Genomic DNA, 230,686 nt, shown 5'->3' on the forward strand with positions numbered 1-230,686 from the left:
CATATAAGTATCCCGTTCCGGATCAAGCGATGATCCAGACACATACGTGTACCCTAGTGATTTCAGATGTTCAATGACCCGATCTTCAACTAGACCTTTTTCGTTCCAGTCTTGGGTAATGTTCATGTCGGCATCACCTCGTCTTCGTCATCAATTGGTACGCGTGTTTTCCCTGTTAGGAGTTGTTGCATAAGACCTTTCTTCAACCTTTCTAGCTGTTCTAGTTCTTTTCTCCCGTTCAGTGCTTTTACATCGAATACTGAGAGAATATCAGATATTTTCTTTTGCTCTTCCTCACTTGGTAGGGGAACTTCAATACTTTCAATTTGCTTTGCACTAATATTTGGTGGGTCAGTTCCAGCTATTTTCAATAAAATTTCAGTTGCAAAATAATTACTCTTTGCAAGTTGGTAGAGGAATTCCTTATTTAAGCCATCCTTTACATGAAAACGACCTACACGTTGATTCAATAACGAAGGGACATCTTGATTACTAAGCCTAGCGACCTTTGCTTCTTCCCTAATAACTGGTCGCGTCATTGCCATAACTATATCGTTTTCTTCTAATAAATAATCTGGGTGATTCTCTTCAAACTTACCTGGCAAATACGACTGATCGTTCCATAAGATTTCCCCTAATCCGACGTTGGCAATTTTCAACCATTTTATCCCTGAATTAGATGCGTCCTTACTTTTGAAAGCGTATCCTCCTTGGACCCGAAGAACCTTTGATAGAGTTACATGGCTCCACCCTTCAGGTATCTCACCAATAGGTGTTTTCTTGAATTTCGTATGACCAATGCCTTTGGTCAACAGTTGTTGCATCAACCCTTTTTTCACTTTGGTGGTTTGTTCAATGATTTGCTTTGTCTTCTCAATCGCTTCATCGACAGATGAAAGAATCGACGAGATTTCCTTTTGTTCCACTATCGAAGGCCTTTGTATTGCAAAAGATCTTAATTCTCCCTTACTAATCTCTTTAAAAGTACTTCCTGAACCCAATTGTTCAAACCTCGGACCATAGTAAGTTAATAAGTAGTATAGGAAACCAGGTATGCAATTTTCACTACAAATAAAGTTCGCAAATCCTTGATTTGTAGTAACCGGTAGTGTATTTATAACACATTTTCCTATAGTCGCCCTACTGGTCATTAATACACTATTCGCTGGTATTATTTTGGCAGCACTCTTCTCTAGACCCTTAGTAGTAATATACTGAGATGCATCATTTAAATATTTCTTATTGTTCTTAGTTACATCTGTGGGTGTAACCCATGGAATATTTCCTTTCCAATATTCCATATTATTTCTAGATGGTGTACCTCCTCCAGTTATAGTTGCTAAATCCTCCAGTTTAATTCTATCCCAGCTGTACCTATCAGTCACCGTAACCCAACTCCTTCAAATACCCATACATCACCTTCTCAACCTCGTCACGTTCATTTTCCATTTTTCGAAGATTAGCTAGAGCTTGAGCAACGTCAATTTGTTCTTCCTCCTCGGTCGTATCTATATAACGAGCAATATTAAGGTTGAAGTCATTATCCTCAATTTCTTCAAGATCCACTACACGGCAATATCTCTCTTGGTCTTCCCATTGGTCGTAGGCTTCAACAGCTTTCATGATATCTTCTTCTCGTAGACCATTTTGATTTTTACCTTCTTGATAGTCTTTGGATCCATCTAAAATAAAGACTTTGCCTTTTTGCTCCTTAGTTTTATTACGATTTAATATCAAAATACAAGCTGGAATTCCCGTTCCGTAAAATAAATTAGACGGAAGCCCGATAATCGATTCAACTAAATCTTCTTGCAACAAACGGGTACGGATTTTCCCTTCTGCTCCACCTCGGAATAGCACACCATGAGGCATGACAACGCCAGCTTTCCCTTCATGGTTTAAGGTAGAAATCATATGTTGAACAAATCCATAATCCCCCGCGTTTTTCGGTGGCAGACCAAAACGGAAACGACCATATTCATCAGCCTCAGCTTCTTCACTTCCCCAATTTTTTAATGAGAATGGTGGATTAGCAATCACCCGATCATATAATAATAGTTCTTTACCTTCCCCTGTCAGTTTTGGTTCACGAATTGTGTCTCCACGTTCAATTCGGTGATCACTCAATCCATGCAGCAACAAGTTCATTTTACAAATCGACCACGTGTTCAAGTTTCTTTCTTGTCCATGTAACGATAAATTGCGTGGGTCTCCCCCATGGGACTTGATATAATCCACAGACTGAACAAGCATACCGCCTGATCCGACGGTCGGATCACAGACACGCATTCCTTCTTCTGGTTTAATCAGTTTAACGATCAGTTCAACAACCTTGCTCGGTGTATAGAACTCTCCGCCCTTTTTACCTGCATCATCCGCAAACTGCTTGATTAAATACTCGTAAGCACGACCGAGCATATCGGGTTCAAATAGGCTTTCGTTTCCTAAGTTCAGTGAAGAGAAATGTTGAATCAATTGCAAGAGCAGCTTATCCGGCAACTTTTCCTTATCGTTGAAATCGATGCTTGCGAGTACACCTTCAAGAGACTGGTTCTCTTCTTCTAATGCTTCAAAGGCTTTATTAATGGCGGTGCCGATATCTTGTGTTTGAGACTGAATGAACTTCCATCGTGCACGTTCAGGAACAAAAAATTGGTGTTCATCCCGATCATACCAGCCGTAATCGTCCCCTTCTTCTTGTTGAATGGTTTTTGCGGTTTCAACAAATACATCGTTTAATCGTTTTAAAAATAATAAACCAAATATGTAGTTTTTATAGTCAGAGGAATCAATACTTCCTCTCAATATATTTGCTGATTCCCATAGGTGGGCTTCTAATTGTGGTAACGTCAATTTACTCATTCGATGTAACCCCCGTGTATAGTCTTTACCTCTAATATACCAGACTATGATATATGAGACTATTGTCATGTTCGGTAATGGAGGTTTTAGAGATTTTAACTAATATCCAAAAAATCGAAGGCTTTCCCTAACTTTTAAAAAATCAAGTACCAAAACAATAATTTTGTGGTAAAATAGTACTATAATAGTACTTTATGGAGGAGGAGAAAATTTGGGGATTGAAATTGAATTTATTCCTGTTGGGGATAACACTAAAAACGGAGATGCAATAGTTGTTAGGTATGGTGAAGAAGGTAACTATAAGGTAATGGTTGTAGATGGGGGTACTAAAGATTCCGGTAATAAAATAGTTCAACACATACAGGAGTACTATGATACAGACTATGTAGACTATGTAGTTAATACACACCCCGATAGCGATCACGTCTCTGGATTAACAACTGTTATTGAGGAGTTAGAAGTGGGAGAGCTATGGATGCACATTCCATGGGAACATTCTTCTAAAATAAAGGACTTGTTTCATGACGGTAGAATCACAGACAATAGTTTATCAGAAAAGATTAAAGCTTCCCTGAATAAAGCACACCAGTTGTATGAGATTGCTTGTGAAAAGGAAATTCCAATATACGAACCTTTTGAAGGAGCTCTAATTGGAGAATTTCAGGTGCTTTCCCCGTTGGAAGACTGGTACGTTAATTATTTATTACCTGATTTCCCCAGCATGCCCGAAAGAAAAGAAGAGAGTACTCTTAGAAAAGCATTTTCTGAAGCTTACTCAAAAATTCTAGAATGGATTGAAGAGACATGGGATAAAGAAACCCTAAGTGAAAACTATGGATCTACAGGATCTAGAAATGAAAGTAGTGTTGTATTATACGGTAATATTAATGGTTATAGGGTCTTACTTACCGGTGATGCTGGAAAGCAAGCTCTCCATAATAGTGCAGATTATGCCACCAACTTAGGTATAGATTTAAGGGATTGCAGATTTGTACAAATTCCTCATCATGGAAGCCGTCGAAATGTTTCACCCAGTGTACTTGATAGAATTATAGGTGAAAAGGTAGAAAAAGATACTTCAACAACTACCAACACTTTCGTATCAGTCTCCAAAGAAACAGAGGAGCACCCCAAAAAAGTTGTAACAAATGCATTTATTAGAAGAGGAGCGAAGGTTTGTGAAACCCGAGGTTCTACTATTAGACATCACAAAGATATGCCTGCAAGAACTGGGTGGACTGCTATTACACCTCTCTCATTCAGTTCAGAGGTCGAAAAATAACTAGAGGAGAATAGTATGAATTTAGATGTTGTTCTTAACACTTACGAAAGAAAAGCACGATACTATCCAGCAGTTTTAACAGCTTCTCCTATAATAATTTGGTTGTATCTATGGTTCCCAGAATTTCGCTCAATAGAAGGAGCTCTTATAAGCATTCTAGGTTTAGGTGTGGCTATACCATTGTCCATACTAGCAAGAACATTAGGAAAGAAAAAACAAAAAGAATTAATCCAACAGTGGGGAGGGCTACCCGCAACATTAATTTTAGGTCACAAGGATGATAATATAAATATTAATACTAAAAAGCGTTATCATAAAAAATTAGGGTTCCTGACAAATGAAGACCTCCCAACAAAAGAAATTGAATTAAAAGATCCTGTTGGTTCAAACCAAAAATACGACTCTTGTATCGATTACTTAAGACAAGAAACTAGAGATAAAGTTAAATATTCTTTGGTTTTTAATGAGAATATATATTATGGCCAGCTTAGAAACTTACTTGGTTTGAAACCTTTAGGATTAATAATATGCTCTTTGTTATTAATTGTTCAGCTAATTTTAATATATACAAATTATGGTATTGGCTTAAATATCTCTGCTGTTCCGATATTGAAAATTATTTCAGTCATACTTACATTACCTTTTTTAGTCTTCTGGATAGCTTTTGTTAATCAGAGGCAAGTTTATAATGCTGGTATTAATTACGGAAAAGCGCTGTTGGAATGTTGTGAACATATTGAGTAAGATACCTTACGATATATCTATAAAAGAGCTAGATTGTTTCAGATTGCTGTTTATTTGAAAAAGATTTAAAATAAGAGAGGTTATCAATGATATCCTCTCCTTAAACTCATCTTTAATAGGGTAAAATGTATTACGAGAAAAGCCGGTCTTTCGATGAATATCACGGGTTCTTTTTATTAAGCAACGAACGACTTCATCATAAAGTACTTTATCCTTCCTTTAGCCATCGCATAATAGATCTTTTGGCTATGACCCCACTCTCTTTTCCGATAACGATATCATCACACCATAAGCCTTGAATTCTTTAAACCGATTATCTAAATTTTGCTCGTTTAGAACCCAACCGTGTCTCTAAATATCATTATTTTTACCTCTATTCGACTGAACAACCCTAAATGAACATTTTATACCTTGGTATTAAAGGGTTTTAGTTTGTTTTTTCAGGGTGTACTCTAATTGAACATGACGAGAAAAAAAGACTATTCTTTTTATTATTAATTTATTATTTAAATTGTGCAAAAGGGAGACTATTAGAAAGTAAATGGACACAAATCAAGGCATTATGCCCAGATTTGTGTCCAAGATAATAATAAGTTTGTTCTTCAAATAATTAGTTATTTCGATCGCTGTAATTTCCTCTTGATCTTCTCAAAGTAATCAACAATTTCTCTATTTACGCATTAACAGCCTTATTTGTAGATTCTGTTTGTATATCTTTTTCCGCATCATCAGATTCCCCTGGTTCTACTTTAAGGAATTGTGCAAGTATAAAACCGAACAAATATATACCGGCCAAGGTCCAAACAAACCCCTTTGTCCCAAATGCTGTGAAGAGCAAACCAGCTAAAGCAGGACCAATAAACTGGCTTAACCCCGCAGAAAGATTATGAATGGACATAGCTGCTCCTCTATTTTTCGGATCAATTGCCGCAAAGATTGAAGACATCTGAGCGAATGCTCCGAGAACTGCCCCAAAGAAACCTGATACACACAACATAATAGCAAAATTGGGTCCAAAAGTGATTGGGACGTAGTAGAATAATAAACAGGCAATTGCTAGACCAATGCACCCAAAATACTGGACAACTTTATGCCACGCCATTTTATTTGCAACAAAGCCCCAAATTAAATTAAAAATAATATTGACGAAGTACATAAAGGCCCAAATTTGCAACCATTGTGATGTAGAAAAACCTATCTCTGCACTTGTTAAAAATAGTGGCATAGCAACGACAAAACCATATACAGCTAATTGGTTAATAATTCGTACTACAGATGCAATTGCAATCTTATGGTTTGTAAACAATATTGTAATTCCCTTTTTAATTGTATCCCCGGCTCCCTTTTTCTCACCTTTCTCTTTTGCATAATCTCCTTTAGTGAAGATAACTCCAATCAACCCACCGATAGTGACAATAATCAACCCTAACCAAAGCGATCCATTATACCCGATAAAGGGGATTGTAAAGCTAGGTAGGTAAGAACCGAATACCCCAAGACCTAATGAATGGGCAAACCAAAACCATCCCATCGCACTTGGTAGTTTTTTATACGGGGTGATGTAGGCAATCCAAACAACAAATGAATAGGCAAATAAAGGAAATCCAAATCCGCGAAGTCCGTACATAAGCAACATCATATTTAAATTTTCAGGTATTGTTCCAAGGGTGATAAACCCAACGTGAAACACTACCCAAATGGTTAATCCAGCCATCATTGTACGTCTTGGTCCCCAAATGTCAGCAAATAATGCTGCTAACCATGATGCAAGAGCCACTGTAATCCCATATACAGTGAACACTGACGCAGATTCACCTGGTGTAAACCCCATCTCTACTATTTGTTTGGATAAAAAGGCTTGTTCAATTCCATCTCCAGTCATAAAGATAACAATGGAAACAAAGCCCCAAATAAGCGATTTAGGCATACCAAGAACCGTTTTCTCCCCTAGGTTTGGAGCAGCGCTTTCATTTTTCATAATAATTCTCCCCCTTTAATATTAATGAAAATTGTTTCGTTCAATCATAGATTGGACGATAGGTTGGCTGACAAAAAAATCCGGATGGACCTTAAGTACCACAGCATTATTTACCAACACATCTATTGGTCCACAAACTGTTGTAAATTCTTCAATAACTCTTTCTGTTTCCTCTTTATTCGTAATATCCACACTTCCAATACTAATTGGGACACTCTTGACGCTACTGTGCTGGACTCCTGGGGAAGGTCCATTATAATTAACTGATCCCCCTTCTGTTGGAATAGCTGTGCCATTCCAAGGCCAATGCCTCCATTTCCTCCTGTAATAAGAACCACTCTTCACCTCTCATTTTTAAACCCTCCTAATAAATTTAGTTCACTAAGGTAACCGGTTACATTTAAGCCAAAAAAATATAGGTATTCATAAACACCTTATTTGAATGCATATTAAAAGATGAATTCTTAGTCAGTATATTATCATACACTTTTTTTATCTGCAACCGGTTACATTACCGATAACCTATTTCAATTTGAAATTGCTTTGTCATTTATTTAGATATAAAGCCTTTATAGGAGAAAAAATTAGTCTCTATTTGACAGGTTAAATTAGGAAGTGGTAAAGTTTTAGTAACCGGTTACATTTAGACCATTTTTAATTATAATAAGATTTTACATGTAACTTATGTAACAAAAACGGAGGTACAGAAATGGTAACAATTAGAGATGTTGCTGCTAAGGCGGAGGTTTCCGTAGCAACTGTTTCAAGGGTAATTAATAATAAAGGACATGTAACTGCCCAAACTGTTTCTAAGGTGTTTAGCGTTATTGAGGAATTAGGTTATAAACCTAACGCTGTTGCAAGAAGTTTAACAAGTCGCAAATCTAATACAGTTGCTTTACTAGTACCAACAATTAGTAACCCTTTCTTCCCTGAGCTTGCTAGGGGAGTCGAAGATCTAGCACATTCATATGGGTTTAACATTTTCTTATGCAACACAGATGATGATAGAAACAAAGTTACTAATTATCTTGATTCTCTTCGTGATAGATATGTTGATGGAGTTATCATAAACTCCTTAAATTTAGCAAATGAAGATTTGGAACAACTCCATTCTCGAGGCATTCCTGCTGTCACGCTTGACAGAACCTTCTCAACTCACAAATTTTCTTCTTTAACGGTTAAACATAGGGAAGGGGCCCAGTTAGCAACTCAGCACTTGATTGATATTGGATGCAAGAGAATTGGCCTTATTCGGGGGCCAGAAGATGATTCTACAGCCGTTCAAAGGATGTGGGGCTATAGAAATTGCGTTAAAGAATTTGATTGGTTTGATCAAAGCTGGATAGCCCCCGGGGATTTTAGCGTGAGAAGTGGCTATCTTTGCATGAAAGAGTTATTCCAACGTCACCCAGATATAGATGGTGTTTTTGCATCAAACGACTCAATGGCTATTGGATTGTTAAAAGCTGCCTATGAATGGGGACGGAAAGTTCCCGATGACCTTGCGATCGTAGGATTTGATGGAATTGAGATGTCGCAATATACAATCCCCCCTACTTCTACAGTTAAACAACCGATCTATGAAATGGGAATGAAGGCCATGGAAGAACTTATTAGGTTAATGAAAGAACCTAATGCTGAATTCAGCAAAAAGGAATTAGATGTCGAGTTGATTCTGCGTGAATCATCGATGCGTTAATAAAAAGAGAATTTATATAATACAGGAGGCTACTATTATGACTTTAATTGGTCCATCCCTAATGTGTGCAGACATGAGTAATTTAGGAGAAACTGTGAAAAGATTAGATCAAGCAGGAGTGGATTTCTTTCATCTTGATGTAATGGATGGAAGTTTTGTTCCGAACTTTACAATGGGACCCGATATGGTTAAAAGTATAAGGTCCCTCACCAAGAAACCTTTCGATGTCCATCTAATGGTTGAAAACCCTGAAAATCACCTAGATACGTTCATTGAGTCGGGAGCTGATATGATTTCAATTCATACCGAAGCAACCGTGCATCTACAAAGAACATTACAAACAATTCGGGACAGAGGATTAAAAGCAGGGGTCGCTTTAAATCCCTCAACTCCTATTGATGAACTTAAATATGTTATAGATGTAGTAGATTACATCACTATTATGACCGTTAACCCTGGATTTTCAGGTCAAAAGTTTATTCCATCAATGTATAAAAAGCTAAAAGAATTGAACAATTGGATTAAGAGAGAAGGGTACAACATTAAGATTCAAGTAGACGGAAACATCGGGGATCAAACTGTCCCAGGAGTTTTAGAAAACGGAGCAGATATGTTGGTCTGCGGAACATCTTCTTTATTTAAACCTAATGTTCCTTTTGAAGAATCAATTGCAAAACTAAAAAACTTTAATTGCGAGTTAAGTAGAAATTAAGTAAAAAGTCTAAAGCGAATGCGAGGTTATAACCATGGGAGAGATAACCGTAGTTGGAAGTATAAATATTGACATTGTCGCTTTTACCGACTATTATCCAGATCGTGGAGAAACGATTTTCGGAAAGGAAATGGCCACACTATCAGGTGGTAAAGGAGCAAACCAAGCAGTTGCCAGTGCTCGTTTAGGAAAAAAAGTCCATATGATTGGTGCTGTTGGTTGTGATGTACATGGGGACACTGTAATAGACTCCATGAACAATAATGGAGTGAACACCTCCCATATCAAGCAGGTGGAAGAATCTTCAACTGGATGTGCAATTATTACAGTTGATCATACAGCCGAGAACACTATGCTTGTGGTAAAAGGGGCCAATGATGATTTAACAAGAAATGATATCCAACAAGCCTTTGCTACAATAAATGATAGTAAGGTACTCCTAGTACAGATGGAGGTTCCCGAAGAAGCAGTAATCGAGTCTATGATTGAAGCTCGGAAGAAAGGCATGTTTGTCGTGTTGGATCCTGCACCTGCTGATGGCATTACGGAACGGGCGTTACAATATGCAGATATAATTGTCCCTAACAAACAAGAAACAAAACAGCTAACAGGTATTGATGTAACAGACCTAGATTCTGCTCACCAAGCAGCAGAGTATTTTAACCGAATAGGAATAAAATGCTCTATCATTAAAATGGGGAGTAAAGGATCTTTAGTTTATGAACAAGGAAAAACGGAGTATATAGAGGCCATTCAAGTAAAAGCGATCGATACTGTCGGAGCAGGAGACTCCTTTGCGGGAGCATTAGGCACTGCTCTTGCGGATGGATCAGACCTTGTTACAGCAGCGAAATTTGCAAACATTGTCGCTGCTTTAAAAGTAACAAAATTAGGAGCACAGGCTGGACTCCCAACCAATGTGCAGGTAAATGAGTTTTGTGAAGAGAAAGGATTTTCTCATTATTTATTTAATCCTTTAAAAACATAATTTTTCTTTGGTTAAATTGAAGTGAGGATAATCATCATGTTGTTCCACCGTATATAATTTCAATACTTTATCAAAGATTGAATATTAAACAAAACAAAAGCAAAGCTAGACTATAGTATCTAGCTTTGCTTTTGTTTTAGAGTTGAGCTACTATTGTCTTTACTCAATTCGGTTTAGCAGCCTCGAACGGGATTTTGCACCTAGATATTACAGTTTTATTTATAACTTTTATATTTATTGCACTAACTTTTTGTGCGAATAAAAATAAAGGATTACACATGGTTTTCCAGCTCAGAAGGCTTCTAAGATTTCTTCGTCTATGGATAATAGATGGACTTTGCTAATTGTAATTCTCCATGAAATGTATGTTTTTCCAAGGCAATAAACACGAGAGCGTATTTATTGCCTTAATCTATGATAGTCCATTCCGGCTACCTTCTATTACAGAAAAGGCCGTTTAATATTAAGGAAGCTGATGGATGTTATTATCTTTAAACAAGAGTGTTGAGAATTTTATGTTAATTTAGATGTATCGACCGTTTTGCTAGCTCTATACCACCTAATGCTCCTGAAAGTCCTTCAATACCAGGAGTAACAATATAATTATCAATATCTTCACTTAGTTCTTTGAACTGTAAATAATCATTTAGGATTTTTTGAACATTTTTTTGAATTTGAGGAAGAAGTTGCTTTTGTTTTATTACTCCTCCACCTAAGATAACTTTTTTAGGAGATAAGATTAAAATATAGGTAGCTATACCTTGGGCTAAATAAAAAGCTTCCAACACCCATACCTTTTTATTATTTGATAAATTAGTCCCTTTATCATCCCACCTTTGTTCGATAGCTACTCCTGATGCCATGCCTTCTAAACAATTATGATGATAAGGGCATGCTCCATCAAAAGGGTCATCTTTATGTTTTCCAACTGTTATATGTCCCATTTCAGGGTGAGTTAAGCCTTCTAATAATTGGCCATTTATTACTGCTCCAGCACCAACCCCTGTCCCTACAGTCATATATAAGCAACTATTTAGTCCTTTAGCTGCTCCATAAATAGATTCACCAAGGGCAGAGACATTAACATCTGTATTAAAACCAATAGGAATATCAAAAGTTTTTTTCATTTCATCTAGTATAGGGTAATTTATCCACTCCCTTTTAGGAGTCGATGTAATATATCCATATGTTTTGCTATTTTTATTTATATCAGCTGGTCCGAATGTTCCGATGCCTATGGCTTCCATATTATAATTCGAAAAAAAACTTTTTACATTCCCCATTGTTATTTCTGGTCTTTCTGTTTTAAACTGTTTTGTGTTTATTATTTCTCCTTTTTCATTCGCAACTGTACAAACAAATTTTGTTCCCCCTGCTTCAATAGATCCCAACAACATATAAATTACCTCTCTTTTAAGTAAAGAATAATAACTTTGATCAATACTGATTTTTAAACTCAGTTTGATCATTGTTCTTAAAGAGTATCCTAACATATGAAAAAATTCTTACAGCGTACGATAAAACCTTCTAGCACTTTCTCTTTCTGAAATCGGTAAACGTTTTATAACCGGGAGCATCTCAGGGAACTTCTTGTGCGGCTCTCTTTGATACCAATATGCTACTGAAGAGTAATCATTTGATTGAGAATTACCATGACCATGCTCTATGCTAAACAAAAGAGATTTATTAAAAATAATAGGATCTACAATATGAAATCGATATTGTGTTATCTTACCGGAATAGTCGTTAAAAGAAATTGTATTGCTGTCCTTCCACGCATCACCGTTACTACGTATTGGGGCATAAAGAGATACACCATGATAGGGACTGTCATACTTTCCTGATGGATAACCCCAAGCTGCGCAGAAATAATCTTCTGTGCCTGTGCCATGAAGTCGTGGTGGCCAAGGCTCCCCATCGATGAAGAACATGTCATCACCTTCGCCCGGCCAACTGAATCCTGGCATCGGGTTAAGGTGGTCAATACTTAAATTACAACCAACATAATGTCCTTCTCCTTCGGCGTCTAGCAAAACATAGTTTTCATCTCCAGTCAGGTTGGCTTTTTCATATACTTTTTGATCCGCGAAGTTAGGGCTGTTCTGCTTGTCGTGCTCTACCTTAAGCGCCTCTAAGTCAACCAATCCCTTCGTCGGGTTCTCTCTACGCCATGAAGCATGAAAATAGAAGCTTTCGTCAGAAACAGCGCGTTCAACATAATCCACATAAAAATAGAGGACTATATCATTCTCACATTCATTGACAATCTCAATTCGTGCTGCTTTTCGGAAAGGCATTTCAAAAAAGCTGTTCATGGCGGCCTTGTCCTCGATAACACCTTGGGTAGTAATCATATTAAGTGGAGCCGAGACATAATGGCTCGCAACCCCGTGTCCGACACCAAAAAAATCGCCAATTGGGGATTGAACGCTCGGATTACTTTCATCATCCCAATACATCTTAATCAGTACTTTTCGGAACGAATATTTATCCTGTGAAGCTACCGTCATCCAGATATGATTGATAATCCCAGATCCTTCGATATCAGCAATAATATGGGTTGAACCAGCAGGAATGGTAATACGATCTTTATTTCTTCCAGTTCTGTCCCAGCTTGAAAATCTTTTTGACTTTCCTTCTCTACGCAAATATAAATTATGCATATAACATCCCTCTTTCCTTCGCTTTTATATTATTTTATTACTTAAATTTTCCTGCTAATAATCATTCCATAATGATCTTTACTATCAATGCAAGCAGAAAACTTAACAGGGTATCATCCTATTGGTGGTGTTATCCTTTTATAGCACCACCAGTAATACCAGATATAATAGCTTTTCTAAATATTATGGTTAACAAAATAATCGGTAGCATAGCTACAATCGAGCCTGCAAAAATCGTTCCATACGGAACAGTGTATGGTCCACTAAATAGCGCGATACCAACAGAAACTGATCGCATTGAAGGATCCGAATTAATAATTAACGCTAAGAAAAATTCTATCCAAGTGGCAATATACGTAAAAATACCTGCGGTAAAAAGTCCTGGTTTGATCAAAGGAAGATAAATCTTTATAAATATATAAAATGTAGACGCGCCATCGATACGGGCACTTTCCAATAAATCTGTAGGTATTTTTATAAAGTAATTCCTTAACAACCATATAGAAAACGGTATATTAAACGCGATATACGGAATAACTAACCCCGTGTAAGTATTTAGCAGCCCCAAATTATTGAGCATAATGTAAAGGGCAGGAGCTACAGTAACAGGCGGAAACATAGACAAAATTAATAACCCAGCCATCATTGGGTATTTTCCGGGTAAAGGCAACTTGGCAATAGCAAAAGCTGCCATACTAGAAAAAATAAGCACTAATACCGTAGATGAAATAGATACAATTATACTATTTTTTAAGTTTGTTAAAAATCCATACTCTAATAAAGCCTCCCGATAATTCTCCAACGTCCAATTTTCAGGAAAAAGATTTGGAGGATAAGCTCCAATTTCCGATAAGGGTTTGAATGATGTAATGACTAACCAATAAAAAGGTAAAATGATAATGATTAAAAACCCTACCAATACAACGTAACGGCCTATAAATCTCCATCTTTGACTCATTTATTCTTCTCCTTTCACAATGGTGCGAATGAGGGGAGAAAAAATGAATGCTAACACGATAATGAAACAAACTGTGCTAACAGAGATCGCAGCACCTATACCAAAATTGAGATTTTGGAATAATGCTTCTACCCCAAGCATAGCTATTGGTTGAGTAGCATTCCCAGGTCCCCCCCCTGTTAAGACATATGGAAGATCAAACACCCCGAAAGCTTGCAATAACCGAAATACGACGGCTACTCCAATACTTCCTTTAATTGCTGGTAAGGTAATGTTCCAAAAACTTTGCCATCGGTTAGCCCCATCTATCGCTGCAGCTTCATATTGATCTTTCGGAACCATTTGCAATCCGGCTAATAAAATAATAACTACAAATGGAGTAGTCTTCCATACCTCTGCTACCATGATGCTTATAATCGCTGAAGTAGGAGTTGACAACCATGGTAGAGGAGCATCGATGATTCCTATCACCTCAAAAACATAATTTAAAACTCCATATACTCCGTTATAAATGTAGGCCCACATTTGAGCTGACACAACGGTTATCAGTGCCCAAGGGATAAGCATAATAACCAATGAAACATTCATCATTCGTTTCACCTTATTAACAGCAAGAGCAATTAATAATCCAAAAAAAAGTTCCAAGGACACTGTGATAAATGAAAAATAAAAGGTAAACCAAATACTGTCCCAGTACACGCTCCTACTGAATATATTCAGGTAATTTTGAAATCCAATAAACGTGAAATCGTACCCTGTAGTGTTGATATCCACTTTACTCAAACTCATACCTAGGGTATAAAATATAGGATAAAACATCACTATTGCTAGGACCAATAGGGCTGGAAGAACCATCATATACCCCGTACGGTTTGACCTCCATGATAAACGTTTTGATTTAGTAATGGTTGTCTTTTGCAAGGATATCCCCCTTTTCATAAATGCGTTTAATAACGCTAAGATTCTGAACGAACCACTGATTTCATGCGACTTTCCATCTCCTTGAGCACATCTTTGACTCTCTTATTCTGCGATAGCAATTCATTTGTATTTACATATATCGCTTCTGATAAAGCATTATATTTAGGTGTTTTGGGACGCGGGGTTTTTACCACATCGTGATAAATATCCAATAACTCATATTCTTTAATTAGTTGTGGATTCGATTGCACTTCGACATTCGTTGGTAGAATTCCATATTTCACCAACATCAAACGCTGGGCTTTTTTACTCGTAAGAGAATCCATAAAAGCTAACGAAGCTTCTAGATTTTTAGTATGAGGATTAATGAATACATTCCATCCAGATCGGGTTGCATTGTGTTTGCCATTTTCAAAAGAAGGTATTTTAGTGACCCCTACTTTATTAGATATCTGAGAAGTACTTGGGTTCTGCGCTTGTCTATAGGCGTATGACCAATTTCGTAAAAAGGCTGCTGATCCCGCAGAAAAAGTACTCATTGACTCGTCCTCATGAAAGGTGGTGACCGCTTGAGGAGATGCATTGCTACTAATCAAACTTTTCATAAAAGAGAGTGCCTTTTCTGTTTCTTCCGTATTGATATGTACCTCTCCCTGATCATTAAATACTTCTCCTCCAGCTGCATGTAAATATTCCAAAAAGTTGGTCGTTAGCCCCTCGTAAGACGCCCCCTGCCAAACAAAACCGTAATCGACTAATCCTGCTTCTTGTAGATGAGAAGCAGCCCGTTTTAATTCTTCCCACGTCTCAGGTACTGGAATATTCGCTTTCTTCAGAAGGTCTTTACGATAATATAAATACCCTATATTATCATATAGTGGAGCACCGTAAATCCCTCCTTTATAAGAGGCTGCATCAACGAGTTTTTTCGGGAACCTTTCCCAAAAACTTTCGGGCATGATAGTCGATAAATCCAATGCAAGACCTGCCTCTCCAAACTGGGCCGGCCAATTGGAGTCACCACAATAAACATCGGGCTCTGGATTTTGCCCGCCAATGGTCATCGTGTAATAAGATTGCGCCCCATTAGTCGTAGCTGGTGTTTCTTGTAAGACAACATTGACATCAGAGTATTTTTCTTCAAATCGATCGATTAATTCCTTCCTCAATCCCCCGCCGCCTATATTTCCACACGACCATACAATCGTGCCTTCCGGATTAGAATAATCCACTTCCCTATTTATATTGGTTGCTGACTCCCCGTTATTAATGTTTGAACTACAGCCAGTACTTACGAAAAGAAAAATCAATATACCTACAATTTTGTATCTCATAAAATCACCTCTCACCTTTTGAAAAATTTAAACGTTTAACTTTCATTTATAAAAATTAGCAGCCACAGGATTCACCGATGACCACTTTATTTTTAAGCTCTTCATGTTGAATATACTTGTTATCTTTATTATTTATTAATAGATTCATTGCCTCCCTCCCCATCTGTTTCACAGGTTGTTGAATTGTTGTTATGGTTGGCTGTACAAACTCCATCCACGGTTCCGTATCCACCCCTGCAATTGCTATATCTTGAGGAATTTTCAATTTTCTTTTTTTACAAGCTTTAAAAGCACCTAACAGCATATTATTATTAGCTATATAAATAGCTTCCAAATCTTTATTTTTTTCAATAAGTTTTATAGTTGCCTCTTCTGCACCTTCAATACTTCCATCGCAACTTTCCATAAAGGAGTTCTCGATTGGAATCCTTGCTTCTCTTAAGGCAATTTCATACCCTAATTTTCTTTCCGTCATGGATGAAATATCCGAGTACGCATAAACTAAACCAATATGCTTGTATTGATGATGAGTGGCTAAGTGACTGACTAATTGTTTGGAGCTCTCTTTGTTGTTTGTTATGACGGAAATATATTTATACGCCGGAATCCAACGATCAATAAGGGCTATGGGAATGTCCTGATATTTTTTCAGCTTTTCTTTTGTCCACCCATTTGCCGGTGCCATGATTATTCCTTCAACCCTTTTTGCAATAAAAGAATCAAGGAACTCTTTTTGAGATTGAACATCTTCCTCTGTACTTCCAACAATGATCTTAAATCCCTTTCGTGTTGCTTGCTCTTCCACTCCCTTTAAGATTTCTGTGAAGAAAGAATTGTAACCAACTGTCAAGACTCCAATTAATCCACTTTTCCCGGCTTTTAGCTGACGTGCTGCTTCATGAGGAATGTATTCTAAATCTTGTACAGCTTTCAAAACCTTTCTTTTGTTGTTTTCAGTAACAGGTTTTGTACCATTTAAAACATTAGAAACCGTAGCAATTGATAAACCGCAATATTTACTGACTTCTTTTAAAGTAACCTTCATATTGTCACAACCTTAAGCATCAAACATTAACGTTTTCATTTAAACGTTTAAATTTATAATAGTCTTTCAATTCAGACTTGTCAATTGTCTAGATGAATAACTCTATTTTATTTGCTGTCCCTATACAGAGTGGAAAGAAGGAAAAGTTCAGCGACACAATGAAGCTATCGTATTATCGGCAGCTTCCTTTTTAAGCAAAACAAATGTTAAAACTGATTCATTTAAATAATAAAATTGATATTCTTTACGTTTGTACAAGGTGTACTCAAATTTAACAAAGGAGTTTGGATTTTTCAGGGAACGATGGCGAAATACTTTTCTTGAACAAATGCCGAAGCTGTTCGATACGACAAAATGAAAGAACTTCGAAGACCAAATTGAAAATCTCTACCCCGAAGTCGGCCGGTTAACCACGAAACTGTCGTGGCTCAAAAGAGATCCAGCCTTTAAAGCGAGAAATGAACGGATCGTCATGGTTGATTGGTAAGCGTCAAATAATCCCCAACTGTTTTCAGGATGGGGATTTCGTGTATGATTTATTTAGATTTTATTTGGACACTGTAGTTTATCACGCTTAATCAAACAAAGCACTGATCGACAAATTGTGATAGACTCTTTCTATAGCCTCAGCCAACAGAGGCGCCACCGTAAGACACTTGATCTTTTCAATCTGCTTTGTCTCACTCAAAGAAATCGTGTTGGTCACAATTAGCTCTTCCACTTCCGAGTTTTCAATACGTTCAATAGCAGCACCTGACAAGACTGGGTGTGTACAGCAGGCGTACACCTTCTCAGCACCTTTTTCCTTCAATGCACGGCTAGCAAGTTGAATCGTTCCGGCGGTATCAATAATATCGTCAATAATGACAGCTTTTTTTCCTTCGATATTTCCGATAATATTCATGACCTCAGCCACATTTGGCTCCGGGCGGCGTTTATCGATAAACGCTATAGGGATATTTAAGCTTTCAGCCATTTTCCTCGCCCGAACGACCCCCCCATTATCGGGAGCCACCACAACAAGATCATCTTCACCCTTTTGTTTAAAGTAATCCGATAGAATGGGAACACCCACCAATTGATCAACAGGGATATCGAAAAAACCTTGAATTTGCGGCGCATGTAAATCAATCGTGAGCACCCGGTCTGCGCCTGCTGTTTCAAGCAAATTAGCAATTAACTTTGCAGTAATTGGCTCTCTTGAACGGGCTTTTCGATCCTGACGCGCATATCCGTAATATGGAATGACAACATTAATCGTTTGCGCAGACGCCCGTTTAAGTGCGTCTACCATTATTAACAATTCCATAAGGTTTTCATTGACAGGGTTAGATGTCGATTGAATAACAAATATTTCACATCCACGAATGCTTTCCTCAATATTAATTTGAATTTCACCATCACTGAATCGTTTGACGGAACAGGAAGCGAGAGGAATTCCAATATTCTCAGCGATTTCCCCAGCCAAATCCCAGCTGGAATTTAAAGCAAAAATTTTAACCTTTTGATTCGTGTTTAACATAATAATCTCCTATCCAATATTTTATGCCTTGTTAAAAAGTTCTTCATTTACAATGTGCCTGGGCTTTTCATTTGCTAATCCCCGCAAAAGGTTGTCTATCGCCAATCTTGCCATCTTCATCCTTGTTTGATAACTCGCACTTCCAATATGAGGAAGAGTCACAATATTGTCAAGATCTAACAGCGGGTGATCAAGAGGGATTGGTTCTTGATTAAACACATCCAGACCGGCTGCCCAAATATCACCATTTATTAAAGCATGATACAGTGCTTGTTCATCAACTACCCCGCCTCTAGAAGTATTAATAAGAACCGCACTATCCTTCATTAAAGACAGTTGCTGCTGACTGATCAAGTTTTTGGTGTGCTGAGTAAAAGGCACAAGGATACATAAGAAATCCGATTGTTTAAGAACGGTATTAAAATCTGCATAATTGATACCTAATTCTTCTTCAGCCTCAAATTTTCTTGACCTGTTGTAATATAATACATTCATATTAAAGCCTTTGGCTCTCCTCGCCACAGCTTTTCCAATCTGACCTAAGCCAATGATCCCCAGAGTTGATTCAAATATATCTTGTCCCGTTAATAAAAAAGGCGACCAGGTTTTCCAATGTCCTGCTCTTAGAAATTGGTCGGCTTCCGTTAATCGTCTTGCAGTAGCCATTAACAAGGAAAAGGTTAAGTCAGCCGTCGTTTCTGTTAATACACCGGGAGTATTTGTAACCATAATTCCTTTTTTTGTTGCATAATTGACATCAATATTGTTGTAACCGACAGCCATATTACTAATCACTTTCAGATTTTCCGCATGATCTAAAAGTTCACGATCAACCGTTTCCGTCAAAAGACAGAACAGTCCATCTACTTCTCTTATTTTCTCCTTTAAAACGGAAGCCGGCACTGCAGTTTCTTTTTCCGGCCACATTTCAACTGAACAATGCTCGGCCATCATGGAAATGATTTCATTAGGCATTTTCCTTGTTAAGTATATCTTCTTCTGCAAAACACCACATCCTTTAATAAAATTGAGAAGCTGAGAAGATTTAAGTGTTCACTTTCCGAAAATGTCCTTTTAATGACGGATAAAGATTAACAAATATTTCATACAATTGTGCATATTGCTCGACTTCTTTTTCAGAAGGGTAAGTCATAAAAAGTACTTTATTTTTCAAAAATGTAGGCATCTCACTTAAAGGAGGGAAATGTCCCAAAGATGATCCCGCAATTAGGCAAGTTCCGTATACAGCAGCTTCATTCACTTCCATTGTTTCAATGTTCTTGTTTAACACGTTTGATTTAATTTGGACCCATACTTTATTTTGTGCTCCACCGCCTATGGATTGATAGGATTCACATTTTAATTGATATTTTTCTTCAATAATTTCTTGAATCTGCCTGAGTCCGAAGGCGCAACCTTCAAATATTGCTTGTAGGAAATCTGCCTTACTTGTGTTTAAATGCATTCCCACATATGCTCCGCGGGCATTCGGATCCCAAATCGGAGATCTTTCCCCCTGCATGTAAGGTAAGAAGAACAAGCCGTTTGCTCCGATATCTGATTGTCCTGGTAAATCTTCTAACACACTTGAATCCTCTTCATCACTCTTCAAAAACGTGTCATAAAACCAGCGGATGCTGGCACCAGGGGTGGACATTGCTCCGTGGGACAACCAACTTCCTTTGACAACATGACATCGATTCAGAAACCGGGTATCTAAAATTTCCGGACTATCAGTGCAAACCGTCAATACATTTGACGTTCCGACTGATTCAAACACCTCATTATTTTCCAAACCCAGGGCAAGTGCAGAACAGGCTGTATCTGCTCCGCCAACGATGACAGGGATGTCGTCCAGTAAAGCATTCGCAACCCCCAAATTTTCGCCGGGCGCTGCAATCTCCGGTAAAATGGACAACGGTATTCCTAATGCCGAACATATACTCTCTGACCATTCATATTCTGTGATATCAAAAATCCCTGTGAATGAAGCTTGTGTCCAATCCATAACAAATTCCCCTGTGAGTTTGTGATAAATAAACGTTGAAAGATTCCCCCACATATATATGGCTTCATATAAGTCCGGTTTATTTTCCTTCAGCCATAAAAGTGTTGTAATTGAAAACATGCCCGGCTCAATTCTGTTTTTAGTTACTTTATAGAGATGGTCAACCCCGACAGTTTCCTTAATCCAATGTGCCTGGGATTCACTTCTTTGATCCATATATACGATACCAGGATACAACGGAATCCCTTCTTCATTCATCATCACAGTCGAATTACAAAAAGTTGAAAGGGAGATGCCTGCTACCATGCCGCCTTCCTTTCGAACCCTGTCTATGGCCTTAGCAAGCAGGCTTTTAACCTTTTCCCATACTTCATTTAAACTGATTTCAATATAATTCTTCTCAGGGTATGTGAAAAAGTAACCCTCACTTAATACGAAAGAGAGGGTTGCTTTTTCATCCATTGCAGCTACCTTAATACTGCTGCTTCCAATATCAATTCCAATTACGTGTGACATAACAATCACCTGATTCGTTTAAATATTTTCGTACGCCAACTGATTATATAGCTCAAGAGCTTCTTTAGCCGTGCCATTTCCGTGAATAATATGTGCACATGCCTTTACTATAGCGGTTGGATTACTATTATTCCAAACAAAACGACCAAATGTAATACCAGTTCCACCCGCATCAATCACATCATAAATCATTTGGAAATAATCTTCCGGATTTGGTCCGATATCGCCACCCGCTACTACAACTTTACCAGGGGTTGATTCTACTACTTTTCTAAACGTCTCCGGAGAGCCGGTATATTTCGTTTTCACAATATCTACACCTAATTCAGCCCCTGCCCGGACAGCATAAGCCGTGTGTTTCCAATGATTTTTTTCACTTTCCGGGATCTGATTACCGCGCGGGTAAATATGAGCCACAACAGGCATCCCGTACGAGGCAGCTTTTCCGGTAATTAATCCAAGATTGCGGAGTTGTTCAGGTTGATCATCGCCGCCGACAATACAGCCCATTGACACCGCATCAGCGCCAAGTTGTATTGCCTCTTCAACTTCAGTAACGCCTACATCATAATTAGGCTGCCATGGTGAAAAAGTAGAACATTTCACAATTAAACCCGCTTTACCTGCATGCGGGGCAAAGCAGGTATCAGCAAGCCCTTTATGCATTGTGATCGCATCCGGCCCTCCCGCAATAATTTCATTAATCTTACGATCAATTGGCATGAGTTCTTCAAATATTCCCCTTGCCATAGCTTGATCCACTGCGACCGCCAACAATCGGCCACTTTCCTGATTCAATAAACGGTTTAAACGAACTTCTTTGCCTAACAATCCCATCATGATCACTCCTAAAATTATATTTTAAAATGAAAAACAAGATTAAATGTGAATTAACGATTTCATTCCAACACCATTTTTCACATCAAGAATCGCTTTCTCAATGTCATTTAAAGAATAGCCGTCAGATGTCAGCACATCCGTATTGATTTGTCCGGATTCGATTAACGATAACGCAGTTAAATAATCAGTTCGTTTCAATGCAGATGTCCCAACAATATTCACTTCGTTATAATGAATCAAGTTCGGATCAATTTCAGTTTTTATACCTTTAGTAAATCCGGCAAAGAGATTGATTGTACCGCCTTTTTTTAACAGCTGAACGGAATCATTCACTATGGAAGGCACTCCAATGGCCATGATAACCACATCAGCGCCAAGTTGATCCGTTTCTCTTTGCACGACCCCTTGTAAAGACTCCTCTTCAGGATTGACTGTACAATCTGCCCCTGCAATCAAAGCTTTTTCTCTCCGGTGTTCAACCAGTTCACTGACGATCACCGTTTTAGCACCAGCAATTTTTGCGAGTTGTACGTGCATCAATCCAATGGGGCCGCCGCCAACAATGACCACGGTGTCGTTCACTTTAATATTGGCCTTTTTGTGTCCATTAAAACAACAAGCCAACGGTTCTGTCACAACCGCTTGTTCAAAGGTTACACTGTCCGGTAACTTAACTAAGTTTCCCGCATCAATCGCTTCTTTCGGTATTTTGAGATATTCGGCAAAACCGCCGTCAAATTCATAGCCGATAGCCACTCTCTTCGCACAAACATTTTCCATACCATTCAAACAGTAGTGGCACCTGCGGCAAGGAATGACCGGAATCACACCAACCCGTTCTCCAATGTTAAATTCCTCGATTCCTTCACCAACCTTTTCAATTACGCCTGTTGTTTCGTGGCCAATAATCGAGGGAACCCTGACACCTTTTGTCTTTTGCCCTGAAAAAATTCTTACATCCGTTCCGCATACCGCACTGACCGCGACACGAACCAAGATCTCACCTTCATTAATTTGCGGAGTATCCATATTTTCCACGGTAATTTTATTTTCCCCTTGAAATTTTGCTGCTCTCATTAGCATATCTCCCTTACATCATTCTATGGTGGTAATTTCCTTCATCATAACACAAATTTAGTTTGAAAATAATATTCATACTTTGTTTTTTTACAGGTCAAACCAGGTTAATGGTATGGTGATTAACTCTGGAAATAATACAAACAAATATAGTACGAGCAAAGTTATCGCGATCCATGGCAATGTGCTTTTCGTAATTTTTTCTATTGATAGTCCGGTAACACTTTGCGCTGCATATAGACAAACACCAATCGGCGGAGTTATTAAACCGAACGCAAGTAGAATGACCATATAAATCACAAAGAATACTGGATCAATACCAACAGCATTAACCGTTGGCATTAAAATCGGAACGAGAATAAAAATGGCCGCCGTAGCATCCATGAACATGCCAACAATGATTAAAAAGAAAAACAGCATCGACAAAATAAGTAGAGGGCTGTCACTTACACTACTTATATAGGAAGCTATTTTCGTCGGCAGTCCATCATACGTAAAGACCCAACTGGCCGCGCTTGCTGTTACTGCGACAAATAGAATCGTTCCGGTCATTTTTGCAGTTCTGAAAAACACACTTGGTAATTGTTTAAAGCTCATAATTCTATAAATGAACAAGGAAACAATCAGTGAATATAAAACAGCTATTGCTGCTGCCTCTGTCGGTGTAAAGAAACCGCCTACAATCCCCCCTAAAAGTACAACTGGTACTAATAGCGCAGGCAATGCTTTAACAAACGAACCAACCAATTGCCTGAAATTAAATGGAATATGCTCGCCATACTTGTACTTTTTCGAAAGGGTGTAATTGAAAATCATAAGAGCGATAGCTATGATTACCCCCGGAATTAAACCGCCAAGCAATGCCTGACCAACGGAAACACCAGCGACCGATGCCGCCACAACCATTAGGATACTGGGCGGAACAATCGATCCGAGCATGGAAGAGGCCAGTGTAACTGCGGTTGAATACCTTAAAGGATAGTTATTCCTCGTCATCTCATTAATACTCATTTTTCCGACACTGACGACATCAGCCACTGATGAACCGGACAATCCACCAAATATCAGACTTGCCAGTATGTTGACATGTCCGAGCCCACCGGTAATCCATCCTACAACATTCTTAGCGAAATTGAAGATTTTTTCCGTTATGCCGCCTTCGTCCATTAAAACACCGGCAAGTATAAATAACGGAACGGCAACCATAACAAAATTGTTCATTGAACTGTACATTGATTGGATGACTAGACTCATAGGCACATCTGTGAACAAAACAACAGAAAATACAGAAGCCACACCCAAAGAAACAGCTATTGGTATCCCGGAAAACAATAAAACAAAAAATAATATGATTAGAAATATAGACAAAGCTGTTACCCCCCTTTCTCAATGAGCTCCTTGTCGTATAACAATGATTGGATAACATTTAACACGCCGGTGAATGCGGTTAAAGGAATACTGAGTCCTATAATCCACATCGGCAACTGCAAAGCGGGGCTAGTCTCATTTGTCATCCACTGCTGTGACACTAATTCAATTCCGGAATATATCATAAATATAAAGAATCCGATGGATCCTATTGAATAAACCCATACAAACACGTTTTTGAAAAAGGAGGGCAGGTAATTTTGCAAAAGTGTCACTCTAGGAGATTCCGCCTTTCTAAATCCAATACTGACACCTAAAAAGATCAGCCAAATGAATAAAAATCTTGTTAGCTCTTCAGTCCAGGGAAGTGGAGCTCCAATTAGCCGGCTTGCGATTTGGAGAATGACTACAAAACATATACCTAATGTAGAAAGCCCTGCCAAAACATCAGTTAGCATATTTATAGATTTAAAAACCGATCGCAACATTGATTAAAAACCTCTTTTCCATAAGGAAAATAGCCCCCGAGATTAACATTACCCGATCTCTGTGTTGTATAAGGGGCTGTTTCTTATTTGGCTTTATTCATTCTTTCCGGCAAACTCCAGAACTGACTGGAAGAACTTATCATTTTCTACCAGCTCTTTAAAAGCAGGATAAGCATCTTTTGCAACCTGCACAAACGCTTTTTTCTGGTCCGCAGTTAATTCGTTTACTTTCATGCCTTTTTCTTTCAAATGATCAATAATAGAATTGAAGTTTTCTTCATCCTGCTCCAGTTTCCAGGTTTGTGTTTCCTGTGCTGCTTCTTTAAGAACCTTTTTCTGATCATCACTTAATTGGTCAAATTTCGCTTGATTCATTCCCAAAACCCATCCATCGGCCATATGATCTGAGATGGTCAAATACTCCTGAACTTCCGCGAATTTAGACGCCTTCACGACACTGACGGGATTTTCTTGGCCGTCAATCGTTCCCAACTGAAGAGCGTTATAAACTTCCGAGAAATCCATAGGTGTAGTCACAGCACCTGTTCGTTTAAAAAACTCTACCCATAAAGGGTTGTTTGGAACCCTGATCTTCAGCCCTTCAAGATCTTCAGGCTTTTCGATCGGTCGTACTGAGTTTGTAATTTGCCTGAAAGGACGATTCCATAACCCTATACCTTCAATTTTAAGTTTATCCAACTTTGATAACAATTCCTCGCCATGTTCTCCATTTAAAAATGAAACAAATTGCTCTTTATCATCAAACAAATACGGAATACTAATCGCATTGAATTCGGGAACAAAGTTTGCATAAAGGGACGTCGAAAGTGCTAGTAAGTCAATACTACCTGCCCCGAGCTGTTTAACGGCAGCGGAAGGATCTCCTCCATACAATGTTCCATTGGCATGCACTTGGATTTCAATAGAGCCGCCACTCTTTTCCCTTACCAATTCCGCAAAATGCTTTGCTGCTTGTGTAATCGATGAACTGTCAGGATCCGGAGTTGACAAATTTAATTTCACTTCTTCTGCACTTTCACCATTTGGAGCATTAGAAGACCCGGAGGTAGATTGACCTCCGCAAGCAGCCAATGAGAAAACCAGTAACAACGTCAAAATGAGCGATACGAACCTTTTTTGTTTCAACTTTAATTCCCCCTTCTAAATGTTAGCGCTTACTTTAAACAATAAATAAAATTGTGAAAATTAGCACCGTTTAAATAAACTTATCATACGATGGTTATTTCCTTCAACAATTTATTTAAAAAAAAGAAGAAAAATTTCATGTGATCTTTACATCTTTTTGTGGGAAGTTGATTTCCTCGTTATTTGAATATTTTCATAAAAGTATTCATAGTTAGCATTAGCAACTGCAGCAACGAGAATATCGATAATCGTCAACTGGGCAATCCTTGATGAAATGGCATCTGTCCGAAACATGGTTTCGTTTGACATGGTTTGCAAGTGGATATCTGATATTTTTGTCATTGGTGATTTTGATAAATTTGTGATACAGATGACAGTGGCGCCATTGTCTTTGGCCAGTTTTAATGCATGTAGAATATCGGTATTCGTTCCAGTATGAGAAATACCAACCACAACATCATTTTTATCAACTACACTGGCCGACATTGTTTGCAATGTAGCATCAGTATGAACAAGGCTTTTAACCCCGAGCTTCAACAGTTTGTGTTGAGCATCCATTGCAACAGATCCGGACCCGCCTGTACCATAAAACTCGATCTGATTAGCCCTAGAAATGGCATCTACGGATTTGGTCAGCATGTCGTCATTCAACACTTCGATGGAGTCATAGAGTGCTTGTATATTTGATTGAAATACTTTTTTCTTAATCATCATCACATCATCGTTAGGCTCAATGACTTCATGAATCTGTTTTTCGGGTGTGATAACATCTCTGGCGAGGTTGATTTTTAAATCCTGAAATCCTTTGTAACCCAGTCTTTTACACAACCTTACAACTGATGATTCACTTGTGTTGCTTCTTTCTGCAACTTCCGTAATAGAAAGGTGAATAATTTCTTCAGGATTTTCGTTAATAAATTCTACAACCTTTTTCTCCGCTCCTCTTAATTTTGAGAAGGCTCCTTCAGTTCTCGTTTTAAAGCTGGTTGGTTTGTGAACCTGTAAATCGCTCATTTATAATAGCCCCTTTCTTATATACACTTTATTCTATCAAGTCTTGAACTTGTGTTTCCACAGACGATGTACAATTAAAGCTGCGAAAGAACTTAAATTCATCGATACTACCTTATAATGTTCACCTATTACTTTTGAGTATGGTTCATCGCCTAGAAGAATTCCTGATATAAGTGTGCAATGCAAATCGGCTCTGTTCCCTTCGCCCCAATAAATGTTTCAAATTCTCCTCTGTCGGTTTTAACCATTTCCCTCTCCAAAGGATAATATTTACTCGGACAGTATCTCAAAATCAGATCACCAAGTTTACATTCTTTATACCTTTAGTTCACATTTTTGACTCAATTTTAACGTAATTTTATACTGTTTTAGTCGTTCCAAAGCTTAGTCCACAGTATATACTTTCTTGAAAATTCCTCCGTTTTAATACAATAGACAAAGTTTTAAATCAAATAATAAAACAATTGTTGTATTAAATCAACAAGAAGCCGGGGAACCCATTGAAACGGGGGATTTTTGGTAAACCCTAACCTATCTTGTAGTTTCATAGCTTCGCTTGTCATACGGGATCGTTGTCCCAACCAGCCTCAAACATGTTTCTGCAAGTAGGGGGACAGTATTCTGGACGGGATCAAGTCCCTCCGGCGCGAACGTCCTACCCAGGTTACCTCAAGAATAAAAACTATTTAAAATAAATCAACCAGAAATGTAAGATGACTGGCTGACTTATAAAACGAAGGGCACGTTTGTTATATAAAAGGGACATCCATTTTAGCCAGGACTAATAGGGTTTCCTCTTTTTCACGCAAAATAAGTATTAAAACGACGCAATTTAATTAATGAATTGATATTCTTAAGACATGTGGGTAAAAAAACTAGTAGATTATGATTGAAAAATATTCACATTTTCTTTAAAGAAAACTCTCAAACAAACGGGGCTTGATTTTTAGTCAATGATCAAAGTGAATTTACATTATGTTAAAATAGTCTAAAGGTTACTAAAACATTACATCTTTTGGAGAAATGTTATGTCTTTAACTAAAATGCTTAAAGGAAAAAGTGAAATTGAGATTGAGTTACAAACTATTTTAAGGAATATCATACCTACCAAAAAAGAGTTTTCTACATTTTCAGGAAATGAGGCATTTTCTTCTAAGAAGGGTATCGATGTCCCGTACATTCTGAATTATTCGTATCAGTCCTCAGTAGTTGGCACAGCTTTTGATTATATGGCTAGATTTATTGTCTCTCAAAATAATGACAGCAATAAAGAAGATGTATCTGTGGGGCTCACCGCAAGGCACGGATTAGAAATTCTCCAAAGGTACTGTGCTACAAAGACAAGTAAATCTTTAGAAGCTAAATTTAATAAAGGGTTAGTTTTGATTAATAAGTTTGTGAAACGGAGAAAAGCGAGTTTTGAAAAACTACTACCTTATGCTACATATATGGCAAGGCTAGAGCATATTTTTAGATCTGGAATGCCTCCAAAAGATATAGAAGGCAGTTTGTTAAGTGAGGAAGAAAATGAAATTATTGTTGATTTAAAACGATTATGTGAAGTGTTTATTGAAAGATTTATGATACCTCAAATAATTACACCAGAAAGTAGTGTTGTGTTTAATCCTCATTTTGGTATTGCGTCTCAAAGTTGCGGCGGAGCAGATGCTGATATTTATATAGATGGAACCTTATATGACTTTAAAACTTCAAAGTTAACAGGGTATAAATGGCAAGAAATATCTCAAATTTTCGGTTACTACTTTCTTAACTGCATAGCAGCTGATCTAAAAGATACTAGTGCAAAGCTGGATGGTTATGAAATTAAAAGATTAGCATTTTATAAAGCTAGATACGGGGAAATTGAATATATAGATATTTCATCAATGCAAACCAAAAAAATGGAAAGCGCAATAAAAGAGACCAATGAATTATTAAATATAAGAAAATTACCATCAAGATCCGAAAGGAATTATAAGATGAACAGGAAAGTAGTAAATAATATTTCTATGAGATTTGCTTACTTATTTGTGCTATTACTTCTTATTTTTTCTTTTTTCCTTACTTATCCTTTTTAAGCGATTGAAGTTAAATAAAGCCCCATTTCCTCTTGATACATAGTGTGAAGTGGGCTTTATTAGCCATACCTTATAATATCGCACATTAGCTTAAGAGAAGGAATCCTGAGTAATGCCTGTACTTAACTCGACACTTAATCTTGAATTCTATGAAAGTGAATTTTTCGCTTTCCTCCGTTATTAAATCCCTATACCTATTATAAAATTGCTTCTTGGCATCTGGATTCATAAACTCCATGACCCCTACTGGTTTCATTCTGTCCCCTTCTTCAATCCCCAGCAACAGACCAAACTCACTTTTAAAAACATAAGTTTATTGATTGAATTTGATTAACCGGTTTATGCTTGCAAGAACTTGACATTTGCGAGATAATATAAATACTAAAGAATTATACAAGCATATTTTATCGTTTTTTAAATAAATTATATTATAAGGCTTGTACAGTACAGTTTATTTTGATATGATTTTAATGGTCGTCAATTTATTCGTAATACTATTGATATTGCTAGCAATATCAATAGCAATTTCAATATCGCTAGCAATATTAATATTAATATCAACATAGTTTATCGAGGTGAAATTTCGGTAATACTAGATAAAAAAACACCCTGACGGACTAGGTCAGAGTGTATAAATAATTAAGCGGCGTTATCGTCTTCCTGCCCGGCTTTAAACTCTTTCACGACGAACTTCCAGGCTCGTCCCATAAGCCGGCAACACTTAGATGATAGACTCTTGACTGCTGAAGGTAAAACAAACAATAAAAGAAATAAAACTACCCAAATGAGATAACCAAACTCTGGAGGTAGACCCAGCAGGGATAAACAATAACAGAGAATCCCTGTTATAGCATTTCCAACTAATAAATTGACTAAAAAACCACCGTTGCTTAGCGACACATTACCACCACCTTAGCGACCCCCATATGGGTCAGTGAACTTTTATTTAGATACTCCATCTTACATCACCCTTTCAAATAATTTGGTGGAACATTTAACTAAAAAGATACACACACAACCCTTGATCATAGGAATCGAAGGGGCTTTTTTGATGTTAAATATACCCACCCTTCATTCTATCATTTTCCAATTAAACTGACAACTTAATGTACTACACCCAGCAATACTATTAATTAGTCTTTCTTTAAGAAGCCCCCTTTCTAAGGCTGTATATGTAAAAAGACAATAGTTTATACATGTAACCAATTATAATAGATTGTTGATTCCTAATTATTTCCCTTTTTAGATCGTCCTAATTACAAAAACCCTTCCAACGCAATATGGAAGGGTTTTTGACTTTATAGAGTTTCTGTTCCTTTGATCTATCCATAATTAGTACTTACTCATGATAAACCAACTGGTTTCACTTTTCTTTAATCTTTATAGAACCCAGTTTAGACGGGTAGATAATACTTATTTTCATCGGAAGAGTTGACACTCCAACAGCTACTGATGTTTTTCTTTTTACACCTCAAATAGGCTTTATATGAAAGCAATTTACGTGTTTTTTCAAGATTTTCAGGACTAACTTGATGACCCGCCTTAGTATTATCACGCCATTTAACAAAGTAAATCTTTTCTGATTCTTCTACATCATTTCGATACACAGCAATTTGGTGAGGTTTCGGTACATTTTTGTGTTTCGCATTACTAGGAATTTGACCATTGAATTCCTCAAAAAATTTTGATGGTCTAAATGGGTTGTCTGGTTGATATTTAAACCCCATAATTTTGCAAAATTTACTATACTCCTCCAAGAAAGGCTTAATGTAAAAACCTTCTTTAACAGGGATTTCGAAGTAATAATTATGTTTTACTATCCCAAAAGCTAAGATGTTGGGTTTCTCATCAATAAAATACATTACATCAAACTTAACGTTGTTAAATGTAAAGTTAAATTTATACCGATCTATACTTTGATCTCTCATACTACTATGAAGATTACCTAGACCAGAAAGTTTCACTAAAACTACCCTCCAACTATACACTTAATCTTTATTCCCTTGTTTATGTAAGCACCTGTGTTGCAATTAGATTTGTTTTCGTGGGTAATCCTCTAACTAATTGCAAATATGAGCGCTTGAATGGAATCACGAACAATAACCTTTTGTCCAATAGATGGTCCACCCAAAAACACGAATAATTTTTAATAAGGTCAGCTGGTGACTTCCTTAAAATTCGAACAAACCTCCTCTTTTTTGCAACATTTAATTTTCCCAAATACGATCCTGAATAGGAAACTCGCCTGCTTTTGCTCCATATAAATATTCCCTCATAATATCACTTGTCATCATCTTTAACTCTTCAGCATTAAAAGTGATCACTTCATTGTTTGCTCTGTATTTCACAATATCGTTTTCTTTTCCTAAATACCTGATATCCATGTGATGAACAGTGTACATGTCCTTCTTTAATGTATTGAAATCCTCCTGCAACTTTACAAGAACAGCATCTAGCTTATCCAAATATACATGAGCAGTCTTAAAATCTTTAACTTGTTCTCGATCCATTCTAAAAACCTTTATAGCCAGGGGGATTGCTATGAATTTATTAATCACTTCACGATTCATTTCAGCACACCCTTATTTATTTCTATTTTAAGAATAGGCAGGTTCTAAAGCTTTCAGTTCTTCTTTAAGAATCTCTATCCTCTTCGGACCTAACACTAATCCGCCTTCCAATACCACATTGTTATCACGATCATACACTCTTTATAAGCTCTATATTACCTTAAAATGATTCTATCATCTTTCACAAAAATTTCCACTAGTCTCTAGTTTTTTATCTCGAGTGTTCGCCGAAGTTAACTCTCTAACATAGGTGATAACTTGAATGGAACTTAAAATCACACCACTAACGTTTGATAAAACCCTTATTTATCAAACTTCGTATAGGTTTTTCATTCGGTACGGTTCGATGCCCTACCGAATGAACACAAAAAAAGGGAAACCTCATATTAGAGGTACCCTATCTCTTCTTGGCTGGTATAACCTTTATAATCTTCATATTGAACTGGTCTGCCTATGTTAATACTCTCCTTAATTTCCTCAACATAATCTTCTCTGGATAAAAAGTACAAACTTTCTACTACTCCTTCAAATCCTAAATAATCGATTCTTCCTACAAAAGTTTCCTTGATTTCTTCCTCACTAAAATTTTGCACATCGTAATCTTGTAAACATCTCATTATTATCATTCCTTTCTTTGTTTGACCACCCACCAATTTTTACGAATATGGAAGTCAAGGGTGACCGGAGGGAATACGTAGTATCAAAAAAGAGCTAGGGAATGTTAGGAAGCCCAATGACTTAGTAGGAGTTGAAAAGCGTTCTTTGCTTTTTTTTACTCCTACTTAGCCGACTTGGTTTGCTTACATGATCTTGCTCTTTTGCAGACCCTTTACTGGAATCGTGAGAAAACAATTACAATGAGGGGAACAAAGAAGGATGAACAGAACACGTGGAGAAAAAAAGCGAAAAGAAGGACCGACTTAGAATAAGCTAGTCCTTCTTGAAGCGTAAGGCATGATTGCGAAAGCATTCATGCCTTCGGTTTGGGAGGGTTCGATCCCGGCCAAACCGATAGATATTGAATGAACCATAGGAGCACAGCAATAGCAAGTGAACACCCTTCCCGACTTATGAGAGAAGGTTCCCTTTTTTCTCTAGATTGAATGTTTCTACAAGCGCCTGTGTTGTAATTAGATTTATTTTCGTGGACGATTCCCACTAAATGCAGATTTGAGTTCCTAAGTGAACTACTGAACAAAAATTTTTTGACCAGTAGATGGTCCACCCAAAAACACGAATGATTTTTGTTCCTGCAGCTGTTGACCCAACTTTCTAAGAATGGACGGGTTCTAATGCTTCAAGCTGCCCTTTAAGAATTTCTAACCCTTTCTGGCTTACCACTAGACCGCCTTCTAATTCATAATTGTTATCGCTAACTTCCCCTGTAATGATACATTGTTTGTCTGCTTTATATTTCTTCAGAATGATTTGGTCATCTTCAACAAAGATTTCCATGGGGTCTTTCTCCTTAATCTCAAGGGTGCGGCGAAGTTCCATAGGGATAACCACACGACCTAATTCATCTAGGGGTAGCGTCAGGAATATGCGGATTTACAACGTTAAGCGCATTTTCCCGAGAGCTATCCTGTTTTCAACAACGTTAAGGAAGTTTTAATGGTCTTAAGGAATCACTTGAGACAACTATTTTCGAATCAAAATGGTACTCCCCTAACAGATTAATATGTTCCCATCCTAATGGTGAAATATGGTGTAACAAGTCTTTATTAAAATCGCCCGTCTTGCTTGAGTATTCGGTTGCTTTTGTTAAATGTAGCGTATTCCATACACTTATAGCATTGATCAAAATGTTTAAGGCACTTGCTCTTTGTAGTTGGTGTTGTAAAGTTCGTTCACGAAACTCCCCCTGTTTGCCAAAGAATATAGCTCTGGCAAGTCCGTTCATGGCTTCCCCTTTATTGAGCCCCTTTTGTATTTTCCTTCTTAACGTTTCACTTTGAAGATAATTCAGAATAAATATCGTCTTTTCTATTCTCCCCATTTCACGCAGAGCTGTAGCTAAGCTGTTCTGTCTAGCGTAGGAACCAAGTTTCCCCATAATAAGTGATGCGGTAACAGATCCTTCGCGTATGGAATGTGCTAAGCGCAAGACATCGTCGTAGTTATCTTTTATTACTTTCTCGTTTATTTGGCCACGCATAATGGGTTCTAATTTTGGATAGTCATTTACTTTACCTAGTGTGAACAGCTTCGAATCCGATAAATCCCTGATTCGAGGAGCAAACTTAAAACCTAATATGTGAGTCAAACCAAAGATCTGATCGGTGTAACCTGCTGTATCGGTAAAATGTTCTTCAATATTTAAATCCGTTTCATGATGCAATAGACCATCTAGAACATGAGTGGCATCCCTAGAATTCGTATGGATAATTTTTGTGTAGTAGGAAGAAAACTGATCACTCGTGAACCGATAGATTGTGGTGCCTTTACCCGTTCCATAATGAGGATTAGAGTCAGCATGTAGAGATGAAACACCTAGTTGCATTCTCATCCCATCGGATGAGGAAGTCGTACCATCTCCCCAATAGGAGGACAGGTCTAACTTATGTTGAAAGTTGACTAAAACGGCCTGCGCTTTATTCATAGCATCTTCATGCATTCTCCATTGGGACACATTTGCTAACTGTTTATATGTAATACCGGGTGTTGCTTCTGCCATTTTGCTTAAACCAATATTCAATCCCATCCCTAAAAGGGCAGCCATTATAATAATGGTTTCCTGTTTATCTGGCTTCCGGTTACTTGATGCATGAATAAATTGTTCATGAAATCCGGTGATATGAGCAATATCCATAAGTAAATCTGTTAGTTTTATTCTTGGAAGCATCCGATAAAGGCTAGCACTAAGTTTTTTTGCTTCCTCTGGAACATCCTTTTCTAGCCTTTGAATAGAAAATTTCCCTTTCTCGATCGATACGCCATCTAATTTGTTACTGTTAGCTGACATCCACTTAAGGCTTTCACTTAAACTTTGTTTTCTTTCTTGAATGTAGTCTTCAAATGATAAACTAACCGATAACCTATTATTTTCTTTGGTTTGTGTCCACGAATCTTTTGAAAATAGGTACTCCTCAAAATCCCTATATTGTTTACTTCCCACAATTGATACGTCACCTGCTCGAATGTGTTCTCTTAGTTCCGTTAAAACAGCCATCTCATAATAATGACGATTAATCGTTTCATCTTCATCGTATAAGTGCCTTTTCCAGCGATTTGAAACAAAACTCACAGGTGCATTGTCAGGTACCTTTCGCTTTCCTGTATCATTCATTGTACGTATAACTTCAACGGCTTCCATAAGAGGTTCATTGGATTTGGTAGATTGAAACTCCAGGGCCTTGAGCAGGGTTGGAGTGTATTTTCTAAGAGAATAAAAACGTTTTTGCAACAAATCTAAGTAATCATAATCAGCCGGTCGGGCTAATTCCTGTGCTTCCTCTACGGAAGACACAAAAGTATTCCATTCAATAACAGATTCTAAGACTTCAAATACATCTAATTCTTCGGATTTAGCCTTAATTAATGCTTGTCCTATGTTAGAAAAATGAATAACTTTTTCATTGAGCTTTTTGCCATTTTGTTTTTGGAGCTCTTCTTGAGCCTTTCGCCCTTTGGACAACAGCTTAAGAATTTGCCGATCATGAATCTCAAAAGCTTTATCTGTAAGCTGTTGAATAAGTTGCAATAAATAAACGGTTAAAATGGAATATCGTTTATTCTCCTGAAAATCCCTAAAGGCGTAAGGTTCATACCTAGATCCTAAACGGGATAGCTGTAGTAAACGATTTGAATGTACAGCATGCAGGCTAATGGTTTCCAACTTCATTTCGCGAATATACTCTAGCCTTTCTATAACTTTTAGGAATGTGTCAGGGGAAGGATAACCAGGTGCTTCTTTCAACCAACCTAGAATGGTTTTAGTTTTTCCATGGTCAGAACTAATGATTTCCTCAATTTTCTCCCTTTGCTTATCAGTCAGAGAATTGCTAATTGTATTAAATATCTTCTTTTCAGCCATTGCTCTAGCTTCCCACACCATCCTTTCAAGTGTTGTGATGGCAGGTAAGATAACTTTATTTTTCTTCAAGAACTTCAAGCCTTCGTCTAGTAAATACATGGATTCTCCATTTTCTAAAGCTAACTGATAAAGGTGTTTAAACGTTCTGCGATATTCTTTCAAGGTAAAAGTTACAAATTCATATTTGGTGCGGATTTCCTTCAAATGATCCCATAGGGTGTTTTCCCTTTGCGGATAACGACTAATCGAAGATGGATCAGCGTTAATCTGATCAGCTATATATGTGAGAACTGATGTGGGAATGTTTTTGATATGTGTATATGACCATCCCGGATGCCGGAGAACGGCCAATTGTATTGCAAATCCCAGTCTATTTTCATCCCTTCTACGCTTGTTAATCAGTTCAAGATCCGATTTAGAGAATGTGTAGTAAGTTCCAACTACGAGTTCGTCCTCAGGAACCTGTATAAAGGATTGTCTTTGTTCATTAGTGAGCAATTCTCTCCCTCTAGCAATAGACATTTACTTCACCCATTTCTTAGAATATTCACTTTTCTCTTTCAATTATATCAATAGAGTGTACTCTATTGGAACAAACAAGAATCCGTGATAAAATGCGAGTTAGGGATGTCCCATGAGACTTGTTTCAAAATAGAGGTGGCAAAATGAGAAAAATCGGTTATGTAAGGGTTAGTTCGGTTGATCAGAATCCGGCAAGACAATACAAACAACTCGAAGAAATAGGTATGGATATCATTTTTGAAGAAAAGTTATCCGGAGCTACACAACATCGACCAGAGCTACAAAAAATGTTAGATGACCTTCAGGCAGATGATACGATTTTTGTTACAGACCTTACCCGAATTACACGAAGTACAAGAGATTTATTTGAGTTGGTCGATGACATCAAGCAAAAGAAAGCAAATTTAAAGTCTTTGAAAGATACATGGTTAGATTTATCCGAAGACAATCCATACAGTGAGTTTTTAATGACAGTTATGGGTGGAGTCAATCAATTAGAACGTGATCTCATAAGAATGCGTCAACGCGAAGGAATTACACTTGCCCAAAAAGAAGGCAAATATAGAGGTCGAGTAAAAAAATATCATTCGCAGCATGAAGGCATTAACTATGCTGTGGAGCTTTACAAAGAGGGAAACATGACTGTGAAAAAAATTTGTAAGATTACAAATGTATCAAGGTCAGCTTTGTACAGAAAACTGGCAGAAGATAAGTAAAAGATGCCAACCACACTACAAAGTAAATATTTCCCATAGTGGCCCCTCAATCTACGAATCGTTTCCGTACCCCTAGTACGCTTGACCGTCTAGCCCGACGTATTCGTCGGCTCATCAATGAACAGTATTACCACAACGTCATGGAACACTTAGCCAACACATCGCAATTGTTACATAAAGACAGTAACCATTTTTACAGTCCGTATAATCGCTTGAAGCAGTTACCCAAGAAACCTAATCTATCCCAAATTAAAGAACAAATTGATCTCTACCATTGGTTGCTGTCATTTGGAGATGCAAACAAATATTTAAAAGGGATCCCTCCCGTGAAAATCAAACATTTTGCCGGTCAAGCGAAAGTCTTGGATGTCCAAGAAATCAAAGATTTTGGCGATGCCAAACGTTATACGCTTGTGTTGTCTTTAATCAACGATGTTCAGATGAAAACCAGGGATAACCTAGCCACGATGCTTATGAAACGCATGGGAAATCTCCACAATTCTGGCAAAGAAGAATTAGAACGGATTCGTAATCAGCAACGGGAAAAGACCGAGCATCTCGTTTCAACATTCACGGAAGTCCTCTATGCTTTGGAGGAGGATAACCATGCCGGAGGTGCCGAGCAAAAAATCAAAGATGTTTTGAAAGCTCGAGGAGATGTACGGACTCTGCTAGATGACTGTGAAGCCGTAGCGTCGTATCATGGTAATAACTATTTGCCACTGATTCTCAAATTCTTTCGGTCTTATCGCTCCACCTTGTTCCGTTTGGCGGAAACCCTGACCCTAACATCGACGAGTCAAGATACCTCTGTTCTCCAAGCCCTGGATTTTATCATGGAGAACTATCATCGAAAAACCAATTGGTTGTCGGATCACGTTGACTTATCTTTTGCGACAGAGCAATGGAAACGAACGATTCGGGTGAAACAAAAGGGTGAGTGGAAAATTCACCGCAGGCATTTGGAGGTTTGTGTCTTTTCATACATCGCCCAGGAACTAAAGACCGGAGACATTTGTGTGCACGGTTCAGAAGCTTATGCTGATTATCGAGACCAATTGTTAAGTTGGGACGAATGCCAACCGATGCTGGAAGATTACTGCAATGAAATGGGCTTTCCCATGAATGGTAAAGGATTTGTGAAACAGTTAGAAGCATGGATGACCCAAAAATCAAAAGAGGTCGACCATTCTTATCCTCAAAAAGAGAACGTTGTAACCATCAGTGACGACGGTCAACCCATCTTGAAAAAACCGCCACGGAAAAAACCCGGTGCGACATTCAAACGCCTGGAAACTTCCATAGAGAAACATATGCCTGAGCATCATGTAATCGATATGCTTGGGAATGTGGATCATTGGGTGAATTGGAGTCGTCACTTTGGTCCTCTTTCGGGTTCTGGACCCAAATTAGAGCGTCCGAAAGAACGATATATCTTGAATACATTTACGCATGGGTGTAATTTGGGACCTAGTCAAGCTGCACGGCATATGCGAGAAAATATCACTCCCAAAACCCTTTCCTTTGTTCATCAACGCCATGTTACGGCTCAGAAATTGGACAAAGCCAATCAAGACATTATCAATGCTTATGCAGCCTTGGATCTTCCTAAGCGATGGGGAACTGGTCAGACAGCTGCAGCCGATGGCACCCAACGTGATACGTATGAGAACAATTTGCTTGCCGAAAATCATATTCGTTATGGAGGATACGGAGGCATTGCTTACCACCATATTTCGGACAACTATATCGCCTTATTTAGCCACTTCATTCCTTGTGGGGTATGGGAAGCCGTCTATATTATTGAAGGCCTTTTAAAGAACGAGTCCGATGTTCAACCGGATACGTTGTTTGCTGATACGCAGGGGCAATCCACCCCGGTATTTGCGCTCAGCTATTTATTAGGCATCAAACTCATGCCCCGCATTCGGAATATCAAGGCTTTAAAATTTTATCGCCCTACGAAAGATACAGCGTTCCAGCATATCAATGCGTTATTTAGCGATGCCATTGATTGGTCCTTAATCGAAACGCATTGGCAAGATCTGATGCGGGTCGTGCTTTCCATTCAATCCGGGAAAATGTCGTCGCCTCTTCTTCTCCGGAAGCTTAGTAATTATAGTCGTAAAAATCGCCTGTATCAAGCCTTCCGTGAACTAGGACGTGTGGTTCGTACAGTTTTCTTATTATTCTATATATCTGATATGGATGTAAGAAAGCAAATTACAGCCGAAACGAACAAAGTCGAAGCTTTTCATGGCTTTTCGCAGTGGCTTTCCTTCGGCGGTCAAGGGATTATCGCTACAAACGATCCGGAACAGCAAGAAAAGATCATGAAGTACAATGAACTGGTATCCAATGCCTTAATCTTTCACAATGTTGTAGATCTTACGAAAGTTTTACGTTTCTTATCGAAGGAGGGTTATGAGGTACACACTGAGGACATCAGACATCTAAGCCCTTACTTAATGAGTCACATTAAAAGGTTCGGAGAATACACGATTAACTTAGAGATAGCGCCTCATCCAGTAGATGGACGTTTGGTATTAGATTAATGGATGGGATTATATCCCATCCTATGTCCTAATTTTACACGTATCTCGGAGTACCCCCTTCAGTAGCAGTCTCATTCTTGATGAAGTGTGAGAGATACTGAAGCCCTTTTTGTAATTGCAAGTTATAGAACAGTTGATGACGTGCCAACCTTTGGCACTAAAGCAATACCCTCACTCGGGCGTGGGGTGGTACAACTATCTCAGGTTGGCCGAAACACCTACTGTTTTCAGAAGGATGATGGAATGGTTGAGAAGAAGGCTTCGAATGTATCCGATGGAAAGAGTGGAAGATGCCAAAGACAAAGGTAAAGAATCTCATAGCACTAGCGTATCCAAAGCCAAAGCTTTTGAATTGGGAAACACAAGAAAAGGCTACTGGCGAATCGCCAGTAGCCCTATCCTCCATCGTACGCTTAATGACCAATATTGGCATCGAATGGGTCTGAAATCATTGATCTAACGTTTGAATTCTATTCAACCGCCGTATACGGGTCCGTACGTACGGTGGTGTGAGAGGTCGGGAGTTAATCACTCCCTCCTACTCGATTAATCTATATAAAGTAAAGTTTTATCCTTTTGACACCATCCTAGTGGTCACAGTGACCGAGGGATCTATAAAACTGAATAATGGACATCGTCTTTCTCTTTTCCAACTGTATCCATATATGTGCGGCCCCACTTGTACATGGATTCTAAAATCGGGATTAACGTTTCACCGTGGTCGGTGAGGGAGTATTCGACTTTCGGTGGTACGACCGGGTAGACTTCCCGGTGAATGAGTTGGTCCTCTTCCAACTCCCGAAGCTGTTTGGTTAGCATTTTTTGTGTAATGGTAGGCAACATCCTTTTTAATTCACCAAATCGTTTGGTCCCTTTTTTCCCTAAATGCCAAAGGATAATCATCTTCCATTTGCCCCCGATTAAAGATAATGTTAGTTCCTTTTCACAGTTGAATTTCTGCTCTAATACTCTAGTCATTTCGTCTCTCTCCAATCGTCATTCGTTCACATAGTATCTTTATAGATACTATGTGCATTGAAAGTGCGTACTATAATCATACTACTCAAGGTTATATAATTGAAACTGAAACAGATTACCATACAATAAGGAGGCTCTTATTACTATGAGTCGATTTACGATCCCACGTGATATTTATTTCGAAGACAATGCCCTGGAAGTGTTACGGTCATTTGAAGGAAAAAAGGCCGCACTTGTTATTGGGGGAGGTTCTGTTAAAAGAAACGGAAACCTTACACAAATTCAAGAACATTTGGGTGCTGCCAATATAGAAACTGAAGTACTGGAAGGGTACAATACGGAGCCCACCGCTAAAATGGTAAAACAAGGGGCAAAAGATCTGGAATCGTTCCAGCCTGATTGGATTATTGGCATCGGAGGCGGCTCCGCCATGGACGCCGCTAAAGCCATCTGGCTCTTTTACGAGTACCCGGACCTTTCATTTGAGGATGCCACCAAGCCTTTTGAACTTCCGCGCCTTCGCACGAAAGCGAAATTTGCCGGGATTCCTACCACAAGCGGAAGCGGTTCTGAGGTTTCCAACCTTTCCGTAGTAGCCGATGAAAATACTAATATTAAATACCCATTGGCTGATTTTGAGTTAACGCCAGATATCGCGATCATCGATCCTGTAATGATCGAAAACCTACCAAAACACATCGCTGCTTACACTGGCATGGACGCATTCACGCACACGATCGAATCTTATGTTGCCAAGCCGCGAACCGTGTACACGGATATCCTTGCTCTTGGCAGTGCAGAAGTGATCAAAGATAACTTGCTTACTTCCTATCAAGGCGACCAAGAAGCAGCCAAGCAGATTCACAGCATTCAAGCTATGGCTGGAATGGCCTTTGCGAACGCAGTGCTAGGAAACGTCCACAGTCTGGCCCATAAAAGTGGCCCGACCTTCGACATTCCGCACGGCTATGCTAATGCGATTTACTTGCCGTATGTGATTCAATTCAACCGAGCCGTAGTTGAAGATCGCTTTGCCGAAATCGCCCGTCGTCTCAGACTAAAAGGGGAAACAGATGCTGAATTGACGGATGCACTTGTGGAGTATATCTACCAATTAAACAAAGATCTCGGCCTTGCCACCACACTTCAGGAATTTGGCGTACCTGAAGAAGATTTCAACGAGCACCTTGACACCATGGCGAAAAATGCAATGGAAGATCCATGCACCGGTACGAACCCGCGTGAAACGTCTGTAGAGCAAATGAAAGACCTCTATAAAGCTGCTTTCTATGGACAGGAAGCATTAGTGAAAGCGTAAATAACAATAGAACAATTAAGAAAAACTGAGCTTAGGGAAGTCACTTAAGCTCAGTTTTTTTCTTAAACAGAAGATTTACTTAGACCGGACCATTCGTTTCCTGTTTTTCTCTCATTTAATTCCCTGAAGCTCAATTATTATTTGCTCTGTTAATTCTAATTCTGGCTTATTATATTCTTCTTCAAGTTTAATACCATTAAAGGGGTACTGCCAACATTTTGACGTTTGACTCACGCAAAGAGAATTCTGACCTAAAAAATTCGATTTCCTGTCTGTTAGAAACCGACATTTAGGTAGCTTCTTTAGTAAAGCTCCGGTGTGCAAAAATATGGAACGATCCAATTAATAGGTGTTTGGGGGCAACTTTAATGTGTTTCCATTAGGTTGGATCTTTTTTGGAAAAATAACGAATAACGAGTTTGACCCACACGCAAAGTGGCCCTTGGATAAGCAAGTCATGGTTATCAAATGTTTAACAATCATAAGGAAGTCATTTTAAAACCGTTATCCTATTAGTTTATATGGATGAATTAACAAGTTAGCATAATTGCGAACCCTAAGCGAAATGGATTTCCACACTGTGTATAGAAGTCTTTTTGTCTGTTATTATTTAGATTATTGGATAATTCAGCTCGTAGCTTGGGTAGCAATAGTATGGTGGTCTCAGTCCAATTTTTGGCATGGGCCAGGAATCTTCCATATAGTCCATCTTTACTTTTTCATTTGAATGGTTTACTAGCAATAGCTTTACTTCTAGATTAAATTCATATCTCAAAATGGTAAACCCCCTCCATTAGGAATGTGTGGATTCTCCCCCATCAACATGAAGAACTTGACCAGTAACAAAACGAGAATCATCAGAAGCAAGATAGACAAAGGTTGGTGCGAGTTCAAAAGGATGGGCAACTCGTTCCATTGGATTAAATGCTCCATATACAGCGACTTGGTCTGACGAGAAACTTGCTGGAATAAGTGGGGTCCAAATTCGGCCGGGGGCGACGGCATTGACTCGGATCCCTTGTTTCACGACATTTTTAGCCAAGGCACGCGTCCAACCAACTATTGCGCCTTTTGTGGCCGTATAATCAATCATTTGCTGCTCACCTACATACGTCACCACTGAAGAAGTGCCAATGATTGAGCTGCCTGGTTTTAAATGAGGAAGCGCTGCTCTTGTTGTGTAAAAATGAGAGTATATATTAACTTTGAAGGTGTCATCGAATTGCTCATCTGTAATGTCAAGCAGACTTAGTTGTTGGAATTGGATACCAACGTGGTTACAAAGAATATCGAGACGTCCAAACGTATTTACTGTTTGTTCTACAATGGAGATACACTGTTGTTTGTCTCGCAAGTCACCAGGCATTAGAAAACAACGTTGTCCGAGTTGTTCAATCCTCGTTTTTGTTCTATTTGCATCCTCATGTTCATCTAAGTATGAAATAGCAACATCTGCGCCTTCTTTAGCAAACGCAATTGCTGCTGCTGCACCAATACCACTGTCACCCCCTGTAATAAGTGCTACTTTTCCTGTTAACTTTTCACTCCCTTCATAGTTCGGGTTTTCGATAATTGGGAGGGGTACCATAAGTTTTTCCACTCCGGGATGGCACAGCTGGCGCTGTTCAGGTAAACTTATCGGAATTTCTTCGTAACGTGTGATTTTCCCATAGTTAGGGTACATGGGATAAGGTTGAGTTTTCATGTTCGCCTTAAACATTTGTTGCATTTGCTTTATTTGGTCTAATTGACGACTTTGATCCTTTTGATCCATGGAAACCTCCTGTAGAAATAATTTTCTTCTATAGAATGTTTATGTTGTTCACTACAAATATAGTACCTGGGGTACCGCCACATGCCCATCAAGCTAACAACGGAAAAACTAGATACGAATCGTGCCTTGTTTCAAAACTAGTGAGAGATGGAAAATTAGGCATGCCAAATAAGCCTATTGAAAATGCGATTTTTTTGTTAGGCAGCTTGTCTATCGTTATACACAACCCCAAGAATATCAAAAACGGTCGTTTTTGTTACAGCGATTACATAACAAATTCTACTTTATAAAAAAGTAGTAAAATTAAAGGCCGCGGTTACTCTATTTCGCAATCGGGCCATATTGCGGAACAAATAAAGAACCGTAATCAGTTTCTATCAACGAAACAGAAGGTAGTATTAGGTAGCATTTTTCTGCCCTTTGTTTTTTATGGAACTTTACACTACACAAAATTAACAGCTGTAGTCCCTCTATTTATTTGGTATGTCCAGTGTTTATTTTCCTAAAGAACCATTTATAAAATAAATGTGACAAAAAGAATGTTGTAAATAATGTTATCCAAGTCCAGTACCAAGACCAATGGATATACACAATTAAATTAGTATATCTTTCAAGTATTACCTCAGTAACTGTAATGACTGAAGTATAAAGAGCATAGTAACCAAATTGAGCTATTTTACTTTTTCCCTCTGGATAGTGAACATTAAAAATGGCACAAATTGCAGGGTATGCAAGAAATTCAAAGGTGAAACTTGCCCTGCTTGCATAATCAAACAACCTGACAGGATATTCAATCATCCTCATCTGAACAACAGCAAGACCAAACAACCATGTTAATACCTGCTTAAATTGGAATGCTACTATGGCATTGCGAATTTTATCTTTTGGAATAAATATTAAAAGAATAGAGATAGAGATTACCCACGCCAGTACTAAAATAATTTGCTCCATAGTCATAAAAAATTGCACCCCCAACATATTAACGATCCTTCATTGGAACTTTCCAAGGAACTTCAAATTTATAAAGTATAAAAGCAATAAATAAAATGGATAAAAAATAGGCAAGTAGAGGCTTTTTATAATGTAGACGCAACATAGGAAACATGGTTAGGACAAACAAAAGTGACCATCCTAAATGCCAGCTATGATCATAAATAATACGACCAAATAAACTACCCAGACATTCTATTACTATGTAAATCATAATCCATTTTATGTTGTGAAGGATCTGGCCTTTAACAGACTTCGGATAACGGGACAAATATAAAATCACTGTGCAAGGGAAAATAATAAACGTATACAGCATACTGACGATGGGGAAAGGAAGTCCAAGGTCAGGCTGAATCTTCCACAATATATAACCACTAGTCAAAAAAATATATAATAAATTCAATAATGACATGTACAGTATTGTTGTATGGCACTTGTGGAAGTGTTCCCGATCCCACCATCGCCATGAGGCGATAATAGCCCAAATTGTAATAGCCACGTGCATGGTTGTTAATTCCTTTTTATTTGTATTATCATAATTGTTTTACTGAATAATTAAAAAGGCTAACTTTGTTAAGGTCAGCCTTTTTGTTTGTTCTTCGCTAATTTTTTACGATCTTTTATTCCAGGCGGTTGTTCTAACCATTCGTTTTTAATCATAATATCGGCTCCGCTTTTGGCAAGTCGGGAAACTTCTAACGATAACCGTTCATAATTGATCATTAAATCGCTTCGTTGACTGGCGGCGGCAGCAGTAGCATAGTTTCCGATTCCTGATGCACTTATAAGTGACATATGATACATCAATAATTTATCTGAAAATGCTTGAGTTGTTGAATCACTTACAGCTGTATCAGGTACCTGCGGAGCATCAATATCATCTTTCATAAGTGTATCAACAAAAATCTTAATATGTTTTTGCGAGATCTCTTTTCCTCGCAACATAAAATCTTGTACATCTTTGGATGGCGAAGTTTGCGCAAAGGCAAGGCATAATTTCACCCCGACTACGTTTGTTAGTATATTCATATATATATGGGAAATTTCAACGGCGTTTAGTGGACGCTTGTCACTAAAGGGATTTAAGCCACTAAAATATTTTTTACTGTCCACATAATCCGTTTCTTTCGGAACCTCAATATAAGGATGCCTGGCATTAATTCCTTTTGAAAGAGCAATTTCGCTTGTTTGATTATAAAGCGTAGCTGTTTCGTTTAATGCTAGTATAAAATAATTTCGCATATCTTCTCTGGTACTCATAGAGACAAATCCGCTGTATGCTATCATTCCGACTTTTGCCATGTGATTGACATACGTTAAACAAAATGTATCCGTAAAAAGCCACGGAGCATTTATGTTTACATCTTGTTCGGTAAACCCGTTTGGAACGGCGTAATTTTCCTTTTCAAAAATGGTGAGTAACTGTTCTAGATGATTGGATGAAAGATCATAAGCATACTGAATAGCGGGTTTTATATCTTGATCCTCAATATGTTTTAACATAAAACTTAAGACACATTTTGACATACTATCCTGCATATACCCAGTCCAAAGTGAACCAATTTCTGCAGATGTTAGGTGAATGTTCCCTTCATTCATTATGTAACCTCCTTGAGTATGATAAGGTAGGGTTATTATTTACTTAAATGTGGTTTTTATACAGACTAGAATAGATCAATAAGTCATATCATAACCAAGTCTATAGCTTCGAGTATGTTGAACAATCTTCAATTAAAGGGCGCTAATCAGGAATAAGTGTTAGAGCTCAAACTGAGTATAAGGGCAATACTGTTGAGTAAAAGAAAGACATTTATTGACTAATCAAAGATAATCCTATAGACTAATTAAAAGTTTTATAAATTGCATTGATAAGGACATGAGTTTCTCTTAACGGTTTACAGAGAGGGAAGGCAAGGCTGGAAACTTCCTAATGCTGCAGAAAAACTTACCACCTTAGAGCAGTATTGGTGAACAATAGTAATCAATACCGTAGCTGCTACGATACAGCAAAATAAAGCCATCACTTTTTATTAAAGTGGTGGGAAGTTGGGTGGAACCACGAGATAACACACATTCGTCCCTTTTGTATAAGGGATGAGTGTGTGTTTTATTTTTTTAAATTAAATATCAAATGCAATGATAAGGACATGGGTTTCTCTTAACGGTTTACAGAGAAGGAAGGTAAGGCTGGGAACTTCCTAACGCTGTAGAGGAAACTTACCACCTTAGAGCAGTATTGGTGAATGACAGTAACCAATACCGTATAAGCCACGATACAGCATAAACGAAGACATCATTAATAATGTTTTAAAGGTATGTGATGGAAAGTTGGGTGGAACCACGGGTATATGACACACGCTCGTCCCTTTTTTGAGGGATGAGTGTGTTTTTTTATTTTAAAATCCAAAAAAGGAGTGGTTAATCATGAGTCAAAAAGAAGTTGTTATTAAGTTTCCAGATGGAAATGAAAAGAATTTTTTTCAAGGTGTTTCTTTAGAAGAAATTGCACAGTCAATTAGTCCGAGTTTAAGAAAGAAATCTGTGGCGGGTATGGTAAACGGTTCATTGTATGACCTTAAACGTAGCATTAATGATGATGCAGCAATAGAATTATACCAGTCTAATTCCTCAGCAGGAATTGAGATTATGAGACATACAACTGCACATTTGTTGGCACATGCAGTCAAGCGCCTTTACGGAGATGTTCATTTAGGCGTTGGTCCTGTAATTGAAAATGGGTTTTATTATGATCTTGATTTGGAAAATAGCATTACTGTCGAGGATCTTGCTAAAATCGAAAAAGAAATGAATAAAATTATTTCTGAAAATCTGGAAATCAAACGTGAAGAAATATCACGCAAAGAGGCGAAGAAACTCTTTGCTGAAGACCCGTTAAAGTTGGAACTGTTAGATGATATTTCATCAGGGGATGTTTTGACAGTGTATCGCCAAGGGGAGTTCGTTGATTTATGTCGTGGGCCACACTTGCCAGCCACTCGATATGTAAAAGCATTTAAATTGACGCACATATCTGGAGCTTATTGGCGTGGTGATAGTAATAATAAAATGCTTCAACGTATTTACGGTGTAGCTTTCTCTTCAAAGGAAGAGTTAAATGAGTATTTTCATTTTGTTGATGAAGCAAAGAAAAGAAATCATCGTAAATTGGGAAATGAATTAGAATTATTTATGTTCTCTGAAGAGGCACCTGGAATGCCATTTTATTTGGCGAATGGTCAAATTATACGTAATGAACTAGAGGTGTTTTTAAGGAAGCTTCAGAATGCTTATGATTATAAAGAAGTCCGTACGCCAATCATGATGAATCAGCGGTTATGGGAGAAATCTGGGCACTGGGATCATTATAAAGAAAACATGTATTTCTCAGAGGTGGGCGATCAGAAATTTGCGCTAAAACCGATGAATTGCCCAGGACACATGCTTATTTTCAAAGATAAGCTTCATTCCTATCGTGACCTTCCAATTCGAATGGCGGAGTTTGGGCAAGTTCACCGCCATGAATTCAGTGGTGCATTAAATGGAATGTTACGGGTTCGTACATTTTGTCAGGATGATGCTCACATCTTTGCAACACCAGATCAAATTGAGGATGAAATAAAATCGGCGTTAAAATTGATTGATTATGTATACCGTACATTTGGCTTTGACTATGACATTGAGCTATCTACAAGGCCAGAAAATCACATGGGTAATGATGCATTATGGGATAAAGCAGAAGGGTCTCTGAAAAATGTCTTGAATGAACTTAATTATGAATTTACTATTAATGAAGGCGATGGAGCATTTTATGGACCAAAAATTGATATTCATATCAAAGATGCACTAAAAAGAAGTCATCAATGTGCGACAGTTCAACTGGATTTTCAAATGCCAGAAAAATTCGATTTAAATTATATAGATGAACACAATCAAAAAGTCCGTCCAGTTGTTATTCACCGTGCTGTCTTTGGATCAATTGATCGCTTTCTAGGTATTTTAATTGAGCACTTTGGTGGTTCATTCCCAACTTGGTTAGCGCCAGTGCAAGTGAAGGTGATACCTGTATCAAATGAAATCCATAGGGATTATGTGGAAGAGATTACACAAAAATTAAAGCATGATGAATTGAGAGTTGAACCTGACCTACGCGAAGAAAAACTTGGCTATAAAATAAGGGAAGCTCAAATTAAGAAGGTTCCCTATATTCTAGTTGTAGGGGATAATGAACTTGAAAATAAATCCATTAATGTAAGACAATACAGTCAAAATGATTCAGATGAAGTTAAGCTAGAAGTGTTTATCTCTAAACTAAAACAGACAGTTGAAAGTAGAACCCTTTAAAATAAAGTATGTTAAACATTGCTTTGTCTTAAAGCTGTTAAAAGCCCTTTCAAGCAGCGTGACTTGTTTTATATTGAAGATCATATATAAACCACCAATACCGGCTAATTTAAAACATACTTTTATACCACGATACCAGCTAATAGTGGAAAATGACTGTTCCTGAATCGGGCGCTTTCGCGGAATAACATGTTCATCACTTGGAACCAGATTGTGGGATAAGCATGGTGTCAATCTTCTTGGGAAAACTATACAAAAAAAGCTTGGACTACATTTCAGAAGAACAGTCCAAGCCTTTTTGCATTTCAAGCAATAAATTAGTCAATTAGAACCTGCTTCCGAAGGCTGCTCCCTTCGGTGATATACGTTCAATTTCCGCCAGGTCTTCATTTGTAAGGGGAATTTGAGTGGCTTCAAGATTTTCTTTGACTCTTTCTAACCGCTTGGTTCCTGGAATGGGGACGATTTGATCTCCCTGTGCCAACAGCCATGCCAATGCAAGCTGTGCAGTCGTACATCCTTTTTGCATAGCCATTTTTTCTATGCGAGAGGCTAACTCTACATTTTTAGTGAAGTTTTCACCTTGAAAACGAGAATACATTTCCTGTGGGTAATCCTTTGAGAGATCATCCAATTTTTTAACCTGACCTGTCAAGAATCCCCTGCCTAGCGGACTGTATGGGACGAGGCCAATTCCTAGTTCTTTGAGTAGCGGCAGAACTTCGTCTTCTACATCTCTACTCCACAAGGAATATTCCGTTTCCACTGCGGTAATCGGATGTACCGCATGTGCGCGACGAATGATATCAGCTGGCGCTTCTGACAGGCCGATATAACGAACTTTACCCTGTTTAACTAGATCATCTAAGGCTCCAATAGTTTCTTCGATAGGAACATTCGGGTCATACCGATGCTGATAGTAGAGATCAATGTAATCAATTCCGAGACTATACAGACTAGCGTCAACGGACTTTTTAACATAAGCCGGATCCCCCTTAAAACCTTGATTATGAGTGATTCCAAATTTTGTTGCGATTACAGCTTCATCACGCCTTCCCTTTAATGCCTTGCCCAACAGCTTTTCATTATCTCCAAACCTTGCCTCAAGATAACCATCATTTCCGTAAAGGTCTGCGGTGTCAAACAAAGTGACACCATTATCCAAAGCTCCTCGAATTGTATCAACAGAAGATTGGTTGTCGGGCATGGTCATCGTACCGTGTCCGATAGCGGAAACCTCCAACCCTTCATTCCCGAGCTTTCGTTTTGGAATGTCATGATTATAAGTCATTAGAATGTCCTCCTTTAATTTGTGATATGCTTTTATCTTAACGAATAAACGTGGTTACAACCACTGCATGTTTATACTAGTAATGGTAGTAACAGGATGTAAAAGTTGACCATATTAAAACACCTGTATCAACCAGTTAAGTTGGACAAATCATTTAATCTTAAGCAAAATGAAAGCTATACTGGTAATGCGATGAAGAAAGGAATGAATCAAGTCTTATGCAGAAAAGTGTACATTCCAAGGTGTTTGGTCAATTTTTAAAGTCCAGACGAGAGCGAGTTCAACCTGAAGAAGTTGGCATTCACATGACTTCGGGGCGACGAAGAACGCCGGGGTTGCGCCGGGAAGAGGTTGCTTATCTTAGTCATGTTAGTGTGACGTATTATACATGGCTAGAACAGGGAAAAGACATTCAACCTTCACAGGAAGTTTTATTGAATATCAGCCAGGCGTTACAGCTTAGTCCTGACGAGAAAGAACACCTTTTCAATTTAGCGTATAATGAAACATTATCACTGCCGGTTGAAGAACAATATAATGATTCATTGCAAACAACAGTTGACAATTTACCATTCCCATCCTTCATTACGGATCAACGTTCCAAGGTTATATTTTGGAATCGTGAGGCTGAATCAATGCTTTTTCCGTTTTCCTCGTGTGCTTTCGAAGAACGGTATTTACTACAACTCCTATTTTTGGAGGGAAGTATTCGGGATCGTATTCAAAATTGGGATGAGTTTTCAACCTATTCGGTTGCAGTCTTTCGGGGCATTTATGACCGCTTTCCCGAAGACCCAATTCTAAATCAGCTACTAGTAGATCTGAAACAGCAAAGCAAATTGTTCCGAGAATTATGGGAACAGCATCACATCGAGCAGAAGAAAATAAGTTTCATTTCGATAAATGACGAGCAAGGCCAAACTAAACATTTTCGCATTCATTCCGCTACCCATGTGGATGGAAATGAAGATCTTTATTGGTGTATGTATGTTCCTGTCTCTTAAAGTACTGTCCACAGCAAATTTTAGCGTGTGGTGAAATACACCCTTAATCTTCCTCAAACGGGCGCAGTTGGGGAATAAAGACCAGCTCCCAAATGCCATTGTAGTGCACGTTTATGTAACACGATAAGGTAGAAGGGAACAAGTGCCTGTCAGTTAGAGCATCGTTATTTGGTTCGTGTATAATACAGTTCATGAGCATACTGCTTAATAAAGTTATGGGCAGTCTGCTAGAATATATTCGAGAATGATAAAGGGAGGAAGTGCTATATGAGTCGACACATTGCAGTCCTTGTAACAGACATGGTAGAAGAAATTGAATTAACTGATCCTGTGAAAGCTTACAAAGAAGCTGGGCATACGGTAGATATTATCAGTAATGAAGCAAAAAAAACCATCAATGGCAAAAATGGGGACGAAATACAAGCAGATAGAGGCATAGATGAAGTAAATGCAAACGATTATGATGCATTACTCGTACCTGGCGGGTTTTCTCCTGACTTACTACGTATTAATCCGAAGAATAGTGAGTTTGCGAAAACATTTTTCCAAGATAATAAACCCATATTTTCAATTTGCCATGGTCCACAGTTTCTCGTTAATACAGACCAACTAAAAGGTAGAGAGCTAACAAGCTTTGTTTCCGTAAGAAAAGACTTGGAAAATGCAGGAGCAACTGTAAAAGATGAAGAAGTAATCGTAGATGGAAACCTTGTAACAAGCAGAACACCTGATGATCTTCCTGCATTCAATCGCGAATCTCTAAAGCTTTTAGAAAAATAATTCGTCGATCGTATAGGGGGGCTGTTAATCATGCAGCCTCTCTTTATTTTTTATTTGATAATAGATAAAGCGCTCATGCCCATCTGCCATGATCTTCCTCAAAACCAGCTAATAGTTGTCAACATTTTTCATTAAAAATCTTAAGTTTTCCATGCTATACTAAAAATGAACATGCCAAATAACCTTCCGTTATGCTCTGGTTGGAAGATTTTGTATTTAAATTGATTAATATAGTTTTTAAGCTATATCTAGGAAAGTTGTATTACTTTTAAGCATTGCAAAAATCCAATGTAAAAGCTTATTAACACAAGCGATGATCGCTACTCTAAAAGGTTTACCTTCATCGCGTTTCTTATCGTAAAATTCTCTTAATCTTTTATTACGTGGAATGATTTCCACGCTTGTTTTCTTTTTACGAGCGTCTCGTATTCCGCATTGAACAGCCATAAATAGAGCTTGTCTTAATCTGCTAGATCCTCTTTTGGTAATACGGTTTACGGAAGCTGTAAACTTACCAGAGGAGTACACACTAGGATCGACTCCAGTGAATGCAACGAGCTTTTTGGGATGATTAAACCTTTCTATCTCACCAATTTCAGAAATTATCGTTGCCGCAATTTTTTCTCCGATACCTGGGATAGATTGGATTAATTCATATTCTTCAACTTCTTTGGCAAGGGCATCTATTTCAGCAGCTAACTTTGATAGATGCTCTTGGTATTGAAGAACAATATTTATCATTATTTCTAGGTTAATAATATGACTTTGATACAAGTTATTTTGAAATGGGTTACGAATTGCTGCATCTCGTAGCTTTTTTGCCTTTTCCTTAGCCCATTTATCTGAACGACTCTTACATAGTGAAGCTATTTTATCTGCTAAGACAGGTCCAGTGACACTTAAAACTGATTTCGATGTTGGAAATATTAAAAGTACCTGTAAAGAAACTTTTGAATACAGGTTCACAAATACTCCTCTATATTCAGGAAATACTTGGTCCAATATCGATTGAAGTTGTAGTTTGGTTTGTGCTGCTACACTTGAAATAGTTTCGTGCTGTCTTGTTAGATTACGAAGGTTTAAGAGGCGGATCCCTCTTTTCTTACTAGGTTCCAGTTCCTCTTTATAATAAAGCTCACACAGGTTGTAGGCATCTATGGCATCTGTTTTCACCTTTCGCAAACTTGAACTTTTCGCTCGATGTGCAATCAATGGATTAACAATAATATACATATATTGTTGTTCCTCTAAAAATTGAATAATAGGAGTATGGTAGTGTCCAGTCGATTCCAAAATAACCGAAGGTTTTCCCCCAGCTAGAGACTCAATCTCCTTTAAGAAGTCAAGAAATTTATTAAGCTCTTTAACATTATGCAGGATACTAAAACTTTTACGATAAGGCTCTCCCTTATCTAAAAACGCTTGAATCTGACTTTCCCCTTTGGCAACATCCAGACCAATGACTGGATTCATACGATTTCTCCTCCTTTAAATGTACGTAATGTCGGTATCCCCTAAGGCTTCTTGTAACGTCGTAGGTTCGCTTGTTAAACGGGATCATTGTCCCAACCAGCCTGAAACACGTTTATACAAGTAGGGGGTGAACAGTTTTGCGGACGGGATCTTAGCCCCACGGGCGCTACGTTCTACCCCGACTACCGTTAATAATAAGACCATATTAAAAAAGGTCAACCAGTAAAAAATCTGGCTAACCTTATATTACGAACGGGCGCGTTTGTTGAAAATCAAAAGCTTAATTTCTCACTAAAATACTGAGGAATTAAGCTTTTTTTATCTTTTAAAATCCTTAACGTTGTAAATCCGCATTTTCCTGACGTTACCCCTTATAGGAGAGGAGAGCCGTTTGTGCTTCCCTCTCTTTTTTTATAAAGAAAGCTGTTCCGGCTTAACATTCACCGAATGGGTAATTACACATAAATTAAAAGGGAGAAACACCATTGTTGGATTCCTTTGGAGAAGAAGTGGCTGGATTTATCATATAAATAAATCCAAACAGGATCCGTTTTTTTCCAATGTTTCTAATTGGGAGGACTTTTGAATATGATAAGTTTTTATTCTTTTCACGGTGTCATCACTGCGATTAGTGATTTTATAGTTGGAGCAGATGGAGAAGGAGAAGGTTGTTATAAATTACTAACTGTTGAAAACGGATTGGGACGAATTGTTAATTTCGTTGTTGCGTCTACAACTTACTTTGTCGATCAAGCTATGGTGGCGGTTGGTGACAGAGTAACGGGATATTATGATGGGAGTGCCCCGGTTCCATTAATCTATCCACCACAATACCGTGCACTTGTCATGGTAAAACACAGTTCGCCACAAAATGTAAAAGTAGAATTTTTTAACAGCCAGTTGGTGAGCAGTGATGGCCAACTAAAGTTACATGTATCCCCATTTACTCTAATAAGGTTACCGAATGGGCAAGCATTTTCAAAAGAAATTGCCAATCGAAATCTAATTGTTATCTATGGCTCCTCTACAAAAAGTATCCCAGCTCAAACTACTCCGTATAAAATAATAGTTTGGTGCTAGGTGTTATTAAATTGACCCGGTTCTATCATTAAAAAGACATCATTTACTTATGGTACGGTTCTCCTCGATTAATCTTAAAAGCCCGATAAATTTGCTCCACCAGCACCAGCCGCATCAACTGATGAGGAAACGTCATTTTAGAAAACGAAAGTCCGAAGTCCCTTCGCTGCATAACTTCATCACTCAACCCCAGTGATCCGCCAATGACAAAGGCGATCTTGCTCTTACCATAGGTAGCAAGGTCGTCCATTTTTTTGGCAAGTTTCTCCGATGTCAGCTGCTGGCCATCGATTTCCAGCGTTATAACATAGCTATCCGGATTGATTTTGCTCAGAATCCGCTCCCCTTCTTTTTGCTTCACTTCAAGCATTTGCGCTTCGCTTAAGTTTTCGGGAGCTTTTTCATCTGCAACTTCTATAACATCAACTTTAGCGTAAGGGCCAAGTCGTTTTACGTATTCTTGGATGCCTTGTTTCAAGTACTTCTCTTTTAGTTTCCCAACGGTTATGATAGTAATTTTCATGTCGTATCCTCCGTAAAAAAATGGTTACCCTTAGTGTACCATGTGGCCGGAGAACCTTTCATAATTTGAGTTAAAGAACAATCTATTTGGGTTAGCGAACAATCATGTTGAGTACGGGAACAATCTTCCCCCGTTAAGAAACAATCATGCCGAGTACGGGAACAATCCTCCTGAGAAGCGGAACAATCCCATGAAGTTACAGGACAATCCCCAGGGCAAACTCCCAGACATCTCACTCCTTATACTCCTCAAGCATGGAAATCCGCTCCATCATCGTTGGATGGCCATATCTGAAAAACTTGACGAGAGCGGGCGGATTCACGTCACTTAAGCCATTAACGGTTAATTTTTGAAAAGAGCCTACTGCTGCTTTTGGATCCTCGGTCATCTCGATAGCGTACTGGTCTGCTGCTTTTTCAGCTCCACGCGAAATGGCTAATTCAGCTGGACTTGACGCAAAGGACAACAAGGATAAGATGATAAACAATGCAGGCAGTGAGGATATATCAGCCACATGTTTCACACCCCAGCCTGCTCCCCATTTACGAACAACTACATGAAGAACTCGATAGGCAATGTACAAACCAATCAGACTGGAAAAAATGACAGCCGCTAGATTTAAATAAAGATGGTCCATCACATAATGGCCGATTTCGTGTGCCATAATGAACAAAACTTCTTTATCCTTCAGGTTATTTAAGGTCGTATCCCAAAGTACAATGCGCAGGTTCGAACCGATCCCATTTACATAAGCATTCATAGCGTTTGTTTCTTCAGACATATTGACCTGGTACACACGTTCAGCAGGAATGTCAGCTTCATCCGCAAGATTAAGGATCTTTTCCTCTAACATCGGATCATTTAATCTGGAGAAGTCATTGTAAAGCGGATCAATCACGACAGGCTGAATATACATCATAAAGATAAAGAAAGGGATAAGAAGGAACCAGGCATAGAGCCACCAGCGTTTCGTAAAGCGATTCATCAGCCAGTATAAAACAGTGATGAGAATAGTCATGATCAATGTCCCGATCCAGAAACTTAACAGCAGATCCTGCATCCAGCTTGAAAAACTTTGCGTTGAAATGCCGTATGTTACTGAAAGCTTGCGTTCAGCGTAATCGATCGGAAATGTAAGAATCCATGTAAATGCGGACAATAGTAATACATAAATAGGGATTTTAATGATGGAAAACCGGGAAACTCCTTCACCAAATCGCTTAAAAATGGAGGAAAGGCCAAAAACAAGTACACCTAAATAAATCAGTGCTTCTAAAGGAATTCCAATAAAAAATAAGAAATCCTTATATCTTGAGAATTCTTGACTCAATTCTAGTTCCTTCGTTGTCATAAAGGTAGATGGGTCGGCTGCTGTGCCTTGATAGGCAGCCGGCACTCCTGTACCAGCTATGTGGAACAAATAAAGATAGACGAGAAAGGCATAAATCGGGAAAAGAACAGCCGTCCACAGCACAAATCTTTTTTTCATCTTTTATTTAAGCCTCCGTTCTTTAATACACTCTATACTACTTGTACGAGTTCTATTCCTTTTTAGAACCTTCATTCTTTTTTAAGTAGTCTACGCCATTTAGTTATAAAGGAGGCTGTCAGCTTAACTGATGACAAAATAAGGTCAGCTCCATATGGAAGTGGAGCTGACCTTATAAGGAAGTTATTTTCAAAAATCAAACCATTACCATCTGTTCAAGTACTTTACTTTCCGTCTCATCTTCTTTCTGCAGCTCTTCAAAAGAATATACGCCTTCTACATAGATCTGATGCCACAGCATAAACACGAGTACCGTCCATATTTTTCTGGAGTAATCCCCTTTTTGCTGAACGTGTGCCTCCAGCAAATCAAGGACGACTGATTTATGAATGAGATGGTCTGTTTCACTTGTAACAATCAGTTTTTTCGCCCAGTCATACAATTCATTCCGCAGCCAATGGCGAATCGGTACAGGGAAGCCGAGCTTTTTACGATCCAGCACGTGATCCGGAACAATTCCGCGGGATGCTTTGCGTAAAATGGACTTCGTTGTACCGTCAGCAATCTTACTTGCAACCGGTAGCTCGCGAGCTACGTTAAACACTTCCTTATCGAGGAAAGGAACACGCAGTTCCAGTGAGTTCGCCATCGTCATTTTATCTGCTTTTAGTAAAATGTCTCCACGCAGCCATGTATGAATATCAACATATTGCATTTGGTGAACAGGATGATCATTCTCAACGTTTTCATACAGACTCTTCGTTAATGATTGATACGTACTGTCCTTGGAAAATTGCTTCAATAAATTTTCCTTCTCACGTTCTTCAAACATTTTCGCGTTGCCAATATAACGATCCTTCAATGGCGTGGTACCACGCTCAAGGAAGCTCTTGCCCCGGACGCCTTCAGGCAGCATATGCGCTACTTTTTGCAGGGCTTTTTTTACAACAGGCGGCATTGAATCAAATGCCTTCAATGACTCCGATTCACGATAAATATTATAGCCGCCGAAAAGCTCGTCTGCCCCTTCACCGGATAAAACGACCGTGACGTGCTTTCTTGCTTCTCGAGCAACAAAATAAAGCGGTACACAGGCCGGATCTGCTAATGGATCGTCCATGTGCCACATAATTTTAGGCAGCTTCTGAACGTATTCCTCAGGTGTGATGATGTATGAATGATTGGTTACGTTAAGTTTATCTGCTGTTTCTTTTGCTACGTCAACTTCTGAATAACCTTCACGCTCAAATCCTACAGAGAACGTTTTAATGTCTGGATTATATTCTCTGGCGATCGCCACGATGATCGATGAATCGATACCGCCAGATAGGAATGAACCTACAGGAACATCACTTCGCATGTGAACATCGACAGAATTATATAACGCATCCTGAATTTGTGAAATCATCCGATTCTCATCCGTAAGAACGGGTTGGAATGTAGCATGGAAATAACGCTCAATGACAAGCGGCTCATCTGGAGTTTTTACAAAATAATGACCCGGTTCCAGTTTTTGAACGCCTTCCGTTAATGTCATCGGTTCAGGGACATATTGATAGCTTAAATAGTGCTGCAAAGCCTCAGTATCTACCTTGCCGCCTGCTTCAGCCAGACTCTTCTTCTCAGATGCAAAACTTAAAGCATCGTCTGTCTTTGTATAAAACAATGGTTTAATGCCAAACGGGTCACGTGCCCCGTGCAAAGTATTCGTTTCCTTGTCCCAAATTAAAATAGCGAACATGCCCCGCAGCTTACTAAAGGCTTGTTCCTTCTGATCCTGGAATAGGACTGCAATCACTTCTGTGTCCGATTCTGTTTCGAAGGTATAACCTTTGTTCCTCAGCTGCTCGCGAAGTTCTACATAGTTATAAATTTCACCGTTGAAGACCATCCAGTAGCGATCATTCTCAAAGTGAAAGGGTTGATGACCACTCTCAATATCAATGATACTTAAGCGCCGAAATCCAAGTGAGATATATTCATCATGGTAATACCCTTCATCATCAGGGCCACGATGCTTAATAAAATTATTCTTTTTACTAAATTGTTGTTCATATTCCTGATTAACTTGATTTCCTTTGTTGTGTAATACCCCAATAAATCCGCACATAGGGAATCCTTCTTTCTTTTAGAGAAATTAGCGGGAAGCCTCGACACATTAGACTCACGTTCTCTCATGGTTATACTCCTAATGTACACGTTTTTAAAAACTGTATACTGCTTTTGAAGGAGAAAGTGTACAGCTCTCATATTTTGTCTAATGGTTTCCCAAAACGTTTGAAACAAGTCATTTAAAGCTGCTTGTCTATACAGATATTGTACCATGTTTTCTAATGCCTGTTATACCTAAATCTGACCATCCGGTGGCCTTGATGAACTTGAGAGCCTATTTCACTAATTAGACCTAAGTTGAAGACAAAAAGTTTCTTGTATACTACATTTTTCGTGGAAAAATTTGAATTGTGACTATTAATGGCGGAATTTATCATAAAATTTAACGATCTGAAAATAATTGTTTCACACGCTTTAGAACAGATTCTATATCTTTTGCACTCACATCATAGTTTGTTACGAATCTTACTGTTTCAGGTCCAAATGGAACTGCTAATACATCGATACTCTTTAAATCGGTCAGGAATTCATCAGCTGACTTTCCTAGGCCAGCTACATTAACCAGAACAATGTTGGTCTCTACTTGCCCTTCCAAACTTAGACCACCAATTTGGTCAAGTCCTTCAGCGAGTTGTCGGGCGTGTTCGTGATCTTCCGCTAATCGATCAACCATTTCGGATAAAGCTACTAATCCAGGTGCTGCAACCATACCCACCTGCCTCAGGCCGCCTCCCAGACGCTTGCGCCATTTTCGAGCTTTATTAATGAATTCATAAGAGCCGGATATGATTGAACCCATTGGAGCGCCGAGCCCTTTTGATAAACAAAACTGAACCGTATCCGCCTGAGCTGCATAATGTTCAAGTGATATACCTGACGCCACTGACGCATTGAACAACCTCGCTCCATCCAGGTGTACAGGGATCTGGCGCTCGCGAGCCACTTCATAAATGGCCTGCATATTTTCAAGTGGTACAACAGCTCCTCCGGCTTTATTATGGGTATTCTCTATACAAATAAGGCCGGTTTCTGGAAAATGAATATCCTCTGGACGGATAGCAGCCCGCACCTCTTCTGGGTCCATCGCTCCGCGGTTACCATGAATGGTTCGAGGCTGAACACCAGCCAATGCAGACATGGAGGCCCCTTCATATAAAAATAGATGGGAATTTGCCTCAAGCAGTACTTCATCACCTGGGTGACAATGTGTTAACACCGCCACCTGATTTCCCTGTGTTCCGCTTGTCACAAATAAAGCGGCTTCTTTACCAAGAAGTTTCGCAGCCATTTCCTCTAACAGGTGAACCGTAGGATCCTCGCCATATACATCATCTCCTACTTCGGCTTCAAAGGCAGCTTTTCTCATTGCTTGCGTTGGTTTTGTTACTGTATCACTTCGTAAATCGATCATATGTAATTCCTCCCTCATTTCCACCATTGTACGAAATAAACTTATTTCCGAACATCTTTTTGATCGCAGCATTTAATTTCAGAGTGATTTCTATATCAAGTGCACAACATGAAGGCCCTAATAGACATTTCTCGTATGTCGTTAGTAAAACCAGCTCATGTGTATGGATGGATGAACATATGTTTTCAATGATATGTGATTAACTAGCAGGTATTGTGGATAAACGCTAATACTGCGCCACCACTGTTATTCACATGTGGAAAGAAGGACTAACGAAAATAGTTACCCACAATTGTCCACAGACTTATACACACCCTATGTTAATTGGCTTTTACTAACAGGTTTTCCTAGGCTATGAACAAGTTATCCCCTGATTTTATCCACGCCTGTGCATAACTTAAAGTCTATATGGTAGTAGTATATATGTTCGCTACCATATATGCTATTTATCCATAGATTTATCAACATGCTGTGGATAAGTGTGTATGACTTCCGCTTAAAAAGGCGCATGCATTGATATGATCAATGCATGCGCCCTCATTTTTATTGCTGGGAACCTAACGTTACAGTAACCGTATTCTTTTCTCCGTCCCGATAATATGTGATTTCCATTTCATCACCAGGGTCTTTCTGTTTATAAAGATACTTGCGTAAGTCGATAATATCTTCTACCGGCTCACCATCGACCGCTGTAATGACATCAAGTGGTTCTAATCCAACTTTATCGGCAGGTGACATTCTCGTAATACTTCGAATGTATAAGCCGCCATCCACATCTTCAGGTAAATTCAAAGTGCTTCGCCATTCAGAAGTTGGAACTTGCGATAATGAGTAGGCTTCGATTCCTATGAATGCCCGATTAACTTGTCCATACTGCTCAAGCTCTGCGATGATCGGTTTAACTGTTTCAATTGGTATCGCAAAACCAATGCCTTCTACAGCTGACTGAGCGATTTTCATGGAGTTAATCCCAATGACTTGTCCTTCTATGTTTATAAGTGCTCCTCCGCTGTTTCCAGGGTTAATGGCTGCATCAGTTTGAATAACTTCTGATTGCCAGTCTTTTTGGCCGTCTCCATTAAAATCCTGAGGAATCGCCCGTTGTTTCCCGCTGATAATTCCTTTAGTGACGGATCCTGCAAATCGCAGGCCTAGAGGGTTTCCGATTGCAATAGCTGGTTCTCCTACTTGTAAGTTGTCAGATGAACCAAACTCAGCAACTTTCTTCACATTTTCACTCGACATCTTAAGTACTGCTAGATCAGTAAATACATCCCCGCCGACCAGCTGTGCTTTCTTCCTTGTACCATCGGAAAGAACGACTTCAATTTCGCTAGCCCCTTCAATGACGTGATAATTCGTCACTACATAGGCAGTGCCATCTTCTTTCTTATAAATAACTCCTGATCCGGCCCCTGCCTGCTCAGGATCCCCTCTCTGCTCCCAGAAATTTTGCTGAGATTGGAGGTTAATAACCCCTACAACTGCAGGAGATACTTCTTCCACCACTTTAGTAATTTGGCTTGTTACATCTAACTCGACTGTTTGTGCGGGGTCCTCATTGGGAGTACCCCCATCCTCAGCCGATTGTTGTTCATTTGGAGTAATATTATATGGCAGTATGTTTGTCTGGACCAGCGCTGGTAAAGCGAGCAGCACGAGAACTGCTCCAAGAACGACCCCAACGATCGTTGGCATAACAAAGCGACGTCGACCTTTTTGCCGCTGATTGGCTGGTGAATGATCGTCATAATAACCCACGTTTTCCACCTTTCCTTTCATTTCGGCTTTCCTTCTACCTATCTTATTGTTACCTTATCCCAACCCATTTAAAACCTGCTATACTTCATAAATTGGTGTGGCCTGTGCCGGATCGGTATCATGAAGCTCAATACGTGATCCAACCTCAAAGCCACGCTCTTCCAATACATTCTTAACGGACATACGGGCTAAATCCTTCATGTTATTATCGAGACTTAAATGTGCTAGATATATCCGTTTGGTCCGATCAGTTAATATATCAGACAGAGCGAGAGCAGAATCCTCGTTAGACACATGCCCTGAGTCGCCTAGAATCCTCCGCTTTACATTCCATGGATAGCGCCCCATGCGCAGCATACTCACATCATGATTGGATTCAAATATATAAGCATCAGCATCCTCAACAGTTTTTTTAATCCGTTCAGAAACATACCCTAAATCAGTAACGAGTGCCACCTTTTTCCGGCTGTTACGAAATGTATAAAACATCGGTTCTGCTGCGTCATGTGAAACAGCAAAGGACTCAACATCAATTCCGCCAAATGATTTCGTTTCTTCCATATTAAAGTGGAATTTCTGGTCAACAGATAGCTTGCCAAGTTGTCCTTCCATTGCATTCCATGTCTTTTCATTTGCATAAATAGGCAGCTTATAACGGCGGGCCATGATTCCAAGGCCTTTGATATGATCACTATGTTCATGGGTAACCAGAATTCTGGTCAGTTCTGCCGGATCCACATCCACTTGTTCCAGCAACCCTTCAATCCTTTTCCCGCTAAGACCAGCATCAACCAGGATCTTCTCTTCTCCAGATTCTATATAAAAAGCATTCCCCGTACTTCCTGATGCTAGTACGCTAAGTCTTAATGTCATATAGACACTCCATCTCCCTTTATTCTTCAGTGTTTTCTCCTTTATTTGTTATAACGGTTTGACTATTCCCCGACTTGATCTCTTCAAAGCCATTCATAGTTTTTTGAATAAACTCATTTTCATCAAGTTGTAAATAAATGGGCTTGGCTGCCAGAGCAGAATAAAAAGCATCGTCATTACCATTAATGGTCACTTTCCATACAGGAGCGAATAATTGCTTACTCGCTTTTCCCCCAGGGTCTAAGCTATATGCTGAATAGTAGCCAATCGACATGTCCGTAACTGTGTCTCCCCCATTTATAACTCCATCCGTATATAACCGTTCTACCACTTCCAACGGGTTTATCAATTCTTGTTTCTCTTCCCCTGACTGATTCAGTACCTTGAGGCGAACAAGCTGATAGCCCGTCATTTTGCCGTTTTCAATATGAACAATCAGCACACCGCCAGAGTTATAATACACTGTTCGAGAATTTGCCTTTTGGAAAAAAACTGCCCTGCCCAGCTCTTCATTCAAGTTCCAAAATGAATATTGGCTGCTAAATGGAACATATTTGCTGACAACTCCTGCAAGTGTTTCTTCTGTTACTTCAACAGGCTCATCTAAAGTCGAGGCTAAAAGGTTCTTATTATATACTTTAGCCGTCTGGCCCTCAAGTTTACTTATCACCTCAAGCTGCTCTTCAGTGAAGTCACCAGCAGAAGCAGTGAGTAAACTTACTGTAGGTGCTTCTTCTGGTACATTATTGGAAATGGTTATATCTGCGTTGCTTAAGCTCGTTTCATATTGAGAATCTCCAATCGTTTGAATACTGGTTTGCTTATCCAGAAATTGTTGAAGAAGGAATAAATCGAGCACAAGGAAACTAAAGATGAACAACGTTTTAATTTGCCCCCATTGCACCAGCTACCCCTCCTTCTCGTGCGAATGATTCTTCGACTTCTTTCCAGCTGCCATTCTCTAAGATAAACCATTTAGGAATTAGGGAATAGCCCCCATATCCCCCACTTTGCTGTACAAGCTTGTAGCCGATTTCGATATCTTCAATGAGCTTACTATTATACTTGCGCGATTCATTAATAAGGGCAATAATTTTATCCCCTGATGAAAGTGTGTCTGTTCCATCTGATTTATTAATCGAGGGTTCCAGACGAACCAATGGGCGTGTATAACGTTTCTCTTGACCATTTTGATAATCTACCTTAATGGTATGAATGTTATCTTCACTTGCCAAAACCGGTAAATGTTTTTGATACATATAATAGGTGATCGACGTGTTCGCTGTCGACAAATCACCTAGCCTGAAGGTGTCTGTCCACCCCTCATGCGCATTGATGAAGCTAATACTCTTATCTAATACCTCATAAGAACTCATGGCAGTCTGAGGAGAAGGCTCACTAGGCAACTTAGAAAAAACCATTCGTTTCCCGCCTATCATCACCTCGAGATTACTGAGGGAATCAGTAAGTCTTTGTTCTACTCTTGGAGCAGGGAAACTCTCGACAATGGAGGGATCTTCAAATAATGAGTTCTTTAAAGGAGCAACCGGAATTGTAGTAGTATCCAGAATGTGCCAAGGAACTACAACCTTGTCTTTTGGAAGAAATATTCGCTTCTCTCCATCGCCAGTAAACATAACTTGTTCCCTTAGTCCTTCGGTAGTGGCAATTAAATTTTCCAGCTGATATATATTTTCGCTTCGAAGTGAGGCCTCATATGCGAGAGCATCCTTCGATTCAGGTTTAAAGAAGACATCTACACTGCCATTGTCATTAATTGAAAAAAAGATTCTCCTAAATTCACCTGAAGAAGGACCGAAATCCTGTTCTCCAAGAGTAAAGATGTTTTTAATGGCCTGAGCAGGTATATTCGTCGGAAAAATAACCTCCATCATTTTGGCCGCTTCAGGAACAACACGGTTTTCCACTGTGTGAATATTAAACAGCGTCCAATTTTTCATGATCTTGTAAGCATTCTCACGATCTTTGCCATCTTCAAAAGAATAATGAGCTCCGTTCCTATGAAATACAAACTGAGAAGGGGCAATTAAGGAAGACATTTTAACTTCCTTACCGCCAATTGTAGTCTCATCTACTACATTTTCATTGTCCTCACCTACCTCATCAGTGAGAGGCTGATAATTCCATAAGCCGACAGTTAATAATAAACTAAAACAAATAAGAATTAATAAAATGATGGACTTAAGTGTTTCAAACTTCATTTTTTCCGCCTCCGCTTCTGACTGATTAGCGGAAGTGTAAAGAAGACAGTGGTCCCCTTACCTTCTTGGCTTTTAGCCCATATTTCACCATGATGGGCTTCAATTATTTCCCGGGCAATAGCTAGTCCAAGTCCTGTACCGCCCATTTCTCTCGACCGTGCTTTATCGACACGATAAAAGCGGTCAAATATTTTATCGACTGTGTCGGAAGGCATACCTAGTCCCTGATCCGAGATGCTCACTTGAAGATGTTTATTAACAGGCTGTGCTTGGAAGGTAATGGTTCCTCCTTCAGGCGAATACTTAATCGCATTTGAAATCACATTGTCTAGAACTTGTGTGATTTTATCTTTATCGATCCATACAAAAAGGTGTTGCTTGGAAAGCTCACGTTGATGAGCCGTATTTTCGTCCCGATTCATCTCGAAGCGATCTATAATATGTCCGAAGAAAGGGACAAAATCGACTTTTTCCTTAAATAATCCAGTGTCTTCCTTACGCTCCATTTTCGACAATTGGAGCAAATCATTGACGAGTCGAATCATTCGATCTGTTTCATTTTGCGTCACATCTAAGAATCTTGGTGCAATTTCTTCGTCCTTCCACGCACCGTCCGTCAGTGCCTCAATATAGCTCCTCATCGTTGTCAACGGAGTACGGAGTTCATGTGACACATTCGACACAAATTCTCGTCGCTCCTGTTCTACTTTTTCTTGTTCAGTTACATCACTAAGTACAGTAATAAAGCCATTCATCTCTTCATTTTCGTCTTGTACAACAGAGAAATTAGCTTTTAATAGAAGGTGCTGGTCCTCCTCACTCAAATCAATAATCACTGAACCAATGGAATCAATCTCTGACACTTCACCGATCTGATCCGTTAAGTCCAAGATATCAATTAATGATTGCCCTTGGACTTCTTCAAAGCTTTGTCCAATCAGTTTAGACGCTGGAGCATTCATTAATGTTACAGCTCCTAAACGATCTGTTGCGATAACCCCGTCTGACATGTTGGAAAGGACGGAACTAAGTTTCCTTCGTTCTCCTTCGGTGGTGGCTTGAGATAACTTTAACTTATCCGTTAAATCATTAAAGGCTATCCCTAATTGTCCGATCTCATCGTTTCCGTGAACCGTTACTTTTTGTGAAAAGTCGCCCGTAGACATGACTAAAGCCTGTCTTCGCATCGCAGACAGAGGTTTCGTGATCGTCCGTGCGACCAAAATTCCAAGTAATGCAGTAATTGTAATAGCCAGCACTGCCCCCGTAGCAAAAATATTATTGATCGTCTGAAGCTGTTCATAAACTTCACTCATATCAGCTTGATAAAACACGGCACCGAGTGCTTGTTCTTCGTTACTGCTAAGGATAGAAGTTGCCCCTACTAATAAGCGGTTACCCGTTTCTCCATCCTGCCTCATAACTGGTGAAGTATCGGAAGAGGGCAGTTGTAAAGCAGAGGTGATTCGAGGATTAATAACCTTCTTCCCAACGTTTGAATTTCTTAACTCTTCATTTTGTTCTGCAATGATACGTCCATTACTATCTACCACCAGAAGTTTTTGGATGTCAGATTCGTCAAAATCCTGAATTAAATTTTGGACATCGGACTTGAGACTAGGATCTGTTTCGTCTCGTTCTAATTGAAATGAATTTTGCAAGCTATAAGTAAGAGAGCGAATCGTCCCTTCGACGGAACTCGTAAAGTTATCCTTAAGCTGCTCCTCAAGCTTATCAACAAAATATGCCCCAATCACCTGAATACCTAACAGGAGTAATAAAATATAAACAACAATAAGCTTCAGTCTGACTGACTGAAAAAAGCTCACTTTCTTCATATAACCCTACTCCTGCTCTGGGTTTCTCAAATAGTAACCGACCCCGCGTCGAGTCACAATCCATGCTGGATTACTCGGATTCTCCTCAATTTTTTCACGAAGACGACGAACCGTAACATCGACTGTACGTACATCTCCGTAGTAATCATACCCCCACACTGTCTCGAGCAAATGCTCACGAGTCATCACTTGTCCAATATGACGGGCAAGGTAATGCAGCAATTCAAATTCACGGTGCGTAAGTTCAATATAGGATCCATCCCGAGTGACTGTATAGGCATCAGGGTGAATGGCTAAACGTCCGATCGTAATGTCTTTCGATTGTTGAGACTGATCCTCTGGTTCTTGCTGATGTCTGCGCAAATTAGCCTTTACCCTGGCAATCAGCTCACGATTACTGAACGGTTTGGTCACATAGTCATCGGCACCCATCTCCAAGCCTAATACCTTATCGATTTCTGCATCTTTTGCTGTCAGCATTATAATCGGCATCGTGTGATTTTTACGGACCTCACGACACACTTCATTCCCATCTTTATGAGGCAGCATAATATCAAGCAAAATTAAATCAGGGTCTTCTTGATCTGCTTTTTGAATGGCTTCATCCCCATCATAAGCGCAGACCACATCATAGCCCTCTTTTTCTAAATTAAACTTCAATATATCTGCAATTGGCTTTTCATCGTCTACTACTAAGATCTTTAGCGCCATACTAGTCACTTCCTTTTCATCTACTTCAATACTTTCCCTTATTTTAACTTATTTACAGCCAAATGTCTTACTTCAACTGAAATAACCTCCCTGCATAAGGGAGAAGCGCTGTTCTTGCGTGTCTTGAGCGCTTTGCGCTCAAGACGGCTAACTTCATTCAAACTTGTCCATAGCTTAAGTAAACACATTTATATTATCCTAAACAAACAAAAAACCGCTATGATGCACATAGCGGTTCGTCTATTAAAAATATGAAAGGGGATTTTGTAAGGAACCATCTTTATATACTTCAAAGTGCAAGTGTACCCCTGTTGAATCTCCAGTCGTTCCCATAACTCCGATCGCGCTTCCCTTTTCAACAGTTTCCCCTGGACTTACACTAATGGACGCTAAATGAGCGTAAATGGTTTTATAGCCATTGTTATGATTGATCACGACCTTATTCCCATAGTCGCCATCACTTCCTGCTGAAACAACGACTCCATTGTCAGCTGATTTAATCGTATGGTCACTCACACCAGAGATATCAATCCCTTTATGAAAGTCGCCCCATCTTGAACCTTGCTCACTTGTAATCGTCCCGCCTACAGCCGGCCATTCAAATTCTCCAGTCCCTTGTGATGGTGTCACTTTCGTTCCTTTTAGAATGATTTCTTTAACAGGTTCTGTAATGACTTCTTCATCCAATGTTTTCTCTTTGATTACATTACCGTTTTTCTCTTTTAAGGAATAATGAACTTCCTTTTTTCCTTCCTGCCCCTCTTGTTTTACTTCTGTTTCACCTTTACGAAGATCATCTGTTTCAACAACCTTCGTCTCGTAAGAAATCGTCTCCTCTTTGATCCCTTCTTCTGTAACGAGAACCTTTGTTAACGGTTCAAGCTCTGTCACATTCAGTTCTTGTCCAATCTGTAAAGGTTCCCCTTTACTTAGTTCAGGATTCAACTCGTACAATTTCTCCTTGGAGAGATCATACTTAGAAGATATTTCGCTAAGTACTTCACCTTCTTCGACAGTGTGAAGCGTTTCTTCCGGTGTCCCTTTTTGTAAAATATTCACGGCTTCCTCTACCGTTACAACTTCCCCAGGTTTCACTTTTTCTTCTTTTTTTGAAACCTCATTAGTAAGTTTAACGTCTATTATAGTAGAATCATCAATATTCGGTTCTTCACCATTCTCTTTTCTCTCTTTTAAGTTACGAAGCACCTCTTCATCAACATATTGCGCTTTGTACTGCTGGATAGCTTTCTGGGCCTTATCTTCACTTGGAAGATAAGCTACAGTTCGATCACCGACTGTTAATGCCACAGCATCGGCCACAATAGTGATATCGTTTTTGATGACATTCATAACTTCTTCATTATCATGAGAAGGTGTAAACATTTTTTCAGGTACGTACACTATATCTCTTTCTGTTGTAACCTGAAGATGATTACGATCTTCCTGGGCTTGGTCCAAGCGTTGATCTATATAGGTTTGAACGACTTCCTTTTCGTCCACTACTCCTACATGTTTATCTCCCATATATACGTGGTATATAGTTTCCAGATTGCCTTCAGCATATGATGTAGCCCCAAGGCTCAAACCAAATCCAAGCAAAGTCATTATGGCGACTTTTTTCCAAATACCAGTCGTCTGTTTCACGGTCCTTTCCCCCAAATCAAATCTCTATCTCTCTCTTTTTTTATATAGTTGACACCTTTTTCAAGGTATCATAACTAAACATGATTCGACAGGATATTTAAAAGATGTAAACAATTTATAATATTGCTTCCAAAATTCTCTTATAAGGTGTAATCAAATTCCCAAAAGGTGTACTTTTACACAAATTAATGGGTTATTTATCCATCATTATTGCGCAAATGTTACACAGATCGATAAAAAGGTGCAAATAGTCCTCTCTAAAGGGGTTTTTGTCGAATTAACGCAGCCAAAATTGAATCCACCTGGCTCCATTGTAGGTTCCTAACTATAGTTTCATAATAAGAAATACTAAAAACGCCCGTGAGCAGCTCACGGGCGTTTGTTTAATAGTGGCTCGGGACGGAATCGAACCGCCGACACACGGATTTTCAGTCCGTTGCTCTACCGACTGAGCTACCGAGCCATAATAATATAAAATTTAAAGTAAACAGGAAGTTTTATGTAAAATGGCGGTCCGGACGGGACTCGAACCCGCGACCTCCTGCGTGACAGGCAGGCATTCTAACCAACTGAACTACCGGACCGTTTCTTACGGCAACGATATTTATCATATCATAGAGCTATACAAACAGCAATAGATTTTTTGATTAGTCCTTTCAAAAGAGAAATTGGAAGGGTAGTCCCTCTATTTCTCTCTCAGCCAACTTTGCATCTTCTCTATAAGTCCTCTTGGTTCAGCAGCTTGTAAAATCAAGCTCCGGTTAGACTCGGCAACAAATCCTGCTTGAATTGCATGATCAATCAGGTTTAGGAGCGGAGTATAATAATCCTCAGTATTTAGCAGCGCAATGGGCTTCGTGTGCAACCCAATTTGAGCCCACGTTATCGTTTCGAACAGTTCCTCGAATGTCCCGAACCCTCCAGGAAGGGCAATAAAGCCATCAGCCAATTCGCTCATTTTAGCTTTTCTTTCATGCATGGTTTTGACCTCAATAAATGAAGTCAGCTTTTGGTGAGCAATTTCTTTTTCAAAAAGCGGTGTCGGCATAATACCTGTCACGCTTCCTCCTGATGCTAAAATGGAGTCAGCCAGTTCCCCCATTAGTCCACTCTTAGCTCCACCGTATACAAGTTCGATTTGTTTCTCGGCAAAAACTTCACCCAATACCTTTGATTGTTCTGTAAATGCCGGGTTACTCCCAGGCTTTGATCCAGCATAAACACTTATTCTTTTCATAGTAAGCTCCTTTCCTCACACAAAACACGTCCCCCCTAAAGAGGGAGACGTGCTTATTCTTTCTATTATACTATTCGCTATATACACTTCGTACAACATTTGTTTGGGAACGGTCAGGGCCAACTGAAAAGATGGACAACGGAATACCTGTCAGCTGCGATACACGCTCCAAGTAATGACGAGCATTCACAGGCAAATCAGAAAGCGTTTTAGCTCCGGTGATATCTTCTTTCCATCCCGGCATCTCTTCATAGACAGGTTCACATTCAGCTAACACTTTCAAACTAGCTGGAAACTCCTTAATAATCTCACCTTTATATTTATAGGCTACACAAATTTTTAATGTATCAATTCCTGTCAGGACATCAATAGAGTTTAAAGAAAGGTCTGTAATCCCGCTTACTCGGCGCGCATGGCGAACTACTACACTATCAAACCAGCCGACTCGGCGCGGACGTCCTGTTGTTGTTCCGTATTCACGGCCCACTTCACGAATTTGTTTCCCCACTTCATTATCCAGTTCTGTAGGAAAAGGCCCATCTCCCACACGTGTCGTGTAAGCTTTTGAAACACCGACCACGTGTTTGATTTTTGAAGGCCCTACCCCTGAACCAATTGTGACACCGCCCGCAATAGGGTTAGAGGAAGTTACAAATGGATAGGTCCCCTGGTCAATATCCAGCATAACTCCTTGAGCCCCTTCAAACAGAACGCGCCGCCCTTCATCTAAGCTATCATTCAAGACGACTGATGTATCACAAACGTATTCTTTAATTTTTTGTCCATACTCGTAATATTCATCTAGTATTTCATCTACAGTAAATGGTGTTGTTTCATATACTTTTTCAAATAAACGATTTTTTTCTGCTATATTCTGTTCAAGCTTTTCACGAAAACTCTCTTTGTCCAGAAGATCAGCCACCCTAATCCCTGTTCTGGCTGCTTTATCCATATAGGCTGGGCCAATTCCTTTTCGTGTTGTTCCAATTTTATTGGCACCTTTTTCTTCTTCCTGCAGTGCATCAAGTTTCAGGTGGTATGGAAGGATAATATGTGCACGATTGCTGATTCGCAAATTATCCGTTGAAATTCCTCGATCATGTAAGTACTTCAATTCTTCTAAGAGAGCCTTCGGATCGACAACCATCCCATTTCCTAAAACACAAATCTTCTCACCAAAAAAGATCCCTGAAGGAATCAGATGCAATTTATACGTGACTTCATCAAATTTAATGGTATGCCCCGCGTTGTTTCCGCCTTGATAACGAGCTACAACTTCGGCATTTTGTGATAGAAAATCAGTAATTTTACCTTTACCTTCATCGCCCCATTGGGTTCCGACAACTACTACTGAAGACATAATGGCACCTCCGCCAATAAAATTTACTTTTTAAATTAAATACATGGTCAGTTTATCAATATTTTATTCATTCGTCAACGCAAACCCGAACAATATATATTATTTTAATAATAATGTTCGATTATACTACTTCTTGTTATTACTTATATATACTTATAATAACTTATATCACTTGAACTAAATGTCATAATTACTTATAATAACTTACAAAGGAGTGATGATTGCAATGTACCAAGAGGAACGGCTTATTGAGATTCTTACTTACTTAAGGAATGAAAAACGAATTTCAGTAGAAAAAATCTGCGAACTCTTTGACGTTTCTCGTGATACAGCCCGGAGAGACCTCGTAAAGCTCGAAGAACAGCAAGCGATTTTACGAACAAGAGGGGGAGCCATCCCGCCTTCTATTCATAACAAAATTAAGGACTATTCCAATCGCCTTCGGACTGATTCCGGAGAAAAATTCCATATTGGGCGAAAAGCAGCCTCACTGATCAGGAATGGCGATAAAGTGATATTAGATGCTTCAACTACTGTTCAGTCATGCGCAGATCAAATGAAAGAAATCGACTGTACTGTTATTACAAATTCTATTAACCAGGCAGAAATTTTATCAAATAAAGCAAACGTTACGATTCATTTACTCGGTGGCCAGCTGCATAAGGAACATCGTTTTTTATATGGCACCTCCGTCATTGACCGGCTCTCAAAATATTACGTCGATCATGCTTTCATTGGCGTAGTAGGGATCTCCGAGCATGGCTTAACTATTGCTCATGAAGAAGACGGTATGGTGAAAAGAAAAATGCTTGAACAGGCCAAACAGGTTACGGTTCTTGCTGACCATACTAAGATAGGAATAACCGATTTTTACCAGTATGCAAGTTTAGAAGATATCGACCTGCTGATTACAGATCGTACACCTAGTACTGAATTTCAGAAGCTTCTCAGCACCCACCAGGTCGAGTTGGTCGTAACGGAGGAGGAGGCATAACTATGAAAATGATTGCCATTGATTTGGATGGAACTCTTTTAAATAGTCAAAGTTCCATCAGTGAAGAAAATATTGCAGCGATTAAAAAGGCTCAAGCTAGAGGAATAGAAGTTGTCATTGCTACGGGACGAGCTGAATTCGATGTGCGGGAAGTTTTCAAAAATACTGGACTGCTCACATGGGTAATAGGAGCAAATGGAGCCACCATGCATCAGCCTGATGGGGGATACTTTGACGCTACTTCCATTGATCCTAAAGATGGGAAAGAGATATTACAGTGGCTTGAACAGGAGGAATTCTATTATGAGGTCTTCAGTGATTCAGCAATCCTTACTCCACAGAATGGCCGGGAACTGCTCAATATCGAACTTGATAGGATTAGGAGTGCCAATCCAAAAGCAGATATTTCCGATTTAAAGCTGGCCATGAACAAACAATTTGGACAGCAAGGGTTTCTGCATGTTGAATCATATCAAGAAATTCTGGCGGCCGATGTTCCGCTCTACAATGTGCTCGCTTTTTCGTTTGATCAGGATAAACTCACCACAGGCTGGCGTCAGTTCGAGGAACACGACCATTTAACGTTAGTCAGCTCTTCTCTTCATAACTTCGAACTTGAGCATAAGGATGCTTCAAAGGGCAACGCATTGAGAAGATTAGCGGATTATAAAGGCATCTCCCTGCAAGATACTGGTGTAATTGGAGACAGTCCTAATGATCTGTCCATGTTCGAAGCCGCTGGCCACAGTGCAGCAATGTCAAATGCCCATGATTTAGTGAAAAAAGCCGGCGACTGTATAACAAAGTCCAATGATGAACACGGAGTTGCCCATATCATTGATAAATGGCTTACGTCTTATTGATTCATACACACTCGGCGTAACTTCTTACAGAAGGCGTGACGAGCTGTGATGAATATATTTCAGGCTTCTGAGTATGAATAACTCAGAAGCCTTACTATTGTTTAGACACATATAAAACACAAAAAACCACCTCAGGTCATCCATAAATTGGATGACCTGAGGTGGTAAAAAAAGGATAGCGTTTAGGCCGGTGGTACGTCGGCGTCACTGTATCTTCTGTCAAGGTCAACGAATTTGTTATATTCCTTTACGAAGGCGAGTTCCACATTGCCAACGGGACCGTTACGTTGTTTAGATATTATTATTTCAATAATATTTTGGTTTTCTGACTCCTGATCATAATAATCATCACGGTACAGAAATCCAACAATATCGGCATCCTGCTCAATTGAGCCTGATTCACGCAGGTCGGACATCATCGGACGCTTATCCTGCCTTGATTCCACACCACGTGATAACTGGGATAATGCAATCAAAGGAACATTCAACTCACGAGCCAACCCTTTTAAGGAACGGGAAATCTCCGATACTTCCTGTTGACGGTTTTCTTTAGAATTGGCGCTTCCTTGAATAAGCTGCAGGTAGTCAATCAAAATCATGCCTAGACCATGTTCTTGCTTGAGCCGACGGCACTTGGAGCGGATTTCACTCACCCGTATCCCTGGTGTATCATCGATATAAATCCCCGCATTAGACAAACTTCCCATTGCCATGGTCAGCTTGTTCCAATCGTCAGATTCCATACGCCCTGTCCGCAAACGCTGAGCGTCAATATTCCCCTCAGCACATAGCATACGTGAGACGAGTTGGTCAGCACCCATTTCAAGACTGAAAATAGCCACGTTTTCTTCCGTGTGTACAGCTACGTTCTGAGCTATATTAAGAGCAAACGCTGTTTTACCCATGGAAGGGCGGGCAGCGATTATAATCAAATCATTTCGCTGGAATCCCGAGGTGATTTGATCAAGGTCCCGATAGCCGGTTGGAATTCCTGTTACGTTTCCATCATTGTTATGAAGCATTTCAATATTGTCATATACATCGATTAGCACATCTTTAATACTTTTAAATGCTCCAGAGTTCTTTCTGCTGGACACTTCAAGAATATCTTTTTCTGCTGAATTTAAAACATCCTCTATATTCTCTTCTTCAGCAAATCCGCTCGTAACGATATCCGTCGCGGTACGAATCAATCCCCTTAATGTCGACTTCTCACTAACAATTTTCGTATAGTAGCCGACATTTGCTGCCGTTGGCACAGAGTTTGCGATATCACTTAAATAGGAGACACCGCCAACTTCTTCTAACACTTTATTATTTGATAACGCCGTGGTCACTGTCACAAGATCAATAGGTTCGCCACGATCAGATAAAGTAAGCATCACTTCAAAAATGCGCTGGTGACTTGCTCTGTAAAAATCTTCAGGCAGCAAGTATTCAGCGGCCGTGGACATAGCCTCCGGTTCCAAAAAAACCGCCCCGAGCACCGCTTGTTCTGCTTCGATATTATGGGGTGGGGTACGGTCATTCCATAGTTCACTCACATGCTGTTCCTCCCCTAGTCAAGCAAAGGGCCTCTTATTTCCCTTCAATATGAACACGAATGTTACCTGTAACCTCTGGGTGCAGCTTTACAGGTACATTGGTGTACCCAAGTGTACGAATAGGCTCGTCTAACTCAATTTTACGTTTATCGATTTTTATTTGATAGGATTTCTTCAGCTCTTCAGCAATTTGCTTACTTGTAATGGAGCCAAATAAACGTCCGCTATCACCGGACTTAGCTGTTAATTTCACTTCCATATTAGCTAACTTTTCTTTAAGCAGTTCCGCTTCCTTCACTTCTTCCTCAGCAAGCTGCTCTTGTTTTGCGTCTTTCGCTTCCTGTGCCTTAAGGTTTCCGCTCGTAGCCTCGACAGCTAAATTATGTTTCAAAAGATAGTTCCGCGCATAACCATCAGAAACGTTCTTAGTTTCTCCTTTTTTCCCTTTTCCTTTTACATCTGCTTTGAATATAACCTTCATTCTTCTTCTCCTCCCTCAAAGTACTCATCAATAATATCTTGTAACAATGCTCTCGCATCTTCAATCGTTGTATCTTCAAGCTGGGTGGCAGCATTAGTTAAATGGCCTCCCCCATTCATGCGTTCCATAATGATCTGAACATTCACATCACCTAGAGAGCGGGCACTGATACCAATACGACCATCTTTTCGTTCAGAAATGACAAATGAAGCTACAATTCCCGTCATAGTAAGTAACGTATCTGCAGCTTGGGCAATGATCACCGGACCATAGGATTCGCCGTGCTCTCCGGCTGAGACCGCAATTCCATCACGGTACACATCCGCTTTTTCAATTAAGCGGCTGCGTTTTACGTAAACGTCTAAATCTTCTTTCATGAATTTCTGCACTAGAACAGTGTCTGCTCCTTTGGATCTTAAATAAGAAGCAGCATCAAAAGTCCGGGAACCCGTTCGTAAGGTGAAACTTTTGGTATCGACAATAATGCCTGATAACAATGCTGTAGATTCAAGCATGGATAGTTTCAGCTTCTTCGGCTGATACTCAAGCAGCTCTGTTACCAACTCTGCTGTAGAAGAGGCATATGGCTCCATGTAAACAAGGGTCGGGTCAGCTATAAATTCCTCTGCACGACGGTGGTGATCAATTACCACCACATGTTCTGTTTTATTTAAAAGCTTTTCTTCGGCAACAAGTGATGGCTTGTGTGTGTCGACTACGACCAGCAGTGTTTCATTCGTTACAAGTTCAAGTGAATCTTCTGGAGTAATGAAATTAGACCATAACCCCTCGTCACCCTGAATTTCTTCAATCATCCGCTGGACACCTGTATCAATATCGTGAGGATCAAGGACAATAGCTGCAGGTATATCATTGGCTTGTGCAATTTTCAAAATTCCTATAGCTGCACCAACCGAATCCATGTCTGGAGATTTATGACCCATAATCAGCACTCTTTCACTTTCCTGAACAAGTTCTTTCATAGCATGTGAGATCACCCGGGCGCGAACTCGTGTACGTTTTTCCATCGGGTTCGTTTTTCCACCGTAAAAGCGGACTTTCCCAGTGTCATCCTTAATGGCTACCTGATCTCCGCCTCGTCCGAGTGCGAGATCCAGACTTGATTGAGCTAATTCCCCTAGTTCTGGCAGACTCACTGGCCCGACTCCGACTCCGAAACTTAGCGTTAAGGGAACATTCTGATTCGTAATGAGTTCTCTAACCTCGTCTAAAATCTCAAACTTCGAGCGTTCAAGGGTTTGTAAGATCTCCTGGCTCATAACAGCGATAAAGCGCTCCTGAGACGTACGTTTAAGATAGATCCCGTAATCCCCTGCCCACTTGTTTAAGGTGGATGTCACTTGTGAGTTGATTTGACTCTTATTTGTATCATCCATCCCCTGAGTAATTTCTTCATAATTATCAAGAAAAATAATGGACAAAACGGTCTGCTCATTCTGATATAGATTATGAATTTTGGTCTGATTTGTACGATCAAAGATATATAATAGCCGCTCATCACGTTTAATTAACGTGTGAAGTTTATAATCTTCAATCTCCAACCAGGTTTCGTCCTGGTCTTCTTTAATTTGAGCAATTAAATCATCAGAAAGAGTGGCAAGTGAATCGCCGACAATTGTGTCCTGTTTGGTAAATTTGTTCATATATGGATTAGCCCATTCCACTTTATAATTCTCACTGTATAGAACAATCCCAATAGGCATCTCAAGTAAAGCTTCTTCCCCAACCTTTTTCACTCGATAGGAAAGTGTAGATATATATTCCTCTGTTTCACTAATCATGGTCTGCTCTGTGCGGACACTGTAGAATATAGATGCAGCGAGAAACAGTGTCATCAATAATCCCAACATCCACTGGTAATACCAGATAAAGCAAAGAAGCAGTATGGAGATGACATAGATAACCCATAAATGTCCACTCATAGTCGGTTTTTTAAAAAAGTTCGGCATTTCATTCAGCTCCTGCCATTTTGTACGAGCTATCGTTACTTTTTAGCTTGTAAACGTTCGCGTAACGAAAATCCTATATCAATTATACCTAAGATTCGTACAAGATAAAGTAGGATTGTTGGTAAAAGCACACACCCTATGACTGCGATAATCGGCAGCGCCTTTGTTTTCTGTTTAACATGGGAGTAAAAGGCAATAAAAGCAATCCCTTGAACAACTAAAAGTGCTCCTGTCAGAGTGAAAACATTAATCGCAGCCAAATAACCTATCCCATCACCGGCTGCAAATATAAAGTTGAAAATTAACGCGAAAAAGTAATACCATAATACAGAAGTTGGCAATGTAAAGTTACGAAAAGCGGGAAAATGAAACTTTTTACCTTCGACTCGATTAATTAATTTATAGCTTGCCCATTGACTAATAAAGGCATAAAATATTCCTAAAATAGCCAGGATGCTAGGAATTAAGTCAGGAAGTGTTTCCATTTGCTGTCGTAAGCCTTCAAGTTGCTCTTCCGTTTGTTCTCCCCCACCAACCGTACCTAACATTCCTTCTGTTATCGTAAATGCTTCATCTAAAGCCGCCTGAATTTGTTCCGTCCAGCTGACTCCAAACAATACTTGTGACATCAAGTATATGGCAACAAGGCCAATGATAAAACCAATTGAACCCATTGCCCACGTTTCATATGCTGACCTCTTATTGTTCATAGAGGCGCCGACAAATATTCCGCCAATTCCTGTAAGTAAAGTAACGGGTAGTGAAAAGACCGTTGCAAACAAGGAAGCAAATATAGTGACAGCGACCAGCATGAGTCCACCTGGTTTCCACCCATGCCTGTAAGTATAAAACACAAATGGTATTGGTAATGTAAGGATCAGAATAGAGCCAATAATCCCAGGAAGAAACAGAATTAACAATAACACTAGCAGATAAATTCCTGTCATTAAAGCCCCTTCTGTAATTCTTCTCGTATCATTCATTCACGTGCACCTCATCTTTACTCAAAACTATACTAACTACCCTATTTTAACATACCAGGCAACAGCTCATCTTTTCATAGCGTTTTGTCTTCAGCGTGATATGCTGATATGATAAGACAAACAATTTTAAACAGGGCAGGGGGATCCAATATGCGAACTGATTATCATGTACATATGGCCGAAACAGGGGATTTATCTGTTGATTATCTACGGAATTATATTGAAAGAGCTAAACAAGAAGGGATTGAAGAATTAGGGATCTCTGAACATGCATACTTTTTCCAAGAAACATCAAACATTCTTTCTAATCCTTGGGTGGAAAACCGCCGCACATTAGAGTTCAAACAGTACCAGCAACTGTTTGATGCAGCGCATGAGGCGGGGATTCCCATTAAAATGGGAATCGAAATGGACTATATGCCTGGCAAAGAAACTGAAATGCAGCAATTTATCGAGGCGCACCCTTTTGATTATGTCATAGGTTCCGTTCATTGGATTGATGAATGGGGCATTGACTTAGCCATATTCCGGGAAGAATATGAGAAACGCAGCTTGCATAACGTGTACCGAGAATATTTTGATCGAGTTGTTACCTTAGCAGAATCTGGTCTATTTGATTTCGTCGGTCATATTGATGTGATTAAGGTATTCGGCTATCGCCCGGATGATAAGGAATTCCTGCAAGAACAGTATGAACGGGCCGCTCAAGCCCTTGCCAAAACAAACACTTGTATCGAAATCAGTACAGCTGGCTTAAGGAAGCCAGTTGGAGAATTATATCCCGATCCTGATTTTTTGAAGGCTTGTAAGGAAAAAGGTGTTGGAATTGTTCTCTGTTCAGATGCCCATAAGCCAGACCATATTGGTTATTCTTACGATGAAGCTATAAAACTAGCTCGATCAGTCGGTTATGATGAAGTGAATGTATTTGAGAAACGTAGAGCACGCACGGCACCTATAACATAAGGATACACAACCCCAGGTGCAGTTGACTTACGCCTGGGGTTGTTTTGTAAATTAATGAAAAAGCAGACAAGTCTTTTTAACCTATCTGCTTCCATCTTATATAGTGAGACATTGTACTTGTTGAATTTCCGTTACTTCTGCCAGTTGCTCCTGACAGGCTGTTTCTACCTCTTTATCAACAGTGAGCACCATAACAGCCTCTCCACCTTGTTTCGTCCGTCCCACTTGCATCGTCGCAATATTTACCTGTTGCTCCGCAAGTAAACTTCCGACGCGTCCAATTGCTCCTGGCTGATCTTTGTGATGAATTACAATTAAATGACCTCGCGGAACAACATCGATTGAATACTGATCCAGCATTACGACCCTTGCCCCTAAACCATTACATCAAGGGCTGCTCCAGCTATTTTCCCCCTCTTGATCGCTTCGTGAAGGGCTCCTTCCTCGACAATCCCTCCGCGTGCACAGTTTAAGATACGGGCTCCTGTCTTCATTAATTGTATAGATTCACGGTTAATCAGATACTTCGTTTCATCCATCAGGGGTGTATGAACGGTTAAGAAATCTGCCTGCTTTAATACCTTCTCTAAACTTCCATGACTAATTCCTGCCTTCTCAGCCTTCTCTTTCGTTAGAAAAGGATCATAAGCAATGACCTTCATACGGTGACCCTTTGCTCTCTGCGCTACCTCTTTCCCAATTCTGCCAAACCCTACAATACCTAACGTTTTGTTATTCAACTCAACGCCGATGAACTTTTTTCGTTCCCATCGATTTTGTTTCAGATTATGATAAGCCTGCGGAATATTCCGGGCAAGCGCCGTCAGCATCGCCATGGTATGTTCAGCAGTTGAAATGGTATTCCCATCTGGCGCATTTACAACCACAATGCCATGCTCTGTAGCAGCTTCTAAATCAATATTATCTACACCAACACCCGCTCGGCCGATCACCTTCAGCTCAGTTGCTTGCTCAATCAGCTCTCGCGTCACCTGGGTTTGACTACGAACAATCATGGCATGACTAGTACTTAATTCCTTAAGTAACTCCTCGTGGCTTAAAGACGGGTTTACTGTCGTTTGAATATCTTCAGCTTCAAGGAGTGGACGTATCCCCTCATCACTTAAAGGGTCACTAATTAAAATACGATGCACTTATTTCAACTCCTTCATAGCATACAAAAAAGTTTCCTAGGCTGCTATTTTACGCAACTCCCCCACTTCAAATGACTCGGTTTCACAGTCCGCAGCATGGCTCTTTCCAAATGTGGCGGTATCGGTATTGGTTCTGGAATATAGAGATTTCCCACTCATCTCTGTATTTTCAACACGCACAAGTTCTCCTGAAGCAGAAAATTAATAATCATTTATCCTATCAAAAGAATATTCAATGTCAATTAACTGCTTGTGATGAATAGCAAATAGTTTTTTTCTTTTTTTTCTTTTGTAAAGATGCTGTTAATTAATAGAATTGTCTGTATAATTTAAAAGGTAGAAAAAATTTAGAATATTACCACATTAGGGGGAGGATTACTTTGAAAAAAGGCAATTTATGTTTATTATTAACTTTAATGATGACATTCGTATTAGCCGCATGCAGCGGTGGGGAAAGTACATCAAGTAATTCTAGTGGAGAAGAAGAAAACAGCAGTGAAAGTGATGTTAAACAGGAGGTAACCATAACAGCAAAAAGTGAAATTGCGAGTATGGATCCTTCATTAATTACAGATACGGTTTCATTCCAATGGGCCGGTGAAACATTAGAAGGACTTTTCCGATTGGACAAGGATGGCAACCTCTCACCGGGTATTGCTAAGGATAGTTCTGTCAGTGAGGATGGACTCACATGGACTTTTAACCTGCGTGAAGATGCTAAGTGGGCTAATGGAGATCCTGTAACAGCCCATGATTTCGTGTATTCGTGGCAGCGTGCAGTAGACCCTGCAACTGGATCTGAATATGGACCCTATTTCCTTGGCGGTGTAGTCAAAAACGCTACAGCCATTAGTGAAGGTGAAATGGATCCATCAGAACTTGGTGCGGTGGCCGTGGATGATCATACATTAGAAGTTCACCTTGAAAAGCCAGTTCCATATTTCAAAAATATGACGGTTTTCATCACATTTATGCCTCTTAATCAAGACTATGTAGAAAAGCATGGTGATAAGTTTGGAACCGAAGCGAAGTTCACCCTGGCGAATGGACCTTTTAAAATGACAGAGTGGAACCATGGCGAAGGATGGACTCTTGTTAAAAATGAATCTTACTGGGATGCAGACGCCGTTAAGCTGCAAAAGCTTGAAGGAAAAGTCATTAAAGAAATCTCAACCGGAGTTAACCTCTATCAATCTGGTCAAATTGACCAAGCAGAACTTAACGCTGAATTCGTCGACCAATATTCAACTTCCGAAGATTTCAGAGTAGCCGAACAGCCGTATTTATATTTCTTCAAATTCAATCAGGCAAATGAAGTGTTAGCAAATGTGGATGCACGTAAAGCTATTTCCCTTGCGATTGATCGCCAGGCTCTAGTTGACGTAATCCTAAATGATGGCTCAATCGTAGCTGAAGGGTATGTTCCATCCAACTTTGTGAATAAACCCGATACCGATAAAGGTTTCCGTGAAGTACAGGGATCACTTGTGGAATCTAATGAAGCTAAAGCTAAGGAACATTGGGCAAAAGCACTCGAAGCACTTGGAAAAGAAGAAGTGACCTTAGAAATCTTAGGTGATGATACAGGAACATCACAAAATGCTATGGCTTACTACAAAGATCAATTAGAAACAAAACTTGAGGGACTTACAATCGAACTTGTTCAAGTGCCTTTCAAAGAACGTGTACGCCGCGGACAAGAATCAGAATTTGAAATCCTTGCCGCTACCTGGGGACCTGACTATGTGGACCCGAACACCTATCTAAATATGTATTTGACTGACGGACAAAATAATAACATGAATTTCTCTAGCGAAGAGTATGATGCACTAATTGCGAAAGCAAATGGTGAATATGCTCAACAGCCGCAAAAGCGTTTTGAAACTTTCCTAGAAGCTGAAAGACTACTTCTAGAAGAATACGCTGCCGTAGCTCCGATTTACCAGGATGCGAAAGCTATGCTATTCAGACCATCTATTAAAAACGTATTCGCTACTGCTACTGGCCCAGAATTTGAATTTAAGTGGGCATATGTAGAGGAATAATCACAAACATAAAAATACCTCTGTTGAATTTTTCAACAGAGGTATTTTATTGCTTTAGTCGAGGCTTCCTTCCGGGCCAAAAAACTCATAATTTCTCCGCTCTTCCGGTATTCCCCAGGCTTTCAATGAATGATGTACAGCCTTCATAAATCCTTCAGGTCCACAATAATAAAAATCTGCCTGTTGCGGTACATTTTCCTGAAGCCATTCTAAATCAATATATCCTGTTTTATCATACTCACTATCCTGTTCCGATGGAGCCTCATAAATGGTATAAGCTTTTACGGAAGGGTAATCTAGCCCCACCTGTCTCATATCCTCCTTAAATGCGTGGACACTGCCATTGCGTGCTGCATGAATAAAGTAAATCTCGCGATCTGTATGTTTCATAGTTGAGGTTTTAAGCATACTCATTAATGGTGTTAGTCCTACACCGCCACTAACTAGCACGACAGGATTCTCTGATTCCGTATTCAAGTGGAAGTCTCCAGCTGGGGCAGTGATTGATACGACATCACTAGTTTCTATCTGATTGTGTAAAAAACTAGACACAATACCTGCTGGATTCCCTCCATTTTCATCTTCCCTTTTTACACTAATACGATAATAGCCTTTGCCAGGGGAATCGGACAGACTGTATTGTCTCAGATGGGTATGTTCTTCGCCGGGAATTTCAGCCTTAATCGTAATATATTGACCCGGTTTATAATCGGCTAATTCCCCGCCATCCACTGGCTCCATGTAGAAGGATGTGATCACATCACTTTCCTTTACCTTTCTCACAATCCGAAATTCACGATAACCTTTCCAACCACCTCTTTGCACGGCAGCATCATAGTACTTCTGTTTTTCTACCCCGATAAATGCTTCTGCAATCACACCATAAGCTTCTCCCCATGCTTCGATGATTTCATCAGTAGCAGCATCGCCTAGGACCTCCTTAATAGCTAGAAGCAAATACTCACCTACAATAGGGTAATGCTCAGGTTTGACATTTAAACTCCGGTGTTTCTCAGAAATCTGCATAACTGTCGGCATGATCACACTTAAATCGTCAATATGTTGTGCAGCAGCATAAACCGCATTGGCCAGAGCCTTAGGCTGTCTCCCTGCTTTTTGGTTCGTTTGATTAAAAATGTTCTTTAATTCAGGATAATCAGCAAACATCCGCTGATAGAAACATTTTGTAATAGCTTCCCCATGCTCAGCCAGTACAGGTACAGTTGACTTAACAATTTTTACGGTCTCTTCATTTAATTGAGTTTTTACAGTCATAGAAATACTCCTTTTAAAAGATGTATTTTAAATACATCTTTATTATAAAAATAACCCCTATGTAAAAGCAATATTATAAATACATCTTTTGTGACAATATTGTAACAAGCTAAACAATTGAAAGCAGAAAGACAACTTGCAGATTATATGATAAGATAATGGAAAACTAAAATGAGGATTTTTATATATGCGCTTAAAGAAATATACGGATTACGCTCTTAGAGTACTAATTTATACAGCCTCTATTCCAAAAGAAGAGTTAGCGAGTAAAAAGGAAATCTCTGAAGTCTTTCATATTTCTGAGAACCACCTGGGGAAAATTATTCATCAGTTAAACAAGCTTGAGTTGATTGAAACCATTCGCGGGAGAAGCGGAGGATTAAAGCTGGCAAAGGAACCCAGAGATATTAACATTGGCTATGTAGTCAGGGCTATGGAAGATGATTTCCTTCTTTTGGAGTGTTTTGACAATGACACCAATTATTGTGTGATTACACCAGCCTGCAAGCTAAGGCGTGTATTAAATGATGCCTTACGCGCTTTTTTAGAGGTGGTCGATAACTATACACTGCATGATTTATTGTCCAACAGGGATGATTTAAGAGAGCTAATGGATATAACCTAAAGAAAAGTAGGACCAGACCATTTTAAAAACGAAAAAAGGCCGTTCAGTTGGTTAACTAACTGAACGGGCTTTTTATATTGCTATTTATTCAGCACTGTAAGGTAGTAGTGCCATTTGACGAGAGCGTTTGATTGCTTTCGTCAATTTACGTTGATATTTTGCAGAAGTTCCAGTTACTCGACGAGGAAGAATTTTTCCACGGTCGGAAATGAAACGTCTAAGCAAGTCAGTATCTTTAAAGTCGATATGTGTGATTCCGTTTGCTGTAAAGAAACACACCTTTTTACGTTTACCGCGTCCACGACGTGCCATGAGGCGTCCCTCCTTTACTTATTTAGAATGGTAAGTCATCATCAGAGATGTCGATCGGCTCTCCATTATCTGCGAAAGGATCATCATCTTTATTATTATTTGAACCGAAGTTATTACCTGATTGCTGTTGATTCTGATTTGGTTGGAATCCTGAACCTTGTTGGCCGCCTCCGTTTTTGGAAGCACCTTTTGATTCTAGGAACTGTACGCTGTCTGCAACAACTTCTGTTACAAACACACGCTTACCTTCCTGATTATCGAAACTTCTGGACTGTAAACGCCCGTCCACACCGATAAGACTGCCTTTGCTCATAAAATTGGCAAGGTTTTCAGCAGCTCGTCTCCAAACAACGCAGTTAATGAAATCTGCATCGCGATCACCCTGGTTATTTGAGAATGGTCGATTCACTGCAACAGTGAAGTTGGCCACGGCTACCCCATTTGGCGTATAGCGTAAATCCGGATCCTTCGTTAATCTGCCGACTAAAACGACACGATTTAACATCAGAACCACCCCTTATTTGTCATCTTCGCGTACAGCGATGTGGCGGATAACATCATCCGAGAACTTCGCTTGACGGTCGAATTCATTGATCGCTTCACGATCACCTTTGAAGTTGATCGTTACATAGATCCCATCGCGATAATCATTAATTTCGTAAGCAAGACGACGCTTGCCAACTTCTTTAAGATTTTCGATTTCCGCACCATTATTTGTAAGGATACCGCTGAAACGCTCAACTACAGCTGTTTTAGCTTCCTCCTCGATGTCTGGGCGGATGATGTACATGATTTCATAATTTCTCATCCGTTTTCACCTCCTTATGGACTTAACGGCCCCTTTAACAGGAAAGGAGCAAGGAGTAATTTAACTATAATTACTCACAACGATGTATTATATCAAAAGTACGTTGGAAATACAATACGTTAACGGAGAGATCCGGGTTTTAGCTTATACGTTGAATCGGAAATGGATAACATCGCCATCTTTAACTAAATACTCTTTTCCTTCTAAACGAACTCGACCACGATCTCGAGCTACTCCCATAGTTCCAGCATCCACAAGGTCTCCGTAAGATACTGTCTCTGCACGAATAAATCCGCGTTCAAAGTCAGTATGAATAATCCCCGCAGCTTGAGGAGCTGTCATTCCTTCTTTAAACGTCCAAGCACGAACCTCTTGCTCGCCAGCTGTAAAATAAGTAGCCAGCCCTAACAAGTTATAGGTTGCTTTAATCAATTGATCCAAGCCAGATTCTTCAATACCAAGGTCTTCAAGGAACTCTTGCTTTTCTTCCCCATCCAACTCTGCAATTTCAGCTTCTATTTTTGCACATACAACAATAACCTCAGCATTCTCCTGGGCTGCAAACTCCCGAATCTGCTTCACTTTATCATTGTCGCCTTCCCCAATCTCCTCTTCACTTACATTGGCCACATATAAGATCGGCTTAGAAGTTAATAAGTGCAAGCCTTTTACAACCTTCTGCTGATCGGTTGAGAATTCAATTGCTCGAGCAGGGGTTTCACTCTCAAGACCTTCTTTAAGCTTTTCTAAGACTGCATATTCAGCTACTGCATCCTTGTCTTTTTGGCGAGCCATTTTGGCCACCCGGTCCAAACGCTTCGAAACAGTTTCCAAATCGGCTAAAATCAATTCTAAATTAATCGTTTCGATATCAGCTATTGGATCTACTTGTCCAGAAACATGTGTTATATTCTCATCTTCAAATGCACGTACAACGTGACAAATTGCATCCACTTGGCGAATATGGGATAAGAACTGGTTTCCTAGCCCTTCTCCCTGGCTAGCCCCCTTAACAATACCGGCAATATCGGTGAATTCGAATGCTGTCGGTACTGTCTTCTTCGGATTGACCAGCTCAGTTAACTTTTCTAGTCGAGGATCCGGAACCTCCACAATCCCAACGTTTGGATCAATGGTGGCAAACGGATAGTTTGCAGACAATGCTCCAGCCTGCGTTATTGCGTTAAATAAAGTAGACTTGCCCACGTTAGGCAACCCTACAATTCCAGCTGTTAATGCCATATAAAAATTCCACTCCTTAAGGATTTACATACATGTATGTTCGGTCATATCAATTATAGATACTGTACAAAAAAATAACAACCTATGCAAAATAGAAAACAGGCTCCTTAAGGAAGCCTGTTTTTCATATTTACTCTATTTAAAATTCAAATGTCAGGTCCTTTAACCTCAGTTTATTTAAAACCAACCTTCATATAGGGAGTTAAACTAATGCTGAGAAACCTTGTTATTGTTCACTCGTTTCGAGTACTTTCTTCATCTTCGTTTCAAACTTTTTACGCGGGATTAGGACACTATGCCCGCATCCTTCGCACTTAATTCTAATATCAGCACCCATGCGAATAATTTTCCAGCGGTTTTCTCCGCAAGGATGTGCTTTCTTCATTTGAACTATATCGTTTAAATGATACGTTTTCTCTGCCATAGCTTTTGCCTCCCGGATATAATTAAGATGGTTCCTGTCTCGTTTCTTCTTCGTGACGTGAGTACATCACAATACGCGGATAAGGAATTTCAATCCCTTTTTCTTCTAAACGCTGTTTCACTTCTCTTCGAATCGCACGAGCTACACCCCAGTGTTCCATAGGGACTGTTTCACTAATGATCCTCATCATGATTTCTGAAGCATTTAAATTATCTACACCTAGCAGTTCAGGTATAGCTGTCATCTGCTCATATCGTTCTGGTAATTCCTCAAGAAGTTCGGATATGATCTGTTCTGTATATTCAATATTATTTTCATAGGCAATCCTCACATCAACTACAGCAATGCTATTGTGAATCGAGTAGTTGGTGACTTGGGTAACATTCCCATTCGGAAGAATATTGATCTCCCCTGTCCAACTTTTGATTTTAGTCGTCCGTAAACCAATTTCCTCAACAAATCCCTCTACACCAGATGTCAGCACATAGTCTCCTACAGAAAATTGATCTTCAAAGATAATGAAGAAGCCGGAAATGATATCACGTACGAGGTTTTGCGCACCAAACCCAATCGCTAAGCCAGCCACCCCAGCACCGGCAAGCAACGGCCCGATTTTGATACCAAATACTTCTAATATCATGATAAATGCTGTGAAATAAACGATGTATGTCATCGTATTAATCACAAGCTTTTTGAGAGTAGATTCACGGCGTGCAGTAATCTGGAAGGGACCTCGTCTACGGTTTTCAAAAAATCGTGATATGATTTTACTGCCGATCCGAATGATTAATAACGAAACAAATAGAATCAGCAATATTTGCAATAGTCCCTGTCCAATTCCAACCCACAATTCAGGTCCTGTTATATAGTCAACGAATTTTTCCCAGTCTACTAAAGCCTCCTTCATAAATTACCCTCCTAAGTTTCAGTACTAGAATATGAAACTTATTTTAACAGGTTTCTACCGAATTTTGAATCGATGTATGAAAGGGGAAAGCAGAAGGGAACCCAAAACATATAAGTTAAGCAATCCATAGAGAGGATACAAGTATTCGATTAATGTAGAGAAACCAAAGGATGTAAACGGAACCATGATGACAATAGTAATCATGGAAAGGATCCATAACGGTTGTTGTAAATATTCTCTGAACCGAGTTACAATTCCAAGCATCCCTGAAGCAGCGGTCGTGAACATAGCAGTCCACATTACGATCGACATAAATATCATCATTTCAAACGGATACTCTTTTAATATAGCGAATAAAGGAATTTCATATAAAATAATTTCCTCCGAAATTTGTATTAAGCTATTATTATATAAATAAGAAACTACCCCCAAAAGGAGACCACTTCCTATGCTGGCTACCCATATTTCACGCTGGCTTTCCACCTTGTTTCCTATCGCACCAAGAACGGCTATTAACGGAACAACATTAAGGGCTGTAAATGGAAAGGCTGCTTTCCAATTGCTTGTCTCCTTTATGTGCCCGAACATAGATAAGTTCTGGTCATGAGTAAATAAAAGCAAGACAAAGAGCAATCCACCAATTAATAATGGAAGAACTAAGCTATTAACCGTCACGATCCCTTTTACATCCCAAACAAACAGTAAAATTAAAGGGATAATAATAGCCAGTACCCCTAATCGGTAAGAAAAGTGAAAGGCTTGCCATGTTGCACCACTTCCCGCCAGCATCACCACTGTTGTCGTAAATAAATATATGATAATCATCCCATCATAAATGCCCGTCAGGTGCCTTCCAACCACTTTTCTCAGAACAGGTAAATAATGACCCGCATTCTGTTCATAGCTGATTCTCATAATACTCATACAACAGAAACTAAACATAAACGAAAATAAAAGGATCGCCAGACTGCTATCTTGTCCAAAAAACTGCCATAGTTCTCTACCAGATGCATAGCCAGCGCCAATTGTTGTTCCTATGATTAAGCACATCCATTTGAAACCTGCTCTCACTACAACCGCTCCCTACTCGATATATTTTGCCACGTATAGAAACATGAAAAGCCTTATATACTGTTACTAATATGTGTCTGGAGGGGTACCTATGAATGTTAAGGACAAGTTTTCAAAAGGTGAGCAGCGTGTACATGTAGACGATCCAAATATGAGTGAACAACTTAGTCATTACCTATTGGAGTCCCTTCCTAAGGACGAGCAAGTTATTATTGCATGTATCGGTACTGACCGATCAACTGGAGATTCTTTAGGACCACTGGTTGGTTCAATGCTTCGTGACCACCCCTTAAAAACTTTCCACGTTTATGGAACATTAGAGCAACCCTTACATGCCCTAAACCTGAAAGATACAATAAAAGCTATCTATCGTACTCATCCATCGCCATTCATTCTTGCTATTGATGCCTGCCTTGGGAAGAATTCTTCTATTGGAAGTGTATCTATCGGAAAAGGAACTCTTAACCCTGGAGCTGCTTTAAAAAAGGACCTGCCGCCTATAGGTGATATGCATATAAGCGGAATGGTTAATGTGGGGGGATTCATGGAATATGTAGTCCTGCAAAACACCCGTCTGCATCATGTTATGAATATGGCTGCAAAAATTGCAGCAGCTATCCGTTTGGCAGAAGAACAACGCGAGAAGGGCCTTTATACTTACCAGCCTTTAATAGCTGCAACAAAAAAACAGCAACGGTAATCTTCCGTTGCTGTTCTAAAACCACTGCATCACATAAAGAACAATTCCGACTATAAATAATGAGGGTAATAAATTCGCTACTCGTATTTTTGTCAACTTTAGTAAATTTAACCCAATTGCAACAATCAGTAATCCGCCAGTGGCTGTCATTTCCACAATAAATAAATCGAGCATCTCCTTGGGGATCCACCTATTGATTTGCGTGGCTAGTAAAGCGATACCCCCTTCGTAAAGTACAACAGGAATAACCGAAAAGATAACACCGATTCCGAGCGTAGAAGTTAATACTAAAGCAACAAATCCATCGATGATAGCCTTCGTAATCAACACTTCATGATCATTACGAAGACCACTATCTAAAGCTCCAATAACAGAAAGTGCTCCTATGACAAAGATTAGTGAGGCTGTAATAAACCCTTGAGAAATAGTTGACTGCTTTTCTGGTCTTGAGAACTTTCTCTCCACCCAGCGGCCAACATATTCTAGTCGTTCCTCCAAATGAAGAGCCTCTCCAACGATTGCCCCTATGAGAAGACTCAGTAAAACCACGACAATATTATTCGTCTCAAACCCCATCTGCAATCCAATCAGGATAACTGCTAAACCAATCCCACTCATAACCGTTTCTTTAAATCGTTCTGGAATTTTCGTGAAGAATAAGCCAAGTAATGTACCAACGAATATACATAATCCATTTACAATAGTCCCTAATAATACCATAATGCACTCTCCAATAGTTGTTTCACGTGAAACCTTATAAAATTGTAATAAAAAGGCCTGGATATCAAACGACCAGGCTGTTGGCTCTTATTGACTTTCAAACCAGTTTAAAATCCGTTCAAGATCCTCATCATTAAGAAACTCAATCTCAATTTTCCCTTTTCGTTTGCCTTTATGAATGTTGACACTAGTCCCCAAACGCTGTTTAAGACTTTCTTCCCGTTCACGAATAAAAATATCTTTTACAGGTTCGTTCGTGTTTTTTTTAGGCTTATCTTCATTTATTTCTAAAATAAGCTTTTCGACCTGACGTACGTTTAAACCTTCTGATTCAATGCGTTTCATAACAGGTATAACCTTTTTCTTATCTTTTAACCCTAAGAGAGCCCGGCCATGCCCCATAGACAAGGAGCCATCGTTAATCCGTTCACTAACTTCTTGAGGCAGTGTCAGCAGCCTCACAAGATTAGCAATATGCGAACGACTTTTACCAAGACGCTTAGAGAGATTGTCCTGAGTAACGCCTAATTCCTTGATTAGATTTTGATAAGCATGCGCCTCTTCGATAGGCGTTAAATCTTCACGCTGAAGGTTTTCAAGAAGGGCCAGCTCCATCATTTCGTCATCCGTCAATTCCCGGATTAAAACAGGGACATAATCAAGCCCAGCCTGCTTGGCTGCACGAAACCGCCGCTCCCCTACTACAATTTCGTACCCCTTAATACTCTTTCTCACAATCAATGGCTGAAGAATTCCATGTTCTTCAATGGATTGTTGAAGTTCATTAATTGCCTCTTCAGTGAAATGTTTTCGTGGTTGATAAGGATTGGGTCTACAATTCTTCACCTTAATTTCATGAATCTGTTCATTGTCTTTAACATTCATGTCATTAAATATTGCATTTATGCCTTTACCTAACCCTCTCGCCATTTGCCATCACTTCCTTCGCTAAGTCTAAATATACTTCAGCCCCGCGTGACTTGGCATCATATAAAATAATAGGCTTGCCATGACTGGGCGCTTCACTTAAACGAACATTGCGGGGAATAACTGCACGGTAGACACGATCTTGAAAATATTTCTTCACTTCTTCAATCACCTGAATACCTAAGTTTGTACGAGCATCCAGCATTGTTAATAACACACCCTCAATCATAAGGTCTTTATTCAAGTGTTTTTGAACAAGACGAATAGTGTTAAGCAGCTGGCTCAACCCTTCAAGAGCATAATACTCACATTGAACAGGAATCAAAACTGTGTTCGATGCTGTCAAAGCATTAATCGTCAACAGACCTAATGAAGGCGGACAATCAATAATGACATAATCATACTCATCTTTCACTTCATCAATGGCATGTTTAAGCCTTACCTCTCTGGAAATCGTAGGGACAAGTTCAATCTCTGCTCCAGCTAACTGAATGGTGGCTGGGATAGCATCGAGGTTTTCCACCATTGTTGCAGTACGAACTTGAGGAGCATCAACTCCATCTACTAGTACATCATATATACATTGACTTACTTCTCCCTTTTCTACACCAACACCACTCGTAGCATTACCTTGCGGGTCAATATCTACTAAGAGCACCTTATTGTTTAAGTAAGCCAGGCATGCGCTTAAATTAACGGCTGTTGTTGTTTTTCCAACGCCACCTTTTTGATTGGCAATGGAAATCACTTTACCCATGCTGTCACCTGCCTTTTTCCTTATCATCACTTCGTTTTACAGCTGCTAACTTTATTTCTTTCAAAAAACACCCATCTTCACAGCTGCAGGATAGATGGGCGGTAAAATGTAAGCTATGTTTTTTTCTTAGGAATTTTTATTGTGAATTGATAATATTCGTCATGATCTTCTTCATTTGTTTCAACATCAATTCCAGTATCTGAAACCATATCAAGAGATTGGCGGATGGTATTCATCGCAATTCTCATATCTTTATTGACACCTTTAAGCTTCGGCTTTTTCTTCTTTGGCTTTGGATCCTGCAGCTTAGCAATTCGCTCTTCTGTCTGCTTGACGTTTAACTGCTTTTCAATAATTTCATCTAGAAGCTTTTCCTGATTCTCCGGTTCTTTTAAAGCAATCAGAGCCCGCGCATGACGTTCTGTTATCTCTTTATTCATAACAGCTCGTTGTACGGATTCCGGGAGTTTTAACAATCGCATTTTATTGGCAACTGTAGATTGACTCTTCCCTAGTCTTTGAGCAAGTGCCTCCTGAGTTAATTCATGAATCTCAATTAAACGTGCGTAAGCTGTAGCCTCCTCAATTACTGTTAACTCTTCACGTTGCAAGTTTTCGATTAAAGCAACAGAAGCGGTTTGAGCATCATCCATCTCCCGAAGAATGGCAGGAATGGTTTCCCAGCCAAGTGATTGGACAGCACGCCACCTGCGTTCGCCCGCAATTAACTCATAATGATCTTCGTTCAAACGACGCACAACAATTGGCTGAATCATCCCGTGCGTATGTATCGTCTGGGCGAGTTCACTAATCTTTTCATTGTTAAAAATAGCCCTGGGCTGATAACGGTTCGGTTGAACACTTTCGACAGGAACTTGCATGACTTCATCAGGGTTGTATTCTACTTCTTCGTTGTTATTGCTATTGCTGTTGTTATCTGGCTCCGACTCTGACTTGTCACCCAGTCCGAACAGACGACCAAAAGGATGTAACACGATCAGACACCACCTTTTTTCGATCAAGCACACGATCAAATATGTTTCACGTGGAACATTCATTTTATCAAATAGAAAAAAGCGCCGCAGGCTGAAGAGCTGCTGCGCGTACGTATGCCTTTTTGAATCTATGATTTATTTTATCATATTTTGGCTAGTAAAAGTATCTAGTAAATCGAATATTTCTAATATCGACTTCTATTACAAAATAACGACTCATTATACAAAATTCCACTACCATTGTATGATGAATAATGTTAAATTTCGACTCTAAGCTACATGACTCTGAATCTATATACTTTCCTAGGTTACAAAAATATAACTATAATAAATCACCATTTTCCTAATAACTATCTTACCATTACTACCCTTGAAGTTCCTAGAAATTTTATTGCTTTCGAAGATGTTGAATATGGAATTATCTTATTGACATAAAAAAACTGCACCTCATTTTGTTAGTTATAACTTAAAAAATTTGGGTGCAGTTTCTTTAAATCCTAAATTTTTTTATTGGAATAGATGTATGAACTCCTCATATCCTTTTTCCTTAAGTTTTTCCTTAGGAATGAAGTCCATAGCTGCAGAGTTCATACAGTAACGTAATCCTGTTGGCTCTGGACCATCGTTAAAAACATGACCAATATGGGAATTAGCTTCTTTACTTCTAACCTCTGTACTAGTACCAAAGATACCACGATCTTTTTTCGTTACAATATTCTCTTCAACTAACGGTTTAGTAAAGCTAGGCCATCCGGTCCCCGAATAAAATTTATCGGTAGAGCTGAAAAGCGGCTCACCTGATATAACATCTACGTAGATTCCTTGTTGTTTATTATCCCAATACTTATTTTCAAAAGCCTTTTCTGTTCCATTCTTTTGAGTAACTTTATATTGGAGAGGTGTCAGTATTTCTTTTAACTCAGCTTGGGAATATGTCACCTTTTCACCATCCTTATTTCTCACATCTACGATCCGTTCAGCGTTGTTCACTTCCCCGGAGATCTTATTATAAACGCCTGGACCCATAAAGACAGTCAAACCAATCAAGGAAACAATCGAAACTAGCCATATTTTTTTCACTTATGCTGCCTCCTTTTTAGAATGAGGTTTACTATACCCTCTAGGGTTATTTATAATCCAATTGTAACATTTAAGTACACAACAGCTAATTTATGTGCTTGCTCCATTTTTTTATTATGAGAACCGTCTTCCATTCGTTATAATATTAAGTAAATGAGGAAAAGGAGCTAACAGGATGAACCGAAAAGAAATGGAAGATCAAGTCATACAAAGTTATCAACAAGACGAACAAATGATGATCCTCGTGTTTGCTCAATGGTGTATTAACCATGATTTGAAGCCTGTTGATCTCTATAAAGAAGCCTACCCTGACCAAGCAGGCAATGAGTCGTTGAACCAAGCATTAGAATTAACTGTTCCTAAAAAAGAAGCTGGAGAAATTCCGGATGATACATTGCTTGGTGTATTGTCCCTATTTGGAAACGAAGATTTAGCTTTTGTCGTAACTAAATATATGGAGAAATTTAAAAAGTAAAGCGGCTCCCTTCTTCGTGCCGCTTTTCATCCTCACCATAAAAAACATCTAAACAAAATCATTAGATAAAAAAAACCTGTTAAGTACATTATTAACAGGTTCTTGCCTATTTACTTCTTTTAAATGCCTCAAACAACACATTACTGTTTCAGATAGAAGTTATATGTTTCACGTGAAACATTTATTCTAGTAATTAGATCTCCTAATGTAGTTATTTCCAAGTCTCCTTCAAAACCCGAAGCCAATTTTCGCTGGTTAACTTACGTAGATCATTATTACTATACCCACGATCCTTTAACAGTTTTATCACTTTGGGCACTCCCGTCACGTCACCTAATGCGTCCGGAATCGTCGTACCATCAAAGTCAGATCCTAAGGCAACATGTTCGATACCAATACGACCTGCAATATAATCGATGTGTTTCACGATCGTTTCTAGAGGTGTATTCGTATCTAACTTTCCATCTGGCCGTAGCATGTTTACAGCATACGTCACCCCTACTACTCCATTGGATTCCGCGATGGCATCCAGTTGCTTATCAGTTAAATTACGCGATATCGGACATATAGTGTGTGCATTTGAGTGAGTTGCCACCAGGGGCGCATTAGAGAGTCCTTTTACATCCCAAAACCCCTTCTCATTAAGATGTGATAAATCTATCATGATGCCAAGTTTATTACATTCCTGTACAAGTTTTTTCCCAGGCTCTGTAAGGCCTGAGCCAATATCAGGAGTGGAAGGATAGCGGTATGGCACACCTTCAGCAAATATATTTGGACGACTCCATACAAGACCAAGTGAACGGAGGCCAGCTTGATAATATACGTGTAATGCATTAAGGTCTTCATCGATGGATTCGGCTCCCTCAAAATGGAGAATAGCACCTAGCGTTTCATTATGTACTAGATTTTCCAATTCTTCAAAGCTTTTGACAACTGTTAAAGCTCCATTAGATTCGGTTTGCAAGTGATAAAGTTGAGCAACCATTGCATTTGTCATGTGATGACAATATTCATAGTCGACAGGTGAGGGTAAAGGAAGGTCGTAACCATTTTCAGTCATATACTCCTCAAAATCTGGAAGCATTGCCCCAGACGGATTCGGACAAAAAACAGCAAAAAAACCAGCACTAAACATACCTTTGCTTGCTCTGGTCAAATCAATGTGCCCCACTGATGTTTTATGAAAAAATAGATGATCACTGCTACGCTCTTCTAGATAAAGCTTTAACAACGTATCATTATGACCATCAATAGTTGGAAACAGATTCATGATATTCCTACCTTTCTATTAACACTAACTTTTGCGACTGAGATCACTTTCATATCTCTAACTTCCAAAGGGTATCCATACACTACTCTTTATGCTTTGTAAATTTGTTGAAAACAGGTGCTGCTGGAGATTGAAAATAATTTTTTTTGCCATATCCCACATCCACTCTACCTTAAGATTTCGTCGCAATATGGTTTTTTCCTACTTTTTTCTAAAAAAAGATCAGCTGTTATTTAAGCTGATCTCTATTGTCCTAGATTCTATTTATTAATTGGGTTTGATCGTTTTTTTAATATCATGCTCGTCACCGTTAACTACAGTAAGGTTTTCATTATCATCAGAGTCAGTTAATTCATCTTTTGCTTCATTAACTTTACTGTTTACATCTTTCAATTCCTCACTTGCTTCTTTTGCAGTAGAGACAATTTCTTCAGAATCTACTTTAACTTCTTGAACCTTTTCTTTTAACTCCCTGCCTTCGTTATCAAGGATATCTTGAATCTTGTTAATAGCTTCTTTTGTAACAGAGGTAGTTCTTTGAATACGATTGACAAGCTCTTCTTTAGTGCCAGATGGATCTGCTTTTACTTTAGAAACATATTGACTTAAAGTGTCCTTCGTTGCTCCTGACCTCTCCTTTAACCTTGTACGCTCAGACGGATTTTTAATTAAAACAAAAGCTCCTCCTATTATTGCCCCGGCAGTCATGGCTAATGTTAATTTACCTGTGAGCGATTTTGTTTGCACCTGTGTTTGTTGTGTCATACCTAACCCTTCTCCCTTCGAATTGATATTATATTTTTCTTACCATTATTTCCGATGCGGTTTCGCTGCCGCTCTTAACTAGTATTCCTAATTCCAATTTTCTTTACGGAAAATCCGTATTGATCTCTGCTTGGGATATGGATTTAAATTTGGTTTTTTCTACAAGGAGGCAACTCGACACCTTTTCCATAGAAATTACCCTAAAATCTATGTTTGAAAACATGAAACAATGTGATACTTCATAAGCTCTTTACACTGCTCTTTAAATGACTTAAATAATACCCATCTATCTTATCATTTGTTACCAGTTCATTCACCTCAAAATATTTAAGGAGTCGTTCCTCATCAGGTCAGCGATAAACTAAATAAAGATGTTCTTATTGTTTGAAATTATTAGAATGTGGTATGCACTTCAATATAACACATGATACTTGTGAGCGAGGAGGAATGATTCATGAAACGAATGGATAGGCAAACAGAAGGGCAACCCGGACAGGAACAATCCAAACAGCCTGGTCAAGAAGAAAAGCTACATCCTCAGCCACTTCAAGCCGACGATGATTATAAAAGTGGAGATAAACTTATTGGCAAAGTAGCCTTAATTACAGGGGGCGACAGTGGAATTGGGCGTTCTGTCGCCATTGGATATGCCAAAGAAGGGGCTGATATTGCCATTTCTTATTTAGAAGAACATGAGGATGCAGAGATCACAAAGGAAACGGTTGAAGCGGAAGGTCAACGTGCCATTTTAATCCCTGGAGATGTAGGTGAGGAATCGGTATGTAAAAATGCGGTAACACGAACAGTTAAAGAGTTAGGATCTCTTGATATACTAGTCAATAATGCTGCCGAACAACATCCTACAGATAACCTTTTAGACATCTCGACTGAACAACTCGAAAGTACATTTAAAACAAATATATACTCTATGTTTCATATGACAAAAGCTGCCCTGCCTCATCTAAAAAGCGGCAGTTCCATTATTAACACAGCATCAGTAAACCCTTATACAGGCAATCCACAATTAGTCGATTATACAGCAACGAAGGGAGCTGTAGTAGCTTTCACACGCTCCATGGCTAAACAACTCGTAGAGAAAGGCATTCGAGTAAACGGAGTAGCCCCTGGTCCAATCTGGACTCCCTTGATCCCATCTACTTTTTCTGAAGAAAAAGTAGAGCAATTCGGAACAAACACGCCTATGGGTCGGCCAGGGCAACCTGTTGAACATGTCGGAAGTTATGTGTTGCTTGCTTCTGATGATTCAACTTATATCACTGGACAATTTATCCATATTAATGGCGGAATGATTATGCAAAGTTAATAAAGAAACATGGGCCCCGAACTCATGTTTCTTTATTGCTGTAAAAGATATGGTCGGCACGAAGACCTTGATGATCCACAGTAATAACCCCAAATGAGTAATAAGGAAGACGGCGCTTGTCCGTTACAGAGCCAGGATTAAACAACATCGTTTTCTTCACGAATCTAAGCAGTGGTAAATGCGAATGACCAAATATAATGAGATCTAGTTCTTCTCCTTCAAATTCTTCTATCACTCTTTTTTCTGTTGTCTTTTTGTCACCATGACCATGAACAATTCCTACTTTGCAGCCCTCCCATTCTGTAACAACTCTTCGTGGCACCACTTCTTTCAGCTCATTATCATCCACATTCCCATAAACTCCAATTACTTCCCCATAAGTAGATAACTGATTATATACATTGATTGAATGCCAGTCACCGGCATGGACAATAAGGTCTGCCGTATAAAGTTCCTGTATTAAACGGGTGGGGAATTGTTTCGCTTTCTTAGGCATGTGGGTATCGGAAACAACAATAATTCTCATATTTTCCCTCCTTGATATTGACTATGTAAGTTTATTAATTAGGGTGGTGGTGCTAAATCTGTTGAATTAAGTGGAAAGAGGTCTATTTGCAATGCAAATAGACCTCTTTCATGATGAGTAGAGCTCCCTTACGTTAGCTCATAAGTAAGATTACAATCTCTGAATAGGATTTATGAGCAAGTTATTTCCGAGGAAATAACTACACGTACAAACGCCCCCATCCTTATATCTAACTATTGAATAGGTGCTTTATTCGGCGTCCCCGCTTTTCGGGGATATTTCTTAGGTGTTTTTCTACGTTTTTCAACTATAGCAATATTACGCTCGCTACCCTCTTCGGGCAGTTCGAGCGTATGAATCTTTTGCACTTCCCCGCCAACCGTCTGAATAGCAGCTTGTGCTTCTTTCATCTCGTCTACTAAATTCGGGCCTTTCATGGCCATAAAATGGCCCCCCTTAATCGCAAGCGGCAAGCATAGCTCACTTAAGACAGACATTCGAGCTACAGCACGGGCCATCACTAAATCATAACCTTCCCGAAATTTAGCATTCTTGCCGAAATTCTCTGCGCGATCATGATAAAAAGCGACATCGTTCAGCTCAAGTTCATGGGCTAAGTGATTCAAAAAGGTGATCCGCTTCTTTAAAGAATCGACAATCGTCACCTGTAAATGAGGGAAGGCGATTTTTAATGGAAGACTTGGAAACCCAGCCCCTGCCCCAACATCACATATTCGAAGCGGCTTACTGAAATCGTGATAAAAGGCTGCGGTTAAGGAATCATAGAAATGCTTTAAATAAACACCTTCCTGATCTGTAATCGCTGTTAAGTTCATTTTGTCATTCCATTCGACTAAAATATGAAAATACGTTTGGAATTGCTGCTGCTGTTTTTCACTTAGTTCGATACCTTGTTGATGTAATGCTGTAAGAAAGGTTTGTTTATCCATGAGTCCATCCTTTCACTAATCATTCACCAGAAACACGGGCAATCTTGCCTTGTTCAATATAGACTAGCAAGATTGATACGTCTGAAGGGTTTACACCTGATACACGTGAAGCCTGCCCGACAGACAGTGGACATACGGATTTTAGCCGATCACGTGCTTCCGTAGCCAGTCCGTGAATATCATCATAGTCGATGTCTTCTGGAATCTTTTTTGTTTCCATTTTACGCATGCGTTCAATTTGCTCTAAAGCTTTTTTAATGTAACCGTAATACTTCACCTGTATTTCTACTTGCTCTGTGACGTCAGCTGGAAGCGTTGCATCACTAGGAGCAACTTTTGCAATCAGGTCATAGTTCATTTCAGGTCGACGCAACAAATCAGTTGCACGTACAGCTTCCTTTAATGGTGATCCGCCAGACTCCTTAACAACCGCCTGTACATCCTCTTCAGCTTTTAAAATGGTTTTCTCGAGGCGAGCTTTTTCTTCTTCAATTAGACGTTTCTTCTCGAGGAACCGTTCATAACGCTCATCAGAAATTGTACCGATTTGATGGCCAATCTCAGTTAAACGTAAGTCCGCATTATCGTGCCGCAGCATTAGACGGAATTCTGCACGAGAAGTAAGTAGCCGATAAGGTTCGCCTGTTCCTTTAGTAACAAGATCGTCGATCATGACGCCGATATAGCCCTGAGAACGATCTAAAATCAAAGGTTCTAAATTCAGTGCTTTAGCAGCTGCATTTATTCCAGCCATCAATCCTTGGCCTGCGGCTTCTTCATAGCCAGACGTACCGTTAATTTGTCCTGCTGTGAACAAGCCGCTAATTTGCTTCGTTTCAAGCGTTGGCCATAGCTGTGTAGGGACAACTGAATCATATTCAATGGCATAGCCTGCCCGCATAATTTCAGCATTCTCAAGGCCCGGAACGGTCTTCATCATTTCATTTTGCACATACTCCGGCAATGAAGTGGAAAGACCTTGAACGTATACTTCCTCCGTGTCACGGCCTTCAGGTTCAAGAAAAATCTGGTGTCGCGGTTTATCATTGAAGCGCACCACTTTATCTTCAATAGAAGGGCAATAACGTGGACCGGTCCCTTTGATCATTCCAGAATACATGGCGGAAAGGCCAAGATTTTCATTAATAATTCTATGGGTTTCTTCGTTCGTATACGTTAACCAGCACGGTATTTGATCAGTAATGAATTCTGTCGTTTCATAAGAGAAAGAACGTGGCTCTTCTTCCCCTGGCTGAATTTCTGTCTTTGAATAGTCAACGGTATGACTATTCACCCGCATAGGGGTACCTGTCTTGAAGCGAACCATTTCAATACCTAGCTCTTCCAAGTGTTCAGAAAGCGTTACGGAAGTACGCTGGTTGTTCGGTCCACTTTCGTAAGCAAGATCGCCAATGATGACTTTCCCGCGCATAAACGTACCTGTAGTTACGATTACACTCGGCGCATAGTAAGCTGCCTTCGTTTCTGTAATAACACCTTTGATTTGGTTATCTTCCACCATCAGCTTCTCTACCATACCCTGGCGCATAGTTAAGTTTTCTTGATTTTCTAGTATTTGTTTCATCTCTTTTATATAAAGAGGCTTATCTGCTTGAGCTCTTAAAGCACGAACAGCTGGACCTTTCCTTGTGTTAAGCAAACGCATTTGAATATGCGTTTTATCGATCACTTTACCCATAGCACCGCCCAATGCGTCAATTTCACGTACGACAATCCCTTTAGCCGGTCCTCCGATCGAAGGGTTACATGGCATAAACGCTACCATATCAAGATTAAGTGTAAGCATAAGCGTTTTTGCTCCACGTTTTGCGGAGGCAATTGCCGCTTCAACTCCAGCATGACCGGCACCAATAACAATTACATCATAATGCCCTGCATCGTAAGTCATTTTGGTTGTCTCTCCTTTTAAATAATTGTCCTAAACTATATCAAGTAGTTCCTGAACAGGTTATTTCTTTATTTCCCTAAACAAAATTGCGAGAACAATTGATCAATTAAACTTTCGTGGACAGCGTCCCCAATGATTTCACCAAGGATTTCCCACGTTCGGGTTACATCGATTTGTACAACATCTATCGGTACTCCCATTTCCATACCATCTTGTGCATCTTCTAAAGCTTCCTTTGCTTGTTTGAGAAGCTGGACGTGTCTTACATTGGAAACATAAGTCATATCACCGGTATCCAAATCACCTTCAAAAAAGGTGTTGGCAATCGCATTTTCGAGTTGATCGATGCCTTCTTCCCGAATCAACGCTGTGGTAATTACAGGATGGTCTCCAGCTAACCTTTCAACCTCGGAAAGATCTAGTTTTGGTTCAAGATCCATCTTATTGACAATGACAATGATGTTCATATCATAGACGGCCTCAAATAGTTTCCTGTCTTCTTCTGTAAGTTCATCTCCATAGTTTAACACAAGAAGAATGAGATCTGCTTCTTTTAATACCTTCCTGGAGCGTTCAACGCCAATCCGTTCAACTATATCTTCCGTTTCGCGGATTCCAGCCGTATCAACAAGCCGTAGTGGAACACCGCGTACGTTAACATACTCTTCGATCACATCACGTGTTGTCCCGGGTACTTCTGTAACAATTGCTTTATTTTCATGCACGAGAGCATTCATAAGGGATGATTTACCTACGTTGGGGCGGCCGATAATGGCCGTCCCTAACCCCTCTCGTAAAATTTTCCCCTGCCGTGCGGTTTCAAGCAGCTGTGTAACTTCTGCGTGAACTTCTTTCGTCTTGTCACGCATCATCTCATTCGACATTTCCTCTACATCATCATACTCAGGATAATCAATATTCACTTCGACATGTGCTAAAGTTTCAAGCAGCTTTTGCCTTAATTCTTGGATAAGGTTTGATAAACGTCCATCCATCTGCTTCAAAGCTACATTCATAGCCCTGTCTGTTTTAGCACGAATTAAATCCATCACTGCTTCAGCCTGTGACAAATCAATTCGGCCATTTAAAAAGGCTCGCTTCGTAAACTCCCCTGGCTCTGCTAAACGTGCTCCCTTTGCTAAAGCAATCTCAAGCACTCGGTTTACAGAGACAAGTCCGCCATGACAGTTGATTTCCACGATATCTTCCCGCGTAAATGTCTTCGGTGCCCGCATAGTTGAAACCATAACTTCTTCCGCCACTTCTCCAGTATCAGGGTCGATAATTTTACCATAATGCATCGTATGGGAATCTACATGATTTAAATCTTTTCCTTCAAATAAGCTTGCCGCAATTGATACAGCTTCAGGACCACTTAAACGGACAATGGCGATAGCTCCCTCACCCATTGGGGTTGAAATTGCTGTAATTGTATCACCTTCCATGCGCGGTCACCTCCTTTTTCTCATATTCATTTTATAGTTATCCACATGTGTTGGAATTATTGAAGTCACTAACTTATTAGATTACCACATCATCCCCTGTTTTGAAAAGATATCAACAGCTATTCTCTTACAAAATACTATAAACTTATCCACATGTGCATATCTGTGCTTGCGACTTAAAAGCAGATAAAAAAACTTCTGCCAAAGAGATTGGCAGAAGTTTTTATGAAACCTTATATGGGACGAATAATAATATGTCGTTTAGGATCTTTTCCAGCTGAATCAGTTTCTACTTTTTGATGATTCTGCAGCTTTGCATGAATAATCTTTCTTTCGTACGACGGCATCGGTTCGAGCTTTACAACATCATTCGTTCTTATCGCTTTATCAGCTAATCGATTCGCCAGGGTTTCCAATGTTTCTTGACGTCTGGCCCGATAGCCTTCTGCATCAAGCATAATGGTGTAAAATTGATCGGACTCACGATTGATCGCGAGTTGAGCTAGATACTGTAATGAATTCAATGTTTGTCCACGTTTTCCAATAAGCATAGCAATCTTATCACCGGAAAGTTCAATGGAAATATCTCGACCTTTTGCTTCAGTTTTTACTTGAACAGGTGAACCCATTTGTTCTGCTACTTGTATGATAAATGATTCAGCGTCCTGCACAGGATCTTTCATAATTGAAACTTTAACAATCGCTGGTTTCGTTCCAAAAACTCCAAAAAACCCTTTTTTACCTTCATCAATGACTTCAATATTTACTTGGTCTCTTGATGTCTGTAATTGCTCTAATGCTGATTGGACCGCTTCTTCAGCTGTATTTCCAGTAGCAGTCATCTCTCTCACTTAGCCGCGCCCCCTGTCGTATCCTTCATCATTGGTTTACGAATAAATAGTGTTTGTAAAATCATGACAATGTTTCCGACAATCCAGTATAGAGCCAGTGCGGATGGGAAGAAGAAAGCAAATGTACCGATCATTATCGGCATAATATATAACATCATTTGCATTTGCGGGTTCTGTCCTGCTGCCCCGCCAGCCATCATAAGCTTTTGCTGTAAAAATGTCGTAGCAGCTGTCAGAATGGCTAAAAATGGATCAGATTGACCTAATTCCATCCATAAAAAGCTATGTGTCTGAATCGTTTCCGTTCGCATAATCGCATGGTAAAAACCTATTAAAATAGGCATTTGTACGACGATCGGTAAACAACCTGCTAACGGATTGACCCCATTTTTCTGAAAAAGCTGCATCGTTTCTTGCTGTAATTTCTGTTGAGATTGAGCATCCTTAGAACTGTACTTTGAACGTAGTTCTTGAAGCTGAGGCTGAATATCCTGCATAGCTTTGGAACTTTTTAATTGTTTTACGTTTAACGGTAATAAAACAACGCGAATAATAATTGTCACAATAATAATAGATAACCCGTAGTTTCCTCCCGTAGAGTCAGCAAAAAACTGCAGGGTCTGGGATAATGGATAAACAATATATTCATTCCAGAATCCTTCACTTTCAGGAGTTATTTCCTGGTTTACTTGAGTACACCCAGATAAGAGCGTAAGCACACCTGTCATGGCAAGTAATGCTATCATTTTGTTACGCAACATCGTTCCTCCTAACTCTATCACTTTCACTTTTCTCTACCCCATAGTGTAGCACTATTTCATATGATAATTCTATATATTAATGGTCAAAAATTGCTGGATGAACGATTCAAACTGCTTCTCAATACTAATCGGTTAACGTCGTCTTTTCTTCTTCATTACTTTAGACCGAGTCAACACATGGGTTAAGCTGCTTTTCATTTCATGATAGCTCATTTTATATGTGGGTTTTCTAGCAATAATGACGAAATCAAACTGTGAAAATAATTCCGGCTCAAGCTCATGAAAAGCTTGTCTTAAGTATCGTTTGATTTGGTTTCTAACTACAGCAGATCCAATCTTTTTACTAACGGATAACCCAATGCGGAAATGTGGCTGGTGTTGTTTTTTTAAATAATAAAGAACAAGTTGTCGATTAGCGAATGACTGACCATGTTGAAATACTTGTTGAAATTCTTCATTTTTTTTAATTCGGTACGTTTTCTTCATGGAACAATGACCCCCGTGATTAGGTAAAGCCCGAATCATCTGGCAATTAGAGAAATTCCATTATGGGCCAACATGATTGAACCCTGAGGACCGGACTCTTATCCAGACTCATTCGGCTTATCACTAAACTAGAAAAAAAGACCACTGATTTGTTCAGTGGCCTATGCTGATAATACTTTTCTTCCTTTACGGCGGCGGCGAGCAAGAACGTTACGACCATTCTTAGTGCTCATGCGATTACGGAAGCCGTGTACTTTCTTACGCTTACGATTATTTGGTTGAAATGTGCGTTTCATTATATATACACCTCCTGAGGGGAATTTCCACTACATACATTTTAAAGGCAGTCCCGATAATTATAATCAATCACTAGATATGTGTCAACAACCATTTGAATTCTCCAATATTATGTTTTCCAGATCCTCCGTTATATAACAGAAGCTGTTACATAACAATAATTAAATTTTGTACGTTTGAAGCGAACATTCACAGGACCTGTGTATAATTTTTCGACTTTATTTTTCTATCCACAGCAAATATCGACAAGTTTATCACAAAATATAGTGCTGTGGACAGAATTCATCTACAAGTTGTTGAGATTGTGGATAAGCTTACAGAAACCATTGCAACAATACAGTTTATCTGATATTATATTTGTGTTTAACCGTGAAATATTGATCTCGGCAAAATCACTTATGCACAATTTGTGGATAAGCTGTGGACAGTTATTAACACCATTGTTTACAGACTTTTGCACAAGGGTGTGGATAATGAAAATAACAATCTAAAAAACTATGATTTCAACAAATTATTATCCACATTCTCCGTAGATGATTAGACAAAACAACTCTATACAGCTATGATACTATTGCCTTTCTATCCTTTTATCTACGTTCGAAAAAGAGAACGAAAGGCTTTTTTTGTTCCCTAACTTATTACAAAGAAAGGGGTGAAATTTTGGAAAACATCCACGAACTTTGGGACAATACCCTGGAAAAAATGAAAGAGAAAATTAGTAAACCAAGCTTTGAAACGTGGCTAAAAGCCACAAAGGCTGATTCTTTAAAAGAAAATACATTAATCATCGTAGCTCCTAATGAGTTCGCTCGTGATTGGCTTGAAAATCAGTATGAGGGATTGATTACCGAAACACTTCATGAGGTGACTGGTGCTGAATTAATTACTAAATTTATCATTCCAGAAACGAAAGACAACTCATTAGAAGATGTAAAAGTTTCATCTAAAAAGGTTTCAAACGAAAAAAATAATGAGACAGAAGAGTTTACACAAAGCATGCTTAATTCAAAAAACACCTTTGATACCTTTGTCATCGGATCCGGTAACCGGTTTGCCCATGCCGCTTCTCTTGCCGTAGCAGAGGCACCAGCAAAAGCCTATAATCCGTTGTTTATATATGGAGGAGTGGGGTTAGGGAAAACCCACCTCATGCATGCAATTGGCCATTATGTACTCGACCACAATCCAAATGCTAAAGTGGTTTATTTATCCTCTGAAAAATTTACGAATGAGTTCATAAACTCAATCCGAGATAATAAGGCAGTTAATTTTCGTAATAAATATCGTAGTGTAGATGTGCTTCTAATAGATGATATTCAATTTCTAGCAGGAAAAGAATCAACACAAGAAGAATTTTTCCATACTTTTAATACACTTCACGAAGAAAGTAAACAAATCGTTATTTCCAGTGACCGTCCGCCAAAAGAAATTCCAACTCTTGAGGATCGGCTCCGTTCTCGCTTTGAGTGGGGATTAATTACAGACATTACACCACCTGATTTAGAAACTAGAATTGCTATTTTACGTAAAAAGGCTAAAGCTGAAGGACTCGATATACCAAATGAAGTCATGCTATATATTGCTAATCAAATTGATACAAACATTCGCGAACTCGAAGGTGCACTTATCCGTATTGTTGCTTATTCTTCTTTAATCAATCGCGATATCAATGCATCATTAGCAGCTGAAGCTTTAAAAGATATTATTCCTAGCTCAAAACCTCGGGTTATTACTATAGAAGCCATACAGGAAATGGTTGGGGAAAAATATAATGTGAGATTAGAGGACTTTCCAGCCAAGAAACGAACTAAATCAATTGCATTTCCTAGACAAATTGCCATGTATCTATCAAGAGAATTAACCGACTTCTCTTTGCCTAAAATAGGAGAAGAATTTGGAGGACGGGACCATACCACCGTCATTCATGCCCATGAGAAAATCTCAAAAATGATCGCAACAGATCAACAATTGCAAAAGGAACTGGATGAAATTAAGGAGCAGCTAAAAGCTCACTAACTGAATAATGTGTATAACATAGTCACATTCATCAACAGTCTATCCACATGTGGATAGACTTTGTGCGCTTGATACTTTTGAAGTTATCCACAAATTCACAGCACCTAGTACTTCTATTACTATCTTTTTAAATAATAATTAATATATAAAAGGAGTGACTTCCATGAAATTTTCAATTCAAAGGGAACAATTAATGGAAAGCGTTCAACATGTTATGAAAGCTATTTCATCCAGAACAACGATCCCAATTTTAACGGGAATGAAATTAGAAGTAAGCCAGCAAGGGGTAAAGTTAACAGGAAGTGATTCAGACATTTCTATTGAATCATTTATTCCTGCTGAAGAAGATGGAATTGTTTATGTTGAAAACATTGAACCAGGAAGTGTGGTCCTACAAGCGAAGTATTTTCCTGAAATTGTACGGAAACTTCCTCAAAAAACCGTAGATATCGAAAGCGATAATCGAAGAAATATTACCATTCGCTCTGGCAAAGCGGAATTCCATTTAAATGGTCAAGACGCAGAGGAATACCCTCAGCTTCCTCAATTACATACTGAGGATAGTTTTGAACTTCCAATTGATCTTCTGAAAAATTTAATTCGTCAAACTGTATTTGCTGTCTCCACATCAGAAACTCGTCCTATTCTTACAGGGGTCCATGTAAAACTTGAAGAGGAAGAACTTCATTTTACTGCAACAGACAGCCATCGCCTTGCTTCAAGGAAAATTCCTTTAGAAACCAAAACTGATCTGCCGCCAGTGGTCATTCCGGGGAAAAGTTTAACGGAGCTTAATAAAATTCTCGGTGATTCGGAAGATACGATTGAACTAAGTGTGACGGAGAACCAGGTTTTATTCAGAACGAAGCATTTATATTTCCTATCACGTCTTTTAGATGGAAATTATCCAGAAACTTCACGATTAATTCCTGAAGAAAGTAAAACGACTGTTAAAATAGACACAAAGGAATTATTACAATCGGTTGACCGTGCTTCTTTACTTGCAAAAGAAAATCGTAACAATGTAGTTCGTCTGATTACGAAAGAAGACAATCAGATTGAAATCTACGGAAACTCACCTGAAGTAGGGAATGTAGTAGAAGAAGTAGTAGCAGATTCTATTGAAGGAGAAGATCTTAAGATTTCCTTTAGTGCAAAATACATGATGGATGCTTTAAAAGCTGTCGATTATGATCAAGTAAAAGTCGAATTCACGGGAGCTATGCGGCCATTCCTCATCCGCCCCGTAGATGATGAGCAAATACTACAACTGATTCTACCTGTACGTACTTATTAATGGCGGTATGAAAAAACTGTTATGGATAAAATCCGTAACGGTTTTTTCATTTTTATGACGAATTTGCATACAAAATAGCTAAATTATGTTATATTCTACTGTTTGCTTTTCTTAATGGCTTATTTTTAGTAAAATAGAAAGATAAGACAAACCAACATAAATAGGGTGAATATATGAGAGAACGTATCGGAATATCTACAGAATATATTCAGCTTGGTCAATTTCTAAAGCTGAGTAACGTCGTTGAATCAGGCGGGATGGTTAAGGTTTTTCTATCTGAATTCGAAGTGTTTGTAAATGAAGAACCTGAACAGCGGCGTGGAAGAAAATTATACCTGGGAGACGTCGTTGATATCCCTGAATTCGGTGTCTATGAAGTCGTTCGTGAAGAATAGCAGGAGATAAAACCATGTATATTCATGAATTGTCTCTAAGGTCATTTCGAAATTATCAACAACTTTCATTGACATTCGATCATACAATAAATGTCATAATTGGTGAAAACGCCCAGGGTAAAACCAATTTAATGGAAGCAATCTATACATTAGCTTTTACTCGTTCTCATCGCACCCCCCGGGATAAAGAATTAATACATTGGGATGCAGAGTATGCTAAAATAAAAGGTAGTATTTATAAACGAAACCGCCGTTTCCCGCTGGAAATCATCTTTTCAAAGAAAGGGAAGAAGGCGAAGTTAAACCATATCGAGCAAAAGAGGCTTAGCGACTATATTGGTTCTTTAAATGTTGTTATGTTTGCACCTGAGGATTTACACCTGGTAAAGGGAAGTCCTCAGGTGCGTCGTAGGTTTATCGACATGGAAATTGGTCAGATTCAGCCTAGATATATTTATCACTTAGGACAGTATCAAAAGGTTTTGCGTCAACGAAATCATTTATTAAAAGAACTGCAGCGAAAACCATCAGCTGATCGCACAATGTTAGGAGTATTGACAGATCAGCTGATTGAGCATGCCGTGACGTTAGTAGACCGACGTTTTAAATTCCTTCAATTGCTGCGCTCGTGGGCAGCCCCTATTCATGAGGGAATCAGCCGGAAACTGGAAAACCTTGAAATTACTTATGATTCTAGTGTAAAAGTATCAGAAGATATGGATTTGGCAACAATAAAGATAAACTACGAAGAAAAATTTAGAGATATAGAATCTAAAGAAATAGAGCGAGGTACTACTTTAGTAGGACCCCACCGTGATGATCTAATTTTTTATGTGAACGGGAAAGATGTTCAAACATACGGTTCACAGGGGCAGCAGCGGACAACAGCGTTGTCTTTAAAACTTGCAGAAATTGAGCTGATTCATAGTGAGGTTGGCGAATACCCAATCCTGCTCTTAGACGACGTCCTAAGTGAACTTGATGATTTCAGACAATCACATTTACTTCATACAATCCAGGGCAAAGTTCAAACATTTGTCTCAACGACAAGTATTGAAGGAATTGAACACGATGCCCTTAAAGAAGCGGAAATTTTTCGTGTTGTAAACGGAACGGTAGAGAATCAGAAATGAGGTGACGAGTTGTTTATTCACATTGGTGATGATCATGTTATTCAATCTAAAGATGTTGTGACCATCATTGATTACAGTCTCATGTCTTCTTCCTCTATCATTGAGGAAATGATTTTTAATCAGCGAAAGAATAAACAAGTGGTTGAAACAGAAGAGGATCATGCTAAATCGATTGTAATTACGAAGGATTATATTTATTTTAGTCCTTTATCGGTTTACACGTTAAAAAAACGTGCGAATATGATGACCACTCTAAATAAATTGGAAGATTACTCAGAAGAACAGGGAATCTAGTTTTGTTTCAATAAATAGCATATGCTAAACCACTTGAGAAATGTAGGTGAGTACCATGAAGGAAGAAATACTAGAAGAACAACAGTCCTATGATGAAAATCAAATACAGGTGCTAGAGGGATTAGAGGCGGTTCGAAAGCGTCCAGGTATGTATATCGGTTCTACAAATGAAAAGGGACTTCATCATTTAGTGTGGGAAATCGTCGATAACAGTATCGATGAGGCAATGGCAGGCTACTGCGATCATATCCAGGTAGTGATTGAAGAGGATAATAGCATTACTGTTATTGATAATGGACGAGGAGTCCCAGTAGGAATGCATGAAAAAGCAGGGCGTCCAGCTGTAGAAGTCATTATGACCGTCCTACATGCCGGCGGGAAATTTGGCGGCGGTGGCTACAAAGTCTCTGGTGGTTTGCATGGTGTTGGTGCTTCTGTTGTAAACGCATTGTCTTCAAAATTGGAAATTTACGTGCATCGTGATGGAAAAATACATTATCAAGAGTACCATCGTGGTGTCCCGCAGGAAGACTTGAAAGTAATTGGAGATACCGATATTACAGGAACACGAGTCCGATTCAAGCCAGACCCTGAAATTTTCTCTGAAACTCAAGAGTATCAATATGAAGTACTGGCAAGTCGTATTCGTGAACTTGCTTTCTTGAATAAAGGATTAACGATTACGATTGAAGATAAACGTACAGACGAGGAACCACAGCACTATTACTACGAAGGAGGCATTGTCTCCTATGTAGAGCACTTAAACCGTACTCGTGAGGCACTGCATGAGCCGTTTTTTATTGAGGATGAACAGGATGAAATTTCAATAGAAATTGCTATGCAGTATAATGACGGGTTTGCCAGTAATATTTATTCTTACGCCAACAATATTCATACCTATGAAGGCGGTACCCACGAATCAGGTTTTAAAACAGGCCTGACACGTGTGATTAATGATTACGCCAGAAAAAATAGCATGTTTAAAGAAACAGATCCTAATCTCACTGGTGATGACGTGCGTGAAGGATTAACGGCGATTATTTCAATTAAGCATCCGGATCCTCAATTTGAAGGACAAACAAAAACAAAGCTTGGAAATAGTGAAGCACGAACCATTACTGATTCTCTTTTCTCTGAAGGTTTATCCAAGTTCTTATTTGAGAATCCTGACATGGCGAAACTTGTAGTGGAAAAGGGATTAATGGCTTCCAGAGCACGTATGGCTGCCAAGAAAGCCAGAGAGTTAACACGCCGAAAGAATGCACTTGAGGTTTCGAATCTTCCAGGAAAGCTTGCGGATTGTTCATCAAAAGATGCCAACATTTCTGAACTCTATATCGTAGAGGGTGACTCTGCCGGCGGATCAGCTAAGCAAGGACGGGATCGCCATTTCCAGGCCATTCTGCCACTGCGAGGAAAGATTATTAATGTAGAGAAAGCCCGCTTAGATAAAATCCTTTCCAATAACGAAATTCGTACCATTATTACAGCACTCGGCACAGGTATTGGTGAAGAATTTGACATCTCAAAAGCCCGATATCACAAGGTTGTAATCATGACTGATGCGGACGTAGATGGTGCCCATATTAGAACCTTACTATTAACATTCTTCTACCGTTACATGCGCCCGCTCATTGAAAAGGGTTATATCTATATTGCTCAACCGCCATTGTATAAAATTCAACAGAGTAAAGCGATTTATTACACGTATAGTGATAGACAACTTGATGAGATCATGGCTAAACTTCCAAGTTCTCCAAAACCAGGCGTACAGCGTTATAAGGGTCTCGGTGAGATGAATCCGGAACAATTGTGGGAAACAACAATGGATCCGGAAACAAGAACCATGCTCCAAGTCGGCCTTGAGGATGCCATCGGTGCTGATGAAACATTTGATATCCTTATGGGAGATAAAGTTGAGCCGCGACGCAATTTTATACAAGAGAATGCTCAATATGTTAAGAATTTAGATATTTAAGAGTGAAAAGATCTCCTGTTTATGGGAATACGTTAGAACGGCTTTACGTCGTTTCTTTTCCTCACAGGTTACTAGGAGGTAAATAGAATGGTTGATCAACCCGAACGCCCGAGTGTTCAGGAAGTAAATATTAATCAAGAAATGAGAACATCGTTTCTTGATTATGCAATGAGTGTCATTGTTGCACGTGCCCTTCCTGACGCACGTGATGGCTTAAAGCCGGTCCACCGACGTATTTTATATGCGATGCATGATTTAGGTATGCATTCTGATAAAGCTTATAAGAAGTCAGCACGTATTGTTGGTGAGGTAATCGGTAAGTATCACCCGCATGGTGATTCCGCCGTTTACGATACAATGGTACGTATGGCACAAGATTTTGCTTACCGTAACATGCTTGTTGATGGACACGGTAACTTTGGTTCAGTAGATGGAGATTCAGCGGCAGCCATGCGTTATACGGAAGCAAGAATGTCTAAGATTTCCATGGAGCTCCTTCGTGATATCAACAAAGATACAATAGATTATACCGACAACTATGATGGTTCAGAAAAAGAGCCTGTTGTACTGCCGGCACGTTTTCCGAATTTACTTGTAAATGGTGGCTCGGGAATTGCCGTTGGTATGGCAACGAACATTCCACCTCATCAATTGGGTGAGGTTATCGATGGTGTGCTTGCTCTTAGTAAAAATCCAGAGATTACGATACAAGAATTGATGGAAAATTATATTTATGGACCTGATTTCCCGACCCATGGCCAAATCCTTGGATTAAGCGGGATCAGAAAAGCCTATGAAACTGGGAAAGGTTCTATTACCATTCGAGCTAAAGTAGATATAGAGGAACAAGCTAATGGTAAGGCTCGTTTGCTTGTCACTGAGCTCCCTTACCAGGTGAACAAAGCTCGGCTTGTAGAAAAAATTGCTGAACTGGCTCGCGATAAAAAAATCGACGGCATCACCGATCTTCGTGATGAATCTGACCGTAATGGCATGCGTGTCGTGGTAGAGTTACGCCGTGATGCAAACCCTAATGTATTGCTTAATAATTTATATAAAATGACGGCCTTACAAACGACTTTTGGTATCAATATGCTAGCCTTAGTTGATGGACAGCCTAAGGTTTTAACATTAAAGCAATGTTTAGAACATTATTTAGAACACCAAAAGGTAGTTATAAAGCGAAGAACTGCTTACGAGCTCCGAAAAGCAGAAGCTCGTGCTCATATTTTAGAAGGCCTTCGAGTGGCTTTGGATCATCTAGATGAAGTCATCAAACTTATCAGAGAGTCCCAAACGACGGAAATTGCCCGAAATGGTCTCATGGAGCGGTTCGGACTATCTGAAAAACAAGCTCAAGCCATTTTAGATATGCGTTTACAACGATTAACTGGTCTAGAGCGAGAGAAAATTGAAGAAGAATATCAAGAGCTTATTAAACTTATCACTGAACTTCGCGCTATTTTGGCTGATGAGGAGAAAGTGCTTGAGATCATCCGTGAAGAACTAGTCGAGTTGAAAGAACGTTTCAATGACGGAAGACGCACAGAAATTGTCTTAGGCGGAACAGACTTTATTGAAGATGAAGACTTAATCCCTGAAGAAACAGTTATTGTAACGTTAACCCATCAAGGATATGTGAAGCGTCTGCCTGCCAGCACCTATCGCTCCCAGCGCCGTGGAGGACGAGGAGTCCAAGGGATGGGCACCCATGAAGAAGACTTCGTAGAGCATTTATTGTCTACATCTACACATAATACGTTGTTATTCTTTTCTAACAAAGGCAAGGTTTATAAGGCAAAAGGATATGAGGTACCTGAATTCAGCCGAACCGCTAAAGGAATTCCCATCATTAATATGCTTGAAATAGAACGGGATGAATGGATCAATGCAGTAATTGCGGTCGAGGATTTTGTCGATGACTGGTATTTCATTTTCACAACAAGAAATGGCATTACCAAACGGACAAGCATTTCCCAATTTGCAAATATCCGTAAAGGCGGTCTGATTGCGCTAGGTCTCCGTGAAGATGATGAGCTTATTTCTGTTAGACTTACTGATGGAAACCAGCACATTATGATCGGGACGCAAAATGGCTATGTCATTCGCTTCAATGAGGACCAAATCCGTTCCATGGGTCGTACAGCAGCTGGTGTGAAAGGAATATCTCTTCGTGAAGATGATAAAGTTGTATCAATGGAAATTATTGATGATAACTTGCAAGTATTAACAGTAACGAGCAGAGGATTCGGTAAGCGAACTCCAGCTGAAGATTACCGAATTACAAACCGTGGTGGTAAAGGTATCATAACGTGTAACTTAACAGAGAAAAATGGTCATGTGGTAGCGACAAAGGCCGTTTCTGGTGATGATGAAGAAGATGTTATGATTATTACAGCAAGCGGTGTATTAATTCGTATGCCTGTTGAAAGTATTAGTGAAACAGGTCGAAACACTCAAGGTGTAAGATTAATCCGCCTTCAGGATCATGAGGAAGTGGCGACTGTTGCTCGTGTTGAGTCTGAAAAAGCCGAAGAAGAATTAATAGAAGAAGCTTTGGAAGAAGAAGAAATTAAACAAGAGCAGGAATCAGAAGATACAGAGGAAGAATCATCAGAAGAGTAGTTTGTGAAGAAAACCTAAAAGTCGCCTGTCGTATATGCGGCAGAGCGACTTTTTTAGTTCAGATAAAGAGGTGGAGTACATGAAAGTTCATCCTTCTCAATTAGTCCAGGGATGTATGATTACCCTGGATGTTATGGGAAAAACTAAACGCCCCATTATTCCTAAGCATACCGTAATCACTCCCATTCATATTAAAGTTTTACATAATTTCAAAATTCAATCTGTGGAAGTAAGCTCTAAGCTTTCTAACGGTTCTCCTTTTCTTCCTAAAGAAAAGGCTGAAGGGCATAAATTCAGTGATTCTCCTTCTATTGAGTTCAGTGCTTTCCATGAGCACTACTTGGAAACAGTCAAGCAGTATAAACAATGGTTTTCGCTCTGGCAGGGAGGCTCTCCTCTTGATTTGAAGGAGGTACGCAGCATTTTTGTCCCGCTTTTACAAGAAGCCATCCAAGCGAAGCGTGAAGTTTTTCTTTTACATCATTACTCTACAGAAGCCGATTATAATGAACACCATAGTGTGGCCATGGGGTTGATTTCAGGCGTGCTTGCCTCAAAGTTAAATGACAATCAAGGTGAATGGATACAAGTCGGTCTGGCAGGTTTATTAAGTGACTGTGGAATGGCACAAATCAGCGAAACGATTTTAAATAAGGAAGGTCCATTAAACGAAAAGGAGTATGAGGAAGTGAAGAAGCATCCTACTTACTCATATCGTTTAGTGGAAAGTACTACTTCCTTAAATAACCGAGCAAAGTTAGCGATTCTTCAGCACCATGAACGACTGGACGGGAGCGGTTATCCTCTTGGATTGGAAAAGGGGAAAATCCATCTCTTCAGTCAGATCACCGCGGTTAGTGACATGTATCATGCGATGACATCCGAAAGAGTGTATCGCAAGAAACAGTCTCCGTTCAAGGTGCTCGAAGCCATTCTTAAAGAACAATTTGGACGTTTTGATCATCATGTCATCCAAGCTTTCGTAAAAGAAATGACAAACTACTCTGCAGGCACAAAAGTGAAATTAAGCAATAACCAACTAGCAGATATTATTTTTGTTGAACCGTCGACCCCTACGCGTCCAATGGTTCGATTACATGAAGATGGAGAGATTATCCCTCTAAGAGATAATCCTGACATTCACATTGAAGAAGTCTTCGATTAGACAAAATTGGGACGCTTAATCCATGGAAGCGGTGCTCTGATCTCTTAGCCATGTGGAGATTAATGTTGGAATTTGTTTGGGAGCATACTGGAGAAAATGAATAATAAATACATAGTCCTCCCGGTCCCGCAGCTGTTCCATTTCCCCCCACCATTCACCTTCATAACGAACAAGCATACTGAGGTTGTATAAAATAGCAAATTGGGCAAGCAACTCTGGAATTTCGGCTTCAGCGGTTGCTTTTCCTTTTAACGAATAGATGGGCTTCATAAAGGATAGAGGCCGAAGCAGCTTATCCATAGAAAGCTTTTTAACTTCTACGGATTGATTAAACAAATGTTTAGCCGCATAGGGAAACAGGCCGTTGGGTTGAATACGTACGTCATCCTCTAAGAAGCGATAATGCATTTTCTTTCTTTTTCTTGTCGAAAGGCCATGAGCTAAAACCTTAGCTGTAGCTGGATATCCAGGGTCGACAGTGAGAAGACAGCTTTTTAAAAAGTGAGTTAAGCTATAATAATAAAGCAATGGCTGGACACTGAGCGGGGTGTGAGCAGCGGCAGTTAAGTATTCTTCCCCAAGCTTGATTCCATAAATAAATCGTTCCGCATTGTAGTAGGCGTGTTCTTTAGCCTTTTTACTATCTAGACGGTCGTAACATTTTAATAAAAAAGGTCTCGTATGGGCTGTGACTTGTAAATAGGTCAACCACGTCGCTTGTTGATCTGTCATAACTCGATTCCTTCCTTTAATAACAGGGATAAGTGCCATATTTTTATGCTTGAAAAAGCGGGATCATTGTCGTATTGTAAATAACAATAAGAAAATAGCAAGAATGCTGGAATTGTCAGCTTGCGTTGAACAATTGTGCATTTATTTTACCCACATTTACCCAAAACTATTAAAGGAGAGGATCAAGCATGCGTGAGGACAAGTTTACGAAAGAAGGACTTACGTTTGATGATGTCCTTCTGTTGCCGGCAAAGTCTGATGTGCTGCCGCGTGATGTTTCATTGGCAACAGAATTGTCACCAACATTAAGGTTAAATATGCCAATTATAAGTGCAGGGATGGACACCGTAACAGAAGCACCAATGGCGATAGGGATGGCTCGTCAGGGAGGCCTTGGGGTCGTTCATAAAAATATGTCGATCGAAGCACAGGCCGAACATGTTGATCGAGTAAAGCGTTCGGAAAGCGGGGTTATTTCTAATCCATTCTTTTTAACACCTGAACATCAAGTATTTGATGCTGAGCATTTAATGGGGAAATATCGCATTTCGGGAGTTCCAATTGTAAATAATGAACAGGATCTTAAACTGGTAGGTATTATTACAAATCGGGATCTCAAATTTATTGAAAATTATTCAATCGAAATTTCTGAAGTTATGACTCATGAGAATTTAGTGACAGCACCGGTAGGAACGACTCTTGACGAGGCAGAGAAAATTTTGCAGAAATATAAAATTGAGAAACTGCCAATGGTTGACAGTCAAGGAACGTTAAAGGGGTTAATCACGATTAAAGATATCGAAAAAGTGATTGAATTTCCTAACTCTGCAAAAGATGAGCAAGGTCGTTTACTTGTGGCAGCAGCAGTCGGGGTCACGGCTGATGCGATGACACGGATTGATAAGCTGGTTGAAGCAGGTGTGGATGCTCTCGTCGTTGATACAGCCCATGGACATTCTCAAGGTGTTATTGAACAAGTAAAGCGTATTCGCACTAAATACCCGACCATCAATATTATTGCAGGAAATGTTGCGACACCTGAAGCTACAAGAGAATTAATAGAGGCTGGAGCTAATGTGATAAAAGTCGGGATTGGACCTGGATCAATTTGTACAACTCGTGTTGTAGCAGGAGTCGGGGTTCCTCAAATTACGGCCGTGAACGATTGTGCCACGGAAGCATCCAAACATGATATTCCAGTGATTGCTGATGGCGGTATTAAGTTTTCTGGTGATATCGTAAAAGCACTCGCTGCTGGAGGCCATGCCGTCATGCTAGGCAGTCTATTGGCGGGAGTTAGTGAAAGCCCTGGTGAAACAGAAATTTTCCAAGGGCGCCGATTTAAGGTTTACCGTGGAATGGGCTCAGTCGGAGCGATGGAATCTGGCTCCAAGGACCGCTACTTCCAAAGTGAACAAGAGTCGAAGAAACTTGTCCCTGAAGGCATAGAAGGCCGCATGCCATATAAAGGGCCGCTTGCAGACTCCATTCATCAACTACTCGGAGGTTTACGCTCTGGAATGGGCTATTGTGGGACAGCAACGGTAGATTCACTGCGCAATGATGCTAAATTCACTAGGATTACCGGGGCGGGCTTACGAGAAAGTCACCCACATGACGTACAAATTACAAAAGAAGCACCGAACTACTCCATTTGACCCGTTAAAAAATCTTTAGACAGGGACTTTTCCCTGTCTATTTTTTTGCATGTCCATGTGATAGAATAACAAAGATGCATAATTTATTCGTGGAGGTTGAGAAAAGTTGAAACAAAGACTACAAGCATCATTGGCCGTGGGGATGGCCCTTGTTTTAAGTATGATCGTGATTTTTGGAAACCCGGAGCTTACATACGCATCCTCAGTTGATCTGGAAGCAGAATCAGCTATTTTAGTAGATGCAGATACAGGAAAGATCTTATACGAAAAAGAGGCTGATTTAACACTACCTCCTGCTAGTATGACCAAAATGATGACTGAATACCTAGTTCTGGAGGCTATCGAAGAAGGAAAAATCAGCTGGGATACAACTACTCAAATTAGTGATTATCCATATAGTATTTCCGCAGATCCTTCCTTTTCAGGGACAGGTTTAACACAAAGTAAAGATTACACAGTGAAGGAATTGTACACCGCAATGGCGGTAAACTCAGATAATGGCACAGCCATAGCATTAGCTGAATTGGTCGCCGGTTCTGAAGGTGAATTTGTAAAGATGATGAATGAAAAGGCTGCCGAGTTAGGCTTGCCGGATTATCAATTTGTCAATTCAACAGGATTACCGAATAGTACTCTGGGCGAAAATTATCCAGAAGGTACTAAACCTGATGCACATAACTTACTATCTGCTCGTTCAGCTGCCTTACTAGCTTATCATCTTATTAATGATTTTCCTCAAGTACTTGACTATTCTAGTATAACTACAACTAAATTTGAGGGTAAGCAAATTAAAAACTGGAACTGGATGCTTCCTGATATGCCAGGGTACTTATCCGCATATGGCTATGAAGGAATGAAAGGCCTTAAAACAGGGTTTACAGATCTAGCAGGCTACTGCTTTACTGGTGTTGCTGAGCGCAACGGGCAGCGTCTTATCTCTGTAGTTATGAAAACTGATAGTAAGGAAGCAAGATTCCAGGAAACAAGAAAACTTATGGATTATGGCTTTAATCAATTTGAACAGAAGAAATTGTTTCCAAAAGGCTATCAAATTGAAGGTGAATCCGAAATTCCAGTAGCAAAAGGGAAAGAAGATTCAGTTGGCGTAGAAGCTGGTGAGGCTATTACGGCTACTTTCAAAAAAGGTGAAAAAGATAAGTATGAAGTGAAGTATAATATCTCTGAAAAACACCTTGATAAGGATGGGAATCTTGTTGCTCCTATTGAAAAAGGAGAGAAGATTGGGACAGTTGAACTTGTGTACAATGGTGAAGGAAATTATAAGAACTTAGTTACAGGAGAGTCCCAAAAGACGACCGTTGATCTTGTAACAACATCCTCTGTTGAAAAATCAAACTGGTTTATGTTGATGATTGGAAGTGTTGGGGACTTTTTCGGTGATATTTTCACTAGTGCTGTTGATATGGTGAAAGGCTGGTTCTAGTGCTAAATTCCAATCTATATAGTAGGATTTATGACAACAATACGTTACAATAGAAGACAGGATTCGAGCACATAAATGATTTAATGGGTGACCATTATAGAATTAAATAGGGAGGAATAATCATGTCACAAACAGGTACTGATCGTGTAAAACGAGGAATGGCAGAAATGCAAAAAGGCGGCGTCATTATGGACGTTGTAAATGCAGAGCAAGCTAAGATTGCAGAAGAAGCAGGAGCTGTAGCCGTTATGGCTCTAGAACGTGTTCCGGCGGACATACGTGCAGCAGGCGGGGTTGCACGTATGGCAGATCCAACGATCACGGAAGAGGTAATGAACGCTGTATCGATTCCAGTTATGGCTAAGGCACGAATTGGCCACATTTCAGAAGCACGCGTTCTTGAAGCAATGGGCGTGGACTACATTGACGAGAGTGAAGTCCTAACACCTGCTGATGATATTTATCACATTAAAAAAGATGAATATACGGTACCGTTTGTTTGTGGCTGCCGTAACCTGGGTGAAGCGACACGCCGTATTCGTGAAGGAGCATCCATGCTTCGCACAAAGGGCGAACCAGGAACAGGAAATATTGTAGAAGCTGTCAGCCACATGCGCCAAGTTCAGTCACAAATCCGCCACCTCCGCGGAATGTCTGATGACGAAGTAATGGTCTATGCAAAAGAAAATGGGGCGCCGTTTGATCTTCTACTGGAAATCCGTGAAGCTGGACGTCTGCCAGTAGTTAACTTTGCAGCTGGTGGAATTGCTACTCCAGCTGATGCATCGCTTATGATGCAATTAGGTGCAGACGGAGTGTTTGTTGGATCTGGTATTTTCAAATCCAATAACCCTGATAAATTTGCTCGTGCTATTGTCGAAGCTACTACTCATTATGATGATTACAAATTAATTGGTGAATTGTCTAAAGGTCTTGGTACAGCCATGAAAGGAATGGAAATGTCCACTCTTACTCCTGAACAGCGTATGCAAGACCGCAGCCAATAAACAAAGGAGAACGACATCATGACTACAATTGGTGTATTAGGCCTTCAAGGCGCTTTTCGTGAACATGTTCGCTCAGTTGAAGCTTCTGGTGCCACAGCTGTTGTCGTAAAGAAAAAGGAACAGCTTAAAGAGGTCGATGGGTTAATTATTCCAGGCGGCGAAAGTACAACGATGAGGCGTCTGGTCGACAAGTATGATTTTCTTGAGCCAATCAGACAGTTTGGAAAGCAAGGGAAGCCGGTCTTTGGTACGTGTGCTGGACTTATTCTGCTAGCATCAGAAATTGATGGTTCATATGATGTTCATTTAGGACTAATGGATATTCGCGTGCGCCGTAATGCTTTTGGCCGTCAGCGAGAAAGCTTTGAAGCTGATCTTAGTATTGATGGCGTTGCGGAAAGGTATAATGCTGTCTTTATTCGGGCACCTTATATTGAAGGAGTCGGAGAAGATACCAAGGTTTTATCAACCTATGACGGACATGTGGTTGCTGCCCAGCAGGGTCACTATCTAGCATGCTCTTTCCATCCTGAATTGACGGATGATCATAGAATTACGGAGTATTTTGTAAAAATGGTGGAAGAATCTAAAAAATCTCTTGCATCTTAACGGAGATTCCGCTATTATAATTTGAAAGATGTACCTTTCAAACATGTTAATATGAAAAACGCGATGATAGGAAGCAGTAACAGTTTCTCTTTCATTAGAGAGTCAGTGGTTGGTGAGAACTGGCGTTAGAGCACTGTGAATCCATCCTTTGAGTTGCTCATCTGAACTATAGTAGGAGGAGCCGGCCCTCACCGTTATGAGCTAAGCTGGAGGACAAGCAATACATGTCGTCAACCTGGGTGGTATCGCGGGAACTTATATAACCAAAGCTCTCGTCCCTTTTCTAAAAAGGGGCGGGAGTTTTTTTATATTTAACAAAAAAGGAGTGAATGTTTATGTTAGACATGAAATACTTACGTCAAAATTTTGATGAAATTAAAGGTAAACTTAAGCACAGAGGAGAAGACCTATCTGACCTCGACACATTCGGGGACTTAGACAGCCGTAGACGCGAATTAATTCAAGAAGCTGAAGAATTAAAAGCGCGCCGTAACGAGGTTTCCAAAGAAATTTCCGTGTTAAAAAAGGAAAAGCAGGACGCGGATGATAAAATTAAGGAAATGCGGCAAGTAGGGGATCGGATTAAGGACCTTGATCAGGAATTAAAACAAGTAGAAGAACAGCTTGAGACCCTGCTGTTATCTATTCCAAATATCCCCCATGAAAGTGTTCCGATTGGAGAAGATGAGGATGATAACGTAGAAGCAAAAACATGGGGAGAAATTCCGTCATTTGAATTTGAAGCGAAGGCTCATTGGGACGTGGCTACAGACCTTGATATTTTAGACTTTGAGCGTGCTTCTAAAGTAACAGGCAGCCGATTTGTATTTTATAAAGGACTAGGGGCTCGATTGGAGCGGGCACTGTTGAACTTTATGATGGATTTACATGCTGATGAACATGGTTATCAGGAAATGCTGCCTCCTCAACTCGTCAATCGAACATCTATGACGGGAACCGGGCAACTGCCGAAGTTTGAAGAGGATGCCTTTAAAATTGAGGATTGGGACTACTTCCTTATACCGACGGCAGAGGTGCCTGTGACGAATTATCATCGCGAAGAAATCCTATCTGTTGAAGCTCTGCCGAAGAAGTTTGTCGCCTTTAGTACGAATTTCCGCTCTGAAGCAGGTTCAGCCGGCCGCGATACAAGAGGGCTCATTCGTCAGCACCAATTCAATAAAGTGGAACTCGTTCAATTAGCTTCTCCTGATGATTCTTATCATCGATTAGAAGAGATTACAGGAAACGCTGAGAAGGTGCTGCAGCTTCTCAAGCTACCATACCGCGTTATGAGCATGTGTACGGGTGATTTAGGCTTTACCGCCGCGAAAAAATACGATATTGAGGTTTGGATACCAAGCTATAACACGTATCGTGAAATTAGCTCTTGTTCAAACTTTGAAGATTTCCAGGCGCGTAGAGCAGGGATTCGTTTCCGTCGTGAAGAAAAAGGAAAGCCAGAATTTGTGCACACATTGAATGGCTCTGGCTTAGCTTTAGGGCGTACGGTAGCGGCTATTTTAGAGAATTACCAGCAAGAGGATGGCTCTGTAGTTATTCCAGAGGTACTTCGCCCTTATATGGGTGGTAAAGAAGCCATTAAGTAGGTAATAAATGGGCTGTGATGACCTCACAGCCTTTTTTCTTAAAAAAACTTGATCCATTTGTTGACGTATAAGGACAAGCGTGGTATAGTATTTATTGTCGGTCACACGGAGGAGTACCCAAGTCCGGCTGAAGGGATCGGTCTTGAAAACCGACAGGGGCTTCACGGCCCGCGGGGGTTCGAATCCCTCCTCCTCCGCCATTTATATCAACAATAGCGCATAAATATTGGAGATTAATAAACCAGAAATCGTTACCTAGTGTAACGATTTTTTATTTGTGTATATACACCTCAGGTTGTGTCTCCGAAATTCTAATATAAACCCTTCAGGATTCTTCTCGAACTCTTACGTTATCAGTTGCCAAAGAAAATTTTGTCATGAAAAATGCGAAACCCCAGATCGCTCTTTGGCGTTCTGGGGTTTCGCATTCATTCGTTATGTGAGTAAGTGGCTTGACCGCCATTTACGCGACTGCTGAATGAAATGGCCGATTTTTTCTAAAACAGGTTCAATACTTGATGAATTGTTAAGAATGTCATAGTCAGCAATATTCAAACGTAAGACAGGGCATGAATTAAAATCATCTATCCAATTCTCATACCGCTTAAACATTTCTTCCCAGTATTCAATCGGAGTCTGCTGCTCCATCGGACGTCCTCGGTCTTTAATACGAGTAATAATATCATCAAAGGAACCCTCTAAATAAATGAGCAGGTCAGGATGTGGGAAGTATGGGGTCATCACCATCGCATCGAAAAGGCTCGTATACGTCTCATAATCGATCTCTGACATAGTACCCTTTTCATAATGCATTCTAGCGAAGATGCCCGTGTCTTCATAAATTGAACGGTCCTGGATAAAACCGCCGCCGTATTCAAAAATTTTCTTTTGTTCCTTGAAGCGTTCAGCAAGGAAGTAGATTTGCAGATGAAAACTCCATCGTTCGAAGTCGTTATAAAATTTATCGAGGTAAGGGTTTTTGTCTACTTTTTCAAAAGAGGTGCGGAAGTTAAGGGCCTGGGCTAAAGCATTGGTCATGGTCGATTTTCCAACCCCCACTGTTCCTGCAATTGTGATCACACTATCGTGTGGTATCCCGTAGCGTTCGCGTGCATTCATTTAATTCCTTCTCCTTTTTTCATATGATGCTGAACTTGCTGAACAATCTGCTGCAGATCAGCCTGATGCTTCACAAAGTCCAGATGGTCACCGTTTAAACGGATAACCGGAATCTCTGGATGTGTCGCTTCAAAATGATTCATAAAATCTTCGTAATCCTGTGATAACTGTTCTAAGTAGGATGCTTGAATATTTGCTTCAACATCGCGATTACGCATGCGGATTCTCTCAAGCAATGTTTCAAGACTTGCATGTAAATAAACAACCATATTAGGTTTAGGCATGTCATTTGTTAACAGCTCAAAGATTTGTGAATATTTATAAAAGTGATCTTCCTTTAACGTTCGGCGTGCAAAGATCATATTTTTAGCGATATGATAATCGGCAATGACAGGTTTTTCAAGCTGTAAATAATCTTTATTAATGTCTTCAAGCTGCTTAAAACGATTGCATAAGAAGAACATCTCAGTTTGGAAGCTCCATTCTTCAATATCATCGTAAAACTTGCCTAAAAACGGATTCTCCTCAACGATTTCCTTCAGCAAATGAAAATCAAACTGGGAAGCGAGTTTTTTAGACAGAGACGTTTTACCGACCCCAATGGGCCCTTCAACAGCAATGAAAGGTAATTGTCCCATCTCATTTCCTCCTAGGTCAAAACAAAATTCGATACAATTAGACAGACAAATAATATTTTACCATAACCAATAGACTGAAGTCATAAATCTGAAGTAATTTTAAAGGAAAATACTTTTCATTTGTAGAGAAATTTTGTATAATATGAGGCACGTGATTTAATTGCCCCCGTAGCTCAGGGGATAGAGCATCGGTTTCCTAAACCGTGTGCCGCAGGTTCGAATCCTGCCGGGGGCGCTAATAATAACGATTGGGGCACAAGGCTTCCAGCTTATACATCTCAATGATAAAATGGCGCGTTTTTAAATGTTTGGCTAAATTTTGGCTAAACAATTTAAAAACGCGCCATTTTTCGTCTTCATTGGTGAGCGACATTAAAGATGTTTCAATTAACGGTCTTCCGCAATCCATCACTTTGGGAATACGAACGCAGCAAAATGAGTTGCAGTGAGGCCACGTGTATGATTATATCTCCAATCTCCTTCGTTGAATCCCTTTTAATAAGGTTATTAGATATTTATGTTAAAATATAATGAGAATTATGAAATAATTTATGTTATTAATAAATTAATTAAAAAAATAACGAATAGGGAAAAGGAGGATTTTGAAAATGGATGTAAAATATCCGATTGGGGAATTACAAGTCCCTAAAAAAGTAACATTAGAGAATATTCAAGAATGGTTAAAGGAAATCGAAACTTACACGATTCGATTAAGAGAAACTGTTGACTCATTAAGTGATGAGGAATTAAGCAAAACATATCGTGAAGGAAGCTGGACAGTTCGTCAACTTGTTCATCACATTGCAGATTCTCAGTTGAACATGTATCAACGTTTGAAGCTGGCTTTAACAGATGAAAACCCAACAGTACCAACTTTTGATCAAGAAATGTGGGCTATTCAACCGGAAACAAAACTTCCTATAGAAAGTTCTGTTAAACTGCTGGAAGGTATAAATGAGCGCATAGTATCTTTAGGATATAGTTTAACTGAAGAGCAATTAAATCGAGCTTTTACTCTCGAGAAAAACGGTAAGATAGCAGTTACAACAAAAGTTGCAAAATTAGCTTGGCATGAAGAGCACCACTTAGCTCATATAAAAATCGCATTATCAAAATAATATAATATCAAACGTTAAGGGCAACTAACTTTGTTATGAGGTGAAAGAAGGTCACGTACACATTGCACAGTTTTTCCACTTTTACGTTTATATCGGTTTCAACACCATTAGTGCCACATAAATCCCCCGTTTATGTGGCACTTCGTATCTGCTATCGCGTTCATCCAGTGTTGCAGCAATTTATTACATTCGACCACAACTCCTGAAAAAATATTTTCACTTATTCGTCGTTATTATAATCTTCTTTTCTCTCAGCTATTTCCCTTTTTTCCTCTTCCCACCATAAAGCTTCTTCAGGATCCTCTAAGACATCTTTGACTTCTTGTTTTTCTTCTACAGCAGGCGGCTGACCTCTGAGTGATTTACCTGACGTTTCGACAACAAAGAATGCAACAATGATTATTCCAATAATAGAAGCGAAGATGATGTAATACGCCGGAACAAGCCTGCTCATTGTTACACTGATTAACCATGAAACAACTAATGGTGCAGTACCACCAAATACTGATGTGGCTACATTATACGTAATAGCCAATGATCCATACCGTACTTCCGTGAAAAAGAGTGACGGCAATAGTGATGGCATGACACCTTGGAAGCTTGCAAGTAAAGCACCCAAGATCATTAATCCTAAGAAAACCAGCCAACTATTACCACTTCCAATTAACAGAAACGCCGGGATTGACAAAATAATCATTCCGGATAGGCCAAACATGATAATACGTTTGTTTCCAATACGATCACTAAAATAGCCAGCCATTAAGACAAATGGAATCATGATGACCATCACGACTAATATTAATAACAATCCCTTAGTGTCTCCATAACCGAGCACAGCATTCAGATGTGATGGCATGTAAGTCAAAATCACATAATAAACAGTATTATAAAATGAAACTAATCCCAAACAAATAAGTAAAGACCTGCGATGATAAACAAAAATATTTTTCAGGGATGCTTTTCGTTCATTATTCTCTTCCATTTCTTTGGATTCAAAGGCTGGTGTCTCTTCCAAATTACTACGCAGGTAGAATCCGATGAAACCAATAGGGGCAGCAATGAAGAACGGGATTCTCCACCCCCACTCATGCATGGTTTCTGACCCTAATACAAAAGTGAGTAGTGTAACAATTCCAGCACCGGTAATATACCCCACTAAAGTACCAACTTCAAGACCGCTGGATAAAAACCCTCGCTTCTTATCAGCAGTTGATTCCGCAATAAAAGTCATGGCACCCGAATATTCTCCGCCTGCAGAAAAGCCTTGAACCAACCTGGCAGCAAGCAATAATATAGGTGCGGCTATGCCAATGGACTCATATGTTGGAATCAACCCAATACTGAGTGTGGCCAATGCCATAATAATTAACGTAATTGCAAGTATCTTTTTCCGTCCCAACCGGTCGCCAAGCATTCCAAAGAACATTCCACCAAACGGACGAACCAAGAAGGCGACAGAAAATGTAGCAAAACTGAACACTAACTGTAATGGTCCGCTGAACTCAGGGAAAAACAGTGCACCAAGAATAACAGCGAGATATGAATAAATTCCAAAATCAAACCATTCCATTGCATTACCGATCGCCGTTGCAAAAACTGATTTCTTCACCACTTTTGTATCAACTACAGTAATATCATCCTTTTGTAGGTGTTGTGTTTTTTTTCTGTGTTTTTTTGTGTTTTTATCCAAGTATTCGTTCCTCCTCGTTTTTCGCCCTTTTTATATCCTAACCTGAATCGTGGGTTATATTTTATTTCCTTTAAAGGAAAATGTAAAACGTATCCTCTTTATAAAATAGGCTGCAAAAGTGGTAATGGGGCAATTAGAAAATTATATATAGTTGCGATTAACATTGTACCCATAGCAACAGGGAAAAAACATTTTTATTTTATCGTATATGTCTACTCGTACTTCTCCAATTTCTCCCCCACTTGATTACTCCTGTATGCTTTCTGAGTGAAGCTTTGGTCCGCTATGAGCCCAAGCCATTGTTTTTCTAAATGTTGCAATCTCTGGGATGCAAATTCTGAAGTAACTCCAAAGGTGGAAGTTACTTCAGTAATGGCTTGTGATTTTTTAAATGGAAGATTCATTTGCAGCAGCATAAAAGTAGGAACACAGAAATGCAAAGCAAAATTATCTGCTTTCCATTCCTGATATTTAACAAAGCGCGTAGGAAGATTCAGCTGTGAACCGCAGTGCAGTAAAATATGTCCAAGTTCGTGGCCGAAGGTCTGCCAACGTTCTTCCTTACCTAACTGTTTTTGCAGAAAGATTCGATTTATACCCTTATAAATAACAGCTTCACTACTATGCTCCCAATCATAAACTCGTATATTCAGTTGATCTGCAATACCTTCAATCGTTAGTTGGTTTGGTGTTTGAATGGAGATTGAGTTAAGAAGATCATGTATATGACTTTCAAGGGTTGTAAATTGATAAAACATAAATTTCACTCCTATAGAACATATGTTCTTGTTATGGGTGAAAGAAAAAGCCCTACTGTGGCGGGCTGTTTAAATTCATCTTAATACAATCCAAAGAGTTTTTCTAGTCTAATTTAACAGATTACTCACTTTTAATAATTTCCCACATTTTCCTTAGCTTCTTTAAGTCTTCAAGGTTTGATTTTGGAAGTTCTGCATACCAACGTTGGAGCTCAGGATCTTGGATAAATGCCTCCATGTCTGCTTCTGTCTCCCCTATTTTAGAATCGTCTTTCATTCCAATCAGCCAATCAATGGAAACTTCATAGAGGCTGGCTAGAGTAGAGAGCATTTTAGTGTCAGGCTCTCTGTAATTTCTTTCATAACCGGACAACCTTGAATTGGAGATCCCTAACTTTTCACAAACAAGCGTTTGCGACCAACCCTTGTCTTCCCGTGCTTTTCTTAATCTTTTACCTAATGATTCCATACCATTCATCCTCGAGTGAAATTATTTCATTCCATAGTAATAGGATACTATCAAATAAACATTTCGCGCAATATATTGTGCGAAATGTTTATTTTGTGGTTGACTTATGCGAATCGCGCATATATAATTGCAGTTAACGTTACGCGTAACGCGCAAAAATATAGTTCGTATGGACAAGCTGTTCATACGATAGTTATTCACTATTAGGTATTAATCATAAAATAGTAAAGGAGAGATTGATTGTATGACTTATCTAATTGCACTTGATGACGGGCATGGGATGGAGACCCCTGGTAAACGTACTCCTTATATTAATAGTCTCGGCAGATCTATTAAAGAAAATGAATTTAATCGGGCAGTAGTTTCCTTCCTTGATGGAGAATTGCAGCGAAGCGGTTTTGATACTCTGTTAGTAGCTCCGACTGATGAAGATACATCGCTGTCAACTAGGACAAACCAGGCAAATCGAGCAGGAGCGGATGCTTATATCTCTGTTCATTATAATGCTTTTGATGGAAGTTTTGACGGATCGAATCCAAGTGGAATTGAACTTTACGTGTACCCTGGTCACTTAAATCGTGAGGCGGGTATTCTAGCTAAGAGTATAGCAAATTATTTAAGAGAGGGAACTCCACAAGAATTTAGAGGAGTTAAAGAAGCAAACTTTCACGTATTGCGTGAAACAGCCATGATTGCTGTATTAACTGAAAATGGTTTCATGGATCACCCTGATGAAGCTTTATTGATGATAGATCCAGAGTTTCAAAGAGAAGTTGCCATTGAACATGCTAAAGGAATTTGCGATTACTTTGGGGTTCCTTATGTTCCAGGAAGTAACGGAGATGAGTGGTATATCGGCCGAAGAGTAGAGTCAATTTATCAAGGGGATTTACAATTCTACAACCAACCTTCATGGTCAGATTCAGCGGTGGCAGGTTATTTACAATATGGTTATGGGTTTCCTAATATTCTTGATCAAATCATCGTTGAGGGTTATCCGCAATATAAAGTGGAAAATTCTCAAGGTGCAGTTTATTATCTAACCGCAAATGAAACGTATGTACGTGTGGTTTAATTCTTAGTGGAACCCGGAGCTGCTCCGGGTTCCTATTATTTCTCAGAACCACGTCTCTTTTTAATAAATCCTTAAATTTTATCGTAATGGGGGAAATAATTTACATCTTTGGTATAAAAAGGTATCTTGCCACTTTCGATTAGGAGGATACGATCAGCTAGTTTCTTTGCCTCTTCCCAATCATGAGTGACTAATATAATTGGGATTTCCCACAGCTTGCGAAGACGTAAAAGTTCCTCATGACACTGATTTTTTGTTTCTTGGTCTAATGAGGAGAATGGCTCATCTAAAAGTAGTAGATCGGGTTCTGTGGCCAAAGCTCGTGCCAATGCCACACGTTGTTTTTCGCCACCAGATATTTGCCTTGGATACTTGGAAGCTAAATGTTTAATGCCTACAACTTCTAATAGTTTGTTAACAAGTTGGTCATCTGTAGCGCCATACGATATGTTTTTATAGACCGTCATATGGGGGAATAAAGCATAATCCTGAAACAAATAACCAATATTACGTTTTTGAACAGGGATGGGTTTATGATTTGTGTAAAAAAGAATCCCTTTGTTCAATTCGATTTCTCCTTCATCAGGATGAGTAAGTCCTGCGATACAGTTAAGAACTGTTGTTTTACCAGACCCAGATGGTCCATACAAAACGACGATCTCATTTCCAGCTTGAAAGGAAGCATTTAAGATGAAATGCGGGAGTTTCTTCTTAATGGTTAAAGATAGCATTTGGCACCTCCATTTTACTGATTAAACTTAAGGATATTACGCTTACTCCACCAATTGAGCCAAAGGACAGAACTAAATCCAAGTGAAACAATAATCAGTACCCAGAATCGGGCTTGTTCCATATGGCCTGCCTCTACGGCGAAATAGATAGCTAAAGGTATGGTATTGGTCTCCCCTGGAATATAACCAGCTATCATGAGCGTCGCCCCGAATTCTCCGAGAGCACGTGCAAAACTTAGAACTAAGCCTGCCAAAAGACCGGGCCAGGCTAAAGGGAATGAAATAGTGAAAAAAATTTTCCATTTGGATGCCCCCATTGTTAAAGCCGCATTTTCAACGTTCTGATCATAATTTTGAAAAGCGGCTGATGCACTTTGATACATTAAGGGAAAAGATACAACAACTGCAGCAACTACTGCTCCAATCCATGAAAAAACAACTTGAATACCAAAGGATTGAAGAAGGAAACTGCCTAAGGGTCCATTTTTACCGAACAAATAAAGGAGTCCAAACCCTACCACTGTTGGGGGAAGGACTAGAGGAAGCAAAATCACGGACTCAACGAAACTTTTCCCGGGAAATTTTTTTCTAGCAATTACTCTTGCGAAAAAAGCGCCCAGAATAAAAACAATTAATGTAGCGATAGTGGCTATTTTTATCGATAGAAAAAGAGGGGAGTTCATGATTAACCAACTTTCATTCAATGTTCAATAGTAAATTATTCAAGGTCAGGAATTATATCAATTATACAAAAATAATTAACTTTTATTGTAACATTAAAGGAGTCTGATCTACTTAGATCAGACTCCTTTGCTATAAATATTAATAATTTGTTGTCACAATTAACTTTGGTGCACTGTTGGTATGTTCTCCTCCGTAAAATTCAATCCAGTCTGGGTTAAATTGAGTTTCAGTTATCGCTCCTAAGCGAAGTTGAGTGATTCCGTTTTTATTGATGAAGTTTAAATCTTCTGGATGAATTTGGAATTCTATATAATTCTTTAACGTTTGAGTGGAAAATGTAACACTATTATTTTTTGACGGGGTGGTATGATAGTCTGATTGCTCAATAGCAGCTGAACTGCCTAGTACTCCACTATTTATATCTACTCGGATGGACGGCACTACGCCTTCCTTGTCTTTAACATAAAGTCTGATCTTTGCTGATTGAATCGTGTTATCAGGTAAACGATTTGTGTGAAATGAAAGAATTCCCCGATAGGTATCGGTATTATACATTCCCTTATCTCCGACCTTAATATGTTCTTCACCTAATCCATCTGCTGCATACTTCCCAACATATCCATCTTCAGTAGCTGAAGATAGAATAATTTCTGACGTCTCTGGCTCTGACTCATTGATGGTATAGGTTTCTTGTTTAACCGATTCCTTATTTCCTTCTGCGTCCTGGCTAAAGTACCTCAAAATAGTATCATCAGCAATTTGAAGAGGTTGACTGTATATTTCTGATTGGGTGTTTGGTGTGGAGCCATCTAGGGTGTAGTAGGTGGTACCTGGTTCATTTGTTTTCAATTCTACTGTAATGGGGGAATTGTAAGTTCCTCCTTTCACACTAGCTGTCGTTACAGGGGCGCTTGGATCAGGATTTTCGGTTTCAGAAAAGGACTGGAAGAATTCAACCATTAGGCGGTTCGCATTGGGTCCTTGAGGGTCTGTGTAGCTTCCTTGGGAACTTCCGCCTGACCAAGCGTGGGCCATCCCTTGTACTAACACCTTTTTCATCCATACCTTCCCATCTTCAGCTTTGTAATTACTAATGGAATAGCTTCTTCCTGAAGGGACTTGTAATGACTCCGTACTCTCAGGAGTATCATCGATCCATCCATCCTTTGCTGCATTTTCGGCCAAGTCATTGGTAACTGCCCATTGCTTGATAACTTGTTCAGCGTTAATGCTGTTTACTGTATAATCAGATGTTCCATGGATAACCATAACAGGAATCTTTTTGGCGTGATCGCCCATCGCTTGGTAGGCTAGTCTGCCTTGTTGAGCTGGATCAGGTCCGCCGCTGGACATAGCAGAATATGCCTCGACAGTACTTTCCGCTGCTTTATATTCCAATCCTGCTCCGATACCCACTCCAGAAAAAACATCCGGGTATGTTGCACCCATAATGACACTCATCGCAGCTCCAGCCGATAAACCGGCTGCATAAACTTGATCTTCGTTAATGGTATAATTGTTTTCAACTGATTGAACCATGCCTGCAATAATTGCTGGTTCACCACTTCCACGAGTTTGGTGGTTAGGGTCAAACCAATTCCAGCATTTGTTTAAGTTCGCGCTTGAGCTTTGTTCCGGATAGAGAACTAAAAATCCCTCTTCCTCCGCTAGTGAATTCATTTGTGTTCCAGTAGCAAATTGCTCTGCATCCTGTGTACATCCATGGAGCATAACGTATAGTGGCGAAGGGGTATTCGAATCATAATTTGAAGGAATATATAGTTTATAGGATTTCCCCCCATATGAACCATCAATGAACTCACCATTTGCGAAGGACAACGACGGATTAAATACCATGGTAATCATCAACATCATTCCTAAACCAGCCAGCAATTTCAACGATTTCATTTAAATGGCATCCTCCTCTTAAACTCTTTTCTATCAGCTTAGTAGAAGAGAGTTACAGAATAGTTACATATAAGATGAAGAGAACCTAGTGAGGAAGAAATCAGTATAGGGAGTCCTAAGGCTGCTTTTTTTCAAAACCATAGGACTGTAAAATTTCCTGAGCTTCCTTTGTCTTAAGGTAGTCTAAAAATGCCTGTGCTTCTTTTATGTTGGAACTGGCTGTTAGGACAGCAGCCGGATAAATGATTGATTGATGAAGATTTTGGTCCACTTCGGTGATGACCTTCACCTCTTCTGAGATAAGTGCATCACTTGCATACACAAATCCTAAAGCTACATTTCCTGACTCTACATATGTAAGCACCTGACGTACATCTCTTGCATATACCATTTGGGCTTTTAAATCTGCCCATTTGTTAATGGATTGTAATGCTTGTTTGGCGTACATCCCTCCAGGTACACTGGCAGGGTCGCCTAAAGCAAGCTGTTTCTCATCAGAAAGCTTGATGGATTGAAGAGAGGGAAAATCAAAATTACGGTCTTGCTTCGTAATTAATACAAGAGAGTTTCCGGTGAAATTAAATCTGGTTTCTTTTATGATAAATTGTTGTTTTTCTAGTTTGTCCATCCATTTTTGGTTCGCAGATAAGAAAACATCAACAGGGGCTCCTTGTTGAATCTGCTGGGCCAATTTACCTGAACCTGCAAAATTAAATGTAAGGGTTACATCTTTATTTTGACTTTCATATGTCTCTTTTATTTCTTTCATCGCATCAGTTAAGCTAGCTGCTGCAGAAATGGTAAGGTCTGTCGTATGTTGTTCTTGAGCTGTATTGTTACTGCATCCAGCAAGCCCGAATAAGACTAATCCTAAGAAGATTATGATTAATTTTCTCTGCATGTGGCGATACTCCTATGTTTAATTATTACTTTAGATTATACGTATGGATGAATTTTAAGTAAAATAAATCATAACTATGAGTGCGTACTATGGATCATAGAAAGGGGCAGCTATGAAACTTCAAATTCTTATAAGCTTAATTTTAGCTCTGTTACTGACTCAATCACCGATAATTGGAAAGTACTTTGCAATGATTAATACCATGATACACGAAAGCGGTCATTCTCTAATGGCTTTACTGACTGGCGGAGAAGTAAGGAATGTGTCGTTGTTTCCCAATACATCCGGGGTAACTATGACAGGACACACTTCATGGCTTAGCCACGTCTTAACTAGTTTATCAGGGTATTTATTTTCCTCACTGGCAGGTTTATTATTCTTCCATTTAATTGTTAAAGGTCATTATCGGGTAATGATGTTTATCTTAATTGGCTTTTTAGCTATTAATCTTATTTTCTGGGTCAGAAATTTCTATGGTGTTTTTTGGCTTATTACATTTGGTGCAGGATTTATTTATTTGCTCAGAACTGGTCATCAATCCATTGTTCAATACGTTCTTATCTTTGTAGCATGCCTCGTTGTGGTGGAGGCTGTTATGAGTGCTTTTTGGGTGATGAGGGTTAGTTTCGTTTCCCCGAGTCAAGCAGGGGATGCGTGGAACCTTGCGCAAGCTGTGAAATTTATTCCTGCTCCTGTCTGGGGCGTGTTCTTTTTCGCCCAATCTTTATATTTGGCCTGGTTGTCCTTGAAAAAGGTTTTCCTTATTTAATGCAGTGTGCTCATAGATAACAAAAAAGTAAGAACTCCGCATGAGCCCTTACCACTCAAATATTATGGCATAAGGTAATAAAGTAAGTGATGAGAGGGGGGAATGACATGAGCGGAGGATACGGTGGCGGATTTGCGCTATTAGTTGTGTTGTTTATTCTTTTGATTATTATCGGTGCCTCTTATGGCGGTTACGGATACGGTGGTTATTAATTTAACCTAAGGCGGGGGCTTCCCCGCTTTTTTGCTGTATAAATAAATTATTTGCTAGTAAATTTAAGTATAGCAGCACCCCAAAGGATGTACAATTTTTAGTCGAAACTCCTTTCTTTTGGTTTTAAAAGTATGAAAAAGGGTATAGGAGAAATAGCTCAATTACAGCAGACTTTTGGAGGAATTTATAATGGATTTAAAGGAACGTTTAATAAGCCAGGGCTATGACCAGGTTGATATCCTGCTTATTGATGGTGAGCAGAATCAGTCTACAATAGCTAATCTTTCTCTTCACAAAATCACGGACTTAGAGTACAAGTTATACTTAGAACCTGATTCACTTAAATATGAATTTAATGGTGACCATCCACATTTTATTGCGGAGCAAAAAGAAGAGGATGGAGAAGCGAAGCAGATAAAAGGATATATTCTTGAATGGTGAAGGAAAGAGAAAAAGGAATTAAGAGCTCCTTTTTCTTTTTTTTATGCGGTCTTTGCGATCAGCGATGCCCCCAATAATGAGAAGAATACCTGAGGCTAATATCACAACCGGAACCATGGGATCTGCTATGGCGGAGAATAATACGAAAGCAATGACTATACAGGCTGCCCCGATGCTTCCAAGTATAATTAACATTTTGTTTTCTCTTTTCATGACAATAAATCGATCCTTTCTTTATCCTATCTATTCCTCAGTATAACGAATTTTCATGGAAAATGAATGGATGAGCTTTTACGTTTAATAATTGAGCGAAGAAGGAATGACACATATAGAACCTTTCTAAGGAGGTCTTACTTATGAATACACACAGTTTGTATATAAATGGCGAATATACTGAATCGACGGAAGACGAATGGTTAGATATTGTTAATCCTGCCACAGAAGAGGTTATCTCTAGAACACCAAAAGGTACAGTTGAAGACGTCGATCGGGCGGTTCATGCTGCATCTCAGGCTCAAAAGGGGTGGGAGATGACTCCTAATATAGAACGTGGAAACATCGTTCGTCAGCTTGGAAATAAAATAGAAGAAAATAAGGATACATTTATTGATCTATTACAAGAAGAACAAGGGAAGGATAATGAACTGGCGACAGGGGAAGTAGAGCTTGCTATCGATTACTTTAGGTATATGTCTGAATGGGCGCGCCGAATTGAGGGGGAAATTGTACCGAGTGATCGGGCTAATGAAAATATATATATTTACAAAAAGCCCATTGGCGTTGTAGCTGGAATTGTCCCTTGGAATTTCCCGGTATTTATTTTGGCCAGAAAGGTGGCTACGGCTCTTGTTACTGGTTGTACGATCGTATTGAAGCCAAGCCAGCAAACACCCAACACTGCTATGGAGTTTACTAAAATTATTGATTCCATGGAAGACATTCCAAAGGGTGTGTACAATCTGATTACAGGAACAGGTTCTGAGATCGGGAATGCACTGGCTAAACATGAGGGCGTGCAAATGATTACGATGACTGGAAGTGTACCAGCTGGAACGAAGGTAATGGAAGCTGCTGCCCAAAACATTACGAAGGTTAATCTTGAATTAGGTGGAAAAGCTCCGGCCATTGTGACCAAAAACGCGGATTTAGATATCGCGGCTGACAGCATCACCACATCAAGGTTGGCTAATAATGGACAAGCCTGTACGAATGCTGAGCGTGTTTATGTCCATGAAAGTGTAGCCGATGAACTGGTTAACAAACTGAAGAATTCATTTGAGCAAATGTCATTAGGAGACCCGCGGATGAATAAGCAAGCCGATGTTGGGCCTCTTGTAAGTGAAGAGCGTTTAGAAGCAGTTTCCACGATGGTGAATGATGCAGAAGTCGACGGTGCGAAAGTCGTGATTGGCGGTGAGCGTGCTGATATGGAACAGGGGTTTTTCTATAAACCTACGATTCTAACCGGCGTCGACCACGATTCTACCGTTATGCAGGAAGAAATCTTTGGTCCTGTTATTCCCATCACTACGTTCCGTACTTTAGATGAAGCGATCGAAAAAGGAAACGATACAGAATTTGGCTTATCTTCTTCTGTATATACGGAAGATATGAATGAAGCGATGAAAGTTGTCAATGAACTGAAATTCGGTGAAACGTATGTAAACCGTGAAAACTTTGAGGCCGTACAAGGTTATCATGCTGGAATGCGGAAATCCGGTCTTGGCGGGGCAGATGGTAAGCACGGTATGGAAGATTTCCTTGTCACACAAGTGGTTTATATGCAATATAAAAACGATAAACAGTAAATACGGGCTCCCCGTTGGAAGGGGAGCTTTTTACTTGTTTTTTAACCAGTCGGTTGCAAAATCAACCGACTCAGCCATTGGAAACAGACGGCACTCCGCTTGTCCTACATGACCTTTGATGACACGATGGCCTGATTCATAGGCTCGCCCTATAACATTAAACTGCTCTTCGTCCATTTCAATATCCTGATAAGTGACCCACTGTCGCTCTTCGTCAACGAGTAGGGGAGCGCCTCTTGTCATTTCTTTGTACGTTCCGCTTCTATATTCAGATAAATGGAAACTTGTATTTGTATCATAGTCTACCCCGAGCAGAAGAACCTGTGCATTCGTTTGATAGATTTTCCCAAGAGGAGAATCATCATTTAAGGAAAAAGAAAGCGAATGCTGCGATGTCAGTTCCTTTGCTTGCTTTCCCCATGCTGATAGGGAGAATGCAGGATGATTACTCCTATAAACGGCTGGGTGCGTCCGAAATAACTCCGGGAGCACGCCTAGAAATGTTACGGGTGTTTTGGCGGGGTCGAATGCGGGCATTGTCCTTCTGATTGTTTCATGCCATTCTTCAGGGACAGGAGGGTTCTCCCATTCTGCTGGATCAGAAAGCGTAGGCGAGTGAGTTTGGAAAATGAGCGTTCCATCCTCTGTGACTGTTCTCATTAATGCTTCCAGTACAGCTTGTGGCCCGCCGCTTACCCATCCTAGAGATTTCATCGATGCATGGATGAGCAGAGTGTCTCCCTTTTTTTATGCCAAGGTGACCCAGGCCATCGATTAGGCTATGTACCGTATTCAACTTTTTCGTTTGATTGATGGTATCTTGTTCGCTCATTGTACCCCTCCTTTTCTTCATTATACAGAAAAAAGAGCCTAGCAAGCAGGCTCCTTCCACTTATCTGTTATCAACTTTTTCAGGATAGAGGTCATGATTCATTAACCGGTGTTCAGCCATTTGTTCAAATTTTGTCCCAGGTTTCCCATAATTACAGAATGGATCGATGGAAATACCGCCGCGTGGTGTGAATTTGCCCCACACCTCGATATATCGGGGATCCATAAGTTGAATTAAGTCGTTCATGATCGTGTTCACGCTGTCTTCATGAAAATCACCGTGATTCCTAAAACTGAATAAATACAACTTCAGAGACTTACTTTCTACCATTTTAACGTCAGGAATATAACTGATATAGACTGTGGCAAAATCAGGCTGCCCTGTTTTTGGACAGAGTGTCGTAAACTCTGGACAATTAAATTTCACAAAATAATCGCGATCAGGGTGCTGATTATCGAACGTTTCTAATACGTTTTTATTGTATTCAAAGGAGTAGGATGTTCCTTGGTTGCCGAGTAGGGATAGGTCTGTTAAATCTTCGTCTTTGCGTCCCGTCACTTTAAAATCCTCCTAGTATTCAAATATTAGTTAAAAATAAAAAAAGCCCACCTCTAAGGGTGCGGCGTTTAGTAGCGCATCAACCTTAGTTTTTTATAGAGGGTTTCGCTAAGAACCTCTTCTAACCGAAATGCTTTTTCATTATATATAGGGTAGAGGTGATTGTCAACGCAAGGAGGCCTGCTTGTGATTGTATAACTATTTAGGCGTTTTACTTTAAAAATCAATTCATTTCATCTAAAATGGTAAGTAATTCACGAAATATTTAGATAACGTGTGTAAGTTCTGTGCTATTTTTAAAGCAGGGCTTTATTAAAAAAGATTGAGAAACCGGTTACAAAATTCATTCTAATGAGGTGATTTTATGGACATGAAAACCATTCCAGCAAGATCGGGAAACCATAACTTACAAGATTACCAGCAAACGTACAAAAATTTTAATTGGGATGAAGTGAAGGAAAACTTTACATGGAGTAAAACGGGAAAAGTAAACATTGCCTATGAAACAATTGATAAGCACGCTGAAGATCCAGATAAGAAGAATCAGGCAGCGCTCATTTATACTTCGCCTGACCGGGAAGAGAAACTAACCTTTGATGAATTAAAGAAAAAAAGTAATCAATTTGCGAATGTGTTAAAAAATCATGATATTGAAAAAGGTGATCGAGTATTTCTGTTTATGCACAGGAGTCCGGAATTCTACGCGTCCTTTCTTGGGATTTTAAAGCTCGGGGCGATTGCCGGTCCATTGTTTGAAGCATTTATGGAGCAGGCAGTTCGCGATCGTCTAGAGGACAGTGAAGCCAAAATGTTAATTACAACCCCTGAGTTGTTGGATCGTGTCCCTGTTGATGATCTCCCGCACCTTGAGAAGATCGTTCTTGTAGGAGGGGATGAGTCAAGTTCTCATATTAGTTTTGACAAAGAGATGAAGTTAGCCTCAGAAGAGTTTGATATTGAATGGGTAGATCTAGAAGATGGAATGCTGCTACATTATACGTCAGGCTCAACAGGAAAGCCTAAAGGTGTATACCATGTTCATAATGCAATGATCCAGCATTATCAAACTGGGAAATGGGTACTTGATCTGAAGGAAGACGATGTTTATTGGTGTACAGCTGACCCTGGCTGGGTAACAGGTACGAGTTACGGAATCTTTGCCCCATGGCTGAACGGAGTTACAAACGTTGTCCGCGGAGGCAGGTTTAGCCCGGATGATTGGTATGGAACGATTGCTGAGCAGAAGGTGTCTGTTTGGTATTCAGCTCCAACGGCTTTCCGTAAGCTAATGAGTGCTGGAGCAGATGCAGCGAAAAAGCACGACCTTTCTTCTTTACGCCATGTATTAAGTGTAGGAGAACCTTTAAATCCTGAAGTGATTACCTGGGGTCTGGAAGCCTTTGATTTACGTATTCACGATACGTGGTGGATGACTGAAACGGGTGCGATGCTGATCTGTAACTATCCAACCATGGAGGTGAGGCCTGGATCTATGGGGAAACCACTGCCAGGCATTGAGGCATCGATCGTTGATAACGATGGAAATGAGCTGCCGGCCAATCAAATGGGGAACTTGGCGATTAAACAAGGATGGCCATCTATGATGCGTGCCATTTGGAATAATCCAGGCAAATATGAAAGTTATTTCATTAAAGGCTGGTATGTTTCTGGAGATAGCGCCTACAAAGATGAAGATGGCTACTTCTGGTTCCAGGGTCGCCTAGATGACGTGATTAATACTTCAGGTGAAAGAGTCGGACCATTTGAAGTAGAAAGTAAGCTGATAGAACATGATGCAGTGACAGAGGCAGGAGTAATTGGTAAGCCGGATCCTGAGCGTGGCGAAATTATTAAAGCCTTTATCACGTTGCAGGAAGGATATGAAAAATCGGATGAATTGCTTGAAGACATCCGCCAATTTGTTAAAAAAGGCCTCAGCGCCCATGCAGCACCGAGAGAAATTGAAATAACAGATACGATTCCGAAAACGCGAAGTGGTAAAATCATGCGTCGGTTATTAAAATCCTGGGAATTAGGGTTACCTACTGGTGATACCTCCACTTTAGAAGAATAAAAGGCACAGCGCACAGCTTGAGACTGTGCGCTCTCTTTGTCTATAATGAAAATGTTACACGTGAAACAATTTTAGTTGTTTTTGAATAAATGTAGGTGGTAAGCAGATGACGATAACGAACAGAAATTGGTCGACGGTAACGTTAGAAACAATGCAGTGGTTTGTTTTTCTATTAGCCAGTGCTGTAACATTACCAATCGTAATTGGAGCTATTTTTGATTTGAGTTTTACTGAAGTAGCAGGTTTGATGCAGCGAACTTTTTTTGCTGTGGGACTTACTTCTCTCTTACAAGGTTTATTTGGCCACCGGTTACCAATTATGGAAGGGCCGGCTGGAATCTGGATTAGTATATTTGCTGTTATGGCCTACTCAGAGGTAGCGGCAGGGAAAAGCTACATAGAAACATTACAAACGCTTGAAGCAGCGATGATATGGACGGGAATTTTCTTATTTATCTTTGGTATTTTCGGCCTTGCCCACCGAGTGTTGTTTGTGTTTACTCCGCTCGTGACCGGGGCTTTTTTATTTTTAATAACCGTGCAATTAAGCGGGACTTTTCTCAAAGGCATGATAGGAGTCCAGCAGCAGGTTGGAGCCATCCATATTGATAAAACAATTTTAGCATTTTTAACTTTTTTTCTAGTGATCGGGTTATCCTTTTTCGGCAAAGGCTGGTTAAAAGGATATGCTGTTCTGATCGGAATTGTGGTTGGTTGGGTCTTGTATGTGGTGTGGGTCGGAAGTAAGCCGGTTGATTCTCTTTTAGTCTCAGATGCATTTAAGATACCCGATTTGTGGGTTTGGGGAACTCCTAATTTCGAATGGAGTGTCATACCACTGGCGTTTATTACAGCAGTGATCTTATTGTCGAATTTAGTAGCCTCCGTCGTGGCTGTCAGTCATTCGATCTATGGGAAACCTTCCTATAAATACAATCAATTGAACAGGGGCAGCAGTTTCCTTGGCATTAACCATGGGATTTCAGCAATTTTTTCTTCCGTTGCGAATGTTTCCTTAGCTTCCTCGTCGGGTTTTATTAATTTGACAGGTCAAAAAAGTAAGCGGCCCTTTTTATATGCTTCGTTAATACTAATAGCTGTCGCTTTTTTCCCGCCAGTCGTAGCTTTTATTTCAGCCATTCCTGCCCCGATTGCAAATGCAGCTCTACTGGCTACATTTGTACAATTAATGGGTCTTGGGATATCGAATATGGCCAGTGAGGAATTAAATGAACGCAGGTTAACAATACTGGGGATATCGTTCCTGCTAGGAATTGGAATTATGTTTCTTCCTGCTGAAGTTTTTCAAGAAATGCCTTCGATGGTCCAGAACTTGCTAAGTAATGGCCTGTTGGTCGGCACAGTTCTCGTAATCCTATTAGAACAAATTTGGAAAGAATCACCTAAATCCTCGAAGTCTAATAATGCATGAGAAATAAGGAAGTGGTTGTGATGACAAAACAAATGTATGATGTGATTGGTATTGGTATCGGTCCTTATAATTTAGGGTTAGCAGCCTTACTTGAAAAAACAGAACTAAGTGGTGCCTTTTTTGAAAAATCGTCTTCATTTGCCTGGCACCCGGGAATGTTGATTGAAAAAATGGATTTACAAGTCCCTTTTTTGGCAGATTTGGCTACGTTCGCTGACCCCAAAAGTCCATACACGTTTATGAACTACTTATATGAACAGGATCGGATGTTTCCTTTCTTTTTTCATAACCAGACGAAAGTTCCACGGCAGGAATACAATCATTATTTGCAATGGGCGGCTAATCAAATAGATGGATTGTATTTTGGTCATTCTATCGTTGATGTGATTGATCGGAATGAGGCTGAGGAACCTCACTATGAAGTCATAGCACTTGAGACGGAAACAGGAAAACACCATCACTTCCTGACGAAACATGTGGTAATGGGGACAGGAAGCGAACCGTTGATTATAGACGGGATGAAAGGTCTTCCTGAGGGTGACGTGTTTCATACAAGCCGTTATTTATATGAAAAAGAAAATTTATTAAAAGCGAAGCATGTTACGGTAGTGGGCTCTGGTCAAAGTGCTATTGAAGTCTTTCTTGATTTGTTGGAAGAACAAAAGCACAGCGACATGAAACTAAGTCTTCTTACGAGAACAGGAGGGCTGTTTCAACTTGATCAGGCGAAGTTTGCGCAGGAGTTCTTTACTCCTGCTTATGTAGATTACTTTCATTCTTTGAGTTATGAACAACGAATGGAGAATCTTGACACACTTGGAGCCCTGAGAAAAGGAATTGATCCAGACACGTTGACCCGTCTTTATTCTGATCTTTATCATAAGACGGCCGGCGGGGGAAAAGACTATGTGTTAATCAATCCAATGACAGAGGTGAAGTCCATTTCTCCAGCTGATAAGGGTGGCTATGATTTACAGTGCAGGCAGTGGCAGGAGGAAATAGATTATCGTTATCATACGGAAAAAGTGATCTTAGCGACCGGTTATAAACCACATATTCCAGACTGGTTTATCCAGCGCTTTGAAGAGAAAATTAAGTGGGACGATCAGAAAAATTATCGTGTTACACGAGATTACCAGCTTGAATTCTCAGACCAACGTGACCACCATTTTTTCACATTGACCAATTTAACTCATTCACATGGAGCTGGGGCTACCAACCTTGGTCTGGCTGTTCATCGTAACGTTCATATTATTAATACGATTGCAGGCAGGGACATCTATAAAAATCAACAAAATCCCAGCTTCCAGACTTTTTCTATGAAAGAGTTCAAAGAATAAGATGCTCTTTAGAACGTTTAAAAAGAAAAACCTGCGGGAACATAACAACCGTGAACAAATTAAAAGCATTCAAGGAGTGATTTTGATATGAGTAAGATCGCATGTGTTATGACGTCTATGTTTGAGGATGTAGAGTACACGCAGCCTGTTGATGCTTTTACAAAAGAAGGACATGAAGTGACCACGATTGAATGGGAAGCAGGCAAAGAAGTTACTGGTAAGCAGGGACAGACAACAACCACGATAGATAAATCCATCAATGATGTGAAACCTACTGACTTTGATGCTCTATTTATTCCAGGAGGCTTTTCTCCTGATCAGCTTCGGGGTGATGAAAAGTTCGTCCAATTTGCTAAACACTTTATGGATGAGAAGAAACCTGTATTTGCTATATGTCATGGACCACAGTTATTGATTACAGCTAAATCATTAGAAGGTCGTGCAGCAACAGGCTTCAAATCCATCGCTGTCGACATGGAATATGCCGGGGTGGATTATAAAGATCAAGAAGTTGTAGTGTGTCAGGATCAATTGGTAACAAGCCGTCAGCCTGATGACATTCCAGCCTTTAACCACGAAGCAAGCAAACTTTTAAAAAAGTAAAAGCTCATTAAGATATATGAGGGAGCCACGGAGAGACACTCTTCGTGGCTCCTTACTTATATTTGCTGACTTAAATTTCAATCTTGGCACGAGGACACTTTTCCTTTAGCAAATCACGTAACGCGGATTCGTTTTTTGGAGTTGAAGCTAAAATTGAATTATAATAAGAATATGTGATTTCAAGTCTTTTAAATGTCCAGGCTGGACTTGATAATGGGTTATAAGAATAATGGATTCCTTTTATATCATATAATGGAATACTCTTCTTTATTGGCCCAAACACGATTCGAAGATGGGTATCGGTTACTTCATGGTAGGAAACTACGAGTGCCCAGAGCATTGGGATGGCAATAATCGTGACAATCAGTAAACTAATCCAGGCCTCATTTTTTCCCTCAGAGAGAAATCCCAATAAACCGATTGGAATCAGAGAAAGAGTAATCATAACAAGCAATGGGTTCTTCTTTACTTTAAATTTCACTATGGATCACCTCGGGTTTTTGTACTTATTATATTATAAATGTTATTACATAGAGGAGGGATTGATATGATCGTTCAACAACAAGGTAATCAATTTCTTATGATGAAGCAACACGATCATGCGCAAATTTCCGGAGAGTTCGCTCTACAATGGAAACAGAAATACTTATTGCGATCCAAGCTTAGAGAGGAAGCGGATTGGGCAATAGGCCAGCATGACCGGGCTTGGATTCCACTGGATGAAAGCCCAATGTGGAATGAAGAAAAGCAGCAGCCGTACACGTTTATCGATTATCCTTTAGAAGAAAAACTAGCTGCTTATCAAAAAGGAATCGAAGAAGTAGCCGCCGAATCCAGGTATGCAGGAATGTTATGCAGCTTACATTATCAATCTTTTTTCTCGAAGGATAGTGAGGATAAGCATATTCTTGCGTTCATTGATCATGAAGAAAGACGTCGCGAGCAGCTAATCGAGGCGATGAAAATGGAAGTACCGAAGGATTTGTATCATACACATTTTGAACGGCTTCAGTTCTGTGATGATTTATCTCTTTATATCTGTATGCAAGAGCCAGGGGTATCAAAAGCCAATGAGTTGTCGTGGTTTAAGGATGGCTTTAGGCAGTCGTTTGATGTTGCTCCAAACGGTATCATGCCGTATTGGCAGGACAAGGAGCATGTGGCATTGGATCCTTTCCCGTTTGAAAAGTCCTTCCACGTGACGATTCCATACCGGATTGTACAACGAAAGGACGTAGAGGAAGTTGGATTAGAATCTGCGTTCAGCCAGGCGGAAGTACTCGATCGAACGGTCACATTTGTTCCTTCAGTTTAAAACCGTTGCAGACAGCCATATGGAGGTCATGGCTGTCCGGAGCGGATTCATATTATTGATTCTTAGCAATTGTAAATTGATTGCTTAATAGCAACCAATTTTGAGGAAATGAGAGCCCTAACTTCCAGTAACTAATCCCTTTTAAATTTAACCGCTTGATTAAATCAAATTTTGCCTGAATGGAGCGAGCATCTTCAAACCAAACCTCGTGTTGATTACCCTCTGCATCTGTGTACATAAAGAAAGGGGCTTGGGCTTCTTCATCGTAAGAAATAGCAACGTTGTTCTCCCAGGCAATCTGGATCGCCCGCTGAGGACTCACTGCCTCGGCAAATTCCCCTCCAGGTTCATATGGAAGCGTCCAGTCGTAGCCATATAAATTCTGACCGAGCAAAATTTTCTCGGCAGGCATAACAGACAGTGCATAATTCACAACTTCTGTAACGGGTCCGATCGGTGACACAGCTCTTGGCGGGCCTCCGCTATAGCCCCACTCATAGGTCATCAATACGACAAAATCAACAATTTCACCATGGGCTTGATAGTCATGCGCTTCGTACCAGGCTCCTTCTTGTTCGGCGCTGGTTTTAGGTGCAAGGGCTGTCGATAAAAGCAGTCCTTCCTGAGAAAACCGCTGCTTGGCTTTACGTAGAAACTGATTGTAATTCTCTCTCATTTCGGGAGGCAGGAATTCAAAGTCAAAGTGAATATCCTGAAAACCCACCGATTGAGCGGTCTGGACAATGTTATCCAGGAGCGTGTTTTGGAGTTGTTCATTTGTTAAAATTGCTCTCCCCAGCTCCTGGCTAAATCCATCCTCCGCTAAGTTGGTTATGACCATCATTAAAGAGGCGTTATTGGCTTCAGCGATTGCTTTGAAGTTATCAAGCGGAGGAGCCTGCAGGGAGCCGTCCTCTTGTACCTCATAACTAAAAGGAGCCAAATAACTTAATAAAGGTGCACGTTGTTCTGCTGAACTCCGCAGTACATCTGATACTTCCCCGCCCGATGGTTCTATATAAGCATTTACTGTGATTTGTGGAGAGGGCCCCTGGGGGATATAGAGCCTGTACCCGATAGGGAGAATTTGGTTAGGCTGCAGTTGATTGACCTGGATAAGTGTCTCTATCGTTGTCCCAAATTGATTAGCAATCGAATATAAACTATCACCTGGCTGGACAAAATAAAATTGACCTTCGCCTGGGATGACTAGGGCCTGCCCCACTACAAGGTTTTCTGGTGTTTCTAATTCATTTGCCTCAATAATCGCACTGGGTGTACTTCCATATAACGCTGCAATCGAATAGACCGAATCACCTTGATTTACAACATGAATTTGCAATACATACACTCCTTCCTCAGCTATTATCAATGTATGAAGGTAATGAATCATTTTATTCTTACATTATTATGAAAGGTGGATTACATTTGGATAAGGACGAATATTATATGCAGTTAGCCATTGAACAGGCGAAACGAGCAAAAGCACTTGGCGAGGTACCTATTGGAGCTGTTGTTGTTTATCAGGAGAAAGTCATTGCTTCAGGGTATAACCAACGTGAAACATCACAGCTTGCCTCTTCCCATGCAGAATTTATTGCGATAGAAAAGGCGAATGAGGTAATAGGAAGCTGGCGATTAGAACAATGTACGCTCTACGTTACCTTAGAACCTTGCCCGATGTGCGCAGGGGCAATAGTCCAATCCAGAGTTCCACGTGTTGTCTATGGAGCTGCCGACCCTAAGGCAGGATGTGCCGGAACACTAATGAATCTACTTCAAGAAGATCGCTTTAATCACCAATCGGAGGTAGTCGGTGGAATGATGAAGGAAGAATGCGGCAGCCTGTTGACTGATTTTTTTCGAAAGCTTCGTGAGAAAAAGAAACGAAGCAGATCTGCTGAAAATTAACTAGTCTTTTCCATTGCATTTTATAATAAAAGTCGCTATACTTGGAAATACCGTGCTAAGCGGGGAGGTAGCGGTGCCCTGTACTCGCAATCCGCTATAGCGAGGCCGAATTCCCGCCCGAGGTAGTTTGATCTCAAGGTCAGACTTATGGGAGTGGTGTTGACACTCAGGTCCTGCGCAACGAGAACCAGTGAACCCTGTCAGATCCGGAAGGAAGCAGCAGTAAGCTGACTCTCTCGTGTGCCGCGGGAGCGCCTGGGTCGAGCCATGAACATGAGTAGCGCTTGGGGTCAGGCTATCGAAGGCGGGTGCACGGTTACATAAGTTAAGTACAGAGTCGTTATGAATGATCATAACGGCTCTTTTTTCTATAGAAATAATCATGGTATTAATAAATAGATGCTATGATGTTTGACTCGAAGGTTCACATCAGATCCATCGTTCGGGTATAATAAAGTAGAGACTAAAAAGGGAGAACGGTTGTATGAGCTATCAGGCACTATATCGAGTCTGGCGCCCAAGAAACTTTGAGGATGTTGTTGGACAAACTCACATTACACGCACACTGCAAAATGCAATTGAGCAAGATAAGTTTTCTCATGCGTATCTATTTTCGGGACCGCGCGGAACAGGGAAGACCAGTGCTGCGAAAATTTTTGCAAAGGCCGTAAACTGTGAGCATGCCCCGGTTAAAGAGCCATGCAATGAATGCTCAGCCTGTCTTGGCATCCAGGATGGGTCTATTTCGGATGTCATTGAAATTGACGCAGCCTCAAACAATGGTGTTGAACAAATTCGTGAAATTCGAGACAAAGTCAAATATGCTCCCAGTGCAGTTTCCTATAAGGTGTATATTATCGATGAGGTCCATATGTTATCGATGGGTGCATTTAATGCCCTTTTGAAGACATTAGAAGAACCCCCTCGACACGTCATTTTTATTCTGGCCACAACGGAACCGCACAAGATTCCTTTGACCATTATTTCTAGATGTCAACGCTTCGACTTTAAACGAATTACGCAGCAGGCGATGGTTGAACGAATGGAAAAAATCACAACCGCTGAGGGATTAAGTGTGGCACGCGAAGCTCTTGAAGTTGTCGCTTTAACAGCTGAAGGCGGGATGCGTGATGCATTAAGTTTACTTGATCAAGCTATTTCCTACAGTGAGGAAGAAGTGACAATTGATGATGTCCTGGCTGTAACAGGTTCGGTCTCACAAGGCACGTTGGCAGGGGTGATTCACGCCCTGGACAAGAAGGAAATAAGAGAAGCGCTAGAAGCTGTTGATCATTTGATTCATCAAGGAAAGGACCCTGGCCGGTTTGTATTTGATTTGATTTACTACTTACGGGATATACTTTTATTCCAAAGTGCACCTGATTTACAGCATAACTTGGAACGAGCCATTCCCGATGATTTTTTCCGTCAGCTATCCGAAGAGTTGGATGCAGTTTGGATCCAACGTACCATTCGTGAATTAAACAAGTGTCAGCAGGAAATGAAATGGACGACCAGTCCAAAAGTATTCATTGAAATCGCCCTGCTTAATATTGCAGGAACACAGAAAGCTGCCTCAAACTCTGCTGATCCTACAGCTATTAAGCAGCTAACTGATAAACTGGAACAAATGGAAAGAGAACTGAACCAATTAAAAGCAAATCCCCCTGCAGCAGCCAGTCAGGGAGAACAACCCCAGAAGGCACAAAAGCGGTCCCCTGCAAGATCTGGCCGAAACGGTTATAATGTACCATATGACCGAATTCGAATGGTGCTTAATGAAGCTTCTAAAGAAGAATTGAAGAAAGTGCAAGGGCAATGGGCTGATTTTATGGAAAGGTTAAAGCAGACTAATGCACCAGCACATGCAACATTACTTAACAGTAAACCAAGTGCAGCTTCATCAAAGGCCCTGATTTTAGCTTTTCGGTATGATATTCATTGTTCGCTAGCTCTTGAGCATCAAAAAACGATTGAACCATTGCTGACAGAATTCACAGGCAAACCGCTGATTATTATCCCAATTCCTCAAGCGAATTGGAAAGAGTTGCGGGAGGAATACGTCAGAAAACAAAAGACCAGCAATGAGGACGGGGATGACTCTGAAGTGAAAGAAGAAGATGACCCGCTTATATCCGAAGCAAGAAAGCTCGCAGGCGACAATATCATTGAAATTCAAGACTAAATGGATAGATTTAAAGGAGGAATTACCATGCGTGGTGGAGGAAATATGAACAATATGATGAAACAAATGCAGAAGATGCAGAAGAAAATGATGAAGGCTCAAGAAGAGCTTCATGAAGAGACTTTCGAAGCAACAGCCGGCGGAGGTATGGTTAAAGTTGTAGCTAACGGGAAAAAGGAAGTAACAGACGTAGAGATTAACGAAGAGGTTGTTGACCCTGATGATGTAGAAATGCTTCAGGACTTGATTATTACAGCAACAAATGATGTACTCAAGCAAGTTGAAGACAAAACAAATGATACTATGGGACAATTCACGAAAGGTATGCCTGGAGGAATGTTCTAGGAGGAATTTTCATGTATTACCCGGAACCTATTTCTAAATTAATTGACAGTTTCACGAAGCTGCCAGGGATCGGTCCTAAGACGGCTGTCCGCCTGGCTTTTTTCGTCCTTGAAATGGAAGAGGACGATGTACTTGATTTTGCTAAATCACTTGTAAGTGCTAAAAGAGAGCTTACCCATTGCTCAGTTTGCGGACAAATCACAGATAATGATCCGTGTTCCATATGTCAGGATGAATCACGTGACTCATCTGTGATTTGTGTGGTGCAAGATCCTAAGGATGTCATCGCTATGGAGAAAATGAAGGAGTTCAGCGGGAAGTATCATGTTCTTCATGGAGCCATATCTCCCATGGATGGAATTGGGCCAGAGGATATCAATGTACCCAGTTTGATTAACCGCTTAAAGGATGAAGGTGTAGAAGAACTGATTCTGGCTACAAATCCCAATGTAGAGGGGGAGGCCACAGCTATGTATATATCCAGGCTGGTCAAACCTTCTGGCGTTCGAATGACAAGAATTGCCCACGGCCTGCCCGTTGGCGGAGATTTAGAGTATGCTGATGAAGTCACCTTATCCAAAGCACTTGAAGGTCGAAGAGAACTGTAAAGTGGGTGGTTGTCATATTTGGTAAAAAGAAAACGAAGATAAATGAAGTAGACCAGCAATTACTGTCAGATATAAAAAAGTTAAAGCGAGAGTGGGAAACACTGGATCGAATTATTGAGCATAGTGTTGAACCTAGTGAGGAAGGGTTACTAGACTTATCGGTAGCCAAGGCAAAGTACTTCTATTTATTAAGAGAGGCAAGGAAACGGAATTTAAATGCCTTGTCCTAAAATAATGGTATATCCTCCTGTAGGTAAACATAACTTGTCATAAGCAAGTATTTTACACAGGAGGTTTCTTTATGGATCCGGTGTTCGTGATTTTAATAATAGGATTAGCCATCCCACTTTTACTGGTCGTTGGTTTGCCCTCGTCCCCGGTGAAATGGATAGGACAAGCATTAATGAGAGTAGTCATTGCAGTGGTTCTCCTGTTCTTTGTGAACTTATTTGGGGCACAGTTTGGATTACATGTACCAATTAACGGATTTACCGCTGTTGTATCTGCCCTTTTAGGAATACCCGGGGTGCTTTCGTTAACAGCTATACATTTGTGGGTACTGTAGAAACGGAGAGGAGAGATTCTCTAATCCGTTTCTTTTTTGTTTTGTAAATTCTTATGAACTGTCATTCTATTAATTTGTATGGAAATCTTTTATAAAAACTATTGCAATTTATTTTTAGGCATGATAAATTATTACTTGTCGCATTAAAGGGAACGCGACAGGTTATCACAAATTATGAAAATATCATTAAAAAAGTTATTGACTTAACTTACTAACCATGATATATTAGTTAGGTCGCTGTTTTGAAGCGGCACTCAACATTTTGATCTTTGAAAACTGAACGAACCAACCAGTACGTCAAGATATTCTTTCTATTATATAGAAGGAATTCAAACAAGCACATTCGGTGTGCAAATGAGCAAGTCATTCTCAACTTTTATGGAGAGTTTGATCCTGGCTCAGGACGAACGCTGGCGGCGTGCCTAATACATGCAAGTCGAGCGCAGGAAGCAGGCAGATCCCCTTCGGGGGTGATGCCTGTGGAATGAGCGGCGGACGGGTGAGTAACACGTGGGCAACCTGCCTGTAAGATCGGAATAACTCCGGGAAACCGGGGCTAATGCCGGGTAATCCTTTTTTTCGCATGAGAGAGAGGTGAAAGATGGCCTTTGGCTATCACTTACAGATGGGCCCGCGGCGCATTAGCTAGTTGGTGAGGTAATAGCTCACCAAGGCGACGATGCGTAGCCGACCTGAGAGGGTGATCGGCCACACTGGGACTGAGACACGGCCCAGACTCCTACGGGAGGCAGCAGTAGGGAATCTTCCGCAATGGACGAAAGTCTGACGGAGCAACGCCGCGTGAACGATGAAGGTCTTCGGATCGTAAAGTTCTGTTGTTAGGGAAGAACAAGTACCGTGCGAATAGAGCGGTACCTTGACGGTACCTAACGAGGAAGCCCCGGCTAACTACGTGCCAGCAGCCGCGGTAATACGTAGGGGGCAAGCGTTGTCCGGAATTATTGGGCGTAAAGCGCGCGCAGGCGGTTTCTTAAGTCTGATGTGAAAGCCCACGGCTCAACCGTGGAGGGTCATTGGAAACTGGGGAACTTGAGGACAGAAGAGGAGAGTGGAATTCCACGTGTAGCGGTGAAATGCGTAGATATGTGGAGGAACACCAGTGGCGAAGGCGACTCTCTGGTCTGTTTCTGACGCTGAGGTGCGAAAGCGTGGGTAGCAAACAGGATTAGATACCCTGGTAGTCCACGCCGTAAACGATGAGTGCTAGGTGTTAGGGGGCTTCCACCCCTTAGTGCTGAAGTTAACGCATTAAGCACTCCGCCTGGGGAGTACGGCCGCAAGGCTGAAACTCAAAGGAATTGACGGGGGCCCGCACAAGCGGTGGAGCATGTGGTTTAATTCGAAGCAACGCGAAGAACCTTACCAGGTCTTGACATCCTTGGACCACCCTAGAGATAGGGTCTTCCCTTCGGGGACCAAGTGACAGGTGGTGCATGGTTGTCGTCAGCTCGTGTCGTGAGATGTTGGGTTAAGTCCCGCAACGAGCGCAACCCCTAATCTTAGTTGCCAGCATTGAGTTGGGCACTCTAAGGTGACTGCCGGTGACAAACCGGAGGAAGGCGGGGATGACGTCAAATCATCATGCCCCTTATGACCTGGGCTACACACGTGCTACAATGGATGGTACAAAGGGCAGCGAAGCCGCAAGGTGTAGCAAATCCCATAAAACCATTCTCAGTTCGGATTGCAGGCTGCAACTCGCCTGCATGAAGCCGGAATCGCTAGTAATCGCGGATCAGCATGCCGCGGTGAATACGTTCCCGGGCCTTGTACACACCGCCCGTCACACCACGAGAGTTGGCAACACCCGAAGTCGGTGAGGTAACCTTTATGGAGCCAGCCGCCGAAGGTGGGGCCAATGATTGGGGTGAAGTCGTAACAAGGTAGCCGTATCGGAAGGTGCGGCTGGATCACCTCCTTTCTAAGGAATATGCAAGGCGGAAGCACCCTTACGGGTGACGGAAGCTGCCGCATACGGAGGACGTACCTGGTTGGTTGTTCAGTTTTGAGAGATCAAAAGATCTTCTCATTGTGAACCTTGAAAACTGGATAAGATATTTCAGAACGTGTTGGATCGTTAGATCCGCACGGGATGACAAGACATCAAACATCAATTTTTTAAACGTCTTTTCACAGATAGTTAAGTGAATAAGGGCGCACGGTGGATGCCTTGGTACTAGGAGCCGATGAAGGACGGGACTAACACCGATATGCTTTGGGAAGCCGTAAGTAGGCTGTGCACCGAAGATTTCCGAATGGGGAAACCCCCTGCTCGTAATGGAGCAGGATCGTTTACTGAATACATAGGTAGACGAAGGCAGACCCGGGGAACTGAAACATCTCAGTACCCGGAGGAAGAGAAAGCAAACGCGATTTCCCAAGTAGCGGCGAGCGAAACGGAATCAGCCCAAACCAGAAAGCTTGCTTTCTGGGGTTGTAGGACACTCCTTTGGAGTTACCAAAAAAGAAGATAGATGAATCGATCTGGAACGATCAGCCAGAGCAGGTAAGAGCCCTGTAATCGACATCTTCTTTTCTCCGGAGTGGATCCTGAGTACGGCGGAACACGAGGAATTCCGTCGGAATCCGGGAGGACCATCTCCCAAGGCTAAATACTCCCTAGTGACCGATAGTGAACCAGTACCGTGAGGGAAAGGTGAAAAGCACCCCGGAAGGGGAGTGAAAGAGAACCTGAAACCGTGTGCCTACAAGTAGTCGGAGCCCATTGATGGGTGACGGCGTGCCTTTTGTAGAATGAACCGGCGAGTTACGACTGTATGCAAGGTTAAGCGTCAGAAGCGGAGCCGCAGCGAAAGCGAGTCTGAATAGGGCGAATGAGTATGCGGTCGTAGACCCGAAACCGTGTGATCTACCCATGTCCAGGGTGAAGGTCAGGTAACACTGACTGGAGGCCCGAACCCACGCAAGTTGAAAATTGCGGGGATGAGGTGTGGGTAGGGGTGAAATGCCAATCGAACACGGAGATAGCTGGTTCTCTCCGAAATAGCTTTAGGGCTAGCCTCAGAATAGAAAGTCTTGGAGGTAGAGCACTGATTGGACGAGGGGCCCCTACCGGGTTACCGAATTCAGTCAAACTCCGAATGCCAACGACTTTGTTCTGGGAGTCAGACCATGGGTGATAAGGTTCATGGTCGAGAGGGAAACAGCCCAGACCGCCAGCTAAGGTCCCTAAGTGTGTGTTAAGTGGAAAAGGATGTGGAGTTGCTTAGACAACCAGGATGTTGGCTTAGAAGCAGCCATCATTGAAAGAGTGCGTAATAGCTCACTGGTCGAGTGACTCTGCGCCGAAAATATACCGGGGCTAAACACACCACCGAAGCTGCGGATTGATCCGAACGGATCAGTGGTAGGAGAGCGTTCTAAGGGCGGCGAAGTCAGACCGTAAGGACTGGTGGAGCGCTTAGAAGTGAGAATGCCGGTATGAGTAGCGAACAAAGAGTGAGAATCTCTTTCACCGAAAGCCCAAGGTTTCCTGAGGAAGGCTCGTCCTCTCAGGGTTAGTCGGGACCTAAGCCGAGGCCGAAAGGCGTAGGCGATGGACAACAGGTTGATATTCCTGTACCGCCTCCTTTCCGTTTGAACGACGGGGGGACGCAGGAGGATAAGGAGAGCGCACCATTGGATGTGTGCGTCCAAGCAGTGAGACGGTCGAGGCAGGCAAATCCACTCGGCAACGTCAAGCTGTGATGGGGAGGGAACTAAAGTACCGAAGCTCCTGAGTTCACACTGCCAAGAAAATCCTCTAGTGAGGAAAGAGGCGCCCGTACCGCAAACCAACACAGGTAGGCGAGGAGAGGATCCTAAGGTGAGCGGGAGAACTCTCGTTAAGGAACTCGGCAAAATGACCCCGTAACTTCGGGAGAAGGGGTGCTCCTCTGCCGAGGAGCCGCAGTGAAAAGGCCCAAGCGACTGTTTACCAAAAACACAGGTCTCTGCGAAGCCGTAAGGCGAAGTATAGGGGCTGACACCTGCCCGGTGCTGGAAGGTTAAGGGGATGCGTTAGCGCGTAAGCGCGAAGCGTTGAACCGAAGCCCCAGTAAACGGCGGCCGTAACTATAACGGTCCTAAGGTAGCGAAATTCCTTGTCGGGTAAGTTCCGACCCGCACGAAAGGTGCAACGACTTGGGCACTGTCTCAACGAGAGACCCGGTGAAATTATACTATGCGTGAAGATGCGCATTACCCGCGACAGGACGGAAAGACCCCGTGGAGCTTTACTGTAGCCTGATATTGAATGTTGGTACAGCTTGTACAGGATAGGTGGGAGCCTGAGAAACCGGAGCGCTAGCTTCGGTGGAGGCGCTGGTGGGATACCACCCTGGCTGTACGGACATTCTAACCCAGGACCGTGATCCGGTTCGGAGACAGTGTCAGGTGGGCAGTTTGACTGGGGCGGTCGCCTCCTAAAGAGTAACGGAGGCGCCCAAAGGTTCCCTCAGAATGGTTGGAAATCATTCGCAGAGTGTAAAGGCACAAGGGAGCTTGACTGCGAGACTTACAAGTCGAGCAGGGACGAAAGTCGGGCTTAGTGATCCGGCGGTACCGTATGGAAGGGCCGTCGCTCAACGGATAAAAGCTACCCCGGGGATAACAGGCTTATCTCCCCCAAGAGTCCACATCGACGGGGAGGTTTGGCACCTCGATGTCGGCTCATCGCATCCTGGGGCTGTAGTCGGTCCCAAGGGTTGGGCTGTTCGCCCATTAAAGCGGTACGCGAGCTGGGTTCAGAACGTCGTGAGACAGTTCGGTCCCTATCCGTCGTGGGCGTTGGAAATCTGAAAGGAGCTGTCCTTAGTACGAGAGGACCGGGATGGACACACCGCTGGTGTACCAGTTGTTCCGCCAGGAGCATCGCTGGGTAGCTACGTGTGGACGGGATAAGTGCTGAAAGCATCTAAGCATGAAGCCCCCCTTGAGATGAGATTTCCCCTTACGCCAAGTAAGTAAGATTCCTCAGAGACGATGAGGTCGATAGGTCCGAGGTGGAAGCGTGGTGACACGTGGAGCTGACGGATACTAATCAATCGATGACTTAACTATAAGGAAAACGTACACATTAAATGTTTGATAACTTGAATGTCTTATCCAGTTTTGAAGGTTTACCCTTCTTCATAAAATGATGTGGTGGCGACAGCGAAGAGGTCACACCTGTTCCCATGCCGAACACAGCAGTTAAGCTCTTCAGCGCCGATGGTAGTCGGGTCGATCCCCGTGAGAGTAGGACGCGGCCACGTCAGTCTAAAAAGCCTTGGAATATCCAAGGCTTTTTTGTGTGAAGAAAAGAATATGCTGGGGTCCTCACCGATAAGGATGCTGAAGGAGGAACGCTTTAACATCTCTTATCATAGGTTATAAAGGAATTAGGAATGATGCCCAAACAAGTTGCTACTGGAATAAGATCAGTGATAAAATTTCAGCAAATCTCATAAAATTAAAACTTTTAATAATAACAGGTATATTATTAATAGATTCGGAGATACTAAGGGTAAATTAAAGATAGTTCTCAGGGCAGAGAACACTTTGAGGAGGGCGCCCAATATGAAATCTACTGAAAGTTGCAGCATTTGTTCAAAGAAGACAGATGATGGTATTCACTTGCTCCAGGTCTATATTTGCCATTCGTGTGAGAAAGAAATGATAAACACTCCGTCTGATGACCCTAAATATCAATATTTTGTACAGCAAATGAATAAGGCTCACCGTTCGGTTATTGTATCCTAGTTTTTAAGCCACTCTAAATGTATAGAGTGGCTTTTTTCAATGATTAATAGAGAGTATGATAAACATAAGGGACAAGGGGGGATCACATGAATCCAAGTCAAAATAAAACACCGCTTTATGAAGCACTACTCAATTTCAAGGAAAAAAACTCCTATTCCTTTCACGTTCCGGGCCATAAATTTGGTACTGTCTTTTCAGAGAGTGGAAAAGAACTGTTTCAATCTATTTTAGAAGTGGACGCCACGGAAATTACAGGTCTAGATGATTTACACGCAGCTAAAGGTGTCATTAAAGAGGCTCAGGAACTGGCAAGCCAATTTTTTGAGAGTGACGATACTTACTTTTTAGTGAATGGAACAACTTCAGGAATTTTGGCTGCAGTTATGTCAGTTTGTCGTCCAGGCGAAAAGGTAATTGTTCAACGAAACTGTCATAAATCTATTCTTCACGGTTTAGAATTAGCTGGAGCTCAGCCCGTGTTTTTGATGCCTGATTATGAAGAAGATACAGGGCGATACAGCGGAGTAACCGCAAAAATAATCAATGAAGCATTGAAGCAGCACTCGGATGCCAGTGCAGTTTTTCTTACTTATCCAGATTACTTTGGCCGTGTTTTTGATATGAAAGAAGTATGTGAAGTTGTACATAATTATCAGGTTCCAGTAGTCGTGGATGAGGCCCATGGTGTCCATTTTAAATTAGGTCCGCCATTTCCGCCTTCCTCAATAGACTTAGGCGGGGATTTAATTATTCAGTCTGCACACAAAATGGCTCCTGCCATGACCATGGCTTCCTTTCTTCATGTAAAGGGTGAGAAGATCGATCAATCACGTCTTAACTATTACCTGCAAATATTTCAATCTAGCAGCCCGTCCTATCCGCTGATGGCGAGCCTGGATTTAGCGCGGCATTATCTGGCTTCTTTTTCTCAAGCTGATAAAAGTAATTTGTTAACTTACATCGATGGTCTTCGAAAGGTATGGTCAGAGGCTTCTAGGTATTGGGATTTGTTACCTGGCGGATATTCGGATGATCCGTTAAAACTTACGTTAGAGGTCCGTGCCGGTTTGTCAGGTTTTCAAGTAGCAGAAATACTTGAGGATCATCACCTGTATCCAGAACTCGCTACAGAAAAGCAGGTGCTATTAACAATCGGTCTCGCTCCAACCATTCATTTGCACAAGCTGCACGAACGACTGGAAGAGGTAAATTGCCAATTAAAAAAACAGCCGAAAAATGCTACAATAAGTGTAGATCAACCACAGTTTCCAAAGTTTCAAACTTTAGATATAGACTACGCGGAAATGTCGTTAAAATCTGCAAAATTTGTGGAGTGGAGTTATGTGGCAAACCGGATTTGTGCAGAGGCTATAGTACCCTATCCCCCAGGCATCCCTTTAATTCTAAAAGGAGAACGTGTCTCTAAGGAGCAGGTAACTAGTGTGAAATCGTTGCTTCGTCAAGGCGCAAGTTTTCAGAATGTGCATGTTGAACGTGGAATCTGGGTATTTTAAAGGAGAATTGCTGGTGAAGGGACTTTTTATAACATTTGAAGGCGGCGAGGGAGCCGGAAAATCGACCATACTTAAAAACATTGGAGAGGAACTTTCCGCAAAGGGGTATTCTGTACTTGAAACGAGAGAACCCGGAGGCATTCAAATTGCTGAAAGAATACGAGATATCATTTTAGATACACGTCATACGATGATGGATGCAAGAACAGAGGCTCTGCTTTATGCCGCTGCCAGGCGCCAGCACTTGGTGGAAAAAGTTTTGCCGGCTATAGAGGCTGGCTCCATTGTACTGTGTGATCGTTTCGTTGATTCGAGCCTGGCTTATCAAGGAGCTGCAAGAGGGTTAGGGATAGAAGAGGTATGGAAAATAAATGAATTTGCTATTGCCGGATGTATGCCAGATCTGACACTATTCTTTGATATAAAGCCAGAACAAGGTTTAAAGAGAATTGCTCAGAATGAAGAACGGGAGAAGAATCGGCTGGATCTTGAGGAGCTTGTGTTTCATGAGAACGTGTATCAAGCTTACCATAGGCTCCTAGAGCAGAACCCGGATCGAATGAAAGTAATAAATGCTGATCAAACAGTCAAACAGGTGAAGCATGACACGATGCGGGAACTTGAATTATTTTTGTCATAAAAGATAAAGGGATTCTGCTATAATAAGTAAAAACGATAATGGGAGGATGCATTTTAATGAAAATGATTATTGCGGTGGTTCAGGATAAAGACAGTAATCGTTTAAATGATGCATTGGCAGATAATCAATTTAAAACGACAAAACTATCGACAACAGGCGGATTTTTAAGAGAAGGAAATACCACATTTATGATTGGGTGTGAGGATGAGCACGTTGATGATGCCTTAACAATCATTAAGAAAAATTGCAGTCAGCGTGATCAGATGGTTGCTCCGATTTCACCAATGGGCGGGAATGCAGATTCATACATTCCTAAGCCGGTGAAAGTGGAGGTAGGCGGTGCGACTGTGTTTATTCTTCCGGTTGATTCTTTCTTTCAGTTTTAAGGGAAAGGGGGTATCGAAATGAAGATTACCCAGGATATGCGCACCCAGCTTGATGCAGCTAAAAAGCAGCCGTCTCAGCAAATGAGTGGAAAGACAAACTTTAATCAAATTGTGCAAACTCAAACCCAGCAATTGCAGCAAGACCAACTTAATAAGCTGCTGAAAAGTATTGCGGCCCAGGGTGAACGAGTTGCGAGATTTCGTTCGTTTCGTGACCTTGCTAAATATAAGCGGTTAGTCAAAGATTTTGTTGAGGAGTCTGTTCAGTATGGGATGAACCTTAAGCATAGTCATAGTTTTGATTGGCAGGGTCATAGTCGAAGGTTGACCATAGTGGAATCAGTTGACCAGAAGCTGGCAGAATTGACTGAATCCGTTATGGATCAGGAGAGGCAATCCATTGATATTCTAGGGCTTATCGGTGAAATTAAAGGGTTATTAATTAATTTATATACTTAAGGACGGAATCACTATGCAGTCATGGGGAGAAATGAAAGAAGTTCAACCACTAGTAAGCCAAATGCTTATGAATAGTTTTAACAAAGGACGCATCTCGCATGCTTACTTGTTCCATGGAAACAAAGGCACAGGTAAGCGTGAGATGAGTGTGCTTTTAGCCAAAAGTATTTTTTGTAAGCAGCGTAATGGGGCAGAACCATGTCTTGAATGCAGGGATTGCATACGGATTGATTCAGGTAATCACCCTGATCTTCACTGGGTAGAGCCTGATGGCCAATCTATAAAAAAGGAACAAATACTTAATTTACAAAAAGAATTTACGTATACTGGCTTAGAGTCAAATCGCAAAGTGTACATTATAGTCGATTCAGATAAAATGACGGTCAATGCATCAAACCGTTTGCTCAAGTTCCTTGAGGAGCCCAGTCAACAGACTACAGCGATGCTGTTGACAGAAAATAGTCAGGTTATGCTTGATACGATTAGATCACGTTGTCAACTTCTTTCTTTCCAGCCTCTCAATCAACTAAGAATCGCAGAAAAGCTGGAGGAACAAGGGGTCTCTCAGTCGAATGCCAAATTGCTGGCAGAGCTTACGAATGATTTGTCTGTGGCCCAGGAGTTAAATGACGATGAGTGGTTTGCTAATGTGCGAAAATTAGTGATACAATTAATTGAAGTGCTTCTAAATAAACCAAATGAAGGACTTTTATTTATCAACCATCAGTGGATGTCTCATTTTAAGGAGCGTCAACAGCTTCAGATGGGGTTAGACGTGCTAATGCTATGGTTTCATGATTTAATTCATTATGATTTGGACCGCGAAGATGCCATTGTTTTTATGCAAGAGAAAGAGAAAAGGAACCAGGCTGCTTTAAGGTGGTCACGTCAATCCGCTGTGCAATCCTTGTCGTTCATTCTTGAGGCTAAACGAAAGATAAATCAGAATGTCCATCCTACTCTAGTGATGGAACAGCTTACACTTCAACTGCAGAGGTGATTATCAAGTGATCGAAGTTGTAGGTGTCCGATTCAAACAAGCGGGAAAGATCTATTATTTTGACCCCGGTGATTTAAAAATGACGACAGAAGATTACGTCATTGTCGAAACAGTCCGGGGAATTGAATTTGGTAAAGTTGTCATTGCTAATCGATCGGTCGATGAGGAAGATATTGTCTTACCTTTGAAAAAAGTAATCAGAATTGCTGACGATAAAGATAAATTGACTGTGGACGAGAACCATGACAATTCCCAGGAGGCCTACCGTGTATGTGAGATGAAGATACGTGAACATAAATTGGACATGAACTTAGTAGAAGTTGAATATACGTTCGACCGTAAGAAAGTTATTTTCTATTTCACAGCAGACGGAAGAGTAGATTTTCGTACGTTAGTAAAGGATTTGGCTTCAGTATTTAAAACACGAATTGAACTGCGTCAAATCGGTGTCCGGGATGAGGCCAAAATGCTTGGCGGTATCGGACCTTGCGGACGTATGCTATGCTGCTCCACCTTTTTAGGCGATTTTGAACCAGTATCTATTAAAATGGCCAAGGATCAAAACTTGTCGTTAAATCCAGCCAAGATCTCTGGTCTATGCGGCCGCCTTATGTGCTGTTTGAAATACGAAAATGATGATTATGAAGCTGCTAAGAAAGAGCTTCCTGACATAGGTAGAAATGTTGCTACTTCCTTTGGTAAAGGGAAGGTTGTAGGGTTAAATATGCTGGAGCGAATCGTTCAAGTTGAATATAAGGAACAGGAACGTGTCCTTGAGTATTCCCTGCAAGAACTGATCGATGAAGGAGTCGTTCAAACCGAAGCCACAGAATAATGGGGTGGAATCAAGCGTGAACAAAAAAGCTATTTTTGAACAAGTATCACATTTAGAGTCACAAATTGGCGAGCTATATGAGCAATTAGGTGACTTAAAGGCCCAACTTGCTTACTTATTAGAAGAAAACCAGCACTTATCGCTTGAAAACCATCATCTAAGGCAACGTTTGGATAAGGAAAATGAGCAAACAGAACAAACGTCACGGGGTTCAAATCATGCGAAAGGAACAGTTGTTGGCGAAGGTTATGATAATTTAGCCAGACTGTATGAAGAAGGTTTTCATATTTGTAATTTGCATTTTGGCAGTCCACGTGACGAAGATTGTTTGTTTTGTCTGTCTTTCTTGAACAAGAAGAAATAAATTCGGTCCAGGCCTTTCCTTGCTCCACTCGAGGAAAGGCCCTATTTTTGGCCCCACAGGCTGTGTGGTCGTTCGACGTTGAAACAGGACAGGGCGTTTCGATTTTAGCCGAACTTCTTTGAAGTCGAGCTTCCTAACGAAAAAGACGAATGATGTGTTGATGCGGCGGAGAAAATATTCGTAGACTTCTGCGGGAGGGAAGGCCTAAGTGGGACCCCGCAGTGCGCGAGCACAAGGAGACTCACCAGCCGCCCGCGGAAGCGAAGTGTATTTTCGTAGCACGTACCAATCATAGTTTCTACTTATTAATCCCCGCTAAATTAAGGAACGAATTGTACTTTTCACAATAGAAAGGAATACATATATGGTTGTGTTAAAAGGTGATGAACGAATTGACTTTCTGTTAGCCGAAGAAAATATGAGAATTATTCAAAGTAAAGAAGTGTTTGCTTTCTCGATTGATGCTGTCCTATTAGCGCGCTTTACTTCAGTTCCCATTACAAGAGGGAAAATCCTGGACTTATGTACAGGTAATGGAGTCATCCCTTTATTTCTTAGCCGAAGGTCGCAAGTTAAAATAACTGGTGTGGAAATTCAGGAACGCTTATACGACATGGCCGTTAGAAATATCCAGCTTAACCAGCTTGAAAGCCAGCTTGAGATGATACAAGGTGATTTAAAGGATATGCCGGCTCTATTAGGAAATGGGAAATTTGATCAAATTACGTGTAACCCACCTTATTTTGCTACTCCTGTAACAGATAAAAGAAATATAAATAAGCACTTAGCCATTGCCAGGCATGAAATTCATTGTTCACTTGAAGATGTCATAAAAGCCTGCAGCCGCTTATGTAAATCTGGCGGCAAGGTTTCAATCGTTCATCGTCCCGGAAGGATGATTGATTTGATCTCTCTTTTTCGAAAGTATCGTCTAGAACCGAAACGGATTCAACTCGTTTATCCTAAAAAGGGGAAAGAAGCAAATGTTTTACTTATTGAAGCAGCGCGCGATGGTAAGCCTGATTTAAAAATTCTCCCGCCCCTGTATACCCATGATGAGGATGGCGAATATAGTCAGGAATTCAGGGAGATTCTTTATGGGAAATAATCATTATGTCTACATGCTTCGTTGTATTGATGATACGCTCTATACAGGTTATACAAACGATTTAAAGGCAAGGATTGAAAAGCATACAGCTGGCAAAGGTGCCAAATACACCAGAGGCCGCGGGCCATTTACCTTAGTCTATTGCCAATCCTATAATTCTAAAACGGAAGCGATGCAAAAGGAATATAAAATCAAGAAAATGTCCAGGGTTGAGAAGGAAGAATGGATTGTCAATCATCAAGGGGGGATACAGAATGAATAGTCAAAAAAGCTTCGCACATGATAGACAGGCTGGCGAACTTTATATTGTGCCGACGCCGATTGGTAATTTGGATGATATGACTTATCGGGCCGTTACTGTGTTAGACAAAGTGGATGTGATTGCAGCAGAAGATACAAGAAACACGAAGAAACTGCTCAACCATTTCGAGCTTTCCACCTCCCTGATCAGTTACCACGAACATAATAAAATGACGCGAGGGCCTCAACTTATTGATCGACTGAGCAATGGAGAAATGATCGCCATCGTAAGTGATGCTGGAATGCCGGGTATATCTGATCCGGGCTCTGATTTAGTCAGGTTAGCTCTAGATGAGGAGATTCCTGTCATTGTCCTGCCAGGAGCCAACGCCGCTCTGCCTGCTTTAGTAGGGTCTGGTCTGCCGACAGACAGCTTTTATTATTATGGTTTTTTACCTAGGAAAAAGAAAGATCGATTAGCAGAGTTAGAAAGGTTGCAAAATCAGAAATCGACTATTATTTTCTATGAATCGCCACACCGTCTAAAGGATATGCTGGCGCACGTTCAAGAGCAGTTTGGAAATCGAAGGGCTGTGCTGGCCCGTGAGTTAACAAAACGTTATGAAGAATACGTGCGCGGAACGTTGGAGGAATTATCGGAGTGGGCTGTGCATTCAGAGATACGGGGAGAGTTTTGTGTGGTTGTTGAAGGTACTACGGAAAGTGAAGTGACGGATCCATTTTGGTGGAGTCATTTATCAATCAACGATCATGTGGAGTATTATATCGAGGAAAAAGCTATGAAGAGTAAGGAAGCGATTAAGCAAACGTCTTTAGATCGTAAACTTCCAAAACGAGAAGTCTATCAAGTATACCATGTAGATAAATAATAAAGCCCTAACTGTCAGGCCTGTTTCAGTTAGGGCTTCTTTTGTGAGCATATGCCATTTTTATTAGTAAAAGTTTGTTACATGCCAGTTGTCTGTTTATGTCTTTGTTTTATTTGTTTATATGGCTTTGAATTTCTTTAAGTAACATTTGTGCGCCTTCTTGGCTAAGCACTAAGTTACCATTTGCAAGTTTCATGTTGTCATCGGAAACTTCCCCTGTAACGTGACAAGTCATGTTAGGCTTATATTTTTTAAGAACGATACGATCATCATCAACGTAGATTTCTAGAGCATCCTTCTCGTTGATTCCAAGGGTGCGGCGAAGTTCAATTGGAATTACGACACGACCCAGCTCGTCTACTTTACGTACAATACCTGTAGATTTCATATTTTTTTGCTCCCCTCACTCAAAAGTTATTCGTCATATTTCGACATATGTCTCGCAGTATATAATACCAACGATTCCCAAACATGTCAATTCTGAATATTTTGTCCTATTTCCATACATAACGAGGAAATAACAACCAAAAATCCCTAGATTATCGTCCTGTTTACATACTAGACGAGAAATAGGAATTCCAATAATGGATTTAATATCCAAATTAAGAATTAATTACAGTTTACCAAAGTCATGATAGATGTGAAACAACAAAAATAGATAGACTCTCTATTTTTTGACATTTTATCAATTCATTCGGTATATTTGGAGGCTAGGAATGGAAATACAGAAAATATACGAAAAAAATGATACAATACACATTATACGTGGCGAAAAGACGCCAATATGGCTGTGAAATAGAGGAGGGAGTAAGATGTCTGATAACAAAAAGACATTTTATATTAGTACACCAATTTATTATCCAAGCGGAAACTTGCATATAGGTCACGCATATACGACGGTAGCTGGTGATGCTATGGCTAGATATAAGCGTTTGCAAGGCTATGATGTTATGTACTTAACCGGGACGGATGAACATGGCCAGAAGATCCAGCGTAAAGCTGAAGAGAAAGGTGTTAGTTCCCAGGCTTATGTAGATGAGATCGTAAGCGGGATTAAAGACCTTTGGGACAAGCTGGATATTTCGTATGATGATTTTATCCGTACCACGCAGGAGCGTCATAAGGTCGTAGTAGCAAAAATCTTCGACTATCTTATGGAGAAAGGGGACATCTACCTTGATGAATATGAAGGGTGGTATTGTACCCCATGTGAGTCGTTCTTTACTGAACGTCAGCTGGATGAAGGGCACTGTCCAGATTGCGGCGGTCCTGTTGAAAAAGTAAAAGAAGAATCGTATTTCTTTAGAATGAGTAAATATGTTGACCAGCTTCTTGAGTTTTATGAGAACAACCCTACATTCATTCAGCCCGAAAGCCGTAAGAATGAAATGATTAATAACTTTATTAAACCAGGGCTTGAGGACTTGGCCGTATCAAGAACGACATTTAATTGGGGCGTTCAAGTGCCGGGCAATGAGAAGCATGTGATTTATGTATGGATTGATGCATTAAGCAACTACATTTCAGCTCTTGGCTTTGGAAGTGATGATGATGAGTTGTATGAGAAGTTCTGGCCGGCGGATGTACATTTGGTTGGAAAAGAAATTGTTCGTTTCCATACTATTTATTGGCCGATTATGCTGATGGCACTGGATCTGCCTCTGCCAAAGAAAGTATTTGCTCATGGCTGGATCTTAATGAAAGACGGTAAGATGTCTAAATCAAAAGGGAATGTCGTTGATCCTGTTCAATTAAGTGATCGTTATGGCCTTGATGCGCTTCGTTATTATTTGCTACGTGAGGTGCCATTCGGTTCTGACGGGGTCTTCACGCCTGAAGCGTTTGTGGAACGGACAAACTATGATTTAGCAAATGATCTTGGCAACTTGTTGAACCGTACGGTGGCCATGATCAGTAAGTATTTTAATGGTGAGGTCCCGACCCTTACACTTTCAGAAGACGAGTTTGATGCCAATCTTGAGAAATTAGCCAAAGAAACTCGCATATCTGTTGAACACTCATTAGAAAATATGGAGTTCTCTGTTGCTTTGGCAGACTTATGGAAACTTGTCAGCCGAACAAACAAATATATTGATGAAACACAGCCTTGGATTTTGGCTAAAGATGATAATAAGAAAGCACGCTTAGGGAATGTGATGGCCCATCTGGCTGAGTCTTTACGGCACATTGGAGTCATGCTTCAACCATTCTTGACACATACGCCAGAGAAAATTTTCAAGCAACTAGGAATAACTCAAGATGAGTGGAAGCAGTGGGACAGCATTACTGAGTTTAAGGGACTTCCTCAAGGTACAACCGTACAGAAGGATGAGCCAATTTTTCCTCGGTTGGACGCAGAGGAAGAAATTCAAGTTATTAAGGATATGATGAAAAAACCAACTCCAGAAAAGGTCGAAAAGAAAGAAGAGAAGCAAGATCAGCAGGACCAGCTTAAAGAAATAACGATGGATGACTTTATGAAACTGGATTTTCGTGTTGCCGAAGTCATAAAGGCAGAAAAGGTAAAGAAAGCTGATAAGCTGCTCAAGCTGCAGTTGGACCTTGGCTGGGAGAAGCGCCAGGTAGTGTCAGGTATTGCCGAACATTACGGCGAAGAGGAACTCATAGGAAGAAAGGTTATTTGTATTACAAACTTAAAGCCTGTGAAGCTTCGCGGCGAATTGTCGCAAGGTATGATTTTAGCTGGAGAAGATGAGCAAGGGAAACTTGCTTTAGCTTCGATCGATCAAACCATTGAGAATGGGACTAAAGTTAAGTAGCAGGTAAGGAAGGGGGAGCAGGGAAGTGACGCTCCCCTTTTGCTTTTTCATGTAACAAAGGAGGCATTGATCATGTTGTTTGATACACATGTGCATTTGAATGCAGACCAATTTACAGAGGATCTTGAAGAAACGATTACAAGGGCGGCAGATGCAGGAGTTACCTACATGACGGTAGTGGGCTTCGACCGAAAAACGATTCCTGCCGCTATTAAGATTGCCGAAGATCATAAGCATATTTATGCAGCGGTGGGCTGGCATCCAGTTGATGCAATTGATATGACAGATGAAGATCTTGACTGGATAGAAGAGCTTTCCGCTCACCCTAAGGTAGTCGCTATTGGGGAGATGGGGCTTGATTATCATTGGGATAAGTCTCCGGCAGATATTCAAAAAGAGGTATTTCGCAAACAAATTAAATTAGCAAAAAAGGTAAACATGCCTATTATCATCCATAACCGGGAAGCGACTGAAGATATTGTCGAGATCTTACGAGAAGAGAATGCGGCAGAAGTTGGAGGAATTATGCATTGCTATAGCGGCCCGGTTGAAATAGCCAAAGCATGTATTGAGATGAACTTTATGATCTCCTTAGGCGGTCCAGTTACATTCAAGAACGCCAAACTGCCGAAAGAAGTAGCCCAAGCTATTGACCTTGAACATTTACTTGTCGAAACAGATTGCCCGTTTCTTGCCCCGCATCCGAATCGGGGAAAACGCAATGAACCTGCTTACGTCAAGCTTGTGGCGGAACAAATTGCCGAATTAAAGGGGCTGACTTATGAAGAGGTTAGTCAACAGACAATGAAGAACGCCCTCGATTTCTTCCGAATTAAGTCATGATAAAGAGGACTTTTAGATTAATATTACAAATAAACGGTGAAAATGTATGGGAATTGTAACATGTTTGTTATGTTAATTTCCTAGGTACAAGTGCATAATGTTAAGAGTCAGCTACTATTAGCTGACTTCTTTTTTTTATGAAACAGTATTTTGTGACATCATTTTGTCATTTTCACTATAAGTCAACGCATGTTTAAAGAAGGAGGAAGGGGAGAATGAAAAACGTTAAATCAGTACTGTGTTCAGCTCTGGTTTGGACATTTGTAATTTCAACCTTGAGTATCACCTTTTTAGGGTTCGTTATGTATGAAGCCACAAAAGCTTCGGTACAGGTTACCACGGATGGTGAGCAGCAACTCGTTCGCACTCATGCCGATACGATCGAAGGATTACTGGCAGAACTTAATGTAAAATTAGAACCTCATGATCGGTTGTCACACGAGTTATCACAACCTATTACATATGGTATGGATATAGAATATACCCAATCTAAAACTATTAACTTAGCTGTTGGTAAAGAAGCAAACCGTTTTCACACGACTGCAGCAACAGTTGGTGAATTTCTTAATGATCAGCAATTGGCACTAAAGGATCGGGATTACATATCACACGACATGGCTTCACCCATTAAAGACGGAATGAAGCTTGAAGTGAAGAAGGCTATTCAAGTAACGTTTAATAACGGTGGTGAGAAGCAAAAGATTTGGACTACAGCTTCTACTGTTAACGAATTTTTAAATAAACAGAACGTTACGTTAGATGAATTGGATCAGTTAAATGTATCTAAAGCGGATAAAGTTCACTCTGATATTCCTATATCAATCACACGGATTGAAAAAGTAAAAGATGTTGTCGAGGAAGAAGTTGAATACACGGTAATCACCCGTAAAGATGATTCTATTCCTAAAGGGGAAGAGCGTATTATTTCTGACGGAGAAGTTGGTTTAGTCACGAAAGAATATGAGGTCACCATCACGAACGGTGAAGAAACAAATCGGAAGTTAGTGAAAGAGACGGTAGAAAGGGAAAGTCAGGATCAAATTGTTGCCCTGGGAACAAAGGCAGAAGTACCAAAGGCGGAACCGAAGCGTGTGACAGCCTCTGCCGATAAAGCTGAGGCTTCTCAAGAGCCAGCTGTAACAAATGTTGTAGCAACTAGTGCATCTTCTGATACGTCAACGACTCCATCGAGAAGCAGCGATAGCGGGGCGAAGACGCTTTATATGAAGGCGACCGCTTATTCAGCGAACTGCCCTGGATGCTCAGGTATCACTGCTACAGGGATTAATTTGAAGGAGAACCCTGATAAGAAAGTAATTGCCGTAGACCCGAGTGTCATTCCTTTAGGAAGCCGCGTCTGGGTAGAAGGCTATGGCTATGCAGTGGCAGGAGACACAGGCGGAGCTATTCAAGGGAACAAGATCGATGTGTTTATCCCTTCAAAAAGTGAAGCTGGCAGCTTTGGGCATCGAACTGTACAGGTTAAAATATTGGAATAAAGTCATGAAGCAGAGGTTGTTTCCTCTGCTTTTTTCTGTTTTGTACTCGTGGTATGCTAAGTAAGGTTATAAGGAGACATATACTGGAGGAAGATAGCTTTTGAGGATAAAAGAAGTTATTGTTGTTGAAGGAAAAGACGATACAGCAAAGGTTCGTCAGGCCGTTAGTGCAGATACCATTGAAACGAATGGTTCTGCTATAGATCGATATGTAATTGAACAAATTAGGCATGCTAAGGAGAAGCGAGGAGTCATTATTTTCACTGACCCGGACTACCCCGGGGAGAGAATCAGACATATTGTGGATCAGCATGTGAAGGGGTGTAAGCATGCCTTTCTCCCGAAGGATCATGCAAGAGCTAAGAAAGATCGGGGCGTAGGGATTGAACATGCTTCCCTTGAACATATTAGACAGGCATTATCATTAGTATATGAGCTGAGTGATCCTGCGCTAAGTGAGATCGAGAAAGATGACCTGATTGCTTTTGGCTTAATAGGCGGACCCTCTGCCGGCAGAAGGCGTGAGAAGTTAGGGAACCAGCTTCACATAGGAAAGACAAATGGCAAGCAGCTTTTACGCCGTCTTAATATGTTTCACATTACGAAAGATCAGCTTGGTACGGCCATGAATCAGATTATCCAGGAGGAGAAGAATGAACAGTAAAGCTGTAGCTACACCTAGACGTACAAAGGAAATCCTCGACACATATGGTTTTTCTTTTAAAAAGAGCTTAGGCCAAAATTTCATTATTGATGTTAATATATTGAAGAACATTATAGAACATGCAGAAATTGATCAAAACGCCGGCGCCATTGAAATTGGGCCGGGGATTGGAGCTTTGACCGAGCAATTGGCTCAGTATGCAGACAAGGTGGTGGCGTTTGAAATCGATCAGCGTTTATTGCCAATCTTAGGTGAAAGCCTCTCCCCTTATGATAATGTTGAAATTATCAATCAAGACATTTTAAAGGCCGACGTAAAACAGGTAATTGAAGAGCAATTCAGTTCAGGGCAAGGGGTAAAAGTGGTTGCTAACCTTCCTTACTATATCACCACCCCTATACTAATGAAGCTGTTGATGGATCGTCTGCCAATCGACAGTATAACGGTGATGATCCAAAAGGAAGTCGCTGATCGGATGGCAGCCGTGCCTAATACGAAAAGCTATGGATCTTTATCGATAGCGGTACAATATTATACGGAAGCTCAGGTCGCTATGAATGTACCTAAGACCGTGTTTATGCCACAGCCAAATGTCGATTCGTCTGTCCTCCATTTGAAAATGAGAACGGAACCGCCTGTAAATGTAGAGGATGAAGACTTTTTCTTTGAATTAGTGAAGGCATCGTTCGGCCAGCGGAGAAAAACATTAATCAATAACTTAGCCCGTCATTTTAAAGGGAAAATGGATAAGTCTGATATTCAGGCGCACCTGGAAAAGGCCGGGATCGATCCTAAGCGGCGTGGGGAGTCTCTGTCCATGGAAGAATTCGCCTTGTTAGCTAGGCACCTTAACTAAAGTCACACGATCTTACTCCCCACATACACTAACGTAGTGCTAGCTGTGAGGTGGGGAAATAAATGCTAACCAACGGAGATCTTGTGACAAGAAAGTCTTACAATCATGATATTTTGTTTCGTGTAAAATCAACGAATGGAAATCTGGTCAAGTTAATGGGGGAAGATATTCGTTTAGAAGCGGATGCCCCATTAAATGATTTACAAAAAGTATCGGGAACCGAATATCACAAGCGTAAGTCTCATATTGATAAACAAGAGGCTTATTCTTATCGCTTGTTTCGGCAGGATTATCGCCTCTTGAGAGAAAAAAGGGAGGCAGAGGCCGGGAGTGGCTATGGTGACAGCAGTGAGGAACCAAGTTACTTTCAAATACCCCCGCGCATTCTTCATATTGATGGAGACCCATTGTTTTTAAAGAAATGTATTCAATTGTATGAACAGCTAGGGTTACAAGTTCACGGGCAATATTTACAAGAAAAAGAAATGCCAGAGAAGGTCTTAGCTTTAGTGGAAAAGATTCAGCCAGAAATTGTCGTGATCACTGGTCACGATTCCTTTTCCAAGACAAAGGGTTCAGTTCGTGAGTTGGAATCATATCGTAATTCGCGCTATTTTGTTGAATCTGTCCGAAATATACGCCAAAAATATCCCCACTTTGACCAGCTTGTTATTTTCGCGGGCGCCTGTCAGTCACATTTTGAATCGTTAATAAGGGCTGGGGCTAATTTTGCCAGCTCACCGGCCAGGGTAAACATTCATGCCATTGACCCTGTTTATGTTGCCGCACGTATAGCCTACACATCGTTCGTGGACCATATCAATATTTGGGAGGTCATTCGAAATACAATCAGTGGGGAGAAAGGAATGGGCGGGGTAGAAACACGCGGCCTGTTGCGAATAGGAATACCTTACTCTAAAGATGCTGAAGAACGACTTTAAAAGAGGTGCTGAATGGTGATTCCGCACCTCTTTACTCATTCATTAACGGATAACACATATTTTCCCTTAAATTGGATATGATAAACAATATCAAATTTTACAGGTTATTGTATTGACATTGAATTTACCATACTGGTATAATTAAATATTTTATTTGACTTTATCCGTAAACCGTGTTATATTTTTAATAGTGAGGTGGAGTATAGTGGCTAAAACGTTAGTAGAAATCAAGCAGTCCCTTGAAGGGCAAATTGGAAAACGTTTAACATTAAAAGCAAACGCCGGCCGTCGAAAGACGATTGAGCGTTCCGGTGTTCTTGCGGAAACGTACCCAGCCGTTTTTATTGTTGAATTAGACCAAGAAGAAAATGCTTTCGAACGTGTATCTTATAGTTATGCAGATGTACTCACAGAAACGGTCGAATTAAACTTCGATGATCTATCGACGATGGCTATGGAGCAGTAACCTCTTCTTGAGGTTGCTGCTTTTCTTATTTTACGAAAAAACCTTAGTTTTACCCTAGAAACAGTTACCAGTCTTACATACATATGCCGGAATGAAAAAAAGTGCACATCATATACTAAACTTGTCGTAGCTGAGTGAGGCGAAAGGAGCTGAAAACGATGGGACGCAGAAGAAGTATGATGTCCGATTCGTTGAAAGAAGAAATCGCAAAAGAGCTTGGATTTTACGACAAAGTGCAAAGTGATGGTTGGGGTGGGATTACAACCCGCGATGCAGGTAATATGGTAAAGCGAGCCATTCAAATGGCAGAAGAACAAATGAAAAAAGATCAGTTTTAGGCTGAAACTGTCTCTCCAGCACTTATAGGTGCTGGGGATTTTTTTATAGGGGGTCCTGTATGACCGTCTTCTACGCTTTTCGTTATGATATGGTACAATGCTTTTTAGAGAATATGTGAGAAGTGGGTGTAGGATATGGAAATTTTGGAGAAGGCCCCGGCCAAAATTAATTTATCATTGGATGTATTGTATAAACGGGAAGACGGCTTTCATGAAGTGGAAATGGTGATGACAACCGTAGATCTGGCAGATCGAATTGAGTTGTCGACGTTAAGCAGCGGTATTATTCGCGTTGAATCGGAAAGCCGCTTTGTACCTAATGATGAACGGAACCTTGCTTATCGTGCTGCGAAACTTATGAAAGATCATTACCAAATTAAAGAAGGCGTAAGGATTTTTATAGAAAAGAATATTCCGGTTGCAGCCGGGCTTGCTGGCGGCAGCAGTGATGCTGCTGCTGTATTAAGAGGTGTAAATGAAATTTGGGGAATAGGGGCAAGTTTAGACGAGCTTGCTGAGTTGGGTGCAAAAATAGGCTCTGATGTATCATTCTGCGTGTATGGGGGCACAGCTTTAGCTAGAGGTCGTGGGGAACAAATTCTGGAATTACCGTCCCCGCCACCTTGCTGGGTTGTGCTTGCTAAGCCTACAATTGGGGTTTCCACTCAAACCATTTATCAAGGATTCAACCCAAAAACAGCCTCCCACCCGGACACTGTAGGAATGATAAATGCTTTGAGACGAGAAGATTTCGATGCCATCTGTGGACACGTCGGGAATGCTTTAGAAGGAGTAACGATGAAGTTACACCCAGAAGTGAATCAAATTAAAGAACAAATGCGGCAAGCAGGAGCTGATGCCGTGCTGATGAGTGGAAGTGGTCCTACTGTCTTTGCTTTGGTAGGTCAGGATGCGAGAGCTCAACGGATCTATAATAGTCTAAAGGGATTTTGTACTGAGGTCTATGTGGTAAGAATGTTAGGGAATCGGGAAATGACTTGATGAAATCCGTACAAATCTGATATATTGTAATAATAACATTCGGATTTTAGAGGTGGCTTTTCATGAAAAGAAGTGAACGACTAGTTGTCATGACGCACTATGTGTTGGATCGTCCTCGTGAATTAGTTTCTCTTCCCTTTTTATCAGAGAAATGTGATGCGGCGAAATCTTCTATCAGCGAGGACTTAGGAATTATGAATAAAATGTTTCGCCAAGAAGGAATTGGTTATCTGGAAACGGTTTCTGGGGCTGCAGGAGGGGTGAAATATATTCCTGCTTATTCTAAGGATTACAGCCATCAATTTGTGCATGAACTTTGTGAACGACTTGAAGATCCAGCCAGGCTGCTTCCGGGCGGATACTTGTTTATGAGCGATATTCTGGCCGAACCTGATACAGTCCGAACGATTGGCCGTTTGTTTGCTTCGGCTTTTGCAGATAGAGAAATTGATGCGGTTATGACGGTCGCAACGAAAGGAATTCCGTTGGCCTATGCCGTGGCTGCTTATTTGAATGTTCCAGTGGTTATTGTACGCCGCGACCCTAAAGTTACTGAAGGGTCTACGGTCAGTATTAACTACGTTTCGGGATCAACAAGGAAAATTCAAACCATGGTTCTGACAAAGCGCTCGCTGGCAGAAGGATCAAAAGTATGTATTATTGATGATTTCATGAAAGCTGGCGGGACCATCAATGGTATGAAGAACTTATTGACTGAATTCAATGCGGAAGTAGCGGGCATTGGAGTATTAGCTGAAGCAGAAGATGAAGAAGAGGACCGTGTAGTAGATGAGTACATTTCGCTGGTCCAAATCATGAATGTGGATGACCGTGATGCAAAAATTGAAGTACATGCTGGAAATCTACTAAATCGAATTGAATAAACTGATCCTTCGAGAAGAAAGTCTCACCTGTTGCAGTGACGGCTTTCTTTTTTCATACATAAGAACTTAACAGGCTTAAAAATTAAATCTTTAAATTTTTTTAGAAATAAGCAGGAATTTTTCCCGATATGTGGAATTATTCTAGTAAGTTCTTTTTTGGGAAAAGGTGGTGAATGATAATGGAAGTAACTGACGTAAGACTGCGACGCGTAAATACCGAAGGAAGAATGCGAGCAATTGCTTCTATTACCTTAGATCAGGAGTTTGTTGTCCATGACATACGGGTGATTGATGGCAACAATGGTCTCTTTGTGGCTATGCCTAGTAAACGGACACCTGACGGGGAATTTCGGGATATTGCCCATCCTATCAATTCTGGTACACGTGGGAAAATTCAAGACGCTGTACTTAATGAATACCACAAAGCTGGTGAAATTGATACGGAAGTAGAGTATGAAGAAGCAGGTGCTTCTTAAAGCTTGTGAAGATTATTAGAAGCCGGGTCTCGTTTCAAAGAGAACCGGCTTCTTTTTGTTTTTCTGGGAATCTAAGAGGCGGAGATTCTTCCCTTTCGAAGAAACTGCTTCAAGCGTCAAGGTTAATGAAGATAGGCTTGCTCAGTTTACTTCATATGTGCCGTTGTTGAAATAAAGCCTATTTTAAGATATTATTCATAATGGATAATTAGGATGGAGGTTACCTCATGACCAATAAGTATGCGGTAGTGTTAGCAGCCGGACAAGGTACACGCATGAAGTCAAAGCTTTATAAAGTTTTGCACCCAGTATGCGGTAAGCCAATGGTGCAACATGTAGTTGATCAACTAAAGGAATTACAATTAAATGAGTTAATTACCATTGTTGGTTTTGGTGCAGAAAAAGTTCAAGACCAACTCGGAGAAGATAGCCATTATGTCGTGCAAGAGAAGCAATTGGGAACGGGGCATGCTGTCCTTCAGGCCGATCATATTCTTGCCGGAAAGCAAGGAACAACGGTTGTTGCATGCGGAGACACGCCGTTACTCACGAAAGATACATTGAAGAAGATGATGGATCACCATGATTCTACTCAAGCAAAGGCAACTGTACTAACAGCTCATGCTGAGAACCCTCATGGATATGGACGGGTTATTCGCGGCGGTAATGGTCAGGTGGAGCGTATTGTTGAACAAAAGGATGCTTCACAGGATGAACAGGCTGTCCAGGAAATTAACACAGGTACATATTGTTTTGATAATGAATTTTTGTTCGAAGCCTTAAAGAGTGTCTCTAATGATAATTCACAAGGAGAATATTATTTGCCGGATGTCATTCAGATTCTTCAGGACAAAAATGAAACAGTAAGCGCCTATCAAACTCCGGACTTTTCTGAATCCCTCGGTGTTAATGATCGTGTAGCCTTAGCTCAAGCAGAGAAGTTGATGAAACAGCGCATTAACGAACGGCACATGCGCAATGGTGTAACAGTAATGGATCCTGATCATACCTACATTGGCCCGGATGTGAAAATGGGACAAGACGTGATCGTGTACCCAGGTTCTATTATTGAAGGAAATACAATGATTGAAGATGATGCCGTAATTGGTCCTCATTCAACTGTAAAGGATTGCTATATCGGCGGAGAAACGACTGTTAAACAAAGTGTTGCAACAAACAGTCACATTGGGGCGCGTGTCAAAATAGGTCCGTATGCCCACATTCGTCCAGAATCGTCTCTCAGTGACGATGTAAAAGTTGGTAATTTTGTTGAAATTAAGAAGTCTGTTTTCGCTGAAGGCAGTAAGGTATCACATTTAAGCTATATTGGTGACGCTGATGTAGGAAGCGGAGTTAATATAGGTTGTGGTACAATTACAGTGAACTATGATGGACAACATAAGTTTATGACGAAAATTGAAGATGACGCCTTTATAGGTTGTAATTCAAACCTTATTGCACCTGTTACTGTAGGCAAAGGTGCATATGTAGCAGCTGGTTCTACAATTAATGAGGATGTCCCGGCCGAGGCCTTGTCAATTGCCAGGTCAAGACAAACCAATAAAGAAGGCTATGTAAGTAAACTTAATTCAAATAAAAAAGAGTAACGGAGGGTTCTATCCATGGCAACTGGGTACAAGGATTCAAAATTAAAGGTATTCTCTCTGAATTCTAATCCTGAACTAGCAGAAGAAATCGCTGAGAATATTGGGACAGATCTTGGAAAGTGTACGGTTACAAGGTTTAGTGACGGAGAGATTCAAATCAACATCGATGAAAGTATTCGTGGCTGCGACGTATATGTAGTTCAGTCCACGTGTGCACCTGTGAATCAGCATATCATGGAACTGCTGATTATGATTGATGCTTTAAAGCGTGCTTCTGCACGTACGATTAATATAGTTATGCCATACTATGGTTATGCTAGACAAGACCGTAAAGCTCGCGCACGTGAACCAATTACAGCGAAGCTAGTTGCTAATTTACTTGAGACAGCAGGGGCTTCCAGGGTCATTATGCTGGATTTGCATGCTCCTCAAATTCAAGGTTTCTTCGATATGCCAATTGATCATCTTGTAGGTGTACCGATTCTTTCCGATTACTTCGAAGAAAAGAATTTTGAAGATGTAGTCATCGTATCTCCGGATCATGGAGGAGTAACGCGAGCGCGTAAGATGGCTGACCGCCTTAAGGCCCCGATTGCCATTATTGATAAACGCCGTCCACGGCCTAATGTAGCCGAAGTCATGAATATTGTTGGAAACATCGAAGGAAAAACAGCGATTATGATTGATGACATCATTGATACGGCTGGTACCATTACGCTTGCAGCTAACGCATTAGTTGAAAACGGAGCGAAGGATGTCTATGCTTGCTGTACCCATCCAGTACTCTCAGGGCCGGCTATTGACCGTATTGATAATTCAACTATTAAAGAGCTCGTTGTCACTAATACGATCCCGCTTGGAGAAGATAAGGCAAGCGAGAAAATCACTCAGTTATCAGTGGCTCCTTTAATCAGTGAAGCTATCATCCGGGTTCATGAACGTCAATCCGTAAGTATTTTGTTTGATTAATTCATTTTTTTTGCTATAAAATGTTTAACAAAAGACCAATAAGGGAATCCATCTTAAATGAATGGTAAATTCAATGGAGGTAGATTATTTTGGCTATAACACTTAAAGCAAATCAAAGGAAAGATTTAAAACACTCGACAACTCGTGAATTGCGCTATCAGGGCGATGTTCCAGGTGTCGTTTACGGTAAAGATAAAGAGCCTGTTACTGTGGCTGTTAACAGTATCGAACTACTTAAAACTGTCCGTGATGAAGGGAAAAACGCTATCATTTCATTAGATATTGACGGTGGAAATACAGTAAACGTAATGCTTCATGAATATCAAATCGATCCACTTAAGGATGTGTTGATTCATGCAGACTTCTACATTGTGAATATGTCTGAAGAAATGGACGTTGAAGTACCGATTCACCTTGAAGGTGAAGCTGCAGGCTCGAAAGAAGGCGGAGTTCTTCAACAGCCATTATATGAGTTGGCAGTCCGTGCTAAACCAGGTGATATTCCTGAAGAGATTGTCATAAACGTTTCCGAGTTAAATATCGGTGACAACGTGATGGTTAGTGATTTGAAAGAATCTCGTAACTATGAAATTACAGAAGATGAAAATACAACCATTGTTTCTGTTACTCCACCTGAAGAAATGCCGGAAGAGCCTGACACAGATAACGCAGATGAAGAACCTGAAGTTATCAACCAAAAAGGCGATGCGGATGAGTCAGAGGACGACGAAAGTAAAGAATAAGAATGAGTTGCTTAAAGGGGCGTAGCCATCAGGTACGCTCCTTTTTTATAATGCCTTCAGTTTTTTGACATATTTTTTACGATGACTTTGATATAATAACGAATAGGAAAAAGGAGAAAAGGAAGTTTTGCAATGAAGTGTATTGTAGGTCTAGGGAATCCTGGAAGGAAATATGAAAAAACACGCCATAATATTGGATTTATGATTGTTGATGAATTAGCAAAACGAAATGATTGGACACTGGAACAAAAAAAGTTTAAAGGGCTGTTTACCATTGAGCATATAAACGGTGAGAAGGTTCTTTTGCTAAAGCCTCAGACGTATATGAACTTATCTGGCGATTCCCTTCGCCTGTTCATGGACTATTTCGAGATCGAAGAGGACGATATACTCGTCATTTACGATGATCTGGATTTACCGCCAGGGAGAATGCGTCTTCGTCAGAAGGGCGGACATGGTGGTCATAATGGAATACGAAGCATCATAGATCAGTTGGGTACAAAAGGGTTTAAACGTTTGCGGGTGGGCGTCGGAAGGCCTTCTGTACCGATGAGCGTGGTGGATTATGTATTGGGTACATTTGATAAAGATCAGCAAGAGCACGTGCAAGAAGCAATAAACCAATCCGTCAAAGCTTGTGAAACATGGTTTGAGCAGCCATTCGCCGAAGTCATGAATACCTATAATGTGAAATCATAAATTAAAATGGTGTTCGTATAAGCAAAGACTCAAGCGGTAACAATAAATACAAATACTTCTGAATCGGAGGTTTGTATTTATGAATATTAATTATATATGCCGACATTGCAACCGCCAAGTCGGAAAATTAGACCGTGAACGAGTCGAAGTTTCCGAGCTTGGCTTAGAGTGTTTGAATGAGGACGATCACAGGGAAATGATTACGTACAGCAGCAATGGTGATATGAATATCAGAACGATTTGCCATTCGTGTGAACGTACCCTTGATCAACATCCTCATTATCACGAGCAAGATTACTTTATTCATTAAATCGTGGTCACCCTCTATGGTGATTGTGGAGGAGTTTGTTATGAAGGGAATTAAAGATTACTTACGGCCTCAGGATGATATTCGTTCGGTGGTGGAGGGTTTTGAATCCGGGATGAATGAGCAAATGATTGCAGGTTTGTCTGGGGCCGCCAGAAGTATGATGATTTCATTATTACATGAGTCACTACACCGACCTGTTCTTATCGTGACACATCAATTGATTCAGGCCCAGCAAATGTATGAAGATATGTTAGAGCTTTCTAATAGTGATCAGGTGCATCTTTTTCCAGTTAATGAGCTTATTGCATCTGAAATTGCTACGGCCAGTCCAGAGTTGCGAAGTCAGCGGATAGAAGCGTTGAGCAGGTGGCTTAACCAGGACTCAGGGATTTTAATAGCACCTGTGGCTGCATTAAAAAGGATCATGCCGCCTAAGGAATACTGGGAGCGTAACCAGCTCCCTTTTCGTGTTGGCGAAGAAATTGATCTAGAAGAATATTTAAAACGGTTTGTCAGCATGGGGTATGAGCGGACGGATATGGTGGCGACCCCAGGAGAATTCTCTCTTCGTGGCGGAATCCTTGATGTGTATCCATTAACAGCAGAATTTCCTTACCGTATTGAGCTGTTTGATACGGAAGTGGATTCAATTCGCACATTCGATTCGGAAACGCAGCGCTCTCATGATAAGTTTGATCATGTTCATGTCGGGCCTGCCACTGAGCTTCTATTAACAGAGGAGGATTATGCCAGGGCTTCACAACGACTAGAAGAATCCCTTAGTCACTCTTTGCAGAAGCTTTCAAAAAAAGAAGCAAAAGAAACGCTAAATACTTATGTAGAACCTGATATAGAAAAGCTCCAACATCAAGAGCGTTTTCAAGATATGTATAAATATATTGGTTTCTTTTATGACCAGGGACTAAGTTTGCTAGATTATCTTCCAAGTCATGGGTTAATTGTGTTAGATGAAATGAGTCGCATTCAGGAAACAGCAGGCCGCTTAGATCAAGAAGAAGCAGAATGGCATCAGAGTCTGCTAGAGGTTAATCAAATTGTAAGGGACCTTCGCATTTCCTACGACTGGCATGATACGTGGGATAATATGAAGCAGCCAAGGCTTTATATGTCCGTATTCATGCGACATATCCCTAACACCCATCCGCAAAATGTAATTAATATCTCCAGTCGTCAGATGCAGCAATTCCATGGTCAGATGAATTTGCTGAAAAATGAAATGGATCGCTGGGTGAAGCAAGATTACTCTGTAGTGATTATGGCTCCTGATGAGAAGCGTGCTCAAAAGATTCATGATGTGTTAGATGATTATGATATGGAGTCTGTCGTTGCTAAAGAACCGGTTCGTTTACCTTTGACACTGCCAACGATTGTCGAAGGGAACCTTAGCAGCGGTTTTGAGTGGCCATTGCACAAAGTAGCTGTCCTAACCGAGAGTGAACTATTTAAGAAGCGGAAGTCCAAGCCTAAACGCAAACAAAAATTATCGAATGCCGAGCGAATCAAAAATTATCAGGAACTCAAAGTCGGAGATTATGTCGTTCACGCTAACCATGGAATTGGGAAGTATATAGGGATTGAAACCTTGAAAATGGGCGGGAATCATAAAGACTTCCTGATGGTAAAATATTCGGGAAATGATAAGCTGTTTGTTCCGATTGACCAAATTGATTTAATTCAAAAATATGTCGGTTCTGAGGATAAAGAGCCTAAAGTATATAAGCTGGGCGGTAGTGAATGGAAAAAGGTGAAGAGCCGTGTTCAATCATCCGTAGAAGATATTGCAGATGATCTTATCCAGCTATATGCAGAACGAGAGGCCTCAAAAGGTCATGCTTTCGGGGAAGACGGGGAAATGCAGCGTGACTTTGAAGCCGCATTTCCGTATGAAGAAACAGAAGATCAGTTTCGCTGTATTGATGAAATTAAAGAAGATATGCAGCGTATTCGCCCGATGGACCGATTGCTCTGTGGAGATGTTGGTTATGGAAAAACAGAAGTTGCGATCCGGGCTGCCTTTAAAGCGATTGAAAACGGGAAGCAGGTGGCTTTGCTAGTTCCGACTACTATTCTAGCCCAGCAGCATTATGAAACTTTACAGGAGCGGTTCCAGGACTTTGGAATAAACATTGGCTTGCTCAGCCGCTTCAGAACAAAGAAGCAACAAAGCGAAACGACGGAACGTTTGAGAAAAGGTCTTGATGATATTGTCGTTGGAACTCACAGAATTTTATCAAAAGACATTAAATTTAAGGACTTAGGACTGCTAATTGTAGACGAGGAGCAACGTTTTGGTGTGAAACATAAAGAGAAAATTAAGCAATTAAAAGCGAATGTTGATGTGCTGACATTAACAGCCACACCAATTCCGCGAACTCTGCATATGTCTATGCTGGGAGTTCGGGATTTATCTGTCATTGAGACGCCTCCTGAAAATCGCTTCCCGATTCAGACCTATGTATTGGAATACAATCCGGTATTTATGAGAGAGTCGATTGAAAGAGAAATGGCAAGGGGCGGACAGGTATTCTTTTTATTTAATCGTGTGGAGAATATTGAGCGAATGGCACAGGAAATTTCTGCACTTGTCCCAGAAGCAAGGGTTGCTTTTGCGCACGGGCAAATGAACGAAACGGAACTTGAAAATGTCATGTTCTCATTCCTTGAAGGAGAATTTGATGTTTTGGTCAGTACGACGATCATTGAAACAGGTGTCGACATCCCAAATGTAAATACGTTAATTGTTTATGATGCAGATCGTATGGGATTAAGCCAGCTTTATCAATTAAGAGGCCGTGTGGGGCGTTCTAATCGAGTGGCTTACGCCTACTTTACCTACCAAAAAGATAAGGTGCTGACAGAAGTGGCCGAGAAGCGGCTCCAGGCAATTAAGGAGTTTACGGAGCTTGGCTCAGGATTTAAAATCGCCATGCGGGATTTATCCATTAGAGGGGCAGGAAATCTATTAGGTGCTCAGCAGCATGGGTTTATTGATTCTGTCGGCTTCGACATGTATTCACAAATGCTTAAGGATGCTATTGAGGCTAAACGTCAAGGGGTCGAGCCGGAAGCTATACAACCATTTCAAACCGAACTCGATCTTACTATTGATGCGTACTTACCGGCGGATTATATTGAAGATGAGAAACAAAAAATTGATATGTACAAGCAATTCCAGGCAATAGAATCAAAAGATGACATTAGTGATTTAAAAGATGAATTGATTGACCGCTTTGGGGATTATCCAGAAGAAGTTGAGAATTTGATTAAGGTAACCTCAATTCGTTTGTATGCCAAAAAGGCCCGAATCGAATCGATTTCTGAAGGAAAGAAAAAGATCGAGATGTTTATGGAGCCTAACCAAAGTCAGCAAATTGACGGATCGAAGTTATTTGATTTAGCTAATCAATATGGACGAATGATTCAACTTGGTACAGAGGGGCAACAGCTGAAAATTACGCTTATGTGGGAAAGAAATACGAAGCCGAGAAGATACGAATTAGTGGAAGAATTCATCCAACGTCTTCCACAGTTGTCAGAGGCAGCTACTAGCGCATAGTAAAAGGGGAGGGAGCCGTCAATGGCTCCCTTTTCACTTGTGAAGAAACCCCGCAGAACGTAACGTCAGTGGAGTTCGAGGAGGCCTCGCTGGCCGTCCGTGGAAAGCGAAGTGTGTATCAACGACGGACCCTATAGCCATCTTAAATCACTGCCTCTAGAAGGTTCTATCACTAGGAAAACGGTTGAATAAATGATACATCCACCCATTCTCATTATGTTTTTGAAAAAAATCCATTCTTGGGATGAATAGGTTTTTTCTGGAGTATCATACTATCCTTATCACCTGTTTATTCCGCATGTGATTTGCGTGAGGGTAAACTACAGAGAGGGAGGCAGCTTATAGAATGAAAGCAACAGGAATAGTACGCCGAATTGATGATTTAGGACGTGTGGTGATCCCAAAGGAAATCCGCCGCACGCTTCGAATTAGGGAAGGTGACCCTTTAGAAATATTTGTAGATCGAGAAGGAGAAGTTATTTTAAAGAAATATTCTCCAATAAGTGAACTGGGAGATTTCGCGCGAGAGTATGCAGACGCACTGCATGAGTCGTTAGAAGCGCCTGTTTTGATTTGTGACCGCGATGAGTTTATTGCAGTTGCCGGAGAATCGAAGAAATCCTATATGGGCCGTCAAATAGGCAGCCGTATAGAACAGGTAATGGAAGGACGTACTTCTGCGTTTGAAAAACATCCGAATCCGGTAGAATTTGTCCGTGATTTAGAAGAGGACGTTATTTCTTATATTATTCATCCCATTATTGCGCAAGGCGATCCAATTGGTTGTGTCGTTGTCTTTAATAAGGAAGGCACCCCTATTGATGAAGGTTCCGAAAAGGCTGTCCAAACGGCGGCAAGCTTTTTAGCCAGACAAATGGATTAACAAATAATCAGGGGACGGTGGCGGTACCCACATAGACATAGTCGAGTCACGTTGCAGGGCAGATGCCACCTGCCGCCCCATAGGGTCACCAAGTAATACATTAGAAAACTGGAACTAAAAAGGAACAAGCCAGGTCACTCATAGGACCTGGCATTTTTGTGCTATAATAGGTGCAATTGTATTGATATGGGAAGGGCTCTGCATGAATCATTCAAACTCATCGCATCTTTTGTTTAAAGGTGCTTTCCTGCTTACTTTATCGGGGTTGATTGGTAAAGTGTTAAGTGCAGGATATCGTATTCCTTTGCAAAACATCGCAGGGGATTTTGGCTTTTATGTTTACCAGCAAATCTATCCGATTTTAGGAATAGCTATCGTGCTTTCATTATACGGTTTTCCAGCGGCTATTTCGAAGTTAGTGGCAGAAATAAGGGAACAGGGTCAGGTATTATCACTGTCCTCTTTTTATCTCCCTGCTTTGTTATGGTTGTTTGGAATTTGTGGATTGATCTTTATGATCGGTTACACTCAGGCAGATGAATTGGCTTCCATAATGGGGGATGAGCGTTTAACTCCATCCTTGCAGGCTGCATTCACGGTTTTTCTTCTGCTGCCGATCCCCTCATTATTTAGAGGGGTGTATCAAGGTCAGGGAAATATGCACCCTACGGCGATATCACAAGTTGCCGAACAATTGATACGGGTTCTTCTCATTATAGCGGCTGTGATATACGTTGTATCAGAAGGGCAGATCTATCATATTGGGGTAGGTGCTTCTATCGCATCACTTGGGGGCATCGCAGCCTCTATCGTTGTATTTCTTATAATTATTAGAAAGAACCCACCCTGGACGAAAGGGCCTGTTGATTATGCATCGCTTTCCTTTTTAAAAACGATTGTTTTTTATGGTATATTTATTTGCCTTAATTATATGCTGCTGTTACTTATTCAAATGACTGATGCTTTAACTCTTGTGCCTCACCTGATTGAAGCTGGGATAGCACCTGTCGAGGCGAAGGTGCTAAAGGGAGTATTTGATCGCGGCCAACCGCTTATTCAATTAGGAACAGTCTTAGCGTCATCTCTGGCTTTAGCTCTGATTCCTTCTATTACTAGAAAGAAAATTAAGGATCATCCGAAGCAAGTAGAGGGGTACATCTTTGGATCGGTAAAGTTTAGCTTAATCTTAGCAAGTGGAGCTTCAGCAGGGTCAATCACATTATTTCCCTTTATAAATGAGTTGTTCTTTCAAGATGAAAAAGGAACAGCAGTACTTAGGATTCTTATGCTTGTCATTATATTTAGTTCATTGGCCGTGACCTTTTCTTCCATTTTGCAAGGCCTCGGCTTTGTTAGTCATACAGCTGTCATTGTGATCTTTGCTGTTTTTGTGAAATGGGGATTGAACGTTCTTCTTGTCCCCTATCTTTTATTAAATGGAGCGGCAATAGCTTCGATTTGCAGCACTGCCTTCGTAGTGGTTTGTCAGTGCCTTTTTCTCAGCCGTTATTTTTCATTTAGAAAATGGCGGAGGCTTCCGTGGCTTTCCATAGCTTGCGCACTTGCCGGGATGATTGTTGTACTAATTGTACTGATTTGGATCCAATCATCGTTAGGAGCGGGGCTGGAAAACCGGCTTTTCTTACTGGTTTATACGCTTAGTCTTACTGCTGTTGGTGCTGCTACGTACTTCCTATTGTTAATAAGATTAGGTGCCTTACACAGAAAAGAGTTAGAAGCTTTACCATATGGAAGATCATTCGTACGATTTTTGCCAAAGGGGTTGAAGTAGATGAAAACTGTGAAGATTTTAGGTCTGGGCGCTGGTGATTTGGAGCAACTGCCGCTTGGCGTTTACCGTCAGCTTATCCATGCAAATGAACCTGTTTATAGTCGAACGCTTGATCACCCGGTGATAAGGAATCTGGAGAACGAAGGGGTGGATTTCATAGGCTTCGATGATGTGTATGAACAGTATGATCAATTCACGGCCGTTTATGAAGAGATCGCGGACAAATTAGCGGATGCCGCGAAGGAAGAAGATATTATCTATGTGGTGCCAGGGCATCCAATGCTTGCGGAGCGTACAGTCCAATTATTACTGGAAGATCAACGAGTAGATGTAGCGATTCAAGGCGGACAAAGTTACTTAGATGATGTATTTTCTGCGTTGAAAGTAGATCCTATTGAAGGGTTTCAATTTTTAGATGCAACAGCCCTTGATCGAAGTCAATTACAGTTTCAAAATCATATCGTTCTCTGTCAGGTATATGATCAAATGATTGCTTCAGAAGTTAAGTTGACATTAATGGAAGATCTTCCGCCGGAGTATCCTGTGACCGTTATCACTGCGGTTGGAAGCAGCGAAGAGGAAATTACTGAGGTTGAACTGCAGGAATTAGATCGGTTTGTGGCGGTAAATAACTTAACGAGCGTTTATATCCCTCCGGTAGATAAAACGAATTTGAATCATCAGTTTTTCCGACTGAGAGAAGTGATTCGTACACTGAGAGGTCCAGAAGGATGCCCATGGGATCAAAAGCAAACCCATGAATCACTGCGTCGCTATTTAATAGAAGAAGCCTATGAGTTCATTGATGCTGTAAATCGGCTTGATGATCAGAATATGGCAGAAGAGTTAGGCGATATCCTCTTACAAGTTATGCTTCACAGTCAAATTGGGGAGGATGAAGGATTTTTCACGATTGATGACGTCATCTCCTCCATAACTGAAAAAATGATCCGCAGACACCCCCATGTATTTGGCGATGTGCTAGTAAATGACGCAGAGGAAGTGGTCACGAACTGGGATCAAATTAAAAAGCAGGAAAAGAGCATAGCTGCTGATTCCTTATTAGATTCTGTTCCGACAAGCTTTCCGGCCCTCCTGCAAGCCGAAGAAGTACAAAAAAAGGCTGCTAAGGTAGGGTTTGACTGGGACAAAGTGGAACTTGTCGAGGATAAAGTAAAGGAAGAATGGGCAGAATTTCTCGAAGCAAAGGAAATGAATGACCCGCGTGAAATGGAGAAAGAATTTGGGGATTGGTTGTTTGCGATTACTAATTTAGCGCGCCATTATAACATTAACGGAGAAACAGCTCTTCAGCGAACAAATCAAAAGTTTAGGACAAGATTCTCGGCGATGGAAAAAAGCGCCTCAAATGCGAAGCGGCCTCTTGATGATTATTCGCTCCATGAGCTTGAAGAGTTGTGGGCAGCAGCTAAAATAAAACATAAAGGGGAAGAATAAATTATGCGATTAGATAAATTTCTAAAAATCTCAAGACTGATTAAACGAAGAACCTTGGCTAAGGAAATCGCTGATCAAGGGAGAATTAGTATTAACGGGTCAAAAAGCAAGGCGTCTTCAGATGTATCGGTAGGAGATGAATTGATGATTCAATTTGGTCAAAAGGTGTTGACAATTGAAGTAAAATCTTTGAGAGAAAATGTGAAGAAGGATGAAGCTGCGACCTTATATGACATCAAGAAAGAGGAACCTGTTAACAAATAATTCTTAACCCACTGCAGTACCAGCAGTGGGCTTTTTCATGATGTAAAGCGATCTATCGAATTATTTTCAATGTCTTACCATACGTTCTAAATTGTCCTCCTATTACATAGCTTGTACTAGAGAAGAAGGAGGCTGGGATAAATGGAAGGCTACGATAAAAATTTAAATGCACGGGCACATCAGGTAGATCATAATGTGAAAATGTGGAATAGAAGAAACCTTGAAATATCTGGTGTCAGAGAAGTGGACAGCTTTGACAGTGAGGAGTTTCTGCTTCAAACAAGTATGGGGTACTTAGTCATTCGCGGTCATAATCTACAAATGAAAAACCTGGACTTAGAAGAAGGTGAAGTATCTATAAAAGGACGCGTTGATGAGATGACGTATTTGGACGAGAACCAAGGGGAGAAAGCTAAAGGATTATTTAGCAAGCTTTTCAAATGACACTCACTACACAATTTATGACGATGGTGGTTATGCTAGCCGGGGGCATTTATGTAGGAGCAGCCGTTGATACCTTTGAGCGACTCTTTTCTAAACGAAATAAAAGGAGCTGGCTTGAGCTTTTCTGGCAGCTTGCCTTCTGGGTTGCTCAGGCTGCTCTTCTTTTTTTTCTTTTATTCCTGGTAAACTATGGTGAATTACGTTTATATGTATTTATAGCCGTAATTTGCGGATATTCTGCTTATCGTGCATTATTTCAAACACGATATAAAAAGTTGTTAGAATATATAATACGCTTCGTGACTCGATTAATGACCTTCTTTGCGCGGCTTTTTAATGCCATTATTATTTGGCCGATTCGAACCATCATTATGCTGATAACTACTTTACTATTATTCGTTTATAAAGTATTTTATAAGGGAATACATTTATTGTTTCTTGTCGTTTTATATCCATTCCTGTTGATTTTTCGAATGATTTGGAAGCTCCTCCCGAAAAAACTGAAAAAAAATTTAAACAAAACAGCAGGGTTTTGGGTTAAAATAAAGAATACTATAAATAAATGGAAAGAGCGAATGCGCAAATAAAGGAGGTCTAACGTTCATGGCAAAAAAACAATCAGTAGCCCGCCTAGATTCTACATACATGAAGCACTACGATGCCTACTTGGAACGGCAGACGAAAAAGAAAAAGCGTCTATTCCGCCGAATCGTTTTGTTTGCCTTATTCGTAATGATCGTTGCAGGCTCCATGGTCACCTATCATGTACAACAACAAACTCTACGTGCTCAGAAACAGGAACATTATGAGGATTTACAAGCAAAAATGGATACACTAAAGAAAGAAGAGAAAAACTTAAAAGAGGAAATAAAGCTTCTTAATAATGAAGAGTATGTTTTACAAATTGCAAGGTCCGATTATTTCTTCTCCAAGGAAGGCGAGATTATTTTTAAAATGCCAAATGAGGACCCTTCGTATTGACACCCTTTTCAATGCTTATATATAATAGTTAAGAAGATATTTTTATCGAAATTCTAAGGAGGAGCATTTTTTTTATGTCCATTGAAGTAGGCAGCAAGTTGCAGGGTAAGGTAACGGGTATCACTAATTTCGGAGCTTTTGTTGAGCTTCCTGAAGGGCAGACTGGTCTTGTGCACATTAGTGAAGTTGCCGATAACTATGTAAAAGACATTAATGAACACCTAAGCCAGGGTGACCAAGTAGAAGTGAAAGTCATTAATGTTGGAGATGATGGAAAGATTGGCTTATCCATCAAAAAAGCAAAAGAAAATTACGGTCGTCGTGCGCCCAGAAAACCTCGTAAACCGGCAGAATCATTTGAACAAAAAATGAGTGCCTTTATGAAGGATAGCGAAGATCGTCTAGCATCACTGAAGAAGCAAACCGAAACCAAACGCGGAGGTCGGGGTGCTAAAAGAGGATAGCTTGCTGTCTATGACAATGAGTAAAAGATGCGCATGAATGAATATATAAAAACAGGCCCGCTTTAACAGCGGGCCTGTTTTTTATATCTCTACATATGGAGCTCAGAAATCAGGGTGTGTTTGGATAGTTGATGCTGAGGAGATGGTGATAAGTGGATTTATCTACAATAGTCCTTGAAGAAGGCAAGCGTTTGGTAGTAGGGATAGATGGATTAAGTCGTTCAGGGAAGACTACCTTTTCCAAAAAGTTAGTTGAAAATCTGAGGAAAAAAGCTATTCCTGTTTATGTGCTTCATCTCGATGACCACATAGAGGGCCGAAAGAAAAGGTATGATACTGGATATGATCCATGGTATGAATATTACCACTTGCAATGGGACATCGAATGGTTGAAAGTGAATTTGTTTGAAAAACTGAAATGGACGGATCAAATTAGCCTCCCCTTTTATGAACAGGAGGATGATACACATGCTGTAGCGATCATTAATCTTCCGCTGTCTGGTGTAATCCTAATTGAGGGAGTGTTTCTTCAGCGTAAAGAGTGGAGAGATTTTTTTGATTATGTAGTGTACTTAGATTGCCCGAAGGAGATAAGGTTTTCCCGGGAAACAGAATCTGCCCAACTGGATCTAGAAAAGTTTATAAATAGGTATTGGAAAGCTGAAGATTACTATTTAAAGAGGGAGTCTCCAACAAAACAAGCCAATTTAGTTATAAGCACCTAATGTAAAATTTTCATAAGTAGGTAGCTGCAGGGTATCGAGTCATACACAGCAAAATACAATTAAACATCATAGTGAAGCCTAATAAAGTTATCAAAAAACCGCCATTCAAAATATGAATGGCGGTCTTCCTGCTGATGACCCGTACGGGATTCGAACCCGTGATACCGCCGTGAAAGGGCGGTGTCTTAACCACTTGACCAACGGGCCTTAATTATGTATAGGTAAGGCTTATGCGTGTCGCATCTGAACAAAGCCATTCAGCACTAAATAGTAGCGGCGGAGGGGATCGAACCCCCGACCTCACGGGTATGAACCGTACGCTCTAGCCAGCTGAGCTACACCGCCATATGTTCCAAAGACACAAAGGTTATAGTACACCATCCTAAAAATTATGTCAATAAAAAATAAAATTGTAAGAGTAGTCTGTTAATTTCGATAGAGAATGGTAGGGAAATTTAGAACAGGAGGGGAATCACCTGGTGTTTTTTTGTAGAATTCACGTCAGAGCACATGAAAAGCATCGAAGTTTTTGTTACGACTCTCCTGTTGTTTTGACAAAAAGCTTGTCTACCCTGTGATTAAATGAAACATAACTAAAGAAGGAGTGGTGTATTTTATGTTGGGGACGGTAATGAAACGTACTGGGCGTGGGGCAGTTTGGAAAGAATCTACTTTAAATAAGGGGCTTGAACGTGTTTCTTTTTCAATTGTTAGCTTTTTAGCTAATAAAGGTGTGTTTCATTTAGTGCTCAGCTTCCTGCTTGGACGGGCTATTATATTATCCTCCATGGCACCGTTTGGGGTTGCTTTTCTTGCGGTGATCTGGTGGTTGAAACGCCCTTTTGTGATTCCGGCTACAGTAATGATGGCGGCTGGGGCATCTACATATAGTCTAGGGCATGCTGGATTCATTCTCGGAGCATCCGCTACTTTTTTATTACTCAGTTTAATTTTAAATCGTATGAATCAACCACAGCAGCTACTTCCCTTTATGGCTATGCTCGCTAGTATAATCCCAAGAACGACAAGCCTGGCCTTTTTGGAACGCTGGCACTTATATGAGATTTTCCTCATAGCAGCTGAAGGAATACTCAGTTTTACACTTGTGCTTATCTTTATGCAGAGTCTTCCGCTATTATCACCAAGACGTTATCATCCAACTTTAAAAAATGAGGAAATCGTATGTCTCATTATCTTATTAGCTTCTGTATTAACAGGGATGATTGGGTTTGAAATCCAAGGTGTAGCCACAGTGGATGTGTTTTCCCGCTATTTAGTTATTTTGCTGGCTTACATCGCTGGTGCGGCGATTGGATCAACGGTAGGTGTCGTTACGGGGCTTGTCTTGAGCCTGGCAGCTGTCGATAATTTATATCAAATGAGTTTGCTTGCTTTTTCTGGTTTGTTAGGGGGACTTTTGAAAGAAGGAAATAAATTGGGGGTTAGTGCGGGTTTGCTCGTTAGTACGGTGTTAATGAGCTTTTATATGGGAGGAAGCCTATCTTCATCGATGTGGGCATCGGTATGTGCTATTGCATTATTTATTATGACACCTAAACAATGGGTGAAGCGGCTCTCTCGCTATGTACCGGGGACAGAGGAGCATAGTCAAGAGCAGCAGAAATACCTGCAGAAGGTTCGAGATGTGACAGCCGTTCGAGTTGGCAAATTTTCAGATGTGTTTGAAGCGCTATCCAAGAGCTTTACTCATTTAGATGGTTCGAAAGAGGAGGTAAGTCAGAATAAGGAAATTGATTATTTTCTCAGTGATGTGACGGAGAAGACGTGTCAGTCATGTTTTAAAAAAGAGAGGTGCTGGGTGAATCAGTTTGATGAGACACATCATTTAATGACGGATTTAATGATGGAGATCGATGAGAAGGAAGATCCAGGAAGGGTGATGCGTAAAAACGTAGACCAATACTGTGTAAAATCGCAAAAGCTGATTGATACGATGAAACATGAGCTATCGTTTTATCATGCAAACAAACAGTTGAAACAGCAGGTGCTAGAGAGTCGCAGATTTGTAGCGGACCAGCTTCATGGTGTTTCTGAAGTGATGAACAGTTTTGCTAAAGAAATCGTTAAGGAAAGGGAGCATCATGAGCAAAAAGAACAAATTATTCATGGAGCTCTTGAGCGAATGGGTTTTGAAATAGCAAAACTTGAAATATATACATTAGATGCAGGAAATATTGATTTGGAATTAATAATTGAAATTGATAACTACCGAGGAGAGGGGTCTAAGCTGATTGCCCCTGTTCTATCAGACATCCTTGAAGAGACTATCGTGGTTACCATGGAGGATATTTCCCCATATCCACACGGCCGCTGTCTGCTTACTTTTGGTTCGGCAAAGCATTATACGATTGAGTCAGGCGTGGCCCACGCAGCCAAAGGCGGAGGATTTATCTCTGGTGACAGTTACTCAATGATGGAATTAGGGAGAGGTAAATATGCCCTGGCCATTAGTGATGGCATGGGGAATGGCGAACGGGCTCATCAGGAGAGTATGGAGACGCTTCGTTTGTTAAAACAAATTCTACAATCAGGAATTAAAGAGTCGGTGGCTATTAAGTCGATTAATTCGATTCTAGCCCTCAGAACTAGTGATGAAATATTTTCGACACTAGATTTAGCTGTCATTGACCTTCATCAAGCCAGTTCTAAATTTATAAAAATAGGGAGTACTCCAAGTTTTATTAAACGGGGCAGGCAAATCTTTGCCGTAGAGTCTGGCAATCTCCCAATGGGAATTATTGAAGACGTCGATGTGGATACCACAAGTGAGCAGCTTAAAGCAGGGGATTTATTAATTATGGTGAGTGACGGCATCCTTGAAGGTCCAAAACACCTTGAGAATGTGGAGATTTGGTTGAAGCGAAAAATTAGAGAAATCGACCGAACAGACCCTCAGGAAGTCGCTGATTTATTACTAGAAGAGGTAATTCGCGTACAAGCGGGGGCTATTGATGATGACATGACAGTGCTCGTAGCACGAATCGATCATTATGTTCCTGAATGGTCTGCTATCCCTTTTGATAAAAAACGAGCATAGCTTTAAGTATATTTACCTTCTTTTTCGGTCAAAATGTTGACAACGAAACAGGAGGGATATGCTATGAAGCCAGGACGGCTGAAACAAATTCTATTGTTAACGGATGGATGTTCGAATTACGGAGAAGATCCAGTAGTTGTAGCTGCGCTAGCCAGGAATCAGGGGGTCACGGTCAATGTCATTGGCGTGCTTGATGATGAACAGAGGAATCATCCTCAAGGTCTTGAAGAAGTAGAATCTATTGCTGAAGCGGGCGGCGGGGTCAGTCAGATCGTCTATCAGAAAAATTTATCACAAACCGTCCAAACGGTAACGAGACAAGCCATGACACAAACGATTCAGGGGGTAGTGAACAACGAGTTGCAACAGATTTTAGGTCAGGGAAAGACGATGGAAGAGCTTCCTCCCGAACAACGAGGGGAAGTTGTAGAAGTCGTAGATGATCTGGGGGAAATGTGTGATCTTGAAGTTCTTGTTTTAGTGGATTCAAGTGCAAGTATGCACCATAAGCTTCCGACCGTCAAAGAAGCTTTATATGACTTATCACTTAGTTTGAACGCGCGAACCGGATCAAATCAGTTCAGCATTTTCACTTTCCCCGACCCTAAATCTACAATTAAGAAAATGATAGATTGGACACCAGAACTCGATGCTATCCACGGGATATTTTCTAAACTTTCAAGCGGAGGATATACTCCAACGGGTCCTGCTCTTAAAGAAGCTTTATATTCCTTTGCAAGTAATCCGGTAAGAAAAAACAGGCATGATGGAGAAGATCCTTATGAAGAAGCTGGATTTTAATTTCACCCCTGGAACTACCTTACAAGGAAAATGGCAAGGACACACCTACCGTATCCTAAAAAAGCTTGGTGAAGGAGCTTGTGGTGTCGTCTATCTCTGTAAACGAAATGGCCATACCTATGCTCTAAAGGTGGGAACAGATAGTTCTCGAATGATGCTAGAGGTGAATATGCTTAAGAAATTCAGCAAGGTCCAAGGTGTCAAACTTGGACCTTCTTTTGTGGACGTAGATGATTGGGTAACCCCTAGACGTCTCACCTATCCTTTTTACGTGATGGAGTATGTGCAGGGCCAACCGTTACCAGGATTTCTACAAGGCAAAAGTAAAGATTGGATCGCTTTAACTGCGGTGCAACTGCTAAGCGATCTTGATCATTTGCATGCAGCCGGCTATGCCTTTGGGGATCTAAAGACAGAAAACCTGCTTGTTTCCGCTTCAAGGGTGCGTTGGATTGATGTGGGTGGGGTAACCGCGTTTGGCCGAGCGATTAAAGAATTTACTGAGTTTTACGATCGTGGATATTGGGGCTATGGATCAAGAAAGTCTGAAGCACAATACGATTTATTTGCTGTGACCATGATTATGCTGGAGATGGTTTATCCAAAGCGTTTTATCAAAGGAAAAGATCCACATAAAACATTGCACCATAAACTAGCATTAGCCCAAATGCCTGATTTTTGTAAAAAGGTAATTACCGGCTGCTGGCAAGGCAAGTATCAAACAGCGAAAGAGATGAAGAAGGGGCTTGAAAAAGGGTTGATGAAAAGGACGGGCAAGCCTTCCCGAGTCTCCAGAGCAACAGCGAAGAAGTCGTCATCTGACCGGTCTGAATGGGGGGAATGGATCGCGATTTCGATTCTCGTTACGATGTTCTACGGGTTGTCATGGTTATAACTGAATGTTTTGCAGGATCGAAGTAGAGAGTGGTACGATAAGAATAGGAAAGTAGATGATTAGTCATTCTATATGTGAAGCGCTATTTAGGGCAAAAGTGAGGGGTGTTCATGCAGGTTGTTCAGTCATTCATAGAAAAACATCAACTTTTACAAGCGAATCAGACCGTCGTTGTTGCGGTCTCAGGGGGACCTGACTCCCTTGCTTTGCTTCATTATTTAAATCAGCTAAGAGCGACCATGAACCTAAGAGTCGTTGCCGTTTCAGTTGATCATGGGCTAAGGGGTGAAACTTCACTCGAAGACCTGCATCATGTTGAGAAACTAGCAGATGAATGGAATGTGGAGTTTGTTGGAACGACAGTAAATGTTCATTTGTACAAAGAACAAACAGGTGCAGGTACACAGGAAGCAGCAAGAATTCTGCGTTATCGTTTTTTTGAACAGGTGATGGATCAACTTGAAGGGGATGTCCTGGCTCTTGGCCACCACGGAGACGACCAGGCTGAAACAATGATGATGCAGATGGCACGAAGTGTTCGCCCTGAATCAGTTCGTGGAATGCCTGTCAGTAGAACTTTCTCATCGGGGGAACTTATTCGCCCATTTCTTTGTCTGGCGAAAGAAGATCTCCTGAATTATTGCTCCTTAAACAAAATAACTTATAAGTTAGACGAATCCAATCAACACACTGATTATACACGTAATGCGTTTAGAAAATACGTGATGCCTTTTTTAAAAGAACAAAACCCTCAGCTGAACAAGCATATGCAGTTAATGAGTGAACGGGCCAGAGACAATCAGCTGTATTTGAACTCCCAAGCCGAACAAGTTCTTGAGACAATGGAAATGTCTAATAAAATTGAACCTTTTGTGAAGTTTTCAATTCATCCCTTTTTAACGTTTCCACTTGCTTTACAAAGAACGGCCTTTCATCTAATATTAAACTATCTGTACGGTTACAAAAAGGAAGAAGTTTCCTACATGCACGAAGAGATATTTTTCAATCTTTTGCATGATGATAAACCTAATGCAGAATTGGATTTGCCAAATGGCTTGAAGGTAATTCGAACTTACGATGAGGTGAGGTTGACATTTAGTAAGCCGAATGAACCTGCAGCTTTCACTAAGACTTTATACATAGGGGACACCGTTGAACTTCCTGATGGTTCGATCGTCACCGCAGAGTGGACTAAGGAAGATAATGAGTTAGATTCATTTGATTTTATTTGTGATTCATATCACGTAAAACTTCCACTCATAGTACGAACGCGCGAACCCGGGGATCGAATTTCTCCAAGAGGAATGGATGGTTCCAAAAAGGTAAAAGATATCTTTATTGACCAAAAGGTGCCGGCAGACAAGCGGAAGGTCTGGCCGCTTGTGACGGATAGCGATGGTCAAATTCTATGGCTTGTTGGATTGAAAAAGGGTGGAGAATGTGTCAGAGCTGCATCTGATACAAGGCTTCGATTACAATATAAAAATAACCGAGACACGTAGGAGGAGCATGCATGCATAGTGAAATTGAGAAAATCTTAATTTCTGAAGAAGAAATTCAAGAAAAGTGCAAAGAAATGGGGGCTCAGCTGACGGAAGAATATAACGGGCGCTTTCCACTGGCTATTGGTGTTTTAAAAGGAGCCATGCCTTTTATGGGTGATCTGTTAAAAAGAGTCGAAACACATCTTGAGATGGATTTTATGGATGTTTCAAGTTACAACGGCGGCATGAGGTCTTCAGGTGAAGTTAAAATCGTGAAGGACCTTGATACCCAGGTGGAAGGAAGAGACCTGTTAATTATAGAGGACATTATTGATAGCGGACTCACATTAAGTTATTTAGTGGACTTATTTAAGTATCGTAAAGCTAAATCCATCAAAATCGTCACCCTTCTTGATAAGCCTACGGGTAGAACATCACATATCAAGGCTGATACGATCGGCTTTGACGTTCCAGATGAATTCGTTGTTGGATATGGGTTAGATTATAATGAAAAGTATCGTAACTTACCTTATATTGGCGTACTCAAACCGGAAGTTTACGGCGGCTGATGTATGTGAGGGTTGCTTTAGGTTTAGAAGTACTTCAAATAAGGGTAATTAGTTGTGTCTCTAGTTTTTTGTGTGATAGTATTTACTATAGTTTTTCTCGCTTGGAGGAGGTAGGCAATGAGCCGGATATTTCGTAATACCATATTTTATTTACTTATCTTCCTCGTAGTTATCGCCGTAGTCGGTCTATTTAGAGGTCAAGGTGAGCCGCAAGAAACGTTAAATGTGAACGAATTTTACGATAGATTGAATAATGGTGAAATCGAAGAAATGACGATGCAGCCTGTCAATGGGATCATTCGTATCACAGGACAGCTAGCTGGCAGTGAAGAAGGACAGGGAATGTTTACAGCTAAACTTCCAGCAAACGAACAAATTATTTCCAACGTGACGCAAACAGCGCAAGAACAAAGTGTGCTGAAAGTTGAAGAAGAAGAACAACCAAGTGTATGGGTGACTGTTTTAACATCCATCATTCCGTTTGTGATTATATTTATTCTGTTCATCTTCTTACTTAATCAGGCTCAGGGCGGCGGAAGTCGTGTCATGAACTTTGGTAAGAGTAAGGCGAAGATGTATAGTGAAGAAAAGAAAAAGGTGCGTTTTAAAGACGTTGCCGGTGCTGACGAGGAGAAACAGGAGCTTGTAGAAGTTGTAGACTTCCTGAAGGATCCGCGTAAATTCTCACAAGTAGGTGCCCGAATTCCTAAAGGTGTTCTTTTAGTGGGACCACCTGGTACAGGTAAGACGTTACTAGCAAGAGCTGTTGCTGGAGAAGCAGGTGTTCCATTTTTCTCTATCAGTGGTTCTGACTTCGTAGAAATGTTTGTAGGGGTCGGTGCCTCCCGTGTTCGTGATTTATTTGAAAACGCTAAGAAAAATGCTCCTTGTATTATCTTTATTGATGAAATTGACGCTGTAGGGCGTCAGCGTGGAGCTGGTCTTGGTGGAGGTCACGATGAACGTGAACAAACCTTGAACCAACTTCTTGTTGAAATGGATGGATTCGGAGCGAATGAAGGAATCATTATGATTGCTGCAACTAACCGTCCAGACATTCTTGACCCTGCATTGCTTCGTCCTGGACGTTTTGACCGTCAAATCACGGTCGACCGCCCGGATGTGAAAGGACGTCAGGCAGTACTAGGTGTGCATGCCAGAAACAAACCGCTATCAGATAATGTCGATCTTAAAACCATTGCTTTGCGGACACCAGGCTTCTCCGGAGCTGATCTAGAGAACTTATTAAATGAAGCTGCTCTAGTTGCTGCTCGTTCTGATGCGAAGAGCATTGATATGGAACATGTCGATGAAGCGATTGACCGAGTGATTGCCGGTCCAGCTAAGAAGAGCCGTGTTATTTCTGAAAAAGAACGTAATATTGTGGCACACCATGAAAGTGGTCATACAGTGATTGGTATGGTTCTTGATGATGCAGATATGGTTCATAAGGTAACAATCGTTCCTCGAGGCCAAGCAGGCGGATATGCTGTTATGTTACCTCGTGAAGACCGCTACTTTATGACAAAACCTGAATTACTTGATAAAATTACTGGCTTATTAGGCGGCCGCGTAGCTGAGGAAGTTATGTTTGGTGAAGTATCAACAGGCGCACACAACGACTTCCAACGTGCTACAAGCATTGCCCGTAAGATGGTTACAGAATACGGGATGAGTGAAAAGCTTGGACCGCTTCAATTCGGATCCAACTCAGGCGGACAGGTATTCCTTGGCCGTGACATCCAAAATGAACAGAATTATAGTGATCAAATTGCTTATGATATTGATACAGAAGTTCAAAACTTCATTAATCACAGTTACGATCGTGCTAAGACGATCCTAACAGACAATAAAGATAAGCTTGAATTGATTGCAGGTACTCTGTTAGATGTTGAGACATTGGATTCTACTCAGATTAAATCTTTATTCGAAAAAGGCCGATTGCCTACCGATGAAGAATTAGAAGAAATTGCAATTAAGAACAATAAACAGCTCAAGGCTAATCAAGAAGAGCAAAGAGAAATTGATGAAAAGCAAGAAAAGAACATGCAAGTTAATGTGCAGTCTAAAGAGGAAAAAGAAACTCGAACCACTTCTGAAAAAGAAAAGGAAGATAATGAATCTTCAGAGTCATCTCAGGATCAGCAAGATCCGAATCAAAGTTCTGATGATGATAAGAAACAATAATACACAAACCGTGTTCTCCTTTTATGGGGGAATACGGTTTTTTATTGTGATGAGGATATAAACCCAGTTGTTTGAGCGAGGCACTTTCTGGTTTCATATGGTATGATGGTAGCCGAAGGAATTGAACCGGGAGGCTAGTCGTATGAATTTTGTACTCGATGTGGGAAACACCAACACAGTGCTCGGAGTATTCGAAGAAGAGCAGCTGAAGTACCAGTGGCGTATAAAAACAGACAGACATAAAACAGAAGATGAGTATGGCATGCTGATTAAATCATTATTTGACCATGAGGGCTTAACGTTTGAAGATATGGATGGAGTGATCATTTCTTCTGTAGTTCCGCCCATAATGTTTGCTCTTGATCGAATGTCTCGTTATTATTTCAAGAAACAGCCGATGATTATTGGAGAACATGAAGTAGACCACGGATTAGCTATGAAGTACCCAAATCCGGCTGAAATAGGAGCAGACCGCATTGTTAATGCAGTCGGCGCTATTGAAGATTATGATACCCCATTGATCATTATTGATTTTGGAACAGCGACAACGTATTGTTATGTTAATGAGAATGAAGAATATGTAGGCGGGGCAATCGCGCCGGGCATCAATATTTCAATGGAAGCTCTCTATGCAAAAGCAGCTAAACTTCCTAAAATTGAAATTAAAGGTCCCTCAGAGGTGATCGGTCAATCGACTGTCGAGGCCATGCAATCCGGTGTTTTTTATGGCTATGTAGGACAGGTGGATGAGGTGGTACGTCGTATGAAAGAAACTTCGTCCAAAACACCTACAGTGATCGCTACAGGGGGACTGGCTTCCTTAATTGCTGATGAATCACGTACCATAGATTGCGTCGACCCTTTTTTAACCTTAAAGGGGCTTCATAAAATTTATCAAAACAACAAAGATAAACTTGCTTTTAAAGGAGAAGGATGAGTAATGGCAGATTATTTAGTTCGCGCAATGGGATATAACGGACAAGTTCGTGCCTATGCTGTTCAGTCAACCGAAACTGTAGAAGAAGCACGTCGGAGGCAGGATTCATGGGCGACAGCCTCAGCTGCATTAGGTCGGACACTTACCATAAGTGCCATGATGGGTGTTATGCTGAAGGGTGAAGATAAACTGACGATTAAGGTTGAAGGGGATGGCCCGGTTGGGGCTATCATTGCTGATGCTAATTCCAAAGGGGAAGTAAGAGGTTACTTGAAAAATCCTCACGTAGATTTTGACCTCAATAGCAAAGGGAAACTAGATGTAGCCCGAGCTGTAGGAACTACAGGGACATTAAGCGTTGTAAAGGACCTTGGCATGAGGGATCATTTTACGGGTCAAGTACCTATTGTTTCTGGTGAGATCGGTGATGACTTCACTTATTATTTTGCTAACTCTGAGCAGGTTCCATCTGCTGTAGGTGCAGGGGTCCTCGTTAACACGGACCATTCAATCTTAGCCTCTGGTGGTTTTATTATTCAGATGATGCCAGGTGCCGATGAACAGACGACGGCAGCAATTGAAGAGAGACTCAGTCAAATAGCTCCCATTTCAACGATGATTCGTGAAGGGAAGTCTCCAGAAGAGATCCTGCATGCCTTGCTTGGGCAAGAGCATCTTCAGGTGTTAGATACAATGCCGGTGTCCTTCTCCTGTCAATGTTCAAGGGAACGTGTTGAAATGGCAATTTCAAGCCTTGGAGATGAAGAAATTGATCGTATGATTGAAGAAGATCAAGGCGCGGAAGCGAAATGTCACTTTTGCAATGAAGCGTATCAATTTGATGAAAAGGACTTGAAAGAGTTACAATCAGGAAGTTCACAATAACTAATGTTAACTACCGAAAAGCGAAACAGTATTAGGCTGTTTCGCTTTTCTTTGAGTAGAGATGACAATAGATTGAAATGTTTGACAACTGACGTTCAGTTACGTACAGTAAAGATTAAATCCCATAAAAATACTTGGTATTAGGAGTGAAAAAATGAAAGTAGCTAATAGCGTCAGTGATCTAGTAGGTAAGACCCCAATGGTAAAGCTGAACAGAAGTGCAGACGAAAACAGTGCAGATATTTACCTGAAACTTGAATACATGAATCCGGGAAGTTCTGTCAAAGATCGTATTGCTCTTTCAATGATTGAAGCGGCTGAAGAATCAGGAGAATTAAAGCCAGGCGATACAATCGTTGAGCCGACAAGCGGAAACACTGGTATTGGCTTAGCGATGGTTGCAGCAGCCAAAGGATATAAAGCGACTCTCGTCATGCCGGATACCATGAGTCAAGAACGTCGCAACTTACTGCGTGCTTATGGAGCTGAACTTATCCTAACTCCAGGGAGCGATGGAATGAAGGGTGCCATTAAGAAGGCTGAAGAACTTAAAGATAAACATGGTTACTTTATGCCTCAGCAGTTTAATAACAAGGCGAACGTTGCTGTCCACGCCCAAACTACAGGTCCTGAAATCGTTGAGCAGATGGGGGATCAGCTCGATGCCTTCGTATCCGGAATCGGTACAGGTGGGACCATCACAGGTGCAGGTAAAGTACTTAAGAAACACTATCCAGAAATCAAGATCTATGCGATTGAACCTGAAGATTCCGCGATTCTATCAGGAGGAGAACCTGGTCCGCATAAAATCCAAGGCCTCGGCGCTGGATTCGTTCCAGAGATACTGGATACTGAAATTTACGATGAAGTTTACACTGTATCCAAAGAGGACTCCTATGCTGCTGCTCGTGAAGCCGCTAGCAAAGACGGAGTTTTAGGCGGAGTCTCTTCCGGGTCCGCGATTCATGTAGCAAAACAAGTGGCCAAAAAACTAGGCAAGGGAAAGAAAGTTGTGGCTGTCCTTCCAAGTAACGGAGAACGCTATCTATCCACACCGCTTTACCAATTTGATGAAGAATAAATTATAAAAAGCTGAACTCCTGTAGTTCAGCTTTTTTTATGGACAGGAATTCCTAAATGTCCCCAGTGATAGATGTCGTAAATTGTTGTAAAATAGAAAGATAAATTATTTTTTGAAAGAGGGAACGGAATATGCTCAATACTAAAGTCAAAAAATTAGACCTTTCCACACAAACCCAAGTGATGGGCATCCTTAATATTACGCCAGACTCCTTTTCTGACGGTGGAAAATTTAATGAAATAGACAGGGCGGTAACACATGCCTTGGAAATGGAACAGCAAGGTGCCCAGATCATTGACGTCGGGGGTGAATCGACCAGACCCGGACATGCGCCTGTTACAGAAGCAGAAGAGATCACACGAGTTGTGCCTGTAATAACAGCGTTACGCGAAAAGCTCTCTATACCGATTTCCATTGATACGTATAAGGCTGAGGTGGCAAAACACGCGGTAGAAGCAGGGGCTTCCATAATAAATGACGTCTGGGGAGCTAAGCATGAACCTGCGATTGCACAAGTGGCGGCGGATTATGAGGTGCCGATTATCCTGATGCATAATCGCAAGGATAAAAACTATGATTCGCTGATCGAGGATATGAAGACGGATCTGAAGGAAAGTATTGATATTGCGAAACGGGCAGGTGTCAAAGAAGAAAATATTATTTTAGATCCGGGGGTTGGTTTTCCTAAAAGTCCTGATGATAACTTGGTGGTGATGAGACACTTAGATGAGTTTGTTGCCTTAGGTTACCCAGTCTTATTAGGAACCTCCCGAAAATCGTTCATCGGGTTAACCCTTGACCTCCCTGAAAATAAGCGGATGGAAGGTACAGGAGCAACGGTTTGCTTCGGCGTGTCGCAAGGAGTTCACATTGTACGTGTGCATGATGTGGAACCTATCATAAGAATGACGAGAATGATGGACGCTATGATGGGAAAGGAGCAGTATAATGGATAAAATCTACTTAAACGGAATGGAATTCTGGGGCTACCACGGCCTCTTCCCTGAAGAAAATAAACTCGGACAACGTTTCTATGTTGATCTTGAAATGGAGTTGGATTTAAAGCCAGCTGCTGCGCAAGATGATATGAACCAGTCTATAAATTATGGCCAAATTTATGAAGTTACGAAATCGGCGGTAGAAGGAGAAGCGGCGAAACTTGTAGAAACAGTGGCAGAACGACTTGCTCAAAAATTATTACAATCCTTTTCGTTGCTTGAGGCATGCCGGGTCAAAGTAACTAAGCCTGACCCGCCTATTCCCGGACATTATAAATCTGTCGCTATCGATATCTATAGGAGCCGACGAGATGACTAAAGCCTATATTGCACTTGGGTCTAATATTTCTCCGCGTAAGCAATATCTAACAGAGGCTATTGATATGCTTGATAAGCATGAAGAGATCATATTAGCTAAACAGTCAAAAATTTATCAAACGGCCCCCGTTGGATATACCGAACAGAATGATTTTTTGAATATGGTCATAGAGGTAGATACGGTCTTACAGCCGTTGCAACTGCTTGATTATTGTCAGACGATTGAACAGAATTTAGGCAGAAGACGAATCATAAAGTGGGGTCCGCGCACCATAGATCTTGACATTTTATTGTATAATGATGAAAATATGAAAGCAGAGCGACTTACGATTCCGCATCCTTATATGCACGAACGAGCATTTGTGATTGTGCCGTTGGCAGAAGTGAATCCGGAGGCCAACCTGCCTACATTAATGAAAACAGCAAAAGAGGTACTTCAACAGCTTCCTGACGAAGACGTGAAGACTATTCAGCCGTTGTAACTTTTGCAACTGTATCTATACCGTACAGCCAAATACTTCGAAACAGGTGAGCTTGCAGAGGAGCTTTCACTTAAAGGGAAAATTGATGTACGTATGCTTCACCTAAAAATGAGAAAGTGTCGGTACTCGAAATCCAGGAAGCATGTCCCGTGGTATTTGGAAGTCCTAAGGCGGAGGGACGGGTCCGCAACCGTACCAGGCAAAAATCAAGGACACAATGCTAAACATTCTGAATGACCTTGAAGAAAGTATGAAGGTCTCATAGTGCTTTCTTCGTTGACACAAAACAAGGTCTTTTCTATACTAAATCATAGTTGCAACACTGCCAGGGCCCTTCTGGCAGTTTTTATTATTGAGCCGGAGTCAGGGTAAATGATGTTAGGAATGGAGTGATGAAAATGTCAGAAGAACTCAATGACCAAATGCGGGTGCGCAGAGAAAAATTGAGTACGTATAAAGAGCAAGGACTGGATCCGTTTGGAACTAAATTTGAAAGAACAGCCCTCGCCGAAAATTTAAAAGCAGATTACGATAAATTTTCTAAAGAGGAACTTGAAGATAAACAAGCCCCTGCTACTATCGCTGGACGAATTATGACGAAGCGCGGAAAGGGAAAAGTCGGCTTTACTCATATTCAAGACCTTAGCGGGCAGATCCAGCTTTATGTCCGTAAAGATAGTATAGGGGACGAAGCATATGATGTGTTTAAAACAGCAGATATTGGTGATATTGTCGGTGTCTCTGGTGTCATGTTCAAGACAAACGTAGGAGAACTCTCTGTTAAGGCTGACGAGTTTCAGATTTTAACAAAATCACTGCGGCCTTTACCTGAGAAATTCCATGGTTTAAAAGATGTAGAACAGCGCTATCGCCAGCGTTATTTAGATCTTATTACGAACCCGGACAGCCGGGATACGTTTGTGACACGAAGTAAGATCATTCAGTCTATGCGTAGATATTTAGATGCCTTAGGCTTCCTAGAGGTAGAGACCCCAATGATGCATGGTATTCCTGGAGGAGCATCAGCACGTCCGTTCGAAACTCACCATAACGCACTTGACATGCCTCTCTATATGAGAATTGCTATCGAACTTCACCTGAAAAGATTAATCGTAGGCGGTATGGAGAAGGTTTATGAGATTGGAAGGGTGTTCCGGAATGAAGGAGTCTCTACTCGTCATAACCCTGAATTCACCATGATTGAATTGTACGAGGCCTATGCAGACTACCACGATATCATGAGTTTAACTGAAAATTTAGTTGCTCATATCGCAGAGGAAGTATTGGGATCAAAATCGGTCACATATGAGGATGTGGAAATCAATTTAGAACCCGAATGGACTCGGCTTCATATGGTGGATGCTGTGAAAGAATACACAGATGTGGATTTCTGGCAGCAGATGAGTGATGAAGAAGCCAAAGCCTTGGCCAAGGAGCATGGTGTGGAAATTCAGGATACGATGACGTTTGGCCATATCGTAAATGAATTTTTTGAACAAAAGGTTGAGGAGAAACTTATTCAGCCTACCTTCATTTTCGGGCATCCTATTGAGATTTCTCCACTTGCTAAAAAGAATCCCGAGGACGAGCGTTTCACGGACCGTTTTGAATTATTCATAGTAGGGCGCGAACACGCGAATGCATTCTCTGAGTTGAATGACCCGATTGATCAACGTCAACGCTTTGAAGCTCAACTCAAAGAAAGGGAAGAAGGAAATGACGAAGCGCATATGATGGATGAAGACTTCCTGGAATCGTTAGAATATGGTATGCCTCCTACAGGTGGTCTAGGAATCGGAATTGACCGTCTTGTTATGTTATTAACGAACTCTCCGTCAATCCGGGATGTATTACTGTTCCCTCAAATGAGAAATCGCGAATCTTAACTTCAGCTACTTCCCTCGACTGTTGTCGAGGGCTAATTTTTGGCTGGATCTGTCAGAAAATACTTTTATTTTATTTAGCACTTGATTTGATCATATAATCATGGTAAATTATTAAACGTCGCATTAAGCGAATGTAACTTTTTTCGCTTCTTGCAGAAAAAGATCTTGTTAGAAAGTTGTTGACTTAACTTACTAACCATGATATATTAGTTAGGTCGCTGTTTTGAAGCGGCACTCACCATTTTGATCTTTGAAAACTGAACGAACCAACCAGTACGTCAACATATTCTTTCTATTATATAGAAGGAATTCAAACAAGCACATTCGGTGTGCAAATGAGCAAGTCAAACTTACTTTTATGGAGAGTTTGATCCTGGCTCAGGACGAACGCTGGCGGCGTGCCTAATACATGCAAGTCGAGCGCAGGAAGCAGGCAGATCCCCTTCGGGGGTAATGCCTGTGGAATGAGCGGCGGACGGGTGAGTAACACGTGGGCAACCTGCCTGTAAGATCGGAATAACTCCGGGAAACCGGGGCTAATGCCGGGTAATCCTTTTTTTCGCATGAGAGAGAGGTAAAAGATGGCCTTTGGCTATCACTTACAGATGGGCCCGCGGCGCATTAGCTAGTTGGTGAGGTAATAGCTCACCAAGGCGACGATGCGTAGCCGACCTGAGAGGGTGATCGGCCACACTGGGACTGAGACACGGCCCAGACTCCTACGGGAGGCAGCAGTAGGGAATCTTCCGCAATGGACGAAAGTCTGACGGAGCAACGCCGCGTGAACGATGAAGGTCTTCGGATCGTAAAGTTCTGTTGTTAGGGAAGAACAAGTACCGTGCGAATAGAGCGGTACCTTGACGGTACCTAACGAGGAAGCCCCGGCTAACTACGTGCCAGCAGCCGCGGTAATACGTAGGGGGCAAGCGTTGTCCGGAATTATTGGGCGTAAAGCGCGCGCAGGCGGTTTCTTAAGTCTGATGTGAAAGCCCACGGCTCAACCGTGGAGGGTCATTGGAAACTGGGGAACTTGAGGACAGAAGAGGAGAGTGGAATTCCACGTGTAGCGGTGAAATGCGTAGATATGTGGAGGAACACCAGTGGCGAAGGCGACTCTCTGGTCTGTTTCTGACGCTGAGGTGCGAAAGCGTGGGTAGCAAACAGGATTAGATACCCTGGTAGTCCACGCCGTAAACGATGAGTGCTAGGTGTTAGGGGGCTTCCACCCCTTAGTGCTGAAGTTAACGCATTAAGCACTCCGCCTGGGGAGTACGGCCGCAAGGCTGAAACTCAAAGGAATTGACGGGGGCCCGCACAAGCGGTGGAGCATGTGGTTTAATTCGAAGCAACGCGAAGAACCTTACCAGGTCTTGACATCCTTGGACCACCCTAGAGATAGGGTCTTCCCTTCGGGGACCAAGTGACAGGTGGTGCATGGTTGTCGTCAGCTCGTGTCGTGAGATGTTGGGTTAAGTCCCGCAACGAGCGCAACCCCTAATCTTAGTTGCCAGCATTGAGTTGGGCACTCTAAGGTGACTGCCGGTGACAAACCGGAGGAAGGCGGGGATGACGTCAAATCATCATGCCCCTTATGACCTGGGCTACACACGTGCTACAATGGATGGTACAAAGGGCAGCGAAGCCGCAAGGTGTAGCAAATCCCATAAAACCATTCTCAGTTCGGATTGCAGGCTGCAACTCGCCTGCATGAAGCCGGAATCGCTAGTAATCGCGGATCAGCATGCCGCGGTGAATACGTTCCCGGGCCTTGTACACACCGCCCGTCACACCACGAGAGTTGGCAACACCCGAAGTCGGTGAGGTAACCTTTATGGAGCCAGCCGCCGAAGGTGGGGCCAATGATTGGGGTGAAGTCGTAACAAGGTAGCCGTATCGGAAGGTGCGGCTGGATCACCTCCTTTCTAAGGAATATGCAAGGCGGAAGCACCCTTACGGGTGACGGAAGCTGCCGCATACGGAGGACGTACCTGGTTGGTTGTTCAGTTTTGAGAGATCAAAAGATCTTCTCATTGTGAACCTTGAAAACTGGATAAGATATTTCAGAACGTGTTGGATCGTTAGATCCGCACGGGATGACAAGACATCAAACATCAATTTTTTAAACGTCTTTTCACAGATAGTTAAGTGAATAAGGGCGCACGGTGGATGCCTTGGTACTAGGAGCCGATGAAGGACGGGACTAACACCGATATGCTTTGGGAAGCCGTAAGTAGGCTGTGCACCGAAGATTTCCGAATGGGGAAACCCCCTGCTCGTAATGGAGCAGGATCGTTTACTGAATACATAGGTAGACGAAGGCAGACCCGGGGAACTGAAACATCTCAGTACCCGGAGGAAGAGAAAGCAAACGCGATTTCCCAAGTAGCGGCGAGCGAAACGGAATCAGCCCAAACCAGAAAGCTTGCTTTCTGGGGTTGTAGGACACTCCTTTGGAGTTACCAAAAAAGAAGATAGATGAATCGATCTGGAACGATCAGCCAGAGCAGGTAAGAGCCCTGTAATCGACATCTTCTTTTCTCCGGAGTGGATCCTGAGTACGGCGGAACACGAGGAATTCCGTCGGAATCCGGGAGGACCATCTCCCAAGGCTAAATACTCCCTAGTGACCGATAGTGAACCAGTACCGTGAGGGAAAGGTGAAAAGCACCCCGGAAGGGGAGTGAAAGAGAACCTGAAACCGTGTGCCTACAAGTAGTCGGAGCCCATTGATGGGTGACGGCGTGCCTTTTGTAGAATGAACCGGCGAGTTACGACTGTATGCAAGGTTAAGCGTCAGAAGCGGAGCCGCAGCGAAAGCGAGTCTGAATAGGGCGAATGAGTATGCGGTCGTAGACCCGAAACCGTGTGATCTACCCATGTCCAGGGTGAAGGTCAGGTAACACTGACTGGAGGCCCGAACCCACGCAAGTTGAAAATTGCGGGGATGAGGTGTGGGTAGGGGTGAAATGCCAATCGAACACGGAGATAGCTGGTTCTCTCCGAAATAGCTTTAGGGCTAGCCTCAGAATAGAAAGTCTTGGAGGTAGAGCACTGATTGGACGAGGGGCCCCTACCGGGTTACCGAATTCAGTCAAACTCCGAATGCCAACGACTTTGTTCTGGGAGTCAGACCATGGGTGATAAGGTTCATGGTCGAGAGGGAAACAGCCCAGACCGCCAGCTAAGGTCCCTAAGTGTGTGTTAAGTGGAAAAGGATGTGGAGTTGCTTAGACAACCAGGATGTTGGCTTAGAAGCAGCCATCATTGAAAGAGTGCGTAATAGCTCACTGGTCGAGTGACTCTGCGCCGAAAATATACCGGGGCTAAACACACCACCGAAGCTGCGGATTGATCCGAACGGATCAGTGGTAGGAGAGCGTTCTAAGGGCGGCGAAGTCAGACCGTAAGGACTGGTGGAGCGCTTAGAAGTGAGAATGCCGGTATGAGTAGCGAACAAAGAGTGAGAATCTCTTTCACCGAAAGCCCAAGGTTTCCTGAGGAAGGCTCGTCCTCTCAGGGTTAGTCGGGACCTAAGCCGAGGCCGAAAGGCGTAGGCGATGGACAACAGGTTGATATTCCTGTACCGCCTCCTTTCCGTTTGAACGACGGGGGGACGCAGGAGGATAAGGAGAGCGCACCATTGGATGTGTGCGTCCAAGCAGTGAGACGGTCGAGGCAGGCAAATCCACTCGGCAACGTCAAGCTGTGATGGGGAGGGAACTAAAGTACCGAAGCTCCTGAGTTCACACTGCCAAGAAAATCCTCTAGTGAGGAAAGAGGCGCCCGTACCGCAAACCAACACAGGTAGGCGAGGAGAGGATCCTAAGGTGAGCGGGAGAACTCTCGTTAAGGAACTCGGCAAAATGACCCCGTAACTTCGGGAGAAGGGGTGCTCCTCTGCCGAGGAGCCGCAGTGAAAAGGCCCAAGCGACTGTTTACCAAAAACACAGGTCTCTGCGAAGCCGTAAGGCGAAGTATAGGGGCTGACACCTGCCCGGTGCTGGAAGGTTAAGGGGATGCGTTAGCGCGTAAGCGCGAAGCGTTGAACCGAAGCCCCAGTAAACGGCGGCCGTAACTATAACGGTCCTAAGGTAGCGAAATTCCTTGTCGGGTAAGTTCCGACCCGCACGAAAGGTGCAACGACTTGGGCACTGTCTCAACGAGAGACCCGGTGAAATTATACTATGCGTGAAGATGCGCATTACCCGCGACAGGACGGAAAGACCCCGTGGAGCTTTACTGTAGCCTGATATTGAATGTTGGTACAGCTTGTACAGGATAGGTGGGAGCCTGAGAAACCGGAGCGCTAGCTTCGGTGGAGGCGCTGGTGGGATACCACCCTGGCTGTACGGACATTCTAACCCAGGACCGTGATCCGGTTCGGAGACAGTGTCAGGTGGGCAGTTTGACTGGGGCGGTCGCCTCCTAAAGAGTAACGGAGGCGCCCAAAGGTTCCCTCAGAATGGTTGGAAATCATTCGCAGAGTGTAAAGGCACAAGGGAGCTTGACTGCGAGACTTACAAGTCGAGCAGGGACGAAAGTCGGGCTTAGTGATCCGGCGGTACCGGATGGGAGGGCCGTCGCTCAACGGATAAAAGCTACCCCGGGGATAACAGGCTTATCTCCCCCAAGAGTCCACATCGACGGGGAGGTTTGGCACCTCGATGTCGGCTCATCGCATCCTGGGGCTGTAGTCGGTCCCAAGGGTTGGGCTGTTCGCCCATTAAAGCGGTACGCGAGCTGGGTTCAGAACGTCGTGAGACAGTTCGGTCCCTATCCGTCGTGGGCGTTGGAAATCTGAAAGGAGCTGTCCTTAGTACGAGAGGACCGGGATGGACACACCGCTGGTGTACCAGTTGTTCCGCCAGGAGCATCGCTGGGTAGCTACGTGTGGACGGGATAAGTGCTGAAAGCATCTAAGCATGAAGCCCCCCTTGAGATGAGATTTCCCCTTACGCCAAGTAAGTAAGATTCCTCAGAGACGATGAGGTCGATAGGTCCGAGGTGGAAGCGTGGTGACACGTGGAGCTGACGGATACTAATCAATCGATGACTTAACTATAAGGAAAACGTACACATTAAATGTTTGATAACTTGAATGTCTTATCCAGTTTTGAAGGTTTACAAAAAAAACCTTGAAATTTTCTTTCAAGGGTCATATAATATATCTTGTCCTTGAAAAATAATAAGGTTTGGTGGTGACGGCGAAGAGGTCACACCTGTTCCCATGCCGAACACAGCAGTTAAGCTCTTCAGCGCCGATGGTAGTCGGGTTGATCCCCGTGAGAGTAGGACACTGCCAAGCCTTGTTACATAAAACCCGGAGGATTAGCTCAGCTGGGAGAGCACTTGCCTTACAAGCAAGGGGTCGCAGGTTCGAGCCCTGCATCCTCCACCATTTATCGCCGGCCTAGCTCAACTGGCAGAGCAACTGATTTGTAATCAGTAGGTTGGGGGTTCAAGTCCTCTGGCCGGCACCATTGATTGTGTGGAAACACGACGAATAATCACATATAAATTTGCGAGAAACATTTTTGATGAAGAGCCATTAGCTCAGCTGGTAGAGCATCTGACTTTTAATCAGAGGGTCGGAGGTTCGAGCCCTCCATGGCTCACCAAATTTTTAGCGGGTGTGGTGGAATTGGCAGACACGCTAGATTTAGGATCTAGTGCTTCACGGCGTGGGGGTTCAAGTCCCTCCACCCGCATTACACGCGGAAGTAGTTCAGTGGTAGAACACCACCTTGCCAAGGTGGGGGTCGCGGGTTCGAATCCCGTCTTCCGCTCCATTATACTTAAATAAGAATTTAGAGACCTAGAAAGCTTGTCAAGCCGGGGTGGCGGAATTGGCAGACGCACAGGACTTAAAATCCTGCGGTAGGTTACTACCGTGCCGGTTCGAGTCCGGCCCTCGGCACCATAATAATATATGCGCCCGTAGCTCAATTGGATAGAGCGTCTGACTACGGATCAGAAGGTTAGGGGTTCGACTCCTCTCGGGCGCGCCATTCTTTATACGGGAAGTAGCTCAGCTTGGTAGAGCACTTGGTTTGGGACCAAGGGGTCGCAGGTTCGAATCCTGTCTTCCCGACCATTCTCTAACCAATTTAATGGGGCCTTAGCTCAGCTGGGAGAGCGCCTGCTTTGCACGCAGGAGGTCAGCGGTTCGATCCCGCTAGGCTCCACCATTTTGATCTTTGAAAACTGAACGAACCAACCAGTACGTCAACATATTCTTTCTATTATATAGAAGGAATTCAAACAAGCACATTCGGTGTGCAAATGAGCAAGTCATTCTCAACTTTTATGGAGAGTTTGATCCTGGCTCAGGACGAACGCTGGCGGCGTGCCTAATACATGCAAGTCGAGCGCAGGAAGCAGGCAGATCCCCTTCGGGGGTGATGCCTGTGGAATGAGCGGCGGACGGGTGAGTAACACGTGGGCAACCTGCCTGTAAGATCGGAATAACTCCGGGAAACCGGGGCTAATGCCGGGTAATCCTTTTTTTCGCATGAGAGAGAGGTAAAAGATGGCCTTTGGCTATCACTTACAGATGGGCCCGCGGCGCATTAGCTAGTTGGTGAGGTAATAGCTCACCAAGGCGACGATGCGTAGCCGACCTGAGAGGGTGATCGGCCACACTGGGACTGAGACACGGCCCAGACTCCTACGGGAGGCAGCAGTAGGGAGTCTTCCGCAATGGACGAAAGTCTGACGGAGCAACGCCGCGTGAACGATGAAGGTCTTCGGATCGTAAAGTTCTGTTGTTAGGGAAGAACAAGTACCGTGCGAACAGAGCGGTACCTTGACGGTACCTAACGAGGAAGCCCCGGCTAACTACGTGCCAGCAGCCGCGGTAATACGTAGGGGGCAAGCGTTGTCCGGAATTATTGGGCGTAAAGCGCGCGCAGGCGGTTTCTTAAGTCTGATGTGAAAGCCCACGGCTCAACCGTGGAGGGTCATTGGAAACTGGGGAACTTGAGGACAGAAGAGGAGAGTGGAATTCCACGTGTAGCGGTGAAATGCGTAGATATGTGGAGGAACACCAGTGGCGAAGGCGACTCTCTGGTCTGTTTCTGACGCTGAGGTGCGAAAGCGTGGGTAGCAAACAGGATTAGATACCCTGGTAGTCCACGCCGTAAACGATGAGTGCTAGGTGTTAGGGGGCTTCCACCCCTTAGTGCTGAAGTTAACGCATTAAGCACTCCGCCTGGGGAGTACGGCCGCAAGGCTGAAACTCAAAGGAATTGACGGGGGCCCGCACAAGCGGTGGAGCATGTGGTTTAATTCGAAGCAACGCGAAGAACCTTACCAGGTCTTGACATCCTTGGACCACCCTAGAGATAGGGTCTTCCCTTCGGGGACCAAGTGACAGGTGGTGCATGGTTGTCGTCAGCTCGTGTCGTGAGATGTTGGGTTAAGTCCCGCAACGAGCGCAACCCCTAATCTTAGTTGCCAGCATTGAGTTGGGCACTCTAAGGTGACTGCCGGTGACAAACCGGAGGAAGGCGGGGATGACGTCAAATCATCATGCCCCTTATGACCTGGGCTACACACGTGCTACAATGGATGGTACAAAGGGCAGCGAAGCCGCAAGGTGTAGCAAATCCCATAAAACCATTCTCAGTTCGGATTGCAGGCTGCAACTCGCCTGCATGAAGCCGGAATCGCTAGTAATCGCGGATCAGCATGCCGCGGTGAATACGTTCCCGGGCCTTGTACACACCGCCCGTCACACCACGAGAGTTGGCAACACCCGAAGTCGGTGAGGTAACCTTTATGGAGCCAGCCGCCGAAGGTGGGGCCAATGATTGGGGTGAAGTCGTAACAAGGTAGCCGTATCGGAAGGTGCGGCTGGATCACCTCCTTTCTAAGGAATATGCAAGGCGGAAGCACCCTTACGGGTGACGGAAGCTGCCGCATACGGAGGACGTACCTGGTTGGTTGTTCAGTTTTGAGAGATCAAAAGATCTTCTCATTGTGAACCTTGAAAACTGGATAAGATATTTCAGAACGTGTTGGATCGTTAGATCCGCACGGGATGACAAGACATCAAACATCAATTTTTTAAACGTCTTTTCACAGATAGTTAAGTGAATAAGGGCGCACGGTGGATGCCTTGGTACTAGGAGCCGATGAAGGACGGGACTAACACCGATATGCTTTGGGAAGCCGTAAGTAGGCTGTGCACCGAAGATTTCCGAATGGGGAAACCCCCTGCTCGTAATGGAGCAGGATCGTTTACTGAATACATAGGTAGACGAAGGCAGACCCGGGGAACTGAAACATCTCAGTACCCGGAGGAAGAGAAAGCAAACGCGATTTCCCAAGTAGCGGCGAGCGAAACGGAATCAGCCCAAACCAGAAAGCTTGCTTTCTGGGGTTGTAGGACACTCCTTTGGAGTTACCAAAAAAGAAGATAGATGAATCGATCTGGAACGATCAGCCAGAGCAGGTAAGAGCCCTGTAATCGACATCTTCTTTTCTCCGGAGTGGATCCTGAGTACGGCGGAACACGAGGAATTCCGTCGGAATCCGGGAGGACCATCTCCCAAGGCTAAATACTCCCTAGTGACCGATAGTGAACCAGTACCGTGAGGGAAAGGTGAAAAGCACCCCGGAAGGGGAGTGAAAGAGAACCTGAAACCGTGTGCCTACAAGTAGTCGGAGCCCATTGATGGGTGACGGCGTGCCTTTTGTAGAATGAACCGGCGAGTTACGACTGTATGCAAGGTTAAGCGTCAGAAGCGGAGCCGCAGCGAAAGCGAGTCTGAATAGGGCGAATGAGTATGCGGTCGTAGACCCGAAACCGTGTGATCTACCCATGTCCAGGGTGAAGGTCAGGTAACACTGACTGGAGGCCCGAACCCACGCAAGTTGAAAATTGCGGGGATGAGGTGTGGGTAGGGGTGAAATGCCAATCGAACACGGAGATAGCTGGTTCTCTCCGAAATAGCTTTAGGGCTAGCCTCAGAATAGAAAGTCTTGGAGGTAGAGCACTGATTGGACGAGGGGCCCCTACCGGGTTACCGAATTCAGTCAAACTCCGAATGCCAACGACTTTGTTCTGGGAGTCAGACCATGGGTGATAAGGTTCATGGTCGAGAGGGAAACAGCCCAGACCGCCAGCTAAGGTCCCTAAGTGTGTGTTAAGTGGAAAAGGATGTGGAGTTGCTTAGACAACCAGGATGTTGGCTTAGAAGCAGCCATCATTGAAAGAGTGCGTAATAGCTCACTGGTCGAGTGACTCTGCGCCGAAAATATACCGGGGCTAAACACACCACCGAAGCTGCGGATTGATCCGAACGGATCAGTGGTAGGAGAGCGTTCTAAGGGCGGCGAAGTCAGACCGTAAGGACTGGTGGAGCGCTTAGAAGTGAGAATGCCGGTATGAGTAGCGAACAAAGAGTGAGAATCTCTTTCACCGAAAGCCCAAGGTTTCCTGAGGAAGGCTCGTCCTCTCAGGGTTAGTCGGGACCTAAGCCGAGGCCGAAAGGCGTAGGCGATGGACAACAGGTTGATATTCCTGTACCGCCTCCTTTCCGTTTGAACGACGGGGGGACGCAGGAGGATAAGGAGAGCGCACCATTGGATGTGTGCGTCCAAGCAGTGAGACGGTCGAGGCAGGCAAATCCACTCGGCAACGTCAAGCTGTGATGGGGAGGGAACTAAAGTACCGAAGCTCCTGAGTTCACACTGCCAAGAAAATCCTCTAGTGAGGAAAGAGGCGCCCGTACCGCAAACCAACACAGGTAGGCGAGGAGAGGATCCTAAGGTGAGCGGGAGAACTCTCGTTAAGGAACTCGGCAAAATGACCCCGTAACTTCGGGAGAAGGGGTGCTCCTCTGCCGAGGAGCCGCAGTGAAAAGGCCCAAGCGACTGTTTACCAAAAACACAGGTCTCTGCGAAGCCGTAAGGCGAAGTATAGGGGCTGACACCTGCCCGGTGCTGGAAGGTTAAGGGGATGCGTTAGCGCGTAAGCGCGAAGCGTTGAACCGAAGCCCCAGTAAACGGCGGCCGTAACTATAACGGTCCTAAGGTAGCGAAATTCCTTGTCGGGTAAGTTCCGACCCGCACGAAAGGTGCAACGACTTGGGCACTGTCTCAACGAGAGACCCGGTGAAATTATACTATGCGTGAAGATGCGCATTACCCGCGACAGGACGGAAAGACCCCGTGGAGCTTTACTGTAGCCTGATATTGAATGTTGGTACAGCTTGTACAGGATAGGTGGGAGCCTGAGAAACCGGAGCGCTAGCTTCGGTGGAGGCGCTGGTGGGATACCACCCTGGCTGTACGGACATTCTAACCCAGGACCGTGATCCGGTTCGGAGACAGTGTCAGGTGGGCAGTTTGACTGGGGCGGTCGCCTCCTAAAGAGTAACGGAGGCGCCCAAAGGTTCCCTCAGAATGGTTGGAAATCATTCGCAGAGTGTAAAGGCACAAGGGAGCTTGACTGCGAGACTTACAAGTCGAGCAGGGACGAAAGTCGGGCTTAGTGATCCGGCGGTACCGTATGGAAGGGCCGTCGCTCAACGGATAAAAGCTACCCCGGGGATAACAGGCTTATCTCCCCCAAGAGTCCACATCGACGGGGAGGTTTGGCACCTCGATGTCGGCTCATCGCATCCTGGGGCTGTAGTCGGTCCCAAGGGTTGGGCTGTTCGCCCATTAAAGCGGTACGCGAGCTGGGTTCAGAACGTCGTGAGACAGTTCGGTCCCTATCCGTCGTGGGCGTTGGAAATCTGAAAGGAGCTGTCCTTAGTACGAGAGGACCGGGATGGACACACCGCTGGTGTACCAGTTGTTCCGCCAGGAGCATCGCTGGGTAGCTACGTGTGGACGGGATAAGTGCTGAAAGCATCTAAGCATGAAGCCCCCCTTGAGATGAGATTTCCCCTTACGCCAAGTAAGTAAGATTCCTCAGAGACGATGAGGTCGATAGGTCCGAGGTGGAAGCGTGGTGACACGTGGAGCTGACGGATACTAATCAATCGATGACTTAACTATANAGCCCCCCTTGAGATGAGATTTCCCCTTACGCCAAGTAAGTAAGATTCCTCAGAGACGATGAGGTCGATAGGTCCGAGGTGGAAGCGTGGTGACACGTGGAGCTGACGGATACTAATCAATCGATGACTTAACTATAAGGAAAACGTACACATTAAATGTTTGATAACTTGAATGTCTTATCCAGTTTTGAAGGTTTACCCTTCTTCATAAAAGTGATGTGGTGGCGACAGCGAAGAGGTCACACCTGTTCCCATGCCGAACACAGCAGTTAAGCTCTTCAGCGCCGATGGTAGTCGGGTCGATCCCCGTGAGAGTAGGACGCGGCCACATTATTATTTTAAAACCGGAAGCATATGCTTCCGGTTTTTTTACTATATAATAATAAAGACCCTTTATTCCTGAGCAAGGAAGGTGGAATCCGAATGGATGAGTTCGTCATATTTAATGAACATATAGAAACATTTTTTATACGCTTGTTAATCGCACTCCTATTATCAGGTATTATTGGTTTTGAAAGAGAATTGAAAAATCACTCTGCGGGATTTCGTACACATATATTAGTTGGAATTGGTTCGTGTCTCATGATGCTTTTATCCTTGTATGGTTTTGAACACTTTATTAACAACTATGACAATGTGCGTTTTGATCCTTCACGTATTCCCTCATATGTTATTAGCGGAATTGGATTTCTAGGCGCAGGCACAATTATTGTAAATGGAATGACGATAAGGGGATTAACGACAGCTGCTTCTATTTGGACAGTTGCAGGGCTGGGTTTGGTCGTTGGTGCCGGGATGTACGATGTAGCAGTGCTTGCTACTATTTTAGTTTTACTAAGTTTAATCTTCTTAAATAATTTGGAGAAAAAGTACTTTAGCAGTTATTTTAAAAATTCTTATCTACTCATTACGGATGAACGGATAGAAACTGGTAAATTACTTGGTATCTTTGATGATGAAGGTATTGAACTGCAAAGAGTAGAGGTTGAAAATCTGAATAATCGTACTAAAAGTATTCTCATACACATTAATAAAGGTCAGGAATTTAATGATGCTACACTAATTGAACGACTTTCAAACGTAGAAAATGTAATACAGGTCAAACAGAAAAGATGAGGAAACTATACGACAAAATCGTATAGTTTTTTTGGTTTTAAGCTCCCTTTAATTAGGGAATGATTACAGATATAACAAAAACATTTTATTTGCGTATATGTAAAATTTAAGTATAATAAAATTATAGTCAAAGATAGTCAAAGTCAAATGAGGAGGAGGGAAAATGCGGAATATATCCGACATCATAGAAGAGTATTTAAAGAATGTTATAGACAATAATGAGAGGAAAGCTATTGAAATCAAGCGAAGTGAAATTGCTGACCGATTTCAATGTGTGCCTTCCCAAATAAATTATGTGATTAAAACACGGTTCACTGTGGAAAAAGGGTATATAGTTGAAAGTAAGCGCGGAGGCGGAGGCTATATTCGCATCAGGCGTGTTCAACATCGATCAGAAGCACAGATGATCGAAGAGCTTATGCATCTAATCCATCCTAAAGTTTCGCAGTCTATAGCAGTTGATATTATTGAAAGATTACTTGAAAATGACAGCATCACTGGTCGTGAAGCTCGTATGATGGTGAGTGTAATGGACCGTGAAGTTCTCGCTTTTCCCCTTCCTTTAAGGGATGAGATCCGTTCAAGAATTTTAGCGGCTATGCTGTTTACCCTTAAGTACAAAAGCTGAAATAGGAGGGAGAGAATGTTATGGAATGTCAACGATGCCATAACCGTCCTGCCACTGTTCATTTGACACAATTATTAAATGGTGAAAAGACTGAAATCCATGTTTGTGAACAATGCGCGAAGGAAAAAGGATATATGCATGACCATGAAGAAAACTTTATATTGAACGACTTATTGACTGGACTTTTTAATTTCGAAACGAAACACTCGTTGAAGGGTCAGCAGACTAGTACCCCTTCTCCTAAGGAACAACTTAAATGTCCTACATGCGGTCTAACATTTCAAGAATTCGCAAAAGCAGGGAAGTTTGGTTGTGCGGAATGTTATAGAACATTTGATGATAGGTTAAATCCTATTTTGAGAAGGGTTCATAGCGGTAATACGCGTCATGATGGTAAAATCCCTAGACGTGAAGGAGGCAACTTGCACCTTAAACGTCAGATGGATCAATATAAATCTGAACTACAACGCTTAATACAACAAGAAGAGTTTGAGGAAGCTGCTAAAGTAAGGGATGAGATTCGCTCCTTAGATAGCCAACTCGATCAAAGAGGGGAGGAGGAGGACTGATGTCATTACAGCAATTTATGAATGAGGCAATTAGTCCGTGGATGAAGGAAGACGGCCCCGATAGTGATATCGTGTTAAGCAGCCGTATACGTTTGGCACGTAACTTTTCTGATGTTCCTTTTCCGACGATTTCTTCAGAGGAACATTTGGAAAAAGTACTATCTTTTTTCCATGATGAGTTCCAGGATCAATCCTTTCGAGATTACAAGAACTTTGAAGTTGTTAAAATGAATGAGTTACAACCGATCGAGAAAAGGGTGCTGGTAGAAAAACATTTGATCAGCCCGCACTTAACGGATAATTCTGAGCACTCAGCCTCACTGATATCTAAAAATGAACAAGTGTCAATCATGATCAACGAAGAAGATCATATACGCATCCAGTTATACTTCCCGGGTTTTCAGCTTGACAGGGCTCTTGAGCAGGCCTCACAGCTTGATGATTGGCTTGAGGAGAAGGTCGATTACGCTTTTGATGAGAAGCGAGGATATTTAACTGCATGTCCGACAAATGTAGGTACTGGAATGAGAGCATCGGTGATGATGCATTTGCCTGCTCTTGCCATGACCCAGCAGATTAACCGCATGACCCCTGCCATTAATCAGCTAGGTTTAGTCGTTCGGGGTATCTACGGGGAGGGCAGTGAGGCAGTAGGCAGTATTTTTCAAATATCCAATCAGATAACCTTGGGGAAATCCGAGGAAGATATTGTAGAAGACCTTCATAGTGTAGTAAAACAGCTGATTGACCAGGAACGAAGAGCAAGGCAAGCATTAATGCATCGCTCAGGTATTCAGCTTGAGGACCGAATTTTTCGTTCATATGGTGTTTTAAAACACAGTCGAATCATAGAGTCTAAAGAGGCTGCAAAATGTTTATCAGATCTAAGACTTGGTATTGACCTTGGTTTCATTGATCATGTACCAAAAACCATTTTAAATGAATTAATGGTTTTGACGCAGCCCGGATTCCTGCAGCAATACGCAAAAGAAACCTTATCCCCATCCGAGCGGGATGTTAGAAGAGCATCATTAATTCGAGAAAGACTTCAGTTAGAAAATAAAGAATAAATGCAAGGAGGTTGTATCCATGATGTTTGGACGTTTTACAGAACGCGCGCAAAAAGTACTTGCCTTAGCACAAGAGGAGGCCGTTCGATTAGGTCACAACAATATTGGAACAGAGCACATTTTATTAGGATTAGTAAGTGAAGGTGAAGGGATTGCTGCTAAGTCTTTAACAGCATTAGGACTTGAAGCAAGCAAGATTCAGCAAGAGGTAGAAAAGTTAATCGGTAAGGGTGAGAAAGTATCCCAAACGATTCACTATACTCCAAGAGCTAAAAAAGTTATTGAGTTATCAATGGACGAAGCACGTAAATTAGGCCATTCTTATGTGGGTACAGAGCACATCCTTCTTGGTCTAATTCGCGAAGGTGAAGGTGTAGCGGCTCGTGTATTAAACAACTTAGGTGTAAGTCTTAATAAGGCGCGTCAGCAAGTCCTTCAGCTGCTAGGAAATAATGAGTCAACAGGCGGGCAAAATCGCCGTGGAGGCGGTGGGGGATCCCAGTCAGCCAATGCAAATACCCCGACACTTGATTCTCTTGCCCGTGACTTAACAGCGATAGCTAAAGAGGGAAATATTGACCCGGTAATTGGAAGAAGCAAAGAAATAGAGCGTGTAATTCAAGTACTAAGCCGTCGTACAAAAAATAATCCGGTACTTGTGGGTGAGCCTGGTGTAGGTAAAACAGCCATTGCTGAAGGGCTGGCTCAGCAAATCATGAACAATGAAATTCCTGAAATCCTGCGTGATAAACGGGTTATGACTCTCGATATGGGTACAGTAGTGGCAGGGACTAAATACCGCGGTGAATTTGAAGATCGCTTGAAAAAAGTAATGGAAGAGATTCGCCAAGCGGGAAATATCATCCTGTTCATTGATGAACTGCACACTCTAATTGGAGCAGGAGGAGCAGAAGGTGCTATCGATGCTTCAAACATTCTGAAACCTTCCCTTGCCCGTGGTGAATTGCAGTGTATCGGTGCTACAACACTTGATGAATATAAAAAGTATATTGAAAAAGATGCAGCTCTTGAACGCCGGTTCCAGCCGATTCAAGTAGATGAACCTACACTCGATGAATCTGTACAAATATTGAAAGGGCTTCGTGACCGCTATGAAGCTCACCACCGTGTAACGATTACAGATGATTCTATTGAATCAGCGGTCCGCTTTTCTGACCGTTATATTACCGATCGTTTCCTGCCGGATAAAGCGATTGATTTAATAGATGAAGCAGCATCTAAAGTTCGTCTTCGTTCCTATACAGCACCACCTAATCTGAAAGAGCTTGAGCAAAAACTTGAAGAGGTACGAAAAGAAAAAGATGCTGCTGTACAAAGCCAGGAGTTTGAAAAGGCTGCATCCTTAAGAGACAGTGAACAGCGTCTTCGCGATGAACTTGATCAAACGAAAGATGAGTGGAAAGAGAAACAAGGTCAAGAGGACTCTGAAGTGACAGTAGAGGACATCGCTTCGATCGTATCGACATGGACGGGAGTTCCAGTTAAGAAAATGACCAAAGATGAAAGTGAACGATTACTACACTTAGAGGATACCCTTCATGACCGTATCATTGGGCAGGAAGAAGCTGTTAAGGCAATATCTAAAGCGATTCGCCGTGCTCGTGCCGGATTGAAGGATCCGAAGCGTCCAATTGGCTCCTTTATTTTCTTAGGGCCGACAGGGGTAGGGAAAACAGAGCTTGCCCGTGCCTTAGCTGAAAGCATGTTTGGTGAAGAAGATGCGATGATTCGTATTGATATGTCAGAGTATATGGAAAAACACAGCACCTCTCGTCTTGTAGGTTCCCCTCCAGGCTATGTAGGTTTTGAAGAAGGAGGACAGTTGACAGAGAAAGTACGGAACAAGCCATACTCTGTTATCCTGCTTGATGAAGTAGAAAAAGCTCACCCAGAAGTCTTTAACATCCTTCTTCAGGTGCTTGAAGATGGACGTCTGACTGACTCTAAAGGACGTGTAGTAGATTTTCGAAACACGGTTCTGATTATGACATCAAACGTCGGTGCACAAGAGCTTAAGAGAAATAAATACCTTGGGTTCTCAATGGATGAAGCCAACCAAGACTACAAAGATATGAAATCCAAGGTGACAGATGAATTGAAAAAAGCATTCCGTCCAGAGTTCTTAAATAGAATCGATGAAACGATTGTTTTCCATTCTCTTGAGAGAAAACACATGAAAGACATTGTTACCCTAATGGCGGAACAATTGAGGAAACGCTTGTTAGATCAAGAAATCGATTTTACTCTTACGGAAAAAGCTATTGAGCATATTGCTGAAGAAGGGTTCGACCCAGAGTATGGCGCAAGGCCGTTACGCCGTTCCATTCAGAAAAACGTGGAGGACTTATTATCAGAAGAGTTATTGAAAGAAAATATTCAAAAAGGCCAAAAGGTTAAAATTGACCTGAATGATAATAAAGAATTTACTGTTCACGTTCAGCAAGAAGCGAAATAAGGACGCAAATATGAATAAAATATGAATAATTATAAATCGGAAGGGGTTTGCCTTCCGATTTTTTTCTGTATCAGCTATGCTTTTATTAAGAAGGTTTTAATATAATTGATAACTGCATGAAACTTTTTCACAATGTTTATCGTATAAAATAGTAAGAGAGGGGAAGATTCCCTTGGCTAAAAGAAAGACGAAGTTCGTTTGTCAAGAATGCGGATATGAAACACCGAAGTGGATGGGGAAATGTCCGGGTTGTCATCAGTGGAATACACTAGTTGAAGAAACTGCGATAACAGGATCCAATTCCCGTCACGTATTTCAAACCAGTACTTCATCATCTAAACCGGAGAAAATTAATGCGATCAAGTCTGAAAAAGAGCCTCGAATGGCCACGGATATGCCTGAATTAAACCGTGTGCTTGGCGGAGGTATTGTACCGGGGTCGCTGGTTTTGATAGGTGGAGACCCGGGTATTGGAAAGTCAACATTATTACTGCAAGTGTCAGCGCAAATTGCGAATAAACAGCCTCCAGTTTTATATATATCTGGAGAGGAGTCTTCACGCCAAACTAAACTGCGTGCAGAACGCCTGGGCGTAAAGTCAGAAGAACTTTATGTTTTATCTGAAACGAATTTACAGGATGTGTTAAATCAAATTGAGGCGATTGATCCCAAATTTGTGGTTATCGACTCTATTCAAACCATTTTTAAGGAAGACGTTACTTCAGCACCAGGGAGTGTGTCGCAAGTTCGTGAATGTACGAGTCAACTCATGAGGATAGCTAAAAGTAAAGGAATACCCATCTTTATCGTTGGCCATGTTACGAAAGAAGGCTCTATTGCTGGACCGCGGCTGCTTGAGCATATGGTTGATGCCGTCTTATATTTTGAGGGAGAAAGACATCATACTTTCCGTATTTTACGAAGTGTTAAGAACCGCTTCGGAAGCACACATGAAATGGGCATTTTTGAGATGAAAGAGAAGGGCTTAGAAGAGGTGCTGAACCCTTCTGAAATCTTTTTAGAGGAAAGGTCTCAAGGTGCAGCCGGGTCGATTGTAGTAGCCTCTATGGAAGGGACAAGGCCAGTCTTAGTGGAGATCCAGGCTCTCATATCTCCAACGTCTTATGGCAATCCAAGAAGAATGGCAACAGGCCTTGATAATAACCGAGTACCTCTGTTAATGGCCGTCCTTGAAAAAAGAGCTGGGCTCCTGCTTCAAAACCAGGATGCTTACGTGAAAGTTGCTGGCGGTGTTAAATTAGACGAACCTGCGATCGACTTAGCTGTGGCCATCAGCATCGCCTCAAGCTTTAGAAATCAGTCTTCAAATGCTGATGATGTTGTGGTAGGAGAGGTAGGACTAACGGGTGAAATTAGAAGAGTCGCCCGCATTGAACAACGAGTGCAGGAAGCAAATAAACTTGGTTTTAAGCGTGTTATTATTCCTAAGAAGAATTTAGATGGTTGGACACCGCCTCAGCCGATAGAAGTCATCGGTGTAAACACCGTTCAAGAAGCGATTCAAGTCACATTGGGGGAGCGGTAAATGGAATTACATGAGAGAAAAGATAATGGGATTGGTGAGATTCTTAAATTTGTTGCTCCTGGCACCCCGATACGTGATGGAATTGATAATGTATTACGGGCTAAAACAGGGGGGCTTATCGTCGTTGGGTATGGAGACACTATACGAGACTTAGTGGATGGCGGTTTTCATATTCAATCACACTTTACACCTGCCCATTTATATGAGCTTGCGAAAATGGATGGAGCGTTAATTTTAAATGATGAAGGCTCAAATATCTTATTCGCTAACGCTCAATTGATGCCAAATCCTGACATTCCCTCAACCGAAACTGGAATGCGGCATCGGACAGCTGAGCGGGTGGCGAAGCAAACAGGGCATCTAGTTATTGCTATTTCTCAAAGACGTAATGTGATTACGCTTTATAAGGGCCCGTTAAGGTATTCTTTAAAGGATATTGGTGTGATTTTGACGAAGGCGAATCAAGCGATTCAGACACTGGAAAAATATAAGAACGTTTTAGACCAAAGTGTAACAAACTTAGGGGCCATGGAGTTTGAAGATATGGTATCTTTCTCTGAGGTTGTGCAGGTGGTTCATCGAATTGAAATGGTCTTGAGAATTAAAACGGAAATCTTAAATTATGTGAATGAATTAGGAACAGAGGGGCGTTTGATTCAACTTCAGTTAACAGAACTTGTCTCAAATATTGAAGAGGATGCGAAATCTTTATTAAAGGATTATAGCAAACGTCCTGATTATGAACCTTATTATATTTTGCGGAAAATGCAGGAGGGAGCAAATACAGAGCTGCTCTCTGATGAGCAAGTTTTAAAGCTGCTAGGGTATCCATCTAACACGAAAATGTCAGATCCTATATGTCCTAGAGGATATCGGATATTGCAGCGAATCCCCCGCCTTCCTAACTTAATTATCGAACACTTAGTTGAACGGTTCGGGACTTTGAATGAGATTATACAAGCATCTGTAAAAGAGTTGGTGGAAGTAGATGGGGTAGGAGAAATACGTGCCACAAAAATAAGAGATGGGTTGGATAGGATTCAGGAACAGTTATTCGTTGACCGTCATATATAAAATAATTGACAATATATTTAAATTCATGTTAAAATATATAGTTTATTAATTGACTATATTTGGAATTTGTGCTAGTTTAAGATCATCATTTATGTTTTTAACCGATTAATAGTAAGGAAGTTTGGTCATAATGTGATCAAGGAGGTGAACGCAATGCTAAGAAGAATTGTTCAATTATTTATAGTTGTAACCGGCGGAACGATCGGCTATCTTTATATTCCTGAATTACTTTCAACGATGAACTTTTCCTGGCAAGGGTGGATTCAATCAGTAGTTGGTGCACTCGTAGGAGCACTTATCTTATTTTTACTAACGTTTTGGGTTGTCGATCATATCGTTAACTTTTTAAGATGGGTAGAGGACACCCTGGTAAGAGCCCCTGTCGCTGACCTTTTATTTGGCAGCCTTGGGTTAATTGTCGGTTTAATAATTGCTTATTTGGTCAATAACATCTTGCAAGATATTAAGATTCAGATTGTGAATCAGATTTTACCGATTTTCTTGACCTTCCTTCTCGGATATTTCGGATTTCAAGTCGGGTTTAAGCGGAAGGACGAGTTTTTAAACTTACTTGCCATTGCGAATAGGAAAGATAAGAAGCTGGCTGAAGAAGAGCTGACAGGAGCGGAAAGTGTTGATCGTTCTATGATCCCGAAAGAGAAAATATTGGATACAAGTGTTATTATTGATGGACGAATAGCTGATATTTGCGAGACGCATTTTCTGGAGGGGACGATTGTAATTCCTCAGTTTGTATTGGAAGAATTGCAGCATATAGCAGATTCATCCGATGGTCTTAAACGTAATCGCGGACGCCGCGGACTGGATATTTTAAATCGACTTCAAAAAGATCTGCCTGTTAAGGTGGAGATATATGAAGGCGACTTTGAAGATATTCATGAAGTGGACAGCAAGCTCGTGAAGCTGGCTAAAGTGATGGACGGGATTGTAGTTACAAATGATTTTAACCTTAATAAAGTATGTGAATTTCAAAATGTCCAAGTTCTTAATATTAATGATTTAGCAAATGCTGTTAAACCTGTCGTTCTCCCTGGAGAAGAGATGACCATCCAAATTATTAAGGATGGGAAGGAACAAAAACAGGGTATCGGCTATTTAGATGATGGCACGATGATTGTGGTGGAAGAAGGTAAAGATTATATTGGCAGAACGATTGAAGTGATCGTGACTAGTGTCCTTCAGACTTCCGCAGGCAGGATGATCTTTGCTAAACCAAAATCACTTGAAAAAGCTTTATAAAAACGGTATAAACAAATAGAGAAAAACAAAAGTGATAACTGTGTGTTATCGCTTTTGTTGTTTAATACTGCTAGGATGGTAAATATGACAAATTATAATGTTGTGATTTTAGCTGCTGGACAAGGAAAGCGCATGCTTGCTGGTAAGAATAAACAGTTTCTAATGATTAATGACAAGCCTTTAATCATACATACCCTTACCGTTTTTGTATCAGATAATCACTGTAAGGAGATTATACTCGTAACGAATCATCGTGAACAAGATCAAATGATCGAGCTTATAGATTCGTATGGTTTTTCCTCTTCTGTTACATTCGTAAACGGAGGAGCTGAACGGCAGGACAGTGTTTATGAAGGACTTAAATCTGTTCGGCAAACAGATCTCCCTGTTTTTATTCACGATGGGGCACGCCCTTTTGTAACACATGAAAATCTACATAAACTAGCTGGAGTGGTACGTGATAAAGGGGCTGCATTGTTGGCAACACCTGTCACAGACACGATTAAGCAAAAGGATCATGCCCATCTATGGACACTTGATCGAAGTAAACTGTGGGCTGCTCAAACCCCGCAAGCTTTTGATTATGGGTTGATCACGGAAGCTCACGAACGAGCTCAAAGGGAAAATTACTACGGAACAGATGATGCCTCTTTAGTGGAGCGGTTAGAAAGACAAGTCGAGATTTTGGAAGGTAGTTATGACAATATTAAATTAACAACCCCGGAAGATTTGGCTAAAGCAGAAGCTTATCTAAAGGATACTAGGATAGGAAAGGGAGGGGATCAGACTATGTTTCGCATTGGACAAGGGTTTGACGTTCATCAGCTTTCAGAAGGACGGAAGTGTATCATTGGGGGAGTGACCATTCCTCATGAACGAGGCCTGATTGGGCATTCTGATGCAGATGTGCTGTTGCATACGATTGCGGATGCTTGTCTTGGAGCGATAGGGGAAGGCGATATTGGAAAACACTTTCCTGATACGGACCCTGAATTTAAGGACGCGGATTCAGGCGAACTCCTAAAGCATGTGTGGAAATTCGTAACAGATCAGGGTTATGAGTTGGGGAATCTTGATTGTACTGTAATCGCACAGGAACCCAAGATGGCACCGTATATCGATGAAATCCGCGAAAATATTGCCCGGCTATTAGATGGAGAGCAGTCACGTATTAACGTAAAGGCTACAACGACAGAAAAGTTGGGCTTTCCAGGGAGAAAAGAAGGGATCGCAGCCCAGGCTGTTGTGCTTCTTCAAAATAGTCAACAATCATAAGCAAAAAATGATAAAATAAAAAAAGGATCATGCCCGGTTTGTAATGTAGAAAGGAGAACATAATATGACGAACAATGTACGCGTGCGCTACGCACCAAGTCCAACAGGGAATCTTCATATTGGTAATGCTCGTACTGCTTTATTCAATTACCTTTTTGCAAGAAATGCAGGAGGTAAATTTATTATTCGTGTAGAGGACACGGATGCTAAGCGAAATGTCGAAGGCGGCGAACAAAGTCAATTAAATTACCTGAAGTGGTTAGGAATCGAATGGGATGAAGGATCGGATGTCGGTGGTAATTATGGACCTTATCGCCAAATGGAACGTCTCGAACTGTATAAAAAGTATGTCGATGAACTGTTAGAAAAAGGTCTTGCTTATAAATGTTATATGACGGAAGAAGAATTAGATGCGGAGCGGGAAGCTCAACGCGCTCGTGGTGAAGTTCCTAAATATTCTGGTGCCCACAGCAATTTGTCAGAAGAACAAATTAATCAGTTTGAAACGGAAGGCCGTCAGCCAAGTATTCGTATACGGGTTCCAGAAGGGAAGACGTACAAATTTAATGACCTCGTACGAGATGATATTTCCTTCGAATCTAGTGACTTTGGTGACTGGGTTATTGTAAAGAAAAATGGGACGCCTACTTACAATTTTGCTGTAGCGGTAGACGACCACTTAATGGAGATTACCCATGTGCTTCGGGGGGAAGAACATATTTCCAATACACCTAAGCAGATGATGGTCTACGATGCATTGGGCTGGGAGCCGCCAACATTTGGCCATATGACTCTTATCCTAAATGAGAATCGTAAGAAGCTAAGTAAGCGTGATGAACACATTCTTCAGTTCATTGAACAATATAACAAGCTAGGCTATTTACCAGAAGCTTTATTCAACTTTATTACATTGTTGGGCTGGTCGCCTGTTGGAGAAGAAGAAATCTTCACAAAGGATCAGCTGATTGAACAATTTGATTCTGACCGTTTATCGACTTCACCTGCGATTTTTGACCCTGCTAAGTTAAAATGGATGAACAATCAATATGTGAAGGCGTTGGATTTGGACAGTGTTGTTGATTTGGCCTTGCCACATTTGGTTGAGGCTGGTCGTTTATCTGAAAATATGACCGAAGATGATCAGTCCTGGGCACGTGAATTGATAAGTCTTTACCATGAACAGCTGGATTACGGTGCGCAAATCGTTGAGCTAACTGAACTTTTTTTCAAACAAGAAATTCAGTATGATGAATCAGCGATGGATGTGTTAAAAGGAGAACAAGTTCCAGAAGTTCTTGATACGTTCAAGAAAAAGCTTGCAGAGCTTGATGATTTCTCACCAGCGAATGTTAAAGCACAGATTAAGGCGACACAGAAAGAAACAGGTCATAAAGGGAAGAAGCTGTTTATGCCGATTCGTGTGGCAACTACAGGACAGACTCATGGCCCTGAACTGCCAGATGCTATTCACCTGCTAGGGGCGGAGACGGTTACTATCCGTTTGAATGATGTCCTGAACCAGCTTCAAAACTAATTAATTCACAAACATTTGATTATAGCATATAGTGAAGATACTCATATGAAACGTTGAAGAGGAGAAGTATGGAGTGAAATCCTTACCACAGAGACAATCACCACTGGCTGAAAGTGATTGTAAGGAACATTTCTGAAATGCACCTCGGAGTCTGCAGCTGAAAAAAGTATGCTGTCAGCGGTCACCTGCCGTTATCAGGTTTTAAAGAGGGGAAAGAGTTATTCCCAAAACAGAGTGGAACCGCGCATAACGCGTCTCTGTGCTGCCTAAGCACATGAGACGCGTTTTTTTTAGGTTAATTGCACGCTTTTTCTTATATAAAAGGAGGGGTATGGATGGGGCTTATGAAAATGTTTAAAGAGGATGTCGATGTGGTCTTTGATCAGGATCCCGCAGCTCGTTCTTATGTGGAAGTCATACTGACGTACTCTGGATTACATGCGATATGGGCGCATCGAGTAGCACATGCTTTATATAAGCGGAAGTTCTTCTTTATCGCCCGGGTTATTTCTCAAGTCAGCCGTTTTTTTACAGGCATTGAAATTCATCCGGGGGCTAAAATCGGCCGCCGCTTTTTCATAGATCACGGCATGGGAGTCGTCATTGGGGAGACATGTGAGATTGGCGATAATGTAACACTGTTTCAGGGCGTGACTTTAGGTGGAACAGGGAAAGAGAAAGGAAAACGGCATCCTACCTTGCAAGATAACTCACTCGTTGCTACAGGGGCGAAAGTATTAGGGTCGATCACAATTGGGGAGAATTCTAAAGTAGGAGCAGGCTCGGTGGTGTTACATGAAGTGCCGGCCAATTCAACTGTTGTCGGGATTCCCGGACATGTGGTAGTTCAGGATGGTAAGAAAATTGG

The 230,686-nt window shown here is 41.1% G+C and carries 200 protein-coding genes, 15 tRNA genes, 9 rRNA genes, 1 other RNA gene, 2 pseudogenes and 3 other annotated features (2 of these 230 cut by a window edge); of the genes and pseudogenes, 134 read left to right on the plus strand and 93 right to left on the minus strand.

What is annotated here, in order from left to right:
• The 3 genes in view from G6R08_RS10015 to G6R08_RS10025 are tightly spaced (each overlapping or abutting the next) and all read right to left on the minus strand, a layout consistent with a single transcriptional unit that may run on beyond the window.
• A protein-coding gene (locus tag G6R08_RS10015) for a type I restriction endonuclease subunit R (RefSeq protein ID WP_163527844.1) crosses the window boundary here: on the minus strand, positions 1–126 show its start. Its footprint begins 2,823 nt before the window's first position; the window shows 126 of its 2,949 coding nt (coding positions 1–126); it begins with the start codon at positions 124–126; its stop codon lies beyond the left edge, outside the window.
• Positions 123–1,385 carry a restriction endonuclease subunit S gene (locus tag G6R08_RS10020; protein ID WP_163527845.1) on the minus strand — a complete coding sequence of 421 codons (1,263 nt, stop codon included), beginning with the start codon at positions 1,383–1,385 and terminating at the stop codon, positions 123–125. The genes G6R08_RS10015 and G6R08_RS10020 overlap by 4 nt, the downstream gene beginning before the upstream one ends.
• Positions 1,378–2,862 (minus strand): type I restriction-modification system subunit M, encoded by a 1,485-nt coding sequence (locus tag G6R08_RS10025; RefSeq protein ID WP_163527846.1) that lies wholly within the window; start codon positions 2,860–2,862, stop codon positions 1,378–1,380. Before G6R08_RS10025 ends, G6R08_RS10020 begins: the two co-directional genes overlap by 8 nt.
• Positions 2,863–3,073: 211 nt before the next feature.
• Here G6R08_RS10025 and G6R08_RS10030 point away from each other — a divergent pair, with 211 nt between their 5' ends.
• Entirely contained in the window at positions 3,074–4,144 is a 1,071-nt protein-coding gene (locus G6R08_RS10030) for a ComEC/Rec2 family competence protein (protein WP_205439416.1), read from the plus strand.
• A 15-nt stretch (positions 4,145–4,159) separates the two neighbouring features.
• Positions 4,160–4,888 carry a hypothetical protein gene (locus tag G6R08_RS10035; protein WP_163527847.1) on the plus strand — a complete coding sequence of 243 codons (729 nt, stop codon included), beginning with the start codon at positions 4,160–4,162 and terminating at the stop codon, positions 4,886–4,888.
• A gap of 673 nt (positions 4,889–5,561) precedes the next feature.
• Here G6R08_RS10035 and G6R08_RS10040 read toward each other — a convergent pair.
• Both G6R08_RS10040 and G6R08_RS22460 read right to left on the minus strand, forming a co-directional pair.
• Entirely contained in the window at positions 5,562–6,866 is a 1,305-nt protein-coding gene (locus G6R08_RS10040) for an MFS transporter (protein WP_163527848.1), read from the minus strand.
• A gap of 21 nt (positions 6,867–6,887) precedes the next feature.
• Positions 6,888–7,162: pseudogene (locus tag G6R08_RS22460) on the minus strand (hypothetical protein).
• A gap of 413 nt (positions 7,163–7,575) precedes the next feature.
• Between G6R08_RS22460 and G6R08_RS10050 the strand changes: the two are divergent.
• The 3 genes from G6R08_RS10050 to rbsK are packed head-to-tail and all read left to right on the plus strand — an operon-like array spanning position 7,576 to position 10,268.
• On the plus strand, positions 7,576–8,568 hold the full coding sequence (locus G6R08_RS10050; RefSeq protein WP_163527850.1) for a LacI family DNA-binding transcriptional regulator: 993 nt from the start codon (positions 7,576–7,578) through the stop codon (positions 8,566–8,568).
• Positions 8,569–8,605: 37 nt separating this feature from the next.
• On the plus strand, positions 8,606–9,280 hold the full coding sequence (rpe, locus tag G6R08_RS10055; RefSeq protein WP_163527851.1) for a ribulose-phosphate 3-epimerase: 675 nt from the start codon (positions 8,606–8,608) through the stop codon (positions 9,278–9,280).
• 34 nt (positions 9,281–9,314) lie between these two features.
• Positions 9,315–10,268, plus strand: coding sequence for a ribokinase (gene rbsK / locus G6R08_RS10060; RefSeq protein WP_163527852.1), 954 nt, complete (start codon positions 9,315–9,317; stop codon positions 10,266–10,268).
• A 518-nt stretch (positions 10,269–10,786) separates the two neighbouring features.
• On the opposite strand, the gene G6R08_RS10065 is transcribed toward rbsK, so the two are convergent.
• From G6R08_RS10065 to G6R08_RS10135, 15 genes are all read right to left on the minus strand, one after another.
• Positions 10,787–11,665: an ROK family protein gene (locus tag G6R08_RS10065; RefSeq protein ID WP_163531269.1), complete on the minus strand. Its 879-nt coding sequence runs from the start codon at positions 11,663–11,665 to the stop codon at positions 10,787–10,789.
• Positions 11,666–11,773: 108 nt separating this feature from the next.
• Entirely contained in the window at positions 11,774–12,931 is a 1,158-nt protein-coding gene (locus G6R08_RS10070; protein WP_163527853.1) for a glycoside hydrolase family 172 protein, read from the minus strand.
• A 130-nt stretch (positions 12,932–13,061) separates the two neighbouring features.
• The gene (locus tag G6R08_RS10075; RefSeq protein ID WP_163527854.1) at positions 13,062–13,889 is read right to left on the minus strand and encodes a carbohydrate ABC transporter permease; all 828 of its coding nucleotides are present in this window, start codon (positions 13,887–13,889) and stop codon (positions 13,062–13,064) included.
• The gene (locus G6R08_RS10080) at positions 13,890–14,810 is read right to left on the minus strand and encodes a carbohydrate ABC transporter permease (protein ID WP_163527855.1); all 921 of its coding nucleotides are present in this window, start codon (positions 14,808–14,810) and stop codon (positions 13,890–13,892) included.
• A gap of 35 nt (positions 14,811–14,845) precedes the next feature.
• A complete protein-coding gene (locus tag G6R08_RS10085) occupies positions 14,846–16,144 on the minus strand; it encodes an ABC transporter substrate-binding protein (protein ID WP_163527856.1) in 1,299 nt (432 codons plus the stop codon).
• Positions 16,145–16,199: 55 nt separating this feature from the next.
• Positions 16,200–17,189, minus strand: a complete 990-nt coding sequence (locus tag G6R08_RS10090) for a LacI family DNA-binding transcriptional regulator (protein ID WP_163527857.1) — start codon at positions 17,187–17,189, stop codon at positions 16,200–16,202.
• A gap of 574 nt (positions 17,190–17,763) precedes the next feature.
• Positions 17,764–18,711, minus strand: a complete 948-nt coding sequence (locus G6R08_RS10095; RefSeq protein ID WP_163527858.1) for a ribose-phosphate diphosphokinase — start codon at positions 18,709–18,711, stop codon at positions 17,764–17,766.
• A gap of 21 nt (positions 18,712–18,732) precedes the next feature.
• Positions 18,733–19,716, minus strand: a complete 984-nt coding sequence (locus G6R08_RS10100; RefSeq protein WP_163527859.1) for a 2-hydroxyacid dehydrogenase — start codon at positions 19,714–19,716, stop codon at positions 18,733–18,735.
• A gap of 40 nt (positions 19,717–19,756) precedes the next feature.
• A complete protein-coding gene (locus G6R08_RS10105; RefSeq protein WP_163527860.1) occupies positions 19,757–21,235 on the minus strand; it encodes a xylulokinase in 1,479 nt (492 codons plus the stop codon).
• An 18-nt stretch (positions 21,236–21,253) separates the two neighbouring features.
• Positions 21,254–22,075, minus strand: coding sequence for a class I fructose-bisphosphate aldolase (locus G6R08_RS10110; protein ID WP_240339689.1), 822 nt, complete (start codon positions 22,073–22,075; stop codon positions 21,254–21,256).
• Positions 22,076–22,114: 39 nt separating this feature from the next.
• Positions 22,115–23,152, minus strand: coding sequence for a zinc-dependent dehydrogenase (locus G6R08_RS10115; protein ID WP_163527861.1), 1,038 nt, complete (start codon positions 23,150–23,152; stop codon positions 22,115–22,117).
• Between the two features lie 90 nt (positions 23,153–23,242).
• Complete coding sequence (locus G6R08_RS10120) at positions 23,243–24,520, minus strand: TRAP transporter large permease (protein ID WP_163527862.1); 1,278 nt, start codon at positions 24,518–24,520, stop codon at positions 23,243–23,245.
• 5 nt (positions 24,521–24,525) lie between these two features.
• Complete coding sequence (locus tag G6R08_RS10125) at positions 24,526–25,008, minus strand: TRAP transporter small permease (protein ID WP_163527863.1); 483 nt, start codon at positions 25,006–25,008, stop codon at positions 24,526–24,528.
• A gap of 93 nt (positions 25,009–25,101) precedes the next feature.
• On the minus strand, positions 25,102–26,154 hold the full coding sequence (locus tag G6R08_RS10130; protein WP_163527864.1) for a DctP family TRAP transporter solute-binding subunit: 1,053 nt from the start codon (positions 26,152–26,154) through the stop codon (positions 25,102–25,104).
• Between the two features lie 147 nt (positions 26,155–26,301).
• Positions 26,302–27,168, minus strand: coding sequence for a MurR/RpiR family transcriptional regulator (locus G6R08_RS10135; protein ID WP_163527865.1), 867 nt, complete (start codon positions 27,166–27,168; stop codon positions 26,302–26,304).
• A 1,028-nt stretch (positions 27,169–28,196) separates the two neighbouring features.
• Between G6R08_RS10135 and G6R08_RS10140 the strand changes: the two genes are divergently transcribed.
• Positions 28,197–29,246 carry a hypothetical protein gene (locus tag G6R08_RS10140; protein WP_163527866.1) on the plus strand — a complete coding sequence of 350 codons (1,050 nt, stop codon included), beginning with the start codon at positions 28,197–28,199 and terminating at the stop codon, positions 29,244–29,246.
• 1,394 nt (positions 29,247–30,640) lie between these two features.
• On the opposite strand, the gene G6R08_RS10145 is transcribed toward G6R08_RS10140, so the two are convergent.
• The 5 genes from G6R08_RS10145 to G6R08_RS10165 form a co-directional block, all read right to left on the minus strand.
• Positions 30,641–31,210 (minus strand): DUF6037 family protein, encoded by a 570-nt coding sequence (locus tag G6R08_RS10145; RefSeq protein WP_240339690.1) that lies wholly within the window; start codon positions 31,208–31,210, stop codon positions 30,641–30,643.
• Between the two features lie 243 nt (positions 31,211–31,453).
• Positions 31,454–31,816: a YhjD family protein gene (locus G6R08_RS10150; protein WP_163527867.1), complete on the minus strand. Its 363-nt coding sequence runs from the start codon at positions 31,814–31,816 to the stop codon at positions 31,454–31,456.
• 386 nt (positions 31,817–32,202) lie between these two features.
• Positions 32,203–32,433 carry a hypothetical protein gene (locus tag G6R08_RS10155; protein WP_163527868.1) on the minus strand — a complete coding sequence of 77 codons (231 nt, stop codon included), beginning with the start codon at positions 32,431–32,433 and terminating at the stop codon, positions 32,203–32,205.
• A gap of 655 nt (positions 32,434–33,088) precedes the next feature.
• The gene (locus tag G6R08_RS10160; protein WP_275897953.1) at positions 33,089–33,367 is read right to left on the minus strand and encodes an AbrB/MazE/SpoVT family DNA-binding domain-containing protein; all 279 of its coding nucleotides are present in this window, start codon (positions 33,365–33,367) and stop codon (positions 33,089–33,091) included.
• Positions 33,368–33,416: 49 nt separating this feature from the next.
• On the minus strand, positions 33,417–36,374 hold the full coding sequence (locus tag G6R08_RS10165) for a Tn3 family transposase (RefSeq protein ID WP_163527870.1): 2,958 nt from the start codon (positions 36,372–36,374) through the stop codon (positions 33,417–33,419).
• A gap of 143 nt (positions 36,375–36,517) precedes the next feature.
• Between G6R08_RS10165 and G6R08_RS10170 the strand changes: the two genes are divergently transcribed.
• The 3 genes from G6R08_RS10170 to G6R08_RS10180 all read left to right on the plus strand — a co-directional run bounded on the left by G6R08_RS10170 (position 36,518) and on the right by G6R08_RS10180 (position 40,105).
• On the plus strand, positions 36,518–37,090 hold the full coding sequence (locus tag G6R08_RS10170; protein WP_163527871.1) for a recombinase family protein: 573 nt from the start codon (positions 36,518–36,520) through the stop codon (positions 37,088–37,090).
• A gap of 38 nt (positions 37,091–37,128) precedes the next feature.
• Positions 37,129–39,645 carry a Tn3 family transposase gene (locus G6R08_RS10175; protein WP_163527872.1) on the plus strand — a complete coding sequence of 839 codons (2,517 nt, stop codon included), beginning with the start codon at positions 37,129–37,131 and terminating at the stop codon, positions 39,643–39,645.
• 136 nt (positions 39,646–39,781) lie between these two features.
• Entirely contained in the window at positions 39,782–40,105 is a 324-nt protein-coding gene (locus G6R08_RS10180) for a group II intron maturase-specific domain-containing protein (protein WP_163531275.1), read from the plus strand.
• 152 nt (positions 40,106–40,257) lie between these two features.
• Here G6R08_RS10180 and G6R08_RS10185 read toward each other — a convergent pair whose 3' ends face one another.
• Positions 40,258–40,623 (minus strand): winged helix-turn-helix transcriptional regulator, encoded by a 366-nt coding sequence (locus G6R08_RS10185; protein WP_163527873.1) that lies wholly within the window; start codon positions 40,621–40,623, stop codon positions 40,258–40,260.
• Between the two features lie 145 nt (positions 40,624–40,768).
• On the opposite strand from G6R08_RS10185, the gene G6R08_RS10190 reads away from it, so the two are divergent.
• The gene (locus G6R08_RS10190; protein WP_163527874.1) at positions 40,769–41,941 is read left to right on the plus strand and encodes an iron-containing alcohol dehydrogenase; all 1,173 of its coding nucleotides are present in this window, start codon (positions 40,769–40,771) and stop codon (positions 41,939–41,941) included.
• A 793-nt stretch (positions 41,942–42,734) separates the two neighbouring features.
• Here the strand turns inward: G6R08_RS10190 and G6R08_RS10195 are convergent.
• From G6R08_RS10195 to G6R08_RS10205, 4 genes are all read right to left on the minus strand, one after another.
• Positions 42,735–43,715 carry an SDR family oxidoreductase gene (locus G6R08_RS10195; RefSeq protein ID WP_163527875.1) on the minus strand — a complete coding sequence of 327 codons (981 nt, stop codon included), beginning with the start codon at positions 43,713–43,715 and terminating at the stop codon, positions 42,735–42,737.
• A gap of 474 nt (positions 43,716–44,189) precedes the next feature.
• A complete protein-coding gene (locus G6R08_RS10200) occupies positions 44,190–44,672 on the minus strand; it encodes a CBO0543 family protein (RefSeq protein WP_163527876.1) in 483 nt (160 codons plus the stop codon).
• A gap of 22 nt (positions 44,673–44,694) precedes the next feature.
• Positions 44,695–45,210 carry a CBO0543 family protein gene (locus G6R08_RS22465; RefSeq protein ID WP_396265568.1) on the minus strand — a complete coding sequence of 172 codons (516 nt, stop codon included), beginning with the start codon at positions 45,208–45,210 and terminating at the stop codon, positions 44,695–44,697.
• A gap of 74 nt (positions 45,211–45,284) precedes the next feature.
• Positions 45,285–46,304: a DUF3231 family protein gene (locus G6R08_RS10205; protein WP_163527877.1), complete on the minus strand. Its 1,020-nt coding sequence runs from the start codon at positions 46,302–46,304 to the stop codon at positions 45,285–45,287.
• Positions 46,305–46,561: 257 nt separating this feature from the next.
• Positions 46,562–46,790, plus strand: a binding site (T-box leader).
• 339 nt (positions 46,791–47,129) lie between these two features.
• Here G6R08_RS10205 and thrS point away from each other — a divergent pair.
• Positions 47,130–49,046, plus strand: coding sequence for a threonine--tRNA ligase (gene thrS / locus G6R08_RS10210; protein WP_163527878.1), 1,917 nt, complete (start codon positions 47,130–47,132; stop codon positions 49,044–49,046).
• Positions 49,047–49,371: 325 nt separating this feature from the next.
• On the opposite strand, the gene G6R08_RS10215 is transcribed toward thrS, so the two are convergent.
• Entirely contained in the window at positions 49,372–50,319 is a 948-nt protein-coding gene (locus G6R08_RS10215; RefSeq protein WP_163531277.1) for an aldo/keto reductase, read from the minus strand.
• Between the two features lie 236 nt (positions 50,320–50,555).
• On the opposite strand from G6R08_RS10215, the gene G6R08_RS10220 reads away from it, so the two are divergent.
• Entirely contained in the window at positions 50,556–51,341 is a 786-nt protein-coding gene (locus G6R08_RS10220) for a helix-turn-helix transcriptional regulator (RefSeq protein ID WP_163527879.1), read from the plus strand.
• A 267-nt stretch (positions 51,342–51,608) separates the two neighbouring features.
• Entirely contained in the window at positions 51,609–52,121 is a 513-nt protein-coding gene (locus tag G6R08_RS10225; RefSeq protein ID WP_010530576.1) for a type 1 glutamine amidotransferase domain-containing protein, read from the plus strand.
• 237 nt (positions 52,122–52,358) lie between these two features.
• On the opposite strand, the gene G6R08_RS10230 is transcribed toward G6R08_RS10225, so the two are convergent.
• A complete protein-coding gene (locus G6R08_RS10230; protein ID WP_163527880.1) occupies positions 52,359–53,594 on the minus strand; it encodes an IS110 family RNA-guided transposase in 1,236 nt (411 codons plus the stop codon).
• A 588-nt stretch (positions 53,595–54,182) separates the two neighbouring features.
• On the opposite strand from G6R08_RS10230, the gene G6R08_RS10235 reads away from it, so the two are divergent.
• A complete protein-coding gene (locus G6R08_RS10235; protein WP_163527881.1) occupies positions 54,183–54,674 on the plus strand; it encodes a hypothetical protein in 492 nt (163 codons plus the stop codon).
• A 43-nt stretch (positions 54,675–54,717) separates the two neighbouring features.
• Here the strand turns inward: G6R08_RS10235 and rlmH are convergent, their stop codons facing one another.
• The 15 genes from rlmH to G6R08_RS10310 form a co-directional block, all read right to left on the minus strand.
• Complete coding sequence (rlmH, locus tag G6R08_RS10240) at positions 54,718–55,197, minus strand: 23S rRNA (pseudouridine(1915)-N(3))-methyltransferase RlmH (RefSeq protein WP_163527882.1); 480 nt, start codon at positions 55,195–55,197, stop codon at positions 54,718–54,720.
• Positions 55,198–55,429: 232 nt separating this feature from the next.
• Positions 55,430–56,686, minus strand: coding sequence for a M48 family metallopeptidase (locus G6R08_RS10245; protein ID WP_163527883.1), 1,257 nt, complete (start codon positions 56,684–56,686; stop codon positions 55,430–55,432).
• Between the two features lie 196 nt (positions 56,687–56,882).
• Positions 56,883–58,796: an asparagine synthase (glutamine-hydrolyzing) gene (asnB, locus tag G6R08_RS10250; protein ID WP_163527884.1), complete on the minus strand. Its 1,914-nt coding sequence runs from the start codon at positions 58,794–58,796 to the stop codon at positions 56,883–56,885.
• Between the two features lie 384 nt (positions 58,797–59,180).
• Complete coding sequence (gene ltaE, locus G6R08_RS10255) at positions 59,181–60,209, minus strand: low-specificity L-threonine aldolase (RefSeq protein ID WP_163527885.1); 1,029 nt, start codon at positions 60,207–60,209, stop codon at positions 59,181–59,183.
• Between the two features lie 543 nt (positions 60,210–60,752).
• Positions 60,753–61,970 (minus strand): S1C family serine protease, encoded by a 1,218-nt coding sequence (locus G6R08_RS10260; protein ID WP_275897954.1) that lies wholly within the window; start codon positions 61,968–61,970, stop codon positions 60,753–60,755.
• A gap of 78 nt (positions 61,971–62,048) precedes the next feature.
• On the minus strand, positions 62,049–62,843 hold the full coding sequence (locus tag G6R08_RS10265) for an MBL fold metallo-hydrolase (protein ID WP_163527887.1): 795 nt from the start codon (positions 62,841–62,843) through the stop codon (positions 62,049–62,051).
• A 19-nt stretch (positions 62,844–62,862) separates the two neighbouring features.
• Positions 62,863–63,747: a two-component system regulatory protein YycI gene (locus G6R08_RS10270; RefSeq protein ID WP_163527888.1), complete on the minus strand. Its 885-nt coding sequence runs from the start codon at positions 63,745–63,747 to the stop codon at positions 62,863–62,865.
• A complete protein-coding gene (locus G6R08_RS10275; protein WP_163527889.1) occupies positions 63,728–65,065 on the minus strand; it encodes a YycH family regulatory protein in 1,338 nt (445 codons plus the stop codon). The genes G6R08_RS10270 and G6R08_RS10275 overlap by 20 nt, the downstream gene beginning before the upstream one ends.
• Positions 65,062–66,903 carry a cell wall metabolism sensor histidine kinase WalK gene (gene walK, locus G6R08_RS10280; protein ID WP_163527890.1) on the minus strand — a complete coding sequence of 614 codons (1,842 nt, stop codon included), beginning with the start codon at positions 66,901–66,903 and terminating at the stop codon, positions 65,062–65,064. The genes G6R08_RS10275 and walK overlap by 4 nt, the downstream gene beginning before the upstream one ends.
• Before the next feature lie 6 nt (positions 66,904–66,909).
• Positions 66,910–67,614 carry a response regulator YycF gene (yycF, locus tag G6R08_RS10285; RefSeq protein ID WP_079529011.1) on the minus strand — a complete coding sequence of 235 codons (705 nt, stop codon included), beginning with the start codon at positions 67,612–67,614 and terminating at the stop codon, positions 66,910–66,912.
• 243 nt (positions 67,615–67,857) lie between these two features.
• A complete protein-coding gene (locus G6R08_RS10290) occupies positions 67,858–69,258 on the minus strand; it encodes a peptidoglycan DD-metalloendopeptidase family protein (protein ID WP_163527891.1) in 1,401 nt (466 codons plus the stop codon).
• Positions 69,259–69,648: 390 nt separating this feature from the next.
• Positions 69,649–69,721 (minus strand) — tRNA-Phe (locus G6R08_RS10295).
• Positions 69,722–69,765: 44 nt separating this feature from the next.
• A tRNA-Asp gene (locus tag G6R08_RS10300) sits at positions 69,766–69,842 on the minus strand.
• Between the two features lie 101 nt (positions 69,843–69,943).
• A complete protein-coding gene (locus G6R08_RS10305; RefSeq protein ID WP_163527892.1) occupies positions 69,944–70,495 on the minus strand; it encodes an LOG family protein in 552 nt (183 codons plus the stop codon).
• Between the two features lie 70 nt (positions 70,496–70,565).
• A complete protein-coding gene (locus tag G6R08_RS10310) occupies positions 70,566–71,855 on the minus strand; it encodes an adenylosuccinate synthase (RefSeq protein WP_163527893.1) in 1,290 nt (429 codons plus the stop codon).
• Between the two features lie 226 nt (positions 71,856–72,081).
• On the opposite strand from G6R08_RS10310, the gene G6R08_RS10315 reads away from it, so the two are divergent.
• Positions 72,082–72,849 carry a DeoR/GlpR family DNA-binding transcription regulator gene (locus tag G6R08_RS10315; RefSeq protein WP_163527894.1) on the plus strand — a complete coding sequence of 256 codons (768 nt, stop codon included), beginning with the start codon at positions 72,082–72,084 and terminating at the stop codon, positions 72,847–72,849.
• Positions 72,850–72,851: 2 nt separating this feature from the next.
• Complete coding sequence (locus G6R08_RS10320; protein WP_163527895.1) at positions 72,852–73,712, plus strand: Cof-type HAD-IIB family hydrolase; 861 nt, start codon at positions 72,852–72,854, stop codon at positions 73,710–73,712.
• Positions 73,713–73,894: 182 nt separating this feature from the next.
• Here the strand turns inward: G6R08_RS10320 and dnaB are convergent, their stop codons facing one another.
• The 4 genes from dnaB to G6R08_RS10340 are packed head-to-tail and all read right to left on the minus strand — an operon-like array spanning position 73,895 to position 78,690.
• A complete protein-coding gene (gene dnaB / locus G6R08_RS10325) occupies positions 73,895–75,256 on the minus strand; it encodes a replicative DNA helicase (protein ID WP_163527896.1) in 1,362 nt (453 codons plus the stop codon).
• A 34-nt stretch (positions 75,257–75,290) separates the two neighbouring features.
• Positions 75,291–75,737, minus strand: a complete 447-nt coding sequence (gene rplI / locus G6R08_RS10330) for a 50S ribosomal protein L9 (protein ID WP_163527897.1) — start codon at positions 75,735–75,737, stop codon at positions 75,291–75,293.
• Positions 75,734–77,707: a DHH family phosphoesterase gene (locus G6R08_RS10335; RefSeq protein ID WP_163527898.1), complete on the minus strand. Its 1,974-nt coding sequence runs from the start codon at positions 77,705–77,707 to the stop codon at positions 75,734–75,736. The genes rplI and G6R08_RS10335 overlap by 4 nt, the downstream gene beginning before the upstream one ends.
• A 35-nt stretch (positions 77,708–77,742) precedes the next feature.
• A complete protein-coding gene (locus tag G6R08_RS10340) occupies positions 77,743–78,690 on the minus strand; it encodes a YybS family protein (RefSeq protein ID WP_163527899.1) in 948 nt (315 codons plus the stop codon).
• Between the two features lie 150 nt (positions 78,691–78,840).
• On the opposite strand from G6R08_RS10340, the gene G6R08_RS10345 reads away from it, so the two are divergent.
• Positions 78,841–79,656: a histidinol-phosphatase gene (locus tag G6R08_RS10345; protein WP_163527900.1), complete on the plus strand. Its 816-nt coding sequence runs from the start codon at positions 78,841–78,843 to the stop codon at positions 79,654–79,656.
• A gap of 96 nt (positions 79,657–79,752) precedes the next feature.
• On the opposite strand, the pseudogene G6R08_RS10350 reads toward G6R08_RS10345, so the two are convergent.
• Positions 79,753–80,810: pseudogene (locus G6R08_RS10350) on the minus strand (NAD(P)-dependent oxidoreductase).
• A gap of 416 nt (positions 80,811–81,226) precedes the next feature.
• On the opposite strand from G6R08_RS10350, the gene G6R08_RS10355 reads away from it, so the two are divergent.
• Positions 81,227–82,855: a peptide ABC transporter substrate-binding protein gene (locus tag G6R08_RS10355; protein ID WP_163531278.1), complete on the plus strand. Its 1,629-nt coding sequence runs from the start codon at positions 81,227–81,229 to the stop codon at positions 82,853–82,855.
• Between the two features lie 54 nt (positions 82,856–82,909).
• Here G6R08_RS10355 and hmpA read toward each other — a convergent pair whose 3' ends face one another.
• Positions 82,910–84,130 (minus strand): NO-inducible flavohemoprotein, encoded by a 1,221-nt coding sequence (hmpA, locus tag G6R08_RS10360; RefSeq protein WP_163527901.1) that lies wholly within the window; start codon positions 84,128–84,130, stop codon positions 82,910–82,912.
• A 187-nt stretch (positions 84,131–84,317) separates the two neighbouring features.
• Between hmpA and G6R08_RS10365 the strand changes: the two genes are divergently transcribed.
• Positions 84,318–84,755 carry an Rrf2 family transcriptional regulator gene (locus tag G6R08_RS10365; RefSeq protein WP_163527902.1) on the plus strand — a complete coding sequence of 146 codons (438 nt, stop codon included), beginning with the start codon at positions 84,318–84,320 and terminating at the stop codon, positions 84,753–84,755.
• An 84-nt stretch (positions 84,756–84,839) separates the two neighbouring features.
• On the opposite strand, the gene rpsR is transcribed toward G6R08_RS10365, so the two are convergent.
• The 7 genes from rpsR to G6R08_RS10400 all read right to left on the minus strand — a co-directional run bounded on the left by rpsR (position 84,840) and on the right by G6R08_RS10400 (position 89,498).
• Positions 84,840–85,067: a 30S ribosomal protein S18 gene (gene rpsR, locus G6R08_RS10370; RefSeq protein ID WP_163527903.1), complete on the minus strand. Its 228-nt coding sequence runs from the start codon at positions 85,065–85,067 to the stop codon at positions 84,840–84,842.
• A 22-nt stretch (positions 85,068–85,089) separates the two neighbouring features.
• A complete protein-coding gene (gene ssb / locus G6R08_RS10375) occupies positions 85,090–85,572 on the minus strand; it encodes a single-stranded DNA-binding protein (protein WP_163527904.1) in 483 nt (160 codons plus the stop codon).
• A 12-nt stretch (positions 85,573–85,584) separates the two neighbouring features.
• Positions 85,585–85,875: a 30S ribosomal protein S6 gene (gene rpsF, locus G6R08_RS10380; protein ID WP_079529025.1), complete on the minus strand. Its 291-nt coding sequence runs from the start codon at positions 85,873–85,875 to the stop codon at positions 85,585–85,587.
• 144 nt (positions 85,876–86,019) lie between these two features.
• Complete coding sequence (gene ychF, locus G6R08_RS10385; protein ID WP_163527905.1) at positions 86,020–87,117, minus strand: redox-regulated ATPase YchF; 1,098 nt, start codon at positions 87,115–87,117, stop codon at positions 86,020–86,022.
• A 226-nt stretch (positions 87,118–87,343) separates the two neighbouring features.
• A complete protein-coding gene (locus tag G6R08_RS10390; protein ID WP_163527906.1) occupies positions 87,344–87,541 on the minus strand; it encodes a DUF951 domain-containing protein in 198 nt (65 codons plus the stop codon).
• Positions 87,542–87,563: 22 nt separating this feature from the next.
• A complete protein-coding gene (locus G6R08_RS10395; RefSeq protein ID WP_163527907.1) occupies positions 87,564–88,448 on the minus strand; it encodes a mechanosensitive ion channel family protein in 885 nt (294 codons plus the stop codon).
• 54 nt (positions 88,449–88,502) lie between these two features.
• The gene (locus tag G6R08_RS10400; RefSeq protein WP_163531279.1) at positions 88,503–89,498 is read right to left on the minus strand and encodes a YkvI family membrane protein; all 996 of its coding nucleotides are present in this window, start codon (positions 89,496–89,498) and stop codon (positions 88,503–88,505) included.
• Positions 89,499–89,610: 112 nt separating this feature from the next.
• Between G6R08_RS10400 and yyaC the strand changes: the two genes are divergently transcribed.
• Positions 89,611–90,219, plus strand: coding sequence for a spore protease YyaC (gene yyaC, locus G6R08_RS10405; RefSeq protein ID WP_163527908.1), 609 nt, complete (start codon positions 89,611–89,613; stop codon positions 90,217–90,219).
• Positions 90,220–90,234: 15 nt separating this feature from the next.
• Here the strand turns inward: yyaC and G6R08_RS10410 are convergent, their stop codons facing one another.
• The 5 genes from G6R08_RS10410 to msrB all read right to left on the minus strand — a co-directional run bounded on the left by G6R08_RS10410 (position 90,235) and on the right by msrB (position 94,698).
• Positions 90,235–90,939: a DUF554 domain-containing protein gene (locus tag G6R08_RS10410; RefSeq protein WP_163527909.1), complete on the minus strand. Its 705-nt coding sequence runs from the start codon at positions 90,937–90,939 to the stop codon at positions 90,235–90,237.
• Between the two features lie 87 nt (positions 90,940–91,026).
• Positions 91,027–91,869, minus strand: a complete 843-nt coding sequence (locus G6R08_RS10415) for a ParB/RepB/Spo0J family partition protein (RefSeq protein ID WP_163527910.1) — start codon at positions 91,867–91,869, stop codon at positions 91,027–91,029.
• Positions 91,850–92,623 (minus strand): ParA family protein, encoded by a 774-nt coding sequence (locus tag G6R08_RS10420; RefSeq protein WP_163527911.1) that lies wholly within the window; start codon positions 92,621–92,623, stop codon positions 91,850–91,852. Before G6R08_RS10420 ends, G6R08_RS10415 begins: the two co-directional genes overlap by 20 nt.
• Positions 92,624–92,736: 113 nt before the next feature.
• Positions 92,737–93,618, minus strand: coding sequence for a nucleoid occlusion protein (gene noc, locus G6R08_RS10425; RefSeq protein ID WP_163527912.1), 882 nt, complete (start codon positions 93,616–93,618; stop codon positions 92,737–92,739).
• Positions 93,619–94,125: 507 nt separating this feature from the next.
• On the minus strand, positions 94,126–94,698 hold the full coding sequence (msrB, locus tag G6R08_RS10430; protein WP_338035428.1) for a peptide-methionine (R)-S-oxide reductase MsrB: 573 nt from the start codon (positions 94,696–94,698) through the stop codon (positions 94,126–94,128).
• Positions 94,699–94,873: 175 nt separating this feature from the next.
• Between msrB and G6R08_RS10435 the strand changes: the two genes are divergently transcribed.
• Positions 94,874–95,173 carry a hypothetical protein gene (locus G6R08_RS10435; RefSeq protein WP_163527913.1) on the plus strand — a complete coding sequence of 100 codons (300 nt, stop codon included), beginning with the start codon at positions 94,874–94,876 and terminating at the stop codon, positions 95,171–95,173.
• 211 nt (positions 95,174–95,384) lie between these two features.
• Here the strand turns inward: G6R08_RS10435 and G6R08_RS10440 are convergent, their stop codons facing one another.
• Both G6R08_RS10440 and G6R08_RS10445 read right to left on the minus strand, forming a co-directional pair.
• Positions 95,385–96,446, minus strand: a complete 1,062-nt coding sequence (locus tag G6R08_RS10440) for a dipeptidase (protein WP_163527914.1) — start codon at positions 96,444–96,446, stop codon at positions 95,385–95,387.
• A 267-nt stretch (positions 96,447–96,713) separates the two neighbouring features.
• Positions 96,714–97,211 (minus strand): hypothetical protein, encoded by a 498-nt coding sequence (locus tag G6R08_RS10445; RefSeq protein ID WP_163527915.1) that lies wholly within the window; start codon positions 97,209–97,211, stop codon positions 96,714–96,716.
• A gap of 454 nt (positions 97,212–97,665) precedes the next feature.
• Between G6R08_RS10445 and G6R08_RS10450 the strand changes: the two genes are divergently transcribed.
• Entirely contained in the window at positions 97,666–98,535 is an 870-nt protein-coding gene (locus tag G6R08_RS10450) for an SDR family oxidoreductase (RefSeq protein ID WP_163527916.1), read from the plus strand.
• Between the two features lie 22 nt (positions 98,536–98,557).
• On the opposite strand, the gene G6R08_RS10455 is transcribed toward G6R08_RS10450, so the two are convergent.
• From G6R08_RS10455 to rpmH, 8 genes are all read right to left on the minus strand, one after another.
• A complete protein-coding gene (locus tag G6R08_RS10455) occupies positions 98,558–99,061 on the minus strand; it encodes a metallophosphoesterase family protein (protein ID WP_163527917.1) in 504 nt (167 codons plus the stop codon).
• 233 nt (positions 99,062–99,294) lie between these two features.
• Positions 99,295–100,011 (minus strand): 16S rRNA (guanine(527)-N(7))-methyltransferase RsmG, encoded by a 717-nt coding sequence (gene rsmG / locus G6R08_RS10460; protein ID WP_163527918.1) that lies wholly within the window; start codon positions 100,009–100,011, stop codon positions 99,295–99,297.
• Between the two features lie 19 nt (positions 100,012–100,030).
• Positions 100,031–101,920, minus strand: a complete 1,890-nt coding sequence (gene mnmG, locus G6R08_RS10465) for a tRNA uridine-5-carboxymethylaminomethyl(34) synthesis enzyme MnmG (RefSeq protein ID WP_163527919.1) — start codon at positions 101,918–101,920, stop codon at positions 100,031–100,033.
• A 68-nt stretch (positions 101,921–101,988) separates the two neighbouring features.
• Positions 101,989–103,365: a tRNA uridine-5-carboxymethylaminomethyl(34) synthesis GTPase MnmE gene (gene mnmE / locus G6R08_RS10470; protein ID WP_163527920.1), complete on the minus strand. Its 1,377-nt coding sequence runs from the start codon at positions 103,363–103,365 to the stop codon at positions 101,989–101,991.
• A gap of 233 nt (positions 103,366–103,598) precedes the next feature.
• Positions 103,599–104,216 (minus strand): RNA-binding cell elongation regulator Jag/EloR, encoded by a 618-nt coding sequence (gene jag / locus G6R08_RS10475; RefSeq protein WP_163527921.1) that lies wholly within the window; start codon positions 104,214–104,216, stop codon positions 103,599–103,601.
• Positions 104,213–104,977, minus strand: coding sequence for a YidC family membrane integrase SpoIIIJ (gene spoIIIJ, locus G6R08_RS10480; protein ID WP_420810392.1), 765 nt, complete (start codon positions 104,975–104,977; stop codon positions 104,213–104,215). The genes jag and spoIIIJ overlap by 4 nt, the downstream gene beginning before the upstream one ends.
• Positions 104,978–105,109: 132 nt before the next feature.
• The gene (gene rnpA, locus G6R08_RS10485) at positions 105,110–105,463 is read right to left on the minus strand and encodes a ribonuclease P protein component (RefSeq protein WP_163527922.1); all 354 of its coding nucleotides are present in this window, start codon (positions 105,461–105,463) and stop codon (positions 105,110–105,112) included.
• A 161-nt stretch (positions 105,464–105,624) separates the two neighbouring features.
• Entirely contained in the window at positions 105,625–105,759 is a 135-nt protein-coding gene (rpmH, locus tag G6R08_RS10490) for a 50S ribosomal protein L34 (protein WP_079529046.1), read from the minus strand.
• 661 nt (positions 105,760–106,420) lie between these two features.
• Between rpmH and dnaA the strand changes: the two genes are divergently transcribed.
• From dnaA to G6R08_RS10530, 8 genes are all read left to right on the plus strand, one after another.
• Positions 106,421–107,776 (plus strand): chromosomal replication initiator protein DnaA, encoded by a 1,356-nt coding sequence (dnaA, locus tag G6R08_RS10495; protein ID WP_163527923.1) that lies wholly within the window; start codon positions 106,421–106,423, stop codon positions 107,774–107,776.
• A gap of 163 nt (positions 107,777–107,939) precedes the next feature.
• The gene (dnaN, locus tag G6R08_RS10500; RefSeq protein ID WP_163527924.1) at positions 107,940–109,073 is read left to right on the plus strand and encodes a DNA polymerase III subunit beta; all 1,134 of its coding nucleotides are present in this window, start codon (positions 107,940–107,942) and stop codon (positions 109,071–109,073) included.
• Positions 109,074–109,246: 173 nt separating this feature from the next.
• Positions 109,247–109,468: a S4 domain-containing protein YaaA gene (yaaA, locus tag G6R08_RS10505; RefSeq protein WP_163527925.1), complete on the plus strand. Its 222-nt coding sequence runs from the start codon at positions 109,247–109,249 to the stop codon at positions 109,466–109,468.
• 14 nt (positions 109,469–109,482) lie between these two features.
• Complete coding sequence (gene recF / locus G6R08_RS10510) at positions 109,483–110,601, plus strand: DNA replication/repair protein RecF (protein WP_163527926.1); 1,119 nt, start codon at positions 109,483–109,485, stop codon at positions 110,599–110,601.
• A 9-nt stretch (positions 110,602–110,610) separates the two neighbouring features.
• Positions 110,611–110,895, plus strand: coding sequence for an extracellular matrix regulator RemB (remB, locus tag G6R08_RS10515; protein ID WP_079529051.1), 285 nt, complete (start codon positions 110,611–110,613; stop codon positions 110,893–110,895).
• A gap of 55 nt (positions 110,896–110,950) precedes the next feature.
• On the plus strand, positions 110,951–112,873 hold the full coding sequence (gyrB, locus tag G6R08_RS10520) for a DNA topoisomerase (ATP-hydrolyzing) subunit B (protein WP_163527927.1): 1,923 nt from the start codon (positions 110,951–110,953) through the stop codon (positions 112,871–112,873).
• A gap of 87 nt (positions 112,874–112,960) precedes the next feature.
• Positions 112,961–115,498, plus strand: a complete 2,538-nt coding sequence (gene gyrA, locus G6R08_RS10525) for a DNA gyrase subunit A (RefSeq protein WP_163527928.1) — start codon at positions 112,961–112,963, stop codon at positions 115,496–115,498.
• A gap of 79 nt (positions 115,499–115,577) precedes the next feature.
• The gene (locus tag G6R08_RS10530; RefSeq protein ID WP_163527929.1) at positions 115,578–116,663 is read left to right on the plus strand and encodes an HD-GYP domain-containing protein; all 1,086 of its coding nucleotides are present in this window, start codon (positions 115,578–115,580) and stop codon (positions 116,661–116,663) included.
• A 15-nt stretch (positions 116,664–116,678) separates the two neighbouring features.
• On the opposite strand, the gene G6R08_RS10535 is transcribed toward G6R08_RS10530, so the two are convergent.
• On the minus strand, positions 116,679–117,395 hold the full coding sequence (locus G6R08_RS10535; RefSeq protein ID WP_163527930.1) for a YaaC family protein: 717 nt from the start codon (positions 117,393–117,395) through the stop codon (positions 116,679–116,681).
• 188 nt (positions 117,396–117,583) lie between these two features.
• Here G6R08_RS10535 and guaB point away from each other — a divergent pair, with 188 nt between their 5' ends.
• From guaB to G6R08_RS10565, 6 genes are all read left to right on the plus strand, one after another.
• A complete protein-coding gene (gene guaB / locus G6R08_RS10540) occupies positions 117,584–119,053 on the plus strand; it encodes an IMP dehydrogenase (RefSeq protein ID WP_163527931.1) in 1,470 nt (489 codons plus the stop codon).
• A gap of 106 nt (positions 119,054–119,159) precedes the next feature.
• The gene (locus tag G6R08_RS10545; protein WP_420810393.1) at positions 119,160–120,497 is read left to right on the plus strand and encodes a serine hydrolase; all 1,338 of its coding nucleotides are present in this window, start codon (positions 119,160–119,162) and stop codon (positions 120,495–120,497) included.
• A 122-nt stretch (positions 120,498–120,619) separates the two neighbouring features.
• Complete coding sequence (gene pdxS / locus G6R08_RS10550; RefSeq protein ID WP_163527932.1) at positions 120,620–121,504, plus strand: pyridoxal 5'-phosphate synthase lyase subunit PdxS; 885 nt, start codon at positions 120,620–120,622, stop codon at positions 121,502–121,504.
• Positions 121,505–121,522: 18 nt separating this feature from the next.
• Complete coding sequence (gene pdxT / locus G6R08_RS10555) at positions 121,523–122,113, plus strand: pyridoxal 5'-phosphate synthase glutaminase subunit PdxT (RefSeq protein WP_163527933.1); 591 nt, start codon at positions 121,523–121,525, stop codon at positions 122,111–122,113.
• Between the two features lie 54 nt (positions 122,114–122,167).
• Positions 122,168–122,396 (plus strand) — a binding site (T-box leader).
• A 52-nt stretch (positions 122,397–122,448) separates the two neighbouring features.
• Entirely contained in the window at positions 122,449–123,723 is a 1,275-nt protein-coding gene (gene serS / locus G6R08_RS10560) for a serine--tRNA ligase (protein ID WP_163527934.1), read from the plus strand.
• A gap of 107 nt (positions 123,724–123,830) precedes the next feature.
• Positions 123,831–123,923: transfer RNA gene (locus G6R08_RS10565), tRNA-Ser, on the plus strand.
• 235 nt (positions 123,924–124,158) lie between these two features.
• Here the strand turns inward: G6R08_RS10565 and G6R08_RS10570 are convergent.
• Positions 124,159–124,842 (minus strand): deoxynucleoside kinase, encoded by a 684-nt coding sequence (locus G6R08_RS10570; protein WP_163527935.1) that lies wholly within the window; start codon positions 124,840–124,842, stop codon positions 124,159–124,161.
• Positions 124,839–125,480: a deoxynucleoside kinase gene (locus G6R08_RS10575; protein WP_163527936.1), complete on the minus strand. Its 642-nt coding sequence runs from the start codon at positions 125,478–125,480 to the stop codon at positions 124,839–124,841. Before G6R08_RS10575 ends, G6R08_RS10570 begins: the two co-directional genes overlap by 4 nt.
• A gap of 162 nt (positions 125,481–125,642) precedes the next feature.
• On the opposite strand from G6R08_RS10575, the gene G6R08_RS10580 reads away from it, so the two are divergent.
• Together G6R08_RS10580 and G6R08_RS10585 are read left to right on the plus strand one after the other, a co-directional pair.
• A tRNA-Arg gene (locus tag G6R08_RS10580) sits at positions 125,643–125,715 on the plus strand.
• Positions 125,716–126,088: 373 nt separating this feature from the next.
• Positions 126,089–126,598 carry a YfiT family bacillithiol transferase gene (locus G6R08_RS10585; protein ID WP_163527937.1) on the plus strand — a complete coding sequence of 170 codons (510 nt, stop codon included), beginning with the start codon at positions 126,089–126,091 and terminating at the stop codon, positions 126,596–126,598.
• Positions 126,599–126,818: 220 nt separating this feature from the next.
• On the opposite strand, the gene G6R08_RS10590 is transcribed toward G6R08_RS10585, so the two are convergent.
• The 3 genes from G6R08_RS10590 to G6R08_RS10600 form a co-directional block, all read right to left on the minus strand.
• Entirely contained in the window at positions 126,819–128,288 is a 1,470-nt protein-coding gene (locus G6R08_RS10590) for an MFS transporter (protein WP_163527938.1), read from the minus strand.
• A 212-nt stretch (positions 128,289–128,500) separates the two neighbouring features.
• Positions 128,501–129,046, minus strand: coding sequence for an ImmA/IrrE family metallo-endopeptidase (locus G6R08_RS10595; RefSeq protein ID WP_163527939.1), 546 nt, complete (start codon positions 129,044–129,046; stop codon positions 128,501–128,503).
• Positions 129,047–129,167: 121 nt separating this feature from the next.
• Complete coding sequence (locus G6R08_RS10600) at positions 129,168–129,515, minus strand: helix-turn-helix domain-containing protein (RefSeq protein ID WP_163527940.1); 348 nt, start codon at positions 129,513–129,515, stop codon at positions 129,168–129,170.
• A 244-nt stretch (positions 129,516–129,759) separates the two neighbouring features.
• Between G6R08_RS10600 and G6R08_RS10605 the strand changes: the two genes are divergently transcribed.
• A complete protein-coding gene (locus G6R08_RS10605; protein WP_163527941.1) occupies positions 129,760–130,590 on the plus strand; it encodes an N-acetylmuramoyl-L-alanine amidase family protein in 831 nt (276 codons plus the stop codon).
• 71 nt (positions 130,591–130,661) lie between these two features.
• Here the strand turns inward: G6R08_RS10605 and G6R08_RS10610 are convergent, their stop codons facing one another.
• The 4 genes from G6R08_RS10610 to modA form a co-directional block, all read right to left on the minus strand.
• A complete protein-coding gene (locus tag G6R08_RS10610) occupies positions 130,662–131,321 on the minus strand; it encodes a sulfate/molybdate ABC transporter ATP-binding protein (protein ID WP_163527942.1) in 660 nt (219 codons plus the stop codon).
• 14 nt (positions 131,322–131,335) lie between these two features.
• The gene (gene modB / locus G6R08_RS10615) at positions 131,336–132,004 is read right to left on the minus strand and encodes a molybdate ABC transporter permease subunit (protein ID WP_163527943.1); all 669 of its coding nucleotides are present in this window, start codon (positions 132,002–132,004) and stop codon (positions 131,336–131,338) included.
• Between the two features lie 139 nt (positions 132,005–132,143).
• The gene (locus G6R08_RS10620; RefSeq protein WP_163527944.1) at positions 132,144–133,913 is read right to left on the minus strand and encodes an extracellular catalytic domain type 1 short-chain-length polyhydroxyalkanoate depolymerase; all 1,770 of its coding nucleotides are present in this window, start codon (positions 133,911–133,913) and stop codon (positions 132,144–132,146) included.
• A 115-nt stretch (positions 133,914–134,028) separates the two neighbouring features.
• Positions 134,029–134,814: a molybdate ABC transporter substrate-binding protein gene (gene modA / locus G6R08_RS10625; protein WP_163527945.1), complete on the minus strand. Its 786-nt coding sequence runs from the start codon at positions 134,812–134,814 to the stop codon at positions 134,029–134,031.
• 112 nt (positions 134,815–134,926) lie between these two features.
• On the opposite strand from modA, the gene G6R08_RS10630 reads away from it, so the two are divergent.
• From G6R08_RS10630 to aldA, 4 genes are all read left to right on the plus strand, one after another.
• The gene (locus tag G6R08_RS10630) at positions 134,927–135,583 is read left to right on the plus strand and encodes a M50 family metallopeptidase (protein ID WP_163527946.1); all 657 of its coding nucleotides are present in this window, start codon (positions 134,927–134,929) and stop codon (positions 135,581–135,583) included.
• Positions 135,584–135,690: 107 nt separating this feature from the next.
• The gene (locus G6R08_RS10635) at positions 135,691–135,795 is read left to right on the plus strand and encodes a YjcZ family sporulation protein (protein WP_079529073.1); all 105 of its coding nucleotides are present in this window, start codon (positions 135,691–135,693) and stop codon (positions 135,793–135,795) included.
• 190 nt (positions 135,796–135,985) lie between these two features.
• Complete coding sequence (locus G6R08_RS10640) at positions 135,986–136,237, plus strand: hypothetical protein (protein WP_163527947.1); 252 nt, start codon at positions 135,986–135,988, stop codon at positions 136,235–136,237.
• A 356-nt stretch (positions 136,238–136,593) separates the two neighbouring features.
• Positions 136,594–138,045: an aldehyde dehydrogenase gene (gene aldA, locus G6R08_RS10645; protein ID WP_163527948.1), complete on the plus strand. Its 1,452-nt coding sequence runs from the start codon at positions 136,594–136,596 to the stop codon at positions 138,043–138,045.
• 30 nt (positions 138,046–138,075) lie between these two features.
• On the opposite strand, the gene G6R08_RS10650 is transcribed toward aldA, so the two are convergent.
• From G6R08_RS10650 to queF, 3 genes are read right to left on the minus strand one after another with little or no spacing between them, the layout of a single operon-like run.
• Positions 138,076–138,717, minus strand: a complete 642-nt coding sequence (locus G6R08_RS10650; protein ID WP_240339816.1) for an AAC(3) family N-acetyltransferase — start codon at positions 138,715–138,717, stop codon at positions 138,076–138,078.
• Positions 138,644–138,877 (minus strand): hypothetical protein, encoded by a 234-nt coding sequence (locus tag G6R08_RS22110; protein WP_240339843.1) that lies wholly within the window; start codon positions 138,875–138,877, stop codon positions 138,644–138,646. The genes G6R08_RS10650 and G6R08_RS22110 overlap by 74 nt, the downstream gene beginning before the upstream one ends.
• Before the next feature lie 60 nt (positions 138,878–138,937).
• A complete protein-coding gene (gene queF / locus G6R08_RS10655) occupies positions 138,938–139,435 on the minus strand; it encodes a preQ(1) synthase (protein WP_163527949.1) in 498 nt (165 codons plus the stop codon).
• A 364-nt stretch (positions 139,436–139,799) separates the two neighbouring features.
• On the opposite strand from queF, the gene acsA reads away from it, so the two are divergent.
• From acsA to G6R08_RS10675, 4 genes are all read left to right on the plus strand, one after another.
• A complete protein-coding gene (gene acsA / locus G6R08_RS10660) occupies positions 139,800–141,509 on the plus strand; it encodes an acetate--CoA ligase (protein ID WP_163527950.1) in 1,710 nt (569 codons plus the stop codon).
• 106 nt (positions 141,510–141,615) lie between these two features.
• Entirely contained in the window at positions 141,616–142,941 is a 1,326-nt protein-coding gene (locus tag G6R08_RS10665; RefSeq protein ID WP_163527951.1) for a purine/pyrimidine permease, read from the plus strand.
• A gap of 20 nt (positions 142,942–142,961) precedes the next feature.
• Positions 142,962–144,281: a lysine N(6)-hydroxylase/L-ornithine N(5)-oxygenase family protein gene (locus G6R08_RS10670; RefSeq protein ID WP_163527952.1), complete on the plus strand. Its 1,320-nt coding sequence runs from the start codon at positions 142,962–142,964 to the stop codon at positions 144,279–144,281.
• A gap of 87 nt (positions 144,282–144,368) precedes the next feature.
• Positions 144,369–144,884, plus strand: a complete 516-nt coding sequence (locus G6R08_RS10675) for a type 1 glutamine amidotransferase domain-containing protein (protein WP_163527953.1) — start codon at positions 144,369–144,371, stop codon at positions 144,882–144,884.
• A gap of 70 nt (positions 144,885–144,954) precedes the next feature.
• Here the strand turns inward: G6R08_RS10675 and G6R08_RS10680 are convergent, their stop codons facing one another.
• A complete protein-coding gene (locus G6R08_RS10680) occupies positions 144,955–145,365 on the minus strand; it encodes a PH domain-containing protein (RefSeq protein WP_163527954.1) in 411 nt (136 codons plus the stop codon).
• Between the two features lie 66 nt (positions 145,366–145,431).
• Here G6R08_RS10680 and G6R08_RS10685 point away from each other — a divergent pair, with 66 nt between their 5' ends.
• Positions 145,432–146,199: a DUF3891 family protein gene (locus G6R08_RS10685; protein ID WP_163527955.1), complete on the plus strand. Its 768-nt coding sequence runs from the start codon at positions 145,432–145,434 to the stop codon at positions 146,197–146,199.
• A gap of 52 nt (positions 146,200–146,251) precedes the next feature.
• On the opposite strand, the gene G6R08_RS10690 is transcribed toward G6R08_RS10685, so the two are convergent.
• Positions 146,252–147,541: a glycoside hydrolase family 18 protein gene (locus G6R08_RS10690; protein WP_163527956.1), complete on the minus strand. Its 1,290-nt coding sequence runs from the start codon at positions 147,539–147,541 to the stop codon at positions 146,252–146,254.
• Between the two features lie 86 nt (positions 147,542–147,627).
• Here G6R08_RS10690 and tadA point away from each other — a divergent pair, with 86 nt between their 5' ends.
• The 21 genes from tadA to rsmI all read left to right on the plus strand — a co-directional run bounded on the left by tadA (position 147,628) and on the right by rsmI (position 165,012).
• Positions 147,628–148,110, plus strand: a complete 483-nt coding sequence (gene tadA / locus G6R08_RS10695) for a tRNA adenosine(34) deaminase TadA (protein WP_240339692.1) — start codon at positions 147,628–147,630, stop codon at positions 148,108–148,110.
• Between the two features lie 50 nt (positions 148,111–148,160).
• Positions 148,161–148,426: signal recognition particle sRNA large type (gene ffs, locus G6R08_RS10700), an RNA gene on the plus strand.
• A gap of 168 nt (positions 148,427–148,594) precedes the next feature.
• Complete coding sequence (dnaX, locus tag G6R08_RS10705) at positions 148,595–150,295, plus strand: DNA polymerase III subunit gamma/tau (protein WP_163527957.1); 1,701 nt, start codon at positions 148,595–148,597, stop codon at positions 150,293–150,295.
• A gap of 27 nt (positions 150,296–150,322) precedes the next feature.
• Positions 150,323–150,640, plus strand: a complete 318-nt coding sequence (locus G6R08_RS10710) for a YbaB/EbfC family nucleoid-associated protein (protein WP_163527958.1) — start codon at positions 150,323–150,325, stop codon at positions 150,638–150,640.
• An 11-nt stretch (positions 150,641–150,651) separates the two neighbouring features.
• Positions 150,652–151,248 carry a recombination mediator RecR gene (gene recR, locus G6R08_RS10715; protein WP_163527959.1) on the plus strand — a complete coding sequence of 199 codons (597 nt, stop codon included), beginning with the start codon at positions 150,652–150,654 and terminating at the stop codon, positions 151,246–151,248.
• A gap of 5 nt (positions 151,249–151,253) precedes the next feature.
• Complete coding sequence (locus tag G6R08_RS10720; protein WP_420810394.1) at positions 151,254–151,478, plus strand: YaaL family protein; 225 nt, start codon at positions 151,254–151,256, stop codon at positions 151,476–151,478.
• Between the two features lie 71 nt (positions 151,479–151,549).
• Entirely contained in the window at positions 151,550–151,813 is a 264-nt protein-coding gene (locus G6R08_RS10725; RefSeq protein WP_079529090.1) for a pro-sigmaK processing inhibitor BofA family protein, read from the plus strand.
• A 375-nt stretch (positions 151,814–152,188) separates the two neighbouring features.
• Positions 152,189–153,755 (plus strand): 16S ribosomal RNA (locus G6R08_RS10730).
• Positions 153,756–153,972: 217 nt separating this feature from the next.
• A 23S ribosomal RNA gene (locus G6R08_RS10735) occupies positions 153,973–156,895 on the plus strand.
• A gap of 80 nt (positions 156,896–156,975) precedes the next feature.
• Positions 156,976–157,089 (plus strand): 5S ribosomal RNA (rrf, locus tag G6R08_RS10740).
• Together the 16S, 23S and 5S rRNA genes form the textbook arrangement of a ribosomal RNA operon.
• Positions 157,090–157,393: 304 nt before the next feature.
• Positions 157,394–157,576, plus strand: a complete 183-nt coding sequence (locus G6R08_RS10745; RefSeq protein ID WP_079524864.1) for a sigma factor G inhibitor Gin — start codon at positions 157,394–157,396, stop codon at positions 157,574–157,576.
• Positions 157,577–157,662: 86 nt separating this feature from the next.
• Positions 157,663–159,090, plus strand: a complete 1,428-nt coding sequence (locus G6R08_RS10750) for an aminotransferase class I/II-fold pyridoxal phosphate-dependent enzyme (RefSeq protein WP_163527960.1) — start codon at positions 157,663–157,665, stop codon at positions 159,088–159,090.
• Positions 159,091–159,103: 13 nt separating this feature from the next.
• On the plus strand, positions 159,104–159,730 hold the full coding sequence (tmk, locus tag G6R08_RS10755) for a dTMP kinase (RefSeq protein ID WP_163527961.1): 627 nt from the start codon (positions 159,104–159,106) through the stop codon (positions 159,728–159,730).
• A gap of 56 nt (positions 159,731–159,786) precedes the next feature.
• Complete coding sequence (locus tag G6R08_RS10760) at positions 159,787–160,116, plus strand: cyclic-di-AMP receptor (RefSeq protein ID WP_079524858.1); 330 nt, start codon at positions 159,787–159,789, stop codon at positions 160,114–160,116.
• An 18-nt stretch (positions 160,117–160,134) separates the two neighbouring features.
• On the plus strand, positions 160,135–160,575 hold the full coding sequence (locus tag G6R08_RS10765) for a YaaR family protein (RefSeq protein WP_163527962.1): 441 nt from the start codon (positions 160,135–160,137) through the stop codon (positions 160,573–160,575).
• A gap of 13 nt (positions 160,576–160,588) precedes the next feature.
• Positions 160,589–161,575, plus strand: a complete 987-nt coding sequence (gene holB, locus G6R08_RS10770; RefSeq protein WP_163527963.1) for a DNA polymerase III subunit delta' — start codon at positions 160,589–160,591, stop codon at positions 161,573–161,575.
• Between the two features lie 7 nt (positions 161,576–161,582).
• Entirely contained in the window at positions 161,583–162,410 is an 828-nt protein-coding gene (locus tag G6R08_RS10775) for a PSP1 domain-containing protein (protein ID WP_079524853.1), read from the plus strand.
• A complete protein-coding gene (yabA, locus tag G6R08_RS10780) occupies positions 162,376–162,774 on the plus strand; it encodes a DNA replication initiation control protein YabA (protein WP_079524852.1) in 399 nt (132 codons plus the stop codon). The genes G6R08_RS10775 and yabA overlap by 35 nt, the downstream gene beginning before the upstream one ends.
• 364 nt (positions 162,775–163,138) lie before the next feature.
• Entirely contained in the window at positions 163,139–163,882 is a 744-nt protein-coding gene (locus G6R08_RS10785; protein ID WP_163527964.1) for a tRNA1(Val) (adenine(37)-N6)-methyltransferase, read from the plus strand.
• Entirely contained in the window at positions 163,872–164,144 is a 273-nt protein-coding gene (locus G6R08_RS10790; RefSeq protein WP_163527965.1) for a GIY-YIG nuclease family protein, read from the plus strand. Before G6R08_RS10785 ends, G6R08_RS10790 begins: the two co-directional genes overlap by 11 nt.
• Complete coding sequence (rsmI, locus tag G6R08_RS10795; RefSeq protein ID WP_163527966.1) at positions 164,137–165,012, plus strand: 16S rRNA (cytidine(1402)-2'-O)-methyltransferase; 876 nt, start codon at positions 164,137–164,139, stop codon at positions 165,010–165,012. Before G6R08_RS10790 ends, rsmI begins: the two co-directional genes overlap by 8 nt.
• 109 nt (positions 165,013–165,121) lie before the next feature.
• Here the strand turns inward: rsmI and G6R08_RS10800 are convergent, their stop codons facing one another.
• Complete coding sequence (locus G6R08_RS10800; protein WP_079524845.1) at positions 165,122–165,400, minus strand: AbrB/MazE/SpoVT family DNA-binding domain-containing protein; 279 nt, start codon at positions 165,398–165,400, stop codon at positions 165,122–165,124.
• 424 nt (positions 165,401–165,824) lie between these two features.
• Between G6R08_RS10800 and metG the strand changes: the two genes are divergently transcribed.
• From metG to G6R08_RS10930, 26 genes are all read left to right on the plus strand, one after another.
• Positions 165,825–167,792, plus strand: a complete 1,968-nt coding sequence (gene metG, locus G6R08_RS10805; RefSeq protein WP_163527967.1) for a methionine--tRNA ligase — start codon at positions 165,825–165,827, stop codon at positions 167,790–167,792.
• Between the two features lie 72 nt (positions 167,793–167,864).
• On the plus strand, positions 167,865–168,635 hold the full coding sequence (locus G6R08_RS10810) for a TatD family hydrolase (protein WP_163527968.1): 771 nt from the start codon (positions 167,865–167,867) through the stop codon (positions 168,633–168,635).
• A 215-nt stretch (positions 168,636–168,850) separates the two neighbouring features.
• Positions 168,851–170,134 (plus strand): G5 and 3D domain-containing protein, encoded by a 1,284-nt coding sequence (locus G6R08_RS10815; protein ID WP_163527969.1) that lies wholly within the window; start codon positions 168,851–168,853, stop codon positions 170,132–170,134.
• A gap of 100 nt (positions 170,135–170,234) precedes the next feature.
• A complete protein-coding gene (gene rnmV / locus G6R08_RS10820) occupies positions 170,235–170,798 on the plus strand; it encodes a ribonuclease M5 (RefSeq protein WP_163527970.1) in 564 nt (187 codons plus the stop codon).
• Positions 170,788–171,654: a 16S rRNA (adenine(1518)-N(6)/adenine(1519)-N(6))-dimethyltransferase RsmA gene (gene rsmA / locus G6R08_RS10825; protein WP_163527971.1), complete on the plus strand. Its 867-nt coding sequence runs from the start codon at positions 170,788–170,790 to the stop codon at positions 171,652–171,654. Before rnmV ends, rsmA begins: the two co-directional genes overlap by 11 nt.
• Before the next feature lie 62 nt (positions 171,655–171,716).
• Positions 171,717–172,595 (plus strand): sporulation peptidase YabG, encoded by an 879-nt coding sequence (gene yabG / locus G6R08_RS10830; RefSeq protein WP_163527972.1) that lies wholly within the window; start codon positions 171,717–171,719, stop codon positions 172,593–172,595.
• Between the two features lie 205 nt (positions 172,596–172,800).
• Positions 172,801–173,061: a biofilm formation stimulator Veg gene (gene veg / locus G6R08_RS10835; protein ID WP_163527973.1), complete on the plus strand. Its 261-nt coding sequence runs from the start codon at positions 172,801–172,803 to the stop codon at positions 173,059–173,061.
• A gap of 158 nt (positions 173,062–173,219) precedes the next feature.
• Positions 173,220–173,399 carry a small, acid-soluble spore protein, alpha/beta type gene (locus tag G6R08_RS10840; RefSeq protein ID WP_079524830.1) on the plus strand — a complete coding sequence of 60 codons (180 nt, stop codon included), beginning with the start codon at positions 173,220–173,222 and terminating at the stop codon, positions 173,397–173,399.
• A gap of 135 nt (positions 173,400–173,534) precedes the next feature.
• Complete coding sequence (gene ispE / locus G6R08_RS10845; RefSeq protein ID WP_163527974.1) at positions 173,535–174,401, plus strand: 4-(cytidine 5'-diphospho)-2-C-methyl-D-erythritol kinase; 867 nt, start codon at positions 173,535–173,537, stop codon at positions 174,399–174,401.
• A gap of 62 nt (positions 174,402–174,463) precedes the next feature.
• Complete coding sequence (gene purR, locus G6R08_RS10850) at positions 174,464–175,285, plus strand: pur operon repressor (protein ID WP_163527975.1); 822 nt, start codon at positions 174,464–174,466, stop codon at positions 175,283–175,285.
• A gap of 179 nt (positions 175,286–175,464) precedes the next feature.
• Positions 175,465–175,761, plus strand: a complete 297-nt coding sequence (gene spoVG / locus G6R08_RS10855; RefSeq protein ID WP_079524823.1) for a septation regulator SpoVG — start codon at positions 175,465–175,467, stop codon at positions 175,759–175,761.
• Between the two features lie 227 nt (positions 175,762–175,988).
• Positions 175,989–177,368, plus strand: coding sequence for a bifunctional UDP-N-acetylglucosamine diphosphorylase/glucosamine-1-phosphate N-acetyltransferase GlmU (glmU, locus tag G6R08_RS10860; RefSeq protein WP_163527976.1), 1,380 nt, complete (start codon positions 175,989–175,991; stop codon positions 177,366–177,368).
• Between the two features lie 15 nt (positions 177,369–177,383).
• A complete protein-coding gene (locus G6R08_RS10865) occupies positions 177,384–178,337 on the plus strand; it encodes a ribose-phosphate diphosphokinase (protein ID WP_079524819.1) in 954 nt (317 codons plus the stop codon).
• An 89-nt stretch (positions 178,338–178,426) separates the two neighbouring features.
• Positions 178,427–179,080: a 50S ribosomal protein L25/general stress protein Ctc gene (locus G6R08_RS10870; RefSeq protein ID WP_163527977.1), complete on the plus strand. Its 654-nt coding sequence runs from the start codon at positions 178,427–178,429 to the stop codon at positions 179,078–179,080.
• A 132-nt stretch (positions 179,081–179,212) separates the two neighbouring features.
• Positions 179,213–179,779 carry an aminoacyl-tRNA hydrolase gene (gene pth, locus G6R08_RS10875; protein WP_163527978.1) on the plus strand — a complete coding sequence of 189 codons (567 nt, stop codon included), beginning with the start codon at positions 179,213–179,215 and terminating at the stop codon, positions 179,777–179,779.
• A gap of 79 nt (positions 179,780–179,858) precedes the next feature.
• Positions 179,859–180,089: an anti-sigma-F factor Fin gene (locus G6R08_RS10880; protein WP_079524816.1), complete on the plus strand. Its 231-nt coding sequence runs from the start codon at positions 179,859–179,861 to the stop codon at positions 180,087–180,089.
• Positions 180,090–180,129: 40 nt separating this feature from the next.
• A complete protein-coding gene (gene mfd, locus G6R08_RS10885; RefSeq protein ID WP_163527979.1) occupies positions 180,130–183,666 on the plus strand; it encodes a transcription-repair coupling factor in 3,537 nt (1,178 codons plus the stop codon).
• 346 nt (positions 183,667–184,012) lie between these two features.
• Entirely contained in the window at positions 184,013–184,549 is a 537-nt protein-coding gene (gene spoVT, locus G6R08_RS10890; protein WP_079524814.1) for a stage V sporulation protein T, read from the plus strand.
• 202 nt (positions 184,550–184,751) lie between these two features.
• On the plus strand, positions 184,752–186,341 hold the full coding sequence (locus G6R08_RS10895; protein ID WP_163527980.1) for a putative polysaccharide biosynthesis protein: 1,590 nt from the start codon (positions 184,752–184,754) through the stop codon (positions 186,339–186,341).
• Positions 186,342–187,799, plus strand: coding sequence for a bifunctional methyltransferase/pyrophosphohydrolase YabN (yabN, locus tag G6R08_RS10900; RefSeq protein WP_163527981.1), 1,458 nt, complete (start codon positions 186,342–186,344; stop codon positions 187,797–187,799).
• Positions 187,800–187,802: 3 nt separating this feature from the next.
• Positions 187,803–188,063, plus strand: coding sequence for an RNA-binding S4 domain-containing protein (locus G6R08_RS10905; RefSeq protein ID WP_163527982.1), 261 nt, complete (start codon positions 187,803–187,805; stop codon positions 188,061–188,063).
• 201 nt (positions 188,064–188,264) lie between these two features.
• Positions 188,265–188,507: a sporulation protein YabP gene (yabP, locus tag G6R08_RS10910; protein ID WP_420810420.1), complete on the plus strand. Its 243-nt coding sequence runs from the start codon at positions 188,265–188,267 to the stop codon at positions 188,505–188,507.
• Positions 188,504–189,094 (plus strand): spore cortex biosynthesis protein YabQ, encoded by a 591-nt coding sequence (gene yabQ / locus G6R08_RS10915; RefSeq protein WP_163527983.1) that lies wholly within the window; start codon positions 188,504–188,506, stop codon positions 189,092–189,094. The genes yabP and yabQ overlap by 4 nt, the downstream gene beginning before the upstream one ends.
• A 16-nt stretch (positions 189,095–189,110) precedes the next feature.
• On the plus strand, positions 189,111–189,488 hold the full coding sequence (locus G6R08_RS10920) for an FtsB family cell division protein (protein WP_079524807.1): 378 nt from the start codon (positions 189,111–189,113) through the stop codon (positions 189,486–189,488).
• Between the two features lie 74 nt (positions 189,489–189,562).
• Complete coding sequence (locus G6R08_RS10925) at positions 189,563–189,952, plus strand: S1 domain-containing RNA-binding protein (RefSeq protein ID WP_079524805.1); 390 nt, start codon at positions 189,563–189,565, stop codon at positions 189,950–189,952.
• Between the two features lie 152 nt (positions 189,953–190,104).
• Positions 190,105–190,677, plus strand: a complete 573-nt coding sequence (locus G6R08_RS10930; protein WP_163527984.1) for a kinase — start codon at positions 190,105–190,107, stop codon at positions 190,675–190,677.
• Between the two features lie 135 nt (positions 190,678–190,812).
• On the opposite strand, the gene G6R08_RS10935 is transcribed toward G6R08_RS10930, so the two are convergent.
• Both G6R08_RS10935 and G6R08_RS10940 read right to left on the minus strand, forming a co-directional pair.
• Positions 190,813–190,884 (minus strand) — tRNA-Glu (locus tag G6R08_RS10935).
• Between the two features lie 64 nt (positions 190,885–190,948).
• Positions 190,949–191,022: transfer RNA gene (locus G6R08_RS10940), tRNA-Met, on the minus strand.
• Between the two features lie 271 nt (positions 191,023–191,293).
• Between G6R08_RS10940 and spoIIE the strand changes: the two genes are divergently transcribed.
• From spoIIE to cysE, 39 genes are all read left to right on the plus strand, one after another.
• Positions 191,294–193,735: a stage II sporulation protein E gene (gene spoIIE, locus G6R08_RS10945; RefSeq protein WP_163527985.1), complete on the plus strand. Its 2,442-nt coding sequence runs from the start codon at positions 191,294–191,296 to the stop codon at positions 193,733–193,735.
• 33 nt (positions 193,736–193,768) lie between these two features.
• Positions 193,769–194,536 carry a vWA domain-containing protein gene (locus G6R08_RS10950; protein WP_163527986.1) on the plus strand — a complete coding sequence of 256 codons (768 nt, stop codon included), beginning with the start codon at positions 193,769–193,771 and terminating at the stop codon, positions 194,534–194,536.
• Entirely contained in the window at positions 194,517–195,431 is a 915-nt protein-coding gene (locus G6R08_RS10955; RefSeq protein ID WP_163527987.1) for a serine/threonine protein kinase, read from the plus strand. Before G6R08_RS10950 ends, G6R08_RS10955 begins: the two co-directional genes overlap by 20 nt.
• 110 nt (positions 195,432–195,541) lie before the next feature.
• Positions 195,542–196,933, plus strand: coding sequence for a tRNA lysidine(34) synthetase TilS (gene tilS, locus G6R08_RS10960; protein WP_163527988.1), 1,392 nt, complete (start codon positions 195,542–195,544; stop codon positions 196,931–196,933).
• A gap of 11 nt (positions 196,934–196,944) precedes the next feature.
• Entirely contained in the window at positions 196,945–197,484 is a 540-nt protein-coding gene (gene hpt / locus G6R08_RS10965; RefSeq protein ID WP_079524795.1) for a hypoxanthine phosphoribosyltransferase, read from the plus strand.
• 117 nt (positions 197,485–197,601) lie between these two features.
• Positions 197,602–199,671 (plus strand): ATP-dependent zinc metalloprotease FtsH, encoded by a 2,070-nt coding sequence (gene ftsH, locus G6R08_RS10970; protein WP_163527989.1) that lies wholly within the window; start codon positions 197,602–197,604, stop codon positions 199,669–199,671.
• A 142-nt stretch (positions 199,672–199,813) separates the two neighbouring features.
• Positions 199,814–200,608, plus strand: coding sequence for a type III pantothenate kinase (locus G6R08_RS10975; RefSeq protein ID WP_163527990.1), 795 nt, complete (start codon positions 199,814–199,816; stop codon positions 200,606–200,608).
• 3 nt (positions 200,609–200,611) lie between these two features.
• The gene (gene hslO / locus G6R08_RS10980) at positions 200,612–201,493 is read left to right on the plus strand and encodes an Hsp33 family molecular chaperone HslO (RefSeq protein WP_163527991.1); all 882 of its coding nucleotides are present in this window, start codon (positions 200,612–200,614) and stop codon (positions 201,491–201,493) included.
• Between the two features lie 154 nt (positions 201,494–201,647).
• Positions 201,648–202,574, plus strand: coding sequence for a cysteine synthase A (gene cysK / locus G6R08_RS10985; protein ID WP_163527992.1), 927 nt, complete (start codon positions 201,648–201,650; stop codon positions 202,572–202,574).
• A 131-nt stretch (positions 202,575–202,705) separates the two neighbouring features.
• Positions 202,706–203,530 carry a dihydropteroate synthase gene (folP, locus tag G6R08_RS10990; RefSeq protein WP_163527993.1) on the plus strand — a complete coding sequence of 275 codons (825 nt, stop codon included), beginning with the start codon at positions 202,706–202,708 and terminating at the stop codon, positions 203,528–203,530.
• Positions 203,523–203,891 carry a dihydroneopterin aldolase gene (folB, locus tag G6R08_RS10995; RefSeq protein WP_163527994.1) on the plus strand — a complete coding sequence of 123 codons (369 nt, stop codon included), beginning with the start codon at positions 203,523–203,525 and terminating at the stop codon, positions 203,889–203,891. Before folP ends, folB begins: the two co-directional genes overlap by 8 nt.
• Positions 203,884–204,372, plus strand: a complete 489-nt coding sequence (gene folK / locus G6R08_RS11000) for a 2-amino-4-hydroxy-6-hydroxymethyldihydropteridine diphosphokinase (RefSeq protein ID WP_163527995.1) — start codon at positions 203,884–203,886, stop codon at positions 204,370–204,372. Before folB ends, folK begins: the two co-directional genes overlap by 8 nt.
• A gap of 398 nt (positions 204,373–204,770) precedes the next feature.
• Positions 204,771–206,258 (plus strand): lysine--tRNA ligase, encoded by a 1,488-nt coding sequence (lysS, locus tag G6R08_RS11005; RefSeq protein WP_163527996.1) that lies wholly within the window; start codon positions 204,771–204,773, stop codon positions 206,256–206,258.
• A 355-nt stretch (positions 206,259–206,613) separates the two neighbouring features.
• Positions 206,614–208,180 (plus strand): 16S ribosomal RNA (locus G6R08_RS11010).
• Between the two features lie 217 nt (positions 208,181–208,397).
• Positions 208,398–211,320 (plus strand): 23S ribosomal RNA (locus G6R08_RS11015).
• A 129-nt stretch (positions 211,321–211,449) separates the two neighbouring features.
• Positions 211,450–211,563, plus strand: a 5S ribosomal RNA gene (rrf, locus tag G6R08_RS11020).
• A gap of 17 nt (positions 211,564–211,580) precedes the next feature.
• Positions 211,581–211,656 (plus strand) — tRNA-Val (locus G6R08_RS11025).
• A 6-nt stretch (positions 211,657–211,662) separates the two neighbouring features.
• Positions 211,663–211,738: transfer RNA gene (locus G6R08_RS11030), tRNA-Thr, on the plus strand.
• Positions 211,739–211,800: 62 nt separating this feature from the next.
• Positions 211,801–211,876 (plus strand) — tRNA-Lys (locus tag G6R08_RS11035).
• An 8-nt stretch (positions 211,877–211,884) separates the two neighbouring features.
• Positions 211,885–211,966: transfer RNA gene (locus G6R08_RS11040), tRNA-Leu, on the plus strand.
• A 6-nt stretch (positions 211,967–211,972) separates the two neighbouring features.
• Positions 211,973–212,047: transfer RNA gene (locus G6R08_RS11045), tRNA-Gly, on the plus strand.
• A gap of 42 nt (positions 212,048–212,089) precedes the next feature.
• Positions 212,090–212,178 (plus strand) — tRNA-Leu (locus G6R08_RS11050).
• A gap of 11 nt (positions 212,179–212,189) precedes the next feature.
• Positions 212,190–212,266: transfer RNA gene (locus tag G6R08_RS11055), tRNA-Arg, on the plus strand.
• 9 nt (positions 212,267–212,275) lie between these two features.
• Positions 212,276–212,352 (plus strand) — tRNA-Pro (locus tag G6R08_RS11060).
• Between the two features lie 18 nt (positions 212,353–212,370).
• Positions 212,371–212,446, plus strand: a tRNA-Ala gene (locus G6R08_RS11065).
• A gap of 115 nt (positions 212,447–212,561) precedes the next feature.
• A 16S ribosomal RNA gene (locus tag G6R08_RS11070) occupies positions 212,562–214,128 on the plus strand.
• A 217-nt stretch (positions 214,129–214,345) separates the two neighbouring features.
• A 23S ribosomal RNA gene (locus G6R08_RS11075) occupies positions 214,346–217,268 on the plus strand.
• Between the two features lie 219 nt (positions 217,269–217,487).
• Positions 217,488–217,601, plus strand: a 5S ribosomal RNA gene (gene rrf / locus G6R08_RS11080).
• A 92-nt stretch (positions 217,602–217,693) separates the two neighbouring features.
• Entirely contained in the window at positions 217,694–218,386 is a 693-nt protein-coding gene (locus tag G6R08_RS11085) for an MgtC/SapB family protein (RefSeq protein WP_163527997.1), read from the plus strand.
• A gap of 163 nt (positions 218,387–218,549) precedes the next feature.
• Positions 218,550–219,014, plus strand: coding sequence for a CtsR family transcriptional regulator (locus G6R08_RS11090; RefSeq protein ID WP_163527998.1), 465 nt, complete (start codon positions 218,550–218,552; stop codon positions 219,012–219,014).
• Positions 219,015–219,034: 20 nt separating this feature from the next.
• Positions 219,035–219,583 (plus strand): protein-arginine kinase activator protein McsA, encoded by a 549-nt coding sequence (locus tag G6R08_RS11095; protein ID WP_163527999.1) that lies wholly within the window; start codon positions 219,035–219,037, stop codon positions 219,581–219,583.
• Positions 219,583–220,653, plus strand: a complete 1,071-nt coding sequence (locus G6R08_RS11100; protein ID WP_079525069.1) for a protein-arginine kinase McsB — start codon at positions 219,583–219,585, stop codon at positions 220,651–220,653. The genes G6R08_RS11095 and G6R08_RS11100 overlap by 1 nt, the downstream gene beginning before the upstream one ends.
• Before the next feature lie 19 nt (positions 220,654–220,672).
• A complete protein-coding gene (gene clpC / locus G6R08_RS11105; protein WP_163528000.1) occupies positions 220,673–223,129 on the plus strand; it encodes an ATP-dependent protease ATP-binding subunit ClpC in 2,457 nt (818 codons plus the stop codon).
• Positions 223,130–223,301: 172 nt separating this feature from the next.
• Positions 223,302–224,675 carry a DNA repair protein RadA gene (gene radA / locus G6R08_RS11110; protein WP_079525073.1) on the plus strand — a complete coding sequence of 458 codons (1,374 nt, stop codon included), beginning with the start codon at positions 223,302–223,304 and terminating at the stop codon, positions 224,673–224,675.
• Complete coding sequence (gene disA, locus G6R08_RS11115) at positions 224,676–225,749, plus strand: DNA integrity scanning diadenylate cyclase DisA (RefSeq protein WP_163528001.1); 1,074 nt, start codon at positions 224,676–224,678, stop codon at positions 225,747–225,749.
• Positions 225,750–225,902: 153 nt separating this feature from the next.
• Positions 225,903–227,009, plus strand: a complete 1,107-nt coding sequence (locus G6R08_RS11120; protein WP_163528002.1) for a PIN/TRAM domain-containing protein — start codon at positions 225,903–225,905, stop codon at positions 227,007–227,009.
• Between the two features lie 84 nt (positions 227,010–227,093).
• Positions 227,094–228,284, plus strand: a complete 1,191-nt coding sequence (locus tag G6R08_RS11125; RefSeq protein ID WP_163528003.1) for a bifunctional 2-C-methyl-D-erythritol 4-phosphate cytidylyltransferase/2-C-methyl-D-erythritol 2,4-cyclodiphosphate synthase — start codon at positions 227,094–227,096, stop codon at positions 228,282–228,284.
• Between the two features lie 64 nt (positions 228,285–228,348).
• Positions 228,349–229,818, plus strand: a complete 1,470-nt coding sequence (gene gltX, locus G6R08_RS11130; protein ID WP_163528004.1) for a glutamate--tRNA ligase — start codon at positions 228,349–228,351, stop codon at positions 229,816–229,818.
• Between the two features lie 44 nt (positions 229,819–229,862).
• Positions 229,863–230,080, plus strand: a binding site (T-box leader).
• Between the two features lie 73 nt (positions 230,081–230,153).
• Positions 230,154–230,686 carry the 5' portion of a serine O-acetyltransferase gene (gene cysE, locus G6R08_RS11135; RefSeq protein WP_163528005.1) on the plus strand. It continues 130 nt past the right edge of the window, so the window shows 533 of its 663 coding nt (coding positions 1–533); the start codon lies at positions 230,154–230,156; its stop codon lies off the right edge, out of view.

The organism is Halobacillus ihumii (assembly GCF_902726645.1).
GTDB classification, from domain to species: Bacteria; Bacillota; Bacilli; order Bacillales; family Halobacillaceae; genus Halobacillus_A; species Halobacillus_A ihumii.

Excerpts from the sequence above, each read along its gene's own strand:
- G6R08_RS10760 (WP_079524858.1), top strand. The coding sequence starts at position 159,787 with ATGAAAATGATTATTGCGGTGGTTCAGGATAAAGACAGTAATCGTTTA.
- mnmG (WP_163527919.1), bottom strand. The coding sequence starts at position 101,920 with ATGACTTACGATGCAGGGCATTATGATGTAATTGTTATTGGTGCCGGT.
- G6R08_RS10190 (WP_163527874.1), top strand. The coding sequence starts at position 40,769 with ATGAGTCGATTTACGATCCCACGTGATATTTATTTCGAAGACAATGCC.
- G6R08_RS10320 (WP_163527895.1), top strand. The coding sequence starts at position 72,852 with ATGAAAATGATTGCCATTGATTTGGATGGAACTCTTTTAAATAGTCAA.
- yabG (WP_163527972.1), top strand. The coding sequence starts at position 171,717 with ATGCTAACCAACGGAGATCTTGTGACAAGAAAGTCTTACAATCATGAT.
- G6R08_RS10025 (WP_163527846.1), bottom strand. The coding sequence starts at position 2,862 with ATGAGTAAATTGACGTTACCACAATTAGAAGCCCACCTATGGGAATCA.
- spoVT (WP_079524814.1), top strand. The coding sequence starts at position 184,013 with ATGAAAGCAACAGGAATAGTACGCCGAATTGATGATTTAGGACGTGTG.
- G6R08_RS10810 (WP_163527968.1), top strand. The coding sequence starts at position 167,865 with ATGTTGTTTGATACACATGTGCATTTGAATGCAGACCAATTTACAGAG.
- G6R08_RS10840 (WP_079524830.1), top strand. The coding sequence starts at position 173,220 with ATGGGACGCAGAAGAAGTATGATGTCCGATTCGTTGAAAGAAGAAATC.
- G6R08_RS11120 (WP_163528002.1), top strand. The coding sequence starts at position 225,903 with ATGCTAAGAAGAATTGTTCAATTATTTATAGTTGTAACCGGCGGAACG.
- G6R08_RS10340 (WP_163527899.1), bottom strand. The coding sequence starts at position 78,690 with ATGAATGATACGAGAAGAATTACAGAAGGGGCTTTAATGACAGGAATT.
- cysK (WP_163527992.1), top strand. The coding sequence starts at position 201,648 with ATGAAAGTAGCTAATAGCGTCAGTGATCTAGTAGGTAAGACCCCAATG.
- G6R08_RS10335 (WP_163527898.1), bottom strand. The coding sequence starts at position 77,707 with ATGCCGAACTTTTTTAAAAAACCGACTATGAGTGGACATTTATGGGTT.
- G6R08_RS10115 (WP_163527861.1), bottom strand. The coding sequence starts at position 23,152 with ATGAGAGCAGCAAAATTTCAAGGGGAAAATAAAATTACCGTGGAAAAT.
- dnaN (WP_163527924.1), top strand. The coding sequence starts at position 107,940 with ATGAAATTTTCAATTCAAAGGGAACAATTAATGGAAAGCGTTCAACAT.
- G6R08_RS10920 (WP_079524807.1), top strand. The coding sequence starts at position 189,111 with ATGGCAAAAAAACAATCAGTAGCCCGCCTAGATTCTACATACATGAAG.
- G6R08_RS10640 (WP_163527947.1), top strand. The coding sequence starts at position 135,986 with ATGGATTTAAAGGAACGTTTAATAAGCCAGGGCTATGACCAGGTTGAT.
- G6R08_RS10745 (WP_079524864.1), top strand. The coding sequence starts at position 157,394 with ATGAAATCTACTGAAAGTTGCAGCATTTGTTCAAAGAAGACAGATGAT.
- G6R08_RS10205 (WP_163527877.1), bottom strand. The coding sequence starts at position 46,304 with ATGAATGAAGGGAACATTCACCTAACATCTGCAGAAATTGGTTCACTT.
- G6R08_RS10275 (WP_163527889.1), bottom strand. The coding sequence starts at position 65,065 with ATGAAGTTTGAAACACTTAAGTCCATCATTTTATTAATTCTTATTTGT.
- hmpA (WP_163527901.1), bottom strand. The coding sequence starts at position 84,130 with ATGACTGTAAAAACTCAATTAAATGAAGAGACCGTAAAAATTGTTAAG.
- rpsF (WP_079529025.1), bottom strand. The coding sequence starts at position 85,875 with ATGAGAAATTATGAAATCATGTACATCATCCGCCCAGACATCGAGGAG.
- yabA (WP_079524852.1), top strand. The coding sequence starts at position 162,376 with ATGAAGGAGTCGTTCAAACCGAAGCCACAGAATAATGGGGTGGAATCA.
- G6R08_RS10725 (WP_079529090.1), top strand. The coding sequence starts at position 151,550 with ATGGATCCGGTGTTCGTGATTTTAATAATAGGATTAGCCATCCCACTT.
- ispE (WP_163527974.1), top strand. The coding sequence starts at position 173,535 with ATGGAAATTTTGGAGAAGGCCCCGGCCAAAATTAATTTATCATTGGAT.
- G6R08_RS10090 (WP_163527857.1), bottom strand. The coding sequence starts at position 17,189 with ATGAAGGTTACTTTAAAAGAAGTCAGTAAATATTGCGGTTTATCAATT.
- G6R08_RS10785 (WP_163527964.1), top strand. The coding sequence starts at position 163,139 with ATGGTTGTGTTAAAAGGTGATGAACGAATTGACTTTCTGTTAGCCGAA.
- G6R08_RS11125 (WP_163528003.1), top strand. The coding sequence starts at position 227,094 with ATGACAAATTATAATGTTGTGATTTTAGCTGCTGGACAAGGAAAGCGC.
- ssb (WP_163527904.1), bottom strand. The coding sequence starts at position 85,572 with ATGTTAAATCGTGTCGTTTTAGTCGGCAGATTAACGAAGGATCCGGAT.
- rlmH (WP_163527882.1), bottom strand. The coding sequence starts at position 55,197 with ATGAAAATTACTATCATAACCGTTGGGAAACTAAAAGAGAAGTACTTG.
- modA (WP_163527945.1), bottom strand. The coding sequence starts at position 134,814 with ATGCAGAGAAAATTAATCATAATCTTCTTAGGATTAGTCTTATTCGGG.
- G6R08_RS10975 (WP_163527990.1), top strand. The coding sequence starts at position 199,814 with ATGAATTTTGTACTCGATGTGGGAAACACCAACACAGTGCTCGGAGTA.
- G6R08_RS10135 (WP_163527865.1), bottom strand. The coding sequence starts at position 27,168 with ATGAGCGATTTACAGGTTCACAAACCAACCAGCTTTAAAACGAGAACT.
- G6R08_RS10035 (WP_163527847.1), top strand. The coding sequence starts at position 4,160 with ATGAATTTAGATGTTGTTCTTAACACTTACGAAAGAAAAGCACGATAC.
- G6R08_RS10245 (WP_163527883.1), bottom strand. The coding sequence starts at position 56,686 with ATGAAAAAAAGATTTGTGCTGTGGACGGCTGTTCTTTTCCCGATTTAT.
- G6R08_RS10610 (WP_163527942.1), bottom strand. The coding sequence starts at position 131,321 with ATGCTATCTTTAACCATTAAGAAGAAACTCCCGCATTTCATCTTAAAT.
- folP (WP_163527993.1), top strand. The coding sequence starts at position 202,706 with ATGCTCAATACTAAAGTCAAAAAATTAGACCTTTCCACACAAACCCAA.
- G6R08_RS10410 (WP_163527909.1), bottom strand. The coding sequence starts at position 90,939 with ATGGTATTATTAGGGACTATTGTAAATGGATTATGTATATTCGTTGGT.
- G6R08_RS10435 (WP_163527913.1), top strand. The coding sequence starts at position 94,874 with ATGAACCGAAAAGAAATGGAAGATCAAGTCATACAAAGTTATCAACAA.
- G6R08_RS10180 (WP_163531275.1), top strand. The coding sequence starts at position 39,782 with ATGACGTGCCAACCTTTGGCACTAAAGCAATACCCTCACTCGGGCGTG.
- purR (WP_163527975.1), top strand. The coding sequence starts at position 174,464 with ATGAAAAGAAGTGAACGACTAGTTGTCATGACGCACTATGTGTTGGAT.
- G6R08_RS10265 (WP_163527887.1), bottom strand. The coding sequence starts at position 62,843 with ATGACATTAAGACTTAGCGTACTAGCATCAGGAAGTACGGGGAATGCT.
- G6R08_RS10050 (WP_163527850.1), top strand. The coding sequence starts at position 7,576 with ATGGTAACAATTAGAGATGTTGCTGCTAAGGCGGAGGTTTCCGTAGCA.
- yaaA (WP_163527925.1), top strand. The coding sequence starts at position 109,247 with ATGAGAGAACGTATCGGAATATCTACAGAATATATTCAGCTTGGTCAA.
- G6R08_RS10895 (WP_163527980.1), top strand. The coding sequence starts at position 184,752 with ATGAATCATTCAAACTCATCGCATCTTTTGTTTAAAGGTGCTTTCCTG.
- G6R08_RS10950 (WP_163527986.1), top strand. The coding sequence starts at position 193,769 with ATGTTGACAACGAAACAGGAGGGATATGCTATGAAGCCAGGACGGCTG.
- glmU (WP_163527976.1), top strand. The coding sequence starts at position 175,989 with ATGACCAATAAGTATGCGGTAGTGTTAGCAGCCGGACAAGGTACACGC.
- G6R08_RS10095 (WP_163527858.1), bottom strand. The coding sequence starts at position 18,711 with ATGTTAAACACGAATCAAAAGGTTAAAATTTTTGCTTTAAATTCCAGC.
- G6R08_RS10750 (WP_163527960.1), top strand. The coding sequence starts at position 157,663 with ATGAATCCAAGTCAAAATAAAACACCGCTTTATGAAGCACTACTCAAT.
- walK (WP_163527890.1), bottom strand. The coding sequence starts at position 66,903 with ATGAAGAAAGTGAGCTTTTTTCAGTCAGTCAGACTGAAGCTTATTGTT.
- G6R08_RS11090 (WP_163527998.1), top strand. The coding sequence starts at position 218,550 with ATGCGGAATATATCCGACATCATAGAAGAGTATTTAAAGAATGTTATA.
- pdxT (WP_163527933.1), top strand. The coding sequence starts at position 121,523 with ATGACTACAATTGGTGTATTAGGCCTTCAAGGCGCTTTTCGTGAACAT.
- folB (WP_163527994.1), top strand. The coding sequence starts at position 203,523 with ATGGATAAAATCTACTTAAACGGAATGGAATTCTGGGGCTACCACGGC.
- G6R08_RS10165 (WP_163527870.1), bottom strand. The coding sequence starts at position 36,374 with ATGTCTATTGCTAGAGGGAGAGAATTGCTCACTAATGAACAAAGACAA.
- G6R08_RS10420 (WP_163527911.1), bottom strand. The coding sequence starts at position 92,623 with ATGGGTAAAGTGATTTCCATTGCCAATCAAAAAGGTGGCGTTGGAAAA.
- gltX (WP_163528004.1), top strand. The coding sequence starts at position 228,349 with ATGACGAACAATGTACGCGTGCGCTACGCACCAAGTCCAACAGGGAAT.
- G6R08_RS10395 (WP_163527907.1), bottom strand. The coding sequence starts at position 88,448 with ATGAAGGAGGCTTTAGTAGACTGGGAAAAATTCGTTGACTATATAACA.
- lysS (WP_163527996.1), top strand. The coding sequence starts at position 204,771 with ATGTCAGAAGAACTCAATGACCAAATGCGGGTGCGCAGAGAAAAATTG.
- spoIIIJ (WP_420810392.1), bottom strand. The coding sequence starts at position 104,977 with ATGTTGCGTAACAAAATGATAGCATTACTTGCCATGACAGGTGTGCTT.
- G6R08_RS10170 (WP_163527871.1), top strand. The coding sequence starts at position 36,518 with ATGAGAAAAATCGGTTATGTAAGGGTTAGTTCGGTTGATCAGAATCCG.
- G6R08_RS10075 (WP_163527854.1), bottom strand. The coding sequence starts at position 13,889 with ATGAGTCAAAGATGGAGATTTATAGGCCGTTACGTTGTATTGGTAGGG.
- G6R08_RS10110 (WP_240339689.1), bottom strand. The coding sequence starts at position 22,075 with ATGATGGGATTGTTAGGCAAAGAAGTTCGTTTAAACCGTTTATTGAAT.
- spoVG (WP_079524823.1), top strand. The coding sequence starts at position 175,465 with ATGGAAGTAACTGACGTAAGACTGCGACGCGTAAATACCGAAGGAAGA.
- G6R08_RS10230 (WP_163527880.1), bottom strand. The coding sequence starts at position 53,594 with ATGAATCCAGTCATTGGTCTGGATGTTGCCAAAGGGGAAAGTCAGATT.
- modB (WP_163527943.1), bottom strand. The coding sequence starts at position 132,004 with ATGAACTCCCCTCTTTTTCTATCGATAAAAATAGCCACTATCGCTACA.
- G6R08_RS10670 (WP_163527952.1), top strand. The coding sequence starts at position 142,962 with ATGACAAAACAAATGTATGATGTGATTGGTATTGGTATCGGTCCTTAT.
- G6R08_RS10150 (WP_163527867.1), bottom strand. The coding sequence starts at position 31,816 with ATGAATCGTGAAGTGATTAATAAATTCATAGCAATCCCCCTGGCTATA.
- G6R08_RS22110 (WP_240339843.1), bottom strand. The coding sequence starts at position 138,877 with ATGAGCGAACAAGATACCATCAATCAAACGAAAAAGTTGAATACGGTA.
- G6R08_RS10315 (WP_163527894.1), top strand. The coding sequence starts at position 72,082 with ATGTACCAAGAGGAACGGCTTATTGAGATTCTTACTTACTTAAGGAAT.
- rpe (WP_163527851.1), top strand. The coding sequence starts at position 8,606 with ATGACTTTAATTGGTCCATCCCTAATGTGTGCAGACATGAGTAATTTA.
- yabP (WP_420810420.1), top strand. The coding sequence starts at position 188,265 with ATGTGGAATAGAAGAAACCTTGAAATATCTGGTGTCAGAGAAGTGGAC.
- G6R08_RS22465 (WP_396265568.1), bottom strand. The coding sequence starts at position 45,210 with ATGCACGTGGCTATTACAATTTGGGCTATTATCGCCTCATGGCGATGG.
- G6R08_RS10450 (WP_163527916.1), top strand. The coding sequence starts at position 97,666 with ATGAAACGAATGGATAGGCAAACAGAAGGGCAACCCGGACAGGAACAA.
- G6R08_RS10220 (WP_163527879.1), top strand. The coding sequence starts at position 50,556 with ATGCAGAAAAGTGTACATTCCAAGGTGTTTGGTCAATTTTTAAAGTCC.
- G6R08_RS11085 (WP_163527997.1), top strand. The coding sequence starts at position 217,694 with ATGGATGAGTTCGTCATATTTAATGAACATATAGAAACATTTTTTATA.
- aldA (WP_163527948.1), top strand. The coding sequence starts at position 136,594 with ATGAATACACACAGTTTGTATATAAATGGCGAATATACTGAATCGACG.
- ychF (WP_163527905.1), bottom strand. The coding sequence starts at position 87,117 with ATGGCATTAACAGCTGGAATTGTAGGGTTGCCTAACGTGGGCAAGTCT.
- G6R08_RS10790 (WP_163527965.1), top strand. The coding sequence starts at position 163,872 with ATGGGAAATAATCATTATGTCTACATGCTTCGTTGTATTGATGATACG.
- rnpA (WP_163527922.1), bottom strand. The coding sequence starts at position 105,463 with ATGAAGAAAACGTACCGAATTAAAAAAAATGAAGAATTTCAACAAGTA.
- G6R08_RS10305 (WP_163527892.1), bottom strand. The coding sequence starts at position 70,495 with ATGAAAAGAATAAGTGTTTATGCTGGATCAAAGCCTGGGAGTAACCCG.
- serS (WP_163527934.1), top strand. The coding sequence starts at position 122,449 with ATGTTAGACATGAAATACTTACGTCAAAATTTTGATGAAATTAAAGGT.
- holB (WP_163527963.1), top strand. The coding sequence starts at position 160,589 with ATGCAGTCATGGGGAGAAATGAAAGAAGTTCAACCACTAGTAAGCCAA.
- pth (WP_163527978.1), top strand. The coding sequence starts at position 179,213 with ATGAAGTGTATTGTAGGTCTAGGGAATCCTGGAAGGAAATATGAAAAA.
- hslO (WP_163527991.1), top strand. The coding sequence starts at position 200,612 with ATGGCAGATTATTTAGTTCGCGCAATGGGATATAACGGACAAGTTCGT.
- G6R08_RS10675 (WP_163527953.1), top strand. The coding sequence starts at position 144,369 with ATGAGTAAGATCGCATGTGTTATGACGTCTATGTTTGAGGATGTAGAG.
- rpsR (WP_163527903.1), bottom strand. The coding sequence starts at position 85,067 with ATGGCACGTCGTGGACGCGGTAAACGTAAAAAGGTGTGTTTCTTTACA.
- G6R08_RS10310 (WP_163527893.1), bottom strand. The coding sequence starts at position 71,855 with ATGTCTTCAGTAGTAGTTGTCGGAACCCAATGGGGCGATGAAGGTAAA.
- G6R08_RS10575 (WP_163527936.1), bottom strand. The coding sequence starts at position 125,480 with ATGGGACAATTACCTTTCATTGCTGTTGAAGGGCCCATTGGGGTCGGT.
- yabQ (WP_163527983.1), top strand. The coding sequence starts at position 188,504 with ATGACACTCACTACACAATTTATGACGATGGTGGTTATGCTAGCCGGG.
- G6R08_RS10455 (WP_163527917.1), bottom strand. The coding sequence starts at position 99,061 with ATGAGAATTATTGTTGTTTCCGATACCCACATGCCTAAGAAAGCGAAA.
- tilS (WP_163527988.1), top strand. The coding sequence starts at position 195,542 with ATGCAGGTTGTTCAGTCATTCATAGAAAAACATCAACTTTTACAAGCG.
- G6R08_RS10865 (WP_079524819.1), top strand. The coding sequence starts at position 177,384 with ATGGCAACTGGGTACAAGGATTCAAAATTAAAGGTATTCTCTCTGAAT.
- G6R08_RS10620 (WP_163527944.1), bottom strand. The coding sequence starts at position 133,913 with ATGAAATCGTTGAAATTGCTGGCTGGTTTAGGAATGATGTTGATGATT.
- yycF (WP_079529011.1), bottom strand. The coding sequence starts at position 67,614 with ATGGCGCTAAAGATCTTAGTAGTAGACGATGAAAAGCCAATTGCAGAT.
- rsmI (WP_163527966.1), top strand. The coding sequence starts at position 164,137 with ATGAATAGTCAAAAAAGCTTCGCACATGATAGACAGGCTGGCGAACTT.
- G6R08_RS10185 (WP_163527873.1), bottom strand. The coding sequence starts at position 40,623 with ATGACTAGAGTATTAGAGCAGAAATTCAACTGTGAAAAGGAACTAACA.
- G6R08_RS10125 (WP_163527863.1), bottom strand. The coding sequence starts at position 25,008 with ATGTTGCGATCGGTTTTTAAATCTATAAATATGCTAACTGATGTTTTG.
- G6R08_RS10585 (WP_163527937.1), top strand. The coding sequence starts at position 126,089 with ATGGATGTAAAATATCCGATTGGGGAATTACAAGTCCCTAAAAAAGTA.
- G6R08_RS10535 (WP_163527930.1), bottom strand. The coding sequence starts at position 117,395 with ATGACAGATCAACAAGCGACGTGGTTGACCTATTTACAAGTCACAGCC.
- hpt (WP_079524795.1), top strand. The coding sequence starts at position 196,945 with ATGCATAGTGAAATTGAGAAAATCTTAATTTCTGAAGAAGAAATTCAA.
- G6R08_RS10085 (WP_163527856.1), bottom strand. The coding sequence starts at position 16,144 with ATGAGATACAAAATTGTAGGTATATTGATTTTTCTTTTCGTAAGTACT.
- ftsH (WP_163527989.1), top strand. The coding sequence starts at position 197,602 with ATGAGCCGGATATTTCGTAATACCATATTTTATTTACTTATCTTCCTC.
- guaB (WP_163527931.1), top strand. The coding sequence starts at position 117,584 with ATGCGTGAGGACAAGTTTACGAAAGAAGGACTTACGTTTGATGATGTC.
- G6R08_RS10530 (WP_163527929.1), top strand. The coding sequence starts at position 115,578 with ATGAAAGTTCATCCTTCTCAATTAGTCCAGGGATGTATGATTACCCTG.
- gyrB (WP_163527927.1), top strand. The coding sequence starts at position 110,951 with ATGAAGGAAGAAATACTAGAAGAACAACAGTCCTATGATGAAAATCAA.
- yabN (WP_163527981.1), top strand. The coding sequence starts at position 186,342 with ATGAAAACTGTGAAGATTTTAGGTCTGGGCGCTGGTGATTTGGAGCAA.
- G6R08_RS10140 (WP_163527866.1), top strand. The coding sequence starts at position 28,197 with ATGTCTTTAACTAAAATGCTTAAAGGAAAAAGTGAAATTGAGATTGAG.
- spoIIE (WP_163527985.1), top strand. The coding sequence starts at position 191,294 with ATGTTGGGGACGGTAATGAAACGTACTGGGCGTGGGGCAGTTTGGAAA.
- gyrA (WP_163527928.1), top strand. The coding sequence starts at position 112,961 with ATGGTTGATCAACCCGAACGCCCGAGTGTTCAGGAAGTAAATATTAAT.
- G6R08_RS10070 (WP_163527853.1), bottom strand. The coding sequence starts at position 12,931 with ATGCATAATTTATATTTGCGTAGAGAAGGAAAGTCAAAAAGATTTTCA.
- disA (WP_163528001.1), top strand. The coding sequence starts at position 224,676 with ATGGAATTACATGAGAGAAAAGATAATGGGATTGGTGAGATTCTTAAA.
- G6R08_RS10105 (WP_163527860.1), bottom strand. The coding sequence starts at position 21,235 with ATGTCACACGTAATTGGAATTGATATTGGAAGCAGCAGTATTAAGGTA.
- G6R08_RS10415 (WP_163527910.1), bottom strand. The coding sequence starts at position 91,869 with ATGGCGAGAGGGTTAGGTAAAGGCATAAATGCAATATTTAATGACATG.
- clpC (WP_163528000.1), top strand. The coding sequence starts at position 220,673 with ATGATGTTTGGACGTTTTACAGAACGCGCGCAAAAAGTACTTGCCTTA.
- G6R08_RS10445 (WP_163527915.1), bottom strand. The coding sequence starts at position 97,211 with ATGACACAACAAACACAGGTGCAAACAAAATCGCTCACAGGTAAATTA.
- G6R08_RS10665 (WP_163527951.1), top strand. The coding sequence starts at position 141,616 with ATGACGATAACGAACAGAAATTGGTCGACGGTAACGTTAGAAACAATG.
- G6R08_RS10400 (WP_163531279.1), bottom strand. The coding sequence starts at position 89,498 with ATGTGCTTAATCATAGGAACAACAATTGGCGCTGGCTATGCATCTGGT.
- G6R08_RS10225 (WP_010530576.1), top strand. The coding sequence starts at position 51,609 with ATGAGTCGACACATTGCAGTCCTTGTAACAGACATGGTAGAAGAAATT.
- G6R08_RS10815 (WP_163527969.1), top strand. The coding sequence starts at position 168,851 with ATGAAAAACGTTAAATCAGTACTGTGTTCAGCTCTGGTTTGGACATTT.
- G6R08_RS10880 (WP_079524816.1), top strand. The coding sequence starts at position 179,859 with ATGAATATTAATTATATATGCCGACATTGCAACCGCCAAGTCGGAAAA.
- G6R08_RS10440 (WP_163527914.1), bottom strand. The coding sequence starts at position 96,446 with ATGAATCTGTTTCCAACTATTGATGGTCATAATGATACGTTGTTAAAG.
- G6R08_RS10955 (WP_163527987.1), top strand. The coding sequence starts at position 194,517 with ATGAAGAAGCTGGATTTTAATTTCACCCCTGGAACTACCTTACAAGGA.
- G6R08_RS10685 (WP_163527955.1), top strand. The coding sequence starts at position 145,432 with ATGATCGTTCAACAACAAGGTAATCAATTTCTTATGATGAAGCAACAC.
- rplI (WP_163527897.1), bottom strand. The coding sequence starts at position 75,737 with ATGAAGGTTATATTCAAAGCAGATGTAAAAGGAAAAGGGAAAAAAGGA.
- G6R08_RS10765 (WP_163527962.1), top strand. The coding sequence starts at position 160,135 with ATGAAGATTACCCAGGATATGCGCACCCAGCTTGATGCAGCTAAAAAG.
- G6R08_RS10605 (WP_163527941.1), top strand. The coding sequence starts at position 129,760 with ATGACTTATCTAATTGCACTTGATGACGGGCATGGGATGGAGACCCCT.
- G6R08_RS10365 (WP_163527902.1), top strand. The coding sequence starts at position 84,318 with ATGCGCTTAAAGAAATATACGGATTACGCTCTTAGAGTACTAATTTAT.
- G6R08_RS10065 (WP_163531269.1), bottom strand. The coding sequence starts at position 11,665 with ATGTTGTTGGGATCTATTGAAGCAGGGGGAACAAAATTTGTTTGTACA.
- recR (WP_163527959.1), top strand. The coding sequence starts at position 150,652 with ATGTATTACCCGGAACCTATTTCTAAATTAATTGACAGTTTCACGAAG.
- folK (WP_163527995.1), top strand. The coding sequence starts at position 203,884 with ATGACTAAAGCCTATATTGCACTTGGGTCTAATATTTCTCCGCGTAAG.
- G6R08_RS10200 (WP_163527876.1), bottom strand. The coding sequence starts at position 44,672 with ATGACTATGGAGCAAATTATTTTAGTACTGGCGTGGGTAATCTCTATC.
- ltaE (WP_163527885.1), bottom strand. The coding sequence starts at position 60,209 with ATGATCGATTTACGAAGTGATACAGTAACAAAACCAACGCAAGCAATG.
- rbsK (WP_163527852.1), top strand. The coding sequence starts at position 9,315 with ATGGGAGAGATAACCGTAGTTGGAAGTATAAATATTGACATTGTCGCT.
- G6R08_RS10630 (WP_163527946.1), top strand. The coding sequence starts at position 134,927 with ATGAAACTTCAAATTCTTATAAGCTTAATTTTAGCTCTGTTACTGACT.
- G6R08_RS10155 (WP_163527868.1), bottom strand. The coding sequence starts at position 32,433 with ATGAGATGTTTACAAGATTACGATGTGCAAAATTTTAGTGAGGAAGAA.
- recF (WP_163527926.1), top strand. The coding sequence starts at position 109,483 with ATGTATATTCATGAATTGTCTCTAAGGTCATTTCGAAATTATCAACAA.
- G6R08_RS10040 (WP_163527848.1), bottom strand. The coding sequence starts at position 6,866 with ATGAAAAATGAAAGCGCTGCTCCAAACCTAGGGGAGAAAACGGTTCTT.
- G6R08_RS10390 (WP_163527906.1), bottom strand. The coding sequence starts at position 87,541 with ATGGCAGAGAAAACGTATCATTTAAACGATATAGTTCAAATGAAGAAA.
- G6R08_RS10235 (WP_163527881.1), top strand. The coding sequence starts at position 54,183 with ATGATAAGTTTTTATTCTTTTCACGGTGTCATCACTGCGATTAGTGAT.
- rsmA (WP_163527971.1), top strand. The coding sequence starts at position 170,788 with ATGAACAGTAAAGCTGTAGCTACACCTAGACGTACAAAGGAAATCCTC.
- acsA (WP_163527950.1), top strand. The coding sequence starts at position 139,800 with ATGGACATGAAAACCATTCCAGCAAGATCGGGAAACCATAACTTACAA.
- G6R08_RS10600 (WP_163527940.1), bottom strand. The coding sequence starts at position 129,515 with ATGGAATCATTAGGTAAAAGATTAAGAAAAGCACGGGAAGACAAGGGT.
- pdxS (WP_163527932.1), top strand. The coding sequence starts at position 120,620 with ATGTCACAAACAGGTACTGATCGTGTAAAACGAGGAATGGCAGAAATG.
- G6R08_RS10195 (WP_163527875.1), bottom strand. The coding sequence starts at position 43,715 with ATGGATCAAAAGGATCAAAGTCGTCAATTAGACCAAATAAAGCAAATG.
- mnmE (WP_163527920.1), bottom strand. The coding sequence starts at position 103,365 with ATGGAAGGTGATACAATTACAGCAATTTCAACCCCAATGGGTGAGGGA.
- G6R08_RS10800 (WP_079524845.1), bottom strand. The coding sequence starts at position 165,400 with ATGAAATCTACAGGTATTGTACGTAAAGTAGACGAGCTGGGTCGTGTC.
- G6R08_RS10635 (WP_079529073.1), top strand. The coding sequence starts at position 135,691 with ATGAGCGGAGGATACGGTGGCGGATTTGCGCTATTAGTTGTGTTGTTT.
- G6R08_RS10595 (WP_163527939.1), bottom strand. The coding sequence starts at position 129,046 with ATGTTTTATCAATTTACAACCCTTGAAAGTCATATACATGATCTTCTT.
- G6R08_RS10925 (WP_079524805.1), top strand. The coding sequence starts at position 189,563 with ATGTCCATTGAAGTAGGCAGCAAGTTGCAGGGTAAGGTAACGGGTATC.
- G6R08_RS10570 (WP_163527935.1), bottom strand. The coding sequence starts at position 124,842 with ATGAATGCACGCGAACGCTACGGGATACCACACGATAGTGTGATCACA.
- yyaC (WP_163527908.1), top strand. The coding sequence starts at position 89,611 with ATGAATGTTAAGGACAAGTTTTCAAAAGGTGAGCAGCGTGTACATGTA.
- G6R08_RS10355 (WP_163531278.1), top strand. The coding sequence starts at position 81,227 with ATGATGACATTCGTATTAGCCGCATGCAGCGGTGGGGAAAGTACATCA.
- G6R08_RS11100 (WP_079525069.1), top strand. The coding sequence starts at position 219,583 with ATGTCATTACAGCAATTTATGAATGAGGCAATTAGTCCGTGGATGAAG.
- rpmH (WP_079529046.1), bottom strand. The coding sequence starts at position 105,759 with ATGAAACGCACATTTCAACCAAATAATCGTAAGCGTAAGAAAGTACAC.
- thrS (WP_163527878.1), top strand. The coding sequence starts at position 47,130 with ATGAGTCAAAAAGAAGTTGTTATTAAGTTTCCAGATGGAAATGAAAAG.
- G6R08_RS10345 (WP_163527900.1), top strand. The coding sequence starts at position 78,841 with ATGCGAACTGATTATCATGTACATATGGCCGAAACAGGGGATTTATCT.
- G6R08_RS11095 (WP_163527999.1), top strand. The coding sequence starts at position 219,035 with ATGGAATGTCAACGATGCCATAACCGTCCTGCCACTGTTCATTTGACA.
- G6R08_RS10710 (WP_163527958.1), top strand. The coding sequence starts at position 150,323 with ATGCGTGGTGGAGGAAATATGAACAATATGATGAAACAAATGCAGAAG.
- dnaX (WP_163527957.1), top strand. The coding sequence starts at position 148,595 with ATGAGCTATCAGGCACTATATCGAGTCTGGCGCCCAAGAAACTTTGAG.
- asnB (WP_163527884.1), bottom strand. The coding sequence starts at position 58,796 with ATGTGCGGATTTATTGGGGTATTACACAACAAAGGAAATCAAGTTAAT.
- metG (WP_163527967.1), top strand. The coding sequence starts at position 165,825 with ATGTCTGATAACAAAAAGACATTTTATATTAGTACACCAATTTATTAT.
- rsmG (WP_163527918.1), bottom strand. The coding sequence starts at position 100,011 with ATGGATAAACAAACCTTTCTTACAGCATTACATCAACAAGGTATCGAA.
- mfd (WP_163527979.1), top strand. The coding sequence starts at position 180,130 with ATGAAGGGAATTAAAGATTACTTACGGCCTCAGGATGATATTCGTTCG.
- G6R08_RS10905 (WP_163527982.1), top strand. The coding sequence starts at position 187,803 with ATGCGATTAGATAAATTTCTAAAAATCTCAAGACTGATTAAACGAAGA.